Origin of the sequence: Bacillus sp. FSL H8-0534, assembly GCF_038005885.1 — a bacterium.
Taxonomy (GTDB): Bacteria; Bacillota; Bacilli; order Bacillales; family Bacillaceae_G; genus Bacillus_A; species Bacillus_A pseudomycoides.
In genome coordinates, this window is record NZ_JBBOUC010000001.1 from 865073 (window position 1) to 1095758 (window position 230686).

Annotated in this window: 226 protein-coding genes, 25 pseudogenes and 4 other annotated features (2 of these 255 cut by a window edge); of the genes and pseudogenes, 71 read left to right on the forward strand and 180 right to left on the reverse strand. The window is 35.0% G+C overall.

The window, feature by feature from the left end; genetic code table 11:
- The 4 genes from arcD to MHH71_RS04515 form a co-directional block, all read right to left on the reverse strand.
- Positions 1–871, reverse strand: partial view of an arginine-ornithine antiporter gene (arcD, locus tag MHH71_RS04500; protein ID WP_003207126.1) — the 5' portion only. It extends 557 nt beyond the left edge of the window; only the first 871 of its 1428 coding nucleotides appear in the window; it begins with the start codon at positions 869–871; the stop codon falls past the left edge of the window.
- Between the two features lie 218 nt (positions 872–1089).
- Positions 1090–2601 carry an ABC transporter permease/substrate-binding protein gene (locus tag MHH71_RS04505; protein ID WP_003197444.1) on the reverse strand — a complete coding sequence of 504 codons (1512 nt, stop codon included), beginning with the start codon at positions 2599–2601 and terminating at the stop codon, positions 1090–1092.
- A 3-nt stretch (positions 2602–2604) separates the two neighbouring features.
- Positions 2605–3558, reverse strand: coding sequence for an ABC transporter ATP-binding protein (locus MHH71_RS04510; protein WP_033798851.1), 954 nt, complete (start codon positions 3556–3558; stop codon positions 2605–2607).
- Positions 3559–3661: 103 nt separating this feature from the next.
- Positions 3662–4219 (reverse strand): YdcF family protein, encoded by a 558-nt coding sequence (locus MHH71_RS04515; protein ID WP_006094751.1) that lies wholly within the window; start codon positions 4217–4219, stop codon positions 3662–3664.
- 551 nt (positions 4220–4770) lie between these two features.
- Here MHH71_RS04515 and MHH71_RS04520 point away from each other — a divergent pair.
- Both MHH71_RS04520 and MHH71_RS04525 read left to right on the forward strand, forming a co-directional pair.
- Positions 4771–4983, forward strand: a complete 213-nt coding sequence (locus MHH71_RS04520) for a hypothetical protein (protein WP_006094750.1) — start codon at positions 4771–4773, stop codon at positions 4981–4983.
- Between the two features lie 158 nt (positions 4984–5141).
- Positions 5142–5564 carry a DUF1801 domain-containing protein gene (locus tag MHH71_RS04525; protein ID WP_006094749.1) on the forward strand — a complete coding sequence of 141 codons (423 nt, stop codon included), beginning with the start codon at positions 5142–5144 and terminating at the stop codon, positions 5562–5564.
- 65 nt (positions 5565–5629) lie between these two features.
- Here MHH71_RS04525 and MHH71_RS04530 read toward each other — a convergent pair whose 3' ends face one another.
- From MHH71_RS04530 to asnB, 16 genes and pseudogenes are all read right to left on the reverse strand, one after another.
- Positions 5630–6424, reverse strand: coding sequence for a VOC family protein (locus MHH71_RS04530; RefSeq protein WP_006094748.1), 795 nt, complete (start codon positions 6422–6424; stop codon positions 5630–5632).
- Between the two features lie 152 nt (positions 6425–6576).
- Positions 6577–7113, reverse strand: a complete 537-nt coding sequence (locus MHH71_RS04535; RefSeq protein WP_006094747.1) for an NADPH-dependent FMN reductase — start codon at positions 7111–7113, stop codon at positions 6577–6579.
- Between the two features lie 206 nt (positions 7114–7319).
- Positions 7320–7484, reverse strand: a pseudogene (locus MHH71_RS04540) (MurR/RpiR family transcriptional regulator); the annotation flags it as partial.
- A 61-nt stretch (positions 7485–7545) separates the two neighbouring features.
- Positions 7546–7863: a hypothetical protein gene (locus MHH71_RS04545; protein ID WP_033798850.1), complete on the reverse strand. Its 318-nt coding sequence runs from the start codon at positions 7861–7863 to the stop codon at positions 7546–7548.
- 12 nt (positions 7864–7875) lie between these two features.
- Entirely contained in the window at positions 7876–8511 is a 636-nt protein-coding gene (locus MHH71_RS04550; RefSeq protein WP_003197417.1) for a response regulator, read from the reverse strand.
- 14 nt (positions 8512–8525) lie between these two features.
- Positions 8526–9644: a GAF domain-containing sensor histidine kinase gene (locus tag MHH71_RS04555; protein ID WP_006094744.1), complete on the reverse strand. Its 1119-nt coding sequence runs from the start codon at positions 9642–9644 to the stop codon at positions 8526–8528.
- A 200-nt stretch (positions 9645–9844) separates the two neighbouring features.
- Positions 9845–10393: a cysteine hydrolase family protein gene (locus tag MHH71_RS04560; protein WP_018766414.1), complete on the reverse strand. Its 549-nt coding sequence runs from the start codon at positions 10391–10393 to the stop codon at positions 9845–9847.
- Positions 10394–10503: 110 nt separating this feature from the next.
- A complete protein-coding gene (locus MHH71_RS04565) occupies positions 10504–11373 on the reverse strand; it encodes an AraC family transcriptional regulator (RefSeq protein WP_006094743.1) in 870 nt (289 codons plus the stop codon).
- Between the two features lie 350 nt (positions 11374–11723).
- On the reverse strand, positions 11724–12212 hold the full coding sequence (locus MHH71_RS04570) for a hypothetical protein (protein ID WP_033796125.1): 489 nt from the start codon (positions 12210–12212) through the stop codon (positions 11724–11726).
- A gap of 276 nt (positions 12213–12488) precedes the next feature.
- Positions 12489–13136, reverse strand: coding sequence for a nitroreductase family protein (locus MHH71_RS04575; RefSeq protein ID WP_033796124.1), 648 nt, complete (start codon positions 13134–13136; stop codon positions 12489–12491).
- A gap of 104 nt (positions 13137–13240) precedes the next feature.
- Positions 13241–14119: a D-amino-acid transaminase gene (gene dat / locus MHH71_RS04580; RefSeq protein WP_003197405.1), complete on the reverse strand. Its 879-nt coding sequence runs from the start codon at positions 14117–14119 to the stop codon at positions 13241–13243.
- A 133-nt stretch (positions 14120–14252) separates the two neighbouring features.
- On the reverse strand, positions 14253–15215 hold the full coding sequence (locus MHH71_RS04585; RefSeq protein WP_033798849.1) for an ABC transporter substrate-binding protein: 963 nt from the start codon (positions 15213–15215) through the stop codon (positions 14253–14255).
- A 378-nt stretch (positions 15216–15593) separates the two neighbouring features.
- Positions 15594–16589, reverse strand: a complete 996-nt coding sequence (locus MHH71_RS04590) for an N-acetylmuramoyl-L-alanine amidase (protein ID WP_003207118.1) — start codon at positions 16587–16589, stop codon at positions 15594–15596.
- A gap of 100 nt (positions 16590–16689) precedes the next feature.
- A complete protein-coding gene (locus MHH71_RS04595; RefSeq protein ID WP_018766421.1) occupies positions 16690–17019 on the reverse strand; it encodes a hypothetical protein in 330 nt (109 codons plus the stop codon).
- 56 nt (positions 17020–17075) lie between these two features.
- Positions 17076–17435 carry a GNAT family N-acetyltransferase gene (locus MHH71_RS04600; protein WP_006094741.1) on the reverse strand — a complete coding sequence of 120 codons (360 nt, stop codon included), beginning with the start codon at positions 17433–17435 and terminating at the stop codon, positions 17076–17078.
- 143 nt (positions 17436–17578) lie between these two features.
- Positions 17579–19480, reverse strand: a complete 1902-nt coding sequence (gene asnB, locus MHH71_RS04605) for an asparagine synthase (glutamine-hydrolyzing) (RefSeq protein WP_003197399.1) — start codon at positions 19478–19480, stop codon at positions 17579–17581.
- A 217-nt stretch (positions 19481–19697) separates the two neighbouring features.
- Here asnB and MHH71_RS04610 point away from each other — a divergent pair, with 217 nt between their 5' ends.
- Positions 19698–20165: an Hsp20/alpha crystallin family protein gene (locus MHH71_RS04610; protein WP_006094740.1), complete on the forward strand. Its 468-nt coding sequence runs from the start codon at positions 19698–19700 to the stop codon at positions 20163–20165.
- Positions 20166–20219: 54 nt separating this feature from the next.
- On the opposite strand, the gene MHH71_RS04615 is transcribed toward MHH71_RS04610, so the two are convergent.
- Entirely contained in the window at positions 20220–20804 is a 585-nt protein-coding gene (locus MHH71_RS04615; RefSeq protein WP_018766424.1) for an SCO family protein, read from the reverse strand.
- A gap of 344 nt (positions 20805–21148) precedes the next feature.
- Between MHH71_RS04615 and MHH71_RS04620 the strand changes: the two genes are divergently transcribed.
- Entirely contained in the window at positions 21149–22120 is a 972-nt protein-coding gene (locus MHH71_RS04620) for an MBL fold metallo-hydrolase (RefSeq protein ID WP_003197392.1), read from the forward strand.
- A gap of 288 nt (positions 22121–22408) precedes the next feature.
- Here MHH71_RS04620 and MHH71_RS04625 read toward each other — a convergent pair whose 3' ends face one another.
- From MHH71_RS04625 to tatA, 4 genes are all read right to left on the reverse strand, one after another.
- Positions 22409–23251 (reverse strand): DegV family protein, encoded by an 843-nt coding sequence (locus MHH71_RS04625; RefSeq protein WP_006094739.1) that lies wholly within the window; start codon positions 23249–23251, stop codon positions 22409–22411.
- A gap of 153 nt (positions 23252–23404) precedes the next feature.
- A complete protein-coding gene (locus MHH71_RS04630) occupies positions 23405–23656 on the reverse strand; it encodes a DUF2535 family protein (RefSeq protein ID WP_000605583.1) in 252 nt (83 codons plus the stop codon).
- 154 nt (positions 23657–23810) lie between these two features.
- Positions 23811–24539: a twin-arginine translocase subunit TatC gene (tatC, locus tag MHH71_RS04635; protein WP_078211789.1), complete on the reverse strand. Its 729-nt coding sequence runs from the start codon at positions 24537–24539 to the stop codon at positions 23811–23813.
- A 74-nt stretch (positions 24540–24613) separates the two neighbouring features.
- Positions 24614–24778 carry a twin-arginine translocase TatA/TatE family subunit gene (tatA, locus tag MHH71_RS04640; protein WP_001132888.1) on the reverse strand — a complete coding sequence of 55 codons (165 nt, stop codon included), beginning with the start codon at positions 24776–24778 and terminating at the stop codon, positions 24614–24616.
- 192 nt (positions 24779–24970) lie between these two features.
- Here tatA and trhA point away from each other — a divergent pair, with 192 nt between their 5' ends.
- On the forward strand, positions 24971–25627 hold the full coding sequence (gene trhA / locus MHH71_RS04645) for a PAQR family membrane homeostasis protein TrhA (RefSeq protein WP_018766426.1): 657 nt from the start codon (positions 24971–24973) through the stop codon (positions 25625–25627).
- A gap of 35 nt (positions 25628–25662) precedes the next feature.
- Here the strand turns inward: trhA and MHH71_RS04650 are convergent, their stop codons facing one another.
- From MHH71_RS04650 to MHH71_RS04670, 5 genes are all read right to left on the reverse strand, one after another.
- Positions 25663–26382, reverse strand: coding sequence for a lysophospholipid acyltransferase family protein (locus MHH71_RS04650; RefSeq protein WP_003197382.1), 720 nt, complete (start codon positions 26380–26382; stop codon positions 25663–25665).
- Positions 26383–26493: 111 nt separating this feature from the next.
- A complete protein-coding gene (locus MHH71_RS04655; RefSeq protein ID WP_006094737.1) occupies positions 26494–27129 on the reverse strand; it encodes an FMN-dependent NADH-azoreductase in 636 nt (211 codons plus the stop codon).
- Positions 27130–27367: 238 nt separating this feature from the next.
- The gene (locus MHH71_RS04660) at positions 27368–29353 is read right to left on the reverse strand and encodes a penicillin-binding transpeptidase domain-containing protein (RefSeq protein ID WP_033798847.1); all 1986 of its coding nucleotides are present in this window, start codon (positions 29351–29353) and stop codon (positions 27368–27370) included.
- A gap of 185 nt (positions 29354–29538) precedes the next feature.
- Entirely contained in the window at positions 29539–30027 is a 489-nt protein-coding gene (locus MHH71_RS04665; RefSeq protein WP_003197378.1) for a dihydrofolate reductase, read from the reverse strand.
- A gap of 20 nt (positions 30028–30047) precedes the next feature.
- A complete protein-coding gene (locus MHH71_RS04670) occupies positions 30048–31004 on the reverse strand; it encodes a thymidylate synthase (RefSeq protein ID WP_006094735.1) in 957 nt (318 codons plus the stop codon).
- A gap of 257 nt (positions 31005–31261) precedes the next feature.
- On the opposite strand from MHH71_RS04670, the gene MHH71_RS04675 reads away from it, so the two are divergent.
- On the forward strand, positions 31262–32719 hold the full coding sequence (locus tag MHH71_RS04675; protein WP_006094734.1) for a serine hydrolase: 1458 nt from the start codon (positions 31262–31264) through the stop codon (positions 32717–32719).
- Between the two features lie 86 nt (positions 32720–32805).
- Here MHH71_RS04675 and MHH71_RS04680 read toward each other — a convergent pair whose 3' ends face one another.
- The 5 genes from MHH71_RS04680 to MHH71_RS04700 form a co-directional block, all read right to left on the reverse strand.
- Positions 32806–33192 carry a VOC family protein gene (locus tag MHH71_RS04680; protein WP_006094733.1) on the reverse strand — a complete coding sequence of 129 codons (387 nt, stop codon included), beginning with the start codon at positions 33190–33192 and terminating at the stop codon, positions 32806–32808.
- A gap of 230 nt (positions 33193–33422) precedes the next feature.
- Positions 33423–34055 (reverse strand): HAD hydrolase-like protein, encoded by a 633-nt coding sequence (locus MHH71_RS04685; RefSeq protein ID WP_018782132.1) that lies wholly within the window; start codon positions 34053–34055, stop codon positions 33423–33425.
- A gap of 131 nt (positions 34056–34186) precedes the next feature.
- Complete coding sequence (locus MHH71_RS04690; protein ID WP_003207109.1) at positions 34187–34765, reverse strand: YpjP family protein; 579 nt, start codon at positions 34763–34765, stop codon at positions 34187–34189.
- A 281-nt stretch (positions 34766–35046) separates the two neighbouring features.
- Complete coding sequence (locus MHH71_RS04695) at positions 35047–36243, reverse strand: ABC transporter permease (protein WP_018782130.1); 1197 nt, start codon at positions 36241–36243, stop codon at positions 35047–35049.
- On the reverse strand, positions 36221–36946 hold the full coding sequence (locus MHH71_RS04700) for an ABC transporter ATP-binding protein (protein ID WP_016114694.1): 726 nt from the start codon (positions 36944–36946) through the stop codon (positions 36221–36223). The genes MHH71_RS04695 and MHH71_RS04700 overlap by 23 nt, the downstream gene beginning before the upstream one ends.
- Before the next feature lie 188 nt (positions 36947–37134).
- On the opposite strand from MHH71_RS04700, the gene MHH71_RS04705 reads away from it, so the two are divergent.
- Together MHH71_RS04705 and MHH71_RS04710 are read left to right on the forward strand one after the other, a co-directional pair.
- Complete coding sequence (locus MHH71_RS04705; protein WP_006094728.1) at positions 37135–37566, forward strand: GNAT family N-acetyltransferase; 432 nt, start codon at positions 37135–37137, stop codon at positions 37564–37566.
- Positions 37567–37592: 26 nt separating this feature from the next.
- Positions 37593–38132, forward strand: coding sequence for an HAD-IIIA family hydrolase (locus tag MHH71_RS04710; RefSeq protein ID WP_006094727.1), 540 nt, complete (start codon positions 37593–37595; stop codon positions 38130–38132).
- A gap of 190 nt (positions 38133–38322) precedes the next feature.
- Here MHH71_RS04710 and MHH71_RS04715 read toward each other — a convergent pair whose 3' ends face one another.
- The 7 genes from MHH71_RS04715 to MHH71_RS04745 all read right to left on the reverse strand — a co-directional run bounded on the left by MHH71_RS04715 (position 38323) and on the right by MHH71_RS04745 (position 45318).
- Positions 38323–38763: a GNAT family N-acetyltransferase gene (locus tag MHH71_RS04715; RefSeq protein ID WP_018766435.1), complete on the reverse strand. Its 441-nt coding sequence runs from the start codon at positions 38761–38763 to the stop codon at positions 38323–38325.
- On the reverse strand, positions 38760–39233 hold the full coding sequence (locus MHH71_RS04720) for an SAM-dependent methyltransferase (RefSeq protein ID WP_006094725.1): 474 nt from the start codon (positions 39231–39233) through the stop codon (positions 38760–38762). The genes MHH71_RS04715 and MHH71_RS04720 overlap by 4 nt, the downstream gene beginning before the upstream one ends.
- Positions 39234–39331: 98 nt before the next feature.
- Positions 39332–40054 carry an aspartate/glutamate racemase family protein gene (locus MHH71_RS04725; RefSeq protein WP_033798846.1) on the reverse strand — a complete coding sequence of 241 codons (723 nt, stop codon included), beginning with the start codon at positions 40052–40054 and terminating at the stop codon, positions 39332–39334.
- 118 nt (positions 40055–40172) lie between these two features.
- Positions 40173–41612: a GntP family permease gene (locus tag MHH71_RS04730; protein ID WP_018782128.1), complete on the reverse strand. Its 1440-nt coding sequence runs from the start codon at positions 41610–41612 to the stop codon at positions 40173–40175.
- Positions 41613–41655: 43 nt separating this feature from the next.
- Entirely contained in the window at positions 41656–42870 is a 1215-nt protein-coding gene (locus MHH71_RS04735) for an iron-containing alcohol dehydrogenase (RefSeq protein ID WP_006094723.1), read from the reverse strand.
- 108 nt (positions 42871–42978) lie between these two features.
- Complete coding sequence (locus tag MHH71_RS04740; protein WP_033798845.1) at positions 42979–44418, reverse strand: GntP family permease; 1440 nt, start codon at positions 44416–44418, stop codon at positions 42979–42981.
- Positions 44419–44652: 234 nt separating this feature from the next.
- On the reverse strand, positions 44653–45318 hold the full coding sequence (locus MHH71_RS04745) for an HAD family hydrolase (RefSeq protein WP_029427374.1): 666 nt from the start codon (positions 45316–45318) through the stop codon (positions 44653–44655).
- 234 nt (positions 45319–45552) lie between these two features.
- Here MHH71_RS04745 and MHH71_RS04750 point away from each other — a divergent pair, with 234 nt between their 5' ends.
- Positions 45553–46350, forward strand: coding sequence for a lipid II flippase family protein (locus tag MHH71_RS04750; protein WP_006094720.1), 798 nt, complete (start codon positions 45553–45555; stop codon positions 46348–46350).
- A gap of 163 nt (positions 46351–46513) precedes the next feature.
- The gene (locus tag MHH71_RS04755; RefSeq protein WP_006094719.1) at positions 46514–47089 is read left to right on the forward strand and encodes a nucleotidyltransferase family protein; all 576 of its coding nucleotides are present in this window, start codon (positions 46514–46516) and stop codon (positions 47087–47089) included.
- Between the two features lie 50 nt (positions 47090–47139).
- Here the strand turns inward: MHH71_RS04755 and MHH71_RS04760 are convergent, their stop codons facing one another.
- The gene (locus tag MHH71_RS04760; RefSeq protein ID WP_006094718.1) at positions 47140–48054 is read right to left on the reverse strand and encodes an alpha/beta fold hydrolase; all 915 of its coding nucleotides are present in this window, start codon (positions 48052–48054) and stop codon (positions 47140–47142) included.
- 120 nt (positions 48055–48174) lie between these two features.
- Positions 48175–49911 carry a helix-turn-helix transcriptional regulator gene (locus tag MHH71_RS04765; protein WP_050774434.1) on the reverse strand — a complete coding sequence of 579 codons (1737 nt, stop codon included), beginning with the start codon at positions 49909–49911 and terminating at the stop codon, positions 48175–48177.
- A gap of 202 nt (positions 49912–50113) precedes the next feature.
- Here MHH71_RS04765 and MHH71_RS04770 point away from each other — a divergent pair, with 202 nt between their 5' ends.
- Genes MHH71_RS04770 through MHH71_RS04780 form a run of 3 tightly spaced genes read left to right on the forward strand, consistent with a single transcriptional unit; the run spans position 50114 to position 52688 of the window.
- A complete protein-coding gene (locus tag MHH71_RS04770; protein ID WP_003197336.1) occupies positions 50114–51031 on the forward strand; it encodes an ABC transporter ATP-binding protein in 918 nt (305 codons plus the stop codon).
- Positions 51024–51956: an ABC transporter permease gene (locus MHH71_RS04775; protein ID WP_033798843.1), complete on the forward strand. Its 933-nt coding sequence runs from the start codon at positions 51024–51026 to the stop codon at positions 51954–51956. The genes MHH71_RS04770 and MHH71_RS04775 overlap by 8 nt, the downstream gene beginning before the upstream one ends.
- A gap of 30 nt (positions 51957–51986) precedes the next feature.
- Positions 51987–52688: a hypothetical protein gene (locus MHH71_RS04780; RefSeq protein WP_006094715.1), complete on the forward strand. Its 702-nt coding sequence runs from the start codon at positions 51987–51989 to the stop codon at positions 52686–52688.
- Between the two features lie 107 nt (positions 52689–52795).
- On the opposite strand, the gene MHH71_RS04785 is transcribed toward MHH71_RS04780, so the two are convergent.
- Both MHH71_RS04785 and aspS read right to left on the reverse strand, forming a co-directional pair.
- The gene (locus MHH71_RS04785; protein WP_006094714.1) at positions 52796–54136 is read right to left on the reverse strand and encodes a sodium-dependent transporter; all 1341 of its coding nucleotides are present in this window, start codon (positions 54134–54136) and stop codon (positions 52796–52798) included.
- A gap of 118 nt (positions 54137–54254) precedes the next feature.
- Positions 54255–54504, reverse strand: a binding site (T-box leader).
- A 164-nt stretch (positions 54505–54668) separates the two neighbouring features.
- A complete protein-coding gene (gene aspS, locus MHH71_RS04790) occupies positions 54669–55967 on the reverse strand; it encodes an aspartate--tRNA(Asn) ligase (RefSeq protein ID WP_006094713.1) in 1299 nt (432 codons plus the stop codon).
- A 105-nt stretch (positions 55968–56072) separates the two neighbouring features.
- Positions 56073–56284, reverse strand: a binding site (T-box leader).
- Between the two features lie 270 nt (positions 56285–56554).
- On the opposite strand from aspS, the gene MHH71_RS04795 reads away from it, so the two are divergent.
- The gene (locus MHH71_RS04795; RefSeq protein ID WP_018782117.1) at positions 56555–57034 is read left to right on the forward strand and encodes a hypothetical protein; all 480 of its coding nucleotides are present in this window, start codon (positions 56555–56557) and stop codon (positions 57032–57034) included.
- A 317-nt stretch (positions 57035–57351) separates the two neighbouring features.
- On the forward strand, positions 57352–58845 hold the full coding sequence (locus MHH71_RS04800; protein ID WP_006094710.1) for an NAD(P)/FAD-dependent oxidoreductase: 1494 nt from the start codon (positions 57352–57354) through the stop codon (positions 58843–58845).
- Positions 58846–58961: 116 nt separating this feature from the next.
- Here the strand turns inward: MHH71_RS04800 and MHH71_RS04805 are convergent, their stop codons facing one another.
- Positions 58962–60470 carry a M36 family metallopeptidase gene (locus MHH71_RS04805; protein ID WP_033798842.1) on the reverse strand — a complete coding sequence of 503 codons (1509 nt, stop codon included), beginning with the start codon at positions 60468–60470 and terminating at the stop codon, positions 58962–58964.
- Positions 60471–60792: 322 nt separating this feature from the next.
- Here MHH71_RS04805 and MHH71_RS04810 point away from each other — a divergent pair, with 322 nt between their 5' ends.
- Both MHH71_RS04810 and MHH71_RS04815 read left to right on the forward strand, forming a co-directional pair.
- A complete protein-coding gene (locus MHH71_RS04810) occupies positions 60793–61389 on the forward strand; it encodes a TetR/AcrR family transcriptional regulator (protein WP_018766453.1) in 597 nt (198 codons plus the stop codon).
- Positions 61379–62464, forward strand: coding sequence for a DUF418 domain-containing protein (locus tag MHH71_RS04815; protein ID WP_033798841.1), 1086 nt, complete (start codon positions 61379–61381; stop codon positions 62462–62464). The genes MHH71_RS04810 and MHH71_RS04815 overlap by 11 nt, the downstream gene beginning before the upstream one ends.
- 15 nt (positions 62465–62479) lie before the next feature.
- Here MHH71_RS04815 and MHH71_RS04820 read toward each other — a convergent pair.
- A pseudogene (locus tag MHH71_RS04820) lies at positions 62480–62735 on the reverse strand (sensor histidine kinase); the annotation flags it as partial.
- 165 nt (positions 62736–62900) lie between these two features.
- Positions 62901–63131 (reverse strand): hypothetical protein, encoded by a 231-nt coding sequence (locus MHH71_RS04825; RefSeq protein WP_006094706.1) that lies wholly within the window; start codon positions 63129–63131, stop codon positions 62901–62903.
- Between the two features lie 331 nt (positions 63132–63462).
- Between MHH71_RS04825 and MHH71_RS04830 the strand changes: the two are divergent.
- Positions 63463–63645: pseudogene (locus tag MHH71_RS04830) on the forward strand (hypothetical protein).
- 304 nt (positions 63646–63949) lie between these two features.
- On the opposite strand, the gene ileS reads toward MHH71_RS04830, so the two are convergent.
- Complete coding sequence (ileS, locus tag MHH71_RS04835; RefSeq protein ID WP_006094705.1) at positions 63950–67051, reverse strand: isoleucine--tRNA ligase; 3102 nt, start codon at positions 67049–67051, stop codon at positions 63950–63952.
- Positions 67052–67105: 54 nt separating this feature from the next.
- Positions 67106–67345 (reverse strand) — a binding site (T-box leader).
- Positions 67346–67460: 115 nt separating this feature from the next.
- Positions 67461–71669: a bacteriocin-processing peptidase family protein gene (locus MHH71_RS04840; protein ID WP_033798840.1), complete on the reverse strand. Its 4209-nt coding sequence runs from the start codon at positions 71667–71669 to the stop codon at positions 67461–67463.
- A 433-nt stretch (positions 71670–72102) separates the two neighbouring features.
- On the opposite strand from MHH71_RS04840, the gene MHH71_RS04845 reads away from it, so the two are divergent.
- Positions 72103–72669, forward strand: a complete 567-nt coding sequence (locus MHH71_RS04845; protein WP_003197308.1) for a PadR family transcriptional regulator — start codon at positions 72103–72105, stop codon at positions 72667–72669.
- Complete coding sequence (locus MHH71_RS04850; protein ID WP_003197306.1) at positions 72669–73841, forward strand: MFS transporter; 1173 nt, start codon at positions 72669–72671, stop codon at positions 73839–73841. The genes MHH71_RS04845 and MHH71_RS04850 overlap by 1 nt, the downstream gene beginning before the upstream one ends.
- Positions 73842–74026: 185 nt before the next feature.
- Here the strand turns inward: MHH71_RS04850 and MHH71_RS04855 are convergent, their stop codons facing one another.
- The 4 genes from MHH71_RS04855 to MHH71_RS04870 form a co-directional block, all read right to left on the reverse strand.
- A complete protein-coding gene (locus tag MHH71_RS04855; protein ID WP_006094703.1) occupies positions 74027–74854 on the reverse strand; it encodes a DegV family protein in 828 nt (275 codons plus the stop codon).
- 279 nt (positions 74855–75133) lie between these two features.
- Entirely contained in the window at positions 75134–76015 is an 882-nt protein-coding gene (locus MHH71_RS04860) for a methyltransferase domain-containing protein (RefSeq protein WP_006094702.1), read from the reverse strand.
- A 175-nt stretch (positions 76016–76190) separates the two neighbouring features.
- Positions 76191–76820 carry a Type 1 glutamine amidotransferase-like domain-containing protein gene (locus MHH71_RS04865; RefSeq protein ID WP_026008632.1) on the reverse strand — a complete coding sequence of 210 codons (630 nt, stop codon included), beginning with the start codon at positions 76818–76820 and terminating at the stop codon, positions 76191–76193.
- A gap of 830 nt (positions 76821–77650) precedes the next feature.
- Complete coding sequence (locus tag MHH71_RS04870) at positions 77651–79129, reverse strand: Lsa family ABC-F type ribosomal protection protein (RefSeq protein WP_078211865.1); 1479 nt, start codon at positions 79127–79129, stop codon at positions 77651–77653.
- 620 nt (positions 79130–79749) lie between these two features.
- Between MHH71_RS04870 and MHH71_RS04875 the strand changes: the two are divergent.
- A pseudogene (locus MHH71_RS04875) lies at positions 79750–80048 on the forward strand (transposase); the annotation flags it as partial.
- Between the two features lie 315 nt (positions 80049–80363).
- Here the strand turns inward: MHH71_RS04875 and argS are convergent.
- The 7 genes from argS to MHH71_RS04910 form a co-directional block, all read right to left on the reverse strand.
- On the reverse strand, positions 80364–82052 hold the full coding sequence (gene argS / locus MHH71_RS04880) for an arginine--tRNA ligase (protein ID WP_006094698.1): 1689 nt from the start codon (positions 82050–82052) through the stop codon (positions 80364–80366).
- A gap of 45 nt (positions 82053–82097) precedes the next feature.
- Positions 82098–82312: a binding site (T-box leader), on the reverse strand.
- Positions 82313–82352: 40 nt separating this feature from the next.
- The gene (locus MHH71_RS04885; protein WP_006094697.1) at positions 82353–83129 is read right to left on the reverse strand and encodes a class I SAM-dependent methyltransferase; all 777 of its coding nucleotides are present in this window, start codon (positions 83127–83129) and stop codon (positions 82353–82355) included.
- 48 nt (positions 83130–83177) lie between these two features.
- The gene (locus MHH71_RS04890; RefSeq protein WP_003197283.1) at positions 83178–83612 is read right to left on the reverse strand and encodes a BrxA/BrxB family bacilliredoxin; all 435 of its coding nucleotides are present in this window, start codon (positions 83610–83612) and stop codon (positions 83178–83180) included.
- Positions 83613–83695: 83 nt separating this feature from the next.
- Positions 83696–84079: a thiol-disulfide oxidoreductase DCC family protein gene (locus MHH71_RS04895; protein ID WP_033798290.1), complete on the reverse strand. Its 384-nt coding sequence runs from the start codon at positions 84077–84079 to the stop codon at positions 83696–83698.
- A gap of 4 nt (positions 84080–84083) precedes the next feature.
- Entirely contained in the window at positions 84084–85211 is a 1128-nt protein-coding gene (locus tag MHH71_RS04900) for a conserved virulence factor C family protein (protein WP_006094695.1), read from the reverse strand.
- 353 nt (positions 85212–85564) lie between these two features.
- Positions 85565–86215, reverse strand: a complete 651-nt coding sequence (locus tag MHH71_RS04905) for a PspA/IM30 family protein (protein WP_006094694.1) — start codon at positions 86213–86215, stop codon at positions 85565–85567.
- Between the two features lie 44 nt (positions 86216–86259).
- On the reverse strand, positions 86260–86616 hold the full coding sequence (locus MHH71_RS04910) for a lmo0954 family membrane protein (RefSeq protein WP_003197275.1): 357 nt from the start codon (positions 86614–86616) through the stop codon (positions 86260–86262).
- A gap of 423 nt (positions 86617–87039) precedes the next feature.
- On the opposite strand from MHH71_RS04910, the gene MHH71_RS04915 reads away from it, so the two are divergent.
- Positions 87040–87405 carry a TetR/AcrR family transcriptional regulator gene (locus MHH71_RS04915; RefSeq protein WP_018782101.1) on the forward strand — a complete coding sequence of 122 codons (366 nt, stop codon included), beginning with the start codon at positions 87040–87042 and terminating at the stop codon, positions 87403–87405.
- A 199-nt stretch (positions 87406–87604) separates the two neighbouring features.
- On the opposite strand, the pseudogene MHH71_RS04920 reads toward MHH71_RS04915, so the two are convergent.
- From MHH71_RS04920 to MHH71_RS04940, 5 genes and pseudogenes are all read right to left on the reverse strand, one after another.
- Positions 87605–87895, reverse strand: a pseudogene (locus MHH71_RS04920) (single-stranded DNA-binding protein); the annotation flags it as partial.
- A gap of 232 nt (positions 87896–88127) precedes the next feature.
- A complete protein-coding gene (gene ltrA, locus MHH71_RS04925) occupies positions 88128–89990 on the reverse strand; it encodes a group II intron reverse transcriptase/maturase (RefSeq protein ID WP_006094691.1) in 1863 nt (620 codons plus the stop codon).
- Between the two features lie 954 nt (positions 89991–90944).
- Positions 90945–91676 carry a Bax inhibitor-1/YccA family protein gene (locus MHH71_RS04930; RefSeq protein ID WP_003197270.1) on the reverse strand — a complete coding sequence of 244 codons (732 nt, stop codon included), beginning with the start codon at positions 91674–91676 and terminating at the stop codon, positions 90945–90947.
- Between the two features lie 75 nt (positions 91677–91751).
- On the reverse strand, positions 91752–93644 hold the full coding sequence (locus tag MHH71_RS04935; RefSeq protein WP_018782998.1) for an ABC-F family ATP-binding cassette domain-containing protein: 1893 nt from the start codon (positions 93642–93644) through the stop codon (positions 91752–91754).
- A complete protein-coding gene (locus tag MHH71_RS04940; RefSeq protein ID WP_006094689.1) occupies positions 93641–94288 on the reverse strand; it encodes an HD domain-containing protein in 648 nt (215 codons plus the stop codon). The genes MHH71_RS04935 and MHH71_RS04940 overlap by 4 nt, the downstream gene beginning before the upstream one ends.
- A 109-nt stretch (positions 94289–94397) precedes the next feature.
- Between MHH71_RS04940 and MHH71_RS04945 the strand changes: the two genes are divergently transcribed.
- Together MHH71_RS04945 and MHH71_RS04950 are read left to right on the forward strand one after the other, a co-directional pair.
- Positions 94398–95042 carry a hypothetical protein gene (locus MHH71_RS04945; RefSeq protein ID WP_018783000.1) on the forward strand — a complete coding sequence of 215 codons (645 nt, stop codon included), beginning with the start codon at positions 94398–94400 and terminating at the stop codon, positions 95040–95042.
- Positions 95043–95457: 415 nt separating this feature from the next.
- Positions 95458–95949 carry a hypothetical protein gene (locus tag MHH71_RS04950; RefSeq protein WP_018783001.1) on the forward strand — a complete coding sequence of 164 codons (492 nt, stop codon included), beginning with the start codon at positions 95458–95460 and terminating at the stop codon, positions 95947–95949.
- A gap of 168 nt (positions 95950–96117) precedes the next feature.
- Here MHH71_RS04950 and MHH71_RS30530 read toward each other — a convergent pair.
- Positions 96118–96216 (reverse strand): annotated as a pseudogene (locus tag MHH71_RS30530) (N-acetylmuramoyl-L-alanine amidase); the annotation flags it as partial.
- A gap of 255 nt (positions 96217–96471) precedes the next feature.
- Here MHH71_RS30530 and MHH71_RS04955 point away from each other — a divergent pair.
- Positions 96472–97665: a S8 family peptidase gene (locus MHH71_RS04955; RefSeq protein WP_006094684.1), complete on the forward strand. Its 1194-nt coding sequence runs from the start codon at positions 96472–96474 to the stop codon at positions 97663–97665.
- Between the two features lie 89 nt (positions 97666–97754).
- Here the strand turns inward: MHH71_RS04955 and MHH71_RS04960 are convergent.
- Positions 97755–98147: pseudogene (locus MHH71_RS04960) on the reverse strand (N-acetylmuramoyl-L-alanine amidase); the annotation flags it as partial.
- Positions 98148–98159: 12 nt separating this feature from the next.
- On the opposite strand from MHH71_RS04960, the gene MHH71_RS04965 reads away from it, so the two are divergent.
- The 4 genes and pseudogenes from MHH71_RS04965 to MHH71_RS04980 all read left to right on the forward strand — a co-directional run bounded on the left by MHH71_RS04965 (position 98160) and on the right by MHH71_RS04980 (position 100119).
- Entirely contained in the window at positions 98160–98360 is a 201-nt protein-coding gene (locus tag MHH71_RS04965) for an EndoU domain-containing protein (RefSeq protein WP_018783004.1), read from the forward strand.
- A gap of 25 nt (positions 98361–98385) precedes the next feature.
- Entirely contained in the window at positions 98386–98691 is a 306-nt protein-coding gene (locus tag MHH71_RS04970) for a hypothetical protein (protein WP_018783005.1), read from the forward strand.
- A gap of 359 nt (positions 98692–99050) precedes the next feature.
- Positions 99051–99596, forward strand: a pseudogene (locus tag MHH71_RS04975) (HNH/endonuclease VII fold putative polymorphic toxin); the annotation flags it as partial.
- 22 nt (positions 99597–99618) lie between these two features.
- The gene (locus tag MHH71_RS04980) at positions 99619–100119 is read left to right on the forward strand and encodes a YxiF family protein (protein ID WP_018783007.1); all 501 of its coding nucleotides are present in this window, start codon (positions 99619–99621) and stop codon (positions 100117–100119) included.
- 301 nt (positions 100120–100420) lie between these two features.
- Here MHH71_RS04980 and MHH71_RS04985 read toward each other — a convergent pair whose 3' ends face one another.
- From MHH71_RS04985 to MHH71_RS05000, 4 genes are read right to left on the reverse strand one after another with little or no spacing between them, the layout of a single operon-like run.
- Positions 100421–101434 carry a peptidoglycan recognition protein family protein gene (locus MHH71_RS04985; protein WP_006094678.1) on the reverse strand — a complete coding sequence of 338 codons (1014 nt, stop codon included), beginning with the start codon at positions 101432–101434 and terminating at the stop codon, positions 100421–100423.
- Entirely contained in the window at positions 101434–101640 is a 207-nt protein-coding gene (locus MHH71_RS04990) for a hypothetical protein (RefSeq protein ID WP_003205225.1), read from the reverse strand. Before MHH71_RS04990 ends, MHH71_RS04985 begins: the two co-directional genes overlap by 1 nt.
- A gap of 3 nt (positions 101641–101643) precedes the next feature.
- Entirely contained in the window at positions 101644–101877 is a 234-nt protein-coding gene (locus tag MHH71_RS04995) for a hemolysin XhlA family protein (protein WP_006094677.1), read from the reverse strand.
- 33 nt (positions 101878–101910) lie between these two features.
- Complete coding sequence (locus tag MHH71_RS05000) at positions 101911–102723, reverse strand: tail fiber domain-containing protein (RefSeq protein ID WP_006094676.1); 813 nt, start codon at positions 102721–102723, stop codon at positions 101911–101913.
- A 196-nt stretch (positions 102724–102919) separates the two neighbouring features.
- Here MHH71_RS05000 and MHH71_RS05005 point away from each other — a divergent pair.
- Together MHH71_RS05005 and MHH71_RS05010 are read left to right on the forward strand one after the other, a co-directional pair.
- Positions 102920–103864: pseudogene (locus MHH71_RS05005) on the forward strand (deaminase domain-containing protein); the annotation flags it as partial.
- Positions 103865–103881: 17 nt separating this feature from the next.
- Positions 103882–104208: a hypothetical protein gene (locus MHH71_RS05010; protein ID WP_006094674.1), complete on the forward strand. Its 327-nt coding sequence runs from the start codon at positions 103882–103884 to the stop codon at positions 104206–104208.
- Positions 104209–104360: 152 nt separating this feature from the next.
- Here MHH71_RS05010 and MHH71_RS05015 read toward each other — a convergent pair.
- A pseudogene (locus tag MHH71_RS05015) lies at positions 104361–104682 on the reverse strand (N-acetylmuramoyl-L-alanine amidase); the annotation flags it as partial.
- Positions 104683–104829: 147 nt separating this feature from the next.
- Between MHH71_RS05015 and MHH71_RS05020 the strand changes: the two are divergent.
- Complete coding sequence (locus tag MHH71_RS05020) at positions 104830–105756, forward strand: sunset domain-containing protein (RefSeq protein WP_006094672.1); 927 nt, start codon at positions 104830–104832, stop codon at positions 105754–105756.
- A gap of 156 nt (positions 105757–105912) precedes the next feature.
- Here the strand turns inward: MHH71_RS05020 and MHH71_RS05025 are convergent, their stop codons facing one another.
- Positions 105913–106389, reverse strand: a complete 477-nt coding sequence (locus MHH71_RS05025; protein WP_006094671.1) for a glutathione peroxidase — start codon at positions 106387–106389, stop codon at positions 105913–105915.
- Positions 106390–106613: 224 nt separating this feature from the next.
- On the opposite strand from MHH71_RS05025, the gene MHH71_RS05030 reads away from it, so the two are divergent.
- From MHH71_RS05030 to MHH71_RS05040, 3 genes are all read left to right on the forward strand, one after another.
- On the forward strand, positions 106614–106823 hold the full coding sequence (locus MHH71_RS05030) for a DUF3925 family protein (RefSeq protein ID WP_006094670.1): 210 nt from the start codon (positions 106614–106616) through the stop codon (positions 106821–106823).
- A gap of 88 nt (positions 106824–106911) precedes the next feature.
- Positions 106912–107883 carry an MBL fold metallo-hydrolase gene (locus tag MHH71_RS05035; protein ID WP_018783016.1) on the forward strand — a complete coding sequence of 324 codons (972 nt, stop codon included), beginning with the start codon at positions 106912–106914 and terminating at the stop codon, positions 107881–107883.
- 99 nt (positions 107884–107982) lie between these two features.
- Positions 107983–108420, forward strand: coding sequence for a hypothetical protein (locus MHH71_RS05040; protein ID WP_006094668.1), 438 nt, complete (start codon positions 107983–107985; stop codon positions 108418–108420).
- A gap of 2 nt (positions 108421–108422) precedes the next feature.
- On the opposite strand, the pseudogene MHH71_RS05045 reads toward MHH71_RS05040, so the two are convergent.
- A pseudogene (locus MHH71_RS05045) lies at positions 108423–108782 on the reverse strand (sigma-70 family RNA polymerase sigma factor); the annotation flags it as partial.
- Between the two features lie 215 nt (positions 108783–108997).
- On the opposite strand from MHH71_RS05045, the gene MHH71_RS05050 reads away from it, so the two are divergent.
- Both MHH71_RS05050 and MHH71_RS05055 read left to right on the forward strand, forming a co-directional pair.
- Positions 108998–109975 carry a quinone oxidoreductase family protein gene (locus MHH71_RS05050; protein ID WP_006094666.1) on the forward strand — a complete coding sequence of 326 codons (978 nt, stop codon included), beginning with the start codon at positions 108998–109000 and terminating at the stop codon, positions 109973–109975.
- Between the two features lie 11 nt (positions 109976–109986).
- Entirely contained in the window at positions 109987–110628 is a 642-nt protein-coding gene (locus MHH71_RS05055; RefSeq protein WP_018783019.1) for a zinc dependent phospholipase C family protein, read from the forward strand.
- A gap of 207 nt (positions 110629–110835) precedes the next feature.
- Here the strand turns inward: MHH71_RS05055 and MHH71_RS05060 are convergent, their stop codons facing one another.
- The 4 genes from MHH71_RS05060 to MHH71_RS05075 all read right to left on the reverse strand — a co-directional run bounded on the left by MHH71_RS05060 (position 110836) and on the right by MHH71_RS05075 (position 115109).
- Positions 110836–112005: a DEAD/DEAH box helicase gene (locus tag MHH71_RS05060; protein ID WP_006094664.1), complete on the reverse strand. Its 1170-nt coding sequence runs from the start codon at positions 112003–112005 to the stop codon at positions 110836–110838.
- A gap of 19 nt (positions 112006–112024) precedes the next feature.
- Entirely contained in the window at positions 112025–112552 is a 528-nt protein-coding gene (locus MHH71_RS05065) for a hypothetical protein (protein WP_006094663.1), read from the reverse strand.
- 90 nt (positions 112553–112642) lie between these two features.
- Entirely contained in the window at positions 112643–114331 is a 1689-nt protein-coding gene (locus MHH71_RS05070; RefSeq protein WP_029427715.1) for a formate--tetrahydrofolate ligase, read from the reverse strand.
- Between the two features lie 100 nt (positions 114332–114431).
- Positions 114432–115109, reverse strand: coding sequence for a class I SAM-dependent methyltransferase (locus MHH71_RS05075; protein WP_018783021.1), 678 nt, complete (start codon positions 115107–115109; stop codon positions 114432–114434).
- Between the two features lie 205 nt (positions 115110–115314).
- Here MHH71_RS05075 and MHH71_RS05080 point away from each other — a divergent pair, with 205 nt between their 5' ends.
- Positions 115315–115653 carry a hypothetical protein gene (locus tag MHH71_RS05080; protein WP_006094661.1) on the forward strand — a complete coding sequence of 113 codons (339 nt, stop codon included), beginning with the start codon at positions 115315–115317 and terminating at the stop codon, positions 115651–115653.
- 27 nt (positions 115654–115680) lie between these two features.
- Here MHH71_RS05080 and MHH71_RS05085 read toward each other — a convergent pair whose 3' ends face one another.
- The 4 genes from MHH71_RS05085 to ytfJ form a co-directional block, all read right to left on the reverse strand.
- Positions 115681–115893 carry a hypothetical protein gene (locus MHH71_RS05085; RefSeq protein WP_018783022.1) on the reverse strand — a complete coding sequence of 71 codons (213 nt, stop codon included), beginning with the start codon at positions 115891–115893 and terminating at the stop codon, positions 115681–115683.
- Positions 115894–115962: 69 nt separating this feature from the next.
- Positions 115963–116283, reverse strand: a complete 321-nt coding sequence (locus tag MHH71_RS05090) for a hypothetical protein (RefSeq protein WP_033798838.1) — start codon at positions 116281–116283, stop codon at positions 115963–115965.
- 51 nt (positions 116284–116334) lie between these two features.
- Positions 116335–117111 (reverse strand): hypothetical protein, encoded by a 777-nt coding sequence (locus MHH71_RS05095; protein WP_016114639.1) that lies wholly within the window; start codon positions 117109–117111, stop codon positions 116335–116337.
- Positions 117112–117271: 160 nt separating this feature from the next.
- The gene (gene ytfJ, locus MHH71_RS05100) at positions 117272–117697 is read right to left on the reverse strand and encodes a GerW family sporulation protein (RefSeq protein ID WP_000349994.1); all 426 of its coding nucleotides are present in this window, start codon (positions 117695–117697) and stop codon (positions 117272–117274) included.
- Between the two features lie 132 nt (positions 117698–117829).
- Between ytfJ and MHH71_RS05105 the strand changes: the two genes are divergently transcribed.
- Complete coding sequence (locus MHH71_RS05105) at positions 117830–118615, forward strand: GNAT family N-acetyltransferase (protein ID WP_006094659.1); 786 nt, start codon at positions 117830–117832, stop codon at positions 118613–118615.
- Positions 118616–118721: 106 nt separating this feature from the next.
- On the opposite strand, the gene MHH71_RS05110 is transcribed toward MHH71_RS05105, so the two are convergent.
- The 3 genes and pseudogenes from MHH71_RS05110 to MHH71_RS05120 all read right to left on the reverse strand — a co-directional run.
- Positions 118722–119063, reverse strand: coding sequence for a YolD-like family protein (locus MHH71_RS05110; protein ID WP_018783025.1), 342 nt, complete (start codon positions 119061–119063; stop codon positions 118722–118724).
- Positions 119060–119233: pseudogene (locus MHH71_RS05115) on the reverse strand (DNA repair protein); the annotation flags it as partial. The pseudogene MHH71_RS05115 and the gene MHH71_RS05110, both read right to left, overlap by 4 nt.
- Positions 119233–119409: pseudogene (locus tag MHH71_RS05120) on the reverse strand (DNA repair protein); the annotation flags it as partial. The pseudogenes MHH71_RS05115 and MHH71_RS05120, both read right to left, overlap by 1 nt.
- Positions 119410–119685: 276 nt before the next feature.
- Between MHH71_RS05120 and MHH71_RS05125 the strand changes: the two are divergent.
- Positions 119686–120324: a hypothetical protein gene (locus MHH71_RS05125; protein ID WP_018783026.1), complete on the forward strand. Its 639-nt coding sequence runs from the start codon at positions 119686–119688 to the stop codon at positions 120322–120324.
- 275 nt (positions 120325–120599) lie between these two features.
- Here MHH71_RS05125 and MHH71_RS05130 read toward each other — a convergent pair.
- The 7 genes and pseudogenes from MHH71_RS05130 to MHH71_RS05160 all read right to left on the reverse strand — a co-directional run.
- A pseudogene (locus MHH71_RS05130) lies at positions 120600–120812 on the reverse strand (lipase); the annotation flags it as partial.
- Between the two features lie 29 nt (positions 120813–120841).
- Positions 120842–121654 carry a DUF3952 domain-containing protein gene (locus tag MHH71_RS05135; protein ID WP_018783027.1) on the reverse strand — a complete coding sequence of 271 codons (813 nt, stop codon included), beginning with the start codon at positions 121652–121654 and terminating at the stop codon, positions 120842–120844.
- Positions 121651–121938: a hypothetical protein gene (locus tag MHH71_RS05140; protein WP_006094655.1), complete on the reverse strand. Its 288-nt coding sequence runs from the start codon at positions 121936–121938 to the stop codon at positions 121651–121653. Before MHH71_RS05140 ends, MHH71_RS05135 begins: the two co-directional genes overlap by 4 nt.
- A gap of 496 nt (positions 121939–122434) precedes the next feature.
- On the reverse strand, positions 122435–123184 hold the full coding sequence (locus tag MHH71_RS05145; RefSeq protein ID WP_006094654.1) for an ABC transporter permease: 750 nt from the start codon (positions 123182–123184) through the stop codon (positions 122435–122437).
- Positions 123185–123946 (reverse strand): ABC transporter ATP-binding protein, encoded by a 762-nt coding sequence (locus MHH71_RS05150; protein WP_098624375.1) that lies wholly within the window; start codon positions 123944–123946, stop codon positions 123185–123187. It abuts the gene before it with no gap.
- A gap of 171 nt (positions 123947–124117) precedes the next feature.
- Positions 124118–124459 (reverse strand): DUF1048 domain-containing protein, encoded by a 342-nt coding sequence (locus MHH71_RS05155; protein ID WP_006095481.1) that lies wholly within the window; start codon positions 124457–124459, stop codon positions 124118–124120.
- Positions 124460–124530: 71 nt separating this feature from the next.
- On the reverse strand, positions 124531–124851 hold the full coding sequence (locus MHH71_RS05160; protein ID WP_018765521.1) for a PadR family transcriptional regulator: 321 nt from the start codon (positions 124849–124851) through the stop codon (positions 124531–124533).
- 434 nt (positions 124852–125285) lie between these two features.
- On the opposite strand from MHH71_RS05160, the pseudogene MHH71_RS05165 reads away from it, so the two are divergent.
- Both MHH71_RS05165 and MHH71_RS05170 read left to right on the forward strand, forming a co-directional pair.
- Positions 125286–125378 (forward strand): annotated as a pseudogene (locus MHH71_RS05165) (class I SAM-dependent methyltransferase); the annotation flags it as partial.
- A gap of 531 nt (positions 125379–125909) precedes the next feature.
- On the forward strand, positions 125910–126584 hold the full coding sequence (locus MHH71_RS05170) for a hypothetical protein (protein WP_006097500.1): 675 nt from the start codon (positions 125910–125912) through the stop codon (positions 126582–126584).
- Between the two features lie 326 nt (positions 126585–126910).
- Here the strand turns inward: MHH71_RS05170 and MHH71_RS05175 are convergent.
- Positions 126911–127078, reverse strand: a pseudogene (locus tag MHH71_RS05175) (AbrB/MazE/SpoVT family DNA-binding domain-containing protein); the annotation flags it as partial.
- Between MHH71_RS05175 and MHH71_RS05180 the strand changes: the two are divergent.
- Together MHH71_RS05180 and MHH71_RS05185 are read left to right on the forward strand one after the other, a co-directional pair.
- Positions 127063–127563: pseudogene (locus tag MHH71_RS05180) on the forward strand (IS110 family transposase); the annotation flags it as partial. The pseudogenes MHH71_RS05175 and MHH71_RS05180 sit on opposite strands and share 16 nt — an antisense overlap.
- A gap of 364 nt (positions 127564–127927) precedes the next feature.
- The gene (locus tag MHH71_RS05185) at positions 127928–128098 is read left to right on the forward strand and encodes a hypothetical protein (RefSeq protein WP_003197259.1); all 171 of its coding nucleotides are present in this window, start codon (positions 127928–127930) and stop codon (positions 128096–128098) included.
- A gap of 298 nt (positions 128099–128396) precedes the next feature.
- Here the strand turns inward: MHH71_RS05185 and MHH71_RS05190 are convergent.
- Together MHH71_RS05190 and MHH71_RS05195 are read right to left on the reverse strand one after the other, a co-directional pair.
- Positions 128397–128807: pseudogene (locus MHH71_RS05190) on the reverse strand (restriction endonuclease); the annotation flags it as partial.
- Between the two features lie 258 nt (positions 128808–129065).
- Entirely contained in the window at positions 129066–129647 is a 582-nt protein-coding gene (locus MHH71_RS05195) for a DUF4256 domain-containing protein (RefSeq protein WP_018765517.1), read from the reverse strand.
- Between the two features lie 311 nt (positions 129648–129958).
- On the opposite strand from MHH71_RS05195, the gene MHH71_RS05200 reads away from it, so the two are divergent.
- Positions 129959–130543 carry an HAD-IA family hydrolase gene (locus MHH71_RS05200; RefSeq protein ID WP_006097544.1) on the forward strand — a complete coding sequence of 195 codons (585 nt, stop codon included), beginning with the start codon at positions 129959–129961 and terminating at the stop codon, positions 130541–130543.
- 408 nt (positions 130544–130951) lie between these two features.
- Here the strand turns inward: MHH71_RS05200 and MHH71_RS05205 are convergent, their stop codons facing one another.
- The 20 genes and pseudogenes from MHH71_RS05205 to MHH71_RS05295 form a co-directional block, all read right to left on the reverse strand.
- Complete coding sequence (locus tag MHH71_RS05205) at positions 130952–131407, reverse strand: GNAT family N-acetyltransferase (protein ID WP_006097545.1); 456 nt, start codon at positions 131405–131407, stop codon at positions 130952–130954.
- Positions 131408–131667: 260 nt separating this feature from the next.
- Positions 131668–132228: pseudogene (locus MHH71_RS05210) on the reverse strand (DUF3952 domain-containing protein).
- A pseudogene (locus MHH71_RS05215) lies at positions 132225–132407 on the reverse strand (hypothetical protein); the annotation flags it as partial. The pseudogenes MHH71_RS05215 and MHH71_RS05210, both read right to left, overlap by 4 nt.
- Positions 132408–132782: 375 nt before the next feature.
- Positions 132783–133760, reverse strand: a complete 978-nt coding sequence (locus MHH71_RS05220; RefSeq protein WP_006097549.1) for a hypothetical protein — start codon at positions 133758–133760, stop codon at positions 132783–132785.
- 135 nt (positions 133761–133895) lie between these two features.
- Positions 133896–134252 (reverse strand): DUF4176 domain-containing protein, encoded by a 357-nt coding sequence (locus MHH71_RS05225; RefSeq protein WP_006097550.1) that lies wholly within the window; start codon positions 134250–134252, stop codon positions 133896–133898.
- Position 134253: 1 nt separating this feature from the next.
- Entirely contained in the window at positions 134254–134514 is a 261-nt protein-coding gene (locus MHH71_RS05230) for a hypothetical protein (RefSeq protein ID WP_033799519.1), read from the reverse strand.
- Positions 134515–134552: 38 nt separating this feature from the next.
- Positions 134553–136040: a lipase family protein gene (locus MHH71_RS05235; RefSeq protein ID WP_006097552.1), complete on the reverse strand. Its 1488-nt coding sequence runs from the start codon at positions 136038–136040 to the stop codon at positions 134553–134555.
- Positions 136041–136042: 2 nt separating this feature from the next.
- The gene (locus tag MHH71_RS05240) at positions 136043–136852 is read right to left on the reverse strand and encodes a DUF3952 domain-containing protein (RefSeq protein ID WP_240516985.1); all 810 of its coding nucleotides are present in this window, start codon (positions 136850–136852) and stop codon (positions 136043–136045) included.
- Positions 136849–141078, reverse strand: a pseudogene (gene essC, locus MHH71_RS05245) (type VII secretion protein EssC); the annotation flags it as partial. The pseudogene essC and the gene MHH71_RS05240, both read right to left, overlap by 4 nt.
- A pseudogene (locus MHH71_RS30535) lies at positions 141076–141354 on the reverse strand (FtsK/SpoIIIE N-terminal domain-containing protein); the annotation flags it as partial. The pseudogenes essC and MHH71_RS30535, both read right to left, overlap by 3 nt.
- Positions 141355–141658: 304 nt before the next feature.
- Positions 141659–142858: a type VII secretion protein EssB gene (gene essB / locus MHH71_RS05250; protein WP_003197233.1), complete on the reverse strand. Its 1200-nt coding sequence runs from the start codon at positions 142856–142858 to the stop codon at positions 141659–141661.
- 90 nt (positions 142859–142948) lie between these two features.
- Positions 142949–143200, reverse strand: coding sequence for an EsaB/YukD family protein (locus MHH71_RS05255; RefSeq protein ID WP_018765510.1), 252 nt, complete (start codon positions 143198–143200; stop codon positions 142949–142951).
- 12 nt (positions 143201–143212) lie between these two features.
- Positions 143213–143716, reverse strand: a complete 504-nt coding sequence (gene essA / locus MHH71_RS05260; protein ID WP_018765509.1) for a type VII secretion protein EssA — start codon at positions 143714–143716, stop codon at positions 143213–143215.
- A complete protein-coding gene (gene esaA, locus MHH71_RS05265) occupies positions 143688–147341 on the reverse strand; it encodes a type VII secretion protein EsaA (RefSeq protein WP_254853733.1) in 3654 nt (1217 codons plus the stop codon). The genes essA and esaA overlap by 29 nt, the downstream gene beginning before the upstream one ends.
- Positions 147342–147495: 154 nt before the next feature.
- Positions 147496–147792, reverse strand: coding sequence for a WXG100 family type VII secretion target (locus MHH71_RS05270; protein ID WP_003197226.1), 297 nt, complete (start codon positions 147790–147792; stop codon positions 147496–147498).
- Between the two features lie 177 nt (positions 147793–147969).
- Positions 147970–148407, reverse strand: a complete 438-nt coding sequence (locus MHH71_RS05275) for a GNAT family N-acetyltransferase (protein WP_006094651.1) — start codon at positions 148405–148407, stop codon at positions 147970–147972.
- A 4-nt stretch (positions 148408–148411) separates the two neighbouring features.
- Positions 148412–148792, reverse strand: a pseudogene (locus MHH71_RS05280) (cupin).
- A gap of 23 nt (positions 148793–148815) precedes the next feature.
- On the reverse strand, positions 148816–149301 hold the full coding sequence (locus tag MHH71_RS05285; protein ID WP_018765504.1) for a GNAT family N-acetyltransferase: 486 nt from the start codon (positions 149299–149301) through the stop codon (positions 148816–148818).
- Entirely contained in the window at positions 149298–149801 is a 504-nt protein-coding gene (locus MHH71_RS05290; RefSeq protein ID WP_006094648.1) for a 2'-5' RNA ligase family protein, read from the reverse strand. The genes MHH71_RS05285 and MHH71_RS05290 overlap by 4 nt, the downstream gene beginning before the upstream one ends.
- Before the next feature lie 51 nt (positions 149802–149852).
- Entirely contained in the window at positions 149853–150419 is a 567-nt protein-coding gene (locus MHH71_RS05295) for a GNAT family N-acetyltransferase (RefSeq protein WP_006094647.1), read from the reverse strand.
- Positions 150420–150558: 139 nt separating this feature from the next.
- Here MHH71_RS05295 and MHH71_RS05300 point away from each other — a divergent pair, with 139 nt between their 5' ends.
- Positions 150559–151461, forward strand: a complete 903-nt coding sequence (locus MHH71_RS05300) for an ABC transporter permease subunit (protein WP_006094646.1) — start codon at positions 150559–150561, stop codon at positions 151459–151461.
- Positions 151458–152498 carry an ABC transporter permease gene (locus tag MHH71_RS05305; protein ID WP_018765500.1) on the forward strand — a complete coding sequence of 347 codons (1041 nt, stop codon included), beginning with the start codon at positions 151458–151460 and terminating at the stop codon, positions 152496–152498. Before MHH71_RS05300 ends, MHH71_RS05305 begins: the two co-directional genes overlap by 4 nt.
- 79 nt (positions 152499–152577) lie before the next feature.
- On the opposite strand, the gene MHH71_RS05310 is transcribed toward MHH71_RS05305, so the two are convergent.
- Positions 152578–153003: a GNAT family N-acetyltransferase gene (locus MHH71_RS05310; RefSeq protein ID WP_006094644.1), complete on the reverse strand. Its 426-nt coding sequence runs from the start codon at positions 153001–153003 to the stop codon at positions 152578–152580.
- Positions 153004–153133: 130 nt separating this feature from the next.
- Here MHH71_RS05310 and pdxR point away from each other — a divergent pair, with 130 nt between their 5' ends.
- Positions 153134–154555, forward strand: coding sequence for a MocR-like pyridoxine biosynthesis transcription factor PdxR (gene pdxR, locus MHH71_RS05315; RefSeq protein ID WP_006094643.1), 1422 nt, complete (start codon positions 153134–153136; stop codon positions 154553–154555).
- 26 nt (positions 154556–154581) lie between these two features.
- On the opposite strand, the gene MHH71_RS05320 is transcribed toward pdxR, so the two are convergent.
- A complete protein-coding gene (locus MHH71_RS05320; protein WP_003197206.1) occupies positions 154582–155439 on the reverse strand; it encodes a YitT family protein in 858 nt (285 codons plus the stop codon).
- A gap of 177 nt (positions 155440–155616) precedes the next feature.
- Here MHH71_RS05320 and MHH71_RS05325 point away from each other — a divergent pair, with 177 nt between their 5' ends.
- Both MHH71_RS05325 and MHH71_RS05330 read left to right on the forward strand, forming a co-directional pair.
- Positions 155617–156492, forward strand: coding sequence for a phosphotransferase (locus MHH71_RS05325; RefSeq protein ID WP_033798836.1), 876 nt, complete (start codon positions 155617–155619; stop codon positions 156490–156492).
- Between the two features lie 23 nt (positions 156493–156515).
- Complete coding sequence (locus MHH71_RS05330; protein WP_006094641.1) at positions 156516–157385, forward strand: GNAT family N-acetyltransferase; 870 nt, start codon at positions 156516–156518, stop codon at positions 157383–157385.
- Positions 157386–157481: 96 nt separating this feature from the next.
- Here MHH71_RS05330 and alr read toward each other — a convergent pair whose 3' ends face one another.
- The 18 genes from alr to MHH71_RS05420 all read right to left on the reverse strand — a co-directional run bounded on the left by alr (position 157482) and on the right by MHH71_RS05420 (position 174615).
- A complete protein-coding gene (gene alr, locus MHH71_RS05335) occupies positions 157482–158657 on the reverse strand; it encodes an alanine racemase (protein WP_006094640.1) in 1176 nt (391 codons plus the stop codon).
- 201 nt (positions 158658–158858) lie between these two features.
- Positions 158859–160058: an MFS transporter gene (locus MHH71_RS05340; RefSeq protein ID WP_006094639.1), complete on the reverse strand. Its 1200-nt coding sequence runs from the start codon at positions 160056–160058 to the stop codon at positions 158859–158861.
- Between the two features lie 262 nt (positions 160059–160320).
- Entirely contained in the window at positions 160321–160866 is a 546-nt protein-coding gene (locus tag MHH71_RS05345) for a MarR family winged helix-turn-helix transcriptional regulator (protein ID WP_006094638.1), read from the reverse strand.
- A 238-nt stretch (positions 160867–161104) separates the two neighbouring features.
- Entirely contained in the window at positions 161105–161305 is a 201-nt protein-coding gene (locus tag MHH71_RS05350; protein ID WP_006094637.1) for a 4-oxalocrotonate tautomerase, read from the reverse strand.
- A 15-nt stretch (positions 161306–161320) separates the two neighbouring features.
- Positions 161321–162109, reverse strand: coding sequence for a 2-keto-4-pentenoate hydratase (locus MHH71_RS05355; protein WP_006094636.1), 789 nt, complete (start codon positions 162107–162109; stop codon positions 161321–161323).
- 3 nt (positions 162110–162112) lie between these two features.
- The gene (gene dmpG / locus MHH71_RS05360) at positions 162113–163138 is read right to left on the reverse strand and encodes a 4-hydroxy-2-oxovalerate aldolase (protein ID WP_033798835.1); all 1026 of its coding nucleotides are present in this window, start codon (positions 163136–163138) and stop codon (positions 162113–162115) included.
- Entirely contained in the window at positions 163125–164024 is a 900-nt protein-coding gene (locus MHH71_RS05365; protein ID WP_033798834.1) for an acetaldehyde dehydrogenase (acetylating), read from the reverse strand. Before MHH71_RS05365 ends, dmpG begins: the two co-directional genes overlap by 14 nt.
- Positions 164025–164056: 32 nt before the next feature.
- The gene (locus MHH71_RS05370) at positions 164057–164836 is read right to left on the reverse strand and encodes a 2-keto-4-pentenoate hydratase (RefSeq protein ID WP_003197188.1); all 780 of its coding nucleotides are present in this window, start codon (positions 164834–164836) and stop codon (positions 164057–164059) included.
- A gap of 202 nt (positions 164837–165038) precedes the next feature.
- On the reverse strand, positions 165039–166508 hold the full coding sequence (locus MHH71_RS05375) for an aldehyde dehydrogenase (RefSeq protein WP_006094632.1): 1470 nt from the start codon (positions 166506–166508) through the stop codon (positions 165039–165041).
- A 12-nt stretch (positions 166509–166520) separates the two neighbouring features.
- Positions 166521–166979, reverse strand: coding sequence for a RidA family protein (locus MHH71_RS05380; RefSeq protein ID WP_016114614.1), 459 nt, complete (start codon positions 166977–166979; stop codon positions 166521–166523).
- Positions 166951–167994: an amidohydrolase family protein gene (locus MHH71_RS05385; RefSeq protein WP_016114613.1), complete on the reverse strand. Its 1044-nt coding sequence runs from the start codon at positions 167992–167994 to the stop codon at positions 166951–166953. The genes MHH71_RS05380 and MHH71_RS05385 overlap by 29 nt, the downstream gene beginning before the upstream one ends.
- On the reverse strand, positions 167979–168518 hold the full coding sequence (gene nbaC, locus MHH71_RS05390; protein WP_006094629.1) for a 3-hydroxyanthranilate 3,4-dioxygenase: 540 nt from the start codon (positions 168516–168518) through the stop codon (positions 167979–167981). Before nbaC ends, MHH71_RS05385 begins: the two co-directional genes overlap by 16 nt.
- Positions 168519–168545: 27 nt before the next feature.
- The gene (locus MHH71_RS05395) at positions 168546–169094 is read right to left on the reverse strand and encodes an FAD synthetase family protein (protein ID WP_006094628.1); all 549 of its coding nucleotides are present in this window, start codon (positions 169092–169094) and stop codon (positions 168546–168548) included.
- A gap of 19 nt (positions 169095–169113) precedes the next feature.
- Positions 169114–169860: an IclR family transcriptional regulator gene (locus tag MHH71_RS05400; protein WP_016114611.1), complete on the reverse strand. Its 747-nt coding sequence runs from the start codon at positions 169858–169860 to the stop codon at positions 169114–169116.
- Positions 169861–170013: 153 nt separating this feature from the next.
- Complete coding sequence (locus MHH71_RS05405) at positions 170014–171486, reverse strand: 4-hydroxyphenylacetate 3-hydroxylase family protein (protein ID WP_016114610.1); 1473 nt, start codon at positions 171484–171486, stop codon at positions 170014–170016.
- Positions 171487–171686: 200 nt separating this feature from the next.
- Positions 171687–172817 (reverse strand): stage II sporulation protein P, encoded by a 1131-nt coding sequence (spoIIP, locus tag MHH71_RS05410; RefSeq protein ID WP_033798833.1) that lies wholly within the window; start codon positions 172815–172817, stop codon positions 171687–171689.
- A gap of 398 nt (positions 172818–173215) precedes the next feature.
- Positions 173216–174184 carry an SPFH domain-containing protein gene (locus tag MHH71_RS05415; RefSeq protein ID WP_006094625.1) on the reverse strand — a complete coding sequence of 323 codons (969 nt, stop codon included), beginning with the start codon at positions 174182–174184 and terminating at the stop codon, positions 173216–173218.
- Positions 174185–174186: 2 nt separating this feature from the next.
- Positions 174187–174615, reverse strand: a complete 429-nt coding sequence (locus tag MHH71_RS05420) for an NfeD family protein (protein WP_003197168.1) — start codon at positions 174613–174615, stop codon at positions 174187–174189.
- Between the two features lie 318 nt (positions 174616–174933).
- Between MHH71_RS05420 and MHH71_RS05425 the strand changes: the two genes are divergently transcribed.
- Positions 174934–176112, forward strand: coding sequence for an MFS transporter (locus MHH71_RS05425; protein ID WP_078211714.1), 1179 nt, complete (start codon positions 174934–174936; stop codon positions 176110–176112).
- 50 nt (positions 176113–176162) lie between these two features.
- Here MHH71_RS05425 and MHH71_RS05430 read toward each other — a convergent pair whose 3' ends face one another.
- The 5 genes from MHH71_RS05430 to spoIIP (MHH71_RS05450) form a co-directional block, all read right to left on the reverse strand.
- Positions 176163–177638 carry an amidase family protein gene (locus MHH71_RS05430; RefSeq protein ID WP_006094623.1) on the reverse strand — a complete coding sequence of 492 codons (1476 nt, stop codon included), beginning with the start codon at positions 177636–177638 and terminating at the stop codon, positions 176163–176165.
- 229 nt (positions 177639–177867) lie between these two features.
- Positions 177868–178314 carry an NUDIX hydrolase gene (locus MHH71_RS05435; protein ID WP_003197163.1) on the reverse strand — a complete coding sequence of 149 codons (447 nt, stop codon included), beginning with the start codon at positions 178312–178314 and terminating at the stop codon, positions 177868–177870.
- Positions 178315–178337: 23 nt separating this feature from the next.
- Entirely contained in the window at positions 178338–179078 is a 741-nt protein-coding gene (locus MHH71_RS05440; RefSeq protein ID WP_006094622.1) for a M15 family metallopeptidase, read from the reverse strand.
- 11 nt (positions 179079–179089) lie between these two features.
- Complete coding sequence (locus tag MHH71_RS05445; protein ID WP_016114607.1) at positions 179090–179587, reverse strand: GNAT family N-acetyltransferase; 498 nt, start codon at positions 179585–179587, stop codon at positions 179090–179092.
- 312 nt (positions 179588–179899) lie between these two features.
- Positions 179900–181054: a stage II sporulation protein P gene (gene spoIIP / locus MHH71_RS05450; RefSeq protein ID WP_006094620.1), complete on the reverse strand. Its 1155-nt coding sequence runs from the start codon at positions 181052–181054 to the stop codon at positions 179900–179902.
- Positions 181055–181143: 89 nt separating this feature from the next.
- Between spoIIP (MHH71_RS05450) and MHH71_RS05455 the strand changes: the two genes are divergently transcribed.
- A complete protein-coding gene (locus MHH71_RS05455) occupies positions 181144–181437 on the forward strand; it encodes a hypothetical protein (protein WP_016114606.1) in 294 nt (97 codons plus the stop codon).
- A gap of 101 nt (positions 181438–181538) precedes the next feature.
- Here MHH71_RS05455 and iscB read toward each other — a convergent pair whose 3' ends face one another.
- Positions 181539–182786 (reverse strand): RNA-guided endonuclease IscB, encoded by a 1248-nt coding sequence (gene iscB, locus MHH71_RS05460; RefSeq protein ID WP_016114605.1) that lies wholly within the window; start codon positions 182784–182786, stop codon positions 181539–181541.
- A gap of 271 nt (positions 182787–183057) precedes the next feature.
- On the opposite strand from iscB, the gene MHH71_RS05465 reads away from it, so the two are divergent.
- Complete coding sequence (locus tag MHH71_RS05465; protein WP_224796182.1) at positions 183058–183354, forward strand: permease; 297 nt, start codon at positions 183058–183060, stop codon at positions 183352–183354.
- On the opposite strand, the gene MHH71_RS05470 is transcribed toward MHH71_RS05465, so the two are convergent.
- The 4 genes from MHH71_RS05470 to cbpA form a co-directional block, all read right to left on the reverse strand.
- Positions 183345–183860, reverse strand: coding sequence for a DUF1572 family protein (locus MHH71_RS05470; RefSeq protein ID WP_006094618.1), 516 nt, complete (start codon positions 183858–183860; stop codon positions 183345–183347). The two genes, MHH71_RS05465 and MHH71_RS05470, sit on opposite strands and share 10 nt — an antisense overlap.
- Positions 183861–183878: 18 nt before the next feature.
- Positions 183879–184208 carry a chaperone CsaA gene (csaA, locus tag MHH71_RS05475; RefSeq protein WP_003197150.1) on the reverse strand — a complete coding sequence of 110 codons (330 nt, stop codon included), beginning with the start codon at positions 184206–184208 and terminating at the stop codon, positions 183879–183881.
- A 67-nt stretch (positions 184209–184275) separates the two neighbouring features.
- Complete coding sequence (gene brnQ4, locus MHH71_RS05480) at positions 184276–185613, reverse strand: branched-chain amino acid transport system II carrier protein BrnQ4 (protein ID WP_033798832.1); 1338 nt, start codon at positions 185611–185613, stop codon at positions 184276–184278.
- Positions 185614–186076: 463 nt separating this feature from the next.
- On the reverse strand, positions 186077–186724 hold the full coding sequence (cbpA, locus tag MHH71_RS05485; RefSeq protein WP_003197146.1) for a cyclic di-AMP binding protein CbpA: 648 nt from the start codon (positions 186722–186724) through the stop codon (positions 186077–186079).
- 348 nt (positions 186725–187072) lie between these two features.
- Between cbpA and MHH71_RS05490 the strand changes: the two genes are divergently transcribed.
- The 3 genes from MHH71_RS05490 to MHH71_RS05500 all read left to right on the forward strand — a co-directional run bounded on the left by MHH71_RS05490 (position 187073) and on the right by MHH71_RS05500 (position 189964).
- Positions 187073–187960 carry a hypothetical protein gene (locus tag MHH71_RS05490; protein WP_006094616.1) on the forward strand — a complete coding sequence of 296 codons (888 nt, stop codon included), beginning with the start codon at positions 187073–187075 and terminating at the stop codon, positions 187958–187960.
- 212 nt (positions 187961–188172) lie between these two features.
- A complete protein-coding gene (locus MHH71_RS05495) occupies positions 188173–189480 on the forward strand; it encodes a hemolysin family protein (RefSeq protein ID WP_006094615.1) in 1308 nt (435 codons plus the stop codon).
- Position 189481: 1 nt separating this feature from the next.
- A complete protein-coding gene (locus MHH71_RS05500) occupies positions 189482–189964 on the forward strand; it encodes a DUF456 domain-containing protein (RefSeq protein ID WP_006094614.1) in 483 nt (160 codons plus the stop codon).
- Positions 189965–189989: 25 nt separating this feature from the next.
- On the opposite strand, the gene MHH71_RS05505 is transcribed toward MHH71_RS05500, so the two are convergent.
- Together MHH71_RS05505 and MHH71_RS05510 are read right to left on the reverse strand one after the other, a co-directional pair.
- The gene (locus MHH71_RS05505) at positions 189990–190610 is read right to left on the reverse strand and encodes an NAD(P)-dependent oxidoreductase (protein ID WP_003197138.1); all 621 of its coding nucleotides are present in this window, start codon (positions 190608–190610) and stop codon (positions 189990–189992) included.
- 106 nt (positions 190611–190716) lie between these two features.
- Positions 190717–190896 (reverse strand): hypothetical protein, encoded by a 180-nt coding sequence (locus MHH71_RS05510; RefSeq protein ID WP_016114600.1) that lies wholly within the window; start codon positions 190894–190896, stop codon positions 190717–190719.
- A 187-nt stretch (positions 190897–191083) separates the two neighbouring features.
- Here MHH71_RS05510 and MHH71_RS05515 point away from each other — a divergent pair, with 187 nt between their 5' ends.
- Positions 191084–191869, forward strand: coding sequence for an SDR family oxidoreductase (locus tag MHH71_RS05515; RefSeq protein WP_006094613.1), 786 nt, complete (start codon positions 191084–191086; stop codon positions 191867–191869).
- A gap of 49 nt (positions 191870–191918) precedes the next feature.
- Here MHH71_RS05515 and MHH71_RS05520 read toward each other — a convergent pair whose 3' ends face one another.
- Complete coding sequence (locus tag MHH71_RS05520) at positions 191919–192377, reverse strand: spore coat protein (protein WP_018765476.1); 459 nt, start codon at positions 192375–192377, stop codon at positions 191919–191921.
- A gap of 32 nt (positions 192378–192409) precedes the next feature.
- Positions 192410–193594, reverse strand: coding sequence for a cardiolipin synthase (cls, locus tag MHH71_RS05525; RefSeq protein WP_033798831.1), 1185 nt, complete (start codon positions 193592–193594; stop codon positions 192410–192412).
- Between the two features lie 160 nt (positions 193595–193754).
- On the opposite strand from cls, the gene MHH71_RS05530 reads away from it, so the two are divergent.
- Complete coding sequence (locus tag MHH71_RS05530; RefSeq protein ID WP_000505094.1) at positions 193755–193841, forward strand: YjcZ family sporulation protein; 87 nt, start codon at positions 193755–193757, stop codon at positions 193839–193841.
- Between the two features lie 87 nt (positions 193842–193928).
- Here the strand turns inward: MHH71_RS05530 and MHH71_RS05535 are convergent, their stop codons facing one another.
- The 8 genes from MHH71_RS05535 to cotH all read right to left on the reverse strand — a co-directional run bounded on the left by MHH71_RS05535 (position 193929) and on the right by cotH (position 201983).
- Positions 193929–194435: an acyl-CoA thioesterase gene (locus MHH71_RS05535; RefSeq protein WP_018765474.1), complete on the reverse strand. Its 507-nt coding sequence runs from the start codon at positions 194433–194435 to the stop codon at positions 193929–193931.
- A 230-nt stretch (positions 194436–194665) separates the two neighbouring features.
- Complete coding sequence (locus tag MHH71_RS05540; RefSeq protein ID WP_006094610.1) at positions 194666–195535, reverse strand: TIGR03943 family putative permease subunit; 870 nt, start codon at positions 195533–195535, stop codon at positions 194666–194668.
- Positions 195536–195538: 3 nt separating this feature from the next.
- Positions 195539–196435 carry a permease gene (locus MHH71_RS05545; RefSeq protein WP_078211708.1) on the reverse strand — a complete coding sequence of 299 codons (897 nt, stop codon included), beginning with the start codon at positions 196433–196435 and terminating at the stop codon, positions 195539–195541.
- A gap of 200 nt (positions 196436–196635) precedes the next feature.
- Positions 196636–197577 (reverse strand): magnesium transporter CorA family protein, encoded by a 942-nt coding sequence (locus MHH71_RS05550; protein ID WP_003197123.1) that lies wholly within the window; start codon positions 197575–197577, stop codon positions 196636–196638.
- Positions 197578–197761: 184 nt separating this feature from the next.
- A complete protein-coding gene (locus MHH71_RS05555) occupies positions 197762–199141 on the reverse strand; it encodes a putative polysaccharide biosynthesis protein (RefSeq protein WP_006094608.1) in 1380 nt (459 codons plus the stop codon).
- A gap of 95 nt (positions 199142–199236) precedes the next feature.
- On the reverse strand, positions 199237–199839 hold the full coding sequence (locus MHH71_RS05560) for a DedA family protein (RefSeq protein ID WP_003197119.1): 603 nt from the start codon (positions 199837–199839) through the stop codon (positions 199237–199239).
- A gap of 251 nt (positions 199840–200090) precedes the next feature.
- The gene (locus MHH71_RS05565; RefSeq protein ID WP_006094607.1) at positions 200091–200708 is read right to left on the reverse strand and encodes an NUDIX hydrolase; all 618 of its coding nucleotides are present in this window, start codon (positions 200706–200708) and stop codon (positions 200091–200093) included.
- A gap of 198 nt (positions 200709–200906) precedes the next feature.
- Positions 200907–201983, reverse strand: coding sequence for a spore coat protein CotH (gene cotH, locus MHH71_RS05570; RefSeq protein ID WP_033798830.1), 1077 nt, complete (start codon positions 201981–201983; stop codon positions 200907–200909).
- A gap of 192 nt (positions 201984–202175) precedes the next feature.
- On the opposite strand from cotH, the gene MHH71_RS05575 reads away from it, so the two are divergent.
- On the forward strand, positions 202176–202700 hold the full coding sequence (locus MHH71_RS05575) for a CotG/ExsB N-terminal domain-containing protein (protein WP_006094605.1): 525 nt from the start codon (positions 202176–202178) through the stop codon (positions 202698–202700).
- Between the two features lie 57 nt (positions 202701–202757).
- Here MHH71_RS05575 and MHH71_RS05580 read toward each other — a convergent pair whose 3' ends face one another.
- The 6 genes from MHH71_RS05580 to MHH71_RS05605 form a co-directional block, all read right to left on the reverse strand.
- Positions 202758–203375 carry a phosphoserine phosphatase 1 gene (locus MHH71_RS05580; protein ID WP_003197111.1) on the reverse strand — a complete coding sequence of 206 codons (618 nt, stop codon included), beginning with the start codon at positions 203373–203375 and terminating at the stop codon, positions 202758–202760.
- An 18-nt stretch (positions 203376–203393) separates the two neighbouring features.
- Positions 203394–203936, reverse strand: a complete 543-nt coding sequence (locus tag MHH71_RS05585; protein WP_006094604.1) for a short-chain dehydrogenase — start codon at positions 203934–203936, stop codon at positions 203394–203396.
- Between the two features lie 25 nt (positions 203937–203961).
- Positions 203962–204378 carry a FosB/FosD family fosfomycin resistance bacillithiol transferase gene (gene fosB / locus MHH71_RS05590; RefSeq protein WP_018765467.1) on the reverse strand — a complete coding sequence of 139 codons (417 nt, stop codon included), beginning with the start codon at positions 204376–204378 and terminating at the stop codon, positions 203962–203964.
- 57 nt (positions 204379–204435) lie between these two features.
- Complete coding sequence (locus MHH71_RS05595; protein WP_006094603.1) at positions 204436–206097, reverse strand: peptide ABC transporter substrate-binding protein; 1662 nt, start codon at positions 206095–206097, stop codon at positions 204436–204438.
- A gap of 147 nt (positions 206098–206244) precedes the next feature.
- Complete coding sequence (locus tag MHH71_RS05600; RefSeq protein WP_006094602.1) at positions 206245–207189, reverse strand: DUF2628 domain-containing protein; 945 nt, start codon at positions 207187–207189, stop codon at positions 206245–206247.
- A gap of 206 nt (positions 207190–207395) precedes the next feature.
- Positions 207396–207848 (reverse strand): methylated-DNA--[protein]-cysteine S-methyltransferase, encoded by a 453-nt coding sequence (locus MHH71_RS05605; RefSeq protein WP_003197104.1) that lies wholly within the window; start codon positions 207846–207848, stop codon positions 207396–207398.
- Positions 207849–207981: 133 nt separating this feature from the next.
- Here MHH71_RS05605 and namA point away from each other — a divergent pair, with 133 nt between their 5' ends.
- The gene (namA, locus tag MHH71_RS05610; RefSeq protein WP_006094601.1) at positions 207982–209022 is read left to right on the forward strand and encodes an NADPH dehydrogenase NamA; all 1041 of its coding nucleotides are present in this window, start codon (positions 207982–207984) and stop codon (positions 209020–209022) included.
- 43 nt (positions 209023–209065) lie between these two features.
- Here the strand turns inward: namA and MHH71_RS05615 are convergent, their stop codons facing one another.
- Positions 209066–209725, reverse strand: coding sequence for an oxidoreductase (locus tag MHH71_RS05615; RefSeq protein WP_003197100.1), 660 nt, complete (start codon positions 209723–209725; stop codon positions 209066–209068).
- A 546-nt stretch (positions 209726–210271) separates the two neighbouring features.
- On the opposite strand from MHH71_RS05615, the gene MHH71_RS05620 reads away from it, so the two are divergent.
- The 3 genes from MHH71_RS05620 (at position 210272) to MHH71_RS05630 (ending at position 212966) form a co-directional block, all read left to right on the forward strand.
- Positions 210272–211222: a metal ABC transporter substrate-binding protein gene (locus tag MHH71_RS05620; RefSeq protein WP_006094600.1), complete on the forward strand. Its 951-nt coding sequence runs from the start codon at positions 210272–210274 to the stop codon at positions 211220–211222.
- A gap of 140 nt (positions 211223–211362) precedes the next feature.
- On the forward strand, positions 211363–211833 hold the full coding sequence (locus tag MHH71_RS05625) for a GNAT family N-acetyltransferase (protein WP_006094599.1): 471 nt from the start codon (positions 211363–211365) through the stop codon (positions 211831–211833).
- Between the two features lie 278 nt (positions 211834–212111).
- Complete coding sequence (locus tag MHH71_RS05630) at positions 212112–212966, forward strand: alpha/beta hydrolase (protein ID WP_018765465.1); 855 nt, start codon at positions 212112–212114, stop codon at positions 212964–212966.
- A gap of 31 nt (positions 212967–212997) precedes the next feature.
- Here MHH71_RS05630 and MHH71_RS05635 read toward each other — a convergent pair whose 3' ends face one another.
- Positions 212998–213948, reverse strand: a complete 951-nt coding sequence (locus MHH71_RS05635; RefSeq protein ID WP_018765464.1) for a CobW family GTP-binding protein — start codon at positions 213946–213948, stop codon at positions 212998–213000.
- 272 nt (positions 213949–214220) lie between these two features.
- Here MHH71_RS05635 and MHH71_RS05640 point away from each other — a divergent pair, with 272 nt between their 5' ends.
- Complete coding sequence (locus MHH71_RS05640; protein WP_003197089.1) at positions 214221–215123, forward strand: aldo/keto reductase; 903 nt, start codon at positions 214221–214223, stop codon at positions 215121–215123.
- A 78-nt stretch (positions 215124–215201) separates the two neighbouring features.
- Entirely contained in the window at positions 215202–215348 is a 147-nt protein-coding gene (locus MHH71_RS05645; RefSeq protein ID WP_018765463.1) for a hypothetical protein, read from the forward strand.
- A gap of 48 nt (positions 215349–215396) precedes the next feature.
- Here MHH71_RS05645 and MHH71_RS05650 read toward each other — a convergent pair whose 3' ends face one another.
- Positions 215397–215981 (reverse strand): GNAT family N-acetyltransferase, encoded by a 585-nt coding sequence (locus MHH71_RS05650; RefSeq protein WP_006094597.1) that lies wholly within the window; start codon positions 215979–215981, stop codon positions 215397–215399.
- 320 nt (positions 215982–216301) lie between these two features.
- Positions 216302–217774, reverse strand: coding sequence for a flavin monoamine oxidase family protein (locus MHH71_RS05655; RefSeq protein ID WP_018781331.1), 1473 nt, complete (start codon positions 217772–217774; stop codon positions 216302–216304).
- A gap of 181 nt (positions 217775–217955) precedes the next feature.
- Between MHH71_RS05655 and MHH71_RS05660 the strand changes: the two genes are divergently transcribed.
- Both MHH71_RS05660 and MHH71_RS05665 read left to right on the forward strand, forming a co-directional pair.
- Positions 217956–218159, forward strand: coding sequence for a DUF3896 family protein (locus tag MHH71_RS05660; RefSeq protein WP_003197079.1), 204 nt, complete (start codon positions 217956–217958; stop codon positions 218157–218159).
- 92 nt (positions 218160–218251) lie between these two features.
- A complete protein-coding gene (locus MHH71_RS05665; protein WP_003206914.1) occupies positions 218252–219253 on the forward strand; it encodes an LLM class flavin-dependent oxidoreductase in 1002 nt (333 codons plus the stop codon).
- 56 nt (positions 219254–219309) lie between these two features.
- Here MHH71_RS05665 and MHH71_RS05670 read toward each other — a convergent pair whose 3' ends face one another.
- From MHH71_RS05670 to MHH71_RS05680, 3 genes are all read right to left on the reverse strand, one after another.
- Positions 219310–220260, reverse strand: coding sequence for an alpha/beta hydrolase (locus tag MHH71_RS05670; RefSeq protein ID WP_018781332.1), 951 nt, complete (start codon positions 220258–220260; stop codon positions 219310–219312).
- Between the two features lie 304 nt (positions 220261–220564).
- Complete coding sequence (locus tag MHH71_RS05675; RefSeq protein WP_003197072.1) at positions 220565–221020, reverse strand: DUF3939 domain-containing protein; 456 nt, start codon at positions 221018–221020, stop codon at positions 220565–220567.
- 95 nt (positions 221021–221115) lie between these two features.
- Positions 221116–221559 carry a Dps family protein gene (locus tag MHH71_RS05680; protein ID WP_003197069.1) on the reverse strand — a complete coding sequence of 148 codons (444 nt, stop codon included), beginning with the start codon at positions 221557–221559 and terminating at the stop codon, positions 221116–221118.
- 240 nt (positions 221560–221799) lie between these two features.
- Here MHH71_RS05680 and MHH71_RS05685 point away from each other — a divergent pair, with 240 nt between their 5' ends.
- On the forward strand, positions 221800–222840 hold the full coding sequence (locus MHH71_RS05685; RefSeq protein WP_006094577.1) for a YkvI family membrane protein: 1041 nt from the start codon (positions 221800–221802) through the stop codon (positions 222838–222840).
- A 32-nt stretch (positions 222841–222872) separates the two neighbouring features.
- Here the strand turns inward: MHH71_RS05685 and MHH71_RS05690 are convergent, their stop codons facing one another.
- From MHH71_RS05690 to MHH71_RS05705, 4 genes and pseudogenes are all read right to left on the reverse strand, one after another.
- Positions 222873–223241, reverse strand: a complete 369-nt coding sequence (locus tag MHH71_RS05690) for a DUF3979 family protein (RefSeq protein WP_018765458.1) — start codon at positions 223239–223241, stop codon at positions 222873–222875.
- A 332-nt stretch (positions 223242–223573) separates the two neighbouring features.
- Positions 223574–223888, reverse strand: coding sequence for a hypothetical protein (locus MHH71_RS05695; protein WP_006094578.1), 315 nt, complete (start codon positions 223886–223888; stop codon positions 223574–223576).
- Between the two features lie 149 nt (positions 223889–224037).
- Positions 224038–225087, reverse strand: coding sequence for a ribosome small subunit-dependent GTPase A (gene rsgA, locus MHH71_RS05700; protein WP_003197062.1), 1050 nt, complete (start codon positions 225085–225087; stop codon positions 224038–224040).
- A 179-nt stretch (positions 225088–225266) separates the two neighbouring features.
- Positions 225267–225784 (reverse strand): annotated as a pseudogene (locus tag MHH71_RS05705) (DinB family protein).
- A gap of 199 nt (positions 225785–225983) precedes the next feature.
- Here MHH71_RS05705 and MHH71_RS05710 point away from each other — a divergent pair.
- Together MHH71_RS05710 and MHH71_RS05715 are read left to right on the forward strand one after the other, a co-directional pair.
- On the forward strand, positions 225984–226331 hold the full coding sequence (locus MHH71_RS05710) for a DUF4257 domain-containing protein (RefSeq protein WP_018781335.1): 348 nt from the start codon (positions 225984–225986) through the stop codon (positions 226329–226331).
- A gap of 85 nt (positions 226332–226416) precedes the next feature.
- The gene (locus tag MHH71_RS05715) at positions 226417–226641 is read left to right on the forward strand and encodes a hypothetical protein (RefSeq protein ID WP_006094581.1); all 225 of its coding nucleotides are present in this window, start codon (positions 226417–226419) and stop codon (positions 226639–226641) included.
- 58 nt (positions 226642–226699) lie between these two features.
- Here the strand turns inward: MHH71_RS05715 and MHH71_RS05720 are convergent.
- Together MHH71_RS05720 and MHH71_RS05725 are read right to left on the reverse strand one after the other, a co-directional pair.
- A pseudogene (locus MHH71_RS05720) lies at positions 226700–227304 on the reverse strand (MFS transporter); the annotation flags it as partial.
- 38 nt (positions 227305–227342) lie between these two features.
- Positions 227343–228278 carry an aldo/keto reductase gene (locus MHH71_RS05725; protein WP_018781337.1) on the reverse strand — a complete coding sequence of 312 codons (936 nt, stop codon included), beginning with the start codon at positions 228276–228278 and terminating at the stop codon, positions 227343–227345.
- Positions 228279–228384: 106 nt separating this feature from the next.
- On the opposite strand from MHH71_RS05725, the gene MHH71_RS05730 reads away from it, so the two are divergent.
- Positions 228385–228693, forward strand: coding sequence for an ArsR/SmtB family transcription factor (locus MHH71_RS05730; RefSeq protein ID WP_018781338.1), 309 nt, complete (start codon positions 228385–228387; stop codon positions 228691–228693).
- A gap of 40 nt (positions 228694–228733) precedes the next feature.
- Here the strand turns inward: MHH71_RS05730 and MHH71_RS05735 are convergent, their stop codons facing one another.
- Both MHH71_RS05735 and MHH71_RS05740 read right to left on the reverse strand, forming a co-directional pair.
- On the reverse strand, positions 228734–229684 hold the full coding sequence (locus MHH71_RS05735) for a S8 family peptidase (protein ID WP_018765452.1): 951 nt from the start codon (positions 229682–229684) through the stop codon (positions 228734–228736).
- A gap of 167 nt (positions 229685–229851) precedes the next feature.
- Positions 229852–230686, reverse strand: partial view of an MMPL family transporter gene (locus tag MHH71_RS05740; protein ID WP_006094587.1) — the 3' portion only. The gene runs 1307 nt beyond the window's last position; 835 of the gene's 2142 nt are visible here — the last part of the coding sequence; the start codon falls outside the window, past its right edge; it ends in the stop codon at positions 229852–229854.

The following is a 230686-nucleotide window of genomic DNA, read 5'->3' on the forward strand; positions in this document are numbered from 1 at the left end:
TATTAATGGCAAATGCTCCCCATGGTCCAACAACATGCTCTAATACATGGCCCATTGACGGCGTTTCTAACAGAGAAAGCTCTTGTCTTGTCATTGCCCCCATAGAAAGGACTGAGATTAAAATATAGATGGACATAACTAAAATTAATCCAACAACCGTTGCTTTTCCAACATCACGGCTGTTTTTTGCTCTTCCAGATAATACGACTGCTCCTTCCACACCGATAAATACCCAAAGTGTAACAAGCATCGTATTTTTCACTTGACCAAGGACAGAAGAAATAGAAACGGTTCCCTCACCCCAAAAATCATGTGTAAATGTATCCCAGCGAAACGCTGTAACCATAACTGCAATAAATAATAAAATCGGAACTAGTTTTCCAATTGTTGCAACAAAGTTCATAATAGACGCTTCACGAATTCCAATTAAAATAAGGAAGTGCAGCGTCCATAATAAAAGAGATGCACCAACGATGGAGGCAACGTTGTTTCCTCCTTTAAAAATAGGGAAAAAATATCCAAGTGTACTAAACAATAACATAATCGTAGCTACGTTTCCTAAAATCCCTGCAAGCCAATATCCCCATGCACTGTTAAAACCAACATATTCACCAAATCCTGTGCGTGCGTAACTATAAATTCCGCCTTCAAGCTCTGGTTTTTGTCTTGCTAACGTTTGGTATACAAGTGCAAGTGGAATCATTCCCATTGCTGTAATACACCATCCAATTATCGTTGCGCCACTATTTGCGCCTACTGCTAAATCATGCGGTAAACTAAAAACACCACCGCCAACCATTGTTCCTACTACTAATGCGATTAATGGAAAAAATCCTAATTTCTTTTCTATTGGTACCACCCCATCTGTCATTCTAGGTGTTATGTTCATCCGTTCAACTATTAAAGTCACCTTTTTCTCTAATAGATGTTTCTATTATATTTTTTCAGGAAAACATTACTTATTCTAAAAGAAAATGAGCAAAAAGGGAATACTTTTTTGAAAAATTGTATAAGTATGCACAAAAAAACCGTTCATTTTATTATGAACGGTCGATTTCCAGTCATTAAATTGTATATTTTTTGCAAATATTAATGAATCAATCCCTCTTTTTCTAAAAATTGTTTCGCTACTCTTTCTGCACTTTTACCATTTACATTTACTTCATAATTCATTTTTCTCATATCTTCATCTGATATTTTCCCAGCAAGTTTATTTAATGTCTGTTCAAGTTCAGGATATTTATCAAGCGTTTCTTTTCTTAATAAAGGAGCTCCTTGGTAAGGTGGGAATAACCCTTTATCATCTTCTAGTACTTGGAGGCCATATTGTTCAAGTTCGCTGTCAGTAGAATAAGCATCAATAACAGTAACCTCCCCCGACTCAATTGCACCATATCGTAACTTCGGCTCCATTGTTGTTACGTTTGCAATCTGGAAATTATACAATTTTTGCATCCCTTTATAGCCGTCTTCCCGATCTGCAAACTCTAACGTAAATCCAGCCTTAACATTTGCTGCAACATTTCGTAAATCTGAGATTGTTTTCACATTATACTGCTCTGCAACTTTTCTTGGCATTGCAAGTGCATATGTATTGTTATATTCCATCGGCTTTAGCATCACCATATGATATTTCTTTTCCATCCCTAGACGTGCTTGTTCATATACTTCTTTACGATTTGTACTTTTTGGGTCTTCTTTTACAAAAGTAGATAAAGCAGTCCCTGAAAATTCAGGATACATATCAATTTCCCCTGATTTTAAAGCTTCAAAAACAAATGCTGTTTTCCCAAGTCCTGGTTTCAATTCTACATCTAAATCAGTATCTTGCTCGATCAGCTGCTTATACATTTGAATTAAAATTTCTGGTTCAGCTCCCAGCTTTCCAGCAATCACAATATCTTTCTTTTGCGTATTCCATAGAAATGGTGCAGCTATAACAACTACAATGATACATATTGCCGATATAATTCGCTTAGGAGAGCGTCCAGTGCTTTCAAACATCCGAAGTACTCCGTCAAAGAATAAAGCTAACAATGCGGCTGGTACAGCCCCTAATACGATAAGAGCATGGTCATTTCGATCTATACCGAGTAAAATAAGTTTTCCAAGCCCTCCAGCTCCTATTAAAGCAGCTAACGTAGCTGTTCCGACAATCAATACCATTGCCGTACGAATTCCAGCCATTATAATTGGCAATGCAAGAGGAAGTTCTACTCTCCATAATCTTCTAAAGCTATTCATTCCCATCGCTCTGGCTGCTTCAATAAGCGATGCATCTAACTTACGGATTCCCGTATATGTATTTCGTAAAATTGGCAATAACGCATACACAACTAGCGCGATAATTGCTGGCACCTTTCCAATACCAACAAGCGGAATTAAAAGCCCTAGTAAAGCCAATGAGGGAATTGTTTGCATAACAGCAGATGTGCCTATAATAAACTCAGCAATTCGCTCTCTTCTCGTTAACAAAATACCGAGTGGAACTGCAATCATCACCGCAAAGAATAAAGAAATAAGTGAAATTTGTAAGTGCTCAATCAGCGCACTAAGTAATTCTAATTTTCGTTCCTGAAACGTTTGTAATAATGCAGACACGGTTTACCCCCTCTCCTTCATTTGTCCAGCCAAATATGCCACAATATGACGGCTCGTTAATGTCCCCACGTATTGCCCCTCTCTTTCAATCGGGATTGCCTCTTCTGCTTCCAAACGAATCAACGCCTCTTGTAGTGAAGCATGCAGAGATAGAGGTAAAACATCATTGTCTACTTTTCTATCACTCGCAAGTGGCAACACATCTTCAATGCTCTTCCCTTCATACCAAGGGCGAACACGATTTCCAATAAATTCTTCTACAAAATCATTTACTGGGTTATGTATGATTCCTTCCGGTGTATCTAATTGAACGATTTTTCCTTTTCTCATCACGCAAATACGATCACCAAGTGTTAACGCTTCTTGCATATCATGTGTCACGAACACGATTGTTTTTTGAATTTTTTTCTGTAATTCTACAATATCCTTTTGCAACTGTTCTCGGCTTAATGGATCTAGCGCGCTAAATGGTTCATCCATGAGAACGATTTTCGGGTTAGCAGCCAGTGCTCTTACCACTCCCACACGTTGCTTCTGTCCACCAGATAATTCATCAGGCATACGATTTCGATATACATCTGGATCTAATCCAACCATATCAAGTAACTCATCCACACGCTCTTGAACTTTTTCTTTACTCCATTTTCTCATTTCAGGTACAATCGCAATATTTTCAGCAATTGTCATATGAGGAAACAATGCAATTTGTTGCAGAACGTACCCGATATCCCAACGCAATTCATGAATATTGTAATCTTGGATGTCTTTTCCATCGATAGAGATGGAACCTTCTGTCGTTTCAATTAAACGATTAATCATTTTCATCGTTGTTGTTTTTCCGCAACCACTCGGACCGATAAGGACAAAAAACTCTCCTTTTTTAATTTCTAAATGTAATGAATCTACTGCTTTTGTACCATCTTCATATGCTTTTGACACATGATTAAATCGAATCACAAATACAACTCCCTTATTATTGTTTCTTTCATTCTGATAGAATCTTTCCTTCTTTTCAAATGATACGCTTTTTATTCACGAAAAAAGAGCCCTTACTTGAGCTCTAATGATCGAATAATACTGTTTTAATAATTGCTGCATATTCACGTATATATGCTTTCTTCTCTGAACGCCTTGGTGTTGGTGCCGCGAGTGACTCCATCTGCATTCCTAAACGCTTAGCAATAATTTTTGTTCGATATAGATGATATGTATTACTCACAACTACCGCGTGCATTACATGATATAAATCCATGCTAAACTTTAGATTTTCATAAGTACTTGTCGAACGATCCTCAATGAAAATACGATTCTCTTCAATTCCATGCTTTATTAAATAATTTCGCATGCTATGTGCTTCAGGAATGTCCTCATCTTCACCTTGTCCTCCAGATACAATTACTTTTGTTTCCGGATGAGAATTTAAATACATTAAGGCTACATCCAGTCGATTTTGAAGAGATAAAGAAGGTTTATCCCCAAATAATTTTGCACCTAAAATTAATACATATGGAGCGTTATCACTTAACTTTTCACAAGCAACTTTTTTCATTCGATATGTCATATACATTATGCATAATGGTGGAAATAATAAAATAACAAGTAGTATCCATTTGTTCATATATAAGCTTACACTCCCTTTCTTTATATTATATAGAAAAAGAAAGGGAGACAGAAGTATTTTTTAGTGACTACGTTGTCCTGCGTTTTGAGCATTACGCCCTTTTTTAGAAGATGTATGACACTGAGTTTGATTTCCTTTATGTTTCGCTGATCCTAACGCTTTCGTTTTTCCCATTTTGTTTCACATCCTCTTTTTATATGGTTCCTTTATAGATTTTGTATTTTCTCTCTCGTCATACAATGGATTTATTGGAAGTTTCTCCTTATTTCAAGAGTATTTTTTATTTTTGGGATATCAAGATAAAGTGAAACTTTAATCAGTGGGGTTTTCTTTCCCACACTGATTATTAGCCCTCACCAATCGGACTTTTACGGGCAGTTGATCTCCCACCTAACATCCTTGTTTCTCTCTGCATCTTGAGGTGAGGATATTCCTTCCCGTTTATTCGGGATAAAAGGTTACATTTAGTGTATTCATTACATGCTTATAATTTAATATATATTAAATACAATAAGAATATTGTAATATAGTGAAAAGGAGATGATTTTATGTTGAAAATAGGACAAAACAAAGTACGTTTAATTTCAGGAATTAGCTTATTAATATTGGTTATGACTAATTCTTTTATAAAAAGTGATTCTTGGGTCATTTGTATAGATGTCATTTTAGTCTTGGTTAACTTATTTCTATTTATTATTTCTAGAGATATAACAAAAGCCGATTTACTTAGAAAAAAAGGTAAGTTAAATGAAATGAAATAATTTTGTGTTATTTTTAAGGATGAAAAGAGAAAGTAAATTTTTATTCAAAAGTTTTTATTTCTTTTAAGAATACATGAGATTCTGTAACTTTGATTCAAACTATGTATTATAATGAAATATGCGATAAAACCTATATCTAAAAAGGGGGCGATTCTATTATGTATAAACTCAAAACAACAGAAACCAACAATAGTGTAATCGAGTTTATTGAAAATGTTGACAGCCTAAAAAAACGAGAAGACGCATATCAGTTATTAGATATCTTTACTGAAACAACAGGTTATCCAGCAAAGATGTGGGGACCAAGCATAATTGGATTTGGTACATACCACTATAAATATGCATCTGGTCATGAAGGAGATGCACCATTAGTAGGCTTTTCCCCTCGTAAAGCCAAGATTAGTTTATATTTTGCGACGGGTGACCCTAAGCGAGAAGAATTATTAAAAGACTTTGGAAAACATACATCTGGAAAAGCGTGTATATACATTAATAAAGTAGCAGATATTGATCTTAATGTTCTAAAAGCATTAATTAAACAATCTGTCGGTTTTTTACAAGAAACGTATCCAGATCGTTAATATGTGTATAGCAATTAAACGAATGAAGCAACAGGTGTTTTGAATACAAGTCAAAAAAATACCGCTTAAATAGAAAGTGGCAAATTTAACTTATTAGGAATATCAGCTTTAAAATGCGGAGTATGTTGTATAGAAAAAGAATATCCTTCTTGAACAAACGATAGTTCATTCTTACTAAACTGACAAGGTACATCATTTTGTCTTAGATGATTCTGAACCTTTTGTATGAAGTGTAGACTTGGTGTTCCAAATGAAACATGTATCTTTGGAGGCAAAGCTTTCATTGCAATTGGAATCCAAGTTCTCCCCTTCCAACTTGCAACAATATGGGCTGTGCCACCAATCATAAAGTTGAAAATCCCACCATCTTCAAATGTTTTCATGCATAAATTAGATTTTAGCCATTCTCTAAATATAGGTACATTTTCAACTGGGCAACCTATTTCTCTCATATAAAGAATGTTTAAAGGTGTATGTGGAACTAGAACACCTTCATCAATATATTTATGTGCAATAATCTCTAGAAGATTTCCATCCCCATCGCGAAAATATAAATTTAATCGATTATCCTCTTCATCAATGTCATGACCGTCTTCCCATTTTACAATAAGCAAACCAGATTCCTGAATCCGTTTTGCTGCTTCATAAAATTTTGAAAATGGTACTTGAAAAGCAAAATGAGCAGGTGAAATTGGCTCATATGCTTCTTCAAAAGATAAAGTTACATGTGGCGCTAATCGAAAACTTATCTGTTTATCCGTTTTTAATAAAATTGGGATCCCGAGGCGTTCTCCATATACTTGTTCTACGCCTTGAATAGATACTGTCTGTAATCTCAGCTCTGAAAAATGTGTAATCATCCTTATTCACCACCTTAATTTCCATACATAAAATCAATTTTATTAAAAATTCTTCTATTTATATCACTATTCTGTGGACCTTATTGATTGAAATCGTTTTCACAAAGGTGCTAGAGGCAATGAATAATAGAACATTGCCCTCTAAAAAATTATCACTCCACCCCTAATTGCTTTTTCACTTCTTTATACACGCTCATATATGCTTTTAACTCTTTGAAAAGATCATGAATTAATGGTTTTGCATCTTCACTAAGTTCACCATCTTGTACGTATAAACCGTCTAGTACAACTTGTTTTGGAATCGCATTTGCATATACGCCTCGCGCGACAATCCGCATGCTATTAAGCGCGTTTATACCGCCTTTTCCGCCGCCTGCAACCGCCAATAAAGCAACTGGTTTATGGACAAATTCACTGCTACTTAAGAAATCTAATGCATTTTTGAGCGCACCACTCATCGCATTATGATATTCAGGTGTGCAAAGGACAACACCATCAGCTTCTTTCACTATTGTTTTTAATTTAGTTACCGCTTCTAGTTCACGTTGTGATTCTTCACCGTTATATAAAGGCAATTGTTCTGTTGCTAAATCATATAACTCTCCTTCAAATTGTTCTGCAATATATTTTGCAATGACACGTGTTCTACCAAATTTACGTGGTGTTCCGTTAATTACAACTAATTTCATGTTTATTTCTCCCCTTTGTTTTAAGTTCTACCTCTATACTATCAGAAAATTCTACACAAAAAACAGTAAAAAGAGGGAAAAGCTTTGAGAAAATAGTATGAGAAATACAAAAAGAACTCATACTTTCGTATGAGTTCCTGATATATCAATTAATCATTCTTTACAACAGCGTGTCCGCCGAACTGATTTCGAAGTGCTGAAACAACTATAGTCGCTTCTGAACTACTAGTAACTTCAGCTAATTCCGTAATTGATTTATGTACAACATCTTGCGGATGTTTAATAATATGTTCAGCAATACTTCGAAGCTTCAGTGATAAACCATTTAATGAAGCCCGAATCTTTCCTATTCCACTTTTTGTACCAGACATGATGTATCTTCCCCTTCCATAGTAGCTCTATCGTACCTAATTATCGAAAGAAGAAAAATCTTTATTGGATATTGTTATGTATTTTATATGCTTTTGTATATTTTGCAGTGACATCTTTATACCGTAATAATCCTGTTCTTATATTGACTTCTACCTCTTCATCAATATATGTAGTACGGAATGTTATCGTTTCATTTTGCATGCGACTAGGCAAAATTTTAAACTTATATAATACTCCGTAACGTTTTGGAATCGTAACATAGAATTGGTTATTTGAACTTGTAATCTGAAGCGCTTCATTGTTTTCTGTTATGTATTCTCCTACACATTCGGATAGATTTAAACAATTTTGTTCATACGAGCGTATAGCTACTTGCACCTCAACATCTTCCTATACAACACCATTTTTTACAGCATACAAAGCCGCTTGCGTCCGATCATCTACTTCTAATTTAGCAAGTACATTTGAAACATGTGTTTTAACTGTCTGTTCTGTAATATGAAGCTCTGCTGCAATTTCTTTATTACTTCTTCCTTTCGCAATTTCACGCAGTACTTCTTTTTCCCTTTTTGTCAGCATAGAAAAACTATCTTTTTTTTCCTCTTTCACTGCCGGTCGTCCTAACAAAGCAGGCGTTACTTTCGGATGGAAATTTGCATTGCCTTGATGTACAGCAATAATAGAAGCAACAAGTTGATCTGGCTGTACTTCTTTTAGTTGATAACCATCCGCACCAGCTTCCATCGCTGGAAGAACGTAATCTTGCTCTGAAAAACTGCTTAACATAAGGATTTTAATTGTCGCATCATATTGCTTCAATCTTTTTGTCGCTTCAATTCCATCCATTTTCGGCATTGATAAATCCATTAATACTACATCTGGCCTTTCTTTTCGAACAAACGCTAACGCCTCTTCCCCATTCTCTGCTTCTCCTATAATTTCAAATTCCTCTTTCGTTTTTAAGAAGAATACAAGTCCCCTTCGCACAATATGATGATCCTCTACAAGTAATAATTTAATTTTCAATGTGTTTCTCCCTTTCAAACCGGTAATTGAATCTCAATCTTTGTCCCCTGTCCCGGTTTCGTTCTTATTCGAAATGTTCCTTTCATCAATTCAATTCGTTCTTTCATACTTTTTAAACCAAGTGCTGAATCTCTCACTGTTTCTCTAATAAACCCAATGCCGTCATCTTCAATTTGAAAGTTCAACTTATTATTTTCTGTTTTCAAGCTAACAGATACTCTCTCACATGAAGCATGTTTTTTACAATTATGTAAGGCTTCCTGACTCACACGCCACAGTACTTCTTCTATTTCATCACCAATTGAAATAACTCCATCAATTCGAATTGCTACTTGAATACCTAATAGCCTTCCGTAATTCTGTACTGCTTCTGCAAGCCCTTTTTCTAATCCTTCTGGCCGTAATTGCCAAATTAATAATGTCATCTCTTGCAGCGCTTCTTGCGATAATTCCCCTATGTAACGGAGCATCTCTTGTAATTCTTTGTCCTTTGCCATATCAAGAGTACCTCTAGCAGTTAACATAATAGAAAATAGCAATTGTTTCACCGAATCGTGTAAATCACGTGCGAGTCGATTTCTCTCCGCTACAATTACATATTTGCGCTCTTTCTCAACTAGCCTAATTCGTTGTATCGTTGTTCCAATTTGGAATGCAATCGCCTCTAATAACGCTAGTTCTTCTTCTGAAAAATGTGTTTTATGAGGTGAAGCAACATTTAATAAACCGAACTTCTCGCTGCCAGCACGAAGAGGAATCGTCGCATGGTGTGTAATCTCTTCGGTCTCTCCCCAATTATATTCAATAGCATCTTCAATTCGTTTACACTCAATGATATTTGTTGCCTTTTCTAAACGTCCATTTACGAATCGATTCACGCACCAACAATCTCCTTCACACATCGGCTTCTTTTCCCGCCATGTGAGTGCTGGTGGCAAATTCCTATCAACAAGCATACGATGCGTTCCTTTTTCATCAATAAAAAAAATCCAACCTGTTTGTAAATTCATAACTTGCAATAATGTATGTAATACTTTTTCCAACATTTCCTGTAAATCAGTTGCCTCATTTAACAACTCTGCAATTTCTTTTAACGCCTCTAACCGGCGCATTTGCTTTTCATCATAATTCATGTTCATCACCAACTACCATTATAACATTAAGAAATTTCTAAATACTATAAATTAAAAAAGAAGCTGAATGTATCAGCTTCTTTACTCTATATCAATAACTTTTCGATTTGTTGTATTTGTTTACTAATCTTGCAGTTCCGAACGACCAAGAGCCGTCTAAGTATTGTTCCATTCCTTTTATCCCGCATTTTTGTTTCTCTTCACTGCACTTCGGCATGTAAACAAGACTTAAAGTGTCCAATTGCAAACTCATGTCCTTGTTCATTAAAAGAAGCCACTGCTTTTTCATGTACAACGATGTGAAATCCTTTATTATAGGCATCCACTGCTGTATGTAGAACACAAATATCCGTACATACACCAACAAGGTGGACTTCTTGTATTCCTCTTTCTCTTAGTTTCATTTCTAAGTCCGTTCCAGCAAAAGCACTATAACGTGTTTTGTCCATATAGTATACATTCTCATTGTCTTGATATTTTTCATACACCTTTTGTAACTCTCCGTATAAATCTCTTCCTTTTGTTCCCGCTATATTATGTGGTGGAAATAATTGTGTCTCAGGATGATAGGAATCATTCTTTTCATGTTTATCAATGGCAAACACAACATAATCTCCGTTTTCAATATACTGCTTCGTAATCGCTACAAGATGCTGTTCAATATCTTGTCCCGGCTTTCCACACGTTAAAGCACCATCTTCTGCTACAAAATCATATGTATAATCAATATTTATAAGAGCACGTTTCATCACTCATTCTCCTCCCTACTCGTTTCACGCTAAACAATAGAAAACGTGTTTTTACGACGCGATATATTTTATTCGACATTTTCAAACAAATCCCTACGAAACATTTATATTTAAAGTATAGGTATATATATTATCGCTTTCATTTGATTTGGATATATTGATTGCAATACATCGGTAATTTCAAAATCTGGTCCTTCTCTTCTTTCATAATTCGAGTTTGGTAGCCATGTACCATAAATATACCTTCTCGTATTTTGAACTAAATCAGTCGAACCATTTACTTTGAATTCAGCATATTTACCTTCTGGAATTTCAAAATTAACAAACCCATCGTCTAATTCTGCAGCACTCCCCTGTACTTCTTCTCCAATAATGAACGAAAAATTACCATCATCATGAAAATTACATGCGATACCATATGACATATTAGGTGCAATTTTCTCAAGAATCCTCAAATAATATTCATTACTTCCAAAGTCAAAATAAAATTTTGGAATTTCCTCAAAGTATTTTTCATTGTTTAGATTAGTTTTATATTCAAAACCGATAATATCCCTTTTGCTTAATTGTACAATATTAGGTTTATTCATAATCAAGTCTCCCTTCATCTCCTTTTTATAGTCAAAAAAATTCATTTTAGCTTGTAAATGTAAAGCGATTTCTGACTTTCGATATTTAGCAGGAGTCATTCCAAAATAATTTACAAATGCTCGTGTAAATGCCTCTTGTGAGTTATATTGAAAATCAATCGCAATTTCTAATATATTCTTTCTTGTTTCCCTTAATGAAATGGCAGCTTCAGATAGCCTTCTATTTCTTATATATTCTTGTACAGAAAAACCTGTAATCGCTTGAAACAGCCTTTGAAAATGAAACGGAGAAAAACAAGATTGCGAAGAAACTTCAACAACATTAAGTCTGTCCTGTAGATTGCTTTCAATAAATTCAATAGAGTTTTGGATTTTTTCGAAATAATCCATCTTCACTCCCCCCTCTTTTAATCTATTTTATATTTTCATCAAAATATTTTTTGATAATTTGTGCTAATTCTTATTGTAACTTATTCAAATTCTTCTTAATGTGTATTTATAAAAAGATAAATTGAAACTTTAATCAGTGGGGGATTCTCCATCCTCCATTAATTATTTCCCCTCACCAATCGGGCTTTTATGGGCAGTTACTCTCCCACCTAATTTCTTTATTTTCACCGAATTTTGAGGTGGGAGTCTTACTGCCCGCAAATGGTAGAATCGGAATAAAAACCAAAAAGGTACATCACTCTTTATCGTGATGTACCTTTCCCTCTCTAACATAACAGAGTATTACCTTTTTAATGTGCAGGTTTATTTTCAAATTTAGCCTGTACAAAGTTAATAACTTTTCCCGCTGGATCATTATTTTCAAATTGAACTGCAGTTATTGTATGATACCCTGTCTCTAACGTTTTTTGCTTTAATTCTACTGTTGTCTGCGTCATGCTAGTAACATGATGTTTATCTTCAAATATATTATCTACGAATACGAATGTTTCTTTATCATTTTGAAAATCAGCAAGTTCTAATTCAACTTGCTGAATTAGAGTATCCTTCTTTACAAATACAGTTGGTATCTTCCCATCTTCAGAAGTACCATCTGGCGTGATTACTTTTACTTTCCCTTCACCAATTGGCATTGTTCCCTCTGGAAAAGGAGTCACACTCTCATCACTTGCATTTACAACTTGTTCTTCTTTTACTGGCTGAGTTTCTTCTTTTCCATTCGGGACACCACACCCCACTAGTAACAAAGCAGACAATCCAGTGATTATGAATTTCTTCAAAATTCATCCCCCCTGTAAATTTATTCTTTATTTATTATACAGAAATAATTATCTGTTCTAAGTTCAGTTTTTTAAACTTCCGTGAACAAACATTCTGTTCATCATTACTGTACCATACTTTCTTTTTTAACATCATTAATTTTTTCAAGAAATAATTAGAAATTCCTTCTTACTCTCCATTTTAGCCCATTATCACTAAAAAATATTCTCCTCTAGAAAAATTAGAAAAAGACATTGATACATCCAATGTCTTTTTCTAATTTTTTACATAACATCCTACAAAATAAACTTTGTAATATCTTTTACTTCTTTTCGAGCAAGTTTCTTCGGTTTATCTTTTGGATACCCTAGCGAAATTACCATATTAATTTGTTTCTCAGGCTCAATCTGTAAATATTGTCGCAGTTCATTTTGAGCTAATAACACCGGCCCTGTCATCGGGCAGGTCCCAAGACCTCTTGCATATGCTGCTAACATTAAATTTTGCGCAGCTAAACAACTACTCTTAATCCCCTCTTCTTCCCATACTGAATCTGGAACGAAATCAATTGGATCAAATATCTTTTCACGAAACTTTGACTCATATGGTGTAGCTAAACATACGATTAAAACCGGTGCATCAGAAAAAGCAGTTGCATATGGTCCAAACGAACGCGTAAGTAATTTGCCTGCTTTTTCTTCTCCTTTTTCCGTTGCTTTTTCAGCCAATTTATGTAAAGCATCCCATGTCATTTGCTCAATTTCTTTAATTTTATCCCGATTCATAATAACAATAAATTCCCACGTTTGTGAGTTCGTATCGCTTGGAGCATAACGAGCACAATCAATAATTTCCTCTATGTCACCAATAGATACTTCTTGTTCTGTAAACTTCCGAACACTGCGTCGTCCGTGAATTACTTCTTTAAATGCTTCATAATTCATATACATAAAATCCCCTTTTATAACGTTTTCAAAAATTGTCCTATGCTTATAATTATATCACGAAAAAAAGCTGGAGGAATACCAGCTTCATTTTCCTTGCGCATTCAATTTATTACTTTAAAGGTAGCGATGCTTTCTTCATAAGCTTCTTGTAACTTCCTTGTAACAGGTCCCCGTTCACCATTACCAAATGATTCGTCTCCAATTTGAATGACAGGGAGTATTTCAAGGGGTGTTGCTGTAAAGAAGCATTCATCTGCCTCGTATACTTCTTGTAATGAAAACCCTCGCTCTTCTACTTCAATATGTAGAGCTGTTGCTAATGAAATGACATGATGACGAGTAATTCCATGTAAAATAAGTTGATCCGCTGGGTGCGTAATCACTTTATTATTTTTTATAATAAAGAAATTCGAATGGCATCCTTCTGTTACAATTCCATCTCGAACTAATATCGCTTCTTGATACCCTTCTTCATTAATTTTATTCTTAATCATAATATTAGGAAGAAGATTTAAAGATTTGATATGGCAAAACTTCCAGCGAATATCCTCTTCCACTGTTACTTTTATTCCCTTTTCCATTAAAGATAGCGGTCTCGGGAATGAAACAATGTTTGCAAAACAAGTTGGCTCTAGATTTGATTCATATACATGATTTCGTGGCTGCATGCCTCTTGAAATTTGAATATACACATTCCCATCCTCTTGAAATTGATTTTTCTCAATTAATTGCTGAAGTTGTTCAATTAATTCTTCTTTTGTAAAAGGTGGAACAAGATGAATTTCCTTCATAGATTTAAAGAATCTTTCTAAGTGTAAATCTAGTAGGTGAGGTTTCCCATTATATAAACGAAACACTTCATATATACCATCACCAAATTGTAAACCTCGCTCTTCTAATGCAACCATTGGCTGTTCTTCCTTCATATTCACAATTCTTCCATTAAACAAAATCCAATCTTTATGAACACCTGTTGCCATATTACCACTCCTTTCCTAATAATTATTTTCATTTTACAACTTATTTGCACTTAATAGTGATGATTTTTCAGTTATTTAAGAATATAAAAACACATCACAATTTAATAGTGATGTGTTTTTATAGGTTATTTACTTATTTCAGAAAGTATTTTTCAATATCATCCAACATAAGATTTGCCGCTTTAATGCCGCCTGCTGTATTCCAAATAACTTCATCTACTTCGAATACTTTATTATTTTTGGAAGCTTGTAGCTGTTTAAAGAGTGGGTCTTCTGTCCATTCTTTCGCTATCGTATTTCCTTCATTATTTTTATTAGCATCTTTATCAGATGTGAAATAGAATAAGTAGTCTCCATCCATATTTGGAATTTGCTCTTTTGTAACACCTTTTATCGCAAAATCATCCTTATCTTGAAGTGTTGGCCTCTTAAATCCGATATCTTGCAAAACAACACCAGAGAATGAATTCTTTTGATAAATACGAACATCACCTGGAACGAAACGAATGATAGAAACTTTAGATACTATTTTATCTCCTAGTTTCTCTTTTATCGCTTCAATACGTTTCTTATAATCATCCAGCGCTTTTTGACCTTCTTTTTCTTTATTTACGGCTTTTGTGTATAACGTAAAGTTTTCTTTCCAATCCCCGCGTAGTGCTTCAGCATAAACAGTAGGTGCAATCTCTTTTAATTGTTCATATACTTTTTCATGACGCATCTTATTCCCAATAATTAAATCAGGCTTTAATTTCATAATCGCCTCTAAATTAACGTCGCGCTCAGTTCCTACAACTTTTGTATCTTTCAATTCTTTTGCTAAATGCGGATACCATTCTTCACCAGCTCTTGGTTTTGTAGAACCAACCGGTGTAACTCCTACCGCTAAAAGTGCCTCGGCACCTTCATTTGTTAGGACAACGACTCTTTTAGGTATTCCTTTAATCGTTGTTTCCCCCATCGCATGCTTAATTACATACGATTCTTTTCCTTCTGCTGCTGTATTCGTTTCTTTCTTCTCTTCTTTGCCACATCCTGCAATCATAACCGTTAACATTACAATGCAGAGAATAAAGATATTTTTAGTTCGGGTCATATGTCCTCCTAGATGAAATTGATTATCATTAACATTTTAAAGATTAATGTATTGACTAAAAGTTGTCAATATATTTTTAAATTTTTTCTAGAATATGTTCTCTCAACTATTCCAACATGGATACAATTTCATCCTACCGATAAACATGGAAAATGAACAGGCATACAAAAGTAATTGTCACTTCAATCAATGCATAACACATGTTTTGACTTGCCCTTTTCAACACGAATTGCATAGCTATTACAATGATAAGTCCAATTAGCATGTTTATAATTTTAATATATTATTTCCTCACAAAAAGCCCTCCCTCTAAGTTCTTCTGTTTGCAAGACATTCAAGGCAGGGTGTCATTCAATTCTATTGTTAATCTTTTATATTTTAATATTGATCATATTTGATATAAGATGGATCATTATATATCCACTGATTTCCTCCTAGGTTTAGCCAACTGTTTTGGTTTGCGTATACTAAATAGGATTCTGGAGAATTTAACTGACGAATCACTGAAGACGATGTTGATGGACCGCTTCTTAAATTCACATTCGTCCCTCGAATATTCGCCACTCCAATCGGACTTCCATCACTATTTCCGTATTTCACATAATCAATATACGATGGATCATTATATATCCATTGGCCTGCCCCTAAATCTAGCCAACCGTTACTTTCCTGATAAACTACATACGATTCTGGAGAATTTAACTGACGAATCACTGAGGATGATGTTGATGGGCCGCTTCTTAAATTCACGTTCTTTCCTCGAATATATGCTACACCTTTTGTTTGAGGAGCTGGACTTGGCGGTTCTGGATTTGGTGGGTTTGGATTTGCCGTTAATCCTAAGATTACAGCAATTCCTCTTGCATATGCTTGGCATAAATCTTCTATAAACTGCGGATTTTTCAATAAATTCGCATCAAATGTTGTATCAATAAAAGCTGTTTCTGTTAATAAAGCATCCATAGCTGTTTCCCTTAGTACTGCATAATTGGCCTTTTTTGCACCACGATCACGCAAACCGTATTTCGTTAAAACAGGATTAACTGCCACATGCATCTTTTGTTGCTTGGCTGCTGCAGAACTGCTATCTGATAGTCCATTATAAATATAACTTTCAAAACCTGTTCCACCGCCACTATTAATATGAAATGAGATGAAAAAATCTGCTCCGAAAGAATTAGCAATATTTGCACGTTCTGATAATGAGATAAAGACATCACTATCGCGCGTCATCTTAATATTAATTGCATAATTTGCAAGTAAAATATCTCGAACACGCTTAGCAATTTGAAGTGTTAGATTTTTTTCAACCAAACCGTTTCCAACAGCACCGGAATCGTATCCGCCATGACCTGCATCTATAACTAGCTTCATATACCATTTCCTTTCTATATTTAATAGAGCTTATATTTATGCTCGTCCTATTTTATGTACAACATAAAAATTTGGTTACAAAACAAACAAAAAAACCACCTTATGTAAGGCGATTTCCATCATCTCGATTGAGCCAATTTAAAATAAATATGTACGACTGATAATGAACATGCCGTATACAAAACAAACAAAATAGAATAGCCATTCCACTGCCACTATATATTAAGCCAAACTTCAAAAAAATGTTCAACATTGGTGGAAAGTGGATTGCATTTTGTAATACATACAAAGTAAAAAACAGAATAAAAAATACCGGAATGTATTGCCATTCATACGGTTTACGCTTTTTACGCATCATTTTCCGGATGAAAATTTGGCATAGTTCTGCTCCTATAAAACAACTCCCTATTAGTAAAAAACCAGACGTCATCGTCATACATCCACCTGCCTTATATTCATTTCTTTCCTTAGTTAACTTCTTTCCTTTTAGAAGCGTTTTATGTACATTTCACCGTTCCATATAAAGCCGAGTCCCTCTATAAAAGATTTAGCTTGTTTAGTTAGATCCCCTTGTAACACCTTGATATCTTTCATATCGCTACTCTTCATCATTTCTTCAAATGTAAAATAAGTGTTCGTTCCATATCCGTAACCTTGATAATCAAAATGAATTATTAAATTAGATAATATAGCACGCTCACCTTGAACGGTATAATCAATTACACCAATATATGTATCATCAATTTTTATACAATATTGAACTTCCTTTATATTCAAACCATTAGAAGCAAACATTTCTTCAACAACTTTTTTTGTTTCTGTATTCACTTTTTCAAACGTAATCATATTTTGTCCATCCTTTTATTATTATTGTATCAACTACAATACGTATTTATGAAAAAAACCTTAAGATCGTATGCAATCTTAAGGTTTTCTTATTTATCCCACTATTGGTGGGATAATAATTAGTGGCGGATGCCAGTTTCACTTTATACTAAGCTATACGCACGCTTTGTTTCTTCATGAAACTCATTTGTATCATATTTATGCTCAACATAAATTTGGTGCCATACCATAAATGCAAGTACTGTCCAAATTTTACGGCTATAATCGCCTTTATCTGCACAATGTGCTTCCAGTAAGTTTAATACATACTGTTTGTCGATTAAATGCTCTGTTTTGCTTTCTTTAATAATATTAACAGCCCAGTCATGCATTTCATCTTTTAACCAATGACGAATTGGTACAGGGAATCCAAGCTTTTTACGATCTAACACGTGATCTGGAACGATTCCGCGCACTGCTTCACGTAAAATTGCTTTTGTTGTTCCATTTGCGATTTTTAATTCTGTTGGAATTTTAGACGCAACGTCAAACACTTCTTTATCTAAGAATGGCACACGAAGTTCTAATGAATTTGCCATCGTCATTTTATCAGCTTTTAATAAAATGTCGCCGCGTAGCCATGTGAACATATCGATGTATTGCATTTTGCTTACATCATCATAATCTTTAATTTCATTATACAATGGCTTCGTGATATCCATATAGTTAACACTTTCATTGTAATACTTCATTAACTCAGCTTTTTCTTCTTCACGGAAGATTTTCGCATTACCATAGTAGCGTTCTTCAATTGGTGTACATCCACGTTCCAAGAAGCTTTTCCCTTTAAATCCTTCTTTTAATGCTCCACTTAATGCTTTTAAGACACTTTTTCCTGGAGTAGGAATATAAGAGAACATTTTTAACGAGTTTGGTTCACGATAAATATTATATCCGCCAAATAGCTCGTCCGCACCTTCACCAGAAAGAACTACTGTTACATGCTTACGCGCTTCTTTTGCTACAAAGTACAACGGTACAGCAGCTGGATCAGCTAAAGGATCATCCATATGCCAAATAATTTTTGGGAATTCGTTCATGAATTCTTTCGCTGTAATGAAGACACTATGGTTTGTAACGCCTAACTTTTCTGCCGTTTCTTTTGCTACATCAACTTCACTAAAGCCGCGGCGTTCGAAACCAACAGAGAATGTTAGAAGATTTGGATTCATTTCTCTTGCGATAGACGCAATGATAGATGAATCGATACCACCAGATAAGAATGAACCTACTGGTACATCACTACGCATATGAACTTTTACAGAATCATACAATACATCGCGAATCGCTTGAATGTGCTCCTCTTTTGTCGCACTTGAAGCATTGAAATATGGTTTCCAGTAGCGATGAATTTCCATCTCTTTACCGATTTCTTTTACGAAATAATGACCAGGTTCGATTTTATTAATATCAACAGTTAATGTTTCTGGTTCTGGTCCATATTGATACGTAAAGTAATGTTGCAGAGAAGTTGGATTTACCCCTTTATCTTGCATAACATGCATGATACTTTTCTTTTCAGATGCAAAGAATGTTGTATCACCTTGCTGCGCGATATATAGCGGCTTAATACCGAAGTGGTCACGTGCACCGAAAAGTTTCTTTTCTTCACGATCCCAAATCATAAATGCAAACATACCACGTAGGTAATCTACACATTTCTCTTTCATGTGTGCATACAATGCGATAATAACTTCTGTATCAGATTGCGTTGCAAATGTTGCACCTTTTTCAAGTAGCATTTCACGTAATTCTACATAGTTGTAAATTTCACCATTAAAAATAATTACATATCGATCATTTTCATAAGTTAGCGGCTGATGTCCTGCCTCTAAGTCAATGATACTTAAACGGCGGAAGCCAAATTGTACATGTTCATCACGAAAATATCCCTCGTCATCTGGACCACGGTGGAAAATAATCGTATTCATATTTTCAAATTGATGTTTTTCTGTTTCTGAAAACTCTCTAGGGTTTTCACATAAACATCCTACAAAACCACACATACTTCTTACCCTCTTTCAGTTTTCATTCTGTTTCTATACTACTATATCAACCCTATTTATACTAGCATAATCAACTCGATATGGCGATAAAAACTATAAAAAAATCACTCCATTTCACATTTTACCCAATTTTTTTGTGCAAACATGAAAAATAGGCACTCACATTTGCACACATTTGTCATATGATATTGCAAATTGATTTCTAGGAGGCAAAAACATGAGTGATGAAAAAAAAGAATCTTCGTCTCGTCCACCAATTCGTAGTTACTTAAAACAAATTGATGATTTTTTTGAACAAACGCCATTACGTGATGTAATTGCGGATATGAATCACTTTTTTCAAAAAGGAAACCGCTTATTAACATTCCCTGTCGACCTATATGAAACTGGAGAAGAACTGGTCATAAAAGCAGAACTCCCGGGCGTTCAAAAGGAAAAAATCCAAATAGAAATTCAAAGTGAATACTTAAAAATCTCTGTTACTGAAGAAATCATGGAAGAAACAAAAGATGAAGTTTCACATAATTACTATCGCCGTGAGCGATCCATGTCAGGTGCTTCTCGCATGATTAAGCTTCCATATCTAATTAAGAAAAAAAGTGCAAAAGCTTCCTATCAAAACGGTATTTTAGAAATCCGCGCTCAAAAACTTCCACAACAGCACGATATTTTATCCATAGATTAACCATTATATATATATTTTCCATATCCAAAAAGAAGGATGCCCAGCATCCTTCTTTTATTTCAAGAGTCGCTCCATATCACGTAAAATGTCTTCGTATGGTGTCTTACTAATTCCACTGTATTGCTTCATTACTTTTCCTTCTTGATCAACTAGGAAGAACGATGTTCCATGGATGACTTGACCATTTTCCGGTTTATCTACTAACGTTTGGAAATTATCCTTTGCAAATTTTTTCACATCTTCTAATGAGTACCCTGTTAGCAAATTCCAATTTTTCGTATCATCTGTGAACTTTTGTATAAATGCTTTCAAATTCTCTGGTTTATCCACTTCAGGATCTACACTAAACGAAACGAATTGAACATCTAATTTTTTCTCTTTCGCCATCTTTTGTAGCTTTGCCATATTAGCAGTCATTGGTGGACAAACCGTTTGACAATTGGTAAACATAAAGTCAGCCACCCATACTTTCCCTTTTAAATCTTTTGTTCCAAACTTTTTACCATCTTGATTTATGTATTGAAAAGTTTCTAAATCCCAATTTAATGGTTTACGGAGTTTTGATCCTGAGCCGCATCCTGCAAGTATAAAGAAGCAAAAAACAACTATGAGACCAATCAGCTTTTGATAACGCTTCATTTTCAAACCTCTCTTCTCTTTTCTAAATTTATGTATGACATGTTTATCATAACAAAAGTAAACACTATGAGAAAATTGTTTATCCAATTTGTTCACGAAATCGTACGAATTTAGGTATGTTACTTCCTATTTTCGAGCGAATTACTAGACAACTGTTTCATTGTTTACTAAAATTATCTCCTTCCCGTCTCTTTACACAATAATTTTCAATAAGTCACTCGCTTTGTAAAGATATCCACACTATTTTTTACAATTTTTTAATCGTTAATCAATTTCCCTCACTTTTTTCCTTTACAACATTTCGATACAATACAACTACAAAGATTTTAAATGAGGTGATGTTCATGGCAAAGCGCTATGAAAATATGGATAATGTTAGTACAAAAAAACCACTTCGTTCTTTTTTACGTTGGCGTAAAGAACGAAAACAAAACAAAAAAGATTTTTCTTATCTAGTAGAACAATCACCTGTAAAGAGTAGCCAGTTTTTACGAACGAACACTGAAAAAACAACAATTACATGGATAGGTCACTCAACATTCCTTATACAAACAAACGGGCTCAACATTTTAACAGATCCAGTATGGTCAAAGAAAATAAAGCTTGTACCGAGGCTAACGAATCCCGGCCTTACATTACAGGAATTACCTAAGATTGATATTGTCCTCATTTCACACGGTCATTATGACCATTTGGACTTTTCTACACTTCGTCTATTGAATTCAGATGTTCTATACTTAGTACCTACTGGATTAAAAAAGTTATTTACAAGAAAAAAATTTATGCGAGTAGAAGAATATAACTGGTGGGAATTCACAAAAATTAATGATGTAGCATTTCACTTCGTACCGGCGCAGCACTGGACAAGAAGATCATTGTTTGATATGAATACTTCCCACTGGGGTGGATGGGTTATCGATAATAGCACAACAGATGAAACAATTTACTTTTGTGGTGATAGTGGCTATTTCCAAGGGTTTAAAGAAATTGGCAACCGATTTTCTATTGATATCGCCTTAATGCCTATTGGTGCATATGAACCAGAATGGTTTATGAAAGTATCACATGTTTCCCCCGAGGAAGCAGTGCAAGCCTTTTTAGATGTAAAAGCAACGCATTTCATTCCAATGCATTACGGTACATTTGCACTTGCTGATGAGACACCTAGAGAAGCTATTACCCGACTTCGTAACAACTGGAATTTACGTATGTTACCTTGGGAACAACTTCACGTATTATTTCTTGGTCAAACGTATTTTCCAGAAAAAATGCCCTCTGAGGAAAAAGAATCCATAAAGGAACACGCAAAATTATAAATCCCTTTCCCCTTTTATGCATATTATAAACTAAGGCTTTAATGAACTGCTGATTTTCTGTTCATATAAGAACCGATAAAAGGAGAAAGGAATATTAAATGAGGGAGTATTTACAACGACGCTTTATGATTTCAATAAGCGCCATCATCACGATTATCATCGTCTATTACAATCAGTTATAACATCTTAATTAATAGAACTTCTTCCCCACTCCTAAATAGTCTCATTCATTTAAAATGTTGCTGTAGATGAAAAGATAAAAAGAGCTACCCTCAAGTAGCTCTTTTTCTATTCAGCAAAATATGAAAATCCGATTGCCCCTACACCAGTGTGTGTGCTAATTATAGGCGTTGTGTAAAAAATTTCCGTTTGTGTAAATCCACTAATTTTTTCAACTGCTTCTTTCATTTTTTGTGCTAACGGTAATGCTTTCGCATGTGGTACAGCTACCGCCTTTACTGTTTTACCAGCTATATCTTCCTCAAACATTTTTATCAATGTTTTCACAATTTGACCTTTGCTGCGTACCTTCGCAACAGGATTATATACACCATCATCAATACTTGCAATTGGCTTAATGTTTAATAAAGATCCGATCATAGCTGTTCCTTTTCCAATCCGACCGCCTTTTACAAGGTTTTCTAACGTATCAACAACTACAAATAGACGAGTATTTTTACGAACTTCTTCAACACGCTTTAAAATATCCTCCAAAGAACGTTCTTCCTTCGTCATTTTTGCTGCTTCAATTACTTGATACGATAAAGCATGCGTAATAAACAATGAGTCTACCACTGTAACTTTCGTATCTGTCATCGTTGCTGCAGTATTAGCTGTTGCAACTGACCCACTTAAACCATGCGTTAAGTGAATGGAAAGAACTTGGCTACCGTCCTCCCCTAAACGATCATACATTTCAACAAACGATCCGACTGCTGGCTGTGATGTTTTTGGTAATTCTTCTGATTTTTGCATTTCTTCAATAAATTCATCCGGCTGTAAATCTACACGATCTAAGTATGTTTTTCCATTTACAGAAATCGACAATGGAATAACATGAATATCATATTTTTGAATCACATCTTGTGATAAATCCACCGTTGAGTCTGTAACAATTTTAATTTTTTGCATATTTTACTTCTTCCCTTTCCAATACGCTCTCCTTGTTATTATACTAGTATTCACAATGCTTTCAACAGTTTGAAGTGATTTTCGACAAATTTCTTTGACTTTTATGTCTAAAAAGAAAATGACAGAGCTTATTTGCTCTGTCTCTATTTTAGACTATGCATTTTTTTCAAGCGAGTTTGTTTGATATACATTTGAATAATCATTCCACTTTAAGCAACTTTGTAAATATTCGCGAAAAGAGTATGAGAATCTCGGTTGTTTTTGTTTTTGAATTTTAGCAATAAATAGTTGAAGACGTGACTGAATTAGAAATGCTAATGGGTGTTGTGCTTGTAGGACAGGGATTTCAAATATTTTGATACAATTCCCTGTTGAATGAGTGAAATAAAAACTTTTCATAATCACGATATCAATCCTCTTTTTTATTGGATTTATAACTTCAGTATAAACTTACACTAGTGAAAAGTTTGTCTAAATTTCGGAGATTCTATAATTTTTTTCTTCTTTATATTGTATACAGTTATAAGTATAGTATAACAAATAAATAAAAAAAGTGCCTTTATAATGAGGCACTTTTTGATTCTGTATTCATTTCTCTTTTTATTTTCCTCTTATACACAAACTTTGATGCTGTAATACTTAATTCATAAATTACAAGAAGTGGTATCGCTACTGAAAAATCAGAAATAAAGTCTGGCGGTGTAATACAAACAGCAATTACAATTAAAATAAAATACGCATATCTTCTCACCTTTTGTAGTGCTATTGGATTAAGAACACCTATACTAGTTAAAAACATCGTAACGACAGGAAGTTCAAATATCACAGCAAATGGTACTGTCATATTCATCACAAACGAAAAATACTTATCCGTCGTAAACATTGTCTGAAACATATCATCACCAAGACTCATTAAAAATTGCAAAATAAATGGTAAAATCAGAAAATAGCCGAAGCAAAGTCCTCCAATAAATAATAGAAATAATGCCGGGATATACAGAATTGTCATTTTACGCTCATGTTTATGTAGAGCTGGTTTTACAAATAACCAAATTTGTAAAGCTGCAACTGGTATTGTACATACAATTGAAAAGACAGCTGCAATCACAAAATAAATCCATAAAATATCACTTGGACCTAAAACAGTTAATTTCATATTTAAATCTTTTACGATAAAATTATATATTTCTTTCGTAAATGAAAAGCCAATGACAATAAAAATCAGAAACGTCAGCGCTGTTATAATGAGTCGCTTTCTTAACTCTCCAAGATGCTCTATGACACTCATCTCTTGATTGTCCACTCTTATCACCACATTCCCCACTCGCTATATACCATAGAAACAAAATAACCTAGTGAAATTTATTTCTTTTCTTCCGTATCATCATGCAAACCCTTTGCAGACTTTTTAAACTCTTTTAATGTTTCCCCAAAAGCTCGTCCAATTTCAGGTAACTTTTTTGGACCGAAAATAATTAAAGCGAGTACTAAAATTAATATCAAACCCGGAACCCCAATATTTGGCATATGACTTCCCCCTTAATCTCACTTAATTTTATTTTGTCAAAAAATTTTGTAAACGTCAATGCATCTATTAGCTTTTGTCAAAAAAATTCGAAAATATAATCACTTAAACAATTTTCATTTTCTATTTCTTATGTATATGATATGGTAAAGGAAATTACACCTTACTTCATCAAACATGAAAGGAATCAAATTATGACTCAAAAAATAACACGAATGACGCAATTCGTAAAAGAGGAAATTGCCAATGCGATTACCCATGGCATCGGTGCCATTTTAAGCATTCCTGCATTAATAATACTAATTATGCATGCATCAAAGCATGGTACTGTATCTGCTATTGTTGGATTTACAGTTTACGGCGTGAGCATGTTTCTACTATATTTGTTTTCTACGCTATTACATAGCATCCACCACCCGAAAGTAGAAAAATTATTTACGATTTTAGATCACTCGGCCATCTATCTCTTAATTGCCGGCACGTATACACCATTCTTACTAATTACTCTAAGAGGGCCACTCGGCTGGACATTACTTGCAATTATTTGGACACTGGCCATCGGTGGAATTATTTTCAAAATTTTCTTTGTACGCCGTTTTATTAAAATGTCAACACTGTGCTATATCATTATGGGCTGGCTCATTATCGTCGCTATTAAACCACTTTATGAAAATTTAACCGGGCATGGATTTTCACTATTGTTAACCGGTGGGATCCTATATTCAGTAGGGGCTATATTTTTCCTTTGGGAAAAGCTGCCCTTCAACCATGCAATTTGGCACCTTTTTGTATTAGGTGGTAGTGCAATGATGTTCTTCTGCGTCTTGTTTTATGTATTGCCTGTTGCATAAAAAAGTCTCAGCTTTTCAAGCTGAGACTTTTTTTATTACTTATGTAATTGAGCCGCAATAATATCTTTCGTATGCTGCGTTAATTCTTTTATATCCATACTTGCATATTGCTCAGGTGTAATTGGTTTAGAAATGGTTACTGTTGCATGAGCAGGCTTCATGCGATTTCCATTCGCCTCAAACATCTTATATGTTCCGTCTACAGTTACTGGTAAAATAGCTACTCCGGCTTTTACAGCAAGATGAAAACTTCCTGCTTTAAACTCCCCCATTTCGCCCGCCTTACTGCGCGTTCCTTCTGGGAAAATTACGATAGAATGTCCATTCTTTAAAAGTTCAATTCCATCTTTAATAGCTTGGAGCGACTGACGACGATTACTACGATCCATAAACACACAATTCATCAATTCCATCCAAGTTGGTACAATCGGAAATTTTTTAATTTCTGCTTTTGAAACAAACCCAATCGGTTTATTCAAGTACCCAAGTAAAACTGGAATATCCATATCACTTTGATGATTACTTACAACAAGGACCGGTTTATCTTTCGGCACATTTTCAATTCCATTTACTTGTACAGTCGACCCAGCTACACGAACCATTTTCTTACCAAACCAGTTTGTTGTTTTATACACGAGGCGATCTTTCTCTTGTGGCGACATTGTCTGTGCTTTTCGTTTTATACGCCATAATCTCGGTGTAATACCAATTACAATTACAATTAAATAAAAGATTTTAAAAAACGTTTGAATCATATAGAACCCCCACTTATTCTCATTCCGTCCTTCATTATACTAGACAAACGAAGGAAAAAGAAGAAAAAATGTCCAAACGACAAGCGTTTGGACATTTTTGAGTTTTCTATATTAGAAACGTTTTGCTAATTCGCGAGCATTTGCAATTGCCGCTTCTTTAATTTCTGGTGCTTTTTCAGGGTTTGCATTCATACCTTCAACCGCAAGGTAGTCTACATCAGATATACCCATAAATCCTAATACTGCATTTAAGTGCTTGCGGCCAAAGTCCATTGCTGCGTATGGTCCTTCAGAGTAAACGCCACCTGTAGCTTGAATGTGAAGTGCTTTTTTCCCTTCTAGTAAACCAACTGGTCCGTTTTCAGTATATTTAAAAGTTTTACCTGCGATAGACAAGTTATCTAAGTATGCTTTTACTACTGGTGGATAACTAAAGTTCCACATTGGCGTTACAAACACATAACGATCTGCATTCATAAATGTTTCTAAGTTTGTATTCATTGCTGCAATTTTTTGTTGTTGGCTTTCGCTTAACGTTTCAAAGCCTTCACCTGCTGCAAATTTACCCCAAGCTGTAAATACTTCTGCATCAATTGCTGGTACAGCTGTGTTAAATAGATCAATTGTTACCACTTCATCTTGTGGATGTTCATTTTTATATGCTTCGATGAATGATTCCCCTACTGCCATACCGAAAGATGCTTCTGCTGAATTTGGATTTGCTGTAATAAATAGTACTTTTGTCATTTTTATTCTCTCCCTTAATAATTATCTTTAATTTGAGATTTTTAATAAAAAAGTAAATTACTTACCTTATGTAAGTATAATACAAAAACATTCTTTTTCTGTCAATAAAAAATAGCTACTTTTTTTTCGTAAGTAGATAATTCTCCTATCTCCATTTCATTGAATATTCACATTTCATTATTCAATCTTCACGAAAAAAGCTATCTCCTTTTTTAAGGAGATAGCTTTTTCCTAAGCATTACTTTTGAAAAACATGTTTCACTTTTTCACCAGGTACGTTACTTCCACCCCGGCCTTTTACATCTTCAATCATCATCGTAACAATCATATTCGGTGAATTTACATCAAAAGCAGCGAACCATCCAAGTTCTTTTCCATCTGCTTCCTTCGACTCTTTTAACTCAGCTGTTCCCGTTTTTCCAGCGAGAGTCATACCGTCAATCTTAGCAATTTTCCCTGTACCATCTTCATCATTAATTACTTTTGTTAACGTATTTTTTAATATATCTTGGTTCCCTTTAGAAATCACATTTTCTTTCCAAGGTTTAACTTGTTTATCATCTTTAATAAGATGTGGGGATGGTATATTCCCTTCATTTACAATCGGTGCATACGTTAATGCCAAATGAAGAGGCGTCATTAATACTTGGCCTTGTCCATACCCTGTATCAGCCATTTGAATATCATTTTTAATGCCATCTTTTGCAATTTTTGAAACCGGGAATGGATATTCAATTGGTAACTTTTCATCGAATCCAAATTTCTTTGCTTCACTCATAAATTTATCTTTCCCAATTTTTATTGCTTGTTGTGCAAAGTAAATGTTATCAGAAAACTTCATTGCTTTATCAAAATCAATTGGACTTGCATCTTTTACACGTGTTACATAATAATTTCCCCATGAAGAATCTTTTGTCCATTGTAATCCTTCAATTTTCAATTCCTCTTTTGGATCAATTGTTTTCGTTTCAAGACCAATCGCACCTGTAATTGCTTTAAATACAGAACCTGGTGCCGATGCTTGTGTAAAGCGATTTGTCATTGGCTTTTTCGGATCATTATTCCATGCTTCACGTTGTGTTTTTGATGCACCCCTTACTATTACATTCGGGTTGTACGCAGGGCTACTCACAAGTGCAATTGTTTCACCAGTCTGCGGATTTATCGCTGCACTTGAACCAGCTTCTCCCTTCATTTCGTTAAAGATTTTTTCCTGAACTGTACTATCAATTGTTAACGTAACATTTTCTCCATCTTTTGCTTCAATTTTAGCTAATTCTTTTTTCTCTTTTCCTTGTGCATCCTCCATGAAGACACGGCCACCTTTTTTACCACGTAGCTTCTCTTCAAATACTTGCTCCAAACCAGCTTTTCCAACTGGGTCATCTGCCTGATATCCTTTTTTCTGTAAATCCTTTAAATCTTCTGCATTCACTTTCCCCATATATCCTGTTAAATGAGCAGCAGCCTCTCCCAATGGATATGTACGAACATTGACTTGTCGAGTCGTTACACCGTCTAAAGAAATATAATCATTTTGCGTTGCACCTTCTTGTAAAATCCCAATTGGTACAAATGAATCTGGTTTAATCCATTTTGCCGCAAGCTTTTGATCTATCTCTTCTACAGACATATTCAGCAACTTTCCAATTGTTTCCTTTGTCTGTGGTGCAGCCTCTCCTAGTTTACCTGGAATGATGCCAATTTCATTTGCTCTTCCATTCGTTGCAAGTCCTTTTCCATTACGATCATATATCTCCCCACGCTTCGCTTGAAACGTTTGCATACGTACTTTACTGTCTTTTGTCATGCCTGGAAAAATAAAATCTGGAGTCCAGTCTATTTTCCAAGATTCTTTATCTCCATCTTTCTCTTTCACAAGCTTTGCTTCGTGAGAAAAGGAAATTTTCCCACCAACTGTATCCATACTCACATTAAAAGGAACTGGCCCTTTATCTTCTTTATCCTCTTTTACTTTTCCTGTTTCTATCTTTAGATTTTTAACCTCAATGCCCGCATAAATCTTTTCATACTTCTCTGTAAAATCTTTTTTTGAAATAGATTTTTTTGCATCTTCTGACAATTGATCATACATATCTGCAAATTTTTGCTTATTCCACGCTTTTGCATATGTATCAAATGCTTGTGCTGGCTTTTCTTCTTTACCACATCCTACTAGCATGAGTGTGAAGCAAAGAAAAAGCAATCCCCATAGTTTTTTCAACCGATTCTCCTCCTTTAGTTAAGCAAAGAAATAATAAATATAAATCTGTCTTTTATGGATTTTTCCTAAGCTACTAAAACTTACAACCTCTACCATTATATCATCAAAAAAGTTCATTCATAAAGTTTTATCTTATTATCCAAATAAAAAGATTGATGTGAACATACACATCAATCTTTTTATGATTATTTTTGTTTTTCATATATGTGATAGTAATATGTGTACGGATTCTTTTCATCCGTAACACCTTTTTCCACAAAAACTTCTTTCCACTCTTTCATATTCATTTCTGGGAAGAATGTATCTCCTTCAAATGAATGGTGAATCTTTGTTATATAAAGCTTGTTCACATATGGTAAGAACAATTCGTAAATTTGCGCTCCACCAAAAATAAAAATTTCTTCTTCATTTTTACATAACTCAAATACTTCTTCTACTGACTGCGCAATTTCACAGCCTTCTACATGATAATTCATATTGCGCGTTACGATAATATTTCGTCTTCCTGGAAGTGGTCTTCCAATCGCTTCATAGTTTTTTCTCCCCATAATAAGTGGGTGACCCATTGTTGTCTTCTTAACATATTGCAATTCACTTGGTAAATGCCACGGTAATTTATTATCCTTACCGATGACTTTATTTTCATCCATTGCGACCATAAATGAAATAATCATATTTTCATCTCCTTTTGCGTTTACACTGCGACAGGTGCTTTAATTGCAGGATGTGGATCATAACCTTCTAATGTTAAATCATCCATTTCAAAATCAAAAACAGACTTTACATCTGGATTTAATTTTAGCGTTGGAAACGGACGTGGTTCACGCGCTAACTGCTTTTCCACTTGTTCAAAATGATTTGTGTAAATATGTGCGTCTCCAATCGTATGAACGAACTCTCCTGCTTCTAAACCACATTCGTGCGCGATTAAATGTGTTAACAATGAGTAGCTTGCAATATTAAATGGAATGCCAAGGAAAATATCACCGCTTCGTTGATATAACTGACACGAAAGCTTTCCGTCTGCTACGTAAAATTGAAATAGCGTATGACAAGGCGGAAGTGCCATACTTGGCACATCTTCAGGATTCCAAGCAGAAACAAGTAAGCGACGAGAATCTGGTGTTTTCTTAATCATTTCGATTACATCTTTTAACTGATCAATCGTCTCACCTGCTGTCGTTTTCCAAGCACGCCATTGTTTTCCATATACATCTCCTAAATAGCCATACTGATTTGCAAAATCATCATCTTCCAGTACATTCTTTTTAAACAAATCCATTTGCTCATCATATTGTTTCTTAAACTCTTCATCCTGCTGAGAGCGAAGTCCAAAGTCCGTCATATCTGGCCCTTCATACGCATCGCTTTCTACCCAGCTTTTAAACGCCCATTCATTCCAAATATTATTGTTATTTTGTAGTAAATAACGAATATTTGTATCGCCTTTCATGAACCAAAGAAGTTCACTAGCTACTAAGCGGAATGGCACACGCTTTGTCGTTAACAAAGGGAATCCCTTGCTAAGGTCAAAACGCATTTGATATCCAAATACAGATACAGTCCCTGTTCCTGTACGATCTTCTTTTTTTGTACCATGCTCCATCACATGGCGACACAGATTTAAGTATTCATATTCAGCATGTTTCATATGTAAGAAAAACCCTCTTTCGCATCTATTTCCTATATGGAGTTTATCATACAAAAAATAATTCTGCATGCAAAATTCTCAGTAAAACTTATTGAAAAATATTTCAATATAGTAAGTATTAACAGAAATCTAGTATAGGATATCCATTTTAATGAATCTTACAAAATTCTTAACTTTTCATCTTTTAAGAGGTATTTCACTCTTTACCAAAGAAACTATAGTGCGGAAGTATAAAATAATATTTGGAGGTTAGAAGCATGTCTAAAATTGAAATTCCTGTTATTAGTTCATTACAAACAACAATTGAAAAAATGATGAAAGATCTACACGTTCCTGGGGCTGCTGTCGCAGTTATAAAAGATGGAGAAGTCATTGTTTCAGAAGGATTTGGCTATCGTGATTCAAAACAGAAAAAACCGGTTACGCCTCAAACACGCTTTGCAATTGGATCTGCGACCAAGGCATTTGGCACCCTATCTTTAAGCCTATTAGCACAACAAAAAAAGTTTGATTGGGATACTCCTGTTCAATCTTATATCCCTACCTTCGCTTTATCAGATATACTTGCAAGCTCCCAAATTACAGCACGTGATTTAGCTTCCCACCGCTCTGGCGTTAGTCGTCATGATGCTCTTTGGTACAACTCTTCCTTAACTCGAAAAGACATCGTTGAAAAAACAAAGCATTTATCACTTGATGCACCATTTCGCACAGCTTTCTTATATAACAACTTAATGTATGCAACAATTAGCTATATTGTAGAAAACATTACAAATCAGACATGGGAGCAATACGCCAAAGAACATATTTTAGCACCACTTCAAATGGAGCAAACAAACTTCTCTGTCACAGACTCACAAAATACGAATGACTACGCATTGCCTTACGTTGAGAAAGATGGAGAAATAAAAGAGGTACCATTCCGTAATATTGATACAGTAGGAGCTGCTGGATGCATCAATTCAACAATTGCAGATATGGCAAATTGGGTACTTTTCCATCTTAATCAAGGAAAAACAGGAGATCACGAATTACTATCTTCTGAATTATTACAACAAATGTATACGCCGCACAATACAATTCCTGATCAGCCACTTTTATCGCCCCCTGAATCACCAGTAAATAGTTATGGTCTTGGTTGGTTTATTAGTTCTTACCGTGGCTATAAAGTAATTCATCATAGCGGAGGTATCGATGGATTTTCTGCACTTGTCTCATTTATTCCAAAAGAAAATATAGGCCTTGTCATATTAACGAACGCCGGAAGCACCTTACTTCCTAGTTATCTTGCAAATCAAATCTATGACGAACTCCTCGGATTGGAAACAATTGATTGGCATAAGCGTGCTATAGAAGACACCGCTCAATTGAAAAAAATGATGAAAGAAGTAAACCAATCACTTCCAGAACAAGTAAAAGAGACCGTACCTTCTCATGCATTAGAAGACTATATTGGAACATTCGAACACCCTGCTTATGGAACACTAGAAGTGTATAAACAAAATGAAGAGTTATATTTACAGTTCACAGAACTAAAAGTTCGGTTACATCACCATCATTATGATATGTTTTATGCAACATTAGACTTATTCCAAATAGAAATGAATGTGTTGCTTGCTTATGAGATGGATATAAAAGGGGAATTCCAAACAATCCAATTACATGTACCAGTTATGTTAAGTACACAGCCTCTTACATTTACGAAGATTAAATAAAAATACAACAATCTAAACTTATAATAGAGGAAAGCTATACTTTCCTCTATTATTTATCCCGTATTAACGGGTAATAAGATCTCTCCTCACATTTCCACATTAGGCGTATAAGCCACTTCTACAACAAACCCATTCGGATCATAAAAATCCACAGTATAATATTCATCTGAGTAATGATTCGTCTCAATCGGCCCACGAATAATCTCCGCTTGTACATTTTGTAAGAAATTAGCGACCTCATTAACTACAGTTCTACTAACAGCCTGATAACAAATATGCCTCGGCCCTAACGTTCTTACAATCTTTTCATCTACTTCCTTGAAATATATTTCAATCTCCCCTGTACTAAATGCACTCTCATTCAACTGTTTCCAGCCAATGATAGAGAACAACCTACTATAAAAACATATGGATTCCTCTAAATTTGCTACCCAAAATTCAATATGATGAATACCAGGTTCAAACTGCTGCATCCCCTTCTCTTCCTTTCTGTCATTTTAACAGTACTCCAACAGAAAAGGGTTAGAACAATTACTTGTGAGAACGACTGAAGACTGAAACTGTAGGGCAAGGTTGTGTCCAAACAGTACAAACGACGCCTGTGGAGAGTATGTAAGACTGCTTGGATTCTCAAGCAGCAACACCCTATGAAACAGGAAGCCCCTTCTTCAAACGACTCGTAAGAGTGTTAAGGAGGGGTCATTCACTGAACAGACTCAACTATATGTAAAATTTCATTTGGTGTATTTACCATATAATTTGGAGAATCTTCTTTGATCGTTTCCATCACATCATATCCCCATCCAACCCATACGACGTTTACGCCAACTTTTTTACATGCAACAATATCTCGTTGCTCATCACCAACATACAGCATATCAGCTTCTGTTAACGTTTTTTCTTTTAAAAATTTCTTGATAATTTTATCTTTCCCAAACAAATTTTTCGAACAAAAAACTTCTTGAATATTTTTTATTTGATTGTTATGTAGAAATGCTCTAATATGCTCTTCTGAATTAGAGGATATTACTGCTATTCCATAACCCTTTCTATGTAATTCATCTAGCACTTCCTTCATGCCATTAAATAAGACTAGATCTTTAATAGCTGGCTGGTATAGTTTATAAAACTCTAGCGCTAATATAGGCAATTTATAAAGTGGTACATGAAGCTGTTTACACCTTTCAGGAATAGATAATTTTCTTAAAGGTTCAATTTCTACTTCACTTACCGTTTTATACCCATGCTTCTCAGCAAGTTGATTATAAATAGGAACAAATATATCTTGTGAATCTACTAATGTACCGTCAAAATCAAATACAACATATTTCAACATAATGAATACTCCCTTAGCCTCTTTTTTGAACAAATCTAAACATATTCTATTCGCTGTTAAGATCCGCTTCACCTTTAATTTTCACATTTATAAAAACAAAAAAGAACAAGGACATCTCCTCGTTCTTTTTATCACGACAGCCATTTCGGCGGCATATTCGTATTCCAATAAATATCTCCTAACTCATGATGCGCTGTATATCCATCATCAAAGCGATGGTAGTGGAAATTAAAATAATATCCATCTTGTGGTGGATGATCCCGCCTTACATGGAAACGTAGTAAATCATTTCCTGTTTTCGTATCATATACATGAAAAATCTTTTCGTTATTGCCGCCTGCTGGTTTCTGTGAAATTGCTAATGATTGTAAAGACTCTTCCGGTACATCTGTTGTAAGCTCTGCAATTGCTTCTTCTATTTTAGGTAGAATAATATCTTTAAATTCATCTTCAATGACAGGTCCAATTTTAGAACCAAACTTTTGCATAGATTGTTTCTCAGCTTCTTGCATTGCATAGGTCACAAAGGTCTCTGCGGTTAACCTCTCTCGATTTTCTTCATATGTATAGGACGTCTGCTCCAAATTTTGTTGCCTTGTTGTAGGCTTGTCCGCTTTTGCATTATCAAGCAAAATAGAAGGAGGCGTCACTAAACCAAATGTAAATACAGTAATTAATGCGACTAACGTCTTTCTAAACCAATTTGGCATTTTTTATTCCCTCCCCTTTCACTACTTATATTTGTATAACGGTTGTTTCTTCCATTATACAAAATGATGCTAATTTTTGCACTTTACAAATTTATTAACTTTCATATTTTTTTCATTTGAATATGTAATAGTCAGATTTCATATAATATAAGTACAACAATAGTGAGGAGGATTTTTAATGACTCTAGATGTCATGTACTCCGTCGTGAGCATTTTTGTTCTCTTATATTTTATTTACCAGTCAATTACAGACTAAAAAAGAGCCATTATGGCTCTTTTTTCTACGGTATGAATACAATCCAGCCTATTAATATTAATAGTAGGCTTCCTACGATAATAGCTGGTAATAAATAAAACTGGCCAAGTATAACTATGCCGTAAATCAAAACAGCCGGAACAAACAAGGACATTCCCGCTCTTCCTTTTAACAATAATAACTTCCCTTGATCACAATATAATTGGAGAAACATTTTTTTAACAAATTCATTCCATTGATCCCCTGAATAACGTACAATTGCAACACAGGCAAATACAATAATAATAAGCGCAATCCACCATGGTGTTACTTTTATCGATACTGCACTCATAAAGATAATTTTAATATAAAAACTTAAAGAAGCACCTGATCGAAAATACTCCTTAAAAAATGATTCAATAATACGCGAATCAGATTTTTTCCCTAGTATATGCTTCGAACGTGGAAACAACCATGGTCTCGAGTTATTACTTGGCTTCGTTATTTGACCACTAAAGTGCATGATTTCCGTTGTCCAGCGCATACCCTCTTCCTTTTCTTTTTCAACTTCCTTAAAAAAGAAACGTTGATAGTTCATTTTTTGTTTTATCAATATCAAACTAATTCCAATCAATACAATGATAAATAGTATTGCATATACTGGATGTTTAAAACCTAAAAACAGACCACTTCCCAAACAAATAAAACTCATAAAAAATACGATAATCTTTACAATCCATAATACCCAGCGCTTCCCTCCACACACATCTATATATCTTACCAATAGTGATAACATACACCGAAAAACGGTAAAGGACAGCCAAAATAATACGACTTGTAAAAGAGAAGCCCCCATACTCTTAACCAATATAGGTAACATAATGAGCGTTACAATGATATTTGTTATACTTATTCGAATACATGTGTATACCATGCCATATTTCATTAATTTTTTCATGTGAACTGGATGCTGAATTAAAAACAGGCTATCTGCTTGCTCAAAAAACGAACGCATTCCTCTTGAATATGTAACAAAGAAAAATACAAACAAGCCCAATAAAAAATAAGCCGGTTCTTCTGCAGATAATTCTCTTGTCCATAACGAACGATAATAAATCCCGCTAAATACAAGTACTGGAACGATAAAATATAATGCGATTGTCCAATCAGTTACAGACCGAATGGATTTCCATTTTCTTTTCAGTTCATGACGCAACCTTTTATAAAATTGTTGTTTCATCATGTTGTTCCCGCCTTACGATTGCATCAAAACAATCTAATAATGGACTCTCTGGCATTTCTGCTAGGGATTGAATTGTTTGTAGATTACCGTTTGCTAATAACGTTCCTTGTGAAATAAGTAAAAATCGTTCACAGATTCTTTCCGCTGTATCTAGCACATGGGTACACAGTAAAATCCCTACTCCCCGCTCTTTTTCTTTATATAAGAAATTTAAAAATTCTCGTGTTGCTACTGGATCTAATCCAATAAACGGTTCATCAATAATATAAAAGTCTGGTTCCGTTAAAAAAGCCAAAATCAACATTGATTTTTGTTTCATACCTTTTGAAAACTTTGATAAGTATTCATGCTTATGCTTTTCCATTCGAAATGTGTGTAATAACTCCTGTGCGCGTTCCTCCCAGCTCCCTATTTCACACCCACGTGCAGCCATTAACAATTCAATGTGCTCCCATAATGTTAAATAATCATAATACGTTGGGTGTTCTGGCACATATGCATACGGATTCTCTTTTTCACCAAACGAAATTTCACCCTCCATATTTGCAAGTAAGCCAAGCATTGATTTAATTGTCGTACTTTTCCCAGCTCCATTTGCACCAATAAGAGCAACTAGTTCACCTTTTTCAATTGAAAATGCTATATCATGGATTGTTTTTTCTCCTGCTTCATAACCCGCTGATCGAATATTGACCTGTAACAAATTACTTCCCCTCTTCCCACTTACAATAAACTCCAGGAAAATCATAACATATTTCTTCTTAAAATATTATTCTATATATCTAATATATTAAATGTTTATATTCGTACTACTAGCAGGAAAAAACACTTTTTAACAGAATATTTAACATTTGGAGTTGTTAATTTATATTTATAGATGGAGTTGAGAGTATGAAATCTCACATTCGAAAAGCAACTGTGAACGATATAGAAGCACTTTGTTCACTAACAAAAGAATTAAAAGGTTCTGATATTTCTTATGTAGACATGCAAAATCGCTTACAATTTGTTGAAATGAGCCCATTTGACTTCTTATATGTTTACGAAGAAGATGATCATATATTTGGATTCCTTGGATTTCGTATACGTGAGAACTTAGAAGATGTGACACGATACGGGGAAGTATCCATTATTAGTGTTGACTCCACAGCAAGAAGAAAAGGAATTGGACAAATTTTAATGGAGTATGCTGAACAGTTAGCTAAAGAGCATAACTGTATTGGAACATGGCTTGTAAGTGGTACGCAAAGAACAGATGCTCATCCATTCTATAAAAAATTAGGATACGAAATAAACGGATATCGATTTGTAAAATACTTTTAATTTACTAGTTGAAGGGAACTACTATTATGACAAACATTCAAGCAATATTTATCGATCGTGATGGAACCATCGGAGGAGATACTATCATACATTATCCTGGTGAATTTACCTTATTTTCATTTACACAAGACGCCTTACGTGCATTAAAAGAACAAAATATAAAACTATTTTCCTTTACAAATCAACCTGGTATTGCTGATGGAAAAGCAAGTATAGAAGATTTTATTCAAGAACTAGAAGCTTTTGGTTTTGATGACATCTATCTTTGTCCTCACAGACATGGAGATGGGTGCGAATGTCGAAAGCCAAGTACAGGTATGCTTCTGCAAGCATCAAAAAAACATGAGCTTGATTTAACAAAATGCATCGTTATTGGCGATCGCTGGACTGATATCGTTGCTGGCGCAAATGTGAATGCAACAACGATCTTAGTTCAAACGGGTGCCGGGCATGACGCATTACATACATATCGCGATAAATGGGCTCATATTGAACCGAGTTATATTGCAGAAAACTTTCAAGATGCTGTCATTTGGATTCTGAAACGAATTACAACACAAATTTAAGAAGCACCTTATTTAAAAAAAACCTAACATATTAATCAAAAGTAATATGTTAGGTTTTTTATTTTTCATATACAAATCTACAAGCAATCGCAAATAATATTGTACGTTGTATTCACAGGAACTTGCACAATAGTAATATACGTTGAATGATAGAGTTCGGTTTGTATTTTCGCCTGTATTAATATTGAATTTAGAAAGTTAATTCATAATGGAAATAACGATTATCTCTCAAATATCCATTCTCGGCATATAATCGCTGTGCTGATATGTTATCTATTTCTGTTTGCAATTTTAATCCTTTTGCACCGTTCTCTAGTGCGAAAATTCTAGCCGCTTCTAATAATTTTTTTCCAATACCTGCGCCGCGTTTACCTTCTTGTACAAATAGATCATTTAAAATCCATAATTCTTTCATCGAAACTGATGAAAAAGAAGGATATAATTGTGTGAATCCAAGGTACTCCCCATCTTCAACAGCTACAAAAATTACAGATTCTTTTCGCTCTATGCGATTACGCAAAAATACTCGTGCTTCTCCCACATTCGACTCTTGTTTATAAAAGGTACGATAATTATTAAATACTGATGCTACTCCATCTAAATCTTCAATTGTCGCTTCATATATTTTCACTTTACTTCGCTTCCTTTCCAATACTCCTTCATAAGGTCCGTTACCCATTCAGGTTGTAAAATATCTTCATTCGGTAAAAATTCTCTCATAACAGGCTTTATATCCAATATAGGTGTACCGTCAATTGCATCTAATCCTTCAACTACAATTGATTTTCCTTCTCGCCTTACAACTTTTGCAATTGTCGCCCCCAATCGATTAGGACGATTTTTCCCCCGCTGTGCAAAAATACCTATTTTCGGATATTCCTTATTATTTCGTGGATGTCTAGCCGAATATTGAATCTGTTCATCTTTCACTTTATGAAAATAAAAGATTACTTCAATATGTGAAAAATCTTCAATTCCTTGTATACTCTCTTCTGCATATGAATCCGTTAATGTAATAAGAGATTGTACATCTCCCCATTCATCATCCATTATCATTTTTCTTTCATTATGTACAAAAGCAATTGGCCGAAGTGAAAACATCCATACTCCCCCTTTTTGTAACCACTTACATTATAAAGTATCTTCTGAATATTTTCCATCGACACAATCGGATTAGTTTATATAATAAAGTTATGTAATTATTTTTTATTCTTTTTCACCACATCCAAATAACCTCCTAAAGAGATGTTTACAGCTTCAACAGCATGTATAAAAGTTGTATCAAATAAAGGAACTTGAGAATCTTCCTGTTTTACTAATAGCCCTATTTCCGTACAACCTAATATAATTCCTTCTACTCCATTTTGTACGAAACGATTTATTATTTCTTTATAGGAATCTCTTGATGTTTGATTAACCTTTCCTAAACATAACTCGTTATATATGATTCTATTTACTAATTCCCTATCTGTTTCATTTGGTATCATTACTCTCATACCCTTTTCTTCTATACGTGATTTGTAAAAATCTTGTTCCATTGTATATTTCGTTCCGAGTAAACCAACTGATCGAATTCCTTGTTTCTTTATTTCCATAGCTGTTGCATCCGCGATATGTAAAATAGGAATACTCACCTTATCTTTAATATTACTAATCACTTTATGCATTGTATTCGTACAAATAACAATGAAGTCTGCACCAGCTTTCTCAAGAGAATATGCAGCTTCTCCTAATACGTTCCCCGCTTTTCCCCAATCACCTTCAGATTGACATCGTTCAATCTCTTCAAAATCAACGCTATATAAAAGACATTTCGCTGAATGTAATCCTCCTAACCTCTTTTTTACTTCTTCATTAATAATGCGATAATATTCAGAAGAAGACTCCCAGCTCATTCCACCAATAAGACCTATCATTTTCATCTTACCCATTCCCCCTTATTTTCTCATTTAAAATTTATACAACATTATTATGTAATTTTAACATAACAAAAAGGACATTTGTTAAACAAACAAATGTCCTTTTTTAGTTCAGTTCTTCTTATACAATTCCAGTTAAGCTATAAACACCGATCACAACAAATACAGCTATTGTTTTAATAATAGTAATTGCAAAAATATCACGATAGGATTGCTTATGTGTTAATCCAGTTACTGCCAATAATGTAATGACAGCACCGTTATGTGGTAATGTATCCATTCCTCCTGATGCCATTGAAATAATCCTATGCATCACTTCAAATGGAATATTATATTGTTCTGCCGCCGCAATGTATTTCTCCGACATCGCACTTAAAGCAATCCCCATTCCTCCTGATGCTGATCCAGTAATTCCCGCAAGGACATTTGTAGTAACTGCACCATTTACGAGAGGATTTGTGAACGTCGTAGAAATACTGTCCCGAATGACACCGAAGCCGGGTAATGCTGCTATAACTCCCCCAAAACCATATTCTGCTCCAGTATTCATAGCAGCAAGCAATGCACCACCAATACTTGCATTTAAGCCAGCTTGAAATCCTGTAAATAAGCGTTTCCAATTTAAAATTATCGTTGTAATAATTCCGATTAATAGTGCCAGTTCAACAGACCATACGCCTAGCACACCAGAAAGTTCCACTTTGCCAAATGTTTTTAATCCAATAGATGAAAAATCAAATCCCTTTGGATACCATGTTGGAATCATCACTGTAAAAACTTTATTCATTACCCCCACTAAAATAAGCGGTATAAAAGCCAGTACTTGGCGAAGTGGTGTAATTTCGGGAGTATGAATAGCTGGTTTTATATTTTGTTCTGTTTCAGTTGTAGCTGCCATTTCAGAATTCTCATTTCCACAACCATAATAACCTTCGCCACTTTCCTCTGCCTTTTTTCGTCTTCTTTCTAAATACAACATACCAACAAGAAATACAAAGACCGCTCCAATGATTCCAAGAAATGGTGCTGCATAAATGTCTGTTTTAAAAAATGTCGTTGGAATAACATTTTGAATTTGCGGTGTCCCTGGAAGAGCATCCATTGTAAATGTAATTGCTCCAAGAGCAATTGTTCCTGGTATTAATCGTTTTGGAATATTAGCCTCTCGAAATAAATTAGCTGCAAATGGATATACCGCAAAAGCAACTACAAACAAACTGACGCCACTATAGGTTAATATAGCACCCATCAGAACAATTGCTAGCATGGAACGTTTGACACCAACTAGCTGAATAATTGTTTTTGCAATAGACTCCGCAATCCCTGACATTTCTACTACCTTACCGAAAATTGCTCCGAGTAAGAATACTGGAAAATATAATTTAATAAACCCAACCATTTTTTCCATAAAAATATTAGAGAAAAAAGGTAATACGTGACTTGGCTCTGTTAATAAAACCGCAAATAGCGCGCAAATTGGGGCAAATAATATAACCGAAAAACCACGATAGGCAACAAACATCAGCATGCAAAGAGCCAATAAAATAATTACTAATTCCATCTCCTGCCCCCTTTTCATTTCCGCGGAAATATTTTAATAATATTCAGAAATCTATTGAGGTACTTATAGAATTTTCATATTGATAGTCAAAACATATACGATATAATTTTTTCACCTCATGATAAGAAGGGATGCGTGGGTTATTACTCGGACTCCCACTAGCCAATGCATCTTTCGCCATTTTTGAAAGAGCATTTTCAAATTCAACCTGATCAATTCCGTACTCCCTAAGATTAGGAATACGTAGATCCAAACAGAGTTTCTTTATTTCAAAAATAGCATGGTTAGCAAGCTCTTCATCAGATAATGAATGTAATTCCGGATTTATAATCCGCCCAATATCTGCGAGGCGTTTGACTGAGCAAATTTTTGTAAAATCTAAAACTGCTGGTAGTAACATCGCATTTGATATACCATGGGGTACATGAAATAGTGCTCCAATTGGGCGTGACATTCCATGGACTAAAGTGACCGATGCGTTTGAAAAAGCAATGCCAGCTTGTAAGGATGCAATCATCATTGCTTCTCGTGCTTCTATATCTGTCCCCTTTTCATAGGCAATCCGCAAGTGTTTCATAATCGCTCCAATTGCTGCAAGTGCTAATACATCTGTAAGCGGTTGCGAAAATCTAGAAAGATATGCTTCAATTGCATGACATAGTGCGTCAATACCTGTTGCTGCAGTAATATTCGGTGGAACAGAACGTGTCAATAAGGGATCGATAATCGCGATTTGTGGCGTGAAATTTGGGTGCTTAATCATCATTTTGACATCTGTTTTTGTATTTGTAATAACAGCAACACTTGTAACTTCTGATCCTGTACCAGATGTTGTTGGAATTGCAATAAGGGGTAATGGTTGCTTTTCTATTTCCACATGATTTTGAACATAATCTTCAATCTCTCCTCCATTTGTAAACAGAACTGCTACAGCTTTTGCTGCATCAATACAACTTCCTCCACCAAGCCCAATAATAAAATCACATTTTGACTCTGCACATATCGTTAACGCTTCCAAAACGTGGATATTTGTTGGTTCCGCATTTACATTTTCATAAGTAATAACATCTATTTTTTTCGCTTTTAGTAGTTTCACACACGCATCAATATAACCAAGTTTTTTCATAATAGAATCACTGATAATGAAAGCTTTTTTCCCTAGTTTAATTGCTTGTTCTCCTAATTTCTCCAGTGAATTTCTCCCGTACAAAACGTTCTTTGGCATACGAAACTCTGCGATTTCTTGCAAATAACCCACTCCTTCTTTCCCTACTAAATATTTTATAATGTGAAATTTCCATTGTATAAATTATCAAATGTAATATTCCACTTCGATTAATTATTTCCTCCCAGACTAATAAATTTATTAGTAGATTCCTGTAAACATATAAAAAGCAATTACTAAAAATACAGCGACCGTTTTCAATATTGTCACAGCAAATATATCACGATACGATTGTTTATGTGTCAATCCTGTAACAGTAAGGATTGTAATAATTGCTCCGTTATGTGGAAGTGTATCCATCCCTCCCGATGCCATTGAAACAATACGATGCATAACTTCAAGTGGAATATGATATTGTTCTGCCGCTGCAATAAATTTATCTCCCATTGCACTTAATACAATTCCCATTCCTCCCGATGCTGAACCAGTAATACCAGCAAGAATATTCGTTGTCACCGCTCCATTTACGAGTGGATTAGTAAATGTTGCAGAAATGCTATCTCGCATAATCGCAAACCCTGGAAGTGCTGCAATTACGCCACCAAAGCCGAATTCTGCTCCTGTATTCATTGTTGCAAGCAATGCTCCTCCAATACTTGTATTCAATCCTGCTTGAAATCCTGTTACAACACGCTTCCAATATACTAAAAGCGTTGTTATAATCCCAATGATGAGTGCTAATTCTACAGACCAAATACCAAGTACTGCGCTTAACTCTATCTTACCAAACGATTTCATTCCAATTGAGGAAAAATCAAAACCATTTGGATACCATTTTGGTATTGTTATTGTAAAAAACTTATTCATAACTCCTACTAAAATAAGTGGTACAAAAGCAACGACTTGCTGTACTCTTGAAATTTTAATACTTTGAAGAGAAGTATGATTCTTTTGCTCTAACTCCAGTGATGCTGCCATTTCAGAATTCCCATCTTCAAAACCAAAATATCCTTCTCCAGCTGCTTTCGCCTTCTTACGTCGACTCTCTAAATAGATCAATCCTAACGTTAAGACAAAAATAGCACCAATAATACCAAGTATAGGTGCTGCATAAATATCTGTTTTAAAAAATGTTGTCGGGATTACATTTTGAATTTGCGGTGATCCTGGGAGTGCATCCATCGTAAACGTGACAGCTCCAAGAACGATTGTTCCAGGTATTAAGCGCTTCGGAATATTCGCTTGACGAAACAATTTTGCAGCAAATGGATATATTGCAAACACAACAACATAAACACTCACACCGCTATAAGTTAAAACAGCCCCCATTAAAACGATAGCCAAAATGGTCCGTTTTTCACCCACTATTTCAATAATTGTCTTAGCAATAGAATCTGCAATTCCAGACATTTCTACTACTTTACCGAAAATAGCACCTAGTAAGAAAACTGGAAAATACAACTTAATAAAGCCTACCATTTTCTCCATAAAAATATTCGAAAAGAAAGGCAGTACAAAACTAGGTTCTGTTAAAAACACTGCAAATAGAGCAAAAATCGGTGCAAATAAAATAACAGAAAATCCTCTATAGGCAACAAACATAAGTAAACTAAGTGCTAATAAAATAATAACTAGCTCCAATTCTCTCACCTTCCTTAGACTGAAAATTCAATCTTTTCAATCCGGATTTTTTCTATGTATCCCTACAAAATATCGCTTTTATAACGATTCAAATACTGACATTCCTCCCCCTTTTCTAACAAAATTTTTATAATTAAAATAGCATATTTATTACTATTCTATTACATATGAAAAATCCCTTTAAACGAAAACAATTTAACTATTACTCGTTATAAAGGGATTTGCTTTTTTGTTTTATATTTTAAAAATTCTGTCTTTTGTACAAAAGCTTCGCAACTCTTCGACATGTTTCACAATATGCGTCGCTCCTGCTTCTTTTAATTCTTCTTCACTCCCATATCCATACAATACACCGATAGAGTCAATCCCATTACAATTAGCTCCTATCATGTCATGCTTTCTATCCCCAATCATCACTATCTCTTCTCTTTGCAACTCTGGATTTGTATGCAAAATATATTCAATAATTTCATCTTTCTTTATTCGGGTTCCATCTAAATTACTACCAACAATTTCTTCAAAAAAATGAATCAAGTTAAAGTGTTCTAAAACTTGTTTTGCAAATACAGTGGGTTTTGAAGTTGCAACAAATAATCGTTTCTCTTCATCTTTTAACTTTTGTGAAATATAGGGAATCATCTCATGTACACTATTCTCAAGTAGGCCGCTTCGCTTTAGATATTCACGAAAATATGTAACAGCTTGCTCTACTTGTTTTTCGTCCATTCCGTATCTATCTGCAAACGAATGCTGAATTGGTGAACCAATAAAAGAATCTAGCTCTTTCTGATTCGGTTCATCTATTCCCATTTTTCGCAATGCATATAAAACCGAATTTACAATTCCTTCTTTCGGATCTGTTAATGTTCCATCTAAATCAAATAGAAATGTTGTATACATCCCTGCTTCATACTCTTTTGCACGATTACTATAATATGTATGCATGACACAAATCCCCCTCTAACAGAAAAATCACCATCCTTTCTATATTATCAAAATATTTATTTTGAATATTTATGTTGTTTTTTTTACACATTAGCTTCTTCCCAACAGTCTGAGCCACGAATATATATACTCAAAACTATGTTCTTGTTGTATTATAAGTATAATTTCATAGAAAAATGGTGACCAAAAATGACGAAAACATTAATTTTCATAATGGCTTTCACGATTATCATCCATGCAGTCGAAACAAGTTCTTATAGTATTCGCTTAGCAGGTGTGCGTTTAAAAAAGATTGCTGTTTCCCTATCCGTAGTTGGGTTGGTGTTGCTGGTTTCACGAACATCCAACTTACTGCAAGCTTTTTTACTTGGCGGTATCGTTGATCAGGCCAAGATAGACTCCTCTATTGATTTAGAAAGAGCAATACGTCTCGTTTTATTCACAGCTTCCATCGGTACACTGCTCGCAATTATTCTATATCCGACTTTCACAAAGCTATTTGGGTATGTAATTCAAAACTTTGAAACAGACGGTTCATTCATTCGAATGATGAAAACAAACAATATACAAAAATTGAAGTATACAAAAAAATATGTTCGTTTTCCTAAATTTGAAATGATTCACCGTATGCGAATTGGTGGTATTCCGAAACGAATTATGCTCATTAATATGTTTGCAACCGCCATCTATACTGCAGGTGTCCTTTCTGCTTTGTACGCTTCCTTTTTAAATCCGACTTATGCGACGAATGCCAGTACGGCATCCGGGCTCGTTAATGGATTTGCCACAATCTTATTAACTGTGCTTTTAGATCCGCGCATTGCCCTTTTAACAGAGCGTGCTCTTCAATCAGAAAATGGCGCTGATACAATGGGGAAAATGTTCGGTTGGCTTATGATTTCAAGATTTCTCGGTACATTATTAGCACAGCTCTTATTTGTACCTGGTGCACATTGGATTTTGTGGATTATTAAACTCATGCATTAAATGACCACTACATCATCCTTGATGGTGAGGATCAGTGAATGATACTTCCCACTATGACAGCTCGATTAACAGAAGCAATACTTGATGAAGAGAAAGATATACTATATTCAAAAATTCTTAAATTACTTAAATGAAAAGTTACATTTAACAAGGAGGGGAATGTATGTATATGAAAACAGAACAAGATATTACTAAACTCATACAAAATGATACTTGGATGATGGAAATATTACAGACAGCAAAATCCCTACAATTGCCTGATTGGTGGGTTTGCGCTGGATTTGTTCGTTCTAAAATTTTGGATGTTCTTCATGGATACGAAGTAAGAACTCTAACGCCAGATATAGATATCATCTATTTTGACCCATTACATATAAGTGAATCCACCGAAGAAAAATTAGAAAATAAGCTTAAAAGTATAGATTCTACTATTCCATGGTCAGTGAAAAATCAAGCTCGCATGCATGTAGTCAATAACATGCCACCTTATTCATCTTCAGTCGATGCAATTTCTAAATTCCCAGAAACAGCGACTGCTCTTGGAGTTACATTAGATGACCAAGATAATATTGTATTAACCGCCCCTTGCGGAATAGAAGATGTTCTCACGTTACAGGTGAAGCCAACACCTCATTTCCTCGAAACGAAAGAGCGCACTAATATGTATAAAAAAAGATTACAAAAAAAGAACTGGCAAAGTAAATGGCCTAACATTACAATCTTCCATCCTGAAATTTAAACATGAAGAAAAAAGGTGCTTCTCATTTTTATGAAGCACCTTTTTCTAATTCACTTCAAAAAATCAATTACCGTTTCTGCAAATCGCTCTGCCGCTTCATAATGCGGTGTATGACCACATTCTTCAAAGACTATGACTTTACCATTTTGAGTATCTCTTTGAAATACTTCAATGTGTTTTTCACAAGTTACTACATCGTGTTTTCCTATGATTAGCAACATTGGATTCTCGACATCTTTTAATTTTAATAATAAAGATTGATAAATTTCCCCTTCCTCTTTCAATCTTATAAAATGAATTGCGGAACGCTTATAAAACTCTTCCCATTCTCCCTCACTATATAAACTATAATCCGTTTCATCCTCAACGTAATTATATATTTCCATTCTGTTTTCTTCTAATTCATCACTTAATTTCGAATAAGCTTCTAGCAATTCCTCTGGACTAGCATTACTCTCTGCGATAGCTATACATTCTTTTCCCTGCTGTTCTTTCCCATACTCCATTAACAAAGTTCCTGTCTTTTTTAATAACGCTCTACTAGTTAATGCAAAATCAAAAGTTGGCCCTTCAAAAATAATTTTTTGAATAGATTGTGGGTGCATTTCTGCATATAACAATGCTAGAAACCCACCAAAGGAATGTCCAATAACAGACCATTTTTCAATTTGTAACATCTTCCTTAGCTCTTCGCAGTCTTCGATAAGATCTTGCAATCCAAATGGCTCTTTCTGTCCAATTTCCTCTGAACGTCCTACCCCACGTTGATCAATGGCAATGAGTCGAAAAGAATCTTGTAATCTATGTGCTTGATGATAGGAAAAATCAAAACACATCTCTCCAGGACCTCCATGAAGATACAATACAGGATGCTTCTCTAGTGATCCATGCATCTCCACATACAGCTTTTTCCCGCGTACTTTCACCATTTTACCTTGTAATAGCACCTCTTTTTCTTGTTTCATCTCTTTCTCCTCCTATTTTTTATATTTCGACACCATATACAAATAGGAGGACCACGAATCCGTACATGTTATATATCCGTAACATAATAGTACATTTTCTCATCCTCCATTTTAAATTTTTTATAGAAAAGCTTCATCCAATGCTTTTTTTACAGCTTCTCCCCTTCCTGATACTTGAAGTTTCATATAAATTGAAGAAGCGTAATTTCTTACAGTTCCTTCCGATAAGAATAGCTTTGCTGCAATTTCTTTATAGCGAAGCCCTTCTTTGAGACAACCTAATACGTCCATTTCACGAGGAGTCAATTCATAAGGAGGCTTTTTCGGCATTGAACTATATTCTTTAAATAAGCGAGTCGCCACGTCCTGAGATAGCATTGTCCCACCTAAATGTACTAATCGAATAGCCGCTACTAACTCTTCTGGTTGAACAGATTTAAGTACATATCCCTCTGCTCCCGCTTCAATCGCTTCTGAAACACTAGAAGTTTCTTCAAAAGTTGTGACCATAATTATTTTAGTATCTGGCCACCTATTTTTGATTTTCTTCATTGTTGTAATCCCATTCATCTTAGGCATTTGTATATCCATAATAACAACATTTGGCTGCCTTTCTTCACATTGCTTTAAGGCTTGTGCCCCACTATTCGCAACCGATACGCGAAAACCGTATTTATCCAATAAAAGTTCTAAGCTATCTGAAATGATAGGCTGATCATCTACTACTAATATATGAATCTTATCTTGGGCAAATGATTCTTCTTTATGTAAGGTCGGAATCAAACAAGTCACAATTGTTCCTGTATCCTTAGTGGAATCAATACTCAAATTTCCATGATATTCACTTAGGCGTTCTCTCATTCCCGATAAACCAAAGCCCTCCTGCATAACTTCCATGCCTATACCGTCATCTTGTATTTGAAGCATCACATAATTTTTATGATATTGTAAAAGAACTTGTATCGTTTCTGCTCCCCCATGTCTTGTTGCGTTTGTCATTGCCTCTTGTAAACACCGACAGAAAGTTCTCTTCAGTTTTTTAGCCATTGGATAATATTCTCCAACCGTACGGAAAACAACATGAACATTTGTATTACTCTTAAACTCTTCTATTAAGTTCAATAAAGACACATCTAGATTTGATTCCTCTTGAGGATCCATTTCATGAACCTGTCTTCGAATATTATCTAATGCAGATCGTGATATATCTAATATTTCTTGTAATTTCCCCTCTCCCTCCTTGGTTGCTAGATGTGATCGTAATGTTTCCATACTCAATATAACCGAAGTAAATTTATATCCTATCGTATCATGTAATTCTCTTGCCATTCTATCCCTTTCCTCAAGCAAAGTTATTCTTTCTACTTGGGACGAATATTGTTCTAAAATTGCATTCTTATCTTTAATCAATTTCAGTTTTTTCTTAATAGCATCCATAGAATAAACAACTCTTTGTAGTAAATGACCTACGCCATATATAAAGAGAACATCAAATATACTTAGAAGCAGCTTATTTCGATCAAACCCGAAATTCAAGAAAACTCCCAATACACAGATAATTATCGTTGCAGGTAATGCATAGAAATTTACTTTTCCACGACAAAAAAATGCAAGCGTCAAAATTGCAGGAGATAAAAACTGAGCCAAATGATATGTATATGCAAAATAAAGCGAAAGTCCACCTACTAAGATAATTTCTGTTACTACATATAATTCACTTTGTAATTTATATAATATGACAGGTATGACATAAGACAGAAATGTACTTATAAAAACAATCTCAAGTGGAAAGTTTGGATTATCTTGATATGTCAAAGTAACAATTGCAACAATCCAAGTGATCCGAATAAGTATCATTACCCATTCCTGCCAAAGTAACTTATTTTTTATGTCATTCAACTTTCATATACCCCCTATCAAGATGAATATTATACATATCCCCTATTTTTCCATTTTCATCATAGCAAGGTTATGACACTTTGTCACTGCCTTATATTACATTCTTTTTGCTATGTTAGTAGCCGAAACATGTCACTAATATTAAGGGAGTGAACAAAATATGTGTATTTTAAAAGTACAGAACTTAACTAAGAAAATTGGAAGGCGCACACTCGTTAATCAATTATCATTTGATGCTCGAAAAGGAGAAATTCTTGGTCTTCTAGGCCCAAATGGTGCTGGAAAATCCACTACAATTAAAATGATTGTTGGCTTAATCTCCAAAACCAGTGGAACAGTCACAATTAACAAAAAAGACACAAGCAAAGACTTTAAAGAAGCTATGAAACATATTGGAGTGATTGTTGAGAATCCTGATTTATACAAATTTTTATCTGGCTATGATAACCTCCTTCACTTCTCTAGAATGACACCTAATATTCCAAAAGAACGTTTAGATGTGGTTGTTTCTTTAGTTGGGTTGGAAAAAAGTATTCATAATAAAGTTTCCACTTATTCTTTAGGAATGAAACAGCGGCTTGCTCTTGCAATTGCTTTGGTACACAAACCTGCCCTTCTCATTTTAGATGAACCTACAAATGGATTAGACCCTCAAGGAATTAGAGATTTAAGGTTTCATTTAAAACAACTAGCTACAGACGAAAATGTAGCAATTGTTGTTTCAAGCCATCTAATGGCCGAAATGGAAATGATGTGTGATCGCATCGCTATTATAGACAAAGGAGATTTAATTGGTATACATGATATAAAAGATATTACGAAAGAACAGATACAAGCTGTACAATTTGAAGTAGACCGAACAGACTTAGCAATCCCACTCTTACAAAAATCAGTAATAGGTGAAGAAATCATAACAAATCAAAATGTCATTACGATCAAAATAAGTAAAGAACATATACCTGAAATTTGCGATACATTAGCCAAAAATGGAGTGAATGTTTATGGTGTTCAAACCATTAAAACAACTTTAGAAGACAAATTTATTGAAATGACTGGAGATGAAGTGCACAATGATTAATCTAATAAAAAATGAAAATATGAAAATTTTCAAACGAAAAAGAACTTGGATTATGGTAGGTGTTATGGTTGTATTTATTTTCATTCAATTCCTAAACGTAAAGCTTTCCAGCCAAGTTAATTATGGGGATGACTGGAAGACATCTCTTATTGAAGAAAATGCATTACTTCAAGTTGAAAAAGAATCTCTAAAATTACCTATTGAAAAAATAGAAAATGAAAAAAAACTTTTACTAAATAATTATTACATTGACAGTAATATAAAACCAACAAACAATGCATGGTTCTTTACGATTGGACAAAGTACAAATTTTTTAATAGCTATCTCCATTCTTACACTCATAATAGCTGGTGAAATTGTTGCAAGTGAATTTCAATCCGGTACAATTAAATTTTTATTAACACGAACCGCTACTCGCACACAAATATATTTTTCTAAATATATTTCTACTTTATTATTTGGATTTTTCTTAATCGTAATGACGTTCCTTCTTTCCATTCTATTTAGTGGCATTCTTTTAGGCTTTGATGGAATAAATGGTGAATACTTATTTGTCAAAGATCATGCCGTTCAAAAAACAAGCTTCCTTCAGGCACTAATTGGTAGCTTATTATTTAAGATTCCTTACTTAATTATTGTTGCAACTTTAGCATTTATGATTTCAGCGGCGTTTAAAAGCACTACATTCTCTATCGTATTTTCTCTTTTAGTAGCAATTGCAGGTTTTGTCATGAGTATCTCATTAAAAGGTTTCAGCTGGACAAAATATTTCATCTTCTCTCATACGGATTTATCAAGTTTCGTATATGAGAATCCCCCTGTAGAGGGCATGACTTTCAGTTTTTCTATACTATTTATCTTAATTCATATATTCATCATGCATGGAATTGCATACCCCATATTCGTAAAAAAAGATGTCGCTTAAATTTTTTATTAAAGACTGGAGGAAAATACATTGAAAAAAAGATGGATTAAATTCTGTATATTAATAACTCTTATACTTACTGGTTGTTCAAATTCCGAAAGTAAAACAAAAGAACAACAACTGGAGCTATCCGCTACTGATGTTAAAACGTTAACATTAGATAACCGTAACGGCAATATTGATATTTCAACAAATCCTAAATCAGATAAAATAGAGGCTTCTATTACTGCAAAGGCTAAAGGTATCAGCATGGATAAATTAAAACTAGGTCTTTCAGCCAAAAATGGAATTGCAACTTTAAACACTTCTTTTGATGGACAATTTTTTAGCAATAGCGAAACTTGGGTTGATGTCAAACTATCATTACCTAAAAACATAAAAGTTGAATTTAAAAAGACTCATAGAGACGGCGATATCAAAGTCTCTAACCTCGATTCAGATATAAATATACTTAATGTCAACGGTAATATTGACATTTCCAACGTTAATGGAACTGTAAGTGTAACAAATAGAGATGGAAATGTAGATATTGTGCATACAAAGTCTGACATTAATCTTGATAATAACAACGGAAAAGTTGTTATTAAGGATATAAAAGGATCTATAAGAGCCAAAATTGGTGATGGTTCAGCCGCTATCAATAATATTGAAAAGAATGTTACCATCTTAGGTGCTAAAAGCGATAAAATAAAAGTAAATAATGTTAAAGGGAAAATAACTTTTAATAAATAAAATTGATTTACTTATACAGGATAAAAACCAACCGCATTTTTTAATAATTCGGTTGGTTTTTTCCTTAAATACACCTTAATAATTTCCGAATATTCAATTATTTAATTTCAAATAATCCCAATCACATTCAAAAAGACAATGACAATCGCAATCGGAGCGACAAATCGAAGCAAGAATACCCAGCAAGTGAACAATGCTTTCCCGTAATTACCGCCAACAAAAAATTCTGCTTCTAATACCTTTTTCTCCATTTTAAATGAGACGAAAATACTAATAAACAAAGCTCCAAGTGGCATTAAAATATTACTAGATAAAAAGTCTACCGCATCAAAAATATTTTTACCAAAGATTGTAATATCATTCCATACACCAAATGAAAGTGCAGATGGGATACCAACTAAGAAAATTAAAAATCCAATGATCCATGACAATTTCTTTCTTCTTTCCTGCTGTCCATTCGCTAGTGCTGAAACAACCGTTTCAAGTAGTGAAAACGCAGATGTTAACGTTGCAAATGTGAATAGTGCAAGAAATACTGTTAAGAAAAAGCTACCAAATGGAATTTGACTAAAAACTGAAGGTAACACAATAAATAGTAACCCTGGTCCTTCTGTCGGTTCCATTCCTAGTGAAAATACTGCTGGGAAAATAGCTAGACCAGCGAATAAAGAAACAAATAAGTTTAGTCCAACAATTGTTACCGCTGAGCGTGGCAAACTTTCTTTTTTATTTAAATAAGAACTATACGTGACCATGATGGATATCCCAATGCTAATAGCAAAGAATGATTGCCCCATTGCAAACAAAATACTTTCAGATGTGATTTTTGAGAAATCAGGCTGTAAGAAGAATTTGACTCCTTTCATCGCATCATCAAGTGTTAAGGAGCGTACAATAAGAGCAACAAACAGAACGAACAATGCTGGTAACATATATTTACTCGCTTTTTCGATTCCATTTTGTACCCCTTTTGATACAACCCAAATCGTAATAAACATAAAAGCAAAATGGCCAACAATTGCCCAAACCGGATCCCCAATTGTTTCTGTAAATAGTGAACTATAATTTTGCTGCGGTGTAATCAGTTGTCCAGTTATCCCTCTGAATAAATAGATTAATACCCAGCCACCAACAACACTATAAAATGATAACAAAATAAAACAAGTTCCAACGCCAAGACGTCCAATCCAATGCCAGCCTGTATTTGGTGCGATACTTTTAAATGCTCCGATTGCTTGTTTTTGTGTACTGCGCCCTATCATAAATTCAGCTATCAATAACGGAAGACCTATTAATACCGTAAACAATATAAAGATTAAAAAGAATGCTCCTCCCCCGCTCTTTCCAGCAATATAAGGAAACTTCCATATTGCTCCAAGCCCAATTGCAGATCCTGCTGCAGCCATTATAAATCCTAATTTCGAAGTCCACTGCTCCGTCTGTTTCATCCTATTTTCCTCCTAATTACATCTTTTTATATTAATAAATAAATATTATTAACCAATCCAAATAAACCCTCCATTTCTTCCTATATATAATAAAAAAATGGCCCAGCATCTCTTTATATAAAGAGACGCTAAGCCATTTACTTAACGCGGTACCACCCTTATTGATTCCATTATGAATCCACCTTAGCAGTAATCGTTTGATTACAAACCTGTTATCGAAGGTTAACCGTTAAGATTTACTAAGAATTAGACTTCTGTTCCACCTTACTGCTCCTAGGCGAGTTCAGGATGTCATTTGACTATGTCACACCAACCCATAGCTCTCTGTACAAACACATGACCTTACTACTCCTATTCAACGCACTCTAATATTCTGAATATAATTTCTTTTGAAATTACTACGAATTATATCGGTTATATTTATGACTGTCAAGTAAGTTATTTATTTTTTTGTCGAAAGAAAGAAACTTAACTGTACAAATTTCTATCACTAAAAAAGAATCTTCGCAACAAGCGCGAAGATTCTTTTTCTTTATGGCACGAGACGCGTACAATCTCTCGGAAATGCACTCGCTTCTCTCACATTTGATAGTTCTAAAAACTTATATACAAGCCTTTCTAACCCAATCCCAAAACCACCATGAGGCGGACATCCATATCGGAATGTATTAATATAAGACTCGAAGTTTTCTGGCTGTAACCCTTTTTCTTTAAAAGAAGCAAGTAACATACGATACTCATGAATTCGCTGCGCACCTGATGTAATCTCTAATCCTTTATATAATAAGTCAAAAGAATCCGTAACAGCTTGATTTTCTTTATTCGGCATCGTGTACATCGGTCTCGCTTCTTTCGGATAATGTGTGATAAAGACAAAATCACTACCGTATGTTTCCTTCACATATTTTCCAACTAGTTTTTCCCCTTCTGTATCTAAGTCGCCTGCTGGTGATTCTTTTCGGTACTTTGTTTTTAAAATGCTCTGCGCCTCTGCAAGTGTAATCTTTGGAATTTCTGTAATTATAGGAACCGTAACTTGCAAGAGCACTAATTCTTTTTCACATTTCTGTCCTACTTGTTCAAACATATAACGTAAAACATCTGCCTCTAATGCCATCACTTCATAAAAGTCTTCAATAAAACCCATCTCTACATCTAATGATATATATTCATTCAAATGACGAGAAGAGTTATGATGCTCAGCTCGATAAACAGGAGCAATTTCAAAAACAAGTTCAAAACCACCTGCTACCATCATCTGTTTATAAAACTGAGGAGATTGAGCTAAATATGCCTCTTTCTGAAAATAAGGGAGTTTAAAAACATTCGCTCCCCCTTCTGCTCCTTGAGAAACGATTTTCGGCGTAAATATACGTGTGAAATCGTTCTCTATTAAAAATTCACTAAATGCCTGTACGAGCGTAGATTGAATCGTAAAAATGGCTTGTATCCGTTCATGCCGAATCGATATGACGCGCTCATTCAACATTTGATCTAAACCAACTTGCAGCTTTCTTTTATTCACTTCAAAAGGAAGTGGCTCAGCAGTATTTAACACTTTTACTTCTTCTACAAGCAGTTCCACACCTAATTCTGTTTTTGTGGTTTCCACAAGTTCGCCAATAATTTGAACAACACTTTCTACGTCTACTTTATATCCCGCTAATTCTTTTTCTAACACGCATTGAATAACACCTGTTCGGTCACGTAATAATAAAAAACTGATATTCCCCAAATGCCGAATTTTTTTCACCCAACCTTGTAGTAAAACCACCTTTTTACTACATGTTTTACATTCACGAACGAGTGACCGCTTCATTGATTGATCCATTATTGTTTCCTCCTATATTTTCATATTTATTTACATTATTGTTATCATCATCATCATCCACGGCCACTCACCTCCTTTCAAAGAATACAAAAATCCGCCCCTATAAATAGGGACGGATTTTTCCGCGGTACCACCCAAATTGTCATACTGACCATCTTAAACCTGATAACGGTAGGTACCATTTGCTTTTACTAACCTTCACGTTCAAAGCAACGCTCACAGATGTCTTTCCATCATGCGGTATCGCAATCTTTTCAGCAGTTGATTGCTCTCTGGAGACCCTTACATCATGTACTTTTCCTGTTCACCACTTTTTATATTTACAGAGTATTCTATTCCTTTAAAAGAGAAAATGCAAGGTGTTTTTTCATTATTTTCTGATTTTAATTTCAAATTCATTCTGAAACAATTTCTTCTAATGTCATTCCTCTCGAATCTTTCACTAAAACAACATCAGTTTGATTTGCCACTTCTTCAAGTTCTTTTGCATCATGACTTCCCCTCCCACTCAGAAAGAAACTATTTCATTACATAACAATTTGTTTTCCTAGGCATATTATTAGTAAATTTCTTCTGGAGGTCTATACATGAGAAAAATTATAAGTTTCTTACTCTTACTATTATGCATGATAATGACAAATCAAGCATACGCCTATTCCCCACAATCATTACCCATCTCACAGAATTCAAAACAATGGAAAGTACATATTGACGAAGTAAAGAAAACAGACAAAAACATGTTACAACCTAAAAAAGATGTTTTTCACACGTATCACTTCTCAGTACAAAACATTGGAAAAGATGAAGTATATAACGTACAAGTGGAAGTATTCCGAAATGAACCAAACACGGAAACAAAATATGAACTCTTTTCTTTAAAAGAAGCTCGATTAGCAAGTGGGAAAACAGGGTTTGAACATGCAAATTTTCCTGTTTCCGTAAAAACAAACGAGGTAGATGTCATGATTACATGGCAAGAACATCCTTTCCGTGCAATGCGAAATGGTCAAAAAGTTGAGGGAAGAAAGTTTAAAGAGCATTTTGTTTTTAAGGAATCTCAAAAATAAAATTCTTCTACAAGATTAGAAAAGATTTCTTGCAATAATCATATCTGTATCTTCAAACTTATAAAACAAATATATTAAATGGAAAATTGCGTTGGTCTTTCTAAAAAATATTAGGAAAGAATGACGCTTTTTTGTATCATTCTTTTTCCCTTTAAAAACTCTAACTACCTTTCAACTTCCTAGCGTGGCTCCATTAAATGACCTTAATGCAGAATATTCAATTTAGCAAGCAGGAAAAACCTCAGTCAATCGCTAATAACCAGTGTGGAATGAAAAATACTGATTAAAATTCACCTGATAAATGGAGGTTGAAAATTATGACTCATACCAACTATGCACTAACAACAGGAAAAACAGAACGAGCAATTATCATTGGGGGTGGTATTGGAGGGTTACTAACTGCAAGAGTACTTTCTACCTACTATAAAGAAGTGCTTATAGTCGATAAAGATACTTTTCCAGAAAGACCTGACAACCGTCCTGGTACTCCACAAGCCTTCCATCCACATCGTTTTACCCAGCGTGGTAAATTAATTACAGAACGACTCTTTCCAGGCTATGAAAATGATTTAGCAGCACAAGGTGCACCCTCAGTACTAAATAAAACCATCCATAACATGAATCAATATGGCACGATAGAAATGCAATATCCACGGAATGATGTCAAATTCAGTAGAGCTTTGCTTGAATGGACACTTCGTAAACAAGTACAAAAAATTTCTAATATTAGTTTTCTCACAAATCATAACGTAATTGGTTTATTAATGACGGTTGGTCAAACAACTGTTACAGGAGTCCAAGTCTCAGAACGCGGAAAATCTGAACAAGTACGAACACTAAATGCTGATTTGATAGTTGATGCTAGTGGTCGTTCCTCTAAACTCGTAAATTGGCTTCAAGATCAGGGTTATGATGTGCCAGATTCAGATCGCTTGAAAGTCTCCCTTGGATATAGTACTCGCCGCTATAAGGTTCCCTCCCACCTACTACATCTCACAGAAAAATGGGACACAATCACTATTGCAGGGCAGCCAACTAAAGAAACTTTTACAGGCGTCTTTTCCTTTATTGAAAATAATATAGCCGAAGTGCTAATCTATCGTCCTGGTGGACATTATCCTCCTACAAATGCCGAAGAGTTTGAGCAGGCTATTTCCCAGCTCCCAAGTCCGATAATTGGCGAAATTTTGCACGAGTTTGAACCAATATCCTCTCCTCGGAGTTATCGTGTTCCAGAACTGTTTCGTCATCACTTTGAACAAATGGATCGATGGCCCTCTGGATTGTTAGTCTTGGGAGACGCATTCTGTATTTACGATCCAATTTTCGGTCAAGGAATGACCGTTGCTGCAATTGAAGTAGAAGTACTCGAGTCTTGCTTGCAAGAACAACAACATAACCCTATCCCTCATTTCGAACAAAGAGTTCTCAAAAAAATGCAAGATGTAATCGAACCAGCTTGGTGGCTCAATTGTGCTACTGATTTGCAGTGGAAAGGTGTCGAATATGTGAGTTCACAGCAATTGAAAGGGATTTCTTTTGGCCAAAAATATATGGATTTATTTCTTAAATATGCCACAACCGAGCGTGATTTCAAATTATACGGAATGTATTGGGCAGTAAACTCATTAGCAATCTCACCACATACTATATTTGATCCACAGCTAGTAACTACCATTCTCACTTCATCTACTGAAGGACAGCGCTTCCTTGATGAACTCTTGCTAGCCCATGGTCAATCATTAGATGTAGTATTAAATCAAATTGTACCTACTTTCTCTCAGACAGCCTTTGCGTCAGTAAATCAATAAATCTGGAAAACTCCTAGATGACTGGATAGGTAATTTTTGATAGTAAATACAAATAATAAAGAAACCCCGGCATAATCGGTGTTATGCCAGGGTTTCTTTATTATTCATTCATATTCTTAATTTGTACTAATTCCTCTTGCCGTCCAAATCCGATCAATTTCCGCCGCGTGTTGTCCACCATATAGAAGAGCATCTGCTTGTTTAATCGCTTTTGCCCCATCACGGAATTTAGCATTTGGCGTTAATGACCAGTGCGATTGTAAAATGATTTTTGTGGCTACATCACGGCCAAAGGATTGTGCCATTTCATACTCTCCTTGGGACCAAATTTCTCCGTCTGCATGTACTTCATTTTGCACATCTCTTGGGTACACCTTATTATTATCTAATCGACGCAAACATGTTGGATTTGAACTTGAATAAGAAGTCGCATCCCATTCTCCTACACATGCTTTTCCATATCCTGTAGTTGATGTAGCATCTTCATAAGTTGCACCTAAGAAATCTCCAAATCCCTCTCCCATCGCCCCACCTTCTGGAGAACTACCAAAGCCCGGAACTTGATTATCTTGAATCGAATGCCCATATTCATGTGCGATGATTCCTGCATCTTCAGCATCATCTACTCCACCAGTTCCAAATGTTAAATCTTTTGTTGACGGGGAATAGAAAGAATTATCATCTCTCGTTCCGTTCACATTTACTTTAATAGAGCGATTGTTAATGTTCTTAAATCCTATTTGCTGGATATAACGTTGTAAAGTATCGATATGATAATATGCCATTACATCTTCAAAACTATCATTTGAACGTGTGTAATTAAATTGAAGAGTTGAAGATTTTGTTTTTGCCTTTGAAGAAATTGTGACATAATCTCCAACTAAAAAGCCTGTTCCATTTAAGCCTTTTAAAGTAACTGTTTTTAATTGATTATTTAATGCTGCTGAATCTGCATCATTATTATCCTTTAATCCAGTTACACTACCACTTGTTACGACAGGATTCGGCAAAAACACTTTCCCTGTTCCCTCCGCTTTACGATTTATATCTACCTTTTTTAGTAGTTTTCCATTTTCAGCGTCAATGAATGTTTCCCATGCACCAAATGGTTGATTGGAGTGAACTACAACTCGGTATACAGGAATGGCAACTCCCTCTTCAATGATATACCCGAATTCTTTCATTGTTGGAGCCCATAAATTTTGTTCACTTTCTCCACCAACATATACCTTTGATTTTTGCTCTGCATCTTTTTCACTAATTTTTTGCTTTATTTCTTTCACATTTTGAACAGGCTGATAATCAGAAACAGCAAGTACCCCTTGTCCTTTTCCATTAAGAGTCACGGTTATTTGTTTTGAAAATACAGGGGAACCATTTACTACTTGTTGAAATCTAACATATGAAGCTACCTGTGTATCAGTAGTTGAAATATACTGTAAGTCTGATAGATCTGTCTTTAATGAATATTGCGCGGCATTCGCTTTTAAATATTCGGCTGCTTTTTCCTGAGGAGAATACCTGTCTATCTTAACTTGTTTCTCTTCTACCGCTGAAACAACCGATACTGTACCTAACACTAACGGTATTGCTGTAGCAATTGCTACCATCCTTTTTTTGAACATTAGAATCACTCTCCACTCTCTTAATAAATTTTGAATGTACGAGTAATTCTATAAGATCAATTATATTACCTTTATCTTTTTTATATTAATACAGAAAGTAATATTTTCTCAATATTTGTGTATCAAAATGATAAATACTTTCGAAAGATATTATTCGCTATGGATATTAAGCAGAAATGTTTGTTTTTAATTAGACATTTACCAATCGTAACTCATATGGTGGCAATAAAAAAACGGGCTATTTTTTTACCTAACGATAGGTTGAAAATTGTTTTAATGCATGCTATTCTGAATATGATCTTACATGTTAGGAGGCTCAATTATGAGTAAAAGTGAGGAAACCCTTTCTGCAATAATCGAGGCAAGCTATCGTTTATTCGCAGAGCACGGAATCGCTAAGACCACATACACAATGATTGCCGAGGAAGTCGGAATCGCAAAACCATCTATTTATTATTACTTCAAATCTAAAGATGCGTTAATCGAAGGCTTATTTGATGAGCTATGTCAGGCAGTTCAATTTTCAACCTTCTTTAAGACTGATGAATTTACAAAAAACAATTTTATTGAAAAATGTATTGAAATTGGTTTAAACATAATCGATGAACAAGATAAAGATCCTTATTTTAACCGTGTCCTACAAGAATACTTGTTACTTGCATCTAGAAATAACAATTATAATGAACGGCTCCTTTCCATACAAAGAGAATATTTAAAGGGATTTGAAGCACTTCTTACTAAAGCAAATTCATTGCAACTTATTGAGGATGATAACCTGACAGCCAAAGCTCATATGCTCGCATTGGTGCTTGATAATATCGGGAATTTCATGATGTTTGATACAAACATGGATTATAAACAAATATGGATTGAAGCTGTGCATAGCATATTTAAAGGACGTGTTTCCCATGGAAATTAAAAGAAGAATTATTGGATTAGATTTTGCTAGAGCATGGGCTATGTTTGGAATGCTAATTGTTAATTTCATGGTTATAACCGGGGCTGAAGGTAATGGCCCTCCATGGTTAATAGCCTTTATGTCACTATTTGAGGGTCGCGCTTCTGCTCTATTTGTCATACTTGCAGGTATAGGAATCTCCCTTATGACTAAATCATCCGTTCCTAGTAGTAATCCAATTAAAATTATGGCTAGTCGAAAAATGATTTGGAAGCGATCGTTGTTCTTATTTGTATTAGGCTTATTGTTGTACACAATCGACTGGGCAGGTGATATATTACACTACTACGGCGTGTATCTCTTTATTGCAGCCTTCTTCATTACAATAAATAAAAAGATATTGCTTTGGTTATCGATACTCATTTTACTCATTGCACAATACCTCCAATTAACCTTTAATGCCTTTGAAGGCTGGGGAGGCCCCATTCCTTTTATAAACTATATAGATTTCTGGTCAGTAAAAGGATTCCTCCGTAATTTATTCTTTAACGGCTACCACCCTATTTTCCCATGGTTCTCGTTCTTCTTAGTTGGTATGCTGATTGGACGAATGGATCTTCATAATAATAAAATTAGAAAAAAACTATTAATAATCAGCCTAATCATTTCAACAACTGCTGAATTGTTGTCAAAAGTATTGACTCATTTTTTCATCCCCTATATCGGAAAAGAATCCTCTACCTTTTTATTTAATACAGGACCTATTTTACCAAACATTTTATACATCTTATCTGCCACCGGATCTGCTTTAATAATCTTGATTCTTTGCTTATTTATTACTGAGAGGTATGAAAAAAATTGGTTTATTGGGGCCATCGTTAAAACCGGACAATTAACTTTAACTCATTATGTAAGTCACGTCATTTTAGGCATCGGAACATTGATCCTTTTACACAGACTTGAAAATCAATCTTTATCTTTCGTATTAATATTTGCCATTTGTTTCTTCATTTTTAGTATATTATTTAGTATTTTATGGAGAAATAAATTTTCTAGAGGACCTATAGAGTGGATTATGAGAAAAATCACTGGATAAGTTATTAATTTATCACTCTATTTTTCCATATATAGGGGAATACTGTATAACATTATGTAATAAATTACTGATAACACATACTATTTTACATGGCATAATCCAAAGTTGAGATAATGTATTGGAGACTTACACTTTTAACTCGATACGTTTGTCCGTTAATAAGACCGAATGAGCTTCTAATACCTCTTAACAGAGCTCTGTCCGCATGTGTTAAACTTGGATGAAAAGCTCCTTGTCCACTTTCTAACTTTGAAAGATCAAATAAATTGTTGTATTTCTTTTAAATAATAATAGTTAATTCATGCTTGATTTGAATAAGCATCTCAATAGTAATGAGATGCTTTGTTTTTGTCTGAGGAAATCATCAGTTTCTTTATTCATAACGTTCCTAAAATCGCTTCTGTATGATTGACTGACAGATGTTCCATGATGTTAATTAATATTGTTTAACGTCATTTGGTCGATTACAATCCATCTTTTTCTTCTCAGCTTCTTCTATATTCCATTCATCTCCCCAAAAAAGTGTAACTGTATCTTCAGCTTGCAAATTTTGATAAGCGTCTACTCTCTCTGTAACCCCATTATCAATTATATTTAACTCATCATTTAAGTTAATTATTGAAGGTTCAAATTCCTTTTCTGAATCATTTCGTTTATTAGTAGTCATACAACATCTCTCCTGTATAATGAAATACTTACCATACACAACGATAGTATTTCTATTTTATGTAGGCTTATACCTTTACGAACACTTGATTACGTATCTGTATGAATTATTTAAGGGCGCAACATATTTGTACCAGAGCCACTAATCGTATAGTATACATGTACTTTCAGATAGATAAGCAATGTTTATGTACACATAAAAAAGGAAGAGAATTTTTATAATTCTCTTCCTTTTTAAGTAGGGAAACTTTCATGTTCTTTAGTTATTCAGTTCATCGAAAAATGCTGTAGAATTTACCCTTTCTATTATAACAATATAAAATATAAATAATTTGAAATATTACATATTGAAATGTATTTATATTGTTATAAGTACTTTCTATAATAATGGTATAAACATTTAACACATCTTACAAGAAAGAGGAGGAAATAATATGGAAATCGCAATGGCAGTTTTGAAATTTGTAGGTGGAGTACTTCCATTAGTTCAAGAACTTTTAAAAGCATTTTTGTAAGTTTATCATTCAGCAATTATTTATAAGGATTATCATACTTTTGTTTTATAAGGTAAAATAGCATTTTTGTTTAAATTTATACACAGTTTATATACAATTCAGACACATTTAACATGATGAGTTTCTGAAAATTGGTGGTAATATTAACTTGTTGAAAACGACATGTTTCGACAAATACAAATAACCCTCTTTACCCCTGAATCCCTGCCCGACATTCCGCAGGGATTCTTGTAATTTTTTACGCTCCATTCTCAAGTTACTTTTATAAAAAATTCGAACTTTCCATCTATATCCTATTTTTCATTTAGCTAGCTGGACTCAGTTTAATACGAACCTTTTTCTCACCTAAAGAAATTTCATCCTCTTCTTGTGACAATGCTTTAAACGTAAATTGTTTTACTAATAAATTTTCTTCTAATAAATCTTTATGCTTTGTTAGAGTGTTTTGTAATTCATCCTCTGTATCCAAAATAACATCTACTCGTAAATTAACTGGTAAATTCAATTGTTTTCGATACTCTTGAACAGCTCGAATAAATTCTCGCGCCACTCCTTCTTGTAATAGTTCATCTGTCACATTCGTATCTAACATTACCGTATATTGTCCATTTGTAGTATTAGAAAACCCTACTTTGGGTACTTGTTCTACTAATACATCTTCAAGCGTTACAACAACTTCTTCCCTAGATACAAGCTTACACAATGCTTTTTCAGTCGAAACAAAGTTTTGTACTTCTTCTTGCGATAATTGTTTTAGCCATTGATTTACAGCGTTAACGTTCTTCCCGAACTTCGGTCCTGCAGTCTTAAAATCGAGCTTTAATTGGTACGATGTATACTGTGTTTCATCTAATTCTACATGAAATGCTTTTACGTTCAGTTCATCCATAACAATATCACGATAGGATTCCCAGTCCACTTTCTGCTCATGGTGCTCAAGTAATACAAGCTCTGCTAATGGTTGCTTCACTTTTAATCCATGCTGATTTCGGTTGCTACGTCCCATCTCAACAACTTGTAAAACGGCATTCATTTCTTGCTCTAACTTGGTTTGAATAAGCTTTTCATCCGCTGTTGGATAATCTGTTAAATGAACACTATTTCCTTCTAAGTTAAGATGAATATCTTCCGCGACAAATGGAGTAAACGGAGCAAGTAATTTACTAAGCGTAACAAGCACTTCATGAAGCGTTTCATATGCAGCTGCCTTTTCAGGATTCATGCCAGACTCCCAAAAACGATTGCGCGAACGTCTTACATACCAGTTACTAACCTCATCTACAAGAACCGCAATTTCACGCGCTGCATTTGTAAATTGATACTCGTCTAATGCATTTCTTACTTGTTTCACTGTACTATGAAGACGTGATAATACCCACTCATCTAATTTCGTCCGCTTGACCTCATACTTTTCTTTTGGATTGTATTTATCTAAGTTTGTATATAAAACATAGAAGCTATATACATTCACAAGTGTATCTACTAGTTTTGACTTCGCCTCTTGCACAGTTCTTTCAGAAAAACGCTTTGCATTCCAAGGTGCACTATCAACAAGAAGTGCCCATCTTAATGCATCTGCACCAAATTTCTCGACTAATTCTACTGGATCTAATGCATTCCCTTTACTTTTAGACATTTTCTGTCCTTGTTCATCTAACACATGCCCAAGAGATAATACACGTTTATATGGTACTTTTCCGGTATATAAAGCCGCTACTGCTAATAAACTATAAAACCAACCACGCGTTTGATCGACACCTTCAGCGATTACATCAGCTGGAAATTGTTCCTCAAAAAGCTCTTTATTTTCAAACGGATAATGATACTGTGCAAATGGCATCGAACCGCTATCAAACCAAACGTCGATTACTTCTGGCGTACGAGTCATCGAACTACCACATTTTTCACAGCATACCTTCACTTCATCTACATACGGTTTATGCAGTTCTAAATTTTCTGCTGTATGCCCTACGCTATGTTTTCTTAATTCATCGATGCTCTTCGGTGCAAATTGATGATCACAGTTTTTGCATTCCCATACGTTTAACGGTGTTCCCCAGTATCGTTTTCGGCTAATATTCCAGTCCACCATATTCTCTAAAAACTTTCCAAATCGCCCATGTTTCATATGATCTGGATACCATGTGACTGCATCATTATTCTTTAAGAATGTCTCTCTGATCTCAGTTGTCCGAATGAACCAGCTTTCTCCAGCATAATACAAGAGTGGTGAATCACAGCGCCAGCAATGCGGATAACTATGTTCATATTTTTCTTTAGAGTATAACAATCCTTCCTGCGCTAAGTAACGAACAATATCAACATCACATTCTTTCACAAACTTCCCTTGTAAAAATGGAACAGCTTCCGTATACTTACCTTGTTCATCCACAACATGAAGGAATGATAATCCTTGATTCTGTACAACTTTATAATCATCTTCTCCATACGCTGGTGCGATATGAACAAGCCCCGTACCACTATCTCCCGTAACAAAGTCTGCCGAAATAACACGATAGCCATTCGTAACTTCATCCATAGGAAATGGTGCTGCATATGAAGTACCTACTAATTCTTCTCCTTTATGGGTAGACAATACTTGATAATCTTCTTTTAATACATTGCTTGCCAGCTCTTTTGCAACAATATAAACCGAATCAGCTTGCTGTGCTTTCACATACTCCATATCTGGATGTACAGCAAGTGCTACATTGGCTGGAAGAGTCCATGGCGTTGTTGTCCATCCAAGAAAGTATTCATTTTGACTATGCAATACTTTAAACTTTACCGTTGCACTTAAATCTTTTACTGTTTTATATCCTTGCGCTACTTCATGTGAACTAAGTGATGTTTGACAACTTGGACAGTATGGCGAAACTCGATGTCCTTTATATAGCAGCCCTTTTTCATGAATAGTCCCAAGAATATGCCATACACTCTCGATATAAGGATTTTCCAAAGTTACGTACGGGGCTTCCATATCGACCCAATATCCAATGCTCTCAGTAAATTCACGCCACTGCTTCTCATACGTAAATACACTTTCTTTACATTTTTGAATAAATGGTACAATTCCGTACTCTTCAATCTCATGTTTACCAGAAATACCAAGCTGTTTTTCAACTCCCAATTCTACCGGTAATCCGTGTGTATCCCATCCAGCTTTTCGAAGTACTTTATATCCAGTCATTGTTTTATATCTCGCTACTAAATCTTTAATCGTCCGTCCGAGCGCATGCCCCACGTGTGGCAGTCCATTTGCAGTTGGTGGCCCCTCATAAAAAACGAAAGATTGTGCACCTTCACGATTTCGAATGGATTGTTCAAAGATATTCTGCTTATTCCACTGCTTGCGAATTCGTGTTTCTCTCCCTACAGCTGATTCTTTTACATTTACCTTCTCCATTTACAATCACTCCTTTGAAAATTTGTAAAAGCACACAAAAAACCCGTCCCTATAAATAGGGACGGGTTTACCCGCGTTACCACCCTAATTCTATTAGCATCTTAACTAATAGCACTTAGCAACGTACTAACATACGCGTTCTTTGTAACGGTAGACATCCGTCCGAGCTTACTTTATTCAGCCACGGCTCCTCGGAGATGATTTTCAAATAAAGTCTGTACACCGGCTTTCAGCAAGGCGCCGGCTCTCTGGGGAACAGTACACTATTTTACTCTTTCTCGTCTTCAGATTTGTATACTTTTATTAAAAGTTATTTTATTCCATGAAACAGACAATTGTCAATCAATTCAAAAATATATTTTCATTTTCGTCCTAGTTCTCGAATTTTATACATCATGAACAGTTGCTATTACTTTATTGTTTCCCACACTTCCTCTAACTCTTCATCTTCTTCTGCAAGCTCTGCAAAAAATCCAGTTTCATCCTCATGAAGAACCGTTTCAAGTTCTGCTTTCGCTTCAGCATTTCGATTTAAAACAGCTAAATAGTATGCTCTGTTGTATCGAACTAATAAATCTGAAGAATCAAAAGATAGTATATGATTTGTTAGTTCTTCTGCCCTTTCTGTTTTTCCAATCTGATGATAAGACGCTGCTAAAGCGAGAAACATTGCATGATCTTGCGGATGGTGCAGTACTCCCTCTTCCAGCATTGCAATAGACTCTTCAAATCTTTCTTCACTTTGATATATTTCCGCTAGAGCAAGGAATGCATGGCTCACAAAAGGCATTCTTTCGATTAATTGTAAACAGATCTTTTCTGCCTGTTTTCCTTCCCCTAACATGAACAAAACATTTGAATGTAACAAGAGCATGTCATAATCATTTGGCTCTTCTTTACACATCTGCTTTATTATTTCAAGAGCATCTCTTAACATCTCTTCATTTTCATCACCATGTTCGATGAGAAGATTTACAAGTTGCCGTGCCGCGCTAGTATTCCAAATGTTTTCTAAAGATGTTTGTAATACATCTATCGCTTCTGTAATCATATTCCCATTTTCATAAAATATCGCTAAACGCTGCGCTGCCATACTATTTTTAGCATTAAATTTTAAGGAAATTTCAAATAAATCAATAACAATTGTAATAAGGGAAATTTCTTTCGCACGGTTTTTCATTCGATAAAATGCTCTTGTAAGGATTGATTTCTTTGGCTCTTCATTTTGTTGTTGCTTACTCAGTCTCTCAGCAAGTGCAGATGCAGCGTACATAAATGCAGTACTTCTTTCTTTTTTCTTAATTGGCAGCAAATGAAGAGAATCTCGTATTTGAGATAATTTCCGCCTTTGTTCCATCGCTTGAACATACACTTCAAATACACGTTCATTTTCAATATCTTGCTTTATTAAATTTGTAACAAATGTAATTGCTTCCGGATTTCGCTTTTTAACAAGTACTTTTGCATAATGATATCGTACTTCCACATGTTCTTCATCCATTTGCAAAGCTTCTTCCATTAGTTCTTGTTCTTTATCTACATCTTTCATGGCGCCATATACATATGCAAGAGCGTCTAAACGCCACATTTCATTCACTCTGCCAGCCAATTTCTCTAACTCAGATAGAAGCTCTTTATGAAGAGAATTTTCTACTGAAAGCTCTGCCAAATACTCCATATTTACAATCATCGGTTCTTGGATCATTGCCTGAAGCATATGATGTTGTTCTTTTAAACGGTTTTCTTCTTTTTCGTATATTTCCGCTAACTTCAAATGTACTCCTATAAAGTTTGCATCTATTTCTAAGCAAGATTCATATGCTCTTTTTGCGTCTTCCAATTCCCCTAATACCATAAGGGATTCACCAATACGAAAATACGGAAGAGTACTCGGTCTATGCTTTATTGCTTGATGGTATCGTTTCATTGCTTGATCGTATTGTCCAAGAGATTCATATAAAATACCAGCATAACAGCCATACTCGGTAATATCCGCTCTTTCTTTTTCTAGTTTTCTTAAAAATGCTATCCCACGTTGTACAAATGGTGTCCCTTCAACTCTATTTACATATTCTTCTAAAACATTCGCTGTATTATTTTTCAAACATCGGATGCCATTTTCTAACTTTGACAACGCTATCTTTAATTGTTCTTCATTAGCCCCTAATTCCATTTCAGCGTCCCACAATACCATTCCTGCATTCATTAGAAACTCATCATTTTGTTCAAATTTCTTTTCCATGCTGAAAATATAATGCTTTGCATCATTATACTGTTCTTTTGCCATATAAATTTGAACTAAACCAAAATGAGAATAAATGTCTCCATCATTTCCTTCTAAAGAACGTTTATATATTTTTTCAGCTTCTTCAAATTCATCATTTTGAAAATACAAATCCCCTAATCGAGTATATAATGATGATGATTCTTCGCAATTTTCGATACCCTGCGATAAAATTGCTTCTGCACTCTTCTTATCTTCTAGATCTGATTCATATATTTCTGAGAGTTTTACATATGGATATGGTACCGTTTTGTCTAATTGAATGGCGATGCGAAGTCCTTTGATTGCTAAATGCAATTTCTCCATTTGATGCGCACATTTGGCTCTTTCATACCATATATGTGCTTCATACTTATATTCTTTCAATAAATCATTAAATACTTCATATGCTTCCTCATAACGCTCTAAATCTATTAAAACTAAACCATGATTCACAAGAATAAACCTATCTGGATGACGTTGCAATGCAATTTGCGACATTTGCAAGCCCTGTTCAGACTGATCTATATACATATATGATAATGCCAGAAAACTCCATGCGATTGGCTGATCCGCATCTAATTGTAACGATGAGCGGAAGCTAGAAATTGCTTCCTCATACTCTTCTTTCTCTAAAGAATAACGGCCATGTATAAAATGATACAATGCTTGATTATTCTTTTTCTCAATACTTTGCAAGACATCACTAGCCCGCTCCAGATCTTGAATACGGATAAAGCATTGTGCACTATGTAGCTTAACAAAATCTGAATCCGGATATCTTTCCATTAACCTTTCAGCACAAAAAAGAATAAACTCTTGATTCACTTCAACATCCATATGTTTGATTGTGTATAACCACGTGTATGGATTTTCATTTGTCTCTTGTAAAAATGATACGAGTTTTTCAATCCCTTTTTTATCCTGCTCTTCTAAATGATCCGTCAGAGAGAATAGCTTTCGGAAGTATACATCTTCCTCTTCTACTAAAAATGACAATTGTTCCTTTTTCTCCTTAGGAACAAATACGATAGATAAACCATCGGTGTAGCGATATCTTTCCTGTAACTTCTCATATTCAACAAAAAGCGGTTCCAAGAAATTAGGATCTTGAACAAAAAAAGATTGTAACTGATCATCATATCCAGAAAGAACTTGAACATGGGATGCATGTTCAATATCTATACTTAATAAAACAGGAATATTTTGATCGAGTAATGCTTTATAGTTCTTTTCGTTCCCCTTGAAATAACGACAAACATAGCCCAATTCTTCTAAATAAGTAACCGTATCTGAAAATTTTGATCCTGTTACATCAAATATATGATTTGCGACTTCATCTTGTGTACGACTTTCTCCCCATAAGCGAAGCATCATCTCCAAGCTCGCTGGAACACAATAATTATCTTTTTGTACGATTGGTACTAATGGCAATCTTACTTTTTTCCCATTCGGGTATTTTTCTATATTATGATATAGTGACTCCTTCAAACATACTTCCGTTTTTAATAGAGCAAGTAACTCCTCGTTCTTATTCATTTTATACAACGCTTCTGCACGTAAATGTGTAAAATAAGCTTTATACGAATGGTACGGTAATATCTGATCGATCTTATCTATTACAGTTAACATTTCCTCATAACACTGTAAATCTAGTAAATGTTTCACCTTTTCGAAATAAAAATACGGTACTTGCGGAAACTGATCTATCGCATCATTAATCAATTGCAATGCTCGTTTCTGTTCACCTTTATATGCATATAGCTGTGATAATAAATAAACCGCTAGTTCTTCATTTTCCTTATGTTCCATCCCCGCTAAAAGTGAGTGCTCCGCTTTCTCCCATTCTCCTATTTGTATATAAAAATAGCCCCATTTATCAAAGACTGGACGTGTACTATAACTCTCAGCTTTTTTCATATATTGGAATGCTTCTTCATTTCGTTTCATTTCTAAAAGGCATCTTACTAATGTAAAGTAGGCTTTTGATAAAATATCAGAATCTATTTGTTCTGCCTTTATATCGTCCAAAGCGTCTTTTAATAACTTTTCAGCATCAAGTACTTTTCGGTCATCAATTAGCTCATCACAATATAAAGAGAGCGTTCTCATATTTGGAAATTTTTTATATGAATAGCGAATTAGGAAGGCACTATATTGATGCATAAGCCCTTCATCTGTAAGACGGATTAGCGTATCAAATTCCTCATGCCCTGAAATCAAAGAAAGCCATTCCTTCACATAGGAGAACGTATTGGTTTCTTTTATATGTGCAATTTCGTTATTTACATCCTGTAATCCATCTACAAATCGTTTCTCCTTCAAACACATCTCTAATCGCCTAAATTCTAACATGCATTCACCTCTAGTAATTATTTTTCTTGCGCATCAGTAAGCAGTATTCTTATCCGCTTGCTTAGATTCTACACAGCTTATATCATGTATTCAATTAAAATCTTATATAATCTTCGATAATAGAAAATATTATTTAAATTATAGTTTAAAAAGAATAAAAATAACTATTTTTTCATGTATTTTGTTTAATTTGGTGAAATAAAATTTATTTTATTAAGTTAATCACCACTTATAAATCAAAATTTTATACGGTGTTTGTATCCCATCTAAACTTCTTTACTTTCGCTGAATTTTGGGGTGGGTCTTATTTCCTGAAATAACGGGACATAACAATTCCCATCCTTTTATTGACAAAACAAATATTTCCACATATATTATAAACAAATACTAAATGTTTAGTATTCTATATTTTCTATTTGAACGGAGGATACATATGACACGTTTAATGGTGCTAGGTTTACTCATGCAATACGGTCCTATGTCTGGATACGAATTACAACAAGCTATGCAATCAGCACAAACAGACACTTGGGCAGGTGTTTTTCCCGCTTCGATTTATCATGCTTTAAAAAAAATGGATAAAGAAGGATTAGTAGAGCTTGATGCCGTTGAAAAAACGGGCAATCGTTCCAAAGCAATTTATAGTGTTACACCTGCTGGAAAAGATGAATTCTATACACTCATGCTTCAGTCATTCCAGCAATCTTCAGTCGTATTCCCAACAGAGTTATATACAGCACTTACTTTTTTCGATACAAATACTGTTTCTCTTGAACACATTTCATCCGCCTTACAAGATCAAAAAAAGAAAATTATAGAAATGTACGAGAATATGAAAGCTGGACAATCTATTAAAGAAAAAATGATAGACATTCCAGAGCATGTGAGCCTGATTTTTGAAAATATTTATGAACAATGTGAAATACAGCTACGTTTCATTGAAAAAATGGAAAAAATGTTATCTCGATTAGAAAATAAGAAGAACACGGAGGAAAAATGATGGAAGCTAGGTTAAAAATGTCTCGCGTGCAAAAAGCTTCGTTATGGGTTGTAGCAGTAGCTGTCTTTACGGATATGCTCATCTACGGAATGATTGTCCCAATCTTACCACGGTACGCAGAAACACTAGGTGCTTCCCAAACAGAGATTGGCTTTTTATTCGGTAGTTACGCTATTACTTTACTTCTTGCTACTCCCATTTTGGGAGTGGTTTCCGATAAGGTTGGAAGACGCCTCCCTATGATTCTAGGCTTATTTGGACTTGCAGCAGCGACTCTATTATTCGGACTTGCAAATAGTTTCTGGTTGCTCGTGCTCGCAAGAATGCTACAAGGTATATCTGCAGCAGCAACATGGACAGCTGGATTAGCACTTCTAGCAGATGTGTTCCCTCTGCAAGAACGCGGAAAGGCCATGGGTCTCGCTTTATCGGGACAAGCAGCTGGGATGCTCCTTGGTCCAACAATCGGCGGGGCACTTTATCAATGGGGAGGGTATCATCTTCCCTTTATTATCGCTGCCAGTATTGCACTCATTGATGGTATATTACGAATAACATTACTTCATAATGAACCAAAATCCAGCTCAAACCAACGAATTAGCTATCGATCTATCTTGAATATGCGTTCCCTATTTATTATGATCGGTATTATTATTCTAGGATCGGCCTTACCTAGCGCTTTAGAGCCAACTCTTCCACTCTACTTACAAGACACCTTACACCTTAGCCCTGGGACAATCGGACTCCTATTTGCCGTTCCAACTCTCGCATATGGATTTACCGCACCAATCATTGGCACACTTTCAACTAAAATTGGCAGAAAACAAACGATGGCAGTAGGCATAGCTTTGGCTGCTTTATGTTTCCCATTTACAGTGATTGTTTCTCATACCGCCCTGGAAATATTTGTACTTGCTATCCTTGGAATTAGTTTTAGCCTTTTACTAGCACCTGCTTTACCAGAACTTACATATCTCGCAGACAAAAACGGAGTTCATGCATATGGAATACTTTTTGCAATCTATAATACAGCCTACTCAATTGGTATGTTTTTCGGACCGATGCTTAGCGGAAGTTTATCAGATTTATTTGGATTTACAAATGCTTTCTACATATTTAGTGTTCTTCTTTTATGTTATCTGTGCTTGTTTTTGTGGAAAATGAAAAAATGACATTAGGTTATTACTATGAATAAAATACGACCTCCAGCATATATCGTATGTTGGAAATCTTATCACGTTAATTTATTTTAATGGTTAATCACTTACTTATTACTAAAACACTTCATCTCTCATTCTCTAAATTATTTCCATCAACATAAAAAAATAAGAACTGGCACATCAAAAAAACCCGTGAATTATTCACGGGTTTCCCCTTTCAAAAAGCTAATCGCAATTGTTCCAGCACCTGCATGAACAGCAAAAGATATAGGAAGTGGGTAAATTAAAAACTTCATTTCAGGAAATACTGCTCTGAAATCAGCAATCCATTCTTCTGCCCCTTCTTCATCATTCGCATGGAAAACATGGACTACTTTCGGCATTTCTTTTTCAAGTTCGCTTCGCATATATTCTTTACATTTTTGTATTTTACGAACTTTCTTCTCCAACACAAGTTCGCCATGTTTTACTTCTAGAATTAGGTTTACACTTAATAGACTGCCTAGTATAAATTGTACACCTTTCACACGTCCACTTGCATATAGACCTTTCAAATCCTTTGGAAATACATAATAAGGACTACGTTCCACATGTTGTATTGTCTTTTGTATATCTTGTAAAGTCATACCCTTACGGTATAACGTTTGCGCTTTTGTTAAAATTTCATCCATTGGATAACTCGTTGTTTCACTATCTATTACAACTAGAGGAAATCCTGCCATTTCTGCTGCAAGTATCATATTTTGATAAGTGCCACTTACTTTCCCACTAATTGTGATTGCAAATCCCTCTTCATATTCTTCTTTACATTTAGAGAAGAGTGCAACCATATCTCCAAAATTAGGTTGTGACGTAGTTACAGTTATACCCTGTTTTAATGCATCGTAGACACGTTCACGAACACCTTCTTCACAGTCTTTGTAAGCCGTTCCATTAATAACAATTTCAATCGGTATAACAAAATTATCTGCACTTGTTGTAAAGTTTGCAGTTGTACTATCAGTAAACCAAGCAACACGCTTCATGTTGTTCCTCCCTTGTGCGCGTCCTTTTCTCGGACTTTTCTCACAATTCTATCTATTCTAGTTATAAAAAAGGACTATGCTTGTTATCATAACAAGACTATCTCTGTTTTTCCATAGGAAATAGGTGATTTAAGCGAGGTTTTCAAAATTAATATCGAATCTATTTTCATTCGTACACGATTTTGACATATTTTCTTTTAGAAAATACTATCAAACTAAAAAATAAGACTTCTAACATGTATACAGCCTTAGAAGTCCTAACTCATTTCTTTATTTACATTACTTGCTTTTCACTATGCCAAAAGTAATTTTCATACTTGGAGCATATACTAGAGAAGAATCTATAGTGAATGCTTTAGAAAATTGTAATTCTGCTTCGTACTGCACCATCGCTTCATTGTATATCAGCCCTCGATTTATTAAACGTTCAATGAATTCTTCTTTTTCAGCAGGAGTATTACCGATTCCCTCTTCCTTGAGTGATTGATACAATTGCTGTTTATCTCTTTGATCCTCATTAACATTAAGAAAATTAATCTTATCACTAACTCTACATTCAATATTTTCTACCCCTAGCTCACTTAGATATGTTGGTAATTTAATACCGATGTTTCCATCTTTACCATTTCGTTTTGCATCTTTTTCAAATAATTTTTGAAGAACACCAATCTGAACAATTTCTGATTGCTCTAGATTGTTAAGACTATACGAAGACATATTCGAAATCCAATGTGGTTCAAAGCATATGATATTACCTTCATCAACGACCGAGTCTATCATTTTTTGTAACATTGTCTTTGGATCGTTCATATGTAATAAAAAAGCATGACATACTGCTATATCATACTTACTTTCTAATTTAATTTCAGTAACATCTGCCTCAAGAAAGTCTGCTTCATATGGAAGAATGCGGAATAACTCTCTTGCTTTATTAATTAGTTTCTTCCCCTTATCAATTCCTGTATATCTAGACCCTATTGGTAACAGAGGTAATAGTTTCAGACCTAAATAACCATATCCACAACCATAGTCAACAATATGAACTGGTTTAGAGATTTTCCAAACTGAATTCACCAAAAAACTTAGATAATCATCGTTATAATATAGATCCCTTGTATTTCTCAAATACTCCAACTTATTATCCCAATCATACTCTTTCAATTGAGCTACCTCCTTCTGTTTATATTGAAATTGCTGATTTCGTTCCCTACTTTGAGCAAATGATAAAAATATTTTCTAGATATAAAAACACTTTTTCATGTCCATAAGTTCTTAATGTATCTAGACATCTGTTCAGCTCATTTAGACAAAATGTATTTGATAAATTGAAGCCAAATTAGATTTTTATAACATTTCCAATCAATTTAATATCTTCTCCATCAATAACTATCCCATCACCATCTTTACAAGCATAAATTGTCCTATTTTTCAGCCTGGAATAATCCTTTAATAATTCTAAATATTTTTCACTTTGCTCCTCACTCCAATGAGGCATAAAATCAAAATCTACAAAACCTAAAGAGCTTCTATCCTCTAGTCCTATAATATCCTCGTCTACAAATTGAGCTGTATCAATACTTTTAGTAGATATTATACTACCTGCACTAACACCAATTAAAACCCCACCATTTTCCACATAAGATTTTAATGAATGTAATAAATTTCTTTTTCGTAGGGAATTTAAAAAGCGAAATGTATTTCCACCTGAAAGATGTATTGCATCATAATTAAATATGTTATTAACCTTTCTTTCATCATATTCTTTATCTAAATCAAAATATTCTACTTTGCTAATTCCTAAATCTCTATAATATTTAACTACATTATTAAAATACTTTCCTGTTTCATCTGAAGATGATCGAAGATATGCTATTGAAGGGTTTTCTTTATTTAATAACCTTAAAAGCTCATAATCCAATTTTCTATCTTCTTGTATTTGATCGCTATATAATATCATTTTTCTCATTAAAATCCCCCATTTTCCATTTGAAAATTTCTTAATTTTCAGTTTTATGATCTTCTTTTTGACCTCTTTCACTTGTAAAGCTTAATACTAATTTTACAATATATCTCTATCTTTTTTGGATATATTGTAAATAATATAAAGTGAAGGCTAATAATCAGTGGAGGTTTCCTTCATTCCCTCCGATTATTAGCCTTCATCAATTTGGCTTTTACGGGTAGTTTATCTCCCACCTAACTTCTTATTTCTTCGGAGTTTTACTGTACGTAAATAGCTGTCCAGAGACAACTATCATCGTTACTATAAAAGCTTATATACTCCATAATAACGTACATAGTTCTTCCTTTTGAAACAATTATTATCGTTACTGAGATCCTATTCTAATGATTACATTTATTACTGTTACTCATATAGAATTTCTAATTCCACCTTGAGTATAAATGTACATCTATACATTTATACTCGTATTCATTTAAAGTTGTAACATTAAATATTTATCTTTTCTTCTCCACTTAAAAATTGTTAATTTAGATATACAGAAACAATATTTTAAAAATTCAACAGGTGTAAATGTAGCTTTGAAATAAACATTGATCAAAAACAACTCGAAAACCCTCATTTCACAATAAATAAATAGTAGGAAAACCTTATGGTCTTATATCATATTCCCATTTATGAGTGCATTCTGTTAATATGTATCCTACTTTTCCTATTAAAAAGCCTAATTTCTCAATTTATTGTAGAGAAATTAGGCTTTTTTCATCACTCCATTAAAGCGCCCTATAGTTTAATGACTTGATTTACTGATTATATCTTCAATCACTCACTTTGAACTATATAGATATAGTTTTTGTTGCAACTGTTTGTTGAAATGCCTTATCATGCTCAACAATAACCATTGTGGGATTAAATTGTTGAATAAGCTCTTCAATCTGCATACGCGAATAAATATCAATAAAATTTAATGGTTCATCCCATATATATAAATGAGCTTTCTCACATAAACTTTTAGCGATAAGTAGCTTTTTCTTTTGTCCACCAGAATAATGAAATATATCTTTCTCAAATTGAATTCGGTCAAAATCCATCTTACGTAGGATGGATTTAAATAACGTCTCATCAATCTCGTGCTCTTCAATAAAGTCCGATAACAATCCCTTCAAATGAGAAGTATCTTGTTGGACATAGGAAATGATGAGTCCTGAACCTAAATTAACTGAGCCTGTATGCTGTATTGGATGTCCTAGAATTAGTTTTAGGATACTACTTTTCCCGCTTCCATTCTTTCCATCAAGTACAATTCGATCCCCTTGTTCAACTATGAAGCTAATTGGTTCATTTACTATTTGGTCATCATACTTAACAGACACATCAGCCAAAACAACCAATTCATTTGACTGAAATTTCAATCGTTCTAATTTTAACGACTCAGTTTTCTCCACATTTTTTAGTAATTTTGACTTTTCTTCAATAGCTTTTTGTTGCCTTGATTCAAGGTTCTTCGCTCTCTTCATCATCTTGGCCGCTTTATGTCCTACAAAACCCTTATCTAACTTAGATCCTGAATTCCTTGTTCCATTTTTGGAAGCTTCCACTTGATGAGACCAACCTGCTGAACGCTTTGAAGACTGTTTTAATCTCCCTATGTCTTTTTGTAGACGCTCATTTGTAGCCTCTTCGTGTTCCTGCTGTCTATCAAAATTTAACTTCCAAGAAGAATAGTTACCACTTTGAACTTCAATATTTGCTCTATTTATAGATAAGATATGGTCAACGCATCCATCTAAAAAGATTCTGTCATGTGAAATCAAAATAAACCCTTTTTTCTTCCTTAGATAATCAGAGACCATCTTTCGTGCATCAGTGTCTAGATGATTTGTTGGCTCATCAATTAATAGAAATTGACCCTCATTCAAAAACAGTGCAGCAAGCAACACCTTTGTTTGTTCTCCATTTGATAATGTTTTAAATGGTCGATACATGGCCTCGGCATCAACATTTAAATAGGATATTTCACGCAGAAATTCCCAATCTTCTGCTTGGGGACAAATTTCTTCAAGGATTTCATGAGTGAACTTGTTCTTATCCGAAACTGGGTAAGGGAAATAATTAAATTCTACCGAAGAAGTGATCTTCCCACTATACTCATAATTACCTAATAATAAATTAAAGAATGTCGTTTTACCTCGTCCGTTTCTACCAATAAACCCTAGTTTCCAATCTGTATCTATTTGAAAGTTTACACCTTCAAAAATATTATCAAAGCTACCTGGGTATGAAAAAGTTAAGTCTTGAACTTTTATCATTGACATAATAATTCCTCCTTTATATATCAACACTTTTCATATAAAGTCGGAATATCCATCAATTTTTTAATTTCTCCATATAAGTTTGATGGATATTAACGACTTATATAGAGCATTACATGTGTAACAATAGTGTCTGAATTCCTCATTTTTCTCTCTCCTTTATTTGTTAGGTTACAGTTACGGATTAATAAATATCAACTTACCTATAAGAGAATAAAAAAATCCTCCCAATTTGTAATCGGAAGGATTAGTATCTCACTTATACTTAATAAGTTCTTATTAATCATTGGAATCATGACAAATAAAGTATGAACTGATTTATAAAAATGGATAGACTAACCCTATATTTTGTAGTTTGAAGTTATTAATTTCAAATTAAAATATAGATTAGTTAATCATTATTCATCCATCAGTCCTCTCATAATTCTATTTTTAGAGTAACATTCTTTTTTATGGAATGCAATATCACAATCATCTTTACCTCAAATTACTGCTAACTACTTCTTTAGAATCAACAATGTATATTCCTTCTTTCTTTATACTTTGTGGAGTGGAGTTAGTATAGTCATATGAACACAACTTAGTTAAGTCCTTACAATGGATTTCAAGGAGAAAGTGTCCGTATGGCAAACAAGAAATTTAATGAAGAATTTAAAAAGATGGTTGTTGAACTATATCATTCAGGCTGATCTGTGAAAGAACTAAGCAGCGAATATGGTGTATCAGAAGTACCGATTTATAAATGGATAAAAAAATATTCTCCTATCACAACGATTGATGAGGAAGAAATGACGCTAGAAGACCTGAAGCGAATGCAGAAAGAAATGCTTCGTCTGAAGGAGGAAAATGAGATTTTTAAAAAGGCTATGGCCATATTCGCGAAAAAATAAAAGATACAGACTTACATCAATTTATCGATTGTCTGTTTAGGGATAGTATTACCACTTCTAACATGATATCTTGCAATAGCACTATATATAAGTTCATCTTCATACATTGTAGGAAAAAAAGATACCATCTCCTTCTTTCAAAGAAAAAACAAAATAAATAATTATTAAAAATAGTAAGAAAAATAAAAATAACAAATCAGGTCAACGGTACGCCCGATTTGTCATTCTGCCAATATAGTAAGCTTTATTTTGTATTTATCATCTTCAGTAACACATTATTTGTAATTAACTACTACAGTAACGTTAATAATTGTCACTGCACAATAGCACGATAAAATTGTACTCATTTACATCTCTTCCGGAGCACCCATTCCAAGTAAACGCAATCCTTCTTTTAACACAATCGTTACTGCATAAACAAGTGCAAGTCTACTTTCCTTTTCTTTATCCTCTTCTAAAATACGAACATTTCCATAATATTTATTAAATGCTTGTGCTACATCTAACAAATACTTCGCAATATGTGACGGTTCATTTTTGAAGAAGGCTGTTTCAACGACTTGTGGAAATCTATTTAATAATTTTATCGTACTCCAACTATGATCATCGTTTAATTGAAACGCTTCTGTTTCAAATTCAGCATTTTCTTTTCGTAAAATGGAGCAAGCACGCGCATGTGTATATTGAACATATGGTCCTGTTTCCCCTTCGAACTTCAGCATTTTTTCTAAAAAGAATTCAATATTATGCATACGTTCATTTTTCAAATCATGGAAAATGACTGCCCCGACACCAACTTGCTTAGCAACTTCCTCTTTTTGCTTTAAGTCCGGATTTTTCTCTTCAATATTTTGCTCTGCAAGCGTAATCGCTTCTTCTAATACTTCCTCAAGTAATACGACTTTCCCCTTACGTGTGGACATTTTTTTACCATCTTTTAAAATGAGTCCAAATGGTACATGAGCCATACCATCTACCCAGTTATAACCAAGTTTCTTTAATACAGTGAAAAATTGTGTGAAGTGTAAGCTTTGTTCTGCGCCTACTACATACAACGCTTTATCAAATTCATATGTGTTTTGACGGTATAGTGCCGCTGTTAAATCGCGCGTTGCATAAAGTGTAGCTCCATCTGATTTTTTAATTAAACATGGCGGCATATCTTCTTTTTCTAAATTAACAACTTGTGCTCCATCCGATTCTTCTAATAACCCTTTTTCTTCTAAAATATCAACAAAATCGCCCATTTTATCATTATAGAAAGCCTCTCCTTGGAAGTTTGTAAATTCAACACCAAGAAGTTCATAAATACGAGAGAATTCTTTTAAAGATTCATGACGGAACCAATTCCATAAAAAAACTGCTTCTTCATCACCGTCTTCTAATTTCTTAAACCATGCACGGCCTTCTTCTTCTAGCTCTGGATGCTCTTTCACTTCTTCGTGGAAATGAACATATAATTTGAATAATTCGCGAATCGGATCTTCTTTTACAAGCTCTTCATTTCCCCATTTTTTATATGCGGTAATTAATTTCCCAAACTGCGTTCCCCAATCACCAATATAATTGATTCCTACAACCTCATATCCACACTTTTCAGCGATATGTTTTAAAGAATTCCCGATCATCGTTGAACGTAAATGTCCCATGGAGAACGGTTTCGCGATATTTGGTGAAGAGTAATCGATTACTACTGTTTTTTCTCGCCCAAAGTACCCCTGTCCATATTCTTCTTTTTCAACTAAAATCGCTTTTAATACATCATCACTTACTATGTGACGATTGAAAAATACGTTCACATATGGTCCAACTGCCTCCACTTTTGTAAAAAATGAATTGTTTAGCTTCTCAGCAATTTCTTTCGCGATAATTGCGGGTGCTTTTTTATATTGCTTTGCAAGCATAAAACAAGGGAATGCCGCGTCTCCAAATTCATCTTGCTTCGGAGTTTCAATTAAACCTGTAATTTGTTCCAATGATAATTCTGATTTTAATATTTCAAATAAACTTTTTGCTAATTGAATTTTATATTCCATGTTACTCCCTCCTTATTTTTTTAAACACAAAAAACCCGTCTCTAAAAAAGAGACGAGTTATCACCCGTGGTACCACCCTTGTTGTTCCGAAGAACCACTTTCCCGTTTATAACGAGGACAGGGGGCCCCGGCTTACTCTACTATTCATTTCAAGCAGCGTCTCCGAAGTGCGCTTCATCCTCTTCTCCGTACTAGGCTCTCACCATCCCTAGCTCGCTTTCCTTCTGAAGAAGGACTACTCTCTTCATCTACGACATCATATATAATTGATTATTGCTTATTATACATCTTTTCAAATAATTAGCAAGGTTCAATTACACCAAAATGAAATTTCGCACTTTTTCGCTTATATACTAAGAAGTTATGTCGCTCAAATCGTGTACTACGGAAATGATCCTTTAAGACAACACGTTTTCTAGCAACACGCTTTGCTTCTGCAATTGTTTCATCTGTGACATCATTATACAAAGCAAAGTGTTTTAAGCCACGAATCCCATCTGATTCAATTACCGTTTCTTCAAACATTGGATCCAGATAAACAACATCATAACAGTTGTCTTCGCAGCGCTTTAAGAAATCAAAATGCTCAGTTTTCTTCACTCTAATTCTACGCATCGCTTCATCGATTTCTGAAATACCCGCACACCACTGCTTTAAACCTTTATTCATTATATAGGCCATGTAACGATTCCCCTCAAGCCCCATTATAGCTCCTTCTTCTCCAACAACATAGCTTGCAACAATACTATCTGATGCCATACCGAGCGTACAATCTAACACCGTCATTCCTTTTTCTAATTTTGCAGCTTGTACAAATGGATCATGTTCTCCCCTCATTAATCTTTTCACACGAAACATTGCAGAATTAGGATGGAAAAAGAACGATTCTTCTGTACCTTTTGGATAAATTGCTAATCGTTTCTTTCCTACAACGAGTACATCTTGTTCAAACTGCTCATGTAGCTTATATACCGATATATCATTCCGTACTACAAAAGAGCATTGTAATTCTTCCGCTACCTCTTTTGCATATGCTGTCATTTCCTTATTCGTTCGTCCTGCTGTTGTTACAATCATCTTTTCACCTCAATATATAAAGAAAAAAGGGAGAATCACTCCCCCTTTTTAGCAATGCTTTTCAAAAGCTTGTTCTAAGTTATTAATAATCTCTTCCATTGTTGCTCCTTCAATTTCATGACGATGAATGAAGTGAACAACTTCGTTTCCTTTTAGTAACGCCATAGATGGTGAAGATGGAGGAATATCTCCGAAGTACTCACGCATTGTAGCTGTTGCGTCTTTATCTTGTCCTGCAAATACAGTTACAAGATGGTCAGGTTGTTTTTCAGAACGTACAACCGCTTGACCAGCTGATGGACGCGCTAAACCAGCTGCACATCCGCAAACAGAGTTTACGACAACTAATGTTGTACCTGTCGCATTTTCCATATATTCTTTTACAGTTTCTTCTGTAGTTAATTCTTCAAATCCAGCACGCACTAACTCTTGACGCATTGGAATTACCATTTGACGCATATATTCTTCGTATGCATTTGACATCTTGTAATCTCTCCTTCAACTTTCATTCCAAATTCATCATATCACGCTCTTATAATAGGTGCAAAAGAAAGATAGCGTTACCATCATTTTTTTGATGGAATTTCACAAACTCCTTCACGACAGTGACCAACTGGTACAAGTTTTCTTCTATTTGCAATATAATCATACACTTTATTTCCAAATCCAAGTAAAATAGATAACTTGATAAAAGGAACCACAAACCAGTATGACGGCACAGCTTTTGCTAAAACATATACGCTACCAATCCCGTCATACCATTTGTTATTTTTTAAAATGTAAAGTCTTTGCTCCATCTTCTCTTGTAACTCTGTAGAAAGTTGATACTCCTCTACAACATCTTTATCACGAAAAGAGGCAAACTTCATCGTATCTTTTTTATCAAGCTTCTTTGTACGCTCTGCGACTGCCGTGCACATCGGACACCTACTATCATAGAAAACGATCATATGATTATTCTCCTTTGCGAGACTCCGTCATTTGTTTCCAAACAGATCCTTTCGCTTCTTCTCCCCCTTCAATACGTTCTAATGCTAGACGAGCTTGCATTGCTACTTCGAACTCTGGATCATCTTGCGCTACGCGTAGTGCTGGAATTGCACTTTCATCACCAAGTTCAAATAAGAACATCGCCGCACGCCAACGCACCAATTTACTTGGATCTTTAAGTGCTTTAATCATAACAAACATCGCTGCTGGATCTCCTACATCTGATAAGCAATCACCCGCAGTGCGGCGTACACTTACAGAACGATCTAGTAAAGCTTTATACAGTAATGGTAATACTTCATCACCTTTTACCATACCTAAGTACGCTGTTGCTAAACGACGGATAGATACTTTCTCATCTTCTAGCGCTTTCTTCAATACAGGAATATCTTCTTCTGTTGGATCCATTTGCTCAAGCGCTGCATAACGGTTTTTCCAATCAGGATCCGCCATCATTTCTTCTGTTACTTTATATGGTTCACGCTTTGTAATCGTTACTTCTTTAGCACCCGCTTGATCTAATAATTCTTTTACAGTTTTTTCAACACGGTCTTCTGGATAAGCGGCGACAATTTCTTCCACAACTTCTTTTCCGATTTCTTCAAAATTCCCATAACGTGTACTTTGTTCTACCCATTTACGCTCTTTCACAACGTTAGGTGCAGACATTTGCACTTTCATAATTGCTTCTTTAAAACGGTCTGGTAAGCCCACTCGTTCTTCCGTTGTTCCATCTGTTAATTTCACCTGCATCGGAATCGTAAAGAACATTTGAATGAATACTTTCACTTCACCAAAATGTGAAAGTTGCTCTCTCTCATCTTCTTCAGTGACTTCTTCTCCAAACACAGCACGAACTTGTTGCAAAAGTACTTTCCAGTCATACTTCGCATTTCTCTCTACTGCTAGAAAGTCCGCAACATGATATACACCTTTAATACCTTCAATTTTTAAAATGTGTTGCACTTGCTCTGGTGCTTGTTCTGCATTTTCGTTTGTATAATTATTACGTGCTCCTGATGGTAACACTTCATTTAAGATAACTTTCATCGTATTTGGACTTGGCGTCGGTTCAATTGCTTTAATCTTCACGTAAATAAACTCTCCTTTATTGCTTGTTCTTAGCTGTATTGTAACATGTTCTATCGCTATACTCCTACTGAGACGCTTGCTTTTTCTAATCACAATTATAGTCTTAATAGAATTGGTGAATATCATGTAACAACTACCCCTATTGATATACCCCTTTTTAGTATCATGTTCCTTCTCTCTTCCGCTCAAAAAAGGTAGATTGATAATAACTTTAATCAGCCCCTGCCTTCCTTGCTTTCGCTTAATCTTAGGATGAGGGTCTTACTGCCCGTTAATACGGGATAAATAAAAAAGGTATTGCTTTGCAACACCTTTTTTCTACCACCATAAACTCATTTTATGATGCACTACAATTATTTTGTTAAAGATACTTCATCCTTTCCTTTCATGTCGCGCTCAAGTTTTGCAATTTTCATATCAAATGTATCACGTTCATGATCTTCATTCATGCGAAGCTCTAAATCACGAATGTGATCTTCAATTTCTTCAAATCGTAAGAACGGGTTGTTCTCATCCATTTTATGAAGAGCCGTATTCATACGACGGTTCACATGGGCCATATTTTCACGTGCCATCAATTCCATACGCTTTGCATTCATTTCTTTTAGCTTATTTTTCATTTCAGAAAGACGGCGTTCTAACTCATCAATTTGCTCCACTACACCTGCATACATCTCTTCTAAACGTGATACTTGCCCTTCATAGTATGCTACTTCTTCTAATGCACGTTCATGCAATTGCACTTCTCCTGCTTCTTGTGCAATGATCGCCTGCTTTGATCGCTTATTTACGAAATAACGAGCCTGCTCAAGTTCACGAGCAAAGTTAGATTTTAATGTTTTATGACGCTCGATTAATTTCTCAATTTTTGTTACTTCACGCTCGCTATCGCGTAAATATTGGTTTAACATAGCGATTGGATTTTTTCTTTCCTTCTCATCTAATACATTATGAAAGTCTGCTAAAATTGCATCGCGTACACGTCCGAATAAAGATTGTTTCATTCTAATCTTCCTCTCTTCTACTTTATGATTTCAGTTATTTTATATTAGTTTTTCATTAACTTGTTCCACTCATCTTCAAAGTTGCTATATCGTTTAGAACTTTCTGAAGCAGAATCAACCACTACATCTTTTTCTTTTTTCCACTCACGGTATCCGTAGTATAGTACTACTACTGCTACAATACCGATCAATGCTGGGGAATGAGAAAGGGCGATTGACAAGCCGATTAAACCGAAAATACCCCAAGCTAACTTTCCAAAAAATGATTGTGCTCGCACAAATGATTTATAGCTCCAGTACGCAATCCCTGCTCCAATTGCGAATCCTACAATACCAGCAAGACTACCAAGAGCAATTAAAGCCAAAATACCGGCTGCGATAAACGTTAAAAATTGTTTCATCTTGTGCTTGCCTCCCTTCGATTTGATACTCTTATCTTAACTATTTTTTTAGTTTTCCATAACGAGCTTAAGAACCGTTTTCAAATCAGACTTAAGACCTATTCCAGGTTAGACCCACATTACGATGTATATAAAACGAAGTGAAGAGCTAAAATTTTAATGCAATATTGTTTCTTCTTAGAATGCACTCTTTTTATATTTAAGAAACCGTACCCTTCGACACCATATAAATAACAACAATACGGGCAGATTCCATTCGCCTCCTAACATCCTTTCCCCTTCTTTTAAAGTTTTTCCTAATTAGATTGAATGTAAATCTTTAAAATTATTCGTTTAGATATCAAAATATAATTTCCGCTTACATACATTTATTTAATTCGCTAACATAACTGACGAACGTTCGTAAAATTTGAGGTGATTTTATTGAACAGTAATAAAATTAAGGGTGCAGCTCTAAAATATTTCACAATTCATGGTTATGAAGGAACACCCCTTTCTTTAATAGCTGAAAAAGCCGGCATGAAAAAGCAATCCATTTACACACATTTTAAAGGAAAAGATGACCTCTTTCTTCATGTGTTACGTGATACAAAAGAAACTGAACTAGCTTCAAAACTTCAATACTTAAGTAAAATTGATTCACAAAATCCTGAAAAAGATTTATACAGGCTACTACAATTGAAAGTCGATCTTTTTCAAAAAAATGAACAATTAAAGTTTTGGCTACGTATGTCATTTTTTCCGCCAGTACATCTTGCAAAAGCAATCGAAAAGTTATACTTTCTTTGAACAAAAACCCCTTGTCCATATTGAACAAGGGGTTTAGATTTTCTCTACTAGGAATCATCTCATATACCCACTAATCTAAGATTTTGAAGCATCCCAAAAACGATATTTTTATCTCTCGACAGTTACTTATAGGAAGGGATTAGTGAAAAATAATAGTTATCTGGTAATTACACCAAGTTTTTGTTTATACCTCCTTTCTCTACCGTGAAGCTTCCTCTTTCTTCCGCTCCAAAAACGTAATTCTTTCAATCACAACTTCTGTTTTATACACTCTTTTCCCCTGTTCATTATCATAATTACTCGTATGAATACGACCTGTAATCCCAACAAGCGATCCCTTTTGACAATAATCTGACACATTCTCAGCCGATTTTCTCCAGACGACGCAGTAAATGTAATCTGCTTGCTGCTCTCCTAGGCTATTTCGAAACCCTCTATTTACCGCAACGCATATACGTGCATAAGCAATCCCTTGCTTTGTGTAGTATAGTTATGTGTAGCATCCTAGCTCGTAAGAGCTAGGGTAGCTACTAACCCTTACGGGTCGCGATAGGTAAAGTTTTGACGTTATCTTCACTTTTTCCCCCGCCCCAAACCGCACGTGCGCCTTTCAACGCATACGGCTTTCCATCAACTTATCCTACTTCTTAACTCAATACATGGAGTTAATTCTTTTTCATTAGATTGTTCGTCACCGATACAACCCTATAAGTTTTAACGATTCATTTTTGAAGTAATTTACTTCTGAATTTGTCAATTTTCTTTATTGTTTTAGCATTATAACTTAACACATAGTTTTCACAGTGTATGGATGTATGACATTCTTTACATACCCATGCTAGATTAGCGACTCTATTAATTAAATCCATAGGTAAGTACGGTTCAATGTGATGGCAATGTGCATTTTCCTTCATAAAGTCTAATCCGACATTACAGCACCTACATTTTCCTCTATCCCTGTTATACGCATATTCACGGTTCATAAAGTATTCAAAGTTATATTTACTCTTTGTACCTTTGCAGAGATAAAAATCCTGTAGTGTCATTATATGAGGTCTATCCAGTCTTAACAGCTTCTTCCTTTGTTTGTAGTAGATTTCTCTTCCTACTATAGTGTAAGGTGTCGTCCTTTGGTTAAATGGTTTTTCCAGCCACTCCGAAGGAGTATATGAAGCTTTTGTGACTCCAACCCAAAACCCTTCCTTTTTGATTGCGAAGGTTTTTGCCTGATATTTATGGTGTCTACTAGGTCGGTTTCCTAACTCACACATTTTTACTTTATGCCTCATGTAGCCGCTAGGGAACAATTTCTTGAAAGTTCTAAATAAGGAATTATTTACGTTGTAATCAATTCTATCGAATGTATCCGCGCAAATACCGACTTTCCAATATTCCGCATATCCTTCGAGCATTTGATTAACTTTGATGATTTGTTCTATCCAAAATTCTTCTTTTAAAACTTTCCTCATCTTCCTTATTTCTTTGCAAACTTTACTAATTTGACCACTGACTTTTCTATGATTGGGTTTGTTTTTGCCAACTATATTTCCACTATTACTGCGGAGAGGTGTTTCAGCATAAATATCAAACCCTAAGAAGAGTGCTGGCTTTTCCCTTAAGTCTGTTATGACTGTTTTCTCTTTAGACAATTCAAGTTTTAGCTTAATTCTGAAATACTTGCGCAAATATTCAAGATAACGTCTTGCTTCTTGATAGGTTTGAGTAAGTATAATCCAATCATCTGCGTATCTAACTAGGTAGCATTTATTTCTACCTTGTCTAACCAGCCTCTCCCTTTGCTTTCTCGGTTCCTTTGAAATTCCAGTTGGTTTCGCTTTGTAGAATCTACGTGCTACCATCCAGTCGAAATCATTTAGATACACATTTGCAAGTAAGGGTGAAATTATACCGCCTTGTGGAGTTCCCTTTTCCGTAGTGAATTTAAAATCATATTCCATATATCCTGCTTTAAGCATAATTTGAATAATCTTTATTATTCGCTTGTCCCTTATGCCTAATCTCCATAGTTTCTTAATTAGAAATCTGTGGTTGATATTATCAAAGTAACCTTTTATGTCACCTTCGATTGCATAATAAGACTTAGTAGTATTAATGAAATGATTCACTTGTCTAACAGCATGTTTAGAGCTGCGGTAAGGACGGAATCCGTAACTATGGTCGTAAAATTTTGCTTCTACGATTGGTTCAAGTATTGTACGAATACATTCTTGAATAATACGGTCAACGACCGTTGGTATCCCTAATGGTCGTTGACTTCCATCCGCTTTTTCGATATAAACCCTTCGGGCTGGTTTGGATTTGTAGTTTCGTGCAGCTTTAGTGATTAGCTTTATAACGTTGTTTTTATCCATTTGCAAATATCTTCGAATATCATGTCCGTCAACACCAGGAGTGTTAGCCCCCCTATTGGCTTTGATTTTATGAATAGCTGTAATTATTGTGGTCTCATTGAATGCCATTTCATATAAGCTATGAAAACGTGTATTTTTCTTTGATAATTCATATAATTGGTCCTGAGCTCTTTTGAGTTCAGTTTCATTTGAGAAGTTTGTGCTAAAGTTCATAAAGACATCACCTGCCTTTAGGGTTCACAATTCATTCTTACAGAAAGTTTGAACTTCTCTATCGAATCGTTAAACTTGATAAGTTGACTGGTCCCCTTTGCCCTGTAATGGTTTTTCTCCATCTCTGACTACTACGAGACCTCTGACTTCCTTTAAACTTCAACGTTCTGTAAAACTCCATTTAAAGGCTCTCCCACGTTCCGATTAATCTATCCTTTTTCTGTAACCCTTAGGTCAAGACTATATGCCGATAGTTCTAAGTAAGGTTTGAGAAATAGTTGTTCCTTACATTTCAACTTACTATTTCAAGTAAAAGGGAATACGCAAAACCAGAATGCTATATTCCAACTATATTGGGTCTCCATTTCTAGAGTCACAAATGACGACACTTCAAACATCTTTTCGTTGCCTAACCGTAGGTTACGGACACCCGCACTATATATATTCCATATCTGCACACAGACTTAGGATTTCAAGTTACGTCTTTACCTCGCTTTATACGTCTGTATATTACAGCATACATCGCATAGGGGAGTCTCAGTGTTTATACCACGGATGAGTTTACCATTTCTCATACTTATGTGTTTTCTCCGTATATCAACGGTACTTCCCCGTTGAAACTCGATTAATCAGTTCAATCAATATGTGATAATATCTGTTTCAACCTATAGCATAGGTATATATTCGATTTCTCACGATTGTCACTTTATCCCACCACTGGTACGTGGTGGTTATGCGAAACGTGGCGCACCTGGATCTTTTGTCAATCTTCCGATTAATACAACTCGATTCATCATATTTATACCACCTCACATTTTTTCTTTATTGTAGAAAAAAATAGAAGATAGGTAAAAAATGCAAAATAATATATTTCTAAAAAGAAATCATCACTTTAAATCTAAAAAAATACAAAAAGAAATCCTGCATATTTCAATCATGCAGGATTTCTTTCAATTAGTCATTTTTCGCAAAGTAAGAAACGAAACGAAGAATTTCTAAGTACAACCATACTAATGTCATCATTAGACCCATCGCACTGTACCACTCCATATATTTTGGAGCTCCACTACGTGCGCCATTTTCGATTAAATCGAAGTCTAGTAATAGATTTAATGCAGCAACGATAATCACAACTGCACTAATGATGATGCCAATTGTTCCACCTTGGTGAATATACGGAACAGTAACACCAAACATGTTTAATAGAAAAACGATCAAGTACATAACCAAAATCCCAAGCGTCGCGGCCATTATACCTGTACGGAACTTATCCGTTACCTTTACAACACGAGTTGCATATAAAACTAACATTGCAAATAAAATTGAAATTGTTAGTAATACAGCATTTAAAATAATAGAGTTGTCAAAACGAATCGCATATACCGCTGAAATGCTTCCTAAGACAATCCCTTCAACAGCTGCATAAATAGGTGCTGTAATAGGCGCCATTTTCGGGAAGAAGATAGCCGCAAATGCGATAATTGCAGCCACAATTAATGCTCCAATTAAAACTGGCATTTGCATTTTCCCCGTATACATCTGTATGTATGAATAGACAGACGTTGCAAGAAGCAAGACAAGCATAATAAATGTTTTTCCTACAGCTCCGCCAATTGTCATCGCAGACGTACTTGCTCCCTGTTTACGAAAGGTTTCTTTTTTCAACATTGGATTAGATGTTCTCATTTTTTCCCTCCTAAAATATGTTCTACCAATAGTGTAAAGTTTTTCTCTTTACATTTCAATATATGCAGCTTGTTTTTATTTTAAACCTTCAACGATGTCAGACAGTTCGCTCCAGCGTTCCATTGCTTTTTCCAGTTCTTCTTCTGTTTGCTGCTGCGCCTCAGAAAGCTCCTGTGCTTTTGTAAAATCAGAACCTACATTCGCAAGTTCTTCTCCAATCGTTTCAAGCTTCTCTTCAAGCCCAGCAATCGTATCTTCAATGGTTTCCCATTCACGTTGTTCGTGATAGGAAAGTTTACGTTTACGTTGTTGCTTTGGAGCTTCTTCCACTTTCTTTTCTTTCTGTACTTCTACTTTTTCTAATAGTTCTTGGGCCTTTTGTATATCTAGGTAATCACTATAGCTTCCTAGGAATTCACGAACTTCTCCGCCACCAGTAAAGATAAATAATTCATCTACTACTTTATCTAAGAAGTAGCGATCATGCGATACCGTAAGAACGACACCCGGGAAGTCTTCTAAATAGTCTTCTAGTACTGTTAACGTTTGTGTATCTAAATCGTTTGTCGGCTCATCTAATAGAAGTACATTCGGCTCTCCCATTAAAAGACGTAATAAATACAGACGTCTTCTTTCACCACCAGATAGTTTACCAAGTGGTGTTCCATGTGAATGCGGTTGGAATAAGAAACGCTCAAGCATTTGGGATACTCCAATGACTTTACCGTCTGTTGTATGAATGACTTCTGCAATTTCTTTAATATATTCAATCATACGTTGATTTAAATTCATCTCTTCATTTTCTTGCGTATAATAAGCAACTTTCACAGTTTGTCCAACTTCAATTTCACCACTGTCAGGTGATAATTTGCCTGCAAGCATATTTAATAAAGATGATTTCCCGCTACCATTAGCCCCAATAATACCGATTCGATCGCCTGGTTTCACAATATGATTAAAATTATGTAATACCGTTTTTTCACCAAATTTCTTCGTTACATCTTTTAACTCAAGCACTTTCTTTCCTAAGCGACTCCCGCTGAGTGAAATATCAACAGATTGCTTCGCTGCTGGACCTTCTTGTTCTTTCAACTCTTCGAACCGCTGAATACGTGCTTTTTGTTTTGTAGAACGAGCTTTCGCACCGCGGCGAATCCAAGCAAGTTCACGGCGATATAGATTTTGGCGCTTTGATTCTTGTGCTAACTCTTGTTCCTCACGAAGTGCCTTTGCTTCTAAAAATGTACTATAGTTTCCTTCATAGCTATACAAATTACCATTATCTAGCTCAAAAATACGATTTGTAACACGGTCTAAAAAATAACGATCATGTGTTACAAGTAAAACTGCTCCAGTATACCGTGCTAAATATTCTTCTAACCATTCCACTGTTTCATGATCAAGATGGTTTGTTGGCTCATCTAAAATTAATAAATCAGGTGTTTCAATAAAGCACTGTGCCATTGCAATACGTTTTTTTTGTCCACCAGATAAGTTCCCCACAGTTGCAGTGAAATCTGTAATTCCGAGTTTCGTTAAAAGCGACTTTGCATTCGCATTTGCTTCCCATGCATTCATCGCATCCATACGTTGCTGCACTGCAAATAATTGTTCTTGCACTTTTTCATTACTCGGGTCTTTTTCTATGTTTAATAACGCTTGTTCGTATTCACGAAGAAGGCGAATTAGCGGCGTATCACCGTGGAATACTTGCTCAAGCACTGTTAAATTTTCATTAAAATCCGGTTGCTGTGATAAATAGCTAATTGTATAACCACGCGTATGTGTCATATCACCTGTATCTGGAATCTCTACCCCTGCAATAATTTTTAATAATGTAGATTTCCCTGTACCGTTTACTCCAATAATCCCTGCACGTTGACCCTCTGCAATACTAAATGATAGTCCATCAAATAATGGTTTATCTCCATATGATTTCGATACGTTTTCCACTGTTAGCATTTTCATATTTGTGCATTCCACTCTTTCATAAATTGTTCTATAAACTCTTCCATATAACGATGGCGAATTTCAGCCTCTCGTTTTGCAGCATCCGTATTCATTAAATCTTTCAACTTCAAAAGCTTTTCGTAGAAATGATTTAACGATGGATCATCATTTTTTCGATATTCTTCTTTTGTCATCTCTTCTCGAGGTGGAATGTTCGGATCATACATTAAACGTCCTTTTGCACCGCCGTAAGCAAACGTTCGGGCAATACCAATTGCACCAAGTGCATCTAAACGATCTGCATCTTGAACGATTTTCCCTTCTAATGTGCTTACCTTGCCACCATGCCCACCTTTATATGACATATTCATTATAATATGAAGGATATGTTCAGTTTCTTCTTCAGTAACATTCAATCCTTCTAGCCAATCAGAAACTTTTTTCATACCAGCTTCTTCACTTTCATTTAACTTCTCATCCGCTACATCATGAAGTAAAGCTGCCATCTCAATTACAAAACGATCCCCACCTTCTTTTTCAGACAAAGAAAGCGCCAATTTATGTACACGTTCAATATGATACCAATCATGCCCACTAGCATCTGTTTCCAAAATACCCCTTACAAAAGCAACTGTTTTTTGTATTTTTTCTTGTTTTTTCATTTATCTTCACCCAATTTCTTATTGTAACACGCTCTCATTTTTTCATCACATATTTTCTTGTCCGCCCATAGACTGTTTTGTACGTACGATCATGAAGGAGGAAATAAAAATGTTCTACAATAATAAATACCCTTATCCAGAGCAACCATACTATCCTCAAAATCAAGAACAACGATATCCAGAGCAGCAGTTTGAAGAACAAGAACCAGAGCAACAAGAATTTCAATATCAACAGAATTCATACTTAGCACAACAAACTCAAGAAGCTCAATACCATCAAAATCCATATACAGCTCAGCAACCTCATGAAACTCAACACCATCAAAATCCTTACGTAACACAACCAGGTCAGGAAACTCAGTACCAACAGAATCCTTACGTAGCTCAACAAGCTCCATATCAGCAACCACAAATGTATCAACCATACCAGGATACACGTGTTTCACCACCTGCACCAACATTAGATTCCACTCAACCACATATCTTGCCACCAGGGCCTACTACAGCTATTCCCACTGAACCAACACAACAACAAATTCAACAAGTTGTTGGTACACACTATTTGTCGTTAAAGAAACCTGTATTAGATTTCGTAAAACCATGGGTAGAGTACGGTATGAATGAAGCAAAACATACCTCTCAACAACACGCAATGACAGAGGTTGCTGCAATTATGTTCTTAGTTGGAAAAGGATTTAATCCGACAATTGCTCATTATATTGTGGAATCTTGGGAGAAGAATGAACAGTTTTAAGCTTGTTCATTTTGTGTAATACAAGTACTATAAAAGTGCCATAAAAGCCTGTTATACAAGCTTTTATGGCACTTTTTATTTGTTATATTTTATTTTATTTCAAAAGTGAATTTCATATTTTTTCACACGTTTTTATATCATTTGTGAGCAAAATGTGAGCAAAAAATAGCCTTTTAATTAAACTGTATTAGATAAATTTTTATTTTAAAAACAATTCATTTAACATAAATTTCCGCAATAATTTTGTATTACAATCCCTTTAATAAATATGGATTGCCGTTCCCATTTGTGAACTTGTGTGCGAAACATATCCTCTGAATTCATCGTGTTTTAAATTAAACTGAAAACGTTGATTTATTAAGGTTTTCAAAAAGTGATGTTTCATTTATTATAACAAATGAGAGGCAGGAAAATTATGATATATCAAAATGAGAAGATTCGTAGAAAAAAAGCATTAATCAGTGCCAAAAAAGTCTTTAGCCAATTTTCAAATTTAGAACTTATTGAATTTGAAAATCCCGATTCTGAATGGATAAAACTGTTCGACACAGCATTGAAACAGTTTCGTAATATAGACTCTAATCCAACATTTCACATTCCTATTGGTGATGTTAAAAGTAAGTATATTTTATGGATTGAAAGTTCTTTAGGTTCTTTAAGTTTTTCAAATCATAAAACAGAATATTTTATATTAGTTCCTAATTGTTTAGAGCCGGTATGGGCAAATGTTAGAATATTGAATTTCACAAAATCTATCGAGGAACTTTGGGACATTTCTGAAACTAATGAATTTATAATTGCTGATAAGAGTACAGGGCAAATTGCACAAATATTTTCTGAAGAAGAATGTTATGAAATTCACTTTAAGCGCTGCAACACAGACCTAATTGACTCTTTAAAAAATTAATTTGTAAATTAATATTAGTATTAGGAATTTAAGCCTTGATTAGCTGAATGTTTTTCAAACTTTCTGAATAGATGAGTATAGCAACTTGTGTAAAGTGATTGAGCAAGCAGTAAAAAATATATTATACAAAAGAGCACACCTGAATTAGTGAGTGCTCTTTTGTAACTCCTACTTCACATATACAAAGGCTTCGTTTGCAGTTACATAGTATGTCTGTCCTTTGCTATTGTGTACTTTGTATTGTGGCGAACCGTTCACTGTTACTTTCTTATTCTTTCTTTACTTTTCCAAACACCTTTTTGAAATGAAAATAATTCCAAACCATGATTTCTTTTAAAATTTATCTTTAAAATACCATCTTGGTAATTGAAATATCCTTTGGACAACTTCTGCATTAATAGCTCGCTTTATTAGAGGGAATTTTCTGAAATTTCAAAACTAATCATACATCGCTTGACCTAACTATATAGTTGAAAAGAAATGTGCATCAACAAAGATAAAATAATAGGGAGGAATTTTCTATTGAAAAGTAAAATTGGTGTTTTTTTACTTGTGTTATCTTTGGTTTTTGGTTGCATCCTTTATAACCCCTCTGTATCGAATGCAGACTCCTTATCCAAGGAATATGTTCCGAACCAAATTATTGTAAAATTTAAAGACAATACGTCTCTTAGTAAAACTCAAGAATTTCATAAATCAGTAGGAGCTGACGTTGTATCAAAAGATGATGTCTTGAAGTTTGAAGTTATTAAATTTACTAAAGGTACTGTCAAAGATAAAATAAAAATTTATAAGAATAATCCTGATGTAGAATATGCAGAGCCAAACTATTATTTTCATGCATTTTGGACTCCTAATGATCCCTATTTTAGTAATCAATATGGGCTACTAAAAATCCAAGCACCTCAGGCATGGGATGCACAGAGAAGTGCTCCTGCTGTCAAAATCGCTATTGTCGATACCGGTGTACAAGGTAATCATCCTGATTTATCCTCTAAAGTTATATACGGCCACGATTATGTAGATAATGATAGTCAATCAGATGATGGAAATGGTCATGGTACACACTGTGCGGGTATTGCAGGTGCTCTTACAAACAATAATATTGGAATTGCAGGAGTTGCTCCACAATCCTCTATATATGCAGTCCGAGTACTTGATAGTCAAGGAAGTGGGACTCTTGATGCTGTAGCAAAAGGTATCAGAGAATCTGCCGATGCTGGAGCAAAAGTCATTAGCTTAAGTTTAGGAGCTTCTAGTGGAGGAACTGCATTGCAACAAGCCATTCAATACGCTTGGAATAAAGGCGCTGTGATAGTTGCAGCTGCAGGAAATGATGGAAATACAAGACCAAATTATCCTGCTTATTACAATGAAGTAATTGCAGTTGCATCTACAGATCAAAATGACCAAAAATCTCATTTCTCAAATTATGGAAGCTGGGTGGATGTAGCAGCTCCTGGTTCGAGTATCTACTCTACGTATAAAGGCAGCACGTACCGATCATTAAGTGGTACATCTATGGCAACCCCACAGGTGGCAGGAGTTGCAGGATTATTAGCAAATCAAGGCTACACTAACGTACAAATTCGTCAAATTATTGAAGCCACATCTGATAAAATCTCCGGAACAGGAACCTATTGGAAGAATGGTAGAGTGAATGCAAATAAAGCTGTACAGTATGGAACTATGTTAAATGAGAATAAAGCTTCATAAATAAAAAAGGCCGACTCATAGGGAAGTGCCCCCCAATTGTTAGACACAATTAACAATTGGAAGTGCATTTCACATAGGAATCGGCTTTTTTATTTTACTTGTACATAATACGGACTAGCTGTAATGTAATATACATTACCTCTGCCGTTTTGCACTTTATACTGAGGTGATCCATTCACCATAATCTTCGCATCAATTGCAAACCCTAATCCAGCATCTAATATACCAGCAACATCTTTATCCTGCCAAGATGGAGAATCATAGAAACGTAGGTTGTCCACTTTGGACACAATACGCTTTCCTGCAATCGGATTAACTGGCCCTTTCTTCTCAAACTTGATGTAAGAAGGATTGTTATATACCCATTGATTTCCTCCAAGATTTAATCAACCATCTTTTTCTCCCCATACTTGGTATGATTCTGGTTTATTTAACTGACGAATAACAGAGTAACTTGCACCTGCCCCTTTACGAAGAAAAACCCTCAACACGTTATGTGTCAAGGGTTTAAGCCTCTTAGTAAAGAGACATATATTGATCGCGTTCCCATTGGTGATGTTGCTAACCTTCAAGAAAATATAAATGTAAAAGACGGAAATATGATATTTGGTGAATATAAAGGCGTAAGGGTTGGAGTAATAAAAACAAACGGTAAGATTGGAACTGTATTCCCAGATGGAACAAAACAACCTTAAAAATGCAAATAAAGGAGAATTAATTATGTTTGAAGAACAAGTAAGAAAAATTATAGAGGAGCGAAAGGCAATTCATCCTGAAAATATTTTTTTAATTGAGAAATATTGGGAAGAACTCGCAGAATTATTAAGCGAAGATATTGAACAAACTATTAAATTTTTAGATACCGCTTCAGAAGAAGAAGTAGAATGGCTTAGTGAAGTATTTGAGGATGTAGATTTTGACGAAAAAACTAAAGAATACGTGGAGTGTTTAAAACGTTTAGTACAAAAATTTCCGAACTCTACAATAAGACCATCTGTTGAAGTTGTAGAAAAAATGATATTTTAAATACAATCGAATTTAGATGAATAGATTCAATCTCATATTGCGACATATATAGATGTCGTATTTAAAAAAAGCAGCTATATCATGCACTTAGAAGCATATACAGCTGCTTTTTATTAAACATAACATAGATTATTGGTTTAATTAATTATTATAAGCCCTAATTTACTTTAATTGAAATATAAGCACCATGAACTCAATGGTTATCATAAAAAAATCAAATAAAATCAGAAAAACTATATAAAAATGGACGGAAATCCTGATTATTATATCTAATAAAATAATACATAAAAATTCGAATTTCAAAGTTGGTGGACGTTTTTACTCCCCTAAAATTATTGAATGGTGAATTTAAATTAAATGGGGAGATGACCGGGGAATATGATATAAGGCGTGCTTGGGAAGGTATAGATCCATCAACAGGCGATAAACTTTTATGGTTGGATCGAGTATCAGCTGGCGGAATGATGGTTCTGGGTGTTACACCAGTTGGAAAACTTGCTAAAATGGTGAAAGGTGTTAAAATGACTGCAGATGCAGCCCAAGCTGCTAAAAAAGCTGCTAAAGCCGCCGAAAATTATAAAGATCATCTTGAGAGACAAGACAAATTGTTAACTAGTAATGGTGCAGCAAGACGTGAGGCTGGAATCCCCAACTCTACTCCACGCCAAAAACCTACTCCTGTTTATGATGGAACTAGTGAACATAGATTGGTAGAAGAATACACCAATATTAAAAATGAAAAAGTATATATTATTGAACATAGAGAAGATAAAATGGGAAGAGGTCCCCATTTCCATACTGCAGACGCTGAAAAAGGGAGTCCTCTGGAAAAAGGAAGATATAATCAACATCCCGGACATTATCCAGAAGATATTGAGGGTTACAAGAAAAAAGGCAAAAAATAAGAAACTAAAGGTGTGAAAAGTTTTGAGTAATGCGAATAAAAGTCGAATGGAAATTTTGAAAATGAAAGCAAAAAGAAACGCTAGTAGAAAGGAACTTATAAACGAACTTTCTAATATTATTACCGTTTCTATGGACTCATTTATGGATGCAGAATCTAATGATTTACTTTGTAAAGAATTATTTAATAAGCTAGAACAAAATTCAAATATAAAAAATTTTGGTAGTACTGATTATAAAGAAAATGGGAAACTATCAATAGCACTGTTAAAAGAAACAGCTAAAAGTATTAAATTTCCAGTTAATCAAGGAAGACTCTTTTTCTCTAGAGGTGGTAAAATTGAAGCAGTTAAGCTGAACATCTCTGAAGTATTTGATAATTTAGAAGAGTTATCAACCATTTCAAGATTTCTAACTGGGTATGCTGATTTTGTATTAGTTGGTGATGATTTAGAATTCGGTGTATGTATTGAGAGAACGGAATATTATTATGAATTTAGTATGTGGGGAATAACAACAGTTTAAAATACGAAAGTAAATAAGGCCGCCTCTATTTGAGAGCGGTCCTATTTATTATTTTACATATACCAATGTATTATAATAAAAAAGAACGAATGTTTTATGACCTAGAGCAGGCTCTAGTAGATTCAGAAACAATGAGAGAACATTATTTTAATTGTGCATGTACTAGGATTGTGCGTTGTCTTAAAAAAACGAAGACTTTCCTGATAGCATGGCATATGAAGCATAATGAAATGAACAAATATATAAGCCGGCTCCTTTAATAGGGACCGGCTTTTCATATTACTTTACATATACATAAGCTTCATTTGCTGTTGTGTACTTTGTACTGAGTTGAACCATTTACAGTTACTTTGGCATCAATTGCAAATCCTAATCCTGCATCTAAGGTACCAGCAACATCTTTATCTGCCCATGAAGCAGAATCATAGAAACGTAGGTTGTCCACTTTAGCGACAACGCGCTTACCTACAACCGGATTAACTAGCTCTTTCTTCTCAAATTTGATGTAAGAAGGATTGTTATAAACCCATTGATTCCCACCGAGGTTTAGCCATCCATCTTTCTCGCCCCAAACTTGGTATGCTTCCGGTTTGTTTAGTTGACGAATAACGGAATAGCTTGCATCTGGGCCTTTACGCAGATTTATATTATTACCTTGAATGTATACAACTCCTTCAACATTTGCAGTTGGTACTTCTGCTGGTTTAGATGGTTGCTCAGGAACAGAAACTTCAACATTAGCATTATTGTATGCACGCTTCACATCTGCACGGAATTGAGCTTCTGATACACCATGACTGCGCAAGTAATCAAGCGTATCTTCGTGGTCAGTACCACCCAAATACTTCGTCACATCATAGTGAGTCCATAATCCTTTTTCTACAGATAAACCGCGGTCACGTAAAATCTTAGCTAGTAACTTCACATATTTATCATATGAGCGTTTGAATTTATCATAATCTGCCGTCTCGCATAACTCTACGTGTACAAAACGTTTATTCGCACCAGGTCCACCGCCATAAGCAATGTATTTTGTATCGGCAATTTGGATTGTTTCGTTCCAATCGACTGCATAGTGTACGAAGGCATTTCTCCATGTACGAGTTTCATATTTTTGAATATTAATAGCCGGAGCTTCTGGAGTCGCTGTGCTATGCGCCACAACGCCCTCGTAAGCCCCTACTCCATAACGGTACGGCTGTTTCGGTAAATCGGGAATAATAAGCGTTCTATCAGCAAAAGCCCCTGTAGCAAAACTCAACAGGAGCAATAGAGTCATAAATACAGAGGAAGCTAGTTTAATTGATTTTTTCATTAAGCATCTTCTCCTTTTTCTTCGTGGTCTGTCCAAATACCCAAAGCAATCCCAAATAAATAAACAGCCTTTTCAACCTTATCCAAATTACCTTCGAATCCGGTCATTCCAAAGACTGATAAAATTAATCCAAAGCATGAAAAAAGCGCAACCCATGTTTTCCAGTTGCGCAAACGTTTTAAAATATTTTCTTTTGTAAGTGGCATATCTTATACACCTCCTTTCAAGAGTAATCCAATAAGTGCTGTTACAATCGCACCGATTATGATGCGGAGAATCCAGGTTGTATTGGCACTGATTTTTTCAAGCTGCTTGTTTATATTCACGATGTCGTTCTCATTGACAGTAGTACGAGTTTCTAAGCTGCGGATATCACGTTGCATATCTTTTTGATCTGATTTAATTTGTTGGATTTCTTGCTTTAACTCGATAATTTCTTGCATCGTTTCACTCCTTTACAAAATAAAAAAGACCAGCTATTGCTGCTCTGTTGTCGGTGACGCTTCTATTTGGCTTCCTTTATCGATTAAACTTTGAACTAAAGCTTCTAAAGATGCTACTCGATTATTCATTGCTGCTATCTCTACATCTTTTGCTTCTAATTGTCCTTTTAATACTGCTATATCTTGATCATGTTTTTCATCTAGTTCTTGAACTGCTCTCATCGTTAATGATGTCATAGAATACAAGTGAGTACCTGTTTTATCTTTATCAACAAAGACATCATCCGATTCATCAACAATAAGACCGTAATATTGTTTGATGTCTTTCGTTGTTAAAGGAGGATCATTAGGATCTTTGTTCTCCCTCATTTCATAAAGTAAATTCGTATCACCCTTATAATTAAACTCCCTAATCTTAGCATTTCTAACTTTCTCTAAAGCAGAAAACGGTACATCGCGAATATTTGATTTGTATTCTCGTAAAGATAGAGCTATTATATGAGCTTGCACTCCTCCCCATCCATCACCAACAATATTCGGAGTTAAAAACTGAACAACTCCTGTATAGCCCGTAACTCTACTGTTTCGCATTGTTACGTTCGGCATTACTAAATCAGCATCCGAACCATTATCAGATATTGTTAATGATGAACTGTATGAACTAGTTTTACCGCGTCTGAAATGCCATTTTCCATTTCCAGAGTAGAGAACTTGGAAATCGTTAGCATGTAATACACTGATTCCACTTCTTTGCATTTCCAAAAATACAGATTTATAGGTTACTCCATTTATTACCTCATCTACTAGTCTGATATTTGTACTAGCATCAGAGAATCCTGCTCTCATTTGAGTCACTTGCAAAGCACCTAGAACACCGCTAAGAGTATTGTCTCCTCCTAGAACAATAGTTGGTTATACATCTCCATCCGATCGTCTATGATAACCGACATACAGACGAACGACACCACTTTCTATGAGACGTATAAACTGATTATCTAAACCCACATAATTGTTTGTATTAGATGTTCTAACTTGAAGACCGCTAAGAAATGGTAGTTCAATTGAAGAAGGAGCAATGTGTGGTCCATTAAATAGTGAGAAAAAAGATGAATCTTTACTGGATAAGTTTAAACATGGTGTCGAAGATATTTATGAAAGTGCTTCGGACTTTATACAAGGCGCTGGCAGTGCAGTAGCAGAAGACTATATTGGACTAACACCACCTGATAATGATAAATTAGAAAGCAATGCAACTTATCAAGCTGGAAGGTTTACTGGACATGTTTTATCAACGGTAGGATCTATTGTAGAAATTTTTGAAGGTATTTCAGTCATAGGCGGGGCTAATTTCTTAACCTTCGTCGCAGAAGTAGGAAGTGGTGGGTTAGCATCACCAATTGTTCTTCCATTAGATGCAGTTGCTATAGCGGCGGGGCTTGGTGCTGTTGGACATGGTGGGTTTGTTTTGAATAAATCAATTCAAAATGCTCAGGATACTCTTCAAAAATTCGAGTCTTCTGGTGGGCGTGTTAGTGAAACTAATAAAGTTAAAAGTTTTCAAAATAGAATTGATAACATACGTAATAGTATGCCAAATAATACTCTTAAAAAGCGTGGTAATATGGCTACAGCAGATGTAAAAATACCTGGATTAAAAGATAAGTTTAATGCCCATAGTAAAATTAATTCAAAATTTGATAAAGGTGCAGATGTTGAAGAGTTTTCAATGTTGAAACCGGAATCAGAACGTATTTTCAAAAGCTATGAGCCATCTGCTTCTAAACCAGATGCGACTAAATTTGATAAATTTCATGATACAGAAGCAAAAATTCGAGAAGATATAGCTTCTCAAATTAAGAATCCAAATATTTCTGGAAAAATTGATTTATATACAGAACTACCTGCTTGTCAAAGTTGTAGTAATATTATTTTAGAATTTAGGAAGAGATATCCTAATATTCACCTTAATATACACACAAAAAATTGAAATTTGGAGGAGACAGAATGAATTTAAGGTATGATGAGATTAAAGAAGATGTTATTGATACATATAGTAGCCTTCATATTAGAGCAGAATATGAAATAAAGGATACTTTTTATGCGTTACTAAATGATTATGAACATTCAGAAGAATATACTGAAACGGAAGAATGCTGTATCTACGTTAGCTTTGCATTGTTACTTATTGAAAAAAATAAAAATATTGATTTTATAAAAACTCGTTTAAATGAATTACTTGACAACAAAAAGATGGAAGTTCATAGAATAGAGTTAAAAGATGAGATTGCAGAGTTTACTAGTGATGTTAATAAATTGAAGGGATTTTTATAGGAGTATTGTAATTACTTTCGTTTCATCTGAATGATTACAGTTCGATAACGTAGTTTTATGAAAAGAGAGACCCCTTATAATAACCTCCCATTAGCATATACAATAAATGATGGGAGATAAAAAAGAGCATTTTCTAATTAGAAAATGCTCTTTTACAATTCATACTTCACATATACAAAGGCTTCATTTGCAGTAACATAGTATGCTTTGCCTTTGCTATTGTGAATTTTGTATTGTGGTGATCCATTGACAGTTACTTTTGCATCGATTGTAAATCCTAATCCTGTATCCACAGTTCCGACAACATCTTTATCCTGCCAAGAAGGAGAATCATAGAATCGTAGGTTGCCCACTTTGGACACAACACGTTTTCCTGCAATCGGATTAACTGGCTCTTTCTTCTTAAACTTGATGTAAGAAGGATTGTATTTAATCCACTGATTCCCCCCCAAGATTTAACCAACCATCTTTTTCAGACGAGTCATTCATAATCTATGAATTATTCATTGTAAAAATGTAATAAAAAGAAATATAATTTTCTTATTTCGGTTAGAAACCATGTAATTTCTAGTATATTCCTATATAATCAATAGAGAAAATCTTACAAACGGAGGTATCAACATGGCACTTTGGAGTAATATTGGCACATTTTTATTTTTAATAGCTCTTATTTTACTCATCTTATGTATCATTTCATTCTTTAAGAAAAATGGTAAAGCAATGAGATATGGTAGACCTACGGTTATTTGTTTTATTATTTCATTTTTAATATCAGCAACAAGCACCGCGGAAACGAAGCACCCTATTGTTAACTTTTTCGCTAATGTATGTTTAATCCTATTTATTTTCTTCCTTGTCTTAGCAATCTTATCTATCATTAAGAAAACTGGTATGGCGAAGAAACAGTTTTTAATTACAGCTGTTTTATTTATAGCTTTCGGGCTATTAACCAGTGTCGCAACTCCTTCTGCTGAAAAAATAACAGCAAAAGATAAAAAAGTTGCAACTGAAAAAAAAGAACTAGAAGATAAAAAAGATGCTAAAAAGAAAGAGGCCGACGAAAAGGCTCAAAAACAACAAGAAGAGCAAAAACGTCAAGCCGAGGAACAAGCTCAAAAACAACAAGAAGAGCAAAAACGTCAAGCTGAGGAACAAGCTCAAAAACAACAAGAAGAGCAAAAACGTCAAGCTGAGGAACAAGCTCAAAAACAACAAGAAGGGCAAAAACGTCAAGCTGAAGAACAGGCACAAAAGCAACAAGAAGAGCAAAAACGTCAAGCTGAGGAACAAGCTTCACAAAAGAAAAGTACTGTAGCGTCCTCAGCTACTAGCAATCATGGTGGATCTAATGGTCAACCTTTCCAAAACGATCCTAGTGATGATAAAGAAACAAACACTTCTTGTAAAGGTCAAATTAAAGGAAATGCCAATTCTAAAAAATATCATGTTCCTGGAGGTCAATATTATGATTCTACAAAAGATAATATCGTGTGGTTCTGTTCAGAAGTTGATGCCAAAGCAGCTGGTTATGTAAAATCAAAAAAGTAAGCTTTTTTTCATATTTAAAAACGTTGGGTGACAGAGTCATTTATATCTGTCACCCAACGTTTTTCTTTATTTCAAATACTTTTTCTAGGAAGGTGAAAAAACAAAACATGCTATTTTCGAACAAACTCCTTCCCACTCTTTATAGAAAATAGTAGTTTATAATATCTTTTCAATCTCCTTCTCTAATTCTTCCGGCTTCTTCTGAGGCGCAAATCGATCAATCACTTTCCCATCACGCCCTATTAAAAACTTCGTAAAATTCCACTTTACTGCCTTCATACCAAGTATGCCCGGTGCCTGATCCGTCATATATGTATATAGTGGATGCACGTTATCACCTTTTACATCAACTTTAGTGAACATCGGAAAGGATACACCGTAATTTAATTCACAAAAACTTGTAATCTCCTCTTCTGTACCTGGTTCTTGTCCTCCAAATTGGTTACATGGGAAACCTAAGATTTCGAATCCTTGCTCTTTATACTTTTCATAAATGGCTTGTAATCCTTTATATTGCGGTGTAAATCCACATTTACTTGCAACATTTACAATGAGAAGAACTTTACCTTCATACTCTCGTAACGATTTTTCTTCCCCTGTAATTGTTTTTGCAGAAAAATCATAAACTGTCATATATATCTGCCCCTCTCTATTATTTCATACTTATTCTCATCATATATGTATTTAACTTCTCCGTCTAATGAGAGCGCTTTATTTTTGTTCAAAAATTCGACACAAACTACTAGACAAATAGCTTGGAAAGTTTTACAATTAAATTGTGAACAAAATGTGACAGTTTACCTTCTAAATTGTGACATTTTCAATTCCATTATAATGAATAAAGGATGGTGTTGATAATGAAAACTGCACAACGTGAAATGATTTCAAATCGCGAGTTTTACTTCGTATTATACATGATGTTACTATTTGTTGCCGGTTGGTTTATGGATGTGAATGGACTATTTTTAAGCAAGTACTTTACACTTGCAGGAATGATTTCTCTTCCACTAGTTGGTGGTCTTGTCGGATTCTTTATTATGTCAATTAGTAAAGAACAAACAAAATAATAACATTACATAAAGGCAGAAAACGATTTTTCGTTTTCTGCCTTTTATTTTATAATAAAAGAACATAAGACTATAAGGAGTGACTCATATGAAAAAAGTTGAACAGTTATCCTCTCAGTTATATCTCATTGATGATTACGATTTACAACATAACGAGCGTACAGGTACATACGTATTACTCGGTGATGATATTACTTTAATCGAAACGTGTGCAGCCCCTTCTCTTCCGCACATTCTAAATGGCTTACAACAATTACGCATTGACTTAGCAGATGTTAAAAACATTATCGTTACCCATGTTCATCTTGATCATGCTGGCGGAGCTGGTTTAATGATGGAAAAATGTCCAAATGCTACTTTATTTGTCCATTCACGTGGCGCACGCCATATGATTGATCCTACAAAATTAATCCAAGGTGCCAAAGCTGTCTATGGCGATGCTTTTGATGAACTCTTTAATCCGATCCTTCCTATTCCAGAAAAACGTGTCCATATTGTACAAGATGGTGACATACTACAAATTTCAGAAAATCGGATGCTTTCATTTTACGATACACCAGGGCACGCCAAGCACCATATTAGTATCCATGATTCTTTAACAAATGGCATTTTCACAGGTGACACGATTGGTATTTATTATCGAGAACTAACTGAACTTGGCGTTGAACTATATTTACCAACCACATCTCCATCACAGTTTCAACCCGACGCGATGATGGCAGCAAAAGACCGCATTCGAAATATGAACGTTGACCTCATCTATTTCGGGCATTACGGTGCATCTTCCCATGTTTCTGAAGTGTATAAACAGCTTGAAGACTGGCTCCCTATCTTTGTTGAAGCAGGAAAACAAGTATTTGAAAAAAACCAGGATTTTGAAGCAGCAAGCCATGAATTGTATACTTTATTACTTGAAAAAGTCTCTTCTCATCTTTCACAGCAAGGTGTACCAGCAACTCATTCTGTTTACGATGTGATAAAACTAGATATGGAAATCAGTGCGATGGGAATTATTGATTATCTTACAAAGCAAGAAAAGGCCAAAACAACTACTAACTAAATGAAAAAACATCCGAGGATATGACGCTCTGTTTCAAGCATATATCCTCTTTTTTTGAATATGCTTTTTTAATACTATGCATACAAAAGGAGTGACACAATGAAAAAAGTTACTCAATACTTATGCTTCACTTTATTCATTGTTATATTGCTATTTTGTGGAGGGAAAATTCAATTTCATTTAGATAAACAAGCTGAGCTATCCTTTCATATGTACCATCGAATATTTTTCTTTATGCTTTTCCCCTTTTTCATCGGTGGTGTATTACGTTTCTTTCAACTTATCAGTAACAAAAAGAACCAACATGTATGGAAATTTCAACTAGATAAATTTATAGGCATTGCGTTACCTTCAACATTGATTGGCTTTTCACCTATTCTATTATTCTCACCTATCGCACAATTTTCCCCTTACTTAGCTTACTTAGCTACCCTAACTCTTTTAAATACAACATTTCCCGTAATAATAAATATAATAGCTGGTTACTCATTATTAGATAGTTTCATACGACAAGAAAATCAACATAGTCCCGCATAAAGTGAAACTCTATTCACAACATCACTAGAAAAGTCAAATTCAATTGGTTTCTTCTGTTCTTCTGCTTTCTTTACAATACGTAGACGCATCCACCTATTTCTCCTATATGAGTGAATTTACCTTACCGCAAGTCCCATTAACCATGGCCGAAAAGGTCGTTCTCTATCATACTTGCTAAGGGATTGATAAAGCTGTATATATATTTCCTGAACGACATCGTCTACATCCACTTTCTCCTCTATCAAGAAATGTGCTGTCCTATAGATATCTTGGATTGTTTTATCATACAGTTCACTGTATGCCTCTTGACTTCCTGATAAAGTCCGCTCGATGAGATTGTGATAGTCTGTTTCCTGATCCATGCCTCTTCCCTCCTTTGTCTTACACTATATATTGGCAAGTAAAAAACATTTCGTTCGTTTTTTTAAAATTATTTTCGATATAAATTAATATAATGATTTAAAACTTATTACTTTATAACGGTAGCTTATGACCTCTTATAACAATTATATAATTTCCCATTTTATGATTGGTATTTAAAATAATATGTAGAAGGTATTTTTAGGAGGATATACAAATGAAAGCTATTGTTGTAACTGCATTCGGTGGACCTGAAACAATGAAGTATACAGAAGTAGATATGCCGACTTTTAATGAAAAGCAGGTGTTAATTCGCGTTATTGCTACAAGCGTCAATTTTGCCGATATTAAATCTCGCTACGGTAAAAAGGGAAATCGAAAACTCCCATTTATTCCTGGCATAGACGCCGCAGGTATTGTAGAACAGGTAGGTTCTAGTGTAAAAAACATCCGCGTAGGACAGCGTGTAATCGCCTTTCCTCTTAATGGATCGTATGCTGAATATGTTGTCGCCAATGAAAACCTTACGTTTGTGTTACCTGATGAAGTTGACTTCACAACCGCCGCTGCTTGTCCTGTTGTATCTTTTACGAGCTACAACCTGCTTGCGAATATAGCAAGATTACAGCAAGGTGAAACCGTTCTTATTCATGCTGCGGCTGGTGGTATCGGAACAACATCGATTCAATTAGCAAAAATACTAGGGGCTGGAAAAATTATTGGAACAGTCGGAAATAAAGCGAAAAAGAAAGTTGCTTTAGAAGCTGGGGCTGATCATGTTATTTGTTATCAAGATGAGGATTTTAGTAAAAAGGCAAATGAACTTACGGGTGGTAAAGGTGCCGATGTTATTTTGGATTCCATTTCCGGGGCAGTATCAGAAAAAAGCTTGGAGTGTTTGGCTTACTATGGTCGCCTTGTCCATTTTGGTAATGCAAGCGGGGAAATTGGCACATTTCGGACAAAGGATTTACATGCAAGCTGTCGTTCTATTCTTGGCTTTAGCTTTGGAACAACTCGTAAGAAACGTCCTCACTTACTTTGTCATACCGCTAACCAAGTTTTTCAGTATTTACGTGATGGAAGCCTACAAATTGCAATTGGTAAATGCTTTACACTTCGAGATGCAGGGAAAGCACATGAATGGGTCGAAAGTAGACAGAGTACAGGAAAAATCATTCTGACTGTTAAATAGAGGTGTCATTCATGGGGTCACGAATTATGCATTTGATTATCGCAAATGGTATTGCAGAGAAATTATCCATCCCTGATAAAACATCTTTCTTGCTTGGGGGAGTAGCTCCTGATGCAGTTCATTCAAAAGAGGAAAAAAACGTATCACATTTTTATGCTGGTACAACAAAAAACTATACCAGAAGAATTGATTACGGTACATTTCTTCAAAAATATAAAAAGTACATGGATTCCTCTTTCATTTTAGGGTATTATACACACCTTATTGCTGATGATAATTGGCTCAACGGTTTTTTTCTTCCTTGGCTCAAAAATAGAATCGAGCACGATCAAACAATTTTATCTATGTACCATAATGATTTCAAATTATTAAACGGAAAATTGTTACATCTCTACGATAAAGATCAGCAATTATTTCCTTTCCTTAATCAAAAAGCAACCATAGCAAATATTGAAGAAGTTTCAGAAGAAAATGTGCTAGCTTTTAAAAAGCTTATTTTTGATGATATGCTGTATTCCAAGCAAGATTTGCATACAAACTTACAAGTATTCACATTTGATCAAATCGTCGGTTATGTAGAGACTGCTATTGAGAAAGGAGTATTCTATCTAGAACAGCTCTCTAACAATAGATCTACTACAAATATTTTTTAATAATTTTAAAGCCTTCATTTCTTTAATATGAGGGCTTTTTATCATTTCTTCTACTATTTTATTTACTTAGTAATTCCACTATATCGCATCGCTATTTCAATATAGTCCATTTAACAGTAACATTCGACATTCTCTATGCTGTTCCTTCTGAAAAAATAAAAAGACGTAACTATGTTCTATCCATAGTTACATCTGTCTTTTCATTATTTATCTAGGCTTCTTCTTCCCAGTAAATGCAGGTTTCTTTTTCTTTGGTGCTTTCGGTTTAGACTCTACAAATGTCCCTTTAAACATTTCTTGTTTCTTAAACTGAATGCCTAATTTCTTCGCAAATTGGAGTAGTTTACGCTCTTCTTGCGGAGTAACAAGGGAAACAACTGTCCCCTCTTTCCCCATACGTCCGGTACGACCTGAACGGTGAATATATTGGTCTAAAGTATCAGGTAATTCTAAGTGAATCACGTGCGTTAAATCATCAATATCTAACCCACGCGCTGCAATATCAGTGGCAAGTAGGATTTCTATTTTCCCTTGACGGAATGCGCGCATCGTTGCTTCACGTTCTTGTTTATTTGCTTCTGCATGAAGTGCGGCTGCTTTCATTTTGCGATACTTTAATTTTTCAGCAATCTCGTCTAAACGATATGGATCATTTAAAAAGGCTACCGCTTTTACATTGCCAGTATGCATAACTCTTCTAATGTAATCATTTTTTTCACGACGCTCACAAACGATATACGTATGCTCAACTAAACTTTTTGTTTCCGTACGTTTAATGCGAACTAATTCTGGTTCAACCGCAAAATCGCGTGCTACTTCTTCTGCGTCTTTTGTCATTGTTGCAGAGAAGAATACTAGTTGACGATCACGCATTGTGGATTTAATTACATCAAACACAGTTTCCATCATCTTTTGTTTTACAATTTGATCAAATTCATCAAATACAATTGTTTTCACTTCGTGCATTTTTAATTTTTTCATGCGAATTAATTCTAAAATACGTCCTGGTGAACCAACGATTACCTTCGGATGTTTCTTCAATCTTTCCACTTGGCGCTTAATATCCGCACCACCAATTAAAGATGCACCTGAAATATCAGTTCCTGCTGTAAACTTTTGAACTTCTTCATGAATTTGCATAACAAGTTCACGTGTTGGAGCTAAAATGACAACCTGTGGTTGTTTCACTTCAGGATTAATTTTATGTAAAAGTGGTAATAAGTACGCTAATGTTTTTCCTGTTCCAGTTGGAGATTCAGCTATAACGTCTTGTCCTTCTAAAATCATTGGAATTGCTTGTTTTTGAATTTCAGTAAATTCTTTAAAACCAGCCTTCTCCCAAGCTTGTTGCAAAAATGGTTGCATGTCTTTTATCATTTGTTTTTCTCCTTTATCTCTATTTTTGAAGAAAATGTTGTATTGCTCGCACTGTTTCTATCATGTGAGAAATAACAGCTATTAAATCATCAACATGGTCTTCTGTAATCGCTTTTTGAAATAGAACTTCTACCTTATTATGATATGAAATCGCTTGCTTATTATATTCGTATGAAATTTGTTGCGTAATCATTCGCTCTTTTCCCCAGATAGATTGTAACAAGTTTTCGATATCTTGACACTCTGCTTCTGGTTGCTGTAACGGGAACGCGAAGCGTAATTTCATTTCACAGCCTGGTATAAACTGTGGTACCTCTAATATCTCACCTGATAGATTCTTCGCATCTACAGACAGTGAGAATGTCGCTTCTACTAGCTGTTCAAACTGTTCATTTAATTGAAATGAAATATGATATATACGGCTTAGCGATGCAAGGTCCATCATATCTTTTCGATCCGTTACAAGAATATCGCCATGTAAATCAAAATCATAGACAGCTCCTTCAACGATCACTTTTAAGTTGTCAAAAGCAGTTGGATCAAACATAATTTCCTCCAAAAAACAGGCGCCTTTCGATGGAAAGGCGCCACTTGATGTATATATAGTTTACAGATAAACGAGATGAATTACAACCTTTTAGAATAAACCTACTGCTTTTCCATCTTCATTTACGTCCATTTGAAGAGCAGCTGGTTGTTTTGGAAGACCTGGCATTGTTAACATTGTTCCAGTTAACGCTACAATAAATCCTGCACCGATAGATGGTTTCAGTTCACGAATTGTAACAATAAAGTCAGATGGTCGACCTAATTTTGTTGCATCGTCAGAAAGAGAGTATTGTGTTTTCGCCATACATACTGGTAGGTTACTCCAACCTTCCCCTGTAAATTGAGCCAATTGCTTACGTGCTTTCGGAGCAAATTCAATATCTTTTGCGCCGTATACTTTTTGAGCAATTGTACGAATTTTTTCTTCTAATGGTAATTCTAAATCATAAAGTGGTGCGTATTTGTTGTCACCTTTTTCAATTACTTTTAATACTTTCTCAGCAAGGTCTACACCACCTTGGCCACCTTTTTCCCAAACTTCTGTTAAGGATACTTCGTAGCCACGCTCGTTGCACCATTCTTGTAAGTATGCAACTTCTGCATCTGTATCTGTAATGAATTTATTAATTGCGATTACGAATGGAACACCGAACGCTTGAATTGTTTCAACATGTTTTTGTAAGTTTTCCATTCCTTTTGCTAGCGCATCTACATTTTCTTCTTTCAGCTGATCTCTCGCCACACCGCCGTGCATTTTAAGCGCACGAATTGTCGCAACGATAACGACTGCTTCTGGTTTAATACCAGCTGCACGCGCTTTAATATCTAAGAATTTTTCAGCACCTAAGTCCGCACCGAAACCAGCTTCCGTGATTACATAATCACCTAATTTTGCTGCCATTGTTGTAGCGATAACACTGTTACAACCGTGAGCGATATTAGCGAATGGTCCACCATGAATGATTGCTGGTGTATTTTCTAATGTTTGTACTAAGTTTGGTTTTAACGCATCTTTTAATAAAAGTGTTAACGCTCCTTCTACGCCTAAATCTTTAACTGTTACAGGCTCGTTGTCCATATTATAAGCAACGACAATGCGAGATAAACGTGCTTTTAAATCTTGAATATCTGTCGCAAGGCAGAATACAGCCATAATTTCAGATGCTACTGTAATATCAAAACCGTCTTCACGCGGTACACCTTGAACTGGCCCACCAAGACCAATTACCACATTACGCAGTGCACGGTCATTTAAATCGACACAACGCTTCCATACGATTTTTCGCGTATCAATTTTAAGTGTATTTCCTTGTTGAATATGGTTATCGATAAACGCTGCTAATGCGTTATTTGCAGTTGTAATGGCATGAATATCACCAGTAAAGTGAAGATTGATATCTTCCATTGGTACAACTTGTGAATAACCTCCACCTGCTGCACCGCCCTTTAGTCCCATTGTTGGTCCAAGTGATGGCTCACGAAGTGCAATTACTGCTTTTTTACCAATTTTATTAAAAGCTTGACCTAAACCAACTGTTACTGTTGATTTACCTTCTCCTGCTGGAGTCGGGTTAATCGCTGTTACTAAAACAACTTTTCCGTCCTTTTCGGTTTGTAAGCGCTTAAAAATATCAAGAGATAACTTCCCTTTATAATGACCATAAGGCTCTAGTTCTTCTTCTAAAATGTTTAACTCCGCTGCAATCTCTTGAATTTTCTTCATACTTGCTTCTTGTGCAATTTCAATATCGGATTTAACTGTTGTAGTAGTTGTCATATACCCTAGTCCCCCTTTAATTGGTTCTGTTGATATTGTATCAGTTTTTTGTATTTTCTGCACTTATTTCCCTCCTAAATTTTGCGCATTTCTTCAGGCATTATTTTTTCAACATAAATACCCACAAAAATGTTAATGCTTGTTGCAATTCTACCGATAATTGTCCAAGCATTTTTTCATTTACCCCTCGTTTATATACGCCTATACCATCCACTACTTGAAACCCTTGCTCCTCTGCAAGCTTTTCAAATTCCCAAGGCATCATCGTATTACATACGACATCTTTTCCATATAAACGAGGATAACTATTTTCACGTGGTTTTGCTGTTGGTCCTAAAATAGCAATACACGCATATCCGTCAGACCTCAAAACACGCTTTATCTCATGTAACGCCTGTAGCGGCTGCTCTGTCCATTCTAACGAGTTCACTGCTAATATGGCTGGAAATTGTTCATTTTCAAAGGGCAATGAAGAAAGATCTCCCTTTACAAATGACAAATTAGGCCCTTCCCCGCGTTTCTTTCCCTTTTGAATCATTTGTTCGGATAAATCTATACCACACGCCTTATATCCTGCGAGACTTAATTTATATGTACCATATCCATCACCACATCCGACATCTAAAACTGCCACACCATTTTCTACATACTTTTCAAAAAACGGAATGATTGTACTCCGACTCCCATGATCCCACATTTCTTGACTATTTTGATTCCAAGATTCCGCATTGTTGTCCCACTTTTTTTCTGCTGATTTATGCCAATTAAACTTTGTCATGTTTCCCCCTACTTTCACTTGTTTTCATTCATTCCATTCTACATCATTTTCCTATATTCCTGTTTATTCTCATGGAGAGATGGATAAGATAGCAACAGACTCATACATTCTCCAAATTTTGCTTAACTTGGATATAACTCATACTCATATTCTCTTCTTTATGAAAAATAATAAAGATACACCCAATTGAAAGAGAGGGATGTACATGCCGAAAAAGCGAACACATCATTTTAAGAGTGGTGAAAAAAACGAAGAATATGCAGCTGAAATCTCGCCAGGGCATCTTCCAATTAGACATAGACGTAAAGAAATTGCACATGAAATAGAAGGTACAAACGCTGGTACACTTATCGGTTATGTAGCACTATTTCTTTCTTTATTCTCAATTGCCTTTTATCCAGTTACCCTTGGTTCCCTTTCCATTTTAATTGGCTTATTGGCTGTTAATTTTGGAGCAAAAACACTCGGATATACAGCCATTGGATTTGGTAGCTTTTCTGTTTTATTTACGTTATTGTATCCACTTGCTTTATCAGCATTATAAAAACACACCAAGTATTACTTGGTGTGTTCACTCATGATACAGCATAATATGTCCGCATCCACAACAATGTTTTGCTGTAATTTCTTGAAACACTGGATAATTCTCTTCATCCCGCTGTTCAATAAATACCTTTTCAAAACGATACATGTTAGGGGCATATGCCCAGTCTTGTTTCGTACGTGCATATAATGTAGATGAAAAAAATTCTTCTCCACCACAAACTACACATATTTTTTTCATTCTCATCCCTCCTATGCTTGTCTTACTTCATCTATATGAACATATGCATAAAAAAAAGACCTTCTATAATTAGAAAGTCTTTTCCGTAACAAAAAGAAATACACCAAATATACCCAGTCCGCTATACTCTTTCTGTTTACCATTTTCCATTTCAAAAGTTTGTTTCACTGTTATAAAAAATACACCGTTTCGTGTATTCGTACTTACAAACTTCATTTTTTGTTCTTTCTTACCTACATTTTGTGTACATTCAAAGCTATCTTGATTACAAATCATTGCATACTTATCCTCTAAGTAAGACCTGAAATCAGACTCTTTCGGACAAGTTAAAAGTAGTACTGCAACAAGGATAATGCTGACAATACCTACTGCTGTATAATATTTCTTCATTTTTTCTCCTTTCAAAAAACAAGAAAACTTGACCTAATTCGTCAAGTTCTCTTAGTCCACAACCCATTGCCACTCTTGTTCTTTCTTATCAAAAATAAGCCAGCCAGTTTCGGTTGCACCTTCTTTTAATTCCTCTATGTTATCTAGTACTTCATCCGTACTTTCATACGAACCAACTACATATACAGGAATCTCTAAACCTCTTCTTGACTCAATTTTCCCCGCTAAATCAATATACAGCCCGTCTTCCATTAATGGAACAAGCCCAAGAATAACTTCTTTTGAAATTGCTGGAAATATTTTTGATTTTTGAAAGAAAGAGAATCGTTTTTTTCCAAATGAACCGAGTTTGTACGGAATTACTTTGCTAAGCATTCCTACAAAATCAGCGATTCTACGGTAATACACTTTGTTGTACCAACCGTCATCATGTGAAAAATAGACAAATCTATTTTTCAAAAGTGGGAAAAACGCTCTCCCAAGTGGTTCTTTTTTGTGAGCCAAATATAACAATTCTGCAATTTCCTTTGGCTCCAATTCATCTAAATCGCTTGCGTCATCAAAATCCACCCAACAGAACTCATCAAATTCATCAATCTCTGCTTTAATTAATTTATGTATGTTTTCTTCTTCAACATATTCAAATAAAGTATGATAGTGAAAATCAGTCCACTCAAAATTATGTTTCAAAAGCAACACTTGATGAAGCGGTGATGGGATATTACTTGCAAACTCTTCAAATGTAATTCCAGATGTAATAAAACAATGACCCCGACGATTACCATTAATATATATCATATTCTTTACTTGGTCAGATCCTCCAGACAAAGCACCTAGCCACCTTCGTTTTATATGTTTCAATTCTATAGCATATTTTAACATGAAAAATTTTAGAAACATAGAAAAAACTTCAAAAACTATTTACAATTTCATGAGTTTTATTACATACTGATTACAAGAAAAAAAGCCTGTTGAAAAACAGGCTTTTTTACGCGATTTCGTCTGGATTTTGCGGATGATGATTTTCAGTATGCTTTTCGTTTTTTTGAAAAATGGATTGAATCTTATCAATTGTTTGTGGCGCTAACTCAATCATTTTTTCAGCTAGGTGTGTGGCATTTTGTAAGTGAAGAATATTTACTCCATCTTTATTCACTACAAGAAAAGCTACTGGAGTAATGGAAACACCACCTGCGCTCCCTCCGCCAAATGCCGGATTACCTTGTGCTCTTTGACCATCATTTGTTTGAAAATCCGATCCACCTGCTCCAAATCCAAACGCTACTTTGGAAACAGTTAACACTACACCGCCGTCAGCCGTCTGAACAGGCTCTCCAACAATCGTATTAACATCTACCATTTCCTTTAAATTTTCCATTGCTGCTTTCATTAATCCTTGAATTGGATGATCCACCGTTCATAACCTCCTTTGTCATATCTTTCCTAGTTTTTCCGAAACCTTATGAACTAAACATAAAATTTTATATTGATTTCAAAAATGATAAGTAATAATATTTAGAAAAAACAAACTAAAGAGGGGATTATAATGATACGGAAACTAACAAAGAGTGATCATGAACAAGTGCTTACATTTCTAAAAGAAGAAGCAGCGCTTAACCTATTTATCATTGGCGATATTGAAGCATTTGGATACGATGCAGACTTTCAAGAATTATGGGGCATTTCCACAGAAAACGGAGCATTACAATCCGTATTACTACGCTTTCATGATTCATTTATATCATATGGAAAAGATGATTTTTCTGCTGCTGACTATGAGGCAATTCTTGCTACTTATCAGCCATTAAAAATCTCCGGTAAATCAGACATTGTAGAAAAATTTGAAGACATACAAGACATACAACTTGGCACAAAAAATAAAATGTACTTTTGTGAATGTAAAGATGATACTGCACTACCTAAAACAATGCTTCATACTGCAATCAAACTAGCAACCATAGATGATGTTGAGCGAATTATGAAGCTCCGAAGCAACATTGAAGAATTCCCTCAAACAGGACAACCAGAAAAGATTTTGCGGCAATCACTCGAAACAAATACAGGACGCACTTACTACATTGAAGAAAATGGAGAAATCATCGCTTCCGCTTCCACATCAGCTGAAAATTCCTTATCTGCAATGGTTGTTGGAGTATGTACTCATCCAAGCCATCGCGGCAGAGGATACGCTTCACTCATATTACAAAAAATGATTTGGGATTTTACTCAAGAAGGAAGAACGCTTTGCTTATTTTATAATAACCCAGCTGCTGGGCGGATTTATAAGCGCTTAGGTTTTAAGGACATTGGAACGTGGACGATGTATCGGTAAATTTGGATATTTATTAATAAAGTGAAACTTTAATCAGTGGGATCCCCACTGATTATTAGCTCTCACCAATTGGACTACATAATGAAATTTATCCTGTTATTCCATTCTATTCAACAGCAATTATATCGATAAAATTAAAAGTGCTCTCGTGATAAAATGCATCCGTACATATTACATTCTTTCTTTTAGGATCGATATCAATAACCGTCATATAACTAGTAAGGACATAACCGTCTTCATAATATGTAATTAATATTTCCTCTTCGGATAACAACGAGAATAATAACTTATTCTCGTTCATTTCTTTCGTATCTTGAGTCAGTATTGGTCGTGGTACTTTCGTTTTTTCTTCAATAATCTTTCGTATACCAGCAAATTGTTCCGGCATAGATGCAAATGGTGTCCACTTTACCATCCCTCTTTCTTTTGACATGTTTGCGTTATTCATGATTTATGTCCCCCTAATAAAGTGTTTCTATATCTTGCTGTCGCGATACTTGTATAAGATACGCCACGCAAAATACTATTTTTACCGAAACGAGTGCGTATTTCATCCATCACTTTTGTTAGTTTCATTTCTTTTTCGCGCTGTATTACATTATCAAAAAGAGAAATTTCTTAAGTAGTGGCGTCGCTGCCAGAACAATTGAACCATTACGATTTACGTCCCCTACTACCGCTAGCTTCGTACGCAAAGGGGCCAGACCCATTTTGATACATGATACACTTGCATAAAAGCTACGAAGATTTACACACAAAATAATTCGATTAGGTAAAAGAGAATAATCATACAAGATAATCGTCCTTTATGATAGAACGTTCGTTCTTATTATATACGAACTTATGTTCTTTCGGAAGTCTTTTTTAAGAAAATATTGGTTAAAACAAAAAAGTGCTGACTCTCAATTGATGATTTTCATCTGAGTCAAACCTCATTTTACATTCAAAATTTGAATATAAAACTTAACAATTCCCCTAAACGTATAAAAAAATACTTTGGACATGAGCACATAGTAATAGATGTTCTCATACCGTGATATATATGTGTTCAAAAAAGGAGTGTATTCATTATGTACCCTTATTGGCAATCCTATTATTTCACACACGATACCCCTTATTTAGATTGGAATTCAACAGCTACATTTTCACCCGTACGGAATTACCGTGTCAGTAAAAATGAAGTTGATTTAAAAAGTTATATGCGTTCACTATGGGAACAACATGTTGCTTGGACAAGAATGGCTATCATTAGCATTATTTTTAATTTACCTGATGTTAACTTTGCGATTACACGTCTCCTTCAAAACGCTCCAGATATGGGGAATTCTCTTAAACCTTTCTACGGTGACAATGCAGCAAAAAAATACAGTAATTTGATAAAAGATCACTTAGTGATTGCTGCCGATCTTGTCAAAGCAGCAAAAGCTGGTAATCAAAACGCCGCATCAATTGCAGAGAAAAAATGGTACGCTAATGCAGACGACATTGTTGAATTTTTAAGTAGTATAAATCCGTATATACCCAAAGAAGAATTTAGGAAAATGTTTTATGAACACCTAGCATTGACTAAATCTGAAGCAGTAGCCATTCTAAGTAAAGATTATCAAGCAGGTGTTCAATTGTATGACAAAATTGAGAAGGAAGCTTTAGAAATGGCGGATGCACTTACTGAAGGAATAATAAAGCAATTTCCCCAACTATTTCATTGAACTCCCCTCTACCTCTACACGAACTTGAGGTAGGGGATTCTCCTGTTTCTGCTAGGACAAAAACAGTTCCTCTCGTTCAACAAAGAGGATACAACGATATAGAAGTTCTGTAGTGTCCCTAAGACGACCTATTCGATCTTCCGAGGAAAACAAAACAGGTACAGCTACTTTTTTCTTATATCGAGAGTAGAACACCTTGCCATGCACCCAGTTCCTAGACTTGTTATCTGCTCTGGTAATAAGCGTAAAAGACTGGGACAAGGCGTTCTTTTTTATGATGCAAATCCTGTATTTTCATCTACTTCATGATCTATAAGCTCTGCATTAAAATTTGCTTGTAATCTATCTTTATTTTCTTCGATTGTTTTACTATACGGATATCTCCCCGCTTTAAAATCATAGATATCCTTACCAGCCAGCTCCAATTCCCCCCAATCAGAGGCTGCCTTTAAGTTTTTATCATGTTCCTGTCCGGCATTATTCTTCATACCAGATTAGCTCCTTTCTTAATTATTTATTATTTTTTGTACTGTGCTTTATAATCTACATATTCTTTTTTTGCATCTTGATTATTACTTTTTTTGCTCTCAAAATATGTGTGTATCTGCGATAGATATTCTATTAACTTTCCTTCATCATTCTTCTTATAATTCATAACAATACTTACTTCCCATATCTGCATTGGACCATTTGCGGAGTCAAGATGAAGCACAATTGACGCCCCGCCATATTCATCATATTGTATATTTAGCTTGTCATTAATAATATTTTGAAATTCTGATTCAGTTAAGCTATATACAACTGTATTAGGCTGATCAAATTTTTTTATATCATCACCTGGCTTCATCTTTAGTTTCCCTATTCCTTTTAGACGATCTACAATTAAATTCACGTATGAAACATCAAGAGTAGAATCTGGCCTTTGTACCTGTCCATTTTCATACTTAATATTTGTATTATAAACAACTTCCTCTTTATAATTTGTATTATCACCAATGTTTTTCTCATTTTTTATGTCAGTGGTGATTTCTTGTGTTGTCTCTCCATATAAACTTTTATCTTTCGTATTATATACACCTTCCGTAGTTTGATAAATTGTTTTCTTGTGCTCCCCATCTTCTTTTTCTTCGTACCTACTGTATATACCTCTTTGTGTCACATGCGCATACCCATCATCACTCGCAGACATAACCGTCTTCATATCCCCTTCATCCAAAGCCTTTACAAATGGTTCATACTCTATTTTCGTTTCCCAAAAACTACATCCACTAAATAAACTCGCAACTATCGTCATAACAATCATCACCTTAGCTTTCTTTTTCAATTTCATACCGTCACCTCGTTCGTTACTCTTAGCATTTTAAGTTTAGTTGTATTTCCTTTTACACAATAGTATACTTCATCCTTTCCTAAAGCTGGTTCGTTGCTTATGTATTTAATATTGAAGACACTTTGGTCGTTTAATGGCATCGCGATGATGCCCGCTGTTAGTTTATTCTCATCTTCAAGTTGTGTACATTTAAAAAGAACTGGACCTACCGCACTATCAGGACTTAATCGATTTCTATCAGTTATTTTAAATAACCCTAAATCTTCTTTTTTTGTTTTCCCCATTCAATCTTTCCACCTTTTATATAATTTAGTAGATTACCATCACCAAGAACCAAATTGTTCTACCTATACTTGCCCCCATGTTTTAACATCATGAATTAAATTTTCCCAAACCATTAAATTGAAATTTAAAAACCTTCTCATTCTAACGAAAAGAGAAGGTTTTGTTGGATTCTCATTATTATTCTAAGCATTTCGCATTCATGTACTGATACAAAATGAATATAAACTTTTGAATATTAGTTTACATTCATTCCCTTGATTTTATTGACTCTATTTCAATTTCCCCATCCCCTCCAAAACCACTAACAAAAGTATACATTCAAAACATAACAAATAAAGAGGTTAGAGCATCATGGGCAAAAAAGAAAAAGCTAGACCCATGCTAGCTTTTATATAATTTTCGAAATCAGAAGTTGTTTATAAATGATCAGTGTGATAGCAAATGTATTCATCGCAGTGGCTGACTATTGATATGACTAATCCCATAATGGTGTACTTACCCTAACTGACGTTTAAATACTTTACTGGCGAAGAAGTAAGCAATGACCATGATGCCGACACACCAGGCAAGCGCGATCCAGATACCGTTGCCAACAGACCCTTCATACAAGAGGGCACGAATCGTATTCACTATTGAAGTCACGGGCTGGTTCTCAGCGAACGCACGGACAATTTTAGGCATGGTTTCAGTGGGAACAAAGGCCGAACTGATAAACGGCAGGAAAATCAGCGGGTACGAGTAGGCTGTCGCCCCTTCCATAGACTTCGCTGTCAATCCGGGAATGACCGCCAGCCATGTCAGCGCCAGCGTAAACAGCCCGAGTATCCCAGCTACCGCGAGCCAATCCAGGATATCAGCGCTGGAACGGAAGCCCATCAAGAGGGCGACGAGGATAACCACCACAATAGTAAGCGCATTGGAAACAAGTGAGGTCAACACGTGAGCCCACAATACCGACGAGCGCTTGATGGGCATGGTAATGAAACGCGCCATCAGCCCACTCTTTACATCCGTAAACAGCCGCAGTGAAGTGTAAGCGACACCGGATGCGATAGCCATCAGCAAGATTCCCGGCAATAAATAATTGACGTAGTTGTCCGTGCCTGTCTCTATGGCGCCGCCAAATACGTAGACAAACAGCAGCAGCATCATAATCGGCGTAATTGCCACCGTGATAATCGTATCCGGGCTGCGCATGATGTTCCGCATTAAACGCCCTAGTAATACCCCTGTTTTGCTTTTCATTTACATCTCCTCCTTTTTGCCGATAATCGCGAGGAAAATTTCCTCCAATGTCGGCTGCTTCTCGATGTACTCCACTTTTGCTGGCGGGAACATCTCTTTGAGTTCAGTAAGGGTACCAGTCGTGATAATTTTTCCACCATGCAGGATAGCGATACGGTCCGCCAGTTGTTCGGCTTCCTCCAGGTACTGGGTTGTCAGCAAGATGGTTGTGCCGCCGCCGGCAAGCTCCTTGACAGTATCCCATACTTCAATCCGCGCTTCGGGGTCAAGCCCTGTTGTCGGTTCGTCGAGAAAAATGACCGCTGGCGTCCCGATCAGGCTCATGGCGATGTCAAGCCGGCGCTTCATCCCGCCTGAATACTGGTCTGCCCTGCGGTTGGCCGCATCGGTCAGGCTAAATCTTGCAAGCAGATTATCAGCGACTTGAGCGGGATTGGAAACTCCACGCAACTTGGCAATCATCATCAGGTTTTCTCGCCCGGTGAGCATACCGTCTAAAGCTGCGAACTGTCCTGTCAGACTGATGCTCTGGCGAACATAATCCGGTTGACGCTGTACGTCAAAGCCGCAAATACCTACTTCGCCGCCATCTGGCTTCATCAGCGTCGAGAGGATGTTGACCGTCGTCGTCTTGCCCGCTCCATTTGAGCCCAGCAATGCGAAAATGGAGCCACGCTGCACCTCAAAATCCACCCCATTTAAGACTTCCTTGTCTTTAAAAGATTTTTTTAACCCTTTTACAGAAATCGCTGCATTGCTCATACTTTTTTCCTCCTTATAAAAAATGTTTTGCGAAGCTAGATTGCCTACACTCTCCTATTTAGTCTTACTGATAATCCGTATTACTTAGTACCAAGTTAAAAATATAACTGAATAGCGATGGCGACAATTCACATTTGTAATCAGCTAATCAGTCGGTATTATCTATTGCATTTATTTTTTTCTCAATCGATTCATGATACTCTGATTCAAATCTTCACGATACTTGGAGACATAGGTTTTAGCGTTTGCCACTAGTTCGTCAGCAAAGGACGCCACGTCCTCCCCAGTGATTTCTAGCACTTGTCTACCTTCCGCCGCACCAGCTTCGAACAACTCGATTAATTCATACTGTATGTGTAGCATATCCATCCCGTTGCCCGCTGAGAAATTCCACATGTAGTTTTGAATTTTCTTAAATACAAACTGGTAGTCCTCTGGCAGAGCTCCAACCCGTGCCATCATCATTTTGTACTCTTTTTTATCACCAATCATTTTTTTGAACATTTCCATCATGTTATTTTTCCTCCTTTTTTATAAAGCTGAACAAGACACTCCAAAAATATCGGACGGAATATCTTATGAAGCTAGATTGACTTCAAGACGTTGATTTTTGATGATACAAAATCCCATTTTCTCCAAAACAATTCAAGTTCCTGGCGGCCAGCCTCATTAAGTGAGTAAAACTTGCGGGGCGGCCCCATATCTGACGGTTTCTTTTCTATGTTCACAAGTTTTTTCTTTTCTAATCGCACGAGGATGGTATAGACCGTCCCTTCCACGACTTCGGTGAACCCAAGCTCGTTCAGGCGGCGGGTAATCTCGTAGCCATAGGTTTCATGGCGGCTGATGATTTCCAGCACGCAGCCTTCCAGCGAACCCTTCAGCATTTCAGTTAAATTTTCCATGTTTAGATCCTCCTCTCCCTCCTCTATTTTGTCTGACTTATATTCAGTATAACAGAGTACTAAGGTAAATTTTTACTGAATAGCTTTTGGGAAATCACACTATTCAGTATTACTTATTACATGTATATTGTATCACCGAGTAGAAGGTGTCAACTATTTTTCTTAAAAATATTTTTGCAACCTCACTATTCAGTGTGACCTACTACAGGTATATCGTAACACGCAGTAGATGAACTGTCAACTGGATTTTCTAAATATTTTTAAAACCAGCTATCTTCATTGGATACAGCCGATTTTCTTTACGGAGCTTTTACTTCCTCCTATGCTTCTTTCACAATGATTATACCGCGGATCATCCCCATCCAGCAGCTGTACATTTAGGTTCCCGGTTTCTCTGGTGTGAAAACGATGAGGTTTTCTCCTACTTCCAGTGACCAATTCCTTCCGAAGAAATGTTAAAGAGTATTCCCGAAATGAAAGAAGAACTTCGTAGACCTATGTTCTTAATAATCTCAGCAGAAAAGTAAATGTTTATTATGCGTTCCTGCACGATGTGGGGACGTTTTTTCTTTTTGGGTTCACGGGAGCTTAGTAAAATAACTGCGGATTATTAATGTAACTCCTTCGCGTTCTTCACTTTTCCACTATCGAGCGCGATTATGAAATAACTCTTAGATTTAAACAACTTTATTGTTATATTTTTAAGTGCGGTGAAGTAATCTACATCAAAAATTAAATAACTTTATTGTCACTCTACAAATAAAAAAACTTGATTTTTTTACACTAAGCAGAATAATCAAGGTTTTTACTTCCAAAAAATATCTTAGCCTATAAAATTCGTGTTTCTTTATTTTTTTGTATATCGTAGATATGGAAAAAAATAAAGCTTATGGCCCGTTTTTACACGTATCTCGGCTGAACCCCGTATACATCTGAAGTTTACATAACCCCACTTCTCGGTAGCTAAGTTCTATTAATAATCCAAAAGGATTTATGAAATAAAAAGATGAAAATATATTTAAATACAAATTCTATCTAAAGAAAGGTGATAAGAAAAAATGGAATATCTAACAGTCCCTGAGCTTTTTTTCTTACTATCTGTAGATGATGATACTCAAACTATACAACCTCCTTTACAATCAAATATAGAAATATTCATTATAATAAACATATTGCTAGAACTTTACCTTCAAAAGTATATTTATATAGATCATAAATTTATTGTACATAGGACTAGTAAGTCATCTGATATCCCTTATTTACAACATACCTTAGATTTAACACAACATTTAGATGACAATCACAATATAAGAATGTGGATACTAACAATTTGCGGAAAACAACGATCAAGTCACAAACTATATAATTCTGTTTTAGATTGTATACAGCGAAAAAAACAAATAAAAGTAATTGAAAGACGAATATTAGGTTTATCATTTCAAAAACGTTACATATGTCTTCAAACCAAAGAGCAAATCCTTACATTCTTACGAAAAAGAGCTTCAAAAGGAGGAACACAATACTTATCTATGTTAACCCTTTTCCTAGCCATGGATTTGAACAAACTTTTAAAAGATACAATGTTTCAAAATGATTATGAATATCTAATTCAATTAGAAGAATACAATAAACAATTATCTGAAATTAAATTCATACAAAAGCTAATAACAAACATTAAAAAGACTTTGCCTACCCTTTTAATATGGAAACATGCCCCATTTTCAGGTATGTAAAAAAGGGAAACCTCTGATTATCTAAATCAGAGGTTTCTTATAGTTCACATAACCCATCGTTATCAGTAGTCAATAATGAATAGAATTTTCGTTTTGGGGGTGTTTTTCTTTTTTAGTCTAATGGGCATGTTGCCGTGCCCCTTTTTCGAATTTTATAGGTGTCTTTTTCAATATATTGAACCCAACGGCGTATTGTATGCGCCTTTTATAAGAAAAGGACAGGATTAGTTGTAGAGCTTTATTGGCATGTATTTGTTTTTATTAATAACTACGGTACGTGAATTTTTTTAGATATAACTTAAAAAAGCTCCCCTAAAAGGAGCCAATTATTTTACAAGATTCTTCTGTAATTCCTCTATTATAAGTTCTGCACCTGCTGGGCTTAGCGTAATCTTTCCGTCTGCTAAAGAAATATTTTTATCAGATACTTCTCCTGTTATTGCACAAGCACCATTCGCTTCATATTTTTTCAAGATAATCTTTTCACCTTCTACTAAGCACCTCCATCCAGATTATGCGCACGTATCAAGCTCAAATTAAAGAGATTGAGAAAGGTATAGAAAGTTTGATGTCATCGCTACCTCAAACGCTTGAAAGCATTCCAGGTATAGGTCCTGTATTCGCAGCCGGTATTGTGGCTGAAATTGGTCAAATTGAACGCTTTACCGATGAAACACGAATCGCCAAATACGCAGGTCTATTCTGGAAGAAATATCAGTCTGGTCGCTTTACTGCAGAAAACACGTCATTAACACGATCAGGGAATCAGTATCTACGTTATTACTTAGTTGAAGCCGCCAACTCTGTAAGGCGTCATGTCCCTGAATATCGTGACTATTATGCGAAAAAATCTGCCGAAGTACCTAAGCATAAGCACAAACGAGCCCTCGCATTAACCGCAAGAAAATTTGTTCGTTTGGTGGATGCGCTACTACGCAACAACCAAATTTACACGCCCGGAAGGAGCGTTGATAGATGATGTCTACTGACATTCTTCCTTCTTCTATATTCCATTAATTTACAAATTATTAATGGTCTAGTTTCGTATTGCCTTTTTTAAGCTGAAATAACAAATTAAGTGTTTAAATTACTAGAATCATTACTTGACATCACACCACAGGTCTTATATATTCTATAGCTCTCTATTTCATACCCTATGTCATTTTCTCATTGTAACAGGCTTTCTCTATACATGAAAAACATAATGTTCCAAAAACTCACAAGCCACAATATAGTTACGTGATTTCTCAATATATCTCTTGTATATAAATCGATCTAAAGATGTAAAATATCCAAGTAATTACATTACATCTAAATTTAAATTAAAGAAGGAGCTATATACCATGGATAAAAAAGATTTAGTAAGTCTTCAAGTCAACAACATGCCGTCAGATGCTCTGAATACTCCTAGTAAGTCCCAAGAGCAAATGCAAGATTCAGCTCAAAAGCTATCTAACGGAATAAAAATAGATTCATCAGAAAACGAAACTGCAACTCTAAATAAAGACGAATAGAGAGTTTTTGGCGTGAAAATAAGCTAAAAAATCGAAATGAAGCAATTCGACAGATCGTAGAGAAAGGGCTAGGTCGCAATTAGCGACTGCCCTTTTTTATTTCACTTAAAAATCTGCATATCAAATTTAAACCTATTATTCCCCCAAAAATCCAATCATCCATTATTTAAGACCTATTGCATTACCAATCCGTCAAAAACGTAGTACAAACAAATCTGAGAAGTCATTTTCAAATAAGAATAGGGCTTTTAAAAATATATTCATGAAAATAACAAAAGAGCTGGATTTTCATCACAGCTCACTTATTAATTGGTTCTTTATGTGTACATGTAGGATATTGAGAACATCCAAAGAACTTGTTTCCAGTTTTATTTGAATTTCGTACCACTAAATGATTTTTACATGACGGGCATTTCCTTTCTGCAGGATCTACACCACGATACACATCTTCAGCCGAATACTCTGGATTTACTTTGTTAATCAATTTTTGAAGCTCTATACGATCTATTAGTTTTACATGACATGCTTCACCTAATCCTTTCGCCTGCTTTGTATATACGCTGTTCGTGACAACCCACGCCTCATGAGCCTTGTAATAGGCTTTTGCTGCATAAATCTCCTGTACAGCACGAATACCAACTCGATTTTTCACACCATATATTTTCGCTTGAATTACAATACGATTGTTCCCTTTTAATCCGAGATCGGCTGTTGCTTTAAAATAAAGTTTGATCAAATTGATACTAATAACCTTGATAAATGTTCATAGAAAAGAGCGTGTTTTGAAAAAAAGATTGTTCAAAACACGCTCTTACTATTTTCAGTTGGTTCATTCTTTTATAAAAAAGTTTGATCATTTCCTATCTATGTTGCTCCACAATCGCGCCCGATAGTTGAAGAATGAAATGAAAACTTTTCCTTAGGTGAGATCCGTTCTCAAATTCAATTTTAGCTGTCTGTGCAAAATTTAGACCCTTAGCGAGCCACGAAAACCCCTGGCGGCATAGTAGGATTCTGCTCCATTGTGATACACGAAGACGTGCCCGAAGCGACAATCGCAAAAAAGGGCACCGCCGAGTTCTCTAATATCAGAGGGTGTTTGCACCCAACTCGACGTTTTCATATCGAAATTTTCAAGATTCTGCAACGTCCGATATTGTTCTTCCGTTAATAGTTCAATGCCCATGGCAGTTGCCATATCAATAGCGTTATTTTCTGGTTTATGTTTTTTTCTTGACTCTAACCCTTCACGATCGTAACAAACACTTCTTCGACCTTTAGGACTTTCCGCTGAACAATCATAAAAAATGTATTCGTCCTTCTCTTTATCATGACCAACAACATCCGGTTCGCCGCCAGTTCTTTCCATTTCATTGAGCGACCACAGTTTTTCAGTATTAGCATCCAGCTTTGCTTGGACTTTAGCCCATTCAAGACCTTTATGGCGGTTCATGTTTTTCTCAAAACGGGCTTTCAATGCTCTGAGTAATTCTTCACGTTGTTCTAGTGACAACTCCTCTTTATTGTTGATTTTATTTCCCTTTGTCATGTTAGTTCCCCCCTTATTGTTTTTACTCATAATGGTTTAAGTATATATAAATATTTGTTTTATAATAAATCGTTTAAATAATCGTGTGAATTCAGTTTACAATAAATTATATGATTTAGTAAATCCATTTCTCTACAATCTGGCCCTTTAACGGAACAACTTATTGTCACTCAACAGTTCCTTAATCGTTCTTTCAATTTCAGATGTTCTTTTCCTTTTCACTATAAATACACTCCTTTAGATAATCTAAAGGAGGAGTTTACGCTAGTTTGACGAATTTATATTGATATAATTATAAAAGGGTGGTCTAATTGAACATTTTATGGGATTTTGATGGAACTTTGTTTGATACGTATCCTGCGTATACAAACATACTCTCTTTGGTACTGGGAGAAGCAGTAGATAAACAGGAAATTTATGAAAAGCTAAAAATTTCGTATTCGCATGCAATTGATTACTATAACATTTCCAGGGATCAAGAAGAAGAGATAAAAAGATTAAAGAAAACATTATCTCCAAAAGATATGAAACCATTTGATGGTGTAGAAGAAATCTTAAAATTTGCAAATAAAAATGTAATTATGACACACAAGCATAGGGACGGAGTTTTAGCCATCTTAAAATACTATGGATGGGATAAATACTTTGTGGATATGGTTACAATTGATGATGGTTTCCCTCGTAAACCTAATCCATTAGCATACATTCATTTACATACAAAACACGGAATCGATCTAGTTATTGGAGACCGGGAGTTAGATTTATTACCTGCAAAAGAATTAGGAATTGCAACGTGCATGTTTCAAAGTCAAGGTGATGTTGCTGATTATCATTTACAAGACTACTCGAAATTTTTTAATACGGATATTCCATTAGCGAAACGGGTGTTCAGTTAGTAATAACTACTGTAAATGGATCGAATTTTGATTTTCTTATTTTTATAATTATCAGCATAATTGTTTAACACAGCCAAAAAATAAAGATACTTCACATATTAGTCATTTTTATATTTAGGTTGTAGAGGCTAAAGTCAATAAAATCAAAGTCAGGGACATATTTAATATGTAAAATATGTCCCTGACTTTTCGTTATTGTAGACTTGAAATAAGTTTTGATTAAATAAACCCTATAAAAATTGATAAAAGCGTAAATAGAAAAAGCTTGTTTTGAAAAAAGAATGATCAAAACAAGCTCTTAATATATTCGATTGAATCATTCTTTTATAAAGAAATTTGATCATTCCTGTAATCTTTATTTCATTAGAGTGCCCTTTAGTTGAACAAAAAAATATTCTCATAATATCGTTATGATTTAGTTGTCATAATAATTGAACGTGGATAGAATCCCAACTTCTGATAAAACGATACAGCTTCATTCCCGTACACTACTGTTAATTCAATTTCATATATTTGTTTTTCTTTAAACCATTCCACTGCACTATTCATTAATTTCAAACCCAATCCGTTTCTTCGATATTTTTCATCAACAAATAGAACCTCAATCTTCCCGCTTACTTTTTTACTATATGCTATACAAAATCCTAATATATTGTCTGTTTCTGACTCAATCAATAATTCAATTCTGTATTCTCCATACTTTGAATTTTTTTTATATTCTTCAATACGTTCCTCAAATGTAATTCTTGGATAATCACCAGAAAAAAATTTTGATTTACTGTTATGGTATTCATGCAATTTATCTAATGAGTTTCTTATTATCTCTATTTCATCGAGAGTGATATGTTTATTAATAATTCTCATACTTCAACATCTCCAATAATATATATTTATTTAAGCATAAGTATAGCGGTGTAGGGAATTTAATACTTCTCATTAGATTGTTAAAGAAGTTACTATTATAGCAATACCGTTACATAGCAACCAGGCAACTATGTTTTATATCATGCTCACAAAAATAAACTGTTGGCGATTCGTAATTTTTTAGGGTTTCAAATTCAACGTATTTCACGTATAATCTTTCCTTTCAGTGGGTATCAAATCAGTTAGCATTCCCCTAGTTCTTATAGTGTAAAATCTTCCATCGTTTTCCGAATTTCATCCGCTTCAATTCCAATGTATCGTAACGTTTACCCTTGTGATGTATGGCCAAACAATTTCATCAAATAGTACACGTCTTTATTGTTATCTTGTTTTCTATTAAAATATGTTGTTATCTGTAATGCATATCTTACTAAATTTCCCTCATCATTCTTTTTCTTGTAGTTTATATCAACACTTACTTGCAATATCTGCTTTGGATTTTTTGCGGCGTCAAGATGAAGCACAATTGTCGCCCCACTATATTCATCATATTGTATTTTTAATTTGTCATTAATAATACTTTGAAATTCTGTTTGACGGATTGTTTTACTGTGCTCTCCATCTTCTTTTTCCTCGTACGCACTGTATATACCTCTTTATGTCACATGCGCATACCCATCATCACTTGCAGCCATCACAGTCTTCATATCACCTTCATCCAGTGCTTTGGCAATATCCTTATGCGCAACCTTGCATCCTGTAAGCGTTAAACATGTTCCTAGTAATACACTTATGAAACCCATTTTTACTCTTTTTTTCATACCGTCACCTCGTTCGTTACTCTTGGCATTTTTAGTTTCATAATGCTTCCTTTTTGATAGTCATACACTTCGTCTTTTCCTAAAGATGTTTTGCTACTCACGTATTTAATATTGAAGACACTTTGGTCGTTTAATGGTATAGTGACGATACCCGCTTTTAGTTTACTTCTCATTTTCAAATGGTGCACATGAAAAAGGTATATGATATACGTAAAATTCCCATGTGGTAATACAGATAAAACAGCTGAAATTTCAGATGAAGTATTTGATGCTAGAAAAACTTAAAATTGCGATGAAGCAATGTTTAAAGAAGTCAATTTATCAAGAGAAAAAGTCATTAAAGTCTACCAACATCTACATAATAATATACCTACTTAACTTATTGTTAACTGATCTTAGCAAGTGCATAAAAAGAAAGAGCATATTTTGAAAAAAACGATTAAAACATGCTCTTACACTCTTAATACAAATGATTCATTTTACAAACTGATATCATGCTTTCACACCAAATAATAAACGTAAAAAGTGCTTTAGATTTATTCTTTAGAAGACCGTTATTTTATAAGTTCTTCGATGTTATTACTTTTTTTGATTGTTTCTGATGATAGCCAGAGTGAATATCTTGTTCCATCCTTGTTGGTTAAAAATATGTCAAATTTTTCATTATATAGTTCTTCTCTAAGGATAGTGACCACCTTTGTCAGATCCTCAATTACAGGAGGCTTGTTTTTATATTGCATCTTACTGTCCTTAAAAACTAAAGTCACCTTATACTTCGGACACTCCCCGTCTTTCGGATGTGGACAAGTAATACCTTCAATTACAAAATCGTCGTTTTGAATTTCTTTCAATCTGTCACCTACTTTTGTTTGAGTTTGAATCAAATATGTCCAATAATTATCTAAAGTGTTTTTCATTTTTAGTAATAGTTCTTCTTTCGTTATAACTTTTTGTACGTTTTCAAAAGGGAGACCTATATATTCACCATTATGATCTTTAATTTCAAGTTCTGTTATCTTTTTATTACTCTTCTGAATGAGTTGGAATAGAGCATATAAACGATCTAATTCTGCTGATTCAAATTGACTATAATCAATCTTGTTACTCGTTTTTAAAGTTAATAACAAATCATCAGTTGGTTTGTCTTCATGATAATCAACTATATACTGAAGAACATTTTCTTTTTCAAATTCCTCGTAGCCCAATTTTTTAATTTCTTTTAAAATTGGTTTAAATTTCTTATATTCCTCATATGTGTTTTTTCCGTATTGGTATTCATCACCTTTTATTTTTGAATATAAGAAGCCATCTACCTCTACTCTAAATTGAATATTTTTGTTGTTTTTTGCTTGAACAGTATGGTATGTATGTCCCATATTCCCTTCATGCATAGCGCCCCAATCTGTTACAACAACATCGATTCCATGTTTTTCTTTTATATATTTTTTAACCTGTTCTTCATTATTATTAATACAGCCACTCAAAAATAAGAAACATAACACTAACAATATTACATTTTTCATTCTTTTCATATAACCCCTAATACCCCTTCCTTACGTAAGAAATGATTCCTGGTTGTGTAGTATATTCAAAGCCATCTTTTCCCACAATCAAAATAAGCTTTCCTCTTTCCATATAGGAAGAGGAAAGCTTATTTCCCTTTTACTTTATTGTTGCTCTTGTGTTTCTACCGCTTGATCTTGTTGCTCTCTTTTATTTTTCTCTATTACCTTTTCAACAAACTCATTCCGCCATATTTTAAACTTAGCCGCAAATTGACTTTCAATTTTATTTCGGTATCCTTCAAATTTCACTTCAACAATGTCAGAGTGATTAAATAGTTTATATGTTTCTGCTGTCAAGCCTACTGGATATAATACTCCTCCATAATCATAGAAAGTATTATCATCTAACAAAAGACCTCTTGTAGTAATTACATAATCTACATCTTCCTCTTCCTCTTCCTCAAAACTTACTCTCACTACACTACCTAAAGGTAATACTTTATCCATATAATCTTTCATATTAATTAACCGTCCCTTTTAATACTACGATTTTCTCTTCTATTTTTTGTCTCTTTTTTTCAAGTGCACGAATTCGATCAATAAAGGCATCACGTGTTTTCCCTTGCAAATTGCTGTCGATACTACTCTCTAAGCTTCGAATATCACTCGTTAAAGCTGATGCTGCTTTTTCAAGTTGCATGACCACGTTTATAATTTGATCTCGTCCACCGTTAGCTGAAAATGTACTATGAACTCTAGACATTATCATATGTAAATCCATATTCATTACCCCTTCTTCCATTCTATCAATATCAAATTTTAATAATATGCAACCGCACCTAATTCCTCATCTTTTGCCACCATAGAGGAAATTGCTTCTGAAACATCTTCGTTTAATTGTTTTAAATCTTTTGATAGCTCTTTTACATCTTTTGAGATTTCACCTAACAATGAACGGTTTATTCCTCTACTACCATCATTCATAAAGAGGTGAAGCAATGAGTGTCGATGAGTTAAAATATGCTCTGCTACAATTGCAGTAACATTTGTATCTATGTGAAAATCCCCTTTAAACATATCTAGTAAATCCTGCACATAAGAACCCGCTACTTCCTTGGCAATCTCTAAAATTTCAGTTGCTGCTAAATACACAACGACACTTCCTGCTAAAAAGTCTACAGCTGCATTAAATACACTCTCTAGTACTTCTAATACCTTTTCTTTACATTTAGCTAATTTTGTTTCAATCAAGTCTATTGCTGCATCTACTTTCTTACTAATCTCATTTACTACGTCTTCATAAAACTGAATGGTAGCTGCTTGTGCTGTCGATAACATACTTTTCGTCTGAGAATACAAAAACGGTGCATCCACCGCCATTAGAAGACCAAAAATAACAGGAGACCTTGTTATAGAAGAATTTATTACTCCTTCTATGAATTTATTGGATTTGTTTCCAGTAAGTCCTTCATATAAAACACCAGTACTCTTACAAAGTTCCAGAATGGCTAGTTCATTATCCAAACCTGTATCATTAAAATCAGCAGGCTGTTGAAACCGAATAAGTTTCCTATCGTTATCAAACTCTGATGTCTTAAAAGCTTCGGAATGTCCCTCACCGTTACGCATTATAAATATTTTTCCCGGTATGACCATGTCCGCCAGCCTCGCACCTAGATGAAGTGGATCCTTCTCATTGATCACATTCCTGATATTTTCCATGTCAAATCCATGACCATATTTTTTCACATCGGCTCCAGGAAGAGGAGCAGGATTTAATGTCAATACCTCAATGTTATCCTCACGATGACGAACTGCTACATCATTTGCAAGCCCCCCACCCAATGAATGACCAATTATGGTAATTTTAACACCTGGGTGATCTTTTCTTACTTGTTCATAAAATTTATTAGCTTGTTCTACTTGATCTGGGGTTAAATTGAGATGAAACGCGTTATATAGACCTAGTGCACCATCCGTTCTTATGTCACCAAAATCATCTTTGGACGGCTGTGTCCCAACAAAGGAGATGACTATTTCTCCTGTAGTATCATCTTGCAAAGCATAAGCTCCAAAACCCATTTTTGGATTGCTGGGCCTGCTAACACCAACATCTAGTTCTTTAGCATTATACTTACTTAATAATTCTTTTTCAGACATTTCCCCCTCATCATAGCTATAAATTCCTTTACCCGCTAATTTTAACTTTCCTTCTTCTGTACTAATCTTATACACTTCAGAATCAGAATCATAAACACCCTCGCTGGCTAACTCTGTTTTCCCTACATCAGAACGGATTTTAGTCATTCCTACTCTCCCCCCTCATTAAATTTATTTTTATAATCTAAATACTCCTTTTTTCCATTTTTATCATTATCTTGCTTATGTGCAAAACCTACAGTGTAATTTTCTCGATAGGATAATAGCTGATTCTGAACTTTCTTTTTATAATTGATATCCAAACTCATATCTACAATTTCATTAGGTTCATTAGGTGAATCTAGCTGTATTTCTAGTTCTGCCGATATAAATTCATCATAATCCAAGTGTAGTTTCGGCTTCACAATTTTATCAAATTGTTGTTTATTTAACTTAAACCTAACCAGTACAGGCTCATCCCCTCCTCTTCTTGTATCTTCAGGTGTAACTTTCGCAAGCCCTTTTAAATCTGTAAAAAAGAAAGTAACTAAAGATGCGTCTACATTAGGTGTAGAAAACTGAATGTTTTTGTTTGTATAACTTATATTTGTATCGTATATTCGCTCTGCTTTTTTATCCTTTGTACCCCTTATATGTTCTCCAGAGTAAAGTATTGTGTACGTACTCTTAGACTGTGATGTTACACCATAAAACGAATGATCCCTTATCGAAAAAGTTCCTTTCATGACTTGACCTATTCTTACTTCATCCTCCTTCTCTTCCACCTTCGGATACTCTAGAATTCTATAAGCATTTACTGACACATAAGCATACCCATCATCACTTGCAGCCATGACAGTCTTCATATCACCTTCATCCAGTGCTTTGACAATATCCTTATACGCAACCTTGCATCCTGTAAGTGTTAAACATGTTCCTAGTAATACACTTATGAAACCCATTTTTACTCTTTTTTTCATACGGTCACCTCGTTCGTTACTCTTGGCATTTTGAGTTTCATAATGCTTCCTTTTTGGTAGTAATACACTTCGTCTTTCCCTAAAGATGCTTCGTTACTTACGTATTTCACATTGAAAACACTTTGGTCGTTTAATGGCATTGCGATGATGCCCGCTGTTAGTTTACTTCTCATTTTCATCGGTAAGGCATCTCGGTTTCGATCCATATAGTCATGATGTCCTGCTAGGACGAAGTAAATACCAACTGCACGAGATAGATCCATTAAAGTTGTTGCGTCGTCTGTTTCTAAGTAAACGAGTCTGCTAAATTCTTCAACGTTTGTCATAATGATAAGTTGTTTTGTAAACACTGGTATTTCTCTTCCTTCTTGTCTTGCTTGTGATAATTCAAGAGATCGTTCACGAATCACTTCCATCCAGTATTTCACGTGAACGTTTACTTCATTTTCTTCTACGATGTAATGAGTCACATTGTCTTTATACTGAACGAAGCTATACTCCGCTGTATCTACTAATGTTATACTCTCAAAATAGTCTTTATTCATTTGGGAGAGTATACTTGATATGACTTGTTTTCTAATACTATCATCTGCACTGTAAACCATTAAATGATCATTAACTGCAATATCATGCGCAACGACTTCTACATTTGTGAAGTCAAGTCCCAGTGGAACTTTTCCTGCTTGTAATGCTTTGGTAACGTCCTTGTTTTTACGATATGTTACAAGATCAATGATTTCTGGCATCATTGGAATTGCCTTCGGACGTTCTCCATCCCATTCTTGATCCATTTCACTTGCTTCTTGTTGCAATAATTGAATTTGTTGTAATTCATCTTCTGCTTTTGTTGGTAACACTGACTGGAATAATGTCGGTGAATCTAGTTTTATAATTGCTCGTCCTGCCATTTCTTCCACTTTTACATCAGATCGACCTACAATGCCTGAGATTTCACTTTGATCAATCATATATAGACATGTTTGCAATTTAATATTGTTATATAGCTGAATACGCAGTGCATTTTGTCGACCTGCACTGATTAGTGTATGAATACCTAAGCTTGCGCCATCACGAACAATTTGTATCATTAACATTTCAAAGTCTTCGTAAAATCTAGCTTCTTTTACCGCATCGTAATTATCAATCGCAACGATGATATTCGGCATTTGTTTACCGCTAGCTTTTTCATACATTTCTATGCTTGCAACGTCATATTCACTTAACATACGTTTACGTTGTTTCATCTCTTGCGTTAATCTTTCAACTAGTTTTAAGCACTTTTCTGCTTCGTCAATCGTAATCGTATCCGCAACATGTGGCAGTCCCTTTAATGGTAAGAGACCATTCGTACCAAGGTCTACTAAATACACATGCAAATGCTCCGGACTATTTTGACGCGCTACATCCATAATGACTGATTGTAAGAAAGTCGATTTACCGTAACCTGGGCTTGAGAAGACGGCCACATGTCCATCTTTACTTATGTCTAATGTTAATGGTGTTTGTGATTGTAATTCAGGTTGGTCTAGTAAACCAACTGTTGCTTGCAATGGTTTCTTTGCTTCATTCCATGCTTCTTTAAAGTGCACTGGGTGTAAGTCTTGCAGGAATATTTTTTCTGGAAGCGGTGGTAACCACGGTCTTGCGAGCGCTTCAATTTGTCTTTCTTCTGTATAATCATGAATATAATCGATAACTGCATCAAGTTCAGACGGCACCGTCGCAACTTCTTTGTTATCTCCAAGTCCACTTAAGTCTTCACTTAAGATTTCATATTGACCTAAGTCGTTGATTGCATAAATTGTTGTATCGAGACGATCTTGATCATCCTTATCTTCTACATAGTCAGCACCGCTCCATGCAGATTGGAATAATTCATAGATTTCATTATTTCCGACTTGTAAGTACGCACGTCCTGGCAATGTAATTTCTGCTGCGTCAGGTGTTTTTAATATTTCATTACTGTCTGATGTATTTTGCACTTTAAGCGCTAGTTTAAATTTCGAGTTACTCCAAATTTGATCATCGACAACCCCGGTTGGTTTTTGTGTAGCCAGTATTAAATGAATACCAAGAGAACGCCCGATACGCGCTGTTGAAACTAATTCTTTCATAAAGTCTGGCTGCTCTGCCTTCAACTCCGCGAACTCATCACTAATTAAGAATAGATGCGGCATCGGCTCTGTTACAGCGCCTTCTTTGTATAATTTTTGATATTGGTTAATATGATTCACATTATTCTCGCCAAATAAGCGTTGGCGTTTTTGTAATTCTGCCTTAATCGAAGCAAGTGCACGCATACTTTGCGCACCATCTAAGTTCGTAATCGTTCCTAGTAAGTGCGGTAGATTTCTAAATAAGTTCGCCATTCCTCCGCCCTTATAGTCAATTAATAGAAACGCAACTTCATAAGGATGGAAATTGACCGCAAGAGATAGAATATACGACTGAATAATCTCTGACTTACCAGAACCTGTAGTACCAGCAATTAACCCGTGTGGTCCGTGTGCTTTTTCATGTAAGTTTAAGTTCACAAGATCTTCTTTACCGCGAAGACCAAGCGGAACAGCTAATGATTTATGAGCGGCATTTTTTGCCCAGCGGCCTGTAATATTTAGCTCGTTCACTTTTTCAACGCCATACATTTCTAAGAATGTAACACTTTCTGGAATACTATTTTTCAAGTTTTGCAGGTGATTCAGTGGCGCAAGTGCTCTAGCTACATCTTCTAAATTAAATCCTTCTGGAAAATGATCCGGTGCGAACTGACGATTTACAAGTTCCCCTTGTTCTAGGATGATATTTCCTTTTTTCGAGTCTCTTATGTCAACAACTGTCTTCACATGCTCTGGTAAGCTTTGCATCACATCTTGAACGAATACGAGTGATACACCTAAATCACTTGGATCTTCATTAAAGAATTCCATCACAACGTGATCTAAGATGAGTTTTTCATCCGTTATAAGGACAACATAATGCGGTGAAAAATGTATTTTTTCACTTGAATTGCTTTTTTCATCTACTTTCAGTTTTCGTTCTTTCAATATTTGATACAAACTATTCAGTACTTGGTCTCGGCTTCTATCATGATATACAAAACCGCGTACATTAATATCACGTACACTTGCATGAGGCAACCAGCGCATCCAGTCCCACTTCTTCTTCTCCTCTTCAGGAAAGACTGTAATAAACTGCAAGTCATAATAACTATGGAATAAAGCTGTTTGCATCACTAATAGTTGTAATTGTTCGAGCACTAACGAACGCTGCCCAATATATCCAACTGGTCCATTCATTAAATCTGTTACAACCGGAACATCGGCTTGAAAAAGATATTGCTGTCTTAGCTCACGTGCCATGGCAATAAGCTCGTCTTTAAACTGGCTAAATTCCTCTTCATTAAATTCAATTTCAAAACTAGTATCTACATTCCCTTTTCCCACTCGGTATGTTAAGAAATCATGATGCATGATTGTTTTTTCATATATACGAGGGTTCACTTCTATCGCCATTTCTCTAATTTCGGTAACATCTGGATAATGATAATGAAGTGCATGACGCTGTTTCTCACTTTCAGCATGTAAATCCTTTGTTTTTTGCATTAAGTATTCTCGATAACTCTTATCTCGCTCGGCAATATCAATTTTGTATTGCTTTAAGTTTTTTATGTACGATGTGATCGAAACAATAACAGTCACGACTGTCATTGCTAGCGATGCGAAAATAAATAAACCGTATGATTGAAATATAGATAACATGACAGTTACCACAATCATTACGAGAGATGGAACAATAATCCTTGCTAGATGCTCTGTTGGTTTTGATGGTTTTGATGATGGTTTTGCAATTATCATTTTTTCAACTGGCTCACGATAAATAATCCGTGGTGAACGATGATAATCTGGATACTCATCATGATAAAAGCTGTCCGCTTCTAGTAAACGAGGTAATGTCGAGTCTACCCGTTTTTCTGCTGCGAATATTTGAACATCTTCACTTCCAATTTGAATTGTTACGCCATCAAAATATAAGTGATCTCCAGCTTCTACATTCGCTGTACCTTTCAATTTAGAATAATTATGAAAGACGTTCCCCTCATACACGTTAATTTTAAACGGCTCATCTAATGTTTCACGAATGAACAGAAAATCTGTAGTAGCATCATGAACTGTTATATCATCGTAGTCATTTTTACTAATTGCTATCGAATATTTCGTTGATGTATCATATACAATTACTTCTTCTACAGTTGCAATCCAAATGCGCATAGCCTTGTTATTCTTTAATTGAATTGTATTCGCCTTATTAAAACAAAGGACTTGCTCTCCTATCTTCCAAGCTTCTAATTCGCTATCCCAATTTAACAAAAGTGATTCATCTAAATCAAAGTCAGTAATATGATTTGACCATTCTTTCCCAATCGTCACTGTAGGACGTTCGGATGGATGTAAGCGGCATTTATGTAATCGATTGCCGTAACTTAGTGCAAGTAGTTGCTCCATACTTCTCCACTTCTCCTTTTGTTCGCTCTATCTGTAAGGAGTTTCCATACATATATATCCATTTTGATTTTCCAACATATAAGTCGCTGCTATGAAAAATAAAAGGTATCCTACACTCGTTTTCTCTTTTTGTTTTCACTTAGCATGGGCTCCATGGACGGACGCTCTTTCCCACCTAAAAAGAAAGGGTTTATGTCGGTTTTTCATTTTGTATTTATATAGATTGGATATATACGTACTCCCTATCTTTTCTTGTTGTTTATATATCCATTTTCATATAGATTCAGCAAAAGTCTTCATCCTTTTACTTTGCTTTTTTTGTATTAGATATATCTTTTTCATTGGATGAATCACTATATTTTTTCTTATATTCATTCAATTGTTGTTCAAATGTTTTTAGCTTTTCATCGCGCTCTTTTCCTGGTAAATCCGGATTATTTTTCACTGCTTCTATTTGTTTAATTAAGCCATACATGATTAATTGTGGATCATCCACACTTTTCGCTAAATCTAACGATTTATCAAAATTACCTTTTCCGTTGTAAATCCAGTACAATAAATACTTTTCATCACTTTTTAAAGTAACATTTTTCATAATTGCTGCTTTTTGCTCATCAGATAATTTCTCTACTTTCAAGTAGGAATACGCTAACTCATATTTAGATGCTAGCGGTAATGATTCAAACTCTTCCTCATTCAAATTACTAATTACCTTATCGTAATCCGTTGCTAAGAAATTTTTATTAGCTTCTAGAAGTGTATTTTGATACGGCACTTTCATAAATGTGTAGTAAACGACTGGTGCTGCTAAGATAACTGTAGCTGCCGCAAATGAAAATGCTAAGTATTTAAATAATTTAAACTGCTTTTTCGGAACAAGTTGCATTGTTTTTTCTGCTTTTGCTTGCTCCTTTAAAAAATTCACTTCGATAAACTGTTTCAGTTCCTCAAAGCTTTCCATGTTGACCACATTCTGTTCAAATGTAGTTTCTTTTGCGCTTTCCAATAAACCAGCATATAGATCATCATAACTATGTTTTTTGGAAAACAAAGCAATAATAAAACATTTGTAGTGGAGTAAAAATTGATTTTCTGTTAGTGGTTTGGGCGGGGCAATCTCTCGAATTCCGCGATGTATAATAAACGGCATTAAATTTGCATCAAATACTAAATTATCCGGGTGTAAAAAGAAAGTTATTCTTCTATGCAAATACTCTTGAAAATGAGATAGATTTCGGATTAAACGTAATTTCTCATTTCTTTCTAATTTCTTTACATCTTCCCATTTCAATAATTTCTTTTCTACCGTATATGTAAAAGTAAATGTATCATCATGCTCTTCTATTGTTACTGGTAGAAACATTGATGATTTTTCCGTTAATAACTCCAATTGACGGGTATCTTTTACTTGCGTTTGAGATTTAGCAAGTTCTAATTTCCAAGTATCTTCTTCTATTTCAAATCGATACTCCATTGAATCAATCTGAATTGTTTTCTCCGTCATGTTCTTCCTCTTCTCCTTTTCACCATAAACCTATTCTGATTTTACGAATTCACTTGAGTAGGTTACATGCTGCGTTCATGATTATGTAATTTATATTACTTGTAATATATCTCCATCTGTTACTTGGTGATCTACCAATCTATCATCATCTGTTAATAATAACGATTTATTCACAACTTTAATTACGTAGTTTGATGTATCGTATTTTTCAATTTTTAATGTTTCAATTAAATTTTTAAGCAAATATTTAACAGACTGATGATTGGGGATTCGTAAATCGTATGTATTTCCATTCCATTTATGAAAATCAACAGTGACGTTAATATGTGTCTGTATAGCCATTTGTGATTCTCCTTACATCCAAATTTTCCGAATGATGATTCCAAATCCAATAAAAATGAATATAACGCCAATAATAATTAATCCAATCAATGTCGGACTAATTGACTCTTCTGTTTTGGCTTGGCTATGATCCATTTCACTAGAACTTGCTCTCACGTTATAGTTTTTTGAAAACAAACTCTTCTGTGTGTCTTTCATTTTATCTATTTTTTTCGTATTCAAAAATAAAGAGTCATTCAACTCTTTCATTTCTTTCTTTTCTTTCTTTTGTTTTTCATTAATTTGTTTTTCAACTTCTTCATTAAATAATTGAATTGCTGCTTTATCGAGCTCTGTCTCTTGCTGTCCTTTTTCATTTCTTTCTTGGTTATCTTCATGTAGCCGATCTACTTTGAAATCAAGTTTACCATTATCATTCAGGTAACTGTCTGCTGCGCTACCCATGAGGGGCGCAGCAAACAAGAAAAGAAAAAAGACAAATGATAATCTAGCCAGCTGTATGCATTGTTTCATCATCGTCAATTTTTTCCTCCCACCTTTTATGCCATACAAATAGATTGATAATAAATCCAACAATTGCTATTACAAGAAGGACTGCGAAAGTGACATGACCATCATTTTTACCACTTATAAAATTATTTAAGAAATCTTCTATATATTGAAGTGGTGAAAATTCACGTAACTTACCAAGATATGATGTCTTAGTTACCTTAACTCCAACAGCTTCTGTTAAAAATAGATACAGACTTAATGACGTTAATAAGATAAACATGCCTATCATTTTTGCTTGGCGTAATAGATATGTTGAAACGAAGACAAAAGCCATCATTGTAATTGTTATAAAAGCAATCCAAATTAACCTTTGATTTCCGCTGAATTCTAATAATTTCCCAGCGATGATACCAATTATAACTCCTTCAACAATAGCTATTCCGAATGTAATTGCCGTGATTGGTAAGTTCATATCTAAAATTGATGATTTTTCTTCAAAATCATCTTGTTGATGACGCTTTCTTTCCTGATTCGCAATAGCGTATGACGTAAATAAAGAAACAATAAAACATACTAATACAATTAAATATGGTGTAAAGGCATTGCCTGCTGTAATAACACCGTCATTTTGTTTTAAAACTGGATTCGCTAAAAACTTGTATAACTGTTCATTCTGACGTTCGCCAACACGGCTATTCGCTAATACTTTACTGAAGTTTTTCGCGAATGACTTATCATCCGATACTTTATCAGTTAAATCGTTTAATAATGTATCAGCTTTTGACACCATCGTTACACCGCTGTCTTGAATTTCTTTTGCTTGATTATTAATTTGATCAAACGTTTTATATACCTCGTCAGAAGCTAGCAAAGTACCTTTCGAACTTTCAGCTAACGATTGACTCTGTGTCACTAATGATTTCAATCCAGTGTCTAATGCTAATATAGCTGTCTGTTCTCCTTCACGACTACTTACTATTGTTCTTTGTTCCTCCATCAGTTTTAGACTACCTTCACGCCACTTCATTGCACCGTTTAAATACTCAGCCAGATTCGTATTCATTACATTAGCTTGTTCTGATGTTTGTTTTAATGTTTCTGCCAAACGGTCTGAATTTTGGTTAACATTTTTAGCTAAGAGCTGCAAATCATTAATTTTTTGTTTTACTTGATTCATCTCAGATGTTACTTCCGCCTGAATTTCAGATGAAACAAGACCTGTAATGATATCTAACACATTTTGTTTATTTAACATGTAATAAAGAGATTTTGATGTGGCAAGATCTTTTAAAGCTTGTTTTTCTAACTTTCCTGATAAATCTTCTGTTTTCATATCAAGCCCATAATACAGTTCATATAAGCCTGATAATTCTTCATAATTTTTCACTGTGTTCACAGCGTCTTTTATTAACCCCTCAGATGATGCTGGAGATAAAACTTCCATTTTTTGATGAACAATATGATCATTAGTACGTTCTATTGTTTCAACTTTTTTATCTCCCTCACCCGGATTAGTTGTACCACCGCCTGGGTCTGTTGTGCCACCGCCTGGGTTTGTTGTGCCACCGCCTGGGTTTGTTGTGCCACCACCTGGGTTTGTCGTACCACCGCCTGGGTTTGTTGTGCCACCACCTGGCTCTGTTGTGCCACCACCTGGGTTTGTTGTACCACCGCCTGGGTTTGTTGTGCCGCCACCTGGCTCTGTTGTGCCACCGCCTGGCTCTGTTGTGCCACCGCCTGGCTCTGTTGTGCCACCGCCTGGCTCTGTTGTGCCACCGCCTGGGTTTGTTGTGCCACCGCCTGGGTTTGTTGTACCACCACCTGGCTCTGTTGTGCCACCACCTGGGTTTTTGTTTCCATCTTTATTTGGTTCTTTTGTTTCACTACCAGTCTTACTATCTGTCAATTGTTTAATTGAATGTACTGGCGTTTTTGTGCGATTTGTCAGTTTGACAACTTGATTACTTTGTTTATTATTTTCACCAGTTGTTTCTTGTCCCTCGGTCGGAGGATCAACTGGCTTCGTTTCCGTTGGTGTTTTTTCATGCGTATGAGTTAAATTCCATTTCCATGTTACTGGTGTAAAAACATCAATCTTTGCGTTTTCATCCGACAATTTGACACGCACACCAACAGATAATTCTCCTTCTTCTCGAGAAGGCAGCTTGACACTCCCATTACTTAAATAGTCTGCAGTATAGTCTTGTCCGTTAATCATTAATGCTTCCGTACTTGAATACAGTTCAAATCCCTCTGGAAGTTGCAAATTAAACATTTGCTCTCCATCCATTTTTGCAACTTTTTCTTTATCTTCAAAAATAATTCCATCAGTAGCTAGGCCTTTCTTAATATTCTTGATTGTATTTTCTAATGGAATATCGTTAGAGCCTTCATAATGGAAGCTATTCTCTTCCCCATACTTCTTAGAAACTTGAACTACATTTTTCAGCTGCGTCTTTGTCTCATCAGGTAATGTGAGTCTATCAATTTCTTCAACATCCATACTTGCTAACTTATTGATTAAACTTTTAATCTGTTCGTTAATTTGATTGTCTGGTTGTTGCATTAAGGTATTTAAATATATCTCTTTTGTGTTATTACCCGAAAGTTTTGCTTTTAATTTCTCATTAATTGTTTCTTGAATATTCTTCTTGAGCTTATCTGCTAGTTCTTCATCATAGCTTTTCATTTTATTTGTGACATCTGCTAAATACTGTTGAATTGCTGTTGAGTCAGTTAAAGCATTAGATTGTTTATCTGAGTCATTGAAATGGCTTGCGATAACTTTATTCGCCGATTCCAATGCACTTAATTGCTTTAGCACATCATTTGTACTAAGGTCACTGTTAAATTGATTAAGCTGATTTGAAAAATTATTTGCTAACAAATTATTGCCTGTTTGCAAATTTTGAAGATTATCGAAACCACCTAAATAGGTAGCATTCGATTTCGCACCCTCATCGATTGTTTGACCAAATCTTTGTAATACCCCTTCAAACCCTTTAAAGCTATTAACAGAGACACCTGTATAATCTTGTACTGTTTTAAATTGTTGTGTATAGTTTGCCAAAGGATTATGTACATCTGTTTTATATACTTTCATGTGGGCTTGTTCTTTATCTACGATTGTCCCAATATTATCCTGCGCAGCTTGTAATTTCCCAATTATGCTAGCAAAATATACATCTATAATACGTCTATTAAAATCTTCTAAAATCGATGCGGCTGTCTTTTCCGCTTCTGTTTTTAATTCTTTATTTCCAGTTGCATTTACTTTATAACTTAATGTTAGTTTCTCTGGTGCTTCAGCATGAATTGAAACAGCCTTTCTAGAAAAGTCATTCGGAATTACAATCATCATATTATAGTTATTGTTTTTCAAACCATTTTCTGCAACTCCACGACTGACCACATACCATTGTTGATTATTGTCTTTATTAATATTTTTTATAAACTGATCTCCAAATGCTATTTTATTCCCTTCAAATAGCGTCCCTTGATCCTCGTTTACTAAAGCAACCGTCATTTTTGGAGTGCTTTTTTCATCTTCTTTTTTTAACTTTTTATTTAAAGCTAAATAGGAAGTCCCTGTTGCAAATACAAGTGCTAAAATGATAAACAACAAGATACTCCACTTAATTTTTTTCAATACTTATCACTCCTGCGAATAAAAAAATCTAAAAATAGCCTATTATACATAAAAATTAAAATTCATTCTTTTCTTAAAAGTAAGTTAGCCATACAACAGAAGTCGCATGGCTAACTTTGAAACCTTCTTTTTATGTAGAGAATATCAACGTTTCTTATTTCAAGCCGAAATTACGTGATAACTCTTCATCATGAGAAGCAACAGCCTCTGCAGTTTTGGTAAGTTGAACATCAATCTCATGTAATAATTGTGAGAAGCTTTCTACTTTTGGTCTTAAATCGTTGAATTGTCGATCAAAACCATCAAAAGCACGGCCTTCCCATTCTCCACGTAATTCATTTTGTAATCCTTGTAATTTTCCAAGAATATCTTTAATTTCATCAGAGCTTCGTCCGTATAGTTTAGCTTTTGATTTTAGCTCCTCAGGACTCATACGAATTTGTCCAGCCATTAAATTTTCCCCCTTAATAATGAATGAATTGGTTAAATTGATAGAATTTACTAAAATTCAATTCTACTTGGATAAGTATAGAATAATAATAAAAATTTGAAAAGGGATTTTTTTCACTTTCATGGAAAAATTTTATAAATTTTATTTATTCTATTTATTTATATATACAGATATAATTCAACATTTAAGCTTCAATGTCATAACTACTTGCCTCTCAACAAATCCAAATTCTTTATACATCTCTTTGGCGAAATTCCCAGCGAATACATTTAAACGTATTTCTTTATACTTTTCTTGCAATCTATCGATTCCTGCTTTCATTAGTTTTCGGGATAACCCTTTTCCTCTATACGCTGGAAAAATATATAATTCATAAATGAATCCCAGTCTTTCTCCTGAAAAATAATCTGTATTCTCTCCAATTAAAATCCATCCTGCTAGCACATTCTCTTGTTTTACAACTAAATAATACGCTCCTTTATCTAATAGAGGCTGTGTAATCTCAATCGCCTTTTCTTGGCTTAACTGACACGTTTCTTTTGTTCCTTCAAAAAGTGATTGTGCTGCAAAATTTAATATTTGCTGAACTTCCTCTTCGTTCGCCTTTTGAATCATCCTTTCATCCTCCTATTCCTTCGCCTTCTCTTTCTACAATCGGCATTCGGATATTATTTTCTAGATTCTCTGACTCAATTACAATTGCCATAAGCCCAGTTTCAGTAGTTGTTTTATGGAATTCCCCTTTATCCCATAAAACAGCTTGACCCGGGTGCACTTTCTTTTTCTTTTTATCTGCGCCACAAACAAGTCCTTACCCTTGCACAATTAGAAGAAGCTGAGAAACAACTGCTTCATGATACCCGATTATTCCTTTTGGTTGTAAATGCATACAACCAATATGTACCTCTCCTTGATGTTTTACTATTTTTGACATAATAAAGTTAGAATGAAACACTGATATGTGATTCCCTGCCATTTCACCGAAATCGAATATCTTCATCTCTTCTCCTCCTAAACCATTTACTATACATGTAACACCATTCTTACCGTTTGCATCATGTGTCCCTCAAAGTCTTCTTCAAACTGTTCTAAAGCGGCGAAACCTTTTGCTTTATAAAACTGTTTTCCTTTTTCATTTTCCGCTTCTACACAAATATAAATCTTCTTAGCACCGTCTAAAACCGCGATACCTCTTTGCAATAAAGCTGTCCCAATTCCTTTTCCTTGATGATCCGGTAATAAATAAATGGCTCCTAATTCCGCTTCATTTTGATGTTTTACAGGTGAAAAATTAGCAAATCCAACAATTTGGTCTTCTACTTCTGCTACGAGTAAGTATGAATGTTCTAAACGTCGTTTCATTATTTCATTTGAATATGCTTGCTTTAAAAATTCATCTTGAATTTCCTGTGGAATGATTCCTTTATATGTATCATGCCAAGCTATTTTTGCCACTTCTTGTACAGCTGTAATGTCCTCTACATTCATTTCTCTAACTACATACGTCATATCGATATCTCCACTCTTTTCAAAAAGTATTGTGCTACTATGCTACAAGAAGCTGAATTCCGATTTTCATAGTTCACTTTAATTAACTTTAAACTTTCTACAACTGCCGTTTGTGCACGAAAACCTTTATATACAAAATCCATTACACGAACAAATTGCTCCCGCTCTAAACGATTGGCAATTGTACAATGTGGTACCCACTTCTCAGGTACATAATACGACTGTGGCTGATCATGAAAATCCGTAAAATGATTATGAAACGATTGATGCAACTCTAGTAATCTTCTTGTTATTGTTGGTGCCAAAAAGATTGTTCCATTTGTAGGAAAGGTGCCAACAGAAGAGAATTCAACTAGAAAACGCTCTACACCCTCTGTAAACTTTTCAAATTCATTTCTATATGTTTCCAAATCCAAAGCATGATAATCGACTAATGTAATATGAGGTTCTAAACCCTCGTTATGTACAACGTCTGTTAGCCCTTCCCATATCTCCTTCACACGCTCCGAAAACCTCTCATCAAATGTAGCAATAACGGCATACCTCTTACTTTACTCCTTCACTTCTCTTAATGCTTCCCACTCTTCACGAATCATTCCCATTCGAATAGAATCATAATATGCCCCATTATAGTAACGACATTTTCGCATTCTACCTTCTAACTTCATCCCAATTTTTTCTGCGACTTTCATCATTCGTTCATTTCCAGACCAAGTTGTTAGTCCAACCCTACCAATCTCCATATTTTCGAATAATAAATCTCTATATAGTTGCACAGCTTCTGTACCATAACCGCCATTCCAATATGCTGGGTCATAAATGGTGATCCCTATTTCTAACCAGCGTGACGCCTTATATTCCCAATAGAAACCAACTGTCCCTATTATTTCGTTATCGGCTTCAATAATAAGTTGCGACAAAGGTTCCTCTTTTAGCTTAGCTTGCAAACTTCCCTTATACACTGGGTATTCCTGAATAGAAAATGGAAAGTATGGCGCATCCCACTTTTTCCATTCAGGGTTTTCTTCTTTGTATATTTGTGAATATAAAGAATTTATATCTTTCTCTTCTATTTTTCTTACTATCACTTTTTTACCTTGTAAATATATCTGTTCCATATTGCCTCCTATGCTATCAAGTAGAATATTAGAATTTAATGTATCACTAATAATAACAATAATATATATTCTTCTGAAAAATCAAACACTAAATCTCACTTTGTTGTATAATATTGTAAAAAGATGACGGAGGGATTTGATGTTACACAAAACATCTCAATTTATGATAAAACTTTCATCGATTATTTTATCACTCTTACTATTATTAAATTTACCTTATTTATTTATCACTCAAGGGGGATTCACCTTTCAACCGATTCAATTTTTCAAACAGATTTTTACTATGTTAAAAGAGGTTTTCTCTCCCGAGTCTCTTATAGTTCTATCATCAGAAGCGAAGTTCGGTAATTTCAAAAAAACACCATTATTTCCAACCGTATTAGAACCTTACATATATTCATTTACTGTTTTGTTTGTAGCTTTCGTTCTTGCACTCTTTATTTCATCTAGCATGGCGTTTTTCTATTTTTTAGCAAAGGATTCTATCAAAAAGTGGATTAACAGATTTATTTTTGTATTAGAAGCTATCCCTGATATGATGATGATGATTTGCTTACAAATGTTTTTCATTTGGTTACTTCAGAAATTCGGGGAATCTCCTGTCACAATTATTTCTTTTAATGAAAATCGCGCTTATTTACTTCCTATTTTATCTTTAGCGGTTTTACCTACATTACAAATGTTTCGGATGATGATTTTATATATAAAAGAAGAACATGGAAAACAATATGTAGAAGTTGCTTACGGAAAGGGCCTTTCATCAAGATATATACTGTGCATTCATTTATTCAAAAATATATCTATTCATTTCTTCCACCATTTAAAAACAATTTTCGTTTTCTTACTTTCTAATTTGTTCATTTTAGAATTTATTTTTAATATGCAAGGTATCATTCAATTTTTATTTAGGAAGGCGTTTATTTCACCTCCCGCTACATTTATCATACTTATCATGATTATCTTACCGTTTTATATTATTTTTCAAATCACTTCTTTTATGATGAATAGGTGGCAAAAACAAATGAGAGGAGAAGTTATATGAGGTCTATTTGGAAATCAAAACGCTTTTTAATCGGATTCATTTATCTTTTTGTACTACTTACAGCTAGCTTTATTTATAGTTGGTTCTTTAAAGATAGCATACCAGAAGCACCTCTATTGCTTTACAATGACAATAATGAATTACTTGGCAAGGCACCCTTTTCACCATCTTTAATGCCACCTTTTGGCTCTGACCGTTTTGGAGAATCTATTTTCTTACAAATTTTAGAAGGAGCGAAATTTACAATTTTATTTGCTGTCGGAATTAGTTTATTACGTATTTTATTTGGGACATGTTTAGGTATCCTATTAAGTTTATACGCTGCAAAATGTAAAAGATTTTTCCAGGCATGTTCAGAAGTATTTTATTATATCCCAACTGTATTTATCGCATTTATACTCATCACACCGGTTAATATTGTAATTACATCAAATGCGGATCGGCTAAGTCCAAATATTCCATTTACACTTTATCAAGCTATCATACTCATTTTTATTGCTCTACCTACAATTTCTTTATATATTTCATCAGAAGTTGATGAGTTTATGAAGCAAGATTATATAATGAGCTCACAATTAATGGGGGCAAGCCGTTTTCATATTATAAAGAAACACTTGCGTGTCTTATTATTAGACCGAGCATTTGTTTTATTTATGGAGCATATTGTCCAAACACTCATACTTATGATCCATCTAGCATTACTTAACATTATAATCGGTGGGATACAACTGAAAGAAATGGACCAAGGTGAGTTCAAACCTGTTTCACTCTCAAATGATTGGGCAGGCCTTATTGGATTAAATCGTTATGAAATGAATCTTTCATTATGGATTATCTTTTATACACTCATCACATTCTTTATTACTATACTTTTCATTAAACTCATGACTATTGGAATACAAGATGCCCTAAAAACAAGAAGTTCACAAGCAGTAATGGTGCAACCTGTTCAAGACCAAAAAATATATGTAAAAAATAAGGATTCTTTTTCATTTGCTTCTTTAGAGGAAAGAAAACGTTCTTCGTTACATTTGTAAAAAAGTGATTAGACTAAAGTAAAAAATTAGAGGAAGTACGGAGTCGATATCAAAAACAAAGAAGAGGTAATCCTCTTCTTTATTTCAATTTCTTATGAAATGAATAACTAACTTTATCATATCCTTCACGTTCATAAAAACGATGTGCGTCAACCCGTGGAAAAGCTGATGTCAAAACAACAGAACTACATCCCTTTTCTGCTCCCCACTCTTCTATATATGATAATAACGCTTTACCATAGCCTTTTGAGCGATGGGCCCCCGCTGTAACAAGATCATATACAAAAACATGTTTCTTATTATAGAAATTCGTACATACCGCTACCCCTGCAAGGCTTACCACCTCATCTGCGTCATTACACAAAGAAAATAATTGATAGCGTTCCTCTTTCATCTGACGAAATAAAAATTGTGCTTCCTCTTTTGTAAGCGCAGTTCGTAATTGTTGTAAAACGGATAATACCGCATCTAATTGATCTTCTGATTTTATTTCCTTAACATTCATCGCGAATCTCCCCTAACTATTTATAAAATTTTCTAAATGTTATATTATTATTATAAATAGAGACTGCCCTTTCCTTAAGTGGCAGTTCATCCCTTTTTTATAAGGCCAGTTTTAAAGGAGAGCGCATGTAATGGATTTAACCATTCCTCTACAATTAGAAAGTAAAACACCCATCTATATACAAATTTATGACTACATGAAACAAGAAATCTTAAAGGGAACGCTCCCTGCCGGAACACGTCTCCCTTCTCACCGAAATTTAGCATTACAACTTGGTGTTAGCCGCATTACAGTCGAATCAGCTTATCAGCAGTTATCCGCGGAAGGCTATGTGGACAGTAAACCGAAGCGTGGTATATTTGTTACGGAAGTAGATGTAGATGTTATACCATATAAACAACATGCTCCATTTTACCAATTTGAAAAAAAACAAACAGAACCGCTCTTTTTTGATTGTAATCAAGGAAACATCGATCAAACAGCCTTTCCACTCTCAAATTGGAAAAGAGCCCTACAAGAATGTTTACTCCAATATGAAAACGAATTATTTACAAAAGAAGATCCACAAGGAGAATATATACTTCGTACTCACATTGCAAAATATTTGTATCATGCTCGCGGGGTTCATTGCACACCTAACCAAATTATTATTGGTGCTGGTACACAACCCCTTCTTTGGTTACTTATTCAATTACTTGGGCAGCAAAAATCATACGCAATCGAAAATCCTGGGTTTCACCGCGTAAAAGCTATTATTCAAAGCTGCAGTCTTCCTTTTCATCCTGTTCCATTAGATGAGCAAGGAATGAACATTTCATCTCTCAATAATTGCGATGCGAATGTTGCTTATGTTACGCCTTCTCATCAATTTCCATATGGCATGATTATGCCTTTATCAAGGCGGCTTGAGTTATTAAACTGGGCTAATGATCGCTCTGGTTATATTATTGAAGACGATTATGATGGGGAATTTCGCTACGTTGGAAAACCTATTCCCTCACTGCAAGGGCTTGATACAAATGAACGTGTTATTTACATGGGAACTTTTTCAAAATCGTTTTTACCTTCCTTAAGAATGGGCTATATCGTTCTTCCTAATCATCTTTTGGAAGTCTATAAAAACTTAGGCGGCATTTTTAAACAAACTGTTTCTAAAATACAACAGCTTGCTCTTGCTAACTTCATCCAAAAAGGAGATTGGGATCGGCACTTAAACCGCGTTCGTACATTATATAAGAAAAAACATCATAAACTAGTCAAATCACTTGTGAATCAAATGGGCACTGGTATTAATATACTTGGGGATCAATCTGGACTTCACATTGTACTACATGTTCATAACGGCATGAATGAACAAGAACTCATTCAATCAGCTGCTGAAAAACATGTAAAGCTTTACCCTCTATCCATATACGATCCAGTAAATATTTTGCAAGAAGAAGCTCATGTATTATTAGGTTTCGGAGGGATACCGATTGATGCAATCGAAACTGTTGTAACATTATTAAAAGAAGCTTGGTTTGCAAAAAAAAGCTGTTCCCTGCAGAAATAATTGCAAGGAACAGCTTTTTTACATGCCTAATCATTTGATGTTTGCCCTGAACGTGATGAGATACCTGGGCGTTTTACACCAGTTGTTTCCGTTGAATAAGAAGCTTCAATGATGGCACTTGAATCTACAGAGAGAACGAGATCTTTCATCTTTGGATAAATAAAACGGTTTGTAATACAGTAGATAATTCTCTGGTGCTCTCCTAAAAAACCACCTTCTCCATGTAGATACGTAACTGAAAGTTGTAACTCCTTCATAAGAAGTTCACCAATTTCTTTATTCTTACTCGAAATAATCATGACACTCTTGCCTTGATTAATGCCATCTAATATGAAATCAATCATCTTCGTAACAATATAGAAAATTGCAAGTGAGAACATTGCTTGCTCGATTGAAAACAAAATAGCGACAAATACAAAAATAACAGCATTTACAGCAAGTAAAAATGTACTAATCGGCACTTTAAAATGTTTGTTCATCCAGACCGCTAACATTTCTGACCCGTCAATTGCACCACCCATCTTCACAACAATTCCAACACCAATTCCAAATAATACTCCACCATACAATACAATTAGTAATTCAGACGTTGTGATAGCTGGAAATGGCTTCAAATAAATTAATCCGAGAGTTGTTACAACGTTGGCATAGGACGTACGAATAAAGAATTTTTTCCCCATTACTTTTGCAGTAAATAATAAGATAGGAATGTTAAGTCCTAAAAACACACCATAAAGCGGTAATCCAGCAACTTTATTCGCCATAATAGAAATGGCTGTTACCCCACCATCTACCAGTCCATTTGGTGCCAAAATCAGCTCCAATGAGCCAGCTACAATAATCGATCCAATTGTTAATAAAACATATTCAAATATTTTTTTCATTGATTACCCCCAAAACAGATATATTTTCTTAGTATTATCATACCAAAAATTCTCTATTTTTTCAAAGAAATGGCTTTATTTACACAAATTCGACACTAATTTGGAAATTTTTATATATTCTATTTCTAGATGATATATAATTATTTTATTGAATTTTTAGAGAAAAGGAGTTTTCTTATGTTACAAGGCCTATTTACCTCCCCTATCCTATCTATAGACACATTACACCCAGGTTATGAAGATCATGCCAGTGACGTCTGGCTCGTAAAAACAAAAACTGATGAGGTTATCGTTCGATCTTCTAAAATGAAAACAGAACCGAACAATGATTTTTGGTGGGGATGTAAACATCTATTTGGGATTGATCCAAGAAATGTACATATGTTAGAAACCATACACAAACAGTTACAGCAATACACAACGCTCCCAATCCCCAAAATATTACAGAAACATACATTAGAACGAGAATATGTTATTGTTGAGAAGTTAAACGGTCAAGTACTCAAATCATTTATAGAACAACCTAATTCTATCTTATATAACCTTGGAAAAAGATTAGCACAAATTCATCAGTATAAGGCAAATTATATCGGAAACCCTTCTGGAACTTTTCAAATTCCACTTCATAAGTTTCAAAAACATATAACAAACGTAAGTAAACAACTTGTGGAGATGTTTCACTCTAATAATTCTAAAATAAATGATTTATTCGTAGTATTTCAGTCACAACTTCAGGCACTACCAGTACCACAGGAAGCTACACTAGTTTTAATCGATATGGATCCAACTCAATTTTTAACAGATGGTGTAGTAATTACTGGATTAGTAGATACAGAAGCTTATGCGGTTGCGCCAAGAGAACTTGATTTTATTGGATTAGAATACGTATTTACTGAGAAAGAAGCTCATGCATTCCGACAAGGTTACGAAACAATTATGCCTCTTCCTAATTTAGAACAATGTAGGGCACCGTACCGATATTTATATCGATTATTATCCGTTCAAGGAAATGTGGGTTTAGAGGAGTGGCTACAACACCCCGTCTTCTTCTAAAATACTCTTAAGGAGATTACACTATGCAAATTCAAAAAAAGAAACGATTAACAATACCTGAAATACAGCACATCATAGATTTAGCTCATATTTGTAGGCGAAACGATGGCATCGATTATCCAGCAGATTTGCATGTCAATATTCTTAAGAATCGAAAAGAAAACCGGCTAAACGATTTTCTTTTTTATAACAATGAACAATTAATCGGTGTGTTAAACATGTATGAATTTGAAAGACCGACAAAACTTGAATTAACAGGATTTGTCCACCCTCATTTCAGAAAACAAAAAGTAGGAACTACTCTTTTACAAACGGCCATGGAAGAAATACAACAACGAGATGTTGATGAAGTCTTGCTCATCATAAACGGGGCATCAACATCTGGAAAAGAATTTGCCGAACAAGCTAACTTACCATACTTATACAGCGAGTACAGTATGGAGTTTCAGTTAGATACACAACAAACGACTATACAAAAACATACGATTGAGCTTATCCCTGTATCGACTGCCACATTTCTTACTCTTTTAGAAATATCTAGTAAAGCTTTTGGTGATTCATTGACAAATACATCCTCCTGGTTACAAAAAATAATGTCTTCTCCTACTCACCAAGTATATATTTCTCTCATCCATAAACAGCCAATTGGGACCATTACAGTAAATAAACAAAACGGATTTACTTCCTTATCCGGATTTGCTGTTCATCCTTCTTATCAAGGAAAAGGATATGGAAAAAGCATTTTGCAGTACATCGTACATCAGCTATTAACTGAGGGAAGAACGAAGATTGAATTAGAGGTTGAAACTAAAAACGATAATGCTCTAAAACTTTATAAACAGTGTGGTTTTGAGATTACAACAAGGTATGATTATTATAATTTACTAAATTGAACTACCCCCACCTCCACTTCGTTTAGAGGAGGGGGTCTTCTCGGTTAAAATGAATTAGTAAAGGACTGAATCTTAGCGATTCAGTCCTTTACTAATTCATTTGTTTCTTAATATATTCACAACAGTAGTCGTTTCATCATTTTCTTTATATACGCGTGGAATTCTTCGATCTAGCATACAAGTCACTTCATAGTTAATTGTACCCAATGTATCCGCGATTTCTTCTACAGAAATTTCTTCCTCACCTTGTCTACCGTAGAAAACAACTTCATCTCCTACTTGTACAGGCATTGCTTTTGTAACATCTAACATTAACTGGTCCATACAAACGCGCCCAAGAACTGGTACACGAATTCCATTAATTAACGCATGCCCCTTATTCGACAGCTGACGGTTATACCCATCTGCATAACCAATTGGAACAGTCGCAATCCATTCTTCTCCTGTTGTTACATACGTATTCCCATAACTTACACCACGATTTTTTTTCGCGTGCTTAATATGAGCCAGTTTCGACTTCAATGATAGTGCTGGCTGTAAAGAAACAACTGTATGATCTACTTCTTTCGAAGGATACATACCATAAATCCCGATTCCAACACGAACCATATTTTGAAATGTATTGCTTAGCTCCATTGATCCAGCACTGTTTGAACTATGGATATACGGAAGATGAATATCCATTTCCTTCGCTGTATTTACAGCTTTCTCAAATAAACTCGTTTGCATATTTGTATATGTTTTATTAATTTCATCAGCTGTAGAGTAATGTGTAAACATACCTTCTATTTCTATATATTTCATATTTTTTAGTTCTTCTAAAAATGGCGCAACCTCTTCTTCTTGTAAACCAATGCGACTCATTCCTGTATCTATTTTCACTTGAATATGCGCTTTCTTTTCAAGTTGCTTAGCAATTTCATTGATACCTTTTAGATCCTCTATTCTATATACCGTCATCATAATATCATACCCAATAGCATCTTTAGCAACATCCACTGGTGTATAACCTAAAACTAAAATCGGCACAGTAACTCCTGCTTCGCGTAGTTCGATTCCTTCATCTACAAAAGCAACAGCAAGTTGATTCACTCCTGCCTCAATTGCCGCTTTTGCAACTTCAACCGCCCCGTGTCCATACCCATTTGCTTTTACCGCTGCCATCATTGCAATATTTTTATCATTCACACGTTTTTTAAATTCTCTTACATTATGTTTTACAGCATCTAAGTTAACTTCAACAATTGTATCTCTTCCATATCTCGAACTCATGGGTCTAAACTCCTAACTCAATAATTGCTTTCCATTCTATTTCTCGTTTAATTATGACCTTTTACAATATAATACTTTTCATTTTCCTAGTCAAACTACTAGAATTTTCGGAATTTTGAATATGGTATAATACTCCTAAGACACTATTATATACGGAGATGAGGAGAATTACAATGTTTGTTCAAGCTGCATGAATCGACTTTAAGCCTCATCAAAAATAGATTCCTTGTTAATGAAAAGAGAAGAAATCAATCCTACGAAGAGTATTAAGCCTAGTAAAACAAAAGTCTGAGAATATCCACCAATATCCATAAGATAAATAGAGATAACAGGCCCTATACTTGTTCCTAAAAATAAAATGAAAGTATAAATTGAAACTGCTATTCCCCTTGATTTCCCACCTAACTCTCCGACAAGAGTGACCAATGCCGGGACAGATAAAGCAATTCCGACAACAAAACACACACTCATAATTATAAGAAAAGGAAGACTAGAAATAAACCCCAATGAACTTAAACTAAGAATGGCTATTAATAATCCTCCCTGAAGAACCTGCTTAACACCAAATCTCATTGTTAGACGCCCTGCAAGTGGTGAAATCAACATTCCAAATAATCCAGCTAAGCGAACGTAGAGAATTTGTTCTGCATATAACTGAAAGTTAGAAGAACTTAAATAGTTTCCTAAAACAGTATACATATTTACAAAAGCCATTAATAAGACAAATGCAATCATATAGCTTAATACTAAGTTTTTTTGCGTGAAGACCTTACCCATTTGTTTCACTGGTCCTAATATATCCGCGTATGATTGAGACGATTCTCCTCTTGGAAGAGCATAATAAATCCATAAAGCAGTAACTATATATACACTACTAAGAAGAAAAAACACCATATGCCATCCAAAATACTGACTAATTACAGCACTCATAACTTGACCTACAATTCCCGCTACTAAAAAACCAGTACTAACAAATCCTATGGTTGTAACCTTCTTTTCTACCGGAAACGATTCTACAACGTAAACTAACGCTACTGGAGAAAAAGTAGCTGCCGTTATACCTTGTAACCCGCGTAGCACAACAAGCCAAGATAGGCTATTGACTAAGCCCAATAATAAGGAAATAATCGCCAACCCAATTAGTCCAATCAGAATAACATTCTTTCGACCATACTTATCAGATATCGCACCAAATAGCAAACAACCAATCGCAAAACCGAGTGAAAACATACTACCAGTAATTGCAGATTGCGTTAATGAAACATGAAAAAAATCTGCGAATAGCGGAATCAATGGAATTGTAACATAAAGACTTGACATAACTGCCATACCCGACCAGCATAAAACAGCTGTCATTAACGCATAATTCTTTATAGAATTCACTTCTTTTGAAATTTGCAACTTGAATCCTCCTCTTTAGTAAAGTTGTCATTTAAATTCATACTGTTTACATTCCGCGCCTCAAAAGTGCCTAAAATAAAATCATAAAAAATTATTGCTTTTTACGTCCTCTACTTAACTTAACCCTTTTCAACTCCTTTACCGAAAATACAATATTGATTTAATTATTTCATCACCTCCTCTCATTTCGTTAGCCACACATATAGTTAGGTAACCTAACTATATGGCCGAATAAATAAGTTGATTTTTATAATCAACTTATTTACCTACCTTCTCCCACTTTCAATCGCATGTTTATTTGCATCTTATTTAATAATTTCTCTAATATTTGACGTTCTTCTTGATTAAAATCTTCCACCAATGATGCACACGAAGACCAAAAAGTTGGTAAGGAAAGAAAAACAAGTTCTTTTCCTTTCGGAGTAATCTTCACCTTTAATCTTCTGCGATCTTCAGCATGGTGGTACCTTACAATTAATGCGCGTTTTTCCATCCAATCTAATAATCCAGTGACTGAAGCGCGTGTAATTCCTAAACGGTTTGCAATAGCTGAAGGACTCATACTAGCTTCTTCCTCATTCGATTCAATTTCACGTAAAATAAACAACAATAAAAAATCTAATTTACTTTCAGAAATTCCAAGTGGCGCTAAATCCAGATCGACTGCATCCAAAACATCATCAGATGTCCATAGCATCAGTAAACCAAGTTTTGCTACGATTGGGTCCGTGTCTGCTGATACTGTCGTTTTTATCAACTTTGCATAAGGTTCTATCCCTAAAGGATGAGAATCGTTTTTTGAAGTCATTGCTCCCAGTCTCTCCTTTTTTCAATATCCTTCTCCAAAGTAATTAGTTTGACTAACTACTTTTTCATTATACTCATTTTTTCTATTTTATTGCAAGAACATCCTTATAAAAATTCCCTATAATTTAGACACCTTATCCAAGTTAGATGAAGCGTATCACCACCTAACTCTCTTACTTTCGCGCTACAAACAAAAAGTAATTCTTATTAAAAATAAGAATTACTTTTACTTAACAACACTATTTTTCTTCCACACTACCTTTCGCCTTTCCTCCGACACCCCAATGCGAACCCGGAATCTCATTTACTAGTACACGTACACGTTCAACATCTACATCCAAACTTTTTGCAACTGCATCTGTAACATTTGAAATGAGATTTTGAATCTGCTCCTGTTTTCTACCCTCAATAACTTGAATTTGTACAATTGGCATACCCATCTCTCGCTTTGCTCTTTATTCACAAAACATCGATACACTACCCAATCCTTCAAACTGCGCAATAATAGCGTCTCCAGTTTTGAAAGCAACCGCTTCAGATAATGCCCCACTTAGCACAATATCACCTTTTTTTAACCCTTCATTTTGTAATCCAAGTTTATTTACCGCCCAAGCAATTGCTGTTGCCGGATGTCCAAGTACAGCTGCCCCTGTACCAGTTGTCGCCGTTTTACCGTTTTTCGACATAACCATTCCAACATTAGCTAAGTCTATTTCCTGAGCGTTAATCCATTTGCTTCCTAATAGAAATTTTGAGGATGAACAATTATCTGCAATTACATCAGGCAATGTAAATTTAAAATTCAAATAACGACTATCAATAATTTCCAAAGCTGGCGTAACATATTTCGTTGCCTTTAATACATCATCCGCTGTAACGCTAGTACCTTGTAAATCATCTCCCATTAAAAAGGCAATCTCTGGTTCTACTTTTGGATGAATCAACGTTTCATACTGCACAGGTTCCCATTCAAACGCTAACATATCATGTAATAAATAACCGTAAATTGCTTCCTCAATCCCCATCATTTGTTGTTTCGCTTTACTCGTTAACCCAAGCTTTACACCAACTCGTTTGGATCCTTCTTTCATCTTTTGTTCAACTAATTGTTTTTGCAATATGTAAGCATCTTCTACCGTTAAATCCGGATGCTGATCTGTTACCTTTACTACTTCTTTTCGTTCCCTCTCCGCCTGAAGTAAATATTCAATAATCTCTGAATCCGCTCCTTTAACTAAAGCCATATTTTACACCCCCGTTTTTATCTTTGCTAATTCAGCTGCTACATCTAAAATCATATCTTCTTGCCCACCAACTACTTTTCTCTTGCCAAGTTCTATTAAAATATCACGAGCATCTACACCAAATCTATGAGCAGCTCTCTCAGCATGTAGTAAAAAGCTTGAATATACACCAGCGTATCCCATGACAAGACTACCTTTTTGAATTTCTTGTGGCCCTGGTAACAGCGGTGCAACAATATCCTCTGCCAAATCCATCATTTTATACAAATCTACATCTAGCGTATATCCCATCCGATCCAATACAGCTAACAATACCTCTGTTTGCGCGTTCCCAGCTCCAGCTCCAAGGCAGCGGACGCTTCCATCAATTCGGGTTGCTCCTTCTTCAATTGCAGTAATCGTATTCGCTACTGCAACAGAAAGGTTATTGTGGCCATGAAAGCCGATTTCGATATTTAGAGATTGACGTAATGCCTGGATACGTTCACGTACTTCATGAGGCAATAAAGCTCCAGCTGAATCTGTTACATAGACAGCTTGTGCCCCATAACTTTCCATAAGTTTTGCTTGTTCTACCAATTTCTGTATCGGTGCCGAATGTGCCATCATTAAAAAACCACACACTTCCATACCCAATTCTCGTGCAAAATGAATATGTTGAGCGGAAACATCCGCTTCCGTTACGTGGGTTGCTACACGAACAAGTCTTGCTCCAATGCTTTCTGCTTGTTTTAATTCATGGACAGTGCCAATACCAGGAATAAGTAACACAGCTACCTTTGACTGTCTACATTCTTCCACTGCCGCTTCAATGAGTTTCATTTCATCTACTAACGATTTTCCATATTGCAAAGTGGAACCACCTAATCCATCCCCATGACTAACCTCAACATAATGCATACCAGCCTCATCTAACGACCTAGTTACAGACCGAACTTGTTCCTCTGTAAATTGATGCCTCATTACATGACTTCCATCACGCAAACAAACCTCAGTTATTTTGATTGGCATATCACTATTTCTTTTCACTCATCACACCTCGCTTCTGCTCTCCAATTATTCGAGATGCAAATCCTTCACCAACTTTTAATGCCGCTGCTGTCATAATATCTAAATTACCAGCATACGGCGGAAAGTAATCTCCGGCTCCTTCTACCTCTAAAAATACAGTCACACGGTTCCCATCAAACATCGGTTCCTGTTTCAAAGAATATCCTGGAACGTATGACCTAACTACTTCAACCATCTTACAAATCGCTTGCCCAATAATGAATTCATCCATATGCTTAACTTCGCAATATACTGTATCTCTCATTAAAATAGGAGGATCCGCAGGATTTAATATAATAAGTGCTTTCCCACAGTCTGCTCCCCCAACCTCTTCAATCCCACGCTTTGTTGTAATCGTAAATTCATCAATATTTGCCCGTGTACCTGGACCTGCACTTAAACTAGAAATCGTAGCAACTATCTCCGCATACGCAACGTCCGCTACTTCATTGATTGCATGAACAATTGGAATTGTTGCCTGCCCACCACATGTAATCATATTGACATTTCGCATTTCTACATGAGTAGCATCTTGTATAGCTGGACAAACAAATGGACCACATGCTGCAGGGGTCAAGTCAATCACTAGCTTCCCTAACTCTCTTAAAACTTCCGCGTGACGAATATGAGCTTTGGCTGAAGTTGCATCAAATATAATATCCGCTATGCTAGGATTCTCAATAATTGCTTGTATACCATTATCAAAAATCTCATATCCTTCTTCCTTCGCTCGCCTTAATCCATCTGATTCAGAATCTATCCCTATCATGGCAGTCATTTCAATTACTTCACTTCTTCTTAATTTACACATTAAATCCGTACCGATATTTCCGGAGCCTATAATAGCCGCCTTCACTTTCCCCACATATATCCCCTCCTTTTCACACAACTATAAAACTATACAAATTTAATAGAAACCGAACCAAGAGATCCGAAATCGGCTTGAATTACATCATTACATTGAACTGAAACAGCGCCCGATAATGCACCTGGCAAAATTAATTCCCCTGCCTTCAATGAAATATGAAATTCACTAAGTTTATTCGCTAGCCAAGCAACCGCTTGTGCAGGATGTCCTAATGCCGCTGCTCCTGCTCCAGTAGCAATTAAACTATTATTTTTATAGAGCGCCATTCCAGCCGTACGCAAATCTACTTCAGATACATTGGACATCTTTTCACCAACAACTACTTTTGCAGAAGAACCATTATCTGCTACTGTATCGACAAGCTTAATCTTCCAATCTGCAATACGACTATCAATAATTTCAAGTGTAGGTACAATATATTTCGTTGCCATTAGCACATCTACATATGTAATATTAGGTCCACTTAAATCCTCAGCTAAAACAAATCCAATTTCCGCTTCTACTTTTGGAGATACAAACGAATCTACCGAGATTACACTTCCACTTTCTACTTTCATATCATCTAGTAAATGTCCGTAATCTGGTTCATCTACCCCAAGCATTTGCTGCATTGCACTACTCGTAAGTCCAACTTTCTTCCCAATCACTGTGCGGCCTTGTCTTAACTTTCGTCCCACTACTTCGAGCTGAATGTTATACGAATCTAAAACTGATAGATTTGAATACCTTTCCGTGAAAGGCGAAATTGGTCTACACGTTTGTTCTGCCTGTATAAGTTCATCTGCTAATTCCTTTATTAACACTTGCATTTATCTCACCTCATTTTTAAAATCTATATTTAGAACACATCAGTGGAAATACCATTCCACTGATGGAACATTCATTTTCCCCCGCTATTCGCAGGCAGTAAGACCCCCACCTCAGGTTTCAGAGAGAAGCAAAAAAGATAGGCGGGGGATAACTGCTCGTAAAAGCCCGATTGGTGAAGCCCCCACTGATGGAAGTTTCACTTTATAATTTCATCGTAACTGTCTTTGCTTCTGTATAAAATTCAAAACTATGGCGTCCACCTTCTCGGCCAATACCACTTGCCTTAGAACCACCAAATGGAGTACGTAAATCTCGCACATACCAACAATTAATCCATAATAATCCCGAATCAATTTGCGAAACAACTCGTTGTGCTCTTCTAAGATCATTTGTCCAAACAACTCCCGCTAAACCATAAATAGAATCATTTGCGATACGAATTGCATCTTCTTCTGTTTTAAATGGTATAACAACTAAAACTGGACCAAAAATCTCTTCTTGAGCTACACGCATACGATTATCGACATCATATAATATAGTCGGTTCATAAAAGTTCCCTTGTGCTAAACTCTCGATTCTTTTTCCGCCGTGGGCTAATTTTGCTCCTTCTGAAAGACCTATTTCCACGTACTGATCAACTGTTTCTAGATGTGATTTCGAAACAAGCGCTCCCATATCTGTATCTTCATCAAGAGGATCTCCCACTTTTATGTTTTTCACCGCTGTTACAAATTTCTCTAGAAACTGTTCATATACGCTTTCCTGTACAAGTAATCTTGAACCAGCTAAACAAATTTCTCCTTGATTCCGATAAATTGCTTCAATCGATCCTTGTACTGCTTCATCTAAGTCAGCATCTTCAAATACAATGTTTGCTGATTTTCCGCCTAATTCTAATGAAACTGGTATTAAGTTTTCTGAAGCATTCCGCATAATTGTTTTCCCTGTATTACTTTCCCCCACAAATGAAATACGTCTTACAGACGGGTGCGTCGTCATTTTCGTTCCTACCGTACTTCCTGGCCCTGTAATAATATTCAGTACACCTGGAGGTAGCCCGGCCTCATTCGCAATTTCACCAAGCATGACTGCACTTAGCGGCGTGTAAGATGCTGGTTTCACAACTACTGTATTACCAGCGGCTAGTGCAGCTGACGCCTTCCACGTCATCTGCATAAATGGCAAATTCCAAGGAATAATTAAGCTCGTTACTCCTGCTGGTGCGTATTTTGCATATGACATAAAGTTATGCTTATCATAATGTTCATGTACTATATACTTTGCCATCTCGGCAAAGAAACGAAAATTATGTGCAGAACGCGGAATATCAAAACCACGACTTTCTTTTATTGGCTTTCCGACATCAAGTGTCTCTATATACGCTAATTCATCTACTTTTTGCATAATCAAATCGGACATTTTGCATAAAATAGCTGAGCGCTCTTCCACAGGCATTTTACTCCAGATACCACTTGTGAATGTACGCCCCGCTACGTCTATTGCTCGCTTAGTATCCTCTTCATTTGCTTGTGCAACAGAGGCAAGTTTTCTATTTGTCGATGGATTGAACGTATCGAACGTTTCGCCGGACATCGCATCGACATATTGACCATCAATAAATAACTTCGCATCTTTTACTTTCATTTTTTCAGCTAATAGTTCTTTATTCACACTCTTTACCTCCTACTCTACAATTTCTAAAACCATCTCGATTTCAATTGTTGTATTATTCGGTAGTTGAGCCATTCCAACAGCGGAACGAGCATGCTTTCCCTTTTCACCAAAAACATCTACTAATAAATCGGATGCACCGTTCATCACTTTTGGCTGATCAATAAAATCTTCTGTACTATTTACAAATCCAAGTAACTTCACAACTCGTTTCACCTTATTTAAATCACCGAGTTCATTCTTTACAACGCTTAATAAGTTCAACATAGACCGCCTAGCTGCCTTATATCCATCTTCTATTGATACATCTTTACCTAATTTCCCATGGTACTGGTCAACACCTTGTCCAGCAGTAAACAATAAGTTTCCGACCCTTACACAACTTACATAATTACCTACCGCTGGACGAATAGCTGGTAGTGTGAGTCCCATTTCATTTAATTTACTCTCTGGTGTTTGTGCTTTCTGCATATACTACACCTCTTTTTTTCATATCAACATTTAAGAAACTCGCTGCATTTCCGCCAAGCATAGCTTCCTTTTGCTCCTCTGATAAATCAAGTGTCTCGTCAATTACTTTACCTGGCTGAATTTCTCGTAGTAAAAACGGATAATCCGACCCCATAAAAATCTTTTCATGTCCAAATCGCTCTATCATATATTTAAGGTTGATAGGATCATAGTTTAAAGAATCGAAGTAAAATTTCTTTGCGTAATGGCTCGGAGGATATGTAGTTAATCTCAGATGTGGCCATACTTGCCACCCTTGATCTAATCGCGGCAAAATATATGGAAAAGAACCTCCACCATGAGCAAAGCAAATTTTTAACCTAGGAAACTTCTCCATTATCCCGCCCCATATAAGTGTAGCTGCGGCAAGAGCCGTTTCACTTGGCATCCCAACTGTATACATAAAATTATGATGCGGCATTCTATCTCGCCCTAATGTTTCCCACGGATGAATAAAAATTGGAACCTGCCATTTTTCAGCCATCCGGAAAAACTCAATAAATGAAGGATCATCTAAATTTTTCCCATTTACATTCGTTCCAATTTCGATTCCATGTAAGTTTAATTCTGTTATGCATCGCTCCATCTCACGAACTGCCGTTTCTCCATCTTGCATTGGCACTGTTCCTAATCCAACAAAACGATCTGGATATGCCAAGACGGTTTCCGCAATAAAATCATTTTGAATACGCGCCATTGCTTCAGCTTCTTCTGGTTTTGCCCAATAGGAAAATGTAACAGGAATTGGTGATAATACTTGTATATCAACACCTTCACGGTTCATATCTTCAATTCTTTTCTCCGGGCACCATACTTGATCTGTCACATCGCGAAAGTTTTTCCCACCAACCATAATCGCAGCACCACATGTACAAGTGCGATTTAATATCGGCCAACGTCCACCACCAAACTTCTCCTCAAAATCCGGAAATGTTTCAGGAATAATATGTGTATGAAAATCTATTCGCACTTCCATTCCTCCACTTCCTCTGGCATAATATGTCCGCAGTTTTTACACGCACGAATTTCTTTATTTGAATTAAAACTATGAATCGCTTCTTTCACTTGTTTTTCAATATCGGTTAATTGAACCCGTACGCGATGCATTTCATGATTACACTCATCACAGAACCAAACAAAATCTTCAAGTTCTCCTTGGTTACGTTTCCTTTCAATTACTAATCCATATGTGTTTGCAACGCGGTGCGGTGAATGTGGCACCATGGCTGGTAACATAAACACATCTCCTTCTTTCACTGTAACAACTTCACGTTTCCCTTCTTCCGTAATACATTCCACATAACATTCGCCTTTTATTTGATAAAAGAATTCATCTGAAGGATCAACATGAAAATCACGTCTTCTATTTGGCCCTCCTAAAATCATGGCAATAAACTCTGAGTCTTGCCAAATTACCTTGTTATTTACCGGTGGTTTCAATAACTCTTTATTTTCATCAATCCATTTTAGTAAATTAAAAGATTGTAATGTTTTTGACATGTTTTTTCCTCCTTATAATTCATTCGCTTATATTGTTTTAAGAGGCCATCCTAATAAGGGTTGAGGCCTTTGTAATTCTCCTTGAAATAAGTGATTCCGTATCCTCGTTGATGAAATTCGTTCACCTTCTTCGCAGCAAACCTCTTCGACGATAGAAACATCAAAGTATTTCATCAGTAGCTCTATATCACCCTCGCGATTTTTTCCAAATCGAAAATCTTCTCCGACATAAATTTCAATTGGGCATAATCTTTGTAATTCTTGAATAAAGTAACTAGCCCTTCTCGTTACATACAACTCATCAAAACGAATAACAATTACATGTTCAACACCGAGCTCCTGAAATCGATTTAACTTCTCATTAATTGGCGTTAGCACTTGTGCTCCCTGAAAATAAGAACGTGGTGATGGATCAAATGTATACACGACATTTGGAATCTGTAACTCTTTCCCTTTCTCCACCGCGTTTCTAATAACGGTCTGATGTCCTTTATGCACACCATCAAAAGCACCAATAGAAACAATCGATTTTTCCAATTCAGGTACACTATAATCATGTATATAAATGATTCTCACCTCTCTTTTACAGTTATGATTAAATGTCTAAATAACCAAATTCCTTTGAAATTAAATTTGCAGTATTCATCACACTTCGAATCATGACTTGACGATTGCTTCCTTGCATATACGTTTTCGGACCAACAATATTAAGAGCAGCAATGGTTCTCCCGGTGTAAGAACGAATAGGAGCCGCAATGCCATATAATCCATGTTCATTTTCGTTATCACTTATGGAATAACCTTGCTTACGAATTGTCTGTAACTCTTCTTGAAATCTCTTCATACAAGTAATTGTATTTGGTGCTCGAGGCAGCAGCCCATTTTCTGAAGTATACTCTAAAGAAGAAGGGTTAAATGAAAGAAGAACTTTTCCTGTACTTGTGCAGTATGCAGGTTTTCTTGATCCGACATGAGTTGATATTTGAACAGAATCCTTTGATGAAATTTTCAAAATAAATACAACATCTCCACGGTCAAACATACCGATATGTACCGTCCCATTAAATTTCCTTACAAGTTCTTCAACGATTGGAATTGCCCCGCTATAAATCTCTTGTTGAAACATCACTTGATTGCCCCACTCCAACAATTTCCATCCCAGTCGATATTTTCTCTGCTCATCTCGAATTAACATTCCTTCTTCACACAATGTACGGACAAGATGGTGAACTGTACTCGGGTTCATATTTAATTTTGCAGCAATTTCAGAATTTCCTAACACCGGCTCACCACTCGTAAAACAATTTAGAATTTTACAAATTTTACTGATAGATGCTATCACAATAACTTACCTCCTCTATTCCAGTTACATATTTTCCGGTTCATATATAGCTAAAACATGTAAGAAGATTTACATCCTAACAGTAAAATTCTTGTTATCTATTTGCCACTCCTTCCTTTTTTATTTCAAAATGTAAGCGTGATCATTTTATTGTCACCTTAATGGATTTCCAGATAATTCCGTTCGCAAGGCACTGTCCACAAGTGACAGCGATTGTTGTTTTTTGTACGCATTATAAAACATGCCCATTTTTCTCACTGGATCACCAGAATAATAACGCTCATATTGTAATAGGCGTTGTCCAAACGCTTCACCGCATAAGTCCCAAGCTAATTTAAATAATCGAACGCGTTCCTCAGAAGATACCCCTTCACGCCCGATATAATATTTATACATATCCTCTTGAATCTCTGGATTCATAAAGTCGGCACCTGTTGGCGACATTAGTAGGCCACCAGCCCCAATGGTTTGAATAATTTCAATAGCACGTGGATACATTTTAGGTAATAAGCTACGTATTGTATCAAGCGGTAGTCTCGCAGGAACAGCTTCACCATATGCATTCGTTTCATACTCATATTCTGCTACTTGCAAGAGTGCACGGATTGTTTCTACATCTTGTATTAATTCTGCTAACTGATTTTGTACATTTAAAAAGCCGTCTACTCCAATTGAATCTGCTAGTTTTATAGCCACTTCTGCTGCAAAAGAAAGTTTCACTAATCCTCTTACTCCTGATTGATGTGCTGGTTGATGACCAATTCCTGTTTTTGGATACAGCTGATTTCCAGCCTCTACACTTTGATAGATAAACACTTTATCCCACGGAATAAACACATTATGAAATACAAGGAGTGCATCCATTTCTTCAAACCTTGATGCAAGTGGATGATCAAACAAGGATCGTTTTCCATCTTGCATTGGCTCGCGACAAAGAATCCTTAAACCCGGTGCATCAATAGGAACTGCAAAAGAAATTGCATGACGTTCATCACCCGGCTTAAAACTTGGATAAGAATAAATGATTACCTCATCTGTAATTGGTGCAAGTGTCGCTAACATCTTAGCTCCGCTTACATACATTCCCTCTTCTGTTTCGTTCACTACACCTAAATGCATCGTTGCATCTTCTTGCTGATGTGAGGCTTTACTTCGATCATTTTGTGGATTGATAATCGCATGTGTTAAAAACAAATCTTGATCACGTATATGTTTATAATAATTTTTTATATTAGTCCCCCATGAGGAATCAAATTTTTCAAAAAACCATGCATTGCTCGCCATTGAAGTAACTGTAACATTTAAAAAATCTGGTGTTCTGCCCATTAAACCAAATGTAGCCTTTGCCCATACTTCAAACAATTCGCGGCGTGCTTTTAAGGCCTCATAATTTTTGGGCACTAAAAATGCATTCGAAACCCGCTCTCCTGTCTCTTCGCATATATGGGTAATCTTGTCCTGATACTCTGGATCGTGCTGCATATCATATAATTTAGCAATTTGTAAAATCGGTTCCCGAAAAACATCTTCATTCACAACATCGGTTATTCTTCTTCCACCAATCCAAATTTCAGGATTTCTTGCCTTTAATCCTTCAATATACTGAGCCCCTGTTCGAATCGCCATTTTTACCCCTCCAATATATACATTTTGAAGTTTACTATACAAATAAGTTTAGAAATTCTGTCACCTTTTTAAATTAACAGAATTTTAAATTATTATAAACCAATCTCAGCTCAAAACTACTGCCTTATTTCACATTATGAAATTCTAGTAAAATTTTTAAGGGACATGTAAAAAAGGAACAGTTCCCTGTTCCTTTCACATCATTCATTCACCTTCTCCGCATCCCAATAATATTTACTAAATGCTTCAGTTAACACATCAATTGTGTTATATAGCTCTTCTAAAGTATTATCAACGCCACCAACTTCGATAAGCATGGCATTTTTCGATAAATCTTGATTATAGACTCCATTTCCATCCTTTTTATACTTTGGAAAAATCCCTCTACTTAACCCATAATAGTTTTCATCTAAATACGAATTTATCGCTCTTGCAATCTTTTCATTAGCAGAACGCCCTGCATTTTCCATCCCTATTATAAAATATAACCTCGCATAGGATTTGCCATTAATCACTTTTGTCGTAACATTCTTCCGCTGATCGTCCCTGTGAATATCAATTGGAAACATAATCTTATCATTTTGTGCCAAGGCTTCTTTCACATATCCATGAGATGCGGTATATGCTTGATACCATTTCCATTTCTTATTCGCCAATAAATCACCCATGTTTGTTTTGTCATGAAGAACCGGTATTCCCTGCCCTTCCAACTGTTCTTTTAGACGCTCTCCCAAAAGCGAGACATTTACATCCGGACTTGATGGACTCTTCGCCCCAGGTAACAATGGATAAAAGGACTCCCAACTATGCGTGTGATAAATATATACAGCTTTTTCACCTTTTGCATCGTTTTTATTTTTTTGTACAGGATTCTTTTTGTCTGCTTCTGTGACTTTATCTTTCGCTACTTCCCGTTCTTTCGTTACCTCTTCAATCGGTACACTAGATTCATTCGGAATATTCGTATAGTCCGTTCCTTCTCCAGCTACGATAATATTAGAATAGTACTTTGACATCCCCGGTACTTCTTTGCCAACGAACGTTCGTAAATCATGTATTTTCAGATCTGTTGTGATAGAAAACAATAAATTCCCAACAGACTCTCGTTTATTTGTTTTAAAATAATCCGATGCAAAATAACGATTTTCACTCTCAAACATTTGAATAAATCCTTGCATTGATACTTTTCCAAACCACTGACTCGCATAATAAGATTTCATAGTATGTAAAAGCGAGGTCACAATAGACGCCGCCACTATCACTACAAATACATATGATAAAATTAAAAATAGAAATTTCTTTCCATGTATACGAGTTGCATACTTTTTCAATGTATCACCTTCTTTATCATTTTAGGTGAGAAGCCCCCACCTCAAGGAACGTGAAGGGCACAGACCAATGAGTAAGTGGTGGTAGTTCAAACATGGATATGTACAAGCTTTATGTAATATATATTTACTAGACTTTTAAATTAGACCTTACATACTAGAATTCCATTTTCAATTTGTGTTGCACCCAAGTTTAAGTGTAAGTTAAAAATAATGTCTTTTCTTACCTAGCCCACTTAGAACAAATATAAATGATATACAAATCTTCAAAATATCTACAGCCCGTTTTGTACAATCCTCCCTAATTGAACTACCCCCACCTTCACTTCGTTTAGAGGAGGGGGTCTTCTCGGTTAAAATGATAAAAAAAGAGAAATGGCAGCCCATTTCTCTCTCATTAGTTATTGTTCTTTCGATGTATCCGACGAAGGTGATTTCTTCGCTTGTTTTTCTTTAAAAATTTCACCGATTGCACCAAGTGTGCCAAGTGTTTCAATTGCATTAGATGGGATGAAGATCTTATTTGCTGGTCCTTTTGCTACTTCAGCTAACGATTCAAATGATTTATAAGCAAGAACGCGTTCATCTAAGTCCGCTGCACGTATTAATTCGATTCGGTTTTGTTCTGCTTTCGCAATCGTTTCAATTGCTCTTGCTTCCCCTTGTGCTTCTAATTCTTTCGCTTCTCGTATACCTTCTGCTTCGCGAATACGCGCTTCTTTATCCCCTTCAGCCATCAAGATTTTACTTTGTTTTTCCCCTTCAGCACGAAGAACTTTATCTTGTTTAGCCGCTTCTGCTTCTAGAATAATCGCACGCTTATTACGCTCTGCTTTCATTTGTTTTTCCATGGATACCTGTACATCTTTTGGTGGATTAATATCAACAACTTCCACACGTTCAATACGAACGCCCCACTTCTCTGTTGCTTCGTCAAGAGCTAGACGAATTTCTGTTGAAATCTTTTCACGCCCTGATAATGTTTCATCCAGCTCCATTTTACCAATGATTTGACGCATTGTTGCAGATGTAATATTACGAACACCATATTCATAGTTAGAAATACCATATGTCGCAAGTTCCGGTTCAACGATTTGATAGAAAATTATTGTATCAATTTCTACCTGTACGTTATCTTTCGTAATTACCTTTTGTGGTGGCACATTTGTTTGTTGAATACGTAAATCATGGTATACACGTATACGATCTACAATTGGGATTATTAGATTTAACCCTGGCTGCATGATGCGTTGGAATTTACCAAATCTTTCAACCACACCTACCTTTTGTTGGGGCATGATTTTAATTGTTAACGCGATAAATACAATGACAATTAATGCAAAAATAATCGTTAATGTTAATGCTACCATTTTTATTCACTCTCCCTTTTCACATATAAAACAGTGCTGCTCCTCTTTATAACAATGACTCTTTCCCCAGTAGAAATAGGAACATCCGAAATAGCAGTCCAAGTATCGCCATCCACTTTCACGATCCCATTCCCTTCACTTGTAATCGCTTGCAGGATAATTCCTTTTTTACCAGCTAATTTATCGACAGTATCGATAAATCCTTTTGCCTCTCGAAAATTTTTAGAGATTCGTTTCGTAAAGAAAGTCAATGTTAAACTTACAATTGCTCCTACAACAACTTGTAAAAATAGTGCATCTGGAGCAAACAATGCAATAAGACCTCCGACAACCGCTCCAATTCCAAGCCATAACATGTAAAAGGTAATCGATAACATTTCTGCTATAAATAAAATACCGGCTATAATAAACCAAACTACCCATCCAGCCATATGCAACCCTCACTTTCTTTTTTATTTTCTATATGTATATGAAAAAAAAGAATTGTTTATCACGTCCTCCTAATTAAGGCGAGACGTTTCATCGGAAGCTACTATACATATTCACTGTTATAATGAGTATTATTAAAATAGTATATTAATATATTCTTTATTATACATGAAAATCCCTGTATAAAAGTTACAAAAAATAAAATTCTTTCAAAAATTTATTCCACGAATTATGATTACTATAAAGAAATATGTATTATTCTTTGAGTGGAGGTACCAATATTGCACCAACAATCGCTATCCTTTTATTGGTTTTCTAAAATGTGCATCACTCTTGCTGAAGTTGTTTACATAATGATTCTTACTACTCATATTTATATAACAACCAAATCAGCTACTATCACAGCTCTTTTTCCATTATTACGAGTTATTACAAGTTTTATTGCGAGTACATCCGCACCACTTTTAATGAACCGTTTTCCATCTTATTCATTGCTCTTTACATTGCAAGGCGTTAAGACTTTCTTTTTTATTCTTTTAACTGCATTATTTCCCTTACTATCATCTAACATCATTGCCCTTCTTGCTTTTATTATTCTCATTTCATTATGCGAAGGTTGGAGTTCTCCTTTATTATACGCTGTTATTCCACGTCTAACATCACAAGAAAAGTTAGTAAAAGTAAATAGTGTCTTTTCCTTTTCAACACAAATTGTTCAAGCAGCTGCTTATTCATTCACAAGTGTAGTGGTCTTATTGATTGGTGCCACTTCTACACTTATGATAAACAACGTATTAATGATTTTGGGGTGTATTGCATTATATGTTTCATTGCGCGCTATACAAACTGAACAAACAATAGAGAAATCCTCTTCCAAATCAGCTGTATTAATAGAAGGATGGAAACTTTTATTTCAGCATCCCTCCCTCCGTATAGTTACATATATGGACTTAATTGAAACTTTTGCTGGAACGATATGGATTGGTGGTATTACTATGGCTTACGTAACGACTGTTCTTCATAGAGGAGCAGAATGGTGGGGTTATATCAACACAAGCTATTATTTCGGAACATTAATTGGTGGGCTATTAGCATGGCGAATGAGTACATATATTCAAAATAACTTAATACGCTCAATGGCCTTAGGATCACTTCTATTTAGCGTGCTTACCTTCTTATATGGCATAACAAGCAACGGATTTATTGCACTGTTTCTTTGTGTTCTAATGGGACCTTCCTATCAAATTCGAGATATTTCCCAAACAACCGTTTTACAATCAAGCGTACCACCATCTCTATTATCAAGAATGTATACAGCTCACGGTACACTTACTTCGGCTGTTTCAGGACTTTCTATGCTATGCGTTGGCATTATTACCGATATGTTCGGTGTCCGTACTATATATATCATTGCTGCTTTTCTAATTTTTTGTTCTGCTTGTTTATCTTTTATTTTGTTAAAACATACAAAACAGCAAGAAAAAGACATTTCTCTTTAAGTTCACAGAATGCAAAAAGGATAGGTTACCCTATCCTTTTTGCATTCTATTTACGATAAATTTGGAATTCGTCTATGTTTTGTAGCTTGTTCAAATGCATATGCAAGCTTAATTAAAGTCCCTTCACTAAAAGCAGTACTTGCAAAAGTGATTCCAAACGGTCTTCCGCTTTTCATATATCCAGCCGGTACTGCTATGGAAGGATAACCAGCTTTGGCACATATTGTTGATCCTATATATGAAGGGAAGAGAATTGCATCAAGATCATATTTCTTTAACGCAAAATCAATTCCTTGTTCCTGGGAAAAATATAAATCTTCTAATTTTGCATTTAAGTATTCAGGGTTTCTTAACGTATTAGAAAAATCCTTTCCAAACTCCAACCTACTTTGTCCATATTTTAATGCTTTCTCTTCTATATTTTTATTAAATGCAATTAATTCAGAGATAGAATGGACTGGAATATTGGAAGGTAACTTGGAAAGATAATTATCTAGACTATGTTTTAATTCATACGATGAGACTCTCCAACTCCACTCCCTATGAAAAGATGGAATTTCGATATCTTCTAATACTGTTGCTCCTTCATTACGCAGTACTTGTATAGCATTCTGAAATAGTTCCTCATCATACTCTCCAGATTCGTAATAGCTTTCAGAGGCTTTGTTAAATACTCCAATTTTAGCACTCCTTAAACCATTAGAATCTAAATAAACCATATAATCTTGTTGAGCTCTTCCTTCACTTTTATAAGTTGCAGGATCAAGCTGGTCTATTCCTGTTAGACTCCCCAATAAAATTGCCGCGTCAGTTACTGTTCTAGCAAAAGATCCCGCTGTATCTTGCGAATATGTAAAAGGTATAATCCCCTTGCGACTTACTAAGCCAACAGTAGGCTTAATACCAACTACAGAGTTCTGAACTGCTGGACTTAAAATAGAGGCATCTGTTTCTGTTCCAACAGATAAAACGGTTAAGTTGGCAGCAACCGCTACGGCCGATCCTGTACTTGAACCACCAACAAAAAGGTCATCATCACCTGATCCATATGGATTAATGACTTGTCCACCTCTTGAACTATATCCAGCCCACATTTCAAAAGACATTCCATTCGCTAATTCTGTCATATTCGTCTTACCTAATATGACTGCACCTGCTTCACGAAGCTTTTCAACAAGAAATGCATCATGATTACTCCTATAGTTTTCAAGCGCAATTGTTCCTGCACTTGTATGCATTGAATCATTTGTTTCAATATTATCTTTTAAGAGAATAGGAATACCGTGCAAAGGACCTCTGACACCCTTTATTTTTCTTTCATGATCTAATCCTTCTGCGATAAAAATTGCATCTGGATTTATTTCTAAAATAGAATTTATTTTCGGACCGTCTTGGTCATACTTCGCTATTCTATGAAGGTAATACATAACTAACTCTTTCGAAGTAAGTTCCCCATTTTCCATCGCTGTTTGTATACCATGAATTGTTAATTCTTTTCTTAGTAGTTTATTGAATTGAATCTCCATCTGATTTCTCCCCTTACAAGTTGTTTCCTAGTTTCAGATCTTATCTTATTACTTATTAACTTTAATCATTGCCTTGTCTCCTCATTTCGACAAATTCACATCTGTTTAAACATTTCGTCTACCATACATAAAAACCTTCAAACAAAATAAAAAACGCCTTAGACGAATAAAACTATCTAAAACGTTGTTAACAATCACATATATTCTCTTCCTATTTTCAAACTCTCTTTTATTTCACATACACGTCCTCTAATAAATGTACAAATTCACCTTGATTCCCTGCTAATACAGGACACTTTGCTATATCAACCCATTCATAACAAAATGTTAGGCCCTCATCTTCCTCTCCTGCACTTACTATATGTTCCCACATATCTTTTACATCTGTTAATAATGAAATGTGAAAGAAGTGACGCTTTTGATACTCCTGTTTTTCTTTCATATAGATGATATAATCATCAATGAAACGTTCTATACATAAATGACGAAGTCCAGACTCTTCTATTACTTCACGCAGTACTGCTGCTTCTAATTTTTCTCCTTCGTCAACTGTGCCACCTGGGACCTGTATACCTGCTTCTGGTATATCACGATGAGTAAAAACAAGCAACTGCATAACTCCTGCTTTCTCCCTTGTAATGTATGCATATACTTTTTTCTTATATAACATCGTCATCTAATCCGTCTCCCCTCAATTCATTACTTCATCGCTTCCTCTAAGGTGAGTTGATTTTCATATAGATATGTCGCTTGTGGATTCCCTACATAACGTACGTGCCACGGTTCATACCGATAACCCGTAATGGACTCCTTCTCTTTTGTATACCGAATGACAAAACCAAATCGATGCGCATTTTGAGATAGCCATTTCCCTTCTTTTGTATCTCCAAAAACAGACTCTAATTGGAATTTAGCTGATTGTGATGTAATATCCATTGCGAGTCCCGTTTGATGTTCACTCGTTCCTGGAACAGCACTAGACATTGCTGTTTTTGCTTCTCCATCTTGAATCTTATACATTGTATTTAATGCTTTTTGCCGATCAAAAGACCGGTATCCAGAAACTGCAAAAAGAAAAATCCGCTCCTGATCTCCTTGCTCGAACATTTTTTCAAGTGCCTGCGCTGCTTCTTTCCTCATCTTCTTTTTCTCTTGATCACCTTCACTCGAATAACGCACTTTTGGAATAACTAAATCTTGTGGCTTATAACGATCTGGTAGCCGTCTGCTTTTATTTACAAGTACAAGTACGGAATCAGGATTATTGACAACCGCAAGATCTCCTTCCATTTTGGCAATAGTTTCTTGTGCTTTTGGAAATACAACGCTACTATTCACCTCTTGTGCCTGTTTATCTTTATACATTTTATAATTAATGCTTGCCACTCCAATAATAATTACAACTACTACGACACCCAGTAGTGTCCATCTTTTTTTCATACAACGACCTCTTATTTTAATAATTTGGCCATATAATACTCATCGACACGCTCACCCTCGACAATAAGAGAATCTTTTTTGACACCTTCTTGTTCAAATCCTGCTTTTTTATATAGTGCCTGCGCTCTTGTATTGTGGGCCATTACTGTTAATTCCAAACGCCATATATCATGTAATCTTGCCCACTTTTCTACTTCTTTAAACAATGTCGTCCCAATTCCTTTTCCGCCATATTCTTGTAAGATTCCAATTACAATTGCTGCTGCATGCTTGTTTCTTTGCACATTACCACCATTAGCTAAAATAAATCCAACTAATTGCTCCCCTTCTACTGCTACAAATATAGTAGAATTATAATCTTCTACAAAACGTTGAATCATTTGTGTTTGCTGCTCTACTGTTGTATTCCGTTCACCTGGTTCTAATAGCATAAAAGTAGTTTCTTCATCCAATTGTTTTCCTAATTGCAAAAATGCTGCTGCGTCCTCTACTCGAATTTCTCGAATCATTTCTATCACCCTACCAAGTTTATAATATAAAAATTTTCTTTATAAAGAGATTTTCGCTATTTTTTTATGAAATTCCTTTCTATTTTCCCCAGGAGAAATAGACAATTTTCGATATCAATATAATGAAGAAAAAATTGTGACAATAAAGTGAAACTTTAATCAGTGGGCGTTTTCTTCTTACCTCACTTAAATTTTTTACATTTGCTACATTTTAAAGTTGGGGCTTACTACCCGTGGATAGCGAGATAAAAGCTTAGCTTCCATCTTTTTATTTTTTGAACACACAAAAAAACGTAAGTATCTCACTTACGTTCATCCATTTACCTTTTCTGCTTGCCAAAAATATTCACTAAATGCTTTCGCCAATACATCAATGGAACGATTTAATTCTTCAGATGTATTATCTACACCTCCCACTTCAATTAAAATCGCTTGTCCTGATAAGTCCTGATTATAAATACCGTTCCCTGTTTGAAATCCCTTTTGAATAACACCGCGGCTTACTCCAGGATATTTTTTATTAATCGCTTCATGTAGCGCAGTTGCTAATTGTAAGTTTTTTGCATAATTTTTATTTCCTTTTCCAATGACAAAAGCAAGCTTCGCATATGATTTATCTCCAATCGCTTTTGTTGTGACATTTTTACGAGCGCTATCTCGGTGCAAATCAAAGAAGTATTGCAATTCTCTGTTACTAGCCATTGCTTCCTGTACAACTTCACGAGACATTTTATAAGAACTTGTATCATTTAAACCCTTACTAATCAACCTCTCCCCAACATCTGTTTTATCATTAACTGCCCCTATCCCTTCATTTTCTAATTGCTCACGGAATCTGTCTCCCAAAATAGAAATATTCGTCACAGAGCTTGTCGCTTTATTTGGATTTGGATTATTTGTCAAATTTAATAACGGTAAATAAGACTCCCAGCTATGCGTATGATAAATAAAGGCCACTTGTCTTTTCCCAGTTGTTTGAGATGGTTGTTTCTTGTCTTTATTTGTATCCGTTTTCGGAACTTGTCCTGCTTCTCCAGTCCGCTCTTTCACTACTTCCTCAAGTGGAACACTCGATTCTATTGGTAAGTTAGAATAATCTGTTCCTTCACCAGCAATGACGATTTCCGTATCGTATTTCCCAAAACCCGGAAGCTCCTTTCCAACAAAGCTACGTACATCATCAAATCGAATATTCGTTACTGTTGAAAAAAGAAAAGATGAAATCGAAAAATCTTGATTTAAATTCCGATATTCTTGTGTAAAATAGTGATTTTCCTTTCCAATCACATACATATAACCATTTATTGACAACTCATTCAACCAATTATATAAATATGCTGACTTTGTTTCTTTTAATGAAGTCACCATCATACTAATAAGAAAAAAAGTTGCTAACATCATAATGACAACAAATAAAATGAGCTTTCGTACACTCGTTAATTTTACATAAAAAAAGCCTCGATTCATAACATCACCCTCTCTGTTCCAACTTATGTACAAGCTATAGAGAATAGACCGCCTAAATTTCGGCTATATTGTCATAGAGGTGAAGTGAATTGAAGCTAATTATAGGTATAATTCCTATTGTTTTATCATGTGTTTTTTTATTATTTGCAGCACACCCTAAAATCCGTGCTTTCTTAGATATTTGCGCGTACCTTTCATTATATATACTGGGTATACTAATTGCTTTTAACATATATGATGTTGTACTGCACGGCTTAGTATTTATGACAACCATTCACAGTATTTTATTGAATCCATTATTTCTCCTTACCGGGGCTTATGTAGGAGTATATTCTTTATATCTCCTTATTTATAAACTAGTAACAAATGTAAGAAAAACTTAATACTTACCTTTAACGTATTTCCGAAAGAAGTCCCCATCTTCAAGCCCGTGACGGGCAATAGCCCAGCGATAAGGTTGGGATGAATTTCGTTTAGGCACAGCCTAACTGATTTGTAAGAACAACCAATTGTTATTATGGTGTATGCATTCTATATCCGATATCTTCACTTGCTTGTAAGACTTAGAAGGATTTTGTAGATAATGACCATCTATATCTTGTACATACATCATCTTCCCTGTAAATCCTGTCACAAATCCTACTTGTCCAAACACTTTTACTTTATCACCCAAATAGATTCCATGTACCTTTGGTGTATTTTTATTGTTTCGTTTTGCAGTTGTATTTTTTGTTTTTCTTCCTTTTCTTGCAGTCGATTCATGAAGGGATCGTTTTTTCTTTCTAAATTGTTTGATGCGAAATTCACCACTTTGCTCATATTCTTGTAGTTTTGTTGGGGTTGTAATCGCAATGGCATCATTATAATGTGTTTTCGATAAACGTAATTCTTTTCGTTTCGGTGTGGTGTAGCTGCCATACGTAATCTCACAACCTAAACGATTCATGATTTGCAGACGTAATATATTCATAAAAGCGGTCTCTTTATATTGTTTTGGTTTCTTGAAAATGTGTTTGATAGTTCCTTGGTGAAATTTCTGATGGCACTCTTCATGTACGGTTACAAGGTTATCTGCCATATCTGAACCGCCACTACATCGTTCAATGATATGATGCGTATGCAAAATACCGCCTTTTTTCTTACAAATTTGACAAGTATAATGATCTCTCGTAAACACGTAATACCTTGTATTCCAAAAGCCAAAGGCATCACCTTGTTGATATTCTTTTCCTTGTATGTCGGAGTTTTTTAGTTTTTGCGCATCAAACTTTCCTACTTCAACAATTACTTTTGGGGATGGTAATAACGAGCGGAATATTTCAATCCAATGAATTTGGTTATGCATCCTACTTTGAATCGATGGAGGCAACCAGCCTTCTCTCTTTTTTCGATTGAGAAAACGTGCTTTTCGATATCTTGTTTTTCGTTGTCTTCTACTTCTGCGTAATGTAGCTCTCAGTGTAAGATTCTCTTTAACGTCTTGACGTAACTCGATTGTTCCCTTTGCTAGCACTTTGTCTTCTGTGGTGATCGCAATGCCTACATACTTCGAACCGCTATCAACACCAATTGCAACGGATTGCACCGTTTCACCAGTAGCATACTGCAATTGAATTGTAAACGGAGTATACCCAATAATCTTGGCTTTTCCTTGTTTGAGAAGAAGCCTAGCTTTGCGATTGCTGCAAGGCATGAGCGGTTCTCCTCTTAAATTCTTGACAAATACACGCATGATTTGTCCCTCCTAAGAGTTTGTTTCCCTTCGCCAATGTTTGTAGGTGTTGGCAACTTCTTGTGCAAGAAGACTTGTGGTTGACCGTTCCTTCCCAACCAGAACTTTTACAGAGCCACCATAGAGCCAAGAACTAGGGAATCATTCTTGGGTATGCAACCTACGAACGGAGTCCACAAAGGACCGTGGCTAGACAACCAGAACTTTTACAAGCCCCCACTTCAAAACGCGCTAGCGTTTAAGTGGTGGGTAGTTGACATGGAGTGTAAAGATGAAACCACCTTTTATATGTCATAAATGCCAGAAAAAAATTATCAGAAAACAAGATCTTATCACCACAATATTTTACATACGTATCTACTTATTTCACAATACTTGTTTTAGCCAACAATTTTTCTTTTCTAGTTTCATTCCTATTAACACGTTATTTGGAGCATATTTCATTTGGTATACTCTCGCTATAGGGAGTGTTTTAACCATAACTGAACCCTCAATTATTTGGATCTTTTTTTTACTACCAGCTCTATATCGCTTCATTTCTTATTATTATATCGAACGTCACTTTTGAAGATAGCGATTAGACTGTCCTTTAGGAATACTTAAACACTCCCAATCTTTTTCTTTCAGCAATTTCCCAACATAAATAATTTGTCCAATATGTGATGCATAATGAGCAATCTGCCTTTCAATTGCTTGCATAACACTATGCGCTTCACCACGAATATGAATTATCTTTAAAAGATCTTGCGGAGTTAATGATTGCAGCGCTTGAAAAACATACCCCCATCCTTCCCCCCATGCTGCTAGCACTTCTTCTTTTGAAGCATAACCGCCTTCAAATTCACCATCACGATTCCGATCTAGCTTTTCACCGTCTGTCGTTAAGAAATCTGTCCATCTTGAGCGCATATTCCCATGCAAATGTTTAATTATAATCGCAACACTGTTTGCTTCTTCATGAGGTGTCCAGCATAGTTGTTCATATGATAACTGTGAAAGCGATTGTTCTCCTTGCTTTTGAATCACCTTAAAGTTTGAAAAAACACATTCTAAATAAGCTTTTCTAACTTCCATTTCCAATCCTCTCCCATATTAACTAATTGGCGTTCCATTTGGAATTTCTATATCAGGTTGCAATAAGATTACATCACCATGTTCTGGGACTCCTCCTAACACAAGCACCTCTGATTTAAAGCCTGCAACACGTTTTGGTGGAAAATTCACTACGGCAACAACTTGTTTTCCAATTAACGCTTCTGGTGTATACCGCTTTGTAATTTGAGCACTGGATTGCTTCATACCAAGTTCACCAAAGTCAATTTCCAGCTTAATTGCAGGTACACGCGCTTCTTTAAACTCTTCTGCTTTTTTTATCGTTCCAATACGTAAATCTAACTGTAAAAAGTCTTCAAAATTAGCCATTTTATTCTCCCTCCCAAATTATCATTTAGACAAAACATGCAAATTCCCTCTAAAAAAAGAAAGATGCCTAAGCACCTTTCTTTTGTAACTCCCTTGATTCATTTGGTCTATATAGGAAGTAACCCATAACTCCACCAACACATGATGGCAATAACCATCCAATTCCTTCCTTATATAAAGGAAGCATTTGCAACACATTTGTTATAGCATCAAACTTAATATTTGCACTTTCTAAACCGTTAAATAGACTAATAACTAGTGCCCCTAAAATTGCACCGATATATATTGTATTTCGTTGCCCAATCCATTTATGGAAATAAGACAGAACAATTAGTACAATCGCAACAGGATAAATAATCAGTAACACAGGCAATGTTACAGCAATAAGCTGTGTTAACCCTAAGTTTGATACAAATAAACTAAACGCACATACCAATGTGACAATCATTTTATGCGATAATCTTGGGAATAAGTTTGTAAAGAATCCCGCACACGCCGATGTAAGTCCAACTGAAGTTGTTAAACATGCGAGTGTAATAACAAGGCCTAACAATACTTTTCCACTTGTTCCATATAGCTCATTTACAACTTTCGTTAAAATAAGACCTCCATTATCAGAAACGCCAAGTGATGTACTTGTCGAACCAAGATAAGCAAGTGATAAATAAATTAATGTTAAGCCTACCACAGCAATAATTCCTGATATAATTGTTATTTTTGCAATTTGTCCACTCTCTTTTATCCCTTTTGAACGAATAACTTGTACAACAACGATCCCAAATACAAGTGCACTAATAGCATCCATCGTTAAATATCCTTGAATAAATCCGCCAAAAAATGCATTTTCTTTGTATGCATCTAATGGTGCAGCAGGCGCCCCAATTGGATCAATAATCGCTTTTCCAACAATTACAGCAACAATTAATACTAATAATGGGGTAAGGAACTTTCCAAACCAATCAATTAGTTTTGATGGATTTAATGATAAATACCAAGTAACCCCAAAGAAAACTACTGTGTATAGAAACAGCATATACCACTCTGACACAAACGCTTCTGATAGAAACGGCTTCATTCCCATTTCAAATGAAACTGCCCCTGTACGCGGGATTGCAAAGAATGGTCCAATCGCTAAATAACTAATCAGTGGGAAAATAAACGCAAATATAGGATGTACTCTAGAGGATAACGCTTTCAAGTCTCCCTCTACAAAAGCTACAGCGGTTACAGCTAATAGAGGAAGTCCGACTCCTGTCACAAGGAATCCAATTGTGGCAATCCAAACATTTTCTCCTGCTTGTTGACCTAATACTGGTGGGAAAATTAAATTTCCTGCTCCTAAAAATAATGCAAACAACATCAAACCAATTGCTATCGTATCTCCTGGCCTTAATCGTCCCTTCATCTTTTTCTTGCATAGCATGTTCCCTATTGTTTTTATCTTTTTTCACAATATGCTATGCATCCTCCTCTCTGCTCATGTTGATTAATATATCGCCCCTTAAAAGGCAATGCCTTTCTCCATAATTTCTCCACTTCCCCTTTTTATTACTCTAATTTATAAATTTTGATTTTTTTGAATATTTAAATCATTAGAGTGTTAAACCATGGAGTAAACTTGTCAGACTTCTTTGCTTTTGTCACACATATAGTAACATATTTAGTTGAAAAATAAAAACATATTTTTTATATAGAATTTTTCGAAAAACAAAATAATAAGTTCTCCTTCCTCGTCTATTATTCTTTTAGGAAAATATTTTAGAAACAAATATGCAACGATTCATTTTGTTATCTCAAAATAACATTACTATTTCCTTTTTTATGTATAACGAAAAGCCATCTAAATTATACAGATGGCTTTGTATCTTCTATTCTATTGTCTCCACTTCACGTGGATTATTCATTTCTTCTACATATACAACGCGAAATCCATGGTCTTCTAAATCCTTAAGCAATGAATCTAATTCTTCTGGTTTAAATTCTTCGCCTAGTGTAAACATAATTCTGCGTACTAATAACGCATCATTATCAAATGTCATTAAACTTTGAATGCCACTATATTTTTTCAAAACTGTAGATAGTTTTTGAATCGCTCCATTATAATCTTGGGTTCCCACCATAACAGAATACCTGCTAGAATGAACACCCCATGCATCCTCTAATAACTCAAATACCTTTTTATGAGTTAAGATTCCAAGAAATGTCCCTTTCTCATCGATAACGGACAAATATGGTAGCTTCTTAATTGTAAAGAACACTTTAAAGAAAGAAGAGTCTTCTCTCACATAGCCCTCTTTATCATTTAATAATTCTGATAAATCATCTTCTAATGAACCTTTATATTCTAAAATATCTACTTTATATACATTCCCTAAAAATTTCTCTTTCTTTTCATCTAAAACTGGCACACAACGATAACCTGTTTTATTTAAATGATCCAATGCTTCACCTATTGTAAATGAAATGGAGCAATATAAAACTTCTCTTTTTGGCACATAATTTCCTTTAATCCTCATAAAAAGCCTCCTTATGTTAAAATACTTTCTGTGCCATAACTATATTATATTTTCAGAAAAAAATAAATAATTTATTTTATTTTTCTGAAATCTTTTCATATTATTGTCATTATTTGTTCATGAATGATTCATTTTTGAGAAATTTAGTAGATTATCATTCTGTACAACAAATAATATAAGCAACTTATCATACTTAAGCTAGTTACTGACTATAGCTGAAAATAAAGAGAATTACTTATAATCCTAGCCTATACCCATATGTAAAGAAAAAGATATTGTAACTTTAGCAAAAAAGCGCTAAAATAAGAATAAGAATTTTCTGAATTTTCAAAGAGCAGGTGAACCTTTATGTCTTCATTATTTCGTTCTTACACATATCGCTTTTTTGTAGGATTCCTTATTATTCTTATCATAAGCCCCATTCCCGCCTTATTATTAACTCATGAGTCTTCTTATTTGAAAGGTTTACTTGGGATTTTTCATAATCTCGCTCATTTTCCATCCATTTTCATCCCGATGATTGATTGGATGCATGAATCCATTCTTTTTTCATCACAACCTATTATAAATTCAACCACAACTTTACATGCTCCAGGACAATCTACACTTCTATTCCCTTATATGTGGGAAGTATACTTTTTATCAATCGTGCGTTTTACATTCACACTCGCAATTGGTTTTTCAATTAGCTTAACAATGGGACGTTTATTCTTAAAGGCACCAAAACAACTAAAAAAATATACTTCAATATTGCGCTGGATTCCATACTCATTCAGTACTGCTTTATTACAATGTTCTATTGTTTTAATTTCTTTATACATCGCAAAGTACATAACAATTCCATTCCTTTCCTCTCTCATCATCATAAGTAGTACATCAATGATTATTGTTATACAGGCAATTAAAAAATGGATTCCATTTTTAAATAAAACTGCAGAACATGATTTACGTGATTCATCTTTTCTCATTAATACGTTATTTATGGCAAATGTTTCAAATCATAAATCTATTTTAAGCTCCATCATTCTGTCATTTTTTTATATGGAATGTATTTTTCATACGAAAGGATTACTACAATTTATTATTCAATTTGGAGGAAGTTCCCCGACCGTTGTCACAATTGGACTGCTACTCATTTATATTCCATACATCATTCTTTCCTTTCTTCAATCCGTGTGGACAACAAACCAGTCTAAACATCAAACTTACACTATCACAAAAACACTGACAAAGTAATTAAGCTTCATGCTATCTCCCTCCTTTTAAAAATGGAGGGTTATTCCCCTTTCATTCAGGGTAAAATACCAACAAATTCATGTATGGTTAGAAAAACATTCCAATATTTACTCATTTCCTTTGACTATTATTTTCATTTCGATTTATTATAAAAGTATAACATACTTGCAGGAGGTGACATCTTTATTCCAACTTCGGAGTAGAGAACACACTTGGACATATTAAATATTTTTCTCATTTTTGTACTTATTCTCATTTCTGGCTTTTTCGTCGCATCTGAATTTGCGGTTGTAAAAGTACGAAAAAGTAGAATTGATCAGCTTGCAAATGAAGGAAATAAGCAAGCATTAGCTGCCAGAAGCGTTGTTTCTAACTTAGATGTATACTTATCAGCCTGTCAGCTTGGTATTACTATCACGTCTTTAGGCCTTGGTTGGCTTGGTGAACCAACTGTTGAACACTTACTACGACCACTATTTGAAAAAATAAATATTACTGGAGCAATGGCTAATACGCTATCGTTTATCATTGCATTTAGTGTCATCACTTTTTTCCATGTTGTATTGGGGGAACTTGTTCCAAAATCTTTTGCAATTCAAAAAGCGGAGGCTATTACATTAAAATTTGCCAAACCACTCATTTGGTTTGATAAAATCATGTATCCTTTCATTTGGTCACTTAATAGTACAGCCGTATTCTTTACAAAACTATTCGGCTTAGAACCAGCAAAAGAAAATGAACTTGCTCACTCAGAAGAAGAATTACGACTTATTTTAGGTGAAAGCTTTAAAAGTGGTGAAATTAATCAAACTGAATACAAATATGTAAACAATATTTTCGAATTTGATGATCGTGTTGCCAAAGAAATTATGGTACCTCGCACAGAAATGGTTTGTTTATCTACCGAAAATACATTAGAAGAAAATATGGATATCGTGGCATCTGAAAAATATACACGTTATCCGATTATTGAAAAAGATAAAGATGATATTATCGGGATGCTAAACACAAAAGAAATTTTTCACGACCAAACGAAGGGGATTCAAAAACCTTTAGAAGCGTATATACATCCGGTCTTAACTGTATTTGAAACAGTACCAATCCGTAAAACATTAATTCATCTTCAAAAGAATCGTGTGCAAATGGCAATTGTAGTGGATGAATACGGCGGGACAGCTGGCCTATTAACAATGGAAGATATTATTGAAGAAATTATTGGTGAAATTCAAGATGAATTTGATGCAGATGAATCGCCAATGATTGAAAAACGCACACCAAAACTCACTGTACTGGATGGAAAAGTACTCATTTCAGAAGTAAATGATATATTTGGTTTACATATCGATGATAGTGATTTAGATACAATTGGGGGCTGGCTTCTATCTCAGGCAATTGATTTAAATATTGAAGTTGGCTATTCAATTGAATATGCTGGTTTCCAATTCAAAGCATTAGAACTTGATGGGCATCAAATTAAGAAAGTTGCTGTACATAAACTAGATAGTAAAAAGGAGATATAAAGTGACCGTTTTATTAACACTTTGTATAATTGCTTGTTTTATCGTATCGTTTATTGCGTTTATCTATCCGATTATCCCTGGCATACTTGCACTGTGGGCTGGATATCTCATTTATCATTTTGCCATAAATGGTGGGGAGCTAACAATAAGTTTTTGGATCCTTCAAATCATTTTTACCATCATTATTTTCGTTGCTGATTTTATCGCAAATGGATACTTCTTAAAGAAATATGGAAGTACCAAATGGGGTGAACGTGTGGGAATGGTTTCTATTATTATCGGCTCCTTTTTCTTCCCACCATTTGGTCTCATTATCATTCCATTTCTGTCTGTTTTCGTGACAGAAATAATGCATAAAAAGACACCACAAGAAGCGTTTATGGTCGGAATTGCTACAGTCGTCGGCTTCTTAAGCAGTACAGTAGCAAAAGCAATTTTACAAATTATTATGATTATCATTTTTGTATGTTACATTCTTTTTTAACCATCCCTTTTCAGGGATGGTTTTTTTAATAAGCAATGCCTACACGGCTATTTTCATATACTTTTTCATTTATTAGAGACCACGTAAAACGAGCTGTATCTCCTACCGTAATTTTTGATCCATCCAGTGGTAACATATCCGTCTCCGTCCGGTATATACCCGTTTCTTCACCATCAATTAAATGTGTAGGACAAACAATTGTCCAGCATAGCCCACTATTTTTTAAAGCTACATAAGCAGCTAAATGATCTTCTGCAGCCGTTGTGGTTTTTCTTTTTGATTCTTCCGATTGAAATCGATATATCTTCTGATTTGTCCGCGCCTGTAAAATGCCTGCTGTTCCTATCGTAATAATCCTTTTTACTCCCTCTTTCCCCATATGTTTTATAATGCTAGGTATACTATTCGATAATGTTCTATTTCCATCTGTTCCAAGAGCGCTTAAAACGAGCTCAGCGTCCTTTAAAGCTTTCTTCACATCATTTCCCTGTAATACATCCCCTTCTACGATATGTAGCTTATCATGTCTCATCATAAGCTTATTTTGATCACGAACTAATACTGTGATATCATGTGAATCTTGTAATGCTAGTTTCATTAACTGTGACCCAACTCTTCCAGTTGCACCAAATATACATATTTTCATCTTCGTACTCCTTACTTACTATTTTTCTCTATTCTTTCTCAAAAACGATAAATATGCAACTAAAAAAGCTTCCCCAACACGTGAGAAAGCCCTACCATTCAAAATATTATTTTTTTTCCTTTGAATCTGAAGAATTACTATCCTTGCTCGTTTCTTGATCTTTCTTTTCATCTTGCTGTGATGTTTTGTCCTCATCCTTCTTTTTGTCCTCACCTTTACTACAACCTACCATAAATAAAGAGCTCGCAAGTGCCATAGCAGTTAAAGATTTAACCCATTTATTCATTTGCTTATCCCCCTTTTGATAGAATATGTACAATCTCATATTACTTCTCTTTTTTGAAGATAATATGAGAAAAGAGTAAAGATACGGTAAATTTCTGTAAATTTTCTGATAAGAGAGGCGTTTGTTTTTTATTTTGGATCTTTTTCACTTATAATAAAAATAATATAACAAAGAAAGGTTGATATATATGGAACTTGGATTAGCTGGAAAAACTGCTCTAGTTGTTGCTTCTAGTCAAGGTTTAGGAAAAGCGATTGCTACGGAACTTGTAAAAGAAGGAACAAATGTTATGCTACTTAGTCGTAATGAAGAAAAGCTAGCATCTTTACAAAAAGAATTGATCGCTCTTAATAAAGGCACTGCCATGTATACAGTTTGTGATGTTACAAACAAAGAAAACATGAAACAAGCGGTAGAATATACTGTACAAACCTTTGGCACAATTGATATTTTAGTAAACAATGCCGGCGGCCCTAAGCCTGGTACATTTGAACAATTAACAGACGAAGATTGGTACAATTCATTTGAGCTTAATTTATTAAGTTACGTTCGTATGATTCGTGAAGTACTTCCATATATGAAAGAGCAAGGCGGCAAAATTATTAACATTGCTTCGTCTTCTATTAAAGAGCCCATTCCCGGATTACTATTATCGAATACATTCCGCGTCGGCATTACAGGCTTAGCAAAAACGTTAGCATCTGAGCTTGCTCCATATAACATTTTAATTAATACGATTGCTCCTGGACGTATTGCTACAGACCGCATCGCTTCTCTCGATGAAACAGCTGCCGAAAAGCGCGGAATTACAGTAGAAGACGTTCAAAAACAATATGAAGCAATTATCCCACTTGGAAGATATGGTCGTCCTAGTGAATTCGCTAAATTTGCTACATTCCTTGCATCCGATGCAAATACTTATATGACTGGGCAATCATTCCTTGTTGATGGTGGAATGGTAAAAAGCTTATAATTCTTTTCAAAAAAACAAGACAGCTTATATGCCGTCTTGTTTTTTTATTCTATGCAAATCTTTCGTCTTCATATATATTCTCTATTGTATATTCTTTTTTCACAACATATTGCCATACACTATATGCATAACGATTCATTTTAACAAAGCAGTTTTCCAAAAATGATCGAAATTCCGGATTTGCAACTTCTACAGCAACTTGGGCGAATCTGAGTGCTAATCTTTTTAAATTCGAAATATAGGAAATAGCAAGTTCAATGTCACCCTGACTTGTATTCTTCATCGGTATATCATTTTGTATAAGGGGGGACTTCAGTTGTTCACAAATCATATGCTGTATATTTTCACCTTCTTGAAAGTTCACTTGTTCATTGTAAGCTTGCAAAATATAGGGCAAATGTTGTTTTAATATATCCTTTAACTCTTCACCTTCCACCCTATTCATATACTCACCAATCATATGAATCATTTCATAGCTACACTTCATTAACTCTTCCATACATCTCATATCATAGCTCCCCCTTCCCTCTAAATATATGCCTATAAATAGGATGCCAGAACATTTGCTACCTTTGCTAGAAACCAATCCCAGCTATTTATTTTGTCAAAATCTTTATCAGTTAAGCGTTTAGAATCATGAAAATCCTCTTGTAGTCGTTTCCATACCTCAGCTACAACTGCTTTATCATATATAAAACAGTCCGACTCTGTATTTATGTAAAAACTACGATTATCAAAATTAGCTGTTCCTACATCAACACTTATATCATCAATTATTGTCACCTTTCCATGAAAAAAACCATTCCGGTATTGATAGACTTCCGCACCGGCATCCAGCATCTTTTTTAAATGCGGATAAGCAGCTTGTTTTAGTAACAGAGCGTCACTTTTAAAAGGAACAAGAATCTTTACCGTCACGCCACGCCGCAATGCTTCTTGTAAACCATCCATCATTTCCTTACTTGGTACAAAATACGGCGTTGCAATGATTAATGATTTTTTAGCCCCTTTTAATAATGCACCGTATTCCTGCCATAACCCTTTCCCATCTGAAAATACATATTGATACTTTGCATTTCCTTGCTGAGATGGTCCTTTGTACAAAGAAAGTTTTTCACCAGTATCCGCATACCAATCTTCTGCAAATTTCTGTTCCATATCAGTCGCTCCATCTCCTTCAATACGCAACTGATAATCACGCCATTTCCCAAATTTAGGATCCTTACCGAGATACTCCTTTCCAATGTTAAAACCACCAATGTAAGATATCTTTCCATCTATCACCGCAATACGCCGGTGGTTACGTTGATGCAATGAATAAAACAAATTCTTTAATTTAGGCTTTTTACTAAAAGTAAACTTAACACCCTTTTCTTTTAACTGCTGAATCACTTGTTTCTTCATTTTATAGCCACCTATACGGTCTACTGATAATTTCACATCCACACCGCTCGATGCTTTCTTCTCTAATAATTGTAAAAAATTACGACTCACTTCATCTTTACCAACAATATAAAAATGAATATAGACATACTTTTCTGAACGATTTATATCATCAAACAAATTTTGATACAAATCCGTTCCGCTTGTATATAATTGGAAATTCCCGTATCGAATTTGTGATATTTCAAGCCCACTAGTCATTTTCTTCCCCATCTCTAAATCGATGTTCATCCATATGAATATCCCTATGATCCATAACAAAATGGATACACATTTTTTCATGGATAAAACCCTTTCTTCAAAAACAGTTATTCCTATATCTTTCCTTTTTTTCACGTTAACATACAAGAAAAATCTATATTTTCGTGATATATGTCCCTGTCAAACAAGAGTGAATTTGCATATTGTATGTTGTATCTTAAAATAAAAGGAGGAAATAACAATGGGCTTCGCACATGGAAATGGATTCGCGTTACTTGTCGTACTATTTATCCTCTTAATTATCGTCGGTGCTGCTTGCTTTTGCTAGTTAGACACCCGAAAGAGCGATATGCAGATGAAAAAACTATAAAAGCGGACACCTAAATTTAGGTGTCCGCTTTTCATTTCAAATTACTTATAAAGTTAATAACGTTGCAATTTTCTTACTTTCTGCTTTTCGAATATGACGTTGTTGCGCACGTAAAACAGCAATTTCATGTAATTTTTTTTCTCCCTCTGTTTCGGGAATTACACGCGGAACAGGAACTGGATTATTTTCTTTCCCAAGTGCTACAAATGTAACAAAAGATGTTGCTGCAATTCGTTTTTCACCAGAAATTAAATCTTCCGCTACTACCTTTACAAACACTTCCATCGACGTTCTCCCTGTCCAAATGACAAACGATTCATAGCTCACACAATCAGTTGAACGAACTGGATGTAAAAAATCTACCCAGTCCATTGATGCCGTTACACATTCCATTCGTGAATGTCTCGTTGCTGAGATAGATGCAATCATATCCATTTCAGCTAATATTTTACCTCCAAATAATGTGTTATGATCATTTAAATCTGTTGGAAAGACACGACTTGTTTTAAAAACTCTTGATTCATTAACTGTTTTCCCATTTGTTTCTTCCATTTCCTTCACCTCTTTAATTCATTCATAAACCTTTCATAACATGAAAACGAAATAAATACTCCCTAAATTCTCCTAGTCCCATGCATCCTATATATTAATTAATATGAAAACATTGGAACTACCCTATGCTTTTTTGTTCATCTTGTATATAAAAATTACACTAGGTGAACTATATATTATATATTAGCAATTTTCATAAATTTATGTCTATAAAAAAGAACCGATTATAATCAATCGGCTCCTCTAAATACATATTGTTCTTTCGGCTGTTCAACTTTATTCCATTTTGTTACTTCCAAAACAGGAATATTTGCATGGAATGGTTGATAAAATTCAGTTGAAATTTCACCTTCCACTTCAATCCAATCATCATTCTTCCACTCTACTCCATCTGGCTTTTTCACTAACATCCCGTATACACCTGAATCGGCTACACAATGAATAATACCAAAGCGGAATAAGAAATATTGTTCTTTCTTTGAAGAATCATCGCGGAAAACAAATCCTTTAAACGAAAGTGTCTTACCTGTAAATTCACCAGGATAATTATAAATTGTTTCTATACCTTTTAAGAAGTCTTCATCCTTCAAGGCAATATTATCTTTTGTGACGTATTCTTTTTTTCCTTTTTCCATCACACCACGATACCCTTCTTTTCCATAGTAAATACTCGTATCGGGTCTTAAAAACTGCCTTGTAATAAATGGATCTGTACTCTCTGCTTGCGCAACAGGGAAATGAAATCCTTTCGCTTTAACAATATCTGAATCTAACGTCGCAATTGGAAAGAATAGTCCTGAAATAATAGGGAAACAAAATAATGTATACGCAAAAGTTCGTTTCCACCATGTGTTTTCATCTTTTGAATGATCATGTCCACAATGACTATGATCACAACCACAACTGTGCTGATCTTTTTCCTTTTTGTGTTCCTTTTGGAAAACAACAATGATTTGAATAAGTGTTAAAAACCCTAAAATAATTGCAGCTGTTTTTGATAAATATGCGTACTTCATATTTATATACTTTGTTATATTACCTGAAATATGAAGCTGCGCAATTAAGATTGTAAATCCGAGTAAAATATATGCTCGAAACATAACCTACCACTCCATCGCATAAATGAGTAGTGAGCTTGCATAAACCACAAGTGTAACTGTAGCTATCACAACAATTACAAATTTTGTTTTAAATGTCGCAAGCATCATAAACATATTTTTAATATCCACCATCGGTCCATAAACGAGGAACGCGACAAGTGATGCTGTTGAAAATGTACTTTGGAACGAAGATGCAATAAAAGCATCCGCTTCTGAACATAGTGATAAAATATACGCAAGTCCCATCATAACAGCTGATGAAGAGAACGGTCCTTGCCCTATAGAAAGTAGTGTTGAAGTTTGTACAAATGTTTGAACTGCAGCAGCAATTAATGCTCCCACTACTAAGTATTTCCCCATTGAGAAAAACTCTTCAACCGCATGTGTACATACGTCCCACATCTTTTTACGCAAAGGACGCTTATGATCCACCTCTGGGAAATGTTCATCACGTAGTTGATGATCTTTAAACATAAACGATAATATAAGTCCAACGATAATAGCTACAATAATGGCTACAATGGAACGATACCACACCATATGCATACTACTTCCAAACGCAACATATGTTGCAAATAATACAACCGGATTAATAATTGGCCCCGTTAACATAAATGCAATTCCAGCATACGGCGGAACACCTTTCCCAATTAAACGTCTTACAATTGGAACGATTCCACATTCACACCCTGGAAACATCATGCCAAGAAAAGTAGCTAATAATACAGACAGAAATCGATTTTTGGGCATCCATTTTGCCACCATATCTTCTGTCACAAACATTTGAATGAATCCTGAAATAAATACACCAATTAGCACAAATGGTAGTGCTTCAATTAAAATTGAGATAAAAATCGTATTCATTTGCAGGAATGCTTTCGGTAACTGAAACAATTCCATGATGTATTTCCTCCATCTTTTCATTAACAATATGTAATTTTAACCTCAATTTATTATTTGAACAAGCCCTTTTCAAATCTACAAATCATGGAAATAAGTTTTTCCTCAATACACATATTGTATATAAGAAACGTTTTATTACGACAAAAAAGCTGCTCTAGCGCAGTTTGATAACTATGCTAGAACAGCTTTCATATGATTTAAAAATAACGTTTCTTCCAAAAAATAAAGGCCATTACGCAAGATAATATTGCGGATATAATCATAGCCATTAAAAAACCATGCGGATTTTCACTTAAAGGAACTGGAACATTCATTCCAAAAAAACTGGAAACCATTGTTGGCACTGATAATATGATTGTCATAGAAGTTAAAAACTTCATAACACTGTTTAAATTATTAGAAATAACCGAACTAAACGTATTCATCATACCACTTAAAATATTACTATATATTTCAGCCATTTCAATGGCCTGTTTATTTTCAATTAATACATCTTCTAGTAAATCTTGATCATCTTCATACATTTTAATAAACGTATTATTGCGCATTAACTTTTGAATAACAATTTTGTTTGCTTTTAAAGATGTTGTAAAATACACTAAACTCTTTTCAAGACCTAATAATGTAAAGATTTCTTTATTTTTCATCGACTTATTTAACTCGTGCTCTAGGTCGATTGTTTTTCGGTTAATTTGTTTTAAGTATCGTAAATAATAAGTAGAAATCGTATATAAGAGCTGCAATGCAAAACGAGTCTTTTTAAAAGTATAAAATTCTTTAATACGCTGATTAATAAATCGCTCGAAAATCGGATTTTCTTCTAAACAGATTGTAACGAAACATTCCGGCATTACAATCATACCAATTGGAATCGTGTCGTATATTGAATTTCCTTCTTCATCATGCCTTACTGTTGGAATATCAACGATAATTAATGCATTGTCATCTTCTTTTTCAATCCGAGATCGTTCTTCATCATCCAAAGGGTCTTTAATAAAATCCAATTCTACATTCAATGTTTGCACTAGAAATTGAATTTCTTCCTCTGTTGGATGGAGTACATTAATCCAACAACCTTTTTGAATTTCCTCTATTTCTTGTAGTTTTCCGTTTCGGTCTGTTAAATAAATATTTAACATACTATCACCCCGATTCTTTTTACATGTGGGAATCTACCTCACTTAAACAACAGTTTTTGAACCGCTATTTTCAGCATATGAAACAAACGTTTAAATTTCAATAGAAAATTATTTTGAAAACGCTTTTCTTCATAATTTCTTTCAAAATAGAAAAAGACAGAGATTGCTCTGTCTTTTCAAAAGCTCATGTTGCCTTTATAACATATTTAGACAGCATCCACAAGTTAAATGAAACTGAAACTGTGTAGCCTGCATATGTTGAGATAATAAAACTGGTGTAGTCAAAGTACGGCAATAATATAATATTTAGTACAATCTTTATTATAATTCCTAAGGTTAAACCTAGAACTGTTTTTTTTTGCTGATCAATCCCTTGTAACATCGCAGCAGTAACTGTAAACAATGAAAATAATATACACGCTGGTGCATAGTACCGTAAAATAACACTTCCTAAACTTGGATCATTTCCTACTCCAAATAAAAGAGTGTATATAGGTTGGGCTAATATAATCATTCCAATTGCTGCGGGAATTGTAATCCCTACAACAAGTAAATTCGTTTTCGTGAAATGCTTATATAATAATTGTTCATTTCCAACTGTATAAGCTTTCGTCATTTCAGGAACGAGAGACATACTAAAAGCTGTTGCAACGGATACAGGAATAAGTACAACCATTTGGACAAGCCCAATTATTGCATTTATTTTTTCTGCTTCACCTTGTACGTAACCTATCTCTATTAAAAGTTTATTGATTGTAAATGTATCAATTGTTTGATACAACGGAATCGCTAACCCAACAGCAACAAATGGAATTGAATACGTAAATAGCTCTTTGTATAAAGCAAAAAAGGACTTCGTTGTCTGTGGGATACTGGCAATCTCTTTCCGTTTTAAATATTTCCGCCTTCTCATATAAAAACCTATCAAAACAGTCAATCCTGCCGCTGCCCCCATAAATGCACCAAAAGTTGAAACTCCAACCGCTAACGAAACAGACGCTTTCAAAATATGCAAAACAACAAAGCTTCCTATTAAGATTGTTAAGACACGAAAAAACTGTTCCACAACTACACTAGATGCTGACGGTCCCATAGATTGAAATCCTTGAAAAAAGCCGCGCAATAAACTCATTACTGGTACAATCAATAATGCAAAACTAACAATTCGAATATTATACGTCACAGCAGTCATACTATTACCAGTTTGATCACTTCCATCGATCACTAGCTTTGCAAGATATGGAGCTAACATATAAAGAACTAGAAATGAAACAATTCCCATAAAAACCATAAAAAACATTCCACTTTTTAGCACCCGTTTTACTGTATGATAATCATTTAACTCATCGTATTTTGAAACCATTTTAGAAACAGCAAGTGGCAATCCCATCGTTGCAATGCTCAGCATAATTGTATATGGCCGATATGCATATGTATATAATATGTATCCACTAGTACCAACCATCGCTGTAAATGGGATAACATATATAAATCCAAGCATTTTAGATATCATCGTTGCCATCGTTAAAAATAATGTTCCACGTAAAAACGGTGATCCTTTCATTTCATTCCCCCGCTACGCTTTATTACTACACATTATGGACAACTTCTTTATTTTAGAACTGAAACGTATAAAAAAAGCCAATGAAATCATTGGCTTTAACGAACTGTTTTTCTTTTTTTCAATACCTTTAAACCGAAATAAAGAGCAATAAAGAGCACTGCCCCAATAATTATGTAATGCGTATAATCAGCTGCATATTCTTTAATATGCCGCCAATTCCCACCTAGTTTTTCTCCTAAATAAATAAAGAGAATTGACCATGGAATAATCGCAACTACTGTATATAGTGTAAAAAGTTTTAAAGGCATTTTCGCTAATCCTGCTGGTATTGAAATCGCATGGCGTACAATTGGGATGAAACGAGCAGAGAAGATTACCCCCGCACCATAACGTTTAAACCAACTTTCGGCTACATCTAAATGATGCTTGTTAATCAATAAATATTTACCATATTTTTCAACTACCGGACGCCCTCCGTAATATCCTAACCAGTATAAAAAGATTTGTGCTAATGTACCGCCAATTGTACCGGCGATTACTGCCCCAATAAAACTTATTTTATCTTGCGCAACTAAAAAACCAGCATAAGAAAGGACAATCTCACTCGGAATAATTTCAATCATTAGCCCTAAAGCAACTCCAAAGTATCCTAAACTTGCGAAAAATTGCAATAACTGCTCTATTAAATTTGCTAACATTTGCTTTTCTATCTCCTTTTCTGCTTACATACCTTCTTATTATCCCACAAAGATTTATGCATGCCAATATATTCCTCATTCTTTACCCAAAATATGTACAATTCATTATAAATATACCAGGCAAGAATAGAAAGAAAAAGAGATTTATACGCTGTGAATGATCCCTGGACTATGACCTGCATGTGCTTGAGGAAGGGGACTTCTGTTGGAGTACTGTTAAACTATCTTTATTCTTATCTTTACATATTTTCTTAATCAAGTAAGGAGCTTTTATTCCTATCTTTCATACAGGCAAACATCTCTCTAATTTGCCACTCTGTATTTCTAGCAGTCGATAACTCTGGGATTTCTTTTTCACCAAAAAAGGTCACTTCTTCTGTTTCAATACTTGTTTGTTTTTCGCCCCCAACAATTTCACAACCAATAAATATTTTATATACATGCATTGCTGATGGTGATGGATAATGTTTTTCTTTATCAAATACTGCTAATAATCGAAAATGATCAACTTTATAACCCGTTTCCTCCCACACTTCTTTTGCTGCCACTTCTGTTGGCGTATAGCCAACATCTGCCCAGCCACCTGGAAGAGCCCATTTCCCGTCACTTTTTTCTTTCACAAATAATAATTTTCCATCCTGATACACGACAGCCCGAATATCTACTTTTGGTGTTTGATAACCCATTTCATTGGCAAATAATCTCTCTACCACTTCCCAATCTGTCTTCGTATAATGAGACATCATCGTAACTGAAAGATCACGTAATTGCCCGAAACGTTCCATATCATACACATCTTTTGAATACGTTAAACCAGCCTGAGCAATGGCTTGTATTTGTTTTACCCAATCGATCCATTTCACTTCCATATTCTCACCATCCTCAAAATATACGGTTTTAACTTTTGTTTACAGCACCTAAACAAATCGTAACTTATTCACATGAAATTTAAAAGGGAATCAATTGTTTTCATAAAGATCTAAGCATTCATACTTTTTATCTAAAAGGAAAGATTAAATCTATTATAAATGAAAAAGAGATTGACTAGGTATCAATCTCTTTTTCATTTATAATAGTTCATGTAAATACTTGTGTACATATTGACTCCTATTATTTATATATCGAAAGATAATATCTGGTTCTTGATCAAAAATATCTATTTTCTCTTTCATATAGGGATCCTGAATCAAGTAAGGACGAATTGCTTCACACATTCTCTCTACTTTCGGTTTTATAAACGAAACTGTAAATTTCTCTTCCAAAATTTCTTCAAGAATGCTACGGTATTGCTTTCGAAATACCGGTATATCGAGAATTCTAGCACTCAACGTATTATATCCTTGAATTCGGATATACTCATGGTTTAGCCGCCTTCCTTCTACATCACGGCCCCATGTCGCATCATAATCCCACGGTATCACTTCAAATAAATTCGTTTCATCATTATGATACAGTGCATAGTTATGAACAAATCCGTCAAAGTTTTGAGTCAAAATAACACCTGCTAGCCACCGCAAATATTTGTCAACATCAAGGTAATTTATAATTTCTTTTTCATATTTTTCTCGTGATAGTACATTTGCCTGATAAACGAATTCACTAAGCTGTTCTTCACTATGTTCATTCGCACATTTAAACTCATAGCCTGCAGATAGGTTTGTTTTAACATCTTGATCACGCTCACTTATTAAAGAAAAATTCGCATCATCATCAATCGCATAATAAATTGACCCACTCGGTAATTTACGGCTTTTCAAAAAGTTTTCATCAACAGATTCTAATTGTAAATATACACCTTGAATTTGACCATTAATCTTGATAAAAACATGCTGGGATTTTGGCGAAAGTACACCAATATCACTAAAAAAGTCAAGCGATAATTTATTTCTTATAAGTGATGGATCCTTAAACTCAGAATTCAAATGAAACTCTTTCACCCCTTGAAATTGTTTCGGCTTATAGAACATAACATGATATGATTTTTTATCAAATTCTCGAATATGTGCTCCCCGGTATACAATGTCAATATCATACTTTCTTTTCCCATATGTTAATTTAGCAGGCACTGGACTATCAGACCAAATGTCCTTCTTTAATTCAACAAGATACATCGGATGAATAAAAAAATCATAAGAAGGCAACATTCTTCCCCCATCCCTTCTTTTTTTCTCCATTTAATGTATGCTTATTACTTTGTCCATGTCCATATATCCGCTATATGCCTATTTCTATTAAAATCTAAACTCCTGCCTCATGCAGAAGAGATTCTCTCTTCATATCATGATTAATGTAAAAGGAATACCTGTTCATTTTATTTAGAGATAAGGGGGATTTCTATGAAACGCGATATTCAAAAAGCTGTTGAAGAAATCAAAAGTGCAGGGATGGAAGAGTTTTTACATCAAGATCCAAGTACTTTTGATTGTGACGATGATCATTTTTCTGGCCACAAATGTACAACAGGCCGTAAGCATACGACATGTCGTAAACACACAAAATGCCGTAAGCATACAACATGTCGTAAACACACAAAATGTCGTAAACGCACAACAGGCCGTAAACGCACAACAGGCCGTAAACGCACAACAGGCCGTAAACACACAACAGGCCGTAAACACACAACATGCCGTAAACGCACAACAGGCCGTAAACGCATAACATGGCGTAAACACACAACATGCCGTAAACACACAACATGGCGTAAACACACAACATGGCGTAAACACACAACATGGCGTAAACACATAACATGTCGTAAACGCACAACAGGCCGTAAACGTACAACAGGCCGTAAACGTACAACAGGCTGTAAAAAAAGAAAAAAATGCGATCACTTCTGGTTTAGAAAACGTAATTGCTAATTCTTTATCCCTTATTGTTAACAGTAAACGTAAAAAGATCGCTCTATTGCGGTCTTTTTATACTTGCTGAAAATGACTTATATCGGCAAACTGTTTAACACTAGCCTCTTTCCCTTCAAATTCAATGATACTTAAGCTCGCACTATGCATAAATGGATCATCCCACACTCTTTCAACAGAAAGACCAGTAAAATGTCCCACAAGTAATTTTGCAGCTGCTGCATGAGATACGATTAAAATACTTTCCCCTTTATGTTTTTCTAAAAGAAGGTTTACTCCTTCTATCACCCGACTATGCACATCATAGAAATTTTCGCCTGATGTCGAACAAAAACGATGTGGCTCATTCCAAAACGTATGTACTTCCTCTGGGTACTGCGCTTCCAAATCCACAAGCATTTGCCCTTCCCAGATCCCCATATTAATCTCATAAAAGTTCTCATCAGCTATAATTGGAATATTCCGCTCTCCTTTTATTAACTCTGCCGTATGCATTGTTCTCCCGCTTGGACTACTATATATCGCATGAAGTGGTATATCCTTTATATGATCCCCTAACTGCTTTGCCTGTAATATCCCTTTTTCGGTTAAATTAGAATTTTTTCTCCCTTGCATACGCTTTGCCACATTCCACTCTGTTTCTCCATGACGTGTTACATATAAAGTCGTTTTCATTCGTTTTCTTCCCCCTCATCAAATTGGTCGTAATTCCCATGGTTCCAATGTTCCTACAATACAATCGCTTTGTTTACTCTGAATTCCTGCTATAACTCCATCAGTAATCTCTTCATGAGTCAACCACCTTGAATGTTCACCTTGTAAAATAAACCCTAATAAAATTCTATGATAATTACAGAAAGCACTTCCTATTTTTTGACGTTCCAATCGAGATGCACTACTCCCTAATATATGAAACAAACTATAGGATTTAGAATGTAATTCAATTTCTTCACAAATTACTTGAAGCGCCTTTTTAGCAGTTGTATGTACCCAAGCTACGACTAATCTGATAGGTCCATTTTGTTTAATCGTATCTTTAATAGATTGTTTCAAAGCATCGCCATCGTGGTAATCAAGAGAAATACATGTAACATTTCTTGGAGCATTACATGTATTTTTTACATCTTCTAACCTATTCCTATCTCGTCCAATAACAGAAACATAAAGCCCTTGATTACAAAGCCAAACGGACACTTTCTTCAGCATCCCTGTCCCTCCAATAACGAGCGCATGCATGCTCTTCCCATCCCCCTTTATTTCATCAATAAAATTTCATATGTGGTTTTGCTTCCTTATAATACTTTAAGCGATCCTGCAGTGTACCTGAATGAAACTCAAACTTATGTCCATCTGGATCAATAAAATAAATAGACTGACAATCTCTTACATCACGTTCTCTTCCTTGTAAAATATGAACTTTATTCTCCTCTAATCGCTTTAATAGTCGACCAAAATCCTCTTGTTTAACAGAAAATGCAAGATGTGTATATGACTGATGAATTTCATTTCGTGCAATATCTGCTTCTTCATTGAGTGCCACCCACACTCCACATATATCAAAATATGCGAGTTTTCTTCCTTTTACTAATAACTTTCCCTCTAATACTGTTTCATAAAATTGAATAGATCTTTCTAAATCTGAAACCGAAAAACAAAGATGATTAAAGCCATTTATCAACATAAGTCCTCCTTACAAAATAAGAGATGAGCGAAAATTCGCGCATCTCTTATTATACTATTTTTTTGTAATATACGCCCATTTATAACTAAAATCGCCGCCGAATGTATGATTTGCAATTCCTTTTACATATGTTTTTTCTAAATATGCTGTACTTTGCTGATAAGTAGGTGAAATCGCTGCATCTTCTCCAATTAAGATTTTTTCAGCTTCTGCAAGTGCTTTCCAGCGTGCTGCATCATCTTTTAACAACTCACCTTTCGATTTAGCAACTAAGTCATCATATTTCGGATTTGAATACGCCATTTCATTAAATGTACTTCCTGTAATAAACATATCAATATATGTCATTGGATCTGGATAATCCGGGCCCCATGCTGATAGTGAAAACTCATATTGTAATTTCTTCTCTAAATCTAATTTCTGTTTATACGGTTGTTGTTTCAAATTCACTTTAATTCCAGGTAAATTTTTCTCAAGCTCTTCTTTAATAAAGTCGCCAACTTTTTTCCGGCTACCATTATCATCGTTTAGTAATTCTACCGTAATTGTATCTTGACCCAGTTCTTTTTTCGCTTCTTCCCATAACTTCTTCGCTTTTTCCGCATTGTCTTTATTATCACGGAAGTTTTTATTTACAGTACGAAAATCTTTTCCATCCGGACCTGTTGTGAATTTTTCTGGTACTAAGAAATATGCTGGTAATGAGCCATCATTTAAAATGACATTTGCAATACCTTTTTTATCATAAGCTAAATCAATTGCTTCACGCACTTTTTGATTTTTAAATGTTGCATTTTGTTGATTAAAACGTAAGAAATACATACGCGGATCTAGTTTCGTTTTGAATTCATCTGGCTTATTCTTTTTATATTTATCAACAAACTCTGAAGTTAAAATTACGCGGTCCGCTTGATCATTATCATATAGGTTCACACCTGTGCTCGTTTCTTTTACGACACCGACATTAATTTCTTCTAGTTTTACAGTATCTTTATCCCAATAATTTGGATTTTTCTTTAATTGATAGCTTTGCTCATGCTTCCATTCACTTAACGTAAATGGTCCATTGTATAAAATTTTATCAGCTTCTAATGCATACTTATCACCTTGTTTTTTTACAAACTTCTCATTTAAAGGGAAGAATGTTGGAAATGATGTAAGATCAAGAAAATATGGAGTTGGTTGTTCTAGTTCTACCACTAGTGTCTTATCATCCTTTGCTTTTACACCTAGCTGATCAAGTGGTAGCTCCCCCTTATTAACTTTTTGAGCATTTTTTACATCAAATAAAATAAATGCGTATTCAGCTGCTGTTGCTTTATCAAGCGCACGTTGCCAGCCATATACAAAATCTTGTGCACGAACTGGCTCACCATTCGACCACTTTGCATCTCGTAATTCAAAAGTATATGTTTTCTTATCTTCACTAATCTTCACATCTTTTGCCATACCTGGAGTTCGCTTATTATCTTTATCTAATCGATATAAACCCTCCATTGCATTTACAAATACTCGGAATGATACGGAATCTGTTGATTTTGATGTATCCATCGAAGGAATTTCTGCTGTTTCTAGTAAGTTTAGCACTTGTTTATCGGCCATCCCCTTACCTGTTTCTTTCTTCGTTGTCGATGCTTTCTCCCCATTCCCGCAACCTGCAACGAACATACTTGTTGATAATGCAAGTGCAGCAAGCGTTGAAACTTTTTTCTTCATTATTCCTTCCCCCAATCTGTATGTATACAATAAAGCATGTATAATATTATTATACAAAAAATTCTGATTATTTTAAATATTTTTCTTTCCTAAAATAAAAAAAGAAATGAATGTAAAAGCTGCTCCATCTGCTTTTACATTCATTTCTTATAACATTTCTTTTTTTTCATCTTTTTGTAATCCGTCATCCAACTCAAAAAGATCTTGCGTACGAAACACATCTTCCATCATTTTCAAAAACTCTTTTTCACCTTGGGGCTCACCGTTAACTGTAAGAGAATAGGGTTCAATTTCATGCAACCTGTAATCGACAACAAATTGAATGATAATTTTTTGTCTTGTCATACCATGATTGTATCCATGAAATTCTACTAATTCCAATCCATCTCCCCCGCGGTAATAAACCCAGGTTGGTTGCTTAAAATGCTGTTCAAAAGATTCCCCAATAGAAAAAAAAGGATACTCATAAAGGGAACTTGCTCGTACTTTTTGAATAACATCTTGATCTGTAGGAAAGAAAAAGTGACTCATGAATATACTAGCAGCTGTCAAAATTGTAACAATAGCCGCTCCCATTTTGCTTGTTCCTCCACTATCACGGATGAGATAACGCTCAACATCTCCATTCGTTACCCCTCTTGCTTTTATCCGGTATATTTTCCGCTCAGCAAATCGATAATATAACCCATTTGCAAAAATTCCGACCCCTATCATCATTAAAATGAGCAATAAAAAGGTAAGGGGAACCATGTTAATAATGGGGAGTGCTACATTGAATCCCATATAGTATGAAAATGCATCACAAGCTACTAATAAAATTACAAACAAACAAGCAGGTACGTAATATTTTCGATAACCAAACCATCCGACATTGAAAATAGCAGCCCATCCATTCCAGCTCCACCTTGCTATTCGTTTCTTTTCTTTGTCCCATTTTCTTTTATAATATGGATAATGCGCTCCCACATATTGTTCCATATTTTTTTCGATTGGTGAGGTCTCCTCTTTTGTTCCATTATGTAAAGTTTGCTGACAATCTTCACAATTAAATTGACCGTCAGGACAAGGATTCCCACAATTTATACAACGCAAAATAATCCCTCTTTCCCTGATTTATCCCCTACTTATACTTCTGTTGTCCAGCATACTAAAAAATTTAGCTATTTAACAAGATGATTCTTCCCCGCAAATAACAGGTTAAACCATTCGTATGAAACTCAGAAATACTTACTTTCTACTAGACTTTGTTATCCTCTAAGCAATGAAAACTACTATCTCCATTTGAAAAGAGTTTTATCTTATTGCAAAATCCCCTCATGTTTCAATAACCATTCTTTTCGCCATAGACCACCTGCATATCCAACTAACTTTCCACTTTTTCCAATTACACGATGACACGGAACAATAATAGAAATCGGATTGCGACTATTCGCTCCTCCTATCGCACGCACCGCCTTTGTGTTACCAACCTTTTCTGCAATATCCAGATAGGAAGCATTCACTCCATATGGAATCGTATAAAGTGCATCCCAAACACTCTTTTGAAATGGTGTTCCAACCGCTGACAGTGGTACTGTAAATTCAGTTCTCTTTCGATTAAAATATTCATCTAATTCAGCGAGGCACTGTTCTACAATTTGATTTTTATTCTCTTCTTTCCGTTCCTCTACAAAAATAACAGAAGTAATTCCTTCATCATTTGCAGTAATTTCAAGCAAACCTATTTCGCTTTCATAATAAGCTCGGTACATGCCCCTATCCCCCAATTTAATTTATTTCAATAATTGTAACATAAATGTACAAAATTTCGGGAATAAGCGTTTCATTATGGAAACAAAAATGATGATGATACAATAAAGGAAACTACAATAAGGGGGAATAGATATGGACTATCAGCTTTTTTCACCTTATACGATTAAAGATGTTACATTAAAAAATCGTATTGTTATGTCACCGATGTGTATGTACTCTTCAGAAAACGAAGATGGAAAAGTGACAAATTTCCATCATATCCATTATGCGTCTCGCGCAGCTGGTCAAGTAGGCCTTGTTATGCTTGAAGCTACAGCTGTTGTACCTGAAGGACGTATTTCTAATAAAGATTTAGGTATATGGAATAATGATCATATTCCAGGGTTACAAAAAACGGTGTCCCTCATCCATGAAAATGGGGCAAAAGCAGCTATTCAGTTAGCCCATGCTGGTCGAAAAGCTGAATTACATACAGACTCTGTAGCACCCTCGGCTATTGCATTTAATGATACAATGAAAACCCCAATAGAAATGAATAAACAGCTAATCAAAAAAACAATTTCTGCTTTTCAAGATGCCGCATGTCGTTCCAAACAAGCAGGATTCGATATTATTGAACTCCACGCGGCTCACGGCTATCTCATTAATGAATTTCTCTCTCCATTATCAAACAAACGAACTGATGAATATGGCGGATCACCTGAAAACCGTTACCGTTTCTTAAAAGAAATCATTGATGCTGTAAATGAAGTTTGGAATGGTCCTTTATTCGTTCGTATTTCTGCAAATGACTATCACCCTAAAGGATTAACAGTCCATGACTATGTTCAATTTGCAAAATGGATGAAAGAACAAGATGTAGATGTAATTGATTGTAGTTCTGGGGCAGTTATACCTGCACAAATCGACGTTTACCCTGGCTATCAAGTAGAGTATGCAAATCATATAAAAGGACAAGCACACATTGCGACAGGTGCAGTAGGATTGATTACAAGCGGGATACAAGCAGAAGAAATTTTAGCAAATAATGAAGCGGACTTAATCTTTATCGGTCGCGAGTTACTTCGCAATCCATATTTTCCAAGAACAGCAGCTAATGAACTTGGATTTGAATTACAAGAGCCCCACCAATATCAACGTGCTCGTGGTAAAACAGCCCCGACTCGCCGCTAATACACAATAATGAAAACGAGAAGGGCTCCCCTTCTCGTTTTCATTATTCCATCATTGTAATCTCTGTAGAATTATAAATATGGACACCAGATTCTTCACGTAGTGCCGCTAAGTACATCCCTTTTGCAACCTGCTCAGCTGTAATCGGCTTATACTTTTTTAAAGTACCATTAAATACAAATGGCAAAACACCAGATATCTTCTCAGCCATTCTTTCTCCAAAACGAAATTCTTCTCGATCTCCTAGCAATAGTGATGGTCTAAATATATGAATCCCACCGATCACTAACTTTTGAAGTTCCTCCTCCATCTTCCCTTTTACTTGTGAATAAAAGAAAAGTGATTTTGGATTAGCACCCATAGAAGAAATAACAAGAAAATTTTGTACACCTTGTTTTTCTGCTAAACAGGCCGCTCGTAATGTATATTCATAGTCTACTTTTTTAAAATTCGCTTTCGTTTTCGCTTTCTTAATTGTTGTCCCAAGACAGCTAAAAACATCATCAACAGCAAAAAATTCTTTATACTCTTCTAATATAGAAAAGTCAACTTGTTTCTGCTGTAACTTTTCATGTTCCCATTGCAGTGGCTTTCTTACAAAAACCATAACCGAATCATAGTAATCTGAGTCAAGTAATAGCTGCGTCACTTCTTGTCCAACTAAACCACTCGCACCGAGTACTAAGGCTGTTCTTTTATTCATTTATCTTTATACCTCTTTATCTAATTTTATACCGTCCAAACAGGCAGTACAAATCCTATTTCTAGGAGTTTCCTTTTTCTTATTCTATCATAAGTAAAGCACTATGCGTGATGCAAGTGCTTTACTTACTCTTCTCTCCTTTTTTCTCTGTTGGTAGCTTGGTTATTATCCTAGAGTCACCTAGATTACTTATTAATGTCTTGAGGAAAATCAAAACACATGTTAATGGCAAAACTACTGCTAGTATCAATAAGATTGCTTCCATTATGTAATCCAATTACTCATCCCCTTTTCATACCCTCTACCTCAATATATGAAAGGAGTGTTGTCACATATGCGACATTCATAAAAATTAATACTATTCTTTTTGACAACTTTATAACAAAATCAAATCGGAATGATTATTATTTATTGCAACTTTCGTAAAGATGTATTATACTAAGTTCGCAACTTAAAACGTAATTATTCCGTTTTATAACAAAAAGATATTTTTTCTCTTATTTTGGAGAAAATAAAATTGGAAAAGAAAGAAAAGAGGAGAATTACATGAAGAAAAGGTTAATGGTATTTTCTTTTATACTTATTTTTACATTAATTTTTGCTGGGTGTGCCAGCAAAAAAGACGGAACTGCAAAAAAAGATGGAAAACTTTCTGTATATACAACTATTTTTCCACTTGCTGATTTCGCTAAAAAAATCGGTGGTAACTATGTAAATGTTGAAACAATTTATCCACCTGGCGCTGACTCTCATACATATGAGCCAAGTCAAAAACAAACGGTACAAGTTGCGAAGGCAGACCTATTCGTATATAACGGCGCGGAATTAGAGCCGTTTGCAGAAAAAATGGAAAAAACATTAAAAAAAGAGAACGTAAAAGTTGTTAATGCATCTAAAGGTTTCGATCTTATCGCTTCATCAGAAGAAGAACATGAGCACGAGGAGGGTCATAAAGAAGAAGAAAGTCACCATCATGACAAAGACCCACACGTATGGCTTGATCCTACACTCGCGATGAAGCAGGCTGAAAAAATTAAAGATGCACTCGTAGAATTGCAACCAGATCATAAAAAAGAATTTGAGAAAAACTTCGCCGCCCTACAAACAAAGTTCACTGACTTAGATGATCACTTTAAATCTGTTGTTTCAGAGGCAAAAACGAAAGATATTTTAGTTTCTCACGCTGCATATGGATATTGGGAAAAACGCTATGGCTTAAAACAAATACCAGTTGCTGGCATCTCCGCTTCTGATGAACCATCACAAAAAGAACTTGCTAACATTACAAAAACAGCAAAAGAGCATGGTTTAAAATATATTTTATTTGAAACATTCTCTACTCCAAAAGTAGCAGAAGTTATTCAAAAAGAAACAGGAACGAAAATTTTACGTTTAAATCACCTTGCTACTATTTCTGAAGATGATGCAAAGAAAAATAAAGATTACTTCACATTAATGGAAGAAAACGTGAACACTTTAAAAGAAGCTACAAACTAAATTTATATTTCCTTTCAGACAGTTGAAACATATTCAACTGTCTTTTTTCATATTCAGCAGCTTGACTTCAACAAAATAACAAGTAAAATTATCCATATTAGTTTTAAAGATATACTATGTTATGAAAGCGAGTTGGAACTATGAATCTTCACATTTGTGAAGTAACAGCAAATAATTGGCGTTCAGTCGCTGCTTTAGACGTAGCAAAGGAGCAGCAGCAATTTATTGAAAGCAATGCATTTTCTTTAGCGGAATCCCTATATGAAGAAAACGGAACGTCAGTAGGCTTATATGATGGAGAAACACTTGTTGGCTACGCAATGTATGGTTGGTATTCAAAAAAAGATGATAGCGTATGGCTAGATCGTTTTATGATTGATTACCATTTTCAAGGAAATGGCTATGCGAAACGTTTTCTCCATCTGCTTATCCAGTATTTACAACAAAAATTTCAATGCAAAAAGATTTATTTAAGTTTTCATCCAGAAAACAAACTAGCAATGAAACTATATGAGTCTTTCGGTTTTCACTTAACTGGTGATATAGACGATGAAGGACCAGTTGTTGGTGTTGTAATGGAATTACGGATAAATGAAAGTATAAGCCTGTGAAAACAGGCTTTTTATTATTTTCTACTAATCTTTGTTTATTAATAGAAGAACAAGATGGTCATGTTTCCTATTCTACCTCCGCATCAAAAATATAATTGTTTCACTTTTTTTCATTAACTAAAGATGTAATGCTAAACATTTACCGTACAATAATGTCCTTTTTTCTACAAAGTAAACACTACTACTTTTAATAACTATACTCCAAAAGAATAAAAACAATCTTTCAGCGAAAATATATGTACATATATGCAAAATCAGTAGTAAATGGAGGGTTTGTTTTGAAAATATTCAAGTTCTTATTCGTAAGCCTTTCTGCTATTTTAATCATGCTTAGCAGTAATAGCTTCCATATCCCAGCAGAAGCTAAAATAGAGACAGATATTGATGTAATACGTCAAAAACCAATTACGTTTGTACTCGTTCACGGCGCTTGGGGAGATTCTAGCTATTGGGATAAAACAGCTAATGAGTTGAAACAAATGGGACATAAAGTATATACTCCTACCTTACCTGGGCATGGAAAAGATACGAATAAAGCTGTAAAACACACTGATTATGTCAAATCAGTAGTCAACTATGTGAAGGAAAGAAACATAACGGATTTTGTTCTTGTTGGTCATAGTTTTGGTGGTACTGTTATTTCAAAAGTTGCCGAACAAATTCCAGATCGAATCCACAGACTTGTCTTTATGAATGCATTTGTTCTAGCAAATGGAGAAAGTGCAGCTGATGAAATCCCAGCCGAAGGAAAAACGCTTTGGACCGAGCTTGCGAAAAAATCGAAAAATAATGCTATCCAATTGCCTTTTCCTATTTGGCGAGAAACCTTTATGAATAATGCTAATCTCGACTTAGCGAAAAAAATTTACGAAACTGTTACACCAGAACCAGCTGGACCACTTTTTGAAAAGCTGGACCTTACGAAATTTTATCAATTAAATATTCCAAAAAGTTATTTCTATTTAACTGAAGATATGGCAGTTCCACAAGGTAAAGATTCAGGATGGCACCCTCACATGTCAAATCGCCTTGGATTATTTCGTTTAGTAACTACACAAGGTGATCACATGACTATGTTTCATGCTAAACCAGCAATTGTCGCGAAGAAATTAGTTGAAGCCGGCAGAGATTAATAACAAAAATAAGCCTGCTAAATTAGCAGGCTTATTTTACGCACTCTTTAAAATGTTCTTGGAACCATTCTTTATTAATATCTTTTCCGATAAAGACCACTTCACTCACGCGCTCTTCTCCCTCTTGCCACTCTCTATCGTAAGAAGCAGCAAATAGTGTATGAACACCTTGAAAAACAATACGGCAATCTACTCCATCGATCGATAGAATTCCTTTATATCGATATAAATACTCTCCTAACTCTTGAACTACAGCTGACATCCATTCGTTTAACTTTTGCAAATCTAACGGCCGCTCTTCACGTAATACAAATGATTTTACACCTTCTAAATGATGATGCTCTTTATGTGGATAAATCTCTAATGTATCACGCGTTTTAAACGTTTGGATTTCTAACAAGACCGGTATATCTACTTCACAATTTGTCGTTGGGATTAATTTTGCTGTTGGATTAATCCCTTGTAATTCAGTAAGGAGTTCTTTCTCTTCTTCCTCTCCAACTAAATCTAATTTATTTACTAAAACCATATCTGCAAAAGCAATTTGTTCTTTCGCTTCTAGCCCTTTTTCAAAATGTTTATGTATATGATAACTATCTACCACTGTCACAACACCATTAATTTTGTATGCTGACTGAATAACTGGATCTAAAAAGAACGTTTGGATAATCGGCCCTGGGTTTGCAAGACCTGTCGTTTCAATCACTAGACCATCAAAATCCATTTTCCCTTCTGCTTTTACATCCAATAACTGTTTTAAAGCAACAAGTAAATCTTCACGCACTGTACAGCATAAACAGCCATTTGTCATTTCCATAATTTCTTCTTCTACATTCATAATTAATTGATTATCGATGCCAATTTGCCCTATTTCATTTACGATAACCGCTAATTTCTTTCCATGTTCTTCCGATAAAATACGATTTAATAATGTTGTTTTCCCCGATCCAAGAAAACCAGTTAAAATTGTTACTGGAATCATTTCGTACATCTCCTTATAGCTATATCTTCGTACATTATACCATACAGATAAAGTGAAACTTCCATCAGTAGGGTTTTTCTTCATCCCCCACCTATCTTCCTCGTTTCGCTCTTACTCTTGAGGTGGGGGCTTACTGCCCGTTAATGCGAGGTAAAATCGTTTTTTACAACAAAGACATATTCATTGTAAGTACAGTCCAATAACTATATAATAGTACCGAACAAGAAAGCCTTTTCAAAAATATCATCATTCATCAAGGGGGTCTACTCAAAATGGAACGAATTCAAATGGCTAATAACCTTGAATTCTCTCGTATCATTCAAGGATTTTGGCGTTTAGCAGAATGGAATATGCCAAAACAAGAATTACTTTCTTTTATCAAAAATTGTATGGAGATGGGGATTACAACTTTTGACCACGCCGATATTTATGGAGGATATACGTGTGAATCATTATTCGGGGAAGCATTACAATTACAGCCTTCTTTACGTGATAACATGCAAATTGTCACAAAATGTGGAATCGCTCCCTTATCTCCGAAGTTTCCAAAGCGATATGTCGCTCACTATAATACAAGTACGAAACATATTGTAAAAAGCGTGGAACAGTCACTACAAAACTTACATACTGATTATATTGATTTGTTACTGATTCATCGACCTGATCCATTTATGGACCCAAGTGAAGTGGCAGAAGCTTTCACACGTGTAAAACAAGAAGGAAAAGTCCGTCATTTCGGTGTATCTAACTTTTTACCGTCTCAATTTAATATGCTTAGCTCATACTTAGATTTCCCGCTCATCACAAACCAAATTGAAGTATCTGCGATGCAGCTTGAACATTTTGAAAAAGGTACAATCGACTTATGCCAAGAAAAAAGAATTAGCCCTATGATTTGGTCTCCTCTTGCTGGTGGAGAAATCTTTACAGGACAAAATGAACGTGCTGTACGCTTACGCAAAACTTTACAAAAAGTCGCAAATGAACTGAATGCTGATGGCATCGATATTGTCATGTATGCATGGCTACTTGCTCATCCAGCAAAAATGATGCCAATCGTTGGCTCTGGTAAATTAGATCGCGTGAAGTCAGCTATCGCTGCAACAAAACTTACATTAGATCGTCAGCAATGGTTTACCATCTTTGAAAGTTCGAATGGACATCCCGTACCTTAATGTGCTAGCACATTATAGTAGGTATTGAATACCCCACTCCTTTTTATGTTATAATTGCCACAAAAAGGATATCCATTAATGAATAACTCAAATAAAAATTACTCTTGGAAATTATTCGAAATTTGGTTATCTATTCCAAGAAGTGCACGACTTGCATTCTTATGGGCTATTATTTTAGGAGCTTCCTATTTAGGATGGGTAAAAATCATTAAACAGTTCTTATAATGACTAAAACTTAATTAATAATACAATTCAAAAAGAAGAGCTAATACATTATAGCTCTTCTTTTTCATACCTGTTTCTTGTCATCGCAAACACACATGTATCCCTGAGTCCCTTGCCATCTACTGCTACACTGCTGCTTTCTAAAATCCCTTCTAATTTAAAACCTAGCCTCTCAGGTATCGCTCTACTTTTTACATTTCGTAAATCACAGCGAATCTCTATCCTGTTTGCCTTTAACTCAGAAAAAGCATAATCCATAATACCTTGCGCAGCTTCTGTCATATAACCTTTTCCACCAAAGCGCGAATCTATCCAGTATCCAATTTCAAATCTTGGTATCTCCCAATTAATACGATGCAATCCAGCAGAAGCTACAAATTCGCCTGTGTCTTTTAAAAATACTAGTAATCTCAAATCTTCACGTTGTAAAAATTGAATATATGATCTTCTTATACTCGCTTCGATTTCTTCTTCTGTTTGTTCTTTTTGAGCAAAAGTCATCCAAGGTTTTAATTCTTCTAACGATGCATTGATAGCTTCATATACTGCCTTTCCATCCCCTGGCTTTGGCATTCGAATGAGAAGCCTGTCTGTGTAAAATTCAGAAGGAAAATCAAGTAATAATGGATTCATTACAAACACTCCCTATTGTTCTTTTATATATAATAACATTTAACACTATATATAAATACAAATTAAAAAACGGCATAAAGTCTTTCTTTTTCAGATGGAAGAGAGCATCCGACCATGCATAGAAGCGGTCAAATCCTTTTCCTGCCCCATGCCCAGTGAAAACAAAGAGAGAAAACAAGTGCAAGTCACTTTTTTCTCCGTAGCAGCGACTTATATAATAAATAACTTTTCTGAACTTCACTTATTTTCAAACCAAATTCATACATACCTATCTCTAATTATATTCGTCACGACACTTTCCTTCCTCTTACTATTAATACTCATACAATCAATTGATTCACCTCTACAGCTGTACGTATTCCAGACTCAATTGCGCCTTGTATCCACCCATGATAAAGTGTTGTATGGTCTCCTGCAAAATATATTTTCCCCTCGGGTTTTACAATAGCTGGCTGCAGTTCTGTTTCTTGACCCGCTTGAAAAATCGCAAACCCTCCTAATGCATACGGGTCCAGTGTCCAATTTTTTGCTACTCCTGACATAAATTCATCATATACTTGCCCACCTAATATAGTCGCTAAGTTTTGTAATGTATAATAAATACGATCACCTTTCGACAATCCATCCCATAATAATGCATCGTACGACCATGTATAGCTCCCAAGCATCATAGCCGGTCCCTTAGTCCCAATACCATGGCTTGGATAATACGCATAGCGAATTGGTAAATCTGTAATAATCCTCCCCCCTAATTGACCCTGTTCTTCCCAAAAGCGACTTTTAAATTGAATTCCTATTTTAGTAGCCGCCATATAATGTAGTTCACGAATTGCTCTCCACTTTTCATGTGATACAGAATCAAATGGATCAATTTCAACAAATCGCATTGTGGAAAATGGAATTGTAATAATAACTAAATCACCTGTTATACTGCTATATCCAAATGTCTCTTCATGTCTGCAATATGCTGTCACACCTTTATCATGTTGTTGAAGCTTCATTAATTTTTGATTGTAAATAATATCTCCCTTTAACTGAGGCAAAAAAGATTTTGGCAATTTATCATTGCCCCCACTAATTTCACAAAAACCACTTTCTTGCTGCAAAATATATATAAAACGTAACGTTTCAACAAATGATCTTTCTAAAAATCCTTCTAAATCTAAAAGTACACCAATCATCTCAATTGCTACTGGTGAAAAATACGTATTATATTGATAAGGATGATATTTTAAAAACTGTGCTGTTGAATACTTCCCAAAGTCTTTTTCAACAATTTCCCAATTTTTATCTGGATTTCTTTTAATGAAATCAATAATTGGCTGCACTGCTAACAATAATAATTCTTCAGATGTTTTTCCTTCTTCATTCATCACTACTGGATATCTTAAAATACTTGGATTTTTCTCGTATTGTTGTAATGTCGTTTTTCTACCATTCACATAAATAATATCCGTCTCATTTCGATTAATAAAGGGGGTCACTTGTAGCCCAAACTTTCTTATATAAGCCATCGTTAATGTATGTATATATGGAATGCGCATTGCTCCAACATCTAAATATAATCCGGTGTCTTCCATTCTAATAGTCTCAATTCGGCCTCCTATACGGTTATTCGCTTCTAAAATTTTTACATGATGTCCTGCGCTTTTAAGTAAGGATGCTGATACTAAACCAGCCATTCCAGCACCAATTACAATGATTTGTTTTGGCTCTACTGTTTTCGGTAATCCCTTATCAATAATTCCCACCATTTCATCAGTTGTGACATGGGATTGTGTATGCACTCGCATCATTCCACCCCTTACTTTGAAAATACAAAACAGTGATTCTCTGAATTGTATTCATGAGTATAGTAGAACAACACATTTTTCTGAATATTCACTAATAATTCACAGAGATTTGCTCTCATCATCCCTTTCTTATCATATAATGAAGATATAGATAGGAAATGTAAGGAAGGGATTGATAAATATGAAACGTACTTACGACTATCCTGAAACAAAAAAACATTTGGAATTGAAAAAACAACTACTATGCAAAAAATTATTGGATGTAAATTTAAGTGAAGATGATCGTAATCAAATTAAGATGGAAATCGATAACTACGAATATATTTTAACATTAGTGGAAATGAATCATTATGAACGTGGAATTTCTCATAACAAGCGGATGTGAAAGCATTCGCTTTTTCATGTGAGCATTTCTTTACGCATTTTTCGTAAGTAAATATATAATAGAATGTACATTAAGATAGAGAGGTATTTTCTATGATTAAACTAAGTGTATTAGATCAATCCCCTATTTCCGATGGCAGTACAGCAACTGAAGCTTTTTCCAATACAGTAACACTTGCTCAAGAAGTGGAAAAACTAGGATTTACTCGCTTTTGGGTGTCTGAACATCATAATTCTGTCAGTTTAGCTGGTTCAAGTCCTGAAGTGCTCATATCTCATATTGCAGCGAAAACAAATCGCATCCGTGTGGGGTCCGGTGGCGTTATGCTTCCACACTATAGCTCATATAAAGTCGCTGAAAATTTCCGTGTATTAGAAGCGCTTTATCCAAATCGAATCGATCTTGGAGTTGGTAGAGCACCAGGTGGTATGCCCATCGCAACTCGCGCGCTGCAAGAAGGAAAAATGATTTCACTCGACCAATATCCAGAACAAATTCAGGATGTAGCCATGTACTTACATGACAACGTACCTGAAAATCATCAATATGCAAACCTAAAAGCTTCGCCTGTCATTCCTACTGCACCTGAAATATGGATGCTTGGATCCAGTGGAGAAAGTGCCATGGTTGCAGCAAAACAAGGGGCTTCTTTTGCCTTCGCTCAGTTTATCAACGGCTATGGTGGTCCTGAAGTGATGAAAGCTTATCAAGAACAATTCCAACCATCTTTCTTAGGAGACAAACCAAAATCAATTGTTTCTATTTTTGTTGTTTGTGGAGAAACGACTGAAGAAGCTGAGAAAATTGCGTCTAGTCTAGATTTATCAATTCTATTATTAGAACAAGGAAAACGCACAACTGGTACCCCTTCCATTGAAACAGCACAAAACTATCCTTATAGTGCCTATGATTTGTTCCGCATTAAAGAAAATCGGCAACGTATGATTGTAGGTGATCAACGTTACGTCAAAGAACAAATCTTAAACTTGAGTAAAGCTTACAATACTGAGGAATTTATGATTGTAACCATCACCCATCAATTTGAGGACAAATTAAAATCGTATCGTTTATTAGCAGAAGCTTTTCATTTATAATATACAAAAAAAAGTGCGTCACATAAAGTGATGCACTTTTTTTCAGCCTAAGTTTTTTATAAATCTGTACCCTCAATATATTTAACTGCTTCTTGTAAGATTTCTTCAAAATTCTCAGGGTAATCGTGATTTAAGTTAGAAATAACCTTATACTCATGATTTATATTTTTCGTTTCCAATCGTTTCACAAACTTCTGTGTACATTCAAAGCAATCTTCATCCTGATCTCCACAAATAATATATCCCTTAATACCTTTATCTTTCAATTTATCCAGCAAGTCTTCCCACTCTTCAATTTCAGGAATCCATGGCGCTACAAAAACAAAGCCTTTTACAATAATATGTTCGTTTAAGATTGCATGTAACGCAACTCTTGCTCCAGCGGAAAATCCTCCAATAATTACATGCTCTACCTCACCATGATTACTAGCTACAATACTTTCATAGTGTTCCTTTAACTCACGAGAGCCCTTTTCTATATCATCCCATACGTATCCTTCTGAAAATTGAATTTGAGAAGACTGCGGTAATGCTAATAAATACCCTTGAGATACAACGGATTGCCAATATGGTTCTGCTATCTTTATATTTTCTTGATCACCATGCAATGCAATAAGTAGATTGTTATGAATACCGCTATTTCCTTGTATAACTTTCAAATCAAATTGTTCAGATTTCTTTGCTACTTCTTCTCTTTCTTTACATAACTGAATCATCTGATGAAATTCTTCATATCTATGAAGGGGGTTCAAATCGGCATCTGTAATTAAATACTCATACCCATACCAAAACTCATTTTCTACAATCGCTTCTTTCATTATATGTAAGGCTTCTTTCTCAAGCCCAGATGCGCTTGCTAATGCATATTTAAAATTATATATTTGAGCTTTATTACCAGTTATCTTATCAGCATTTTTGGTAATATAATGGTATGCTTCTAAACTACCATCCTTTGCATAACATTCTAATGTCTCATTTAACAAACCAATATAAGTAATCTTACTCATCCACACTTACCTCCCGTAACCTTTTTAGAAATATATACTTCTCTAACACGGTTTCAGTCATCCTAAGGTTCCGGTAAATACATACTGTCAATTTTTGAATATCAGATTAACAGTAACTCCCCCTACTCTTAGGATGACGTTTGCTAACTGACTTACAATTTTTCATAATACATCACTCCTTTCTATCTCTTACATACAATTAAATACAGAATTAACAGAAAAGTCAATCTATAAATCGAACTATACTATACTTTCACATTTCTTTTCAACAAAAAAACAACAATATATAATTGTTGTTTTCATGTTAAACAATATTTTTTTTACTTTTATCTGGCTGACTTGAAACTAAATAATGCTTCTCTGAAATATATAATTTTCGCTTTAATATACGATCTAAATACGGCGCTAGTTTCATTCCACATATAAGACGATCCTCATCATCTTCTACAATAGGAAACATTTCTTTTTCTGTAACATATTGGTCTACTGCTTTTTGCACAAGATCAATCTCTTTTACGAGTTTTAGATTTTCTTCTGTATGTTCAAATACCTCGAGCGTTTCCTTCGTTATAATGAACGTATTTGTAGGAAATGCTGGTAAATACGGTTTTAACAAGTCATAATTCACTGTATAATCTTCATTGACTAATACTGTATAAACAATATTTGCATTTGTTTCCAGAAATTTAGCCATTGCTTGCTCTAATTCGTCTTTCGTAATTGACCTCTCCTCTTTTCCACTTTTGAAAAAGCGAAACATTGCATCGCCTCCTTTTTACTATATTATACCATAGAAAGAAAGCTGAAAAATCATAAAAAAACCTATTGAAAGAATTTTCAATAGGTTTTTTTGTCTTATTTTAAGAAGGCACTCAACATCCAAACATGTTGTTCTAATGTTGTATGAATAGCTAATAGCATATCTGCTGATGTTTCATCTTTAGCCTCATCCGCTACTTCCATACCTTCTTTTAATTCTTGAATGATTGCTGAGAAATCATTTACTAATGTTTTCACCATTTCTTCAGCTGATTCTTTACTTGTTCCTTCATGTACAGTAGATGTTTCTAAATACTCTTTCATTGTTGCTAGTGGTTTTCCTTCTAACGCTAAAATACGTTCTGCTAATTCATCAATATATGTTGCTGCTTCATTATAAAATTCTTCAAATTTTTCATGTAATGTAAAGAAGTGTGGGCCTGTCACATACCAGTGATAGTTATGAATTTTTACATATAACACATTCCAGTTTGCTACCTGCTTGTTTAATACTTCAACAACATTTGTTTTCGTACTCATTCAATCCACTCCTCTTTATTTTTAGAATTATTCTCTTTTAATAATACATTCTTATTGTACCATAAATTCCCTACTCGTCCAAATCATCCGCTTATATGTAACAAAGTTTTAACAACTTTAATCATTCCTAAATGTTGAGAAATCCATGTACCCTTTCTTGCACTTCACATGTCTAATTGCCCAAGCTCACACATATGCATAATAATAGGTCAAGCTCATCATAGTAGAAAGAGGGATTACATGGATAATCAACAATGGCAAGTAGCTAAAAAAGTTGCTGCTACTTATATTGGGACTGTCGTCGGAGCTGGATTTGCAACTGGGCGAGAAATTGTTGAGTTTTTTACGATTAACGGATTATACGGAACAATTGGAATATGCGTAAGTGGATTTTTTTTCATTTGGTTAGGAACGAAAATGATGTTGCTCTCTTCACAAATCGGTGCATTTTCCGCTCAGGAATTTAACAGATATTTATTTGGTGATGTATTTGGAAATGTGGTAAACACTTTGTTATTACTCGTACTTTTTGGTGTGACAAGTGTTATGCTATCAGGCGCTGGTGCTGTATTCGAAGAACAACTTCGGCTACCACGACAGCTCGGTATTTTCATTACAGTTATCGCATGTATCATTATTGGTAGTCGTGGATTACAAGGTGTATTTGAGGTGAATACACTTGTAGTACCAATTATGATGATTTTCATTATCGGACTTGCTATTACAACTTTTATTCATGGCACAACACCTATCTTTAACACTGTTCCTACAGAAAGTTGGAACATGAAATGGATAACAAGTCCACTTACATATGTCGCCTTAAATCTTTCTCTCGCCCAAAGTGTTTTAGTACCGTTAGCAAGTGAAGTAAAAGATCGAAAAGCGATTCTATGGGGCGGAATTTTAGGAGGAGCTGGACTATGCTTTATTCTATTATGTAGTCATTTAGCCATTTTATCTATTGACCAATTTTATCAATATAATATTCCTATGGCTGAAGTAGTAAGAAGATTTAATGCTACCTTCCATTTCTTCTTTGTCCTGATTATTTTTGGGGAAGTGTTTACAACATTAGTTGGAAATGTATTTGGGATGACAAAACAAATGCAGTCTATCACTGGTTGGAAGAACAACAATATTATTTATTTTATTTTACTAATTAGTTATTGTTTTAGCTATATTGGTTACAGTGAACTTCTTCACATCTTGTATCCAATAATCGGATGGGTTAGCATCGTTCTTCTTCCAATTATCGCATATAAACAGCTTGAAAAAACATAGTAAAAAAGCATCCGTTATGTACGGATGCTTTTTTACTCACAATCTTCACATACTTCCCAATACAAACCCATTTCTACTGCGAGGAATGGCTTTAATTGTAACCGAATCATTCGGCTTGGCATACGCTCTAAAACAAACTGAATACCTTCTTCATCCTCTTCTAACTCGGTTTTTAAGATTACTATTCGTTGTATAGTTGTAATCGGCTGACCCTCTTTATATAAAGTAATTCGCAACTCATCATATTCATTAAAAAACAATTCTACACTCATATGTTCTGTTGATACACTATTAACAATTGAGTACTTACCATCTTCTTCTTGGATTACATATTTCCAGCCATTTTTTCCATCTTCCATTGGAGCAGCTTGAAATAATGACATTAAATCCTCGTATAGCATAAGATAACCCCTCTCTTACTAAAAAACGATGAGTATTTTATATACCCTTTTTCTCTATCACTATCAAGCTTATTGTACCATACATCAATTGACTTGCTATATTCTTCTGCCTATTATACTCCACTACTTTTATCCCGCTATTTGCTGGCAGTAACACTCCCACCTCAAAATTCAGCGAAAGCTAAGAAATTAGGTTGAGGATGAACTGCCAGTAAAAGCCCGATTGGGGAAGGCTGATAATCAGTGGGGAGAAGAAAAGCCTCACCGATTAAAGTTTCACTGTATATAAATCATGAAAAAACAGGAATGACATTTATCATTCCTGTTTTTCATCAAAATACTTTCCCTATAGCAACTAAAGCTAATACCACTATCAAGCTGGCGAATAGTACCGATACAATAAAGCTGAAAATTGGTAATGTTTTCTTTTCATTCTTTTTAAACAATAGTCTTAAACTAATCACGATATTTAATGGTACAAATATGAAATAAAAATATTTAATAATTTGCATTGCACCACTCGAACTATTTAAAAGTGTTTTAAGTACAAACACCTCAATCAAAAAGATAAGAAAAAATGAAATACTTAACCAAAATGAGGCATAGCTAAGCCAAGAATATCTTTTCGTTCCCCAATACACTCCCATACTCTTCTCCTTTATAAATAGTCTACTTTTCAATAATTATACATACTTATAACAAATTCCTTTATTTTTCGACTATAATTGCCTATTTTTATAGAATAAATGACAAAAAACCAAAAGCATTCTATTAGCTTTTGGCTTCTCATTCTATTCTACTTTCTCCGATTCTGCTTCGCTATTTTTTTCCACTTCTCCCGCTCAGCACGAGCAAGCGCTAGATCTTGTTTTCTCATTGCGTATGCAATTTCCTTTTGCAATTTTTTATAATTCTGCAAACGGTTTGCTTCTAAAATCCCCTCATCAATAGCGGTGCGAACTGCACACCCAGGCTCATTTTCATGCTGGCAATCACGAAAACGGCACTCTTCTGCAAATTTTTCAATATCAGAAAACGTCGCATGAATCGCTTCGCTTCCCTCCCACAGTTGAAGTTCTCGCATTCCTGGCGTATCAATTACTAAACCACCACTTGGTAATTGAAACAACTCACGATGTGTCGTAGTATGCCGTCCTTTACTATCCTCTTCGCGAATACCACCTGTTTTTGCAACTTCACTTCCCATTAATGCATTTAGCAAAGTAGATTTCCCGGCGCCTGAAGAACCAACAAGAGCAATCGTTTTTCCAGAAGTGACAAATTGTTGCAAGGACTCAACTCCCGCTTGCTGTAAACTATCCACTGCAAAGATTGGAACACCAATAGCTATTGCCTCTGTTTCCAATATCTTTTGCTCCACATCTTCACACAAGTCACTTTTCGTCAAAACAATAACAGGCATTGATCCACTTTCATAAGCTAATAATAAATAACGTTCAATTCTTCTTACATTAAAATCATGATTAAGCGCATTTACTAAAAATAGATAATCAACATTTGCTGCCACAATCTGCTCAACCGTTCTTTCGCCAGCTGCTTGCCTAGAAAAGGAACTTTTTCTTTGAAAAACACTATGAATAATTGCCTTGCTTTCCTCTTTTATTTTCTTTACATGCACCCAATCACCAACTGCTGGATAATCACCTTTATCTAATGCTTCATGACGAAACTTTCCAGATAACTCTGCCATATATTCGCCATCATCACAAATAATACGGTACATGTGCTTATGTTCAAGTAAAATTCGACCTATTTCATACTTTTCTAAAGATTGATCCTCAAAAAAAGAATCCCATCCGAATGTTTCTAAACAATTTTGATTCAAATCTATATCCTCCCTATTTTGAGCTCAGTGGAAGGATGACGCGATTCTTTACAAAGTCTCGCTCTTTCCATCCACCTTTGTACTTACTTTAACATCCATATAAATCATCGCCATAATACATCACTCCGTTCTTAGTTTCGTTAATCTCATTATATGTAATATTATTTTGAAAAGCTACTTTATTTAACTAAATTTTCAGATATATACTTTTTTATCGTCCTTATTTGTCCGCGATGGCTGATTTCATCTTCTAGTACATGGAACCACAAATAGTACTGATTATATATGCCCCCGTTATCCCATCGACCTTCTGACATTAACCAAGCATCATCTTTTTCTTTTAAATATCGCAGCGATTCTTCTCGAACTTTATTAAAAAGTTGTACGTAGTATTGCACCTCATGCCCGCGAATTCTTCTTCCCGCTTCTCCTAAGAAAAGAGCGTTATTCCATCCCTTCAACTCCTCTTTTGTAAAATCTCGGTTCTGGAAAGAAATGAGCTGATGAACTTTTTCTATTGCGGCAATATGTTTTAGCAATGCGCCGATAGAATTCCCACCATCGACCAAGATAAAATCTAAATTTTCTACTGTTAAATCTTTTATTTCATACAATGTAACCGCTCTTGCATGCTAACAAGTTGTCCTACATTTGGCGTATAATTCTCTATACTTCGTATTCGGTAATCTATTTTCATTTTTTCATCCTCCTTTTCTAGATTTTATGATAATGAAAAAGAACGTCACATAATAGACTGAAATATACCAGAATTTTCTGTTATAATAAAAGTGAACGAGCATGTAGCCAAACCAAATTTTCTCAATATACTTATATAAAATTTAAAAAGGAATACGGATGTAAAAAACGAATCTTATTCACTAAAAGGAGTGGATTTGATGGAGATGTATCAATGGCTAACTGCTGTTCTCATTGGTGGCATTACTGGTTTCGTTTCCCATCTTATCAATAACCAAGGCAAGTTATTGCTTCCACGCCGTTTAAAAACATTTTTTCATCTTGGGTTTTTCACTGATATTTTGACTGGTAGTCTTGCTGCACTTCTGGGACTCGTCTTATTTGATGTGATTACTATAAAAGAAATTATTAAAGTGTCCATTGTCACTGCCATTTCAGGGCAAACATTCTTACTTCATCAAGCCCTCGGCGGTGAACAGGCAAAAAACACACAGATTAGTAAAGCCGATGAAAAAATTCAAGAAATTGACAAATTATTACGGCGTTAATCTATACTTCATTTAAAAATTACTGTTATAATGGGGAATAAATATTTCTGAATTGCGTCGTCTGTCAGAAGAAAGGGTGTTTCGTATGCCAAAAAAGACAATAGAAGATTTCTTAACAGACTCTGAAAAAGAGGAACTGATAGAAAACTATAAATGTTTACGAGCAGCCCGCACAAAGCGCGAAGCTAACTATTTTGGTGAGGCAGTCAATCACCTATTGGATAAAGCCCAAAAACGAATTATTGAAGAAGCAGGAATCGAAGATGAAAATGCTGCAACTGTTCAATCCAAACGAAAAGCACTGTTTTAGACGCATCACTAAAACAGTGCTTTTTGTCATTTTGTTTACATAACAATATTATTATTGATTATAAAGAGGCGGTCTTCTGTTTTTCTCCTATTTCTCCCGTCATGTATCGATCGCTTTTTCGGAACACTAGAAGTGAAACCACATATAAGATAGCCGTAAATAAACCAATGAAAATAAAATTACCAAATGCTGCAAATAGCACCCCCGCTATTGCCGCCCCAATTGTTTGTCCAATATACATAGAAGAGTTTGCTAACGCCGCTCCTGTTCCCCTGGCTGTGCTAGACATCTTTTGCAAACGACTCATCATGAGTACAAATAGAATTCCTGTAATAAAAAATACAATAAAGAAAAATAACGCAACCAATAGAATATGTTTCAAATACGGTAAAATAACATATAGGCCAGCTACGACAAAAATACCACCATAAAATGCATACTTTTTACAAGTCTAGGTCCTACAATATTTCCTGTTAGATTTCCTAGTCCAAGTATAAGCATTGCTGTTCCTACTTCATTTACTTGTAACTTAAATTGAGTTGTTAACCATACTCCCAAAAATGAAAATGCTGCAAAGTTACCAGTTTGAAAAAGAAAATATGCAAAGTAAGTAAGTGAGGTTTTAGAATCTCCTAATAGTTGTTTATAACGACTTACAATAGAATGGTAAGAAAGGGGTAAGAAGCGTTTCCCCCTCTTTGTTAATCCTCTAGAATAGATTGTACATATTCCAAATCACACTCATTTAACGAGACATCTACTACCTTTACATTTTCTCTTACTTGCTCTGCACGTTTCCCACCTGGAATCACCGTATCAATTCCCCTTTGATTTAGAAGCCAAGCTAACGCTATATTAGATAACGTTGTATCTTTTTCTCTAGCAAACTCTTTTAATTTTTCAACTTTCATAAAGTTTTTCTTATATGTACGTTCCTCAAATAATGAAACATCATGGCGCCAATCTTTTTCATCTAATTTCAAATTTTCTGGATATTTACCACCTAAAATTCCAAAAGCAAGAGGTCCATATGGAATAAATGAAATCCCTTCTTCTATGCAATATGGTAAAAGTTCCTTCTCTGCTGTACGATCTAACATATTATAGGGAGCCTGCAGTACATCAATATCTCCAAACTGATTTGCCTCTTTTAACTGAGCTAGATTTACATTTGATATTCCGATTGAACGAATTTTTCCTTCTTCTTTTAAACGAACAAGTTCCCCAATTGAATCTATGTACATAGTTTCTGGATTGGTAAAATGTAAATAATATAAATCAATATAATCTGTCTGAAGTCTGCGCAAACTATTTTCTACTGCACTTCTTAAATAATTTGGTTCATTGTTAATACAAGTAGAGCCCTTAAATAAAGGCTGTATTCCTCCTTTTGTAGCAAGCACAACATCTTGTCGTTTTCCTTTAATTGTCTCCCCTATTAATTCTTCAGACCTTCCAACCCCATATGCGTCCGCTGTATCTATAAATGTAATTCCTTGCCTTATAGCTTCCTCAATCATTTTCATACCTTCTTGTTCATTCACATTCGAATATAAGTTGTGACCCCCTACTGCATTCGTTCCTAAACCAATTTGAGAAATCTGTAATTCTCCCTTTTGCAACGTCGTATAATTCATTTTCATCCCCCTATATTTCTATTGTTCGAATATATTCGAACAATAGAAATATATCATGCTATATGATATATTTCAACTGAAAGAACTTATAAAAGTAGGTGACAATATGCGAACACTATACCATCCAAACCGAGAAGAAATTCAATTTTCTTCTGTCTTATATGCCCTCAGCGACCAAATTCGTTTACAAATTGTAAACATGCTAATGGAACAAAATGAACAATCATGTGGTGCACTAAATATTCCTGTGGCAAAATCAACCTTATCCCATCATTTTAAAGTTTTGCGTGAATCAGGTGTAATGTATACACGTATAGAAGGAACGCAGCGTTTTATTTCGATTCGAACGGAAGATTTAAACGCTCGATTTCCTGGACTATTAGATGCTGTCTTGCAAGCAACGGAACCGTATTAAAAAACATCTCATATAAATATGAGATGTTTTTTAATAGCAATTATTCTTTTAATAAATCTATTAAACCATTCCCTTCAGATGTTCGCTCATATCCTAATGGTACAGTACGTTTAATGAGTTGTGCATAGATTTCTGGTTCTGATAACTTTCTTCCATATTCTCTTTCACATTGTTTAATCAGAAGGGCTAATGCTCCCGCAATATGCGGCGTTGCCATTGACGTCCCACTTAATACCGCATACTTTCCTTCAGGATAAGTAGAAAGTATTTCTTCTCCTGGAGCGACTAAATCAATTTCCTGATTTGAATTACTAAAACAAGCAAGTTTCCTTTCTAAATTAACAGCACCTACTTCAATTACTTCTGAATAAGCACCTGGAAAGTCTAATTCCTCTGTTTCATCACTGCAATCTCCATTATTTCCTGCTGCACATACAACGAGTACGTCCTGTTTCACCGCATGTTGAATGACTTCATGTAACTCTGGAACATCTTGTGGCCCGCCGAGTGACATAGAAATGATTCGTACCCGTTCTTGATTAGGCCCTCTCCAGCGCACTGCATAATCAATAGCCTCAATAATTTGTTGATAGCTTCCTGAACCATCTCCTGATAATACTTTTAACACTAATAACTTAGCAAGTGGAGCAACGCCCAGTACCCCTACCCCATTTTCTGCTGCTGCAATTGTTCCTGCAACATGCGTACCGTGACCATTATTATCAAGATAGACTTTCGGGTCCCCTTCATAATCTTCAGTAAAATTTCTCCCGCCAATAATTCGATCTTTTAAATCAACATGATTTATATCACAACCTGTATCTAAAACAGCAACGACAATGTCTTTTCCTTTTGCACTCTTTTCCCAAGCACCAGGAGCATGAATCAGTTGTACACCTGGTGGAATTTCGTTCACTTGCTCTATTACTTTATCGACCGTAAACGGAATTAATTGAATACCTTTTTGTTTATTCGCTGTACTACTGTTCACCATAACCCCTCCTAAAAATATATTACCCTCCCGTTGAATGCGCTTACATTTATAAATAACATTCGTTTTCTCACTTCCATTTTCCTGCTTCAATATTTTTGTCAATATAAAAAAAACATCTTTTCCACCAGATATTCTGACGAAAAAGACGTTTTTGAAATCCTATATTACTTCATTTTTTGCGGCCACAAACTCCATTTCTTTAATAAAAGCATAATTGCTGGAACAAGCAATGTCCGCACAAGGAATGTATCGATAATAACCCCTAGTGCAACTACAAATCCAAACATAAACAGCTCTAATAAGGGCTGAGTAGTTAATACAGCAAATGTAGCCGCTAATATGATACCAGCAGAAGAAATGACGCCTCCTGTCGCTGTTAACCCATTTTCAATTGCTGCTTGTAACGAATGCTGTGCTGCTTCTTCCTTAATGCGTGAAACGAGCATAATATTGTAATCAACACCAAGTGCAACAAGGAACACAAACGTATATAATGGAATTCGATAACTCATGTCAGTATATCCAAACAAATGCTGGAATAAGAACATACTAAGCCCTAATGCCGCACAATATGATAACAATATCGTTCCAATCATATAAATTGGTGCAATGAGTGATTTTGTTTGAATACCTAATAAAATAAAAATTAAGCTAGAGATTAACACAACGATTAATGTTGTATCATGATTATTAATATCATACAGATCCGCTTGCTTTGCTGTTTCACCTGCGAAATAAACATGACCATCCTTTACAAATTCACTTTCTTTACTTTGAAGCGATTGAATCGTGTCCATTGCTTGTAATGAGTATGGTTGATCTTTTAAAATTAATTGTACTTTTGCCGCTTTTCCATCCTCAGACAATAATTGACTTGTGTTCTTTTTAATCGTTTCAATAGAAGGATTCAACCCTTCTACACCTTTTTGTTTGTCTAGCTTTTCTACAAACTGTACGATTTCTTCATTTGATAATTTTCCCTCTTTATTTACTACAACT

Bases quoted from the DNA above. Each gene is read 5' to 3' on its own strand.
- MHH71_RS04515 (WP_006094751.1), bottom strand. From the start codon at position 4,219: ATGAACAAATGGATACTACTTGTTATTTTATTATTTCCACCATTATGC.
- MHH71_RS04520 (WP_006094750.1), top strand. From the start codon at position 4,771: ATGTTGAAAATAGGACAAAACAAAGTACGTTTAATTTCAGGAATTAGC.
- MHH71_RS04525 (WP_006094749.1), top strand. From the start codon at position 5,142: ATGTATAAACTCAAAACAACAGAAACCAACAATAGTGTAATCGAGTTT.
- MHH71_RS04530 (WP_006094748.1), bottom strand. From the start codon at position 6,424: ATGATTACACATTTTTCAGAGCTGAGATTACAGACAGTATCTATTCAA.
- MHH71_RS04535 (WP_006094747.1), bottom strand. From the start codon at position 7,113: ATGAAATTAGTTGTAATTAACGGAACACCACGTAAATTTGGTAGAACA.
- MHH71_RS04555 (WP_006094744.1), bottom strand. From the start codon at position 9,644: ATGAATTATGATGAAAAGCAAATGCGCCGGTTAGAGGCGTTAAAAGAA.
- MHH71_RS04560 (WP_018766414.1), bottom strand. From the start codon at position 10,393: ATGAAACGTGCTCTTATAAATATTGATTATACATATGATTTTGTAGCA.
- MHH71_RS04565 (WP_006094743.1), bottom strand. From the start codon at position 11,373: ATGGATTATTTCGAAAAAATCCAAAACTCTATTGAATTTATTGAAAGC.
- MHH71_RS04575 (WP_033796124.1), bottom strand. From the start codon at position 13,136: ATGAATTATGAAGCATTTAAAGAAGTAATTCACGGACGACGCAGTGTT.
- dat (WP_003197405.1), bottom strand. From the start codon at position 14,119: ATGGCAACAGGTGTTCATAAAGATTGGATTTTGTTTAATGGAAGAATT.
- MHH71_RS04585 (WP_033798849.1), bottom strand. From the start codon at position 15,215: ATGACCCGAACTAAAAATATCTTTATTCTCTGCATTGTAATGTTAACG.
- MHH71_RS04590 (WP_003207118.1), bottom strand. From the start codon at position 16,589: ATGAAGCTAGTTATAGATGCAGGTCATGGCGGATACGATTCCGGTGCT.
- MHH71_RS04595 (WP_018766421.1), bottom strand. From the start codon at position 17,019: ATGACGTCTGGTTTTTTACTAATAGGGAGTTGTTTTATAGGAGCAGAA.
- MHH71_RS04600 (WP_006094741.1), bottom strand. From the start codon at position 17,435: ATGATTACGTTTGAAAAAGTGAATACAGAAACAAAAAAAGTTGTTGAA.
- asnB (WP_003197399.1), bottom strand. From the start codon at position 19,480: ATGTGTGGTTTTGTAGGATGTTTATGTGAAAACCCTAGAGAGTTTTCA.
- MHH71_RS04610 (WP_006094740.1), top strand. From the start codon at position 19,698: ATGAGTGATGAAAAAAAAGAATCTTCGTCTCGTCCACCAATTCGTAGT.
- MHH71_RS04615 (WP_018766424.1), bottom strand. From the start codon at position 20,804: ATGAAGCGTTATCAAAAGCTGATTGGTCTCATAGTTGTTTTTTGCTTC.
- MHH71_RS04620 (WP_003197392.1), top strand. From the start codon at position 21,149: ATGGCAAAGCGCTATGAAAATATGGATAATGTTAGTACAAAAAAACCA.
- MHH71_RS04625 (WP_006094739.1), bottom strand. From the start codon at position 23,251: ATGCAAAAAATTAAAATTGTTACAGACTCAACGGTGGATTTATCACAA.
- tatC (WP_078211789.1), bottom strand. From the start codon at position 24,539: ATGAGTGTCATAGAGCATCTTGGAGAGTTAAGAAAGCGACTCATTATA.
- tatA (WP_001132888.1), bottom strand. From the start codon at position 24,778: ATGCCAAATATTGGGGTTCCGGGTTTGATATTAATTTTAGTACTCGCT.
- trhA (WP_018766426.1), top strand. From the start codon at position 24,971: ATGACTCAAAAAATAACACGAATGACGCAATTCGTAAAAGAGGAAATT.
- MHH71_RS04650 (WP_003197382.1), bottom strand. From the start codon at position 26,382: ATGATTCAAACGTTTTTTAAAATCTTTTATTTAATTGTAATTGTAATT.
- MHH71_RS04655 (WP_006094737.1), bottom strand. From the start codon at position 27,129: ATGACAAAAGTACTATTTATTACAGCAAATCCAAATTCAGCAGAAGCA.
- MHH71_RS04665 (WP_003197378.1), bottom strand. From the start codon at position 30,027: ATGATTATTTCATTTATGGTCGCAATGGATGAAAATAAAGTCATCGGT.
- MHH71_RS04670 (WP_006094735.1), bottom strand. From the start codon at position 31,004: ATGAAACATGCTGAATATGAATACTTAAATCTGTGTCGCCATGTGATG.
- MHH71_RS04675 (WP_006094734.1), top strand. From the start codon at position 31,262: ATGTCTAAAATTGAAATTCCTGTTATTAGTTCATTACAAACAACAATT.
- MHH71_RS04680 (WP_006094733.1), bottom strand. From the start codon at position 33,192: ATGCAGCAGTTTGAACCTGGTATTCATCATATTGAATTTTGGGTAGCA.
- MHH71_RS04685 (WP_018782132.1), bottom strand. From the start codon at position 34,055: ATGTTGAAATATGTTGTATTTGATTTTGACGGTACATTAGTAGATTCA.
- MHH71_RS04690 (WP_003207109.1), bottom strand. From the start codon at position 34,765: ATGCCAAATTGGTTTAGAAAGACGTTAGTCGCATTAATTACTGTATTT.
- MHH71_RS04695 (WP_018782130.1), bottom strand. From the start codon at position 36,243: ATGATGAAACAACAATTTTATAAAAGGTTGCGTCATGAACTGAAAAGA.
- MHH71_RS04705 (WP_006094728.1), top strand. From the start codon at position 37,135: ATGAAATCTCACATTCGAAAAGCAACTGTGAACGATATAGAAGCACTT.
- MHH71_RS04710 (WP_006094727.1), top strand. From the start codon at position 37,593: ATGACAAACATTCAAGCAATATTTATCGATCGTGATGGAACCATCGGA.
- MHH71_RS04720 (WP_006094725.1), bottom strand. From the start codon at position 39,233: ATGTTTTCACTTCGGCCAATTGCTTTTGTACATAATGAAAGAAAAATG.
- MHH71_RS04725 (WP_033798846.1), bottom strand. From the start codon at position 40,054: ATGAAAATGATAGGTCTTATTGGTGGAATGAGCTGGGAGTCTTCTTCT.
- MHH71_RS04730 (WP_018782128.1), bottom strand. From the start codon at position 41,612: ATGGAATTAGTAATTATTTTATTGGCTCTTTGCATGCTGATGTTTGTT.
- MHH71_RS04745 (WP_029427374.1), bottom strand. From the start codon at position 45,318: ATGTATACAACATTTCTATTTGATTTAGATGGAACATTAACAGATCCG.
- MHH71_RS04750 (WP_006094720.1), top strand. From the start codon at position 45,553: ATGACGAAAACATTAATTTTCATAATGGCTTTCACGATTATCATCCAT.
- MHH71_RS04755 (WP_006094719.1), top strand. From the start codon at position 46,514: ATGTATATGAAAACAGAACAAGATATTACTAAACTCATACAAAATGAT.
- MHH71_RS04760 (WP_006094718.1), bottom strand. From the start codon at position 48,054: ATGAAACAAGAAAAAGAGGTGCTATTACAAGGTAAAATGGTGAAAGTA.
- MHH71_RS04765 (WP_050774434.1), bottom strand. From the start codon at position 49,911: ATGATACTTATTCGGATCACTTGGATTGTTGCAATTGTTACTTTGACA.
- MHH71_RS04770 (WP_003197336.1), top strand. From the start codon at position 50,114: ATGTGTATTTTAAAAGTACAGAACTTAACTAAGAAAATTGGAAGGCGC.
- MHH71_RS04775 (WP_033798843.1), top strand. From the start codon at position 51,024: ATGATTAATCTAATAAAAAATGAAAATATGAAAATTTTCAAACGAAAA.
- MHH71_RS04785 (WP_006094714.1), bottom strand. From the start codon at position 54,136: ATGAAACAGACGGAGCAGTGGACTTCGAAATTAGGATTTATAATGGCT.
- aspS (WP_006094713.1), bottom strand. From the start codon at position 55,967: ATGGATCAATCAATGAAGCGGTCACTCGTTCGTGAATGTAAAACATGT.
- MHH71_RS04795 (WP_018782117.1), top strand. From the start codon at position 56,555: ATGAGAAAAATTATAAGTTTCTTACTCTTACTATTATGCATGATAATG.
- MHH71_RS04800 (WP_006094710.1), top strand. From the start codon at position 57,352: ATGACTCATACCAACTATGCACTAACAACAGGAAAAACAGAACGAGCA.
- MHH71_RS04805 (WP_033798842.1), bottom strand. From the start codon at position 60,470: ATGTTCAAAAAAAGGATGGTAGCAATTGCTACAGCAATACCGTTAGTG.
- MHH71_RS04810 (WP_018766453.1), top strand. From the start codon at position 60,793: ATGAGTAAAAGTGAGGAAACCCTTTCTGCAATAATCGAGGCAAGCTAT.
- MHH71_RS04815 (WP_033798841.1), top strand. From the start codon at position 61,379: ATGGAAATTAAAAGAAGAATTATTGGATTAGATTTTGCTAGAGCATGG.
- MHH71_RS04825 (WP_006094706.1), bottom strand. From the start codon at position 63,131: ATGACTACTAATAAACGAAATGATTCAGAAAAGGAATTTGAACCTTCA.
- ileS (WP_006094705.1), bottom strand. From the start codon at position 67,051: ATGGAGAAGGTAAATGTAAAAGAATCAGCTGTAGGGAGAGAAACACGA.
- MHH71_RS04840 (WP_033798840.1), bottom strand. From the start codon at position 71,669: ATGTTAGAATTTAGGCGATTAGAGATGTGTTTGAAGGAGAAACGATTT.
- MHH71_RS04845 (WP_003197308.1), top strand. From the start codon at position 72,103: ATGACACGTTTAATGGTGCTAGGTTTACTCATGCAATACGGTCCTATG.
- MHH71_RS04850 (WP_003197306.1), top strand. From the start codon at position 72,669: ATGGAAGCTAGGTTAAAAATGTCTCGCGTGCAAAAAGCTTCGTTATGG.
- MHH71_RS04855 (WP_006094703.1), bottom strand. From the start codon at position 74,854: ATGAAGCGTGTTGCTTGGTTTACTGATAGTACAACTGCAAACTTTACA.
- MHH71_RS04865 (WP_026008632.1), bottom strand. From the start codon at position 76,820: ATGAGAAAAATGATATTATATAGCGATCAAATACAAGAAGATAGAAAA.
- MHH71_RS04870 (WP_078211865.1), bottom strand. From the start codon at position 79,129: ATGTCAATGATAAAAGTTCAAGACTTAACTTTTTCATACCCAGGTAGC.
- argS (WP_006094698.1), bottom strand. From the start codon at position 82,052: ATGGAATATAAAATTCAATTAGCAAAAAGTTTATTTGAAATATTAAAA.
- MHH71_RS04885 (WP_006094697.1), bottom strand. From the start codon at position 83,129: ATGATTGTAACAACAGCAGGACGAACGAATAAGGAAATGACAGCATAT.
- MHH71_RS04890 (WP_003197283.1), bottom strand. From the start codon at position 83,612: ATGTCAAATGCATACGAAGAATATATGCGTCAAATGGTAATTCCAATG.
- MHH71_RS04895 (WP_033798290.1), bottom strand. From the start codon at position 84,079: ATGATCGTTTTCTATGATAGTAGGTGTCCGATGTGCACGGCAGTCGCA.
- MHH71_RS04905 (WP_006094694.1), bottom strand. From the start codon at position 86,215: ATGAAACAATCTTTATTCGGACGTGTACGCGATGCAATTTTAGCAGAC.
- MHH71_RS04910 (WP_003197275.1), bottom strand. From the start codon at position 86,616: ATGAAACAATTTTTAACGTTTATCGCAGCCGGTATTTTGGCTTTAATT.
- ltrA (WP_006094691.1), bottom strand. From the start codon at position 89,990: ATGAACTTTAGCACAAACTTCTCAAATGAAACTGAACTCAAAAGAGCT.
- MHH71_RS04930 (WP_003197270.1), bottom strand. From the start codon at position 91,676: ATGAGAACATCTAATCCAATGTTGAAAAAAGAAACCTTTCGTAAACAG.
- MHH71_RS04935 (WP_018782998.1), bottom strand. From the start codon at position 93,644: ATGAAAATGCTAACAGTGGAAAACGTATCGAAATCATATGGAGATAAA.
- MHH71_RS04940 (WP_006094689.1), bottom strand. From the start codon at position 94,288: ATGAAAAAACAAGAAAAAATACAAAAAACAGTTGCTTTTGTAAGGGGT.
- MHH71_RS04945 (WP_018783000.1), top strand. From the start codon at position 94,398: ATGTTCTACAATAATAAATACCCTTATCCAGAGCAACCATACTATCCT.
- MHH71_RS04950 (WP_018783001.1), top strand. From the start codon at position 95,458: ATGATATATCAAAATGAGAAGATTCGTAGAAAAAAAGCATTAATCAGT.
- MHH71_RS04965 (WP_018783004.1), top strand. From the start codon at position 98,160: ATGTGTCAAGGGTTTAAGCCTCTTAGTAAAGAGACATATATTGATCGC.
- MHH71_RS04970 (WP_018783005.1), top strand. From the start codon at position 98,386: ATGTTTGAAGAACAAGTAAGAAAAATTATAGAGGAGCGAAAGGCAATT.
- MHH71_RS04985 (WP_006094678.1), bottom strand. From the start codon at position 101,434: ATGAAAAAATCAATTAAACTAGCTTCCTCTGTATTTATGACTCTATTG.
- MHH71_RS04990 (WP_003205225.1), bottom strand. From the start codon at position 101,640: ATGCCACTTACAAAAGAAAATATTTTAAAACGTTTGCGCAACTGGAAA.
- MHH71_RS04995 (WP_006094677.1), bottom strand. From the start codon at position 101,877: ATGCAAGAAATTATCGAGTTAAAGCAAGAAATCCAACAAATTAAATCA.
- MHH71_RS05000 (WP_006094676.1), bottom strand. From the start codon at position 102,723: ATGAGAGCAGGATTCTCTGATGCTAGTACAAATATCAGACTAGTAGAT.
- MHH71_RS05010 (WP_006094674.1), top strand. From the start codon at position 103,882: ATGAATTTAAGGTATGATGAGATTAAAGAAGATGTTATTGATACATAT.
- MHH71_RS05020 (WP_006094672.1), top strand. From the start codon at position 104,830: ATGGCACTTTGGAGTAATATTGGCACATTTTTATTTTTAATAGCTCTT.
- MHH71_RS05025 (WP_006094671.1), bottom strand. From the start codon at position 106,389: ATGACAGTTTATGATTTTTCTGCAAAAACAATTACAGGGGAAGAAAAA.
- MHH71_RS05030 (WP_006094670.1), top strand. From the start codon at position 106,614: ATGAAAACTGCACAACGTGAAATGATTTCAAATCGCGAGTTTTACTTC.
- MHH71_RS05035 (WP_018783016.1), top strand. From the start codon at position 106,912: ATGAAAAAAGTTGAACAGTTATCCTCTCAGTTATATCTCATTGATGAT.
- MHH71_RS05040 (WP_006094668.1), top strand. From the start codon at position 107,983: ATGAAAAAAGTTACTCAATACTTATGCTTCACTTTATTCATTGTTATA.
- MHH71_RS05050 (WP_006094666.1), top strand. From the start codon at position 108,998: ATGAAAGCTATTGTTGTAACTGCATTCGGTGGACCTGAAACAATGAAG.
- MHH71_RS05055 (WP_018783019.1), top strand. From the start codon at position 109,987: ATGGGGTCACGAATTATGCATTTGATTATCGCAAATGGTATTGCAGAG.
- MHH71_RS05060 (WP_006094664.1), bottom strand. From the start codon at position 112,005: ATGATAAAAGACATGCAACCATTTTTGCAACAAGCTTGGGAGAAGGCT.
- MHH71_RS05065 (WP_006094663.1), bottom strand. From the start codon at position 112,552: ATGTTTGATCCAACTGCTTTTGACAACTTAAAAGTGATCGTTGAAGGA.
- MHH71_RS05070 (WP_029427715.1), bottom strand. From the start codon at position 114,331: ATGACAACTACTACAACAGTTAAATCCGATATTGAAATTGCACAAGAA.
- MHH71_RS05075 (WP_018783021.1), bottom strand. From the start codon at position 115,109: ATGACAAAGTTTAATTGGCATAAATCAGCAGAAAAAAAGTGGGACAAC.
- MHH71_RS05080 (WP_006094661.1), top strand. From the start codon at position 115,315: ATGCCGAAAAAGCGAACACATCATTTTAAGAGTGGTGAAAAAAACGAA.
- MHH71_RS05085 (WP_018783022.1), bottom strand. From the start codon at position 115,893: ATGAAAAAAATATGTGTAGTTTGTGGTGGAGAAGAATTTTTTTCATCT.
- MHH71_RS05090 (WP_033798838.1), bottom strand. From the start codon at position 116,283: ATGAAGAAATATTATACAGCAGTAGGTATTGTCAGCATTATCCTTGTT.
- MHH71_RS05105 (WP_006094659.1), top strand. From the start codon at position 117,830: ATGATACGGAAACTAACAAAGAGTGATCATGAACAAGTGCTTACATTT.
- MHH71_RS05110 (WP_018783025.1), bottom strand. From the start codon at position 119,063: ATGAATAACGCAAACATGTCAAAAGAAAGAGGGATGGTAAAGTGGACA.
- MHH71_RS05125 (WP_018783026.1), top strand. From the start codon at position 119,686: ATGTACCCTTATTGGCAATCCTATTATTTCACACACGATACCCCTTAT.
- MHH71_RS05135 (WP_018783027.1), bottom strand. From the start codon at position 121,654: ATGAAATTGAAAAAGAAAGCTAAGGTGATGATTGTTATGACGATAGTT.
- MHH71_RS05140 (WP_006094655.1), bottom strand. From the start codon at position 121,938: ATGGGGAAAACAAAAAAAGAAGATTTAGGGTTATTTAAAATAACTGAT.
- MHH71_RS05145 (WP_006094654.1), bottom strand. From the start codon at position 123,184: ATGAAAAGCAAAACAGGGGTATTACTAGGGCGTTTAATGCGGAACATC.
- MHH71_RS05150 (WP_098624375.1), bottom strand. From the start codon at position 123,946: ATGAGCAATGCAGCGATTTCTGTAAAAGGGTTAAAAAAATCTTTTAAA.
- MHH71_RS05155 (WP_006095481.1), bottom strand. From the start codon at position 124,459: ATGATGGAAATGTTCAAAAAAATGATTGGTGATAAAAAAGAGTACAAA.
- MHH71_RS05160 (WP_018765521.1), bottom strand. From the start codon at position 124,851: ATGGAAAATTTAACTGAAATGCTGAAGGGTTCGCTGGAAGGCTGCGTG.
- MHH71_RS05170 (WP_006097500.1), top strand. From the start codon at position 125,910: ATGGAATATCTAACAGTCCCTGAGCTTTTTTTCTTACTATCTGTAGAT.
- MHH71_RS05185 (WP_003197259.1), top strand. From the start codon at position 127,928: ATGGATAAAAAAGATTTAGTAAGTCTTCAAGTCAACAACATGCCGTCA.
- MHH71_RS05195 (WP_018765517.1), bottom strand. From the start codon at position 129,647: ATGACAAAGGGAAATAAAATCAACAATAAAGAGGAGTTGTCACTAGAA.
- MHH71_RS05205 (WP_006097545.1), bottom strand. From the start codon at position 131,407: ATGAGAATTATTAATAAACATATCACTCTCGATGAAATAGAGATAATA.
- MHH71_RS05220 (WP_006097549.1), bottom strand. From the start codon at position 133,760: ATGAAAAGAATGAAAAATGTAATATTGTTAGTGTTATGTTTCTTATTT.
- MHH71_RS05225 (WP_006097550.1), bottom strand. From the start codon at position 134,252: ATGAAAGATTATATGGATAAAGTATTACCTTTAGGTAGTGTAGTGAGA.
- MHH71_RS05230 (WP_033799519.1), bottom strand. From the start codon at position 134,514: ATGGATTTACATATGATAATGTCTAGAGTTCATAGTACATTTTCAGCT.
- MHH71_RS05235 (WP_006097552.1), bottom strand. From the start codon at position 136,040: ATGACTAAAATCCGTTCTGATGTAGGGAAAACAGAGTTAGCCAGCGAG.
- MHH71_RS05240 (WP_240516985.1), bottom strand. From the start codon at position 136,852: ATGAAAAAAAGAGTAAAAATGGGTTTCATAAGTGTATTACTAGGAACA.
- essB (WP_003197233.1), bottom strand. From the start codon at position 142,858: ATGACGGAGAAAACAATTCAGATTGATTCAATGGAGTATCGATTTGAA.
- MHH71_RS05255 (WP_018765510.1), bottom strand. From the start codon at position 143,200: ATGGCTATACAGACACATATTAACGTCACTGTTGATTTTCATAAATGG.
- essA (WP_018765509.1), bottom strand. From the start codon at position 143,716: ATGATGAAACAATGCATACAGCTGGCTAGATTATCATTTGTCTTTTTT.
- MHH71_RS05270 (WP_003197226.1), bottom strand. From the start codon at position 147,792: ATGGCTGGACAAATTCGTATGAGTCCTGAGGAGCTAAAATCAAAAGCT.
- MHH71_RS05275 (WP_006094651.1), bottom strand. From the start codon at position 148,407: ATGATTCAAAAGGCGAACGAAGAGGAAGTTCAGCAAATATTAAATTTT.
- MHH71_RS05285 (WP_018765504.1), bottom strand. From the start codon at position 149,301: ATGACGTATGTAGTTAGAGAAATGAATGTAGAGGACATTACAGCTGTA.
- MHH71_RS05295 (WP_006094647.1), bottom strand. From the start codon at position 150,419: ATGGAACAGATATATTTACAAGGTAAAAAAGTGATAGTAAGAAAAATA.
- MHH71_RS05300 (WP_006094646.1), top strand. From the start codon at position 150,559: ATGTTACACAAAACATCTCAATTTATGATAAAACTTTCATCGATTATT.
- MHH71_RS05305 (WP_018765500.1), top strand. From the start codon at position 151,458: ATGAGGTCTATTTGGAAATCAAAACGCTTTTTAATCGGATTCATTTAT.
- MHH71_RS05310 (WP_006094644.1), bottom strand. From the start codon at position 153,003: ATGAATGTTAAGGAAATAAAATCAGAAGATCAATTAGATGCGGTATTA.
- pdxR (WP_006094643.1), top strand. From the start codon at position 153,134: ATGGATTTAACCATTCCTCTACAATTAGAAAGTAAAACACCCATCTAT.
- MHH71_RS05320 (WP_003197206.1), bottom strand. From the start codon at position 155,439: ATGAAAAAAATATTTGAATATGTTTTATTAACAATTGGATCGATTATT.
- MHH71_RS05325 (WP_033798836.1), top strand. From the start codon at position 155,617: ATGTTACAAGGCCTATTTACCTCCCCTATCCTATCTATAGACACATTA.
- MHH71_RS05330 (WP_006094641.1), top strand. From the start codon at position 156,516: ATGCAAATTCAAAAAAAGAAACGATTAACAATACCTGAAATACAGCAC.
- alr (WP_006094640.1), bottom strand. From the start codon at position 158,657: ATGAGTTCGAGATATGGAAGAGATACAATTGTTGAAGTTAACTTAGAT.
- MHH71_RS05345 (WP_006094638.1), bottom strand. From the start codon at position 160,866: ATGACTTCAAAAAACGATTCTCATCCTTTAGGGATAGAACCTTATGCA.
- MHH71_RS05350 (WP_006094637.1), bottom strand. From the start codon at position 161,305: ATGGGTATGCCAATTGTACAAATTCAAGTTATTGAGGGTAGAAAACAG.
- MHH71_RS05355 (WP_006094636.1), bottom strand. From the start codon at position 162,109: ATGGCTTTAGTTAAAGGAGCGGATTCAGAGATTATTGAATATTTACTT.
- MHH71_RS05370 (WP_003197188.1), bottom strand. From the start codon at position 164,836: ATGCAAGTGTTAATAAAGGAATTAGCAGATGAACTTATACAGGCAGAA.
- MHH71_RS05380 (WP_016114614.1), bottom strand. From the start codon at position 166,979: ATGCAGAAAGCACAAACACCAGAGAGTAAATTAAATGAAATGGGACTC.
- MHH71_RS05385 (WP_016114613.1), bottom strand. From the start codon at position 167,994: ATGGAAGTGCGAATAGATTTTCATACACATATTATTCCTGAAACATTT.
- nbaC (WP_006094629.1), bottom strand. From the start codon at position 168,518: ATGTCAAAAACATTACAATCTTTTAATTTACTAAAATGGATTGATGAA.
- MHH71_RS05405 (WP_016114610.1), bottom strand. From the start codon at position 171,486: ATGGCGATTCGAACAGGGGCTCAGTATATTGAAGGATTAAAGGCAAGA.
- MHH71_RS05415 (WP_006094625.1), bottom strand. From the start codon at position 174,184: ATGGTAGCATTAACATTAACGATTATTTTTGCATTAATTGTCATTGTA.
- MHH71_RS05420 (WP_003197168.1), bottom strand. From the start codon at position 174,615: ATGGCTGGATGGGTAGTTTGGTTTATTATAGCCGGTATTTTATTTATA.
- MHH71_RS05425 (WP_078211714.1), top strand. From the start codon at position 174,934: ATGTGCATCACTCTTGCTGAAGTTGTTTACATAATGATTCTTACTACT.
- MHH71_RS05430 (WP_006094623.1), bottom strand. From the start codon at position 177,638: ATGGAGATTCAATTCAATAAACTACTAAGAAAAGAATTAACAATTCAT.
- MHH71_RS05435 (WP_003197163.1), bottom strand. From the start codon at position 178,314: ATGACGATGTTATATAAGAAAAAAGTATATGCATACATTACAAGGGAG.
- MHH71_RS05440 (WP_006094622.1), bottom strand. From the start codon at position 179,078: ATGAAAAAAAGATGGACACTACTGGGTGTCGTAGTAGTTGTAATTATT.
- MHH71_RS05445 (WP_016114607.1), bottom strand. From the start codon at position 179,587: ATGATTCGAGAAATTCGAGTAGAGGACGCAGCAGCATTTTTGCAATTA.
- spoIIP (WP_006094620.1), bottom strand. From the start codon at position 181,054: ATGAATCGAGGCTTTTTTTATGTAAAATTAACGAGTGTACGAAAGCTC.
- iscB (WP_016114605.1), bottom strand. From the start codon at position 182,786: ATGCGTGTATTTGTCAAGAATTTAAGAGGAGAACCGCTCATGCCTTGC.
- MHH71_RS05465 (WP_224796182.1), top strand. From the start codon at position 183,058: ATGAAACCACCTTTTATATGTCATAAATGCCAGAAAAAAATTATCAGA.
- MHH71_RS05470 (WP_006094618.1), bottom strand. From the start codon at position 183,860: ATGGAAGTTAGAAAAGCTTATTTAGAATGTGTTTTTTCAAACTTTAAG.
- csaA (WP_003197150.1), bottom strand. From the start codon at position 184,208: ATGGCTAATTTTGAAGACTTTTTACAGTTAGATTTACGTATTGGAACG.
- brnQ4 (WP_033798832.1), bottom strand. From the start codon at position 185,613: ATGAAGGGACGATTAAGGCCAGGAGATACGATAGCAATTGGTTTGATG.
- cbpA (WP_003197146.1), bottom strand. From the start codon at position 186,724: ATGAGGATTAAAGGAAATTATGTGCCAAAAAGAGAAGTTTTATATTGC.
- MHH71_RS05490 (WP_006094616.1), top strand. From the start codon at position 187,073: ATGTCTTCATTATTTCGTTCTTACACATATCGCTTTTTTGTAGGATTC.
- MHH71_RS05505 (WP_003197138.1), bottom strand. From the start codon at position 190,610: ATGAAAATATGTATATTTGGTGCAACTGGAAGAGTTGGGTCACAGTTA.
- MHH71_RS05510 (WP_016114600.1), bottom strand. From the start codon at position 190,896: ATGAATAAATGGGTTAAATCTTTAACTGCTATGGCACTTGCGAGCTCT.
- MHH71_RS05515 (WP_006094613.1), top strand. From the start codon at position 191,084: ATGGAACTTGGATTAGCTGGAAAAACTGCTCTAGTTGTTGCTTCTAGT.
- MHH71_RS05520 (WP_018765476.1), bottom strand. From the start codon at position 192,377: ATGAGATGTATGGAAGAGTTAATGAAGTGTAGCTATGAAATGATTCAT.
- cls (WP_033798831.1), bottom strand. From the start codon at position 193,594: ATGAAAAAATGTGTATCCATTTTGTTATGGATCATAGGGATATTCATA.
- MHH71_RS05530 (WP_000505094.1), top strand. From the start codon at position 193,755: ATGGGCTTCGCACATGGAAATGGATTCGCGTTACTTGTCGTACTATTT.
- MHH71_RS05535 (WP_018765474.1), bottom strand. From the start codon at position 194,435: ATGGAAGAAACAAATGGGAAAACAGTTAATGAATCAAGAGTTTTTAAA.
- MHH71_RS05540 (WP_006094610.1), bottom strand. From the start codon at position 195,535: ATGTTTCGAGCATATATTTTACTCGGATTTACAATCTTAATTGCGCAG.
- MHH71_RS05545 (WP_078211708.1), bottom strand. From the start codon at position 196,435: ATGGAATTGTTTCAGTTACCGAAAGCATTCCTGCAAATGAATACGATT.
- MHH71_RS05550 (WP_003197123.1), bottom strand. From the start codon at position 197,577: ATGTTAAATATTTATTTAACAGACCGAAACGGAAAACTACAAGAAATA.
- MHH71_RS05555 (WP_006094608.1), bottom strand. From the start codon at position 199,141: ATGAAAGGATCACCGTTTTTACGTGGAACATTATTTTTAACGATGGCA.
- MHH71_RS05560 (WP_003197119.1), bottom strand. From the start codon at position 199,839: ATGTTAGCAAATTTAATAGAGCAGTTATTGCAATTTTTCGCAAGTTTA.
- MHH71_RS05565 (WP_006094607.1), bottom strand. From the start codon at position 200,708: ATGGAAGTGAAATGGATCGATTGGGTAAAACAAATACAAGCCATTGCT.
- cotH (WP_033798830.1), bottom strand. From the start codon at position 201,983: ATGTTGCCTTCTTATGATTTTTTTATTCATCCGATGTATCTTGTTGAA.
- MHH71_RS05575 (WP_006094605.1), top strand. From the start codon at position 202,176: ATGAAACGCGATATTCAAAAAGCTGTTGAAGAAATCAAAAGTGCAGGG.
- MHH71_RS05580 (WP_003197111.1), bottom strand. From the start codon at position 203,375: ATGAAAACGACTTTATATGTAACACGTCATGGAGAAACAGAGTGGAAT.
- MHH71_RS05585 (WP_006094604.1), bottom strand. From the start codon at position 203,936: ATGCATGCGCTCGTTATTGGAGGGACAGGGATGCTGAAGAAAGTGTCC.
- MHH71_RS05595 (WP_006094603.1), bottom strand. From the start codon at position 206,097: ATGAAGAAAAAAGTTTCAACGCTTGCTGCACTTGCATTATCAACAAGT.
- MHH71_RS05605 (WP_003197104.1), bottom strand. From the start codon at position 207,848: ATGTACCGAGCTTATTATGAAAGCGAAATAGGTTTGCTTGAAATTACT.
- namA (WP_006094601.1), top strand. From the start codon at position 207,982: ATGGACTATCAGCTTTTTTCACCTTATACGATTAAAGATGTTACATTA.
- MHH71_RS05615 (WP_003197100.1), bottom strand. From the start codon at position 209,725: ATGAATAAAAGAACAGCCTTAGTACTCGGTGCGAGTGGTTTAGTTGGA.
- MHH71_RS05620 (WP_006094600.1), top strand. From the start codon at position 210,272: ATGAAGAAAAGGTTAATGGTATTTTCTTTTATACTTATTTTTACATTA.
- MHH71_RS05625 (WP_006094599.1), top strand. From the start codon at position 211,363: ATGAATCTTCACATTTGTGAAGTAACAGCAAATAATTGGCGTTCAGTC.
- MHH71_RS05635 (WP_018765464.1), bottom strand. From the start codon at position 213,948: ATGATTCCAGTAACAATTTTAACTGGTTTTCTTGGATCGGGGAAAACA.
- MHH71_RS05640 (WP_003197089.1), top strand. From the start codon at position 214,221: ATGGAACGAATTCAAATGGCTAATAACCTTGAATTCTCTCGTATCATT.
- MHH71_RS05645 (WP_018765463.1), top strand. From the start codon at position 215,202: ATGAATAACTCAAATAAAAATTACTCTTGGAAATTATTCGAAATTTGG.
- MHH71_RS05650 (WP_006094597.1), bottom strand. From the start codon at position 215,981: ATGAATCCATTATTACTTGATTTTCCTTCTGAATTTTACACAGACAGG.
- MHH71_RS05655 (WP_018781331.1), bottom strand. From the start codon at position 217,774: ATGCGAGTGCATACACAATCCCATGTCACAACTGATGAAATGGTGGGA.
- MHH71_RS05660 (WP_003197079.1), top strand. From the start codon at position 217,956: ATGAAACGTACTTACGACTATCCTGAAACAAAAAAACATTTGGAATTG.
- MHH71_RS05665 (WP_003206914.1), top strand. From the start codon at position 218,252: ATGATTAAACTAAGTGTATTAGATCAATCCCCTATTTCCGATGGCAGT.
- MHH71_RS05670 (WP_018781332.1), bottom strand. From the start codon at position 220,260: ATGAGTAAGATTACTTATATTGGTTTGTTAAATGAGACATTAGAATGT.
- MHH71_RS05675 (WP_003197072.1), bottom strand. From the start codon at position 221,020: ATGTTTCGCTTTTTCAAAAGTGGAAAAGAGGAGAGGTCAATTACGAAA.
- MHH71_RS05680 (WP_003197069.1), bottom strand. From the start codon at position 221,559: ATGAGTACGAAAACAAATGTTGTTGAAGTATTAAACAAGCAGGTAGCA.
- MHH71_RS05685 (WP_006094577.1), top strand. From the start codon at position 221,800: ATGGATAATCAACAATGGCAAGTAGCTAAAAAAGTTGCTGCTACTTAT.
- MHH71_RS05690 (WP_018765458.1), bottom strand. From the start codon at position 223,241: ATGCTATACGAGGATTTAATGTCATTATTTCAAGCTGCTCCAATGGAA.
- MHH71_RS05695 (WP_006094578.1), bottom strand. From the start codon at position 223,888: ATGGGAGTGTATTGGGGAACGAAAAGATATTCTTGGCTTAGCTATGCC.
- MHH71_RS05710 (WP_018781335.1), top strand. From the start codon at position 225,984: ATGGAGATGTATCAATGGCTAACTGCTGTTCTCATTGGTGGCATTACT.
- MHH71_RS05715 (WP_006094581.1), top strand. From the start codon at position 226,417: ATGCCAAAAAAGACAATAGAAGATTTCTTAACAGACTCTGAAAAAGAG.
- MHH71_RS05725 (WP_018781337.1), bottom strand. From the start codon at position 228,278: ATGAATTATACGACGTTGCAAAAGGGAGAATTACAGATTTCTCAAATT.
- MHH71_RS05730 (WP_018781338.1), top strand. From the start codon at position 228,385: ATGCGAACACTATACCATCCAAACCGAGAAGAAATTCAATTTTCTTCT.